Raw genomic sequence first — 223,958 nt, forward strand, 5'->3', positions numbered from 1 at the left:
GGCCTCCCCCCACCAAAACTGGGCGTGTGGGGTGGTGCCCGCCCGGGGCCGGGGCGGCCCCCCCGCAGCCGGGGCGGCGCGGCCGGCCCGCCCCCCCCGGGGGGGGCCGGCCCCCCCCGCGGCCCGCGTCAGCGGGCCGCCTTGATCAAGTAAAGAAACTCTGAACAGCTCACCCAACGTTGACGAATGAGCCCGTAAGCATCCTGGGGTCCGCTGTCGGGTCAGCCGCGCTTCTTCGCCTGGGAGAGCTTCGTCTCCAGCTCCTTGCGAGCGGATGCCGGGTCATCGTGGAGAGGGGGTCCAAGCTGGCCACGGCGGGCTAGTTCCCTGGTGATCTTCCGGCCCTTGCTGACTGCTTCCTGGTACGCCTCGCGTGCTCGGTCGAGCTCGCCGCGATGCTCATCCGCAAGCGTCTTGAGTTCAGAGTCGGAAAGGTGCGCGAACTCGCTGGCAGTGCTCCGAGCCTGCCGTTCGACCTCCTCCCGCAGGAGGGACTGGACAACCCTCGGCTCGTAGCTCTTGCCGGGAGTCGGGGCGGTGCGGACGAAAACCCCGCGGCCCTTGACCGCGTAGATCAGCCCCTCACTCTTCAGCAGGCGCAGAGCGTTCTGGGCGGTGGAGTTGGCGATACCGAACCGCTCTTGCAACTCTCGCGCCGAGGGGAGCTGGCTGCCCGGAGGAAAGATCCCTTCCTTGATCTCCTCCCGCAGGGCGTCCGCGGTCCGCACGAACGGGGGGCGGCTGTCCTCTGCCCTGGCTGAGCGCCACCCGGGGCCGACGGAGTTCTCGTCCGCTCGCCCCTCGACTCCCCGCCCGTCAGCGCCCGCTTCTTCCAGGGGCAGGCAGACATAGCTGCCCCTGCCGAGCACGGAGAAGACCAGCCCCTCCTGCCTGAGGACACGCAGCGCGTTCTGGACCGTGGAGCTGGCGACACCGAAGCGCTCTTGTAGCCGGCGCGCGGAGGGCAGTTGCTCGCCCGGCTTGAGCTCGCCGCTGACGATCGCGGCCCGTAGCACTTCGGCGGCCTGAAGGTATGGGGGCCGTGAGTCCTCGTCCAGGGGCAGTGTCATGGGCCAACCGTACCGTCCGTAGCGCCTACGGCACACGGCCGCGCGACCGACCATATCGCCCGTGCCACCTAATCGAGCGTTGCGTCCGTATCGCCGTAGCGCTAAGGTGATGCCGAGTTGATCAAGCGGCTCCATCGAAAAGGGATGTGATGGCATGGCTGTCCGTATTCGTGTTGGCATGCTGAAGACGGCGGTGTGCGTCGCGGGCACCGAGCCGGTGCTGAAGATCAAGGACCAGCAGACCGGCGAGGTCGCCACCGACCGGGAGACAGGCGAGTCGCTCTACACGGTGACCGTGATGCTCATGGAGGACGGCCGGGCCGAGATCATGAAGATCACGGTCCCGCAGTCGGGCCTGGCGGCCGGGCTCAAGCCGGGGGCGATGGTGCGGCCGGTGGACCTGTTCGCGACCCCGTGGGCGCGGATCTTCAACGGGCAGCTCTCCGACGGCGTCGCCTACCGCGCCGCCCGTCTGGAGCTGGTCGCGGTGGAGGCTGCCCAGTGACCGGCCTCGTCGGCGATCACGCGCCGGAGGTGCTGATGGCCGCAGCGGCGCTGCTGGGAGTGTGGCTGCTGCTGGTCGTGATGAGGTACGCGCGGGCCGATAAGGGCACGCGGGTCAGCATGCGGCAGGCTGTCCGGGTCCGCTGGAGCTGGGTGCGGTTGGCGCGGATGGCGGGTCTGACGGTCACCGACAAGACGCCGAGCCTGTTCGCGCAGATCACCGCGCAGAAGGACGGTGCTGCCCCCGCTCCGCGCGTGCTGACTCCCCGGATCAAGGTGAAGCCGGATCAGTTCGGGGTGATCGTGCGGGCCAAGACCCTGCCGAAGGTCGGGCTGGAGGAGTACCAGAAGTCGGCCCGATTCCTGGCGGATGCCTGGCGGTGCACACGAGTCTCCGTCCTGCCGGACGGCCCCGGCCGGGTGGTGATCCGAGGCGTGCGCTCCGACCCTCTGACCACGCCGACCGAGCACCGGCCCACCGGCAGCCCGCTCACGGACGTGGCGCGCTGGGAGCTGGGGGTGGACGAGTATGCCGCGCAGGTGTGCGTGTCCCTGGCGAACGTGCCGGGGGTGACCGTGGCCGGCACCCCGGGCGCGGGCAAGACCTCGACCGTCAACAAGTTCGTCTGTGACCTCGCGCCGTCTGCGGCGGTGCAGATCGTGGGCTTCGACGGGAAGGTGTCACGGGCCTCTGAGGGCGACTACGCCGACTTGGTCAAGCGGATGTTCGCGTTCTGCGGCGACGACCTGGATGAGGCCAACGCGCTGTTCAAGCGCCTGGTCCAGTTGCGCCGACGGCGGTCGTCGGTGATCCGTGACGTGCTGGGCGTGAAGAACATGTGGCACGTCGGCCCCTCCCGGCTGTGGCCGCTCACGGTGGTGCTCATCGATGAGGCGCACACGTTCTTCCGCGACTACAAGGGCAACGACTCGGAGACCAAGCGGCTGGCCGCGCTGACGGCAGAGAACGCTCGCCTGGTGGAAGACCTGGTCAAGAAGGGCCGCAGCGTCGGGATGCTGGTGATCCTGATCAGTCAGAAGACCACCGGCGACGCCATCCCGACCTTCATCCGTGACGTGTGCCCCATCGGACTGTCCTTCGCGCAAAAGACCGTGGAAGCCGCGGTGGCCGCGCTGGGCGACGACATCCGCAACTGGCCCGACGCCAGCCCGGTCACCTTGCAGGACCCCGCCTACGTCGGCGTCGCCGTCATGGCGATGCAGGGCCGCCCCGGCTACACCCGCATCCGCACCCCGTACGTCTCCGACGCCGACGCGGCCCGCATCGCGGAAGCCACCTCCCACCTGACCGCCAACCCCGCCCTGTGCCTGGACTCGCTCCTCGACTCGATCGGCCGGTCCGCCTCCGGCGACGACGAGTCGGACGGCCCTGTTCCTCTGTCCAAGCTCTGAGCGCCCTTGAAATCCCGCGTCTGAGAGGAGGCTTCGCACATGGCGGAGGAACGTTTCACCCGCCACACCGTGACCGTGGTCATGGCAGTCATCGCGGCCCTGGCCTTCGTCTTCTCCTTCGGCAACGTCTGGGCCCTCGCTCTCCGGCTCAGCGTCCCCCGTCCGATTGCGCCGCTGATCGCCCCGATGGTGGACCTGTCCGTCGTCGGGCTCCTGGTCGCGCTGCGGTTCCTGGCCCTGCGCGGCGTCCCCGCACACGAGTTGAAAGCTGGCACCCGCCTGCTGCACCTGTGCGGGCTACTCACCCTCGCCCTGAACACCGCCGAACCGCTGCTGACCGGCCACTACGGCCGGGCCTGCCTGGACACCGTCGCCCCACTCCTGCTCCTCGGCTGGGGCCGCGTCGGACCCGCCTTCCTGGCTCAGTTCCACACCACAACCCACCCCACCCCGCACCTGGAGGCCACCACCGCGTCCATCCCCGCCCCTGCCCCCGGCACTGAGCCGGAGCCCGACGCGGCCCCTGCTCTGGAGACCGCCACCCCGGACCCTGAGCCGTTCCCCGTCGCCCCGGCCGTTTCTGCCCCGGCCGTCCTGCCCTCCGTGATCGACGCACCAGCACCCGCCCCGGCTGCCATCAAGACGGCCGTCACCGGCTCCCGTCCGTCGCTGCCCCCAGCACTGCTCGACGCAGCCAGGCGCATCGCGGACACCCACGACACGGAACACGGAGCGCCGATCACTGTCGCTCAGCTGGCAACGCGCATGGGCGTCGCCCTGCCGGTGGCCACCGCCGCGCTCGCTCAGCTCTGAGCCTCCCGGCCGCCGGCCGGATCACCCACCTGAACCCAACGCCCACCGATGGGCCCGGTCCGTCATGCCCCGAGCAGCACCAGCACACCCCCTCGCTGGCTGGGTGCTGCTCGGGGCCACCCACCCCGACAGAAGGGACACGCCCCGACATGGTCACCCTGGACCTGCGCCACGTGGCAAGCCCCGCCGTGCGGGACCTGCTCCACCTGGTCTACCGCCCCGACTTCGACCGCGACCAGCAGCAGATCGAACGCCTCGGCGGCTGCACCGAGCCCGTGCGCCTGACCGGCCACACCACCACCGTCGACACCACGACCGGTGAGGTGCTGCGCTCCTACGCCACGTCCGACGAATCCACGGGCAACCTGCTCACTGCGTGCGGCAACCGGCGCTCTTCGCGCTGCCCGGCCTGCTCCCGCGTCTATGCAGCCGACACCTACCACCTCATCCGTGCCGGCCTGACCGGCGGCAAGACCGTGCCCGACACCGTCCGCACCCACCCCCGCGTCTTCGCCACCCTCACCGCCCCCTCCTTCGGCCCCGTCCACAACCGACCCACCAACACGGACGGCGGCACCCGGTCCTGCCGCTGCCGCAAACTCCACGAACCCACGGACACCCTGCTCGGCACCCCGTTGAACCCCACGACCTACGACTACGCGGGCGCGGTCCTGTTCAACGCCCACGCCTCAGCATTGTGGGCCCGCTTCACGATCTACCTGCGCCGCGAGATCGCTGCCCGGCTCGGCCTCACCCAGAAGGCCGCCGGTTCCGTCCTGCGGGTCTCCTTCGCCAAGGTCGCCGAGTACCAGAAGCGCGGCCTGGTCCACTTCCACGCCGTCATCCGGCTCGACGGCCCCAACGGCAGCACCCAGCCTCCACCGCCATCTGCCACCGTCACCCTGCTCGCCGATGCCATCCGGGCTGCTGCCACCCATGTACGTGTAACCGTCGTGTCGGACGCAATCGGGGAACGCGCACTCGCCTGGGGCGAACAGCTCGACGTCCGCGAGATCGCCGCCTTCGGCACCGACGACGAACTGACCGACCAGGCCGTCGCCGCCTACGTGGCCAAGTACGCCACCAAGTCCGCAGACGCCTCCGGCACCCTCGACCGTGCCTTGTACTGCCGCCCCTGCCAGGGACGCGGCGCCACTCTGCTGCCCCACGGAACCCCGCTCCAGTGCACCGCCTGCGACGGCACCGGACAGGCCCGGCCCCTGACCCGGCTCGCGGTCGCCCGTCACGTGCGGCAGATGATCCGCACCTGCTGGGAGTTGGGCAAGCTGCCGGAGTTCGCTGACCTCAAGCTCTGGAAGTGGGCACACATGCTCGGCTTCCGGGGCCACTTCTCGACCAAGTCCCGCTGCTACTCGCTCACCCTCGGCGCGCTGCGCGACGCCCGCCGCGTCTGGCGCACGGAGCAGGCCCGTGCACAGGCCGGCCTGTCCGAGCCTGACCCGACGACAACCCTCGTCGTCGGTCACTGGGCCTACCACGGCTCGGGCTACAGCCCCGGCGCCGGACTCCTCGCAGCCGCCGTCTGGCACCGCAGGGAACTGGAAAGGCAGTTCGTAGCGGAAGGGAGCTGCTGATGACCTCGTACCAGCCCACCGCACCCCACCAGGCGCCGAGTGCGCCTCAGGAACTGCTGACGGTGCCCCAGGTCATGGCCCGCCTCCAGCTCGGCCGCTCAGCCGTCTACGACCTGCTCCGGACCCAGCAGCTTGCCTCGATCACCCTTGGCCGCGCCCGCCGTATCCCCACTCACGCCCTCACCGACTTCATCCGCGCCCGACTCGACCAGGAAGCCGCCTGATGACCACGCCCCGCGATGCCGCTCCCTCCCGCCGCGTCCGTGCCAATGGCGACGGGACGGTCTACCAGCGCAAAGACGGACGCTGGGAAGCCGCGGGCTACGTCCTCGCCCCGGGCAACACCCGCAAGCGCGTCCGTGTCTACGGCACCACGCGCGCGGAAGCCCTGGCCAAGCTCACCGAGAAGATCTCTGCCAGCAACCGCGGCGTCCCCGTTCCATCCGCGCAGGGCAGCGTCAGTGCATACCTGACGTACTGGCTGGAGGCCGTCGCCATCCACCAGCTCCGCGAGAACACCCACACCCGCTACACCACCTGCGTCCACCAGCACCTCATCCCCGGCCTGGGCAAGAAGAAGCTCGCCAAGCTCACAGCCAAGGACATCCGCACCTGGCTCAACCAGCTCCGCACCACCTGCCAGTGCTGCGCCCGCAGCATCGACGCCCGCCGCGATCAGCCCCGTTGCTGCGCCGCCGGAGCGTGCTGCTCCAAGCGGCTCTCCCCGCTGACGCTGGCGTACATCCACTCCGTCCTCAAGTCCGCCTTGGAGCACGCCGTCCGCGAAGAGGAGATCACACGAAACGTGGCCCGCAACGTCCGCATCGGTACACCGCGTCCTCGTCGGTTCGAACCGCTCACGGCCGACGAAGCCCGCCAGTTCCTCGCTGCCGCCCGCGATGACCGCCTATTCGCGCTGTACGACGTCGCCCTCCGCACCGGACTCCGCAAGGGCGAACTCCTCGGCCTCCAGTGGGAAGACCTCGACCTTCAAAATGGCACTGCCAGCATTCGCCGCACCCTCCAGCGCACCCAGACCGGCGGGCTGACCGCCCTGCCCACCAAGACCCGCGCGTCCGAACGGCGCATCGCCCTCCCCAGCGAGTGCGTCCACTCATTCAAGGGACACCGTGAGGTACAAGAAGGAGAACGAGAGGCGGCAGCGGAGGACTGGAGGGACAACGGCCTCGTCTTCAGCACGCCGGCAGGAGGGCCGATCGATCCCGCGAACCTCAATCGCAGCTTCCGCGCCCTCCTCGGTCAGGCAGGGCTCCGCCGGATTCGCTTCCACGACCTACGGCACTCCACCGCCACCCTGCTCCTGGAGCAAGGCGTCGAACTCGTCGTGATCAAGGAACTCCTCGGCCACGCCCACATCGGCGTCACCGCCACCGTCTACGCCCACGTCCGACTCCGCCTCCAGCGCGACGCCATCGGCCTCCTTGGCCGCGCCCTCCAGCGCTCCGACGACGCCACCAGATAGCCCGACGACCGCGGCGAACCGCCGCTCTGTGCAGCACCCGTCCGCTGACGTTGCCGTCAACTACTGCCGTCAGGCACCCCCAGCGCACGCGAGCGGCCCCACCAGAATGAACCTGGTGGGGCCGATCAATTTCCGTTCCTGTTCAGCATCAGGCGGCGGATGCAACACCACGATAGTAATCGGCGGCTTGCTTCAGCGCGAGGGCCAATGCCGGCAGACCTTCAGAGTGGCGCCATTCCCGAGTTGCCTCTTCACAGGCTCGCCAAACTCGAACATATTCGTCATCAAGCTCTGACGACTTGATCACAATGTCATCGAATTCGGCATCGGAGAATTTACGCCTTTCGGCATCCAGGAACCGCTCATTCAATTCCTCGCGCGCGACGAGAAGTTCACCCACTCGACGAAGATGCAATCCGCCGACTCTCGGACTGGCGATAACCTCCGCCAAGACCTTGATGTACTCGGACGGGCCACCTGCTTGACTCACCCTCTGTTCATCCTTCCTCGTAGCACGGCCATCCCTCGACGCCCTTCCGGTAGGTTGACGCCACCAGACCGCAGGATGTCAACACAATAGGTCACGCAGCTATTGTCCATTCCGTCGTATGCTCCGAGGTCCGCATCGATGGTCCTCCCTTGAGCCCCGTACGCGGCTTCTGCGTTCGGCAAGTCGAAGGTAAGACTCCTCGTATTAGGGCCGAGGTCTTCGGGGAACGCCTGCGCACCTGTGGTCGGCAGCCCGTTGTACTGGCCCGGCCTGGCGGGAATTGCATTAATTACCTGTTCGGTAATCTGCGATCGACCGTCGGCCATATCGATTCGAATTATGGCGTGTCCGGTAGGGCCCATATCGGGGTCATACGAAACGGTGGCAGTGCCACCACAGTTATGCACAAGGACCGGGGTGGGGCCTGCGAGCACATAGTACGTGTGCATGCTGAGGTGCTGTCAGCTGCGTCTTTGCAGGTCAGCGGAATTTGGCCAGTCCGTGGGTGTGCGTGGAAGTACCTTGTTGTGCGCCCCTGTTGCCGTCGGCGTTGCCGTCAGACGGCTACGCGCGTGAGGGCGGCGGAGTGGGCTTTGGCCGGTGTCCTGTTCGGGTTGGGGTCGGGCATGGTCAGGGGGCCGTACGCTGGTCGGCAACTCGGGCAGGCTTTGGACCTGCCCGGAATTTGAACGAGTGGCCCCCTGGCCTTGCCCGACGCGGGCCCCGAGCCGAACAGGTGGGTAAAGCCCACGGAGCCGACCGACCCCACCTGCGAGCTGCGCACCAGCCGACTACCAGCTGCTGCCTCGCCGTCGGCCTGATGCTCGTCGTGCGGACGCGTCCGGCTTCCTTTACGCCTCTGGTCATCCGCTGCGCTGTTTCTGCGCGGCCCGGTCGCTGGCCGGCCCGCGGTGGCGGAGCCGAGAGCGGGCCGGGTGGGCGGCCGTGCCGCGCGCGACCCGCGCCAGCGGGTCGCCTTGAAGACGTATAGAAAGTTTGGACGCATCCCTCTTCGGCAGTACGCCGTGGCCATCGGTGGAGGCTCGCGCTGGGGATGCCGCCTCTGGCGTCGGCTTGGCTGGCGTGACTTCGGGTGGACTGCCGTAGCTGCGTCTACTCGGCTCGGGTCACCTGGGCGTGGTCGGTCACGAGGCGTCTGAAGAGGTCGTGGCCGGTGCGTCCGGTGTGGCGAAGGGCCCAGTCTTGTGCGGCCTCTTGCTCATCGTGCGGGCCTGATTCGGCGTTGCAGCCTGCGGTGACGCAGAACGCTTCGTAGGTGATGCCGCCCTCGGGGACGTGCCGGATGGTGTGGGGTACGTGCCGGTACACGGAGCGGGCGGTCACTGGTGGCCCTCGGGGTGACGTCGCATGTAGACGTTGCAGTCGGTCACGGTCGTCACGTCACCGACCACGCGTGCGCGGTCGCGTACGTTGGCCAGTTCGGTACAGCCTGCACAGCCCTCGACGGGTGCCGGGTCCGCATCAAGTCGCAGCGGTAGTTCAACAGGCGCAGTCGTATACCTGGTCGGCTCACTCATGATGCGTCGCCACCCTTCGAACGTCACATGGCTGACCTATTGACAGGTCGGTGCTCTAGTTCAGTATTCGAGTGGCCGAAGCACTCCCGCTACGGTTCGCGGTGCACTAGTGTGCCCTCACTGACAGCACGTCAACTCAATGGAGGGGCACGCCTTATGCCCAGTCCCAAGACGTTCACGAAGATCGCTGATCACTTCCGGGAGCGCATCCTGTCGGGCGAACTCTCGCCGGGAGCCAAGCTTCCGACCAACCGGGAGATCGCCGGACAGTGGCAGGCCGCAGCCGCCACCGTCTCCCGTGCTCTGCAAGCCCTCCAGGTCGAGAACTTCATCCGCACCACCCCCAGGGGTACCTTCGTCGCCGATGACCCAAGGTGGACCCTGTCGGCGCGTGATCGTCTGGCCAGGGTCCAGCGGGTGAAGTCGTTCCTGGCGGAGGGAGAGACCAGCCGAGTGACGGCCGCTGAGCTGATCACCCCGCCGCTGTACGTGGCGGAGATCTTCGACCTGGAGACCGGAGACCAGGTTGTCCGCCGCGAGTGGCTCGCCGGCCGTGGCAAGACTCGGACCGTGTTCGCGGTGACCTGGTATCCGGCGCCGTTCGCCGCCTTGGTCCCCGATCTACTGAACACCGCTCCGGGTCGCAATCACGGACTGTCCGCGCGCGTGCTCGAAGCCACCGGGCGCACGATCACTCACGCCCGTGACGACATGCATGCCCGCCCCGCCGACGCGCGCGAGGCGAGTGCGCTGGGGCTGGCCGTTGGCTCACCGATCCTGGCCGGTGCCCACCGGTGGTCGGACTCAGAAGGGATCATCGAGTACGGGGAATGGTGCCTGCCGCCCCGGTTCACCATCGGCTACGAGTACCAGCCCTGACCGACGAACTCGAAGCGTCCCCGGAAGCACCCGGCCTCCGGGGACACTCACTGTTTGCGCGCCGATCTCAGCCGGTGTCGCCCCGCTCCAGACGCTCGACGCGCTCTTGCAGCTCTTCGATCTGCTCCAGAGCACGTTCAAGCTTGTAGGCCAGGTCCGCGAGCCCGGCCGACGCGGGGAACTCCCGGTCCGGAACAGCTGGCGCCTCGGGCGCGTCGCCTGCCGGTTCCACTCTCACCGGCAGTTCGGTGCCGAACTCGCCGCCGATGATGACGTACTCGAACTCCTGGCGTGACCCGTTCCTCTTTACGTACTTCTTGATCCTGCCCTCCAGCGCAAGGAAGGTCAGCGCCTGGTCCGCGGCTTCGGCGTCGCCGCCGAGCATGTCGACCACCTCGTCCACGGTCACGGTGGCCCCCTTGGCCAGTGAACCGTCTCTGATCTTGCCGACCAACCGGCCGTGGATGACCTGTGTGGCGAAGCCGTGGTCGTCCCAGTCCCGTACGTAGACCTCGTCCCCAGGCACCTCGCCGGGGTAGCGCAGGAAGAAGTTGCCGGCCAGCAGGGCGATTGCATTGGTGACCACGTTGAGCGGCACCGAGTAGTGCTCCGCCAGGACCTCGCGGGCTGGGAGTCTGGCTCCCGGCGCCAGCGTGCCGGAGTAGATCTGCTGCGTGAGATCGCTGGCGACGCGCTCGAAGGCTTCCTCGAAGTCGGCCGACCGCGTCACGAACGTACCGCGCCCCTGGCGGGCGATGACCCAGCCTTCATTGCGCAGGAGCCGGACGGCCTTCTGCACGGTCAGGCTTGATGCCTTGTACTCCTGCATGAGCTGGCTCTGAGTCGGTAGTAGCTGGCCCGGTCGCAGCTTCTCCTCCCGGATCTGCTGCCGCAGGTCGTCCGCGATGCGCTCGAACGTCAAGCGCGCGTCGTCAGCAGGAGGCATGTCCATCCCTGGTCCGGTTTCGAGTCTCACAGGCCGCAGGCGGGCCGTCACCTCTGTGTTCCACCAGCTCAGCCGCCCACGATGTCAGGGTAGCCGCCCGATGGATGGACCTCCTGATGAACAGATGGAATTCAATAGGGATGGACTTCGGATGGAACGAATGTATGGTTACGGCATGCGATCACCCACACGGGTGATTCGCCCCCTCTCACCTGGAGGTTTGCCGTGAAGACCATGCCCATCGACCAGTCCCAGGCGCTGGAGATCCTCGCCTCCGAGCCCCGTCCCAAGTTCAAGGACCGCGAAGGCCGAGAGGCCGCGATCGACCGGGGCACCGGTGCCCAGCTGCACGAGGTGGACGTGATGTTCGCGTTCAACGGCCGCGCCGAAGTGATCACCGTCAAAGTTCCCGAGCCCGGTCTCGGCAAGGGCCTCAAGGTCGGCATGCCGGTCATCTTCACCGGCCTGGTCGCCTCGGCCTGGGAGAACGAGATCAACGGCAAGGACCGGCACGGCATCTCGCTCCGCGCGGACGCCATCACCGTGAGGACGGCCGCCTGATGCCGGCGAACGCCCTCAGTACGGGGTCGCTACTGGTCGCATGTCTCGGCGTGCTGGGCATGCTCGCCTGGGCCGGGTTCCGCTTCGCCCGCTGGTACCGAGCCGACGGCGAGACCCGTATCAGCCTCCGTCAGGCGCGGCGGATCCGATGGGGCTGGAAGCGCCTGGCCCCGATGCTGGACCTGGCGGTCAAAGACGCCACGCCCACCGTGCTCCAGCAGCTCAGCCCGCAGGACCTGCCAGCGAAGCCGAGGGTGCTGGCGCCGCGCCTACACACCCAAGCCGACCCGTTCGGCGTCACCGTCACCGCGGATGCCCTCCCGCAGGTGGGGTTGAGCGCCTGGCAGGACGCGAACGAGGGCTTGTGCGACGCGTGGGGGATGCGGCGCATCCGGATCTCCCAGCCCAAGCCCGGAGTAATCGTGGCACGCGGATTCCGGCGCGAACCACTGGAGGCCGTGATCCGCTCACCGCTGCTCGGCCCCGACGGGTCCCCGATCTGCCGTCCGGGACAGTTCGCCTCCACGGACGACGTGCTGCTGGGCTGGGACGAAGACGGCACCCCCATCGTGCTGAACCTCGCCCACTCCGCACACGCCCTCGTCGCCGGCCTCACCCGCTCCGGAAAGTCGATCACCGTCAACACCCTGCTCGCCTACGCATCCCTCATGCGGGACGTGCGGCTAATCGTGATCGACCCCAACCTCGGCGCGGTCGCACCCTGGTGGCGTACTGCCTACAAGGTCTCCGACGCCATACACCCCGACGAGCCGACCGAGATCCTGCGGTGGGTGCGCGAGGAGATGCAGCGCCGGGAGCGGCTGTTCTGGTCAGGCCGTACCGACCGCATCACCGAATTCAGCCCCGAGCTGCCGCTGCTGCTCGTGATGATCGACGAGGTGGCGAACTACACCCGGCACCCGGACCGCAAGGCCCGCGAACGCTTCGAGGCCGAGCTGCTGGCCATCGCCAGCCAGGGCGCCAAGTTCGGCATCCGGCTGTGGCTGCTCACCCAGAAGCCCTCCGCCGACGTGCTCACCACTGCCGTGCGTACCAACCTGTCCGCCCGAATCTGCCACCGCGTCGACACGATCGAGGACTTCCTGCACCTCTTCCCCGACGGCCGGGAACTGGACATCACCGCCGCCGACCGCACCATGCCCCAGGGCGTGTCCATCGCCTCCGTCGGCGACATGCGCACCCCGGTCCGGCTGCGCTCGGTCTACCTGCCCACCGAAGCCTGCTGGCAGATCAACGACCTGATGTGCGCCGAAGGGCTCAAGGTCCGCGACCTGCCCGCCTCTATCGACCTGGACAAGGCCGCGTGACCGCCGCCTCCTGGTCCCGCTTCGCAGTGATCCCCGGCAAGGGCGTGTAGTCGCCAAACCCTCGCCCTTGCCGGGGCCTCCCTCCCTTACCCGTCCACGGCACACGCGTGTGCCGCAGTGCAGAGAGGTCCCGTCAGCATGCCACCGCACGACCCGACCACCACAATCCCCCGCCCCGAACGCGCCACGGCCGCGCTGCCCGTGTTCACCGGGTACCGCGACCTTCTCAGCCTGGTCCGGCAGCTGTCCTCCCTGGGTGGCTGCGCCCAGCCGATCCGGCTCGAAGGCCAGCGCACCGAGATCGATGCCTTCACCGGCGAGATCCTGCGCGAACTGAAGTCCAAGGACCTGCCCGCCGGGCACCTCCTGGTCCGCTGCGGCAACCGCCGTACCACCCGCTGCCCCTCCTGCGCCGAGCTCTACCGTCAGGACACCTACCAGCTCATCGCCGCCGGCCTGCGCGGCGGCAAGAACATCCCCGACCAGGTCGCCACCCACCCTCGCGTGTTCGCCACGCTCACCGCACCCTCGTACGGCCCCGTCCACGGACGACGCACCGGCAGCTCCGCCCGCTGCCGCTGCGGACGCACCCACACCAAAGGCGACCCGGCCCTCGGCACACCGCTCGACCCCGAGCGGTACGACTACACCGGCGCCGTGCTGTGGAACGCACACGCTCCCGCCCTATGGGCCCGCTTCATGCTCCATCTGCGCCGGACCATCGCCGCCGTGGCCGGCGTCCCGCAGCGTCTGCTGCACAGGTTTGTCCGCGTCTCGTACGCCAAGGTCGCCGAGTACCAGCAGCGCGGACTGATCCACTTCCACGCCGTAATCCGCCTCGACGGCCCCGCAGGCAGCTACACCCCGCCACCCCCGTGGGCCAGCCCCGAACTCTTGACCGACGCCATCCGGATCGCGGCTACCCACGCCTACGTCGCCGGGCCGCAGGTCAACGGTCGTGCCCGCTCCTTCACCTTCGGCGAGCAGGTCGACACAAGGACCATCCGGTCCACGGCCTTCCAGGGCGGCACCACGATCACCGAGGGCAAGGTCGCCGGGTACGTCGCCAAGTACGCCACCAAGGGCACCGAAGCCGCCACCGGCACCCTCGATCACCGCCTGAAGAAGATCACCGACCTCTGGTTCGAGGCCGTACCCGAGCACGCTGCCCGCATGATGCGCACCGCCTGGGCCCTCGGCGCCCGCGACAACCTCAAGCACCTGAACCTGCGCAAGTGGGCCCACATGCTCGGCTTCCGCGGCCACTTCTCCACCAAGACCCGCGCCTACTCCACCACCCTCGGCGCGCTCCGGGCCGCCCGAGCCGCCTGGCGTCGCCGCCACACCCCTCCGCCCTCACCGACCACCCTCGTCCTCGCCCACTGGGCCTACGACGGCACCGGCCTCACTCCCGACCTCGAACGCCTCGCCGCACTCATCGGAGGTAGCCCGACGGGCAAACAGGAGGCAGCGACTCGTGGGTGACGACGAACTCCTCACCGTCCCCGAGGCCATGGCCCGCCTCAAGATCGGCCGCTCCGCCCTCTACGACCTCCTGCGCACCCGCCGCCTCGCCTCCCTGACCATCGGCCGCGCCCGCCGCATCCCCACCCACGCCCTGAAGGACTACGTCCAGCACCATCTGGAAGAGGCCGCCCGATGACCGCGTCCAAGTACAGGAAAGCCCGCGCCAACGGCGAAGGCACCATCTACCAGCGCAAGGACGGCCGCTGGGAAGCCGCCGGCTACGTCCTCGCCGCCGACGGTAGCCGCAAACGCGTCCGCGTCTACGGCACCACCCGCAGGGAAGCGGCCGACAAACTCACCGAGAAGATCGCCGACAGCAACCGCGGTCTCCCCGTCGCCAGCGCCGACAGCACCGTGGGCGACTACCTGACCTACTGGCTGAACGGCGTCGCCGTCCACCGGCTCCGCGAGAACACCCACACCCGCTACGCCACCTGCGTCCGCCTTCACCTCATCCCGGGCCTCGGCACCAAGAAGGTCGCGCGGCTCACCCCCAAGGACGTCCGCACCTTCCTCGACCGCCTCCGTACCACCTGCCAATGCTGCGCCCAGGGGCTGGATACGGAACGGAGGAGGTGCTGCGCGCTCGGCGAGTGCTGCCAGAAGCGGCTGTCGCTCTTGACCGTGACGTACGTGCACTCGGTGCTCAAGTCGGCGCTGGAACACGCAGTCCGCGAAGACGAACTGCCCCGAAACGTCGCCCGCAACGTCCAAAGCACCGCACCACGCCCGAGGCGCTTCCGGCCGCTCACTGCCGCCGAGGCACGCCAGCTCCTGCAAGCGGCCCGGGCCGACCGGCTCCACGCGCTGTACGAACTCGCCCTGCGCACCGGCCTCCGCAAAGGCGAACTCCTCGGCCTCCACTGGGAAGACCTCGACCTCAACGCAGGCACCGCCACCATCCGCCGCTCCCTCCAGCGCACCCGCACCGGCGGGCTCACCCGACTCCCGACCAAGACCCGCGCCTCTGAACGCCGCATCGCCCTCCCCGCCGAATGCATCCGCTCCCTCAAAGAACACGAGGAACGGCAGGGCAGGGAGCGGGGAGAGGCCGGAGCGGGTTGGAAGGACAGCGACCTCGTCTTCACCACCCCGACCGGCACCCCCCTCGACCCCGCCAACCTCACCCGCCGCTTCCGCAGCTTCCTCAGCCGAGCCGGACTCCGCCACATCCGCTTCCACGACCTCCGGCACTCCACCGCGACCCTGCTCCTGGAACAAGGCGTCGACCTCATCGTGATCAAGGAGCTGTTGGGCCACGCACACATCGGCGTCACCGCCGGCGTCTACGCCCACGTAAGGCTCCGCCTCCAACGCCAAGCCATCGATACCCTCGGCAACGCCCTCGGCCCGATCGACGATGAACCGGAAGACCCACCCGCCTCAGCCGTCGTCCGCTGACGTTGCCGTCACCGTTGCCGTCAAACAGAGAAACCGCCGCTGGCGTGTGGCCAGCGGCGGTTCCCCGTATGCGCGGAAGGTTTTTCCCCAGCCGGGAGGAATAGGCGTTTATTTCGAAAGTCGCCTTACCCCTTACAGGTCACCCTGGATTTCCAGCCAGGAACGAACCTCGCTTTCAATCTCTTTGTCTTTGATGTGCGAAGAGACCCACGGGAGAGCCGACAGGATCAGTTCAACATCTTGCAGCCCCGAAAACGCTACCTCACCCATCAGGGTAACTTCACCGCCAACAGGCGCATAGAAATCCTCGCCGGCGTTAAGGTGCTCGACCCTCCGAGTCTCCGATTCCGCGATCGCACGTTCACGCGTGAGGGGAATTTGATGCAGTGCCCACTCGGCAGAACCGTCCGGTGTAAGGATTTGTGGAATGCCGGAAACCGGAGGATCGAATCGCAGGGTAAGCGCTGCGATTCTGAGCATCCAGTAGGCGCCGATCGCAGCCCTAACGCCCCCAAGTTTGACAGCCAGCAGGATGACCTCTGCGGCAAGGTTGAGATCCTCTGTGCGTCGGTCCGAGGTCACGTCTCGGAAGGGAGTGGCGCTGACCTCCAAGGACTCGAAGATCGATAGCCACCACTGCGGCGAGGTACCGTCAGGGAAGCGGCGAGATACCCAGTCCGCAAGCTGCCCTTCAAGGACGCCTCGCATTTCATGAAGATCGGAATCTACCCTCATTTACGGCGCCCTCCCGCCGAAGTCTCGAATAACTGCGAGCGGAATCCTGAGGCCAGCTTGGCCGAAGGCATCCACCCCTTGATTGATGAACGAAGCGGCACACTGGGCGCAGGGCGGCGTGTAGTGACCCGTGAAGTTATCGAACGATGTGACTCTACCGCCACTTCCGATTGTTATCTGCCCAGCACCGATAACCGGAGATCCACCACTGGCTATCGTGTGGTGAATGCCAGGCAAGTCGCGAACCATGTTCAGGCTACCTCGCTCGCCAACCGTCCAGAGATACCTGCCGCCGCCTGCGACTGCCTGCGAGAACTCGGGAGAGCCAGCCGCCATTGCGGACACCCCCTCGAAATCGGCCGCCATCTGCTCGAACGGCAGATCGTCCGGCTTGCTATTGGAAACCGCTCCATTGCCGCAGTTATGGACGAGAACTGCTGTGACCCCCGCCAGCACATAGTACGTGTGGAAGTCGGCGACCGTCAGGTTTCGGACTGCTGCGTGCTGGGCTGTCCAGCGTTTGATTGCCGTAACCTGGACGCGCGTGCCGGTGCTGGTCTTGAGCCACTGGCCCGGCTGGAGGTCGGTGGCGTTCACCCACTTCTTCAGGTCATCGACCCAGAAGGGGTGCTTGTCAGTAGCCGTGATCTTGTCAGTGCTTGAGCCGGCCTCTCCATCGGTGTTGACGGAGATCTCGACGAGGTTCTTGGATCCTTCACCCAGAATCGTGGCCGTTACTTCTTTTTCAGCACTCTGGCCTGTTTCGGGGTCTGTTGCGATGACCTTGTCACCCGGCTCCAGATCTTCTATCGCCTTCGAATCCCCGTTGGCCATGAGGACCACGCTTCCGGGGATGAAGCTGTTGCCGGTCATGCACTTGATCTTGTCGACGAGCTTCTTGCCGGCCGCGGCGAGGCGTTGGCCGCCAGCCGTGGCGAGCAGTCTTCCGCCGGCTTTTGCGGCTAGCTTTCCTAGGCCAGCAGAGGCAGCGGTCGAGAGGCCGCCTATCGCTGCCCCTTCCCCCATATCCTTCAACATCCCCATGACGCTGTGATCAGCGTTTGGGTCCATGAGATTGGTGACCGCTGCGCCTGCTGCTCCGGCGACGGCACCACATCCCACAGCCAGAGCGAAACCAGCGCCTCCGGTGGCTATTCCAGCCACCCCGGCTGCCGCCACGCACGCGGCTCCGACCACTATCTCGGCCGTGAACGAGACGATGAATACCTTGTGCTCGTTCCAGACCTTTTTAGCGTTGCACGAGATGGACCAGCCACAGCCCTTTGGCTTCTTCGGGCTGGGCGCCTTAGCGGAACTTGAGCCACCCTTTCCTGACCCATTCCCGACTCCCGGGGACGGGCGGCTGTAGTTTCGGTCCTCCAGCTGGAACCCGCTGCCGTTGTTCGTCCAGCCGATGTTGTTCTCGCGCATGTAGGCCGAGTCATTGCCGTCGAACGTGATGATCTCTTTGAGACCCGACGGGTCCGACTTGCCGATCGGGTTGCCGCTCGCGTACGAGTAGCCGTTCATCTGCGTCGGGTTGGTGATGTCGATGACCGGGTCGACGGAGATGAAGCGGCCCGTCGTGGAGTCGTATTCGCGGGCGCCGATGTGGGTGAGGGCGGTGGTGTTGTCGTCGTTTCCGGTGCCGAGGAAGGTGCGGCTGCCGGGCCAGTTGGCGGCTTGGGCGCCCCGCGGGTTGCCGTAGGGGTCGGACTTGCGGCGGGTGACCGTTTGGCCCGTGGACTGGGCGACCGAGGTGGTGGCGGTGCCGTGGTGGTCGGACAGCTGGACCGAGAGTTGGTGGCCGGTGTCCTTGCCCTGCGTGCGGCGGACGGTGGTGGCGCCGGCGCCGGCGTAGTAGCGGACGGCGTCGATGGCCTGGCCGGCCTTGTTGACGGTGATCTCGGATTCGCCGAGGTAGAGGGTGCGGCTGCTGCCGTTGTCCTCGATCAGGCGGTTACCTGAGGCGTCGTAGAGGTAGGTCGTGGTGTCGCTGTAGCCCCACTGCTGGTTGGTTCCGTTGTTGCAGGCCCACAGTTTGAGGTCCGTGCCGTCCGTGTCGACTGCCTGCGGCACGTCCACGCACTGGCCCGTCGCCGGGTTCTGGAGCGTCTTGTCACTGGGGTGGTAGACGAACTTCTGCTTGTCGCTGCCGTCACAGGTCGACAGGACCAGGTTCCCGGCGTTGTTCGTGAGGCACTTGCCGAGTGCCCGGACGGTGTCTCCGGTCAGGCGCCACTGCTGTGCCTTGGTCTCGTTGCAGGTCCACAGCTGGATCGGGGTGCCGTCGGTGTCGATCCCGTGGTCGACGTCCAGGCACTTGCCGGACAGGCCCGAGATGGCGACGGCGCCGACCCCGGGGCTGGTGGCGGAGGTGACCTTGTTGCGGCGGTCCCAGTTCAGGGTCTGGGTGTCCCCGCCGATGGTGCGGCGGGTGGTGTTGCCCGAGGTGTCGTAGCCGTAGGTCGACTGGGAGTTGATCGTCGATCCGGGCTTGCGGGTGACCGAGTCGACCTTGGACAGGGCGTGCGGCTGGGTCGTGGTGGTGGGCTGGGTGCCGTTGCCAGTGACCGTGACGCCGTAGGTGTAGTTGTACTCGTCGTCCAGGGCCCCGTTGGTCAGGTCGTGGTCGACGAGCTTGGTGCGGTTGCCGATGGCGTCGAAGGAGTACGACTGCCAGAAGCCGTCACCGTCCGGGCCGGGGGTGACGTCGTTCAGGGAGGGGCCGGTGCAGTTCTCGGTCTTCCCGGTCCAGGCCTGGGTGAGCTGGCCCATCGGGTCGTAGGCGTAGCACTGGCGGTCGGTGCGGGCGCCGGGCTGGCTGTCCGTGATGGAGGTGATGTTGCCGGCAGGGTCGTACTGGTAGGAGACGTCGCTGATCCGGTTGGGGTTGGCGGTCTCCCGGTCCGTGATCGAGTTGGTGATGCGGCCGGTGTTCGCGTTGTAGTTGTTGGTGGTCCACACCCGCTGCGGGGCGCTCCCCGAGGCAGTGCGCAGGACCTCGCCGAAGGGGCTGTAGACGGTGTCGGCGGTGTACCAGGACAGGCCGGACATCGTGATCGGCGCGCCGTCGCCGTTGTAGCGGGTGATCAGCTTCTCGGCGGCCAGGCCACCGGGTGTGGCGGGCAGGGTGGTCGACTGGATCTTGCCGGTGGGCGTGTACGTCGTGCCGTAGGCGTAGGTGCCGGACAGGCCCTTGGCGGCCGGGACGTCCGGGATGGTGATCTTGGAGCCGGTGGGGCGGTACTCGGTGTCGTAGCCGGTGACCTCGCTGGTGAACGGCTTGCCGTCGTAGTAGCGGGTCGAGGCGACGGGCTGGCCCTTGGCGCCCGGGAGGGAGTCGAAGGACCAGGAGGCGACGAGGGGTCCGTCGGCGGCGTCGTCACGGGTCTCGGTCTTGCGGCCGAGGACGTCGTACGTCGTGTACTGGGCGCGGCCGGCGGAGTCCTTGGCCCAGATCTGCTGGTCGAGGTTGTTGTAGCCGAACTCGGCCTGGCCCATGTCCGGGTCGTTGGACGAGGTCATGCGGCCGCGGGCGTCGTAGGTGTAGGTCCAGTTGTTGCCGGCGGGGTCGGTGACCTTCGCGAGCTTGTTGCGGGTGTCGTAGGCGTAGCTGGTGGTGTTCCAGGTGGTCAGGTCGGTGGACGTGGCGTACTGGACCAGCGCGGTGCGGCCGAGGGGGTCGGTCGTGGTCTTGGTGGCGCGGCTGCCGCTGAGCGGGGTCTGGCCGTCGACCGACATCGTCGTGCGGGCGAGCGTGTAGTCGCCCTCGTAGCGCATGGTGTTGGAGGACTGCGGGACGTCCGCGAAGAGCGTCGTCGTGCGGACCGCGCGGCCGAGGCCGTCGTAGGCGGTCTTGGTCGAGTTGGGGACCTTGAAGACGGACTCGGGGACGAAGATGTGCTTGTCCGGGTCGCCGTCCGCGTAGTACCCGTTGTTGGTCTGACGGACGGTGCCGTCCGCGCTGTAGAAGGTGTCCGTGATCAGACGGCCGCCGCCGAGGGCTTCGCCCTGGGACTGGCGCGGGCGCAGCAGACCGTCGTAGATGACGATCGAGTTGGTGTAGCTGCCGTCGTCCTGGAGCGTGCTGCTGGTGACGACCGGCGGCTCGTGCTCAGCGATCTGGTAGGCGAAGGTGTACGCCGCCTTGTCCTTGGACGGGTTCTGCGACGGGGTCCAGACCGCGGTACTGCGACCGAGGTTGTCGTAGGACGTGGTGACCTTACGACCGTTGACATCGGTGGATTCCAGAATGCCGCCGCGGCCCGGGTCGCCCTTGGCCACCGACACGTGGCCGGCGACGTTGGTCGTCGTCACGCCGAAGACCGGGCCGGTGGCCGGGCTGAACGTCGTGGACGTGGCCTTGCCCGACGCGTCGTACGTCTTGACGGTCCGCCCGAGGGCGTCGTACTCGTTGCGCGCCGCCGTGATCCAGCCGGTCCCGGCCGCGTCGTTGGTGTCGACCTGGTAGGCCAGCCCCTTGACCGGAGCGGTCCCGAAGGCGTTCACCGCGTCGTAGGAGGTGCGGCTGTCGGACAGCATCGCAGCGGTGCCGGACTGTGCGCAGTCGCCGGCCGTGGTGCGGATCCGCTGCGGAAGCCCGATCAGGTTCTTGGCGGGGTTGTGGATGTAGGTGGTGGTGGCGCACTTCTGGTCGAAGGTCGTCCAGCCACCCGTCCCGTTCGGGGTGAGCGCCTCACTCTGTGCGGTCACGGCGAGGCCGTAGACCGGTTCGACGGTGGTCTTCGTGCGGCTGATCCGGGTCGCGCCGCCGCTGATCGTCTGGATCTTGTCGGTACGAGGGGTGCTGACCCGGTAGGCGTCGAGCGGGGTGGTGCCGTCGCGCGGACGGGAGCCGGTCTTCTGGTTCTCCGTCCAGGTCAGCGTGCGTGCGACGATGCTGCCGCCCGCCTTGGTGTAGGTGATGTCCTCGAAGGCCCGGCCTTGGTAGGGAAGGAGGTCCTCGCCGAGGTCCTCCGTGCCCGTGGAGTCCTTGACGGTGATCTTCGGGCGTCCCGCGTCGGCGGACATGCCGCGGAAGTAGCGGGTCCGGGTCTGGGACTCCTCGGTGGCCTCCGCGCCGCCGGTGTTCGCGGTGACGCCCTTCTTGACCACGACGCTCGCGTAGCCGCGCCACTGGCTGTACGTACGCCGCTCGGGCTTGGAGAACTCGTCGGTGTCCTTGCCCCAGGCCGCGTCACCTTCGTAGGTGTAGTTGGTGACGGTCTCGTCCTGGCGAGCGACGCGGTCCTTCTCGGTGACCCGCTCGACGACGTACTTGTTGAACCACTGCAGCGGCGGCGTTTCCAGTTCCGAGTCGGGTGACCAGTGGACCGGGTAGCAGCGGGTGGTGTTCTCCTCCGGCTTGGGGTGGGTTCCACCGACCGGGCACGGGGCGGAGTAGTCGGCGCGGACCTCACCGCCCGTCTCGGTGCGGATGGTCTCCACGCGAAGGCGGTCGAAGTCGGGGGTGGCGTCGCTCGCGCTGGTCGCGACCCGGTTGGGCATGTCCTTGACGTTGGCGAGGAAGGAGACCGGCGGCAGCGTGGTGCTGCGCTGGTTGCCGTTCTCGTCCTTGCCGGTGCCGTAGCCCGTGCGGGTGATGGACTCCAACCAGAGCGGCGGGTGGGTGTCCGTGCGCTGCCTGGGGAAGGACTGGGTGAGGTTCCACCGGTCGACGAGCGAGAGCTCGGTGGAGCCCTCGGTGCGCTGGGCGTAGGTGGTGACGGCGGTCAGCCGCTTACGGGTCCAGAAGGTCGGCGAGGAGTTGTAGCAGTCCTTGTCGGCGGCCTTGCAGTAGAGGGTGGAGGGGGTGTCCCACCAGGGCTGCTTGTCCTCGTAGTTCTTGGATTCGAACTCGGTGTCCGAGCAGGTGGTCTTGCCCTCCTTGATGCACCGCTCGTCGACCTTGAACTCGACCTTGCCGGCCGGGGCGCCGGAGAGGTTGTCGGAGCGCAGGCCGTAGGTGATCTGGGTGGGGTAGCCGGCGCGGTCGTAGGCGACCTTCGCCTTGGTCTTCTGGTTCTTGGCGTAGCTGTTGGTTTCCTTGGCCCAGTCGATGATCATCGCGTTGCCGTGGACGTCCTCGACGTAGTCGAGGTTCCAGCGCCAGGCCTGGGTGCAGGAGGAGTCGGCGTAGGCGGCCTGGTAGCAGGGCTCGCCGGGGTGGTTGCCGAAGACGGGAACGCTCAGGACGGAGTTCGTGACCGGGCGGCTGCCCGCGCCGTCCACGTCGTGGCGGCCGAAGTAGTAGCGGGTGCCCTCGCGCGTGGTGACGACCCAGTACTCGCCGTCCTTCGCGCCGTTGGGGATGGAGGCGTCCGTCTTGCGCTCGATCTTCGAGCCGTCGTCGGAGGACGGGATCCACTGACCGGTGGTGGCATCGTGGACCAGCTCGGTGGTGCTGCCGCCGAGCGACATCACCACGTTGTCACCGGCCCAGCACAGGTCGCCCTTCTTCTTGTCCGTCGTGTTGTCGTTGTTCGGCTTGCCCGACGTCGCCTTCAGGTCGTCGGAGCAGGAACGGTAGCGTCGTTCGATGTATCCGGGTTCGTAGCCCCACCCGTCACCGACCCAGGAGGCCTGGCCGTTGGCGACCGACGTCTTGCCGTCCACGGCCTGCGAGGAGTACGAGAAGCCGACCTTCGGCGCGGGGCCGGCGGGGGGCGCGGGCACGGTCAGCGGGTAGCTCCAGGAGAACCCGCCGCCACTTCCGCCCGCGGACCAACTGCCCGATGCGGCGAGCGAGGTCGCCTTGTACGTGCCGCCCGCGCCGGAGCCCGAGTCGGAGGCTGCGAGGACCATCGGGCCTCCGCCGCCGACCGCCATAGTGCGCATGCCCTGGCCCGGCGCGGTGGCGGGGTCGACGGTGGCGCGGACGGTGCCGGTGCTCGGGTCGTTCGTGCTGGGGACGTCCTTCGCGGTGGTGCACTCGGGGACGTCGGGGGTGCGCAGGAAGCACTCCGGGAGCTGCTTCAGCTCCAGGCGGGAGGACCATTCGGTGCCGAAGAGGTCTTCGAACTTCTTGTAGTCCAGCTGGACGTCGACGGGCGTCGAACCGGAGTCCGGGGGCGTGACCTTGATGATCGCGCCGTCGTCGACGACGGCGGCGGATTCGTTGGCGGGGCGGGCCTCGATCGAGACCTTCCACGTCCCGGACGGGGCCGCCGGGTTGGGGTTCGCCTCGGTGGGCGAGGCCTTGCCGATGCTCACCGGCAGAGCTCCGGCCGGCATCAACTTGGTGCCGTCCGTCGGGTTCAACGGCACATTGGCCCAGTCCACCGCAGGCGTGGCCACCTTGGTGGGCTCGTACTCGGCCGGAGACTGCACGGGCGCGCCGTCCCAGCCTTCCAGTTTCGCTGCGGCGACCTTGTCGAGCTTGGCCTTCATCTCCTTCTGGAGACCCGGCAGTTCGATGCCCCCGCGATCACCCGGTGGTGCGGCCCAGGCCGCACTGGGCAAGAGCCCGGCGACGAGGAGCACCGAGAGGACGACCCCGGTGCGTCTTGCCATGCGACCGCGCACGGCACTCGCCTTCCCATTTCTGGGCAGGCGGAAGTTGTTCGCCGAGAACGGCGACATGTGGACCCCCCCACGCTCTGCCAGCCGCGCCTACGGGCATACGGATGACAGGAAACTGACAAATTTGCAGTTGATTCTGCGTGTGCGGGCGGCAATAAATCCATAGGCAGATCACCAATGTGGCCATGATCACTTTATTGCCAATAAATATGCACACAAAATGGTATGTATCAGTTCATATTGACCCTCGATTAACACGTAACAGGGGTGACGAAATGGGCCTCATGGTTCATGCTCACCTCGCACATTTACGCGCGAGGGGCGAGTGGGGAGCGGACCCTTCATTTCCAGCCGTAATGGCTGAACTATCGCTAGTTCCGAGGGCTGCACATCCGCGCGCCCGAGGGGGGAGAAGAACATCGTGGCCATCAGTGAGTCGACGGACGAGAATCCGCCAAATCTGGAATCTGATAAGGGAGTTGCGCCACCGGCCACCGGCCCGCGCAAGCGCCGCAAGGCCGTGGGCGCGCTGGCCGCGCTGCTGGCCGTGGCCATCGCCGTGCCCGTCGGATTCCAACTGACGAAGAGTGCGCCCAGGAGCGACGCGAAGCCGCAGGCCGATGGGGGTGCGCCGGTCACGGCGGCGCAAGCGCGGCAGCGGGCGAAGGAGTCCGGCAAGGAGGTCGAGGTCACGGCCGACCGGACCGCGAACACCACGACCTGGGCGCAGCCTGGTGGGACGTTCAAGGCGCGGGTGTTCAACAGTGCGATTCGAGCCAAGGTCGGTGACGACTGGAAGCCCATCGACACGAACCTGCAGCGCGTTGAGGGCGGGTACGCGCCGAAGGCGGTCAACGGCCGGGTCCTCTTCAGCGCGGGGAGCAAGCCCGCTCCGGTGGCAGGTTCCGACGGTCAGCGGGCCTCGCGTTCCCTCTCTCGCGGCAGCCTCTCGCAGGCATCGTTCGCCGCTACCGCGACGACCACCGTGTCGCCGGCCGCGGTCGCCGCGCCCGCTCCCGGCACCGCCTGGACCGAGCTCGTCCGCCTCACCGCCGACGGCCACGACATCGCCGTGAGCTGGCCCGGAGCGCTGCCCGAGCCGGTCATCGACGGTCCGCGCGCGCTGTACGAGAACATCCGCCCGGGCATCGACCTGCTGATGACGGCCCAGGACGGTGGGTACTCCCACCTGGTCATCGTCAAGGACAAGCAGGCCGCCGCCGACCCGCTGCTCGGCGAGTTGAACTACCGCCTGTCCTCCCCCGACCTCACCTTCGCCCTCGACGAGCCATCAGGAGCGGTCAGCGCCCGTAACGCCGAGAACACGGAGATCGCCGGCGCCCCCACCCCCTACATGTGGGACTCCGCCGGCAAGGTCGCCGTCACCGAGGGCGAGGCCAAGCCCACCCCGGGCCCGGCCGCCAAGGACCACCCCTCGCTCGGCCTGCCCGGCATCCGCGGCGCCGAGGGCGCGCACACCGCCGTGGCCAAGGCGGGGCTCACCGCCGCCGACAACGCGAGCTTGCTCAGCATCACCCCGGACCGCGGTCTCTTCGACGACGCCGACACCCGCTACCCCGTCTTCGTCGACCCCTCCTTCAAGGGGCACAAGCAGGCCTGGACCCTGCTCTACAAGACGGAAGGGTCCTCCAGCTTCTACAACGGACAGAACTACAACGCGGGCGGCGCCAGCGAAGCCCGCGTCGGTTACGAATCATCTTCCGGCGGCACGTCCCGCTCGGTATTCAATTTCGAATTCAACACCGCTTTGAACGGCGCTGTCATCAAGTCGGCCTACCTTCGGGCCCTGGAAACGTATTCGTGGTCCTGCGAACCGAAGCCGTTCGACGTATACCTCACCCCCCTCATCAACAGCTCCAGCACGTGGAACAACACCAGTAACGACCCCAACTTCTGGAGCAGTCGGATCGCCACCGGCAGCGCAGCGTTCGGTTACAAGAGCGAATGCCCGGACAACTGGGTCGGCGTCGACATCAAGAGCGTCGCCGAACGGGCGGCCACCAACAAGTGGCCCGCCGTGGGCATCGCGCTCCGCTCGCCGAACGAGTCCGACCCCTACCTCTGGAAGAAGTTCCAGGCCAACGGTGAGAGCGCTCCGTTCATCGAGGTCGAGTACAACAAGCCCCCGGACACCCCGGTCCAGGCGAACATGAGCACCTTCCCCGGCGGTCCCTGCACCACCCGTGCGCCGTTCACCAAGGTCGGCAAGTCCAACGTGACCTTCCAGACCAAGGCCACCGACGGCGACGGCAACCTCAAGCAGATCCAGTTCCGCTTCTGGTCCGCCGACGGCACCCAGTCCATCCCCGCCGAGACGAAGGACACCAACAGCGACGGCGTCGCGACCGTCCAGCTCCCGTGGGACAAGTTCACCCCCGGCAAGACGTACTACTGGCTCGCCCAGGCCATCGACGCCGACGGCTGGTGGTCGGGCAGCGGCCCCAACGACTCCGGCGGCGGCGGATGGTGCACCTTCACCGTCGACCACACCGCGCCCAACCCCCCGGCCGTCCGCTCCGACGACTTCCCCGCGCCCGGCCCCGATGGCGCCGAGTGGAGCAAGAACCCCTTCGGCCCCGGCAAGATCACCGTCACCGGCGGCGGCACCGCGGCAGCTGACATCCGTGAGTACCAGTGGAGCCTGAACCGCTCCGGCATGAACTCGAAGGCCGTCCCCGCTGCCGGCCAGGACGCCGTCACCCTCGACATCACCCCCGACAACACCGGCCCGAACATCCTCTACGTCCGCACCGTCAACCAGGCCGGGAACGTCTCCACGACCATCACCCACCTCTTCTACGTCCGCCCGGGCGCCGGCCAGGACAAGCCGGGTGACGTCACCGGCGACGGCTACACCGACACCTTCGCCATCGACCCCGCGGGCAACCTGCGCACCTACGCCGGCGACAAGACCGGTGACATCGACGCCTGGCTGCCCGGCGCCACCGACGCCGGCAAGCCCGTACCCGCCGGGTACTGGAAGGAACCGGCCACTGGCAAGAGCGCGCTGATCACGCACTCCACCGACCTGTTCCCCGGCGACGGCCTCACCGACCTCATCGCCCGGATGCCCGACGGCAAGCTCTACGTCTACCCCGGCGACGGCCTCGGCCACGTCGACATCAGCCGCCGCCTGGAGATCCTGCTGCCCGCCGGATCCCCGAACATCGCCACCCTCACCCAGATCATCGGGGGCGAGGACGTCACCGGTGACGGCATGCCCGACTTCTTCGCCCTCGGCGACGACGGCGACACCTTCTGGGCCTTCACCGGCTATACGGGCGCCAGCTTCGGCTCCGTCAAGCAGATCGGCGGCGCCGGCTGGAAGCAGCGCGACATCGTCGGGGTGCGGGACATCTCCGGCGACGGCGTCGCCGACCTGATCTTCCGCGACGAGTCCATGGCCAACCGCGGCCTCGCCCTGCGCAAGGGCAAGCCGGGCGCGAGCGGCGGAGTCGACCTCGCCTCCCTCGCCTCGGAGGCCGCGTCCAACGGAGCCAAGGACATCACCTACGGCGCCAGCGGCTGGAACCGCGCCACCTGGCCCCTCGTCCGCGGCGTCCCCGACCTCACCGGCGACGGCATCCCCGACCTCTACCTCACCAACGCCAACGGCTACCTCTACCTCTACAAAGGCGGCACCGCAGCCCTCGGCGGACCCGCCGTCGGCACCGGCGGCAACGTCGGCGAGGACGGCTGGAACACCTTCCCCGCCATCGGATAGCCACACCACGATGCGATGCGCCTGCCCGGAGCGGCCCTCCGGCGGGCGCATCGCCGTATCCGCGCGCTGAATCGCCTCTATCGCTGGCGGAGCCAAATCCAGCCCGCCCGGCGATTGAGGGCCCGTCGGAGGCAGCGTCAGCCGCCCACGACGCCAAGGCCTCAATCGCCAGCCCGGCTCTCCCTCCGGGGGCGCCTCAAACGCCGGCGAGGCTGGGTTTGGCCCTGCCGACGGGCCAGCTCACACCGGACCGGCACCAGCCAAACCCAGCCCGCCCGGCGATTGAGGGCAGCAAGGCCCGCCGGAGGCTGTGCCCCGCCGACCCGAACCGGGCTACTGGGCCCCGTACACCGCCTGCGGGGCCTCCGCCGCCGTCAGGAGTTTGGCCGCTGCCTCGCCCGCTTCCGTCGGGGTCCAGCGGGAGGCGCGGGACGCGGTGGGGCCCGGGCGCCATCCCTCCATGACCGTGATGCGGCCGCCTTCCGCTTCGAAGACGCGGCCCGTGACTCCGGCCGAGGCGTCGGAGCCGAGCCAGACGACCAGCGGGGAGACGTTCTCCGGGGCCATCGTGTCGAAGGCTCCGGCGGCGGGGGCGGCCATGGTCTGCGCGAAGGTCTGCTCCGTCATCCGGGTCCGCGCCGCCGGGGCGATCGCGTTGACCTGGACCCCGTAGCGGCCCATCTCCGCCGCCGCGACCAGAGTCATGCCCAGGATCCCCGCCTTCGCGGCGCTGTAGTTGCCCTGCCCGACCGAGCCCAACAGCCCGGCTCCGGATGAGGTGTTGACGACCCGGGCGGCGACGGGCCGCCCCGCCTTCGCCTCGGCCCGCCAGTGCGCGGCCGCGTGCTTCAGCGGCAGGAAGTGCCCCTTGAGGTGGACCCGCATCACCGCGTCCCAGTCGTCCTCGTCCAGGTTCACGAGCATCCGGTCCCGCAGGAACCCCGCGTTGTTGACCAGGGTGTCGAGCCGCCCGAAGGCGTCCAGGGCGCACTCGACCAGCGAGGACGCACCCTCCGTCGTGGCGATGTCGCCGCCGTGGGCCACCGCCTCGCCGCCCAGCGCCCGGATCTCCGCCACCACCAGCGCCGCCGGGGCGTCAGGCCCGGGCCGCCCGTCGAGGCCCACCCCGAGGTCGTTGACGACGACCCGCGCGCCCTCCGCCGCGAAGGCCAGCGCGTGGGCCCGGCCCAACCCGCGCCCCGCACCCGTCACGATCACTACCCGGTCTTCGGCAAGTCCCATGTCACGTCTCCTTGTTGGCGGTTGCGGCGTCCAGGAAGGCGGGGCGTTCGCCGCCGCCGTGCAGCAGCAGGCTCGCGCCGCTCACGTACGCGGCCCGGTCGGAGGCGAGGAAGACGGCCGCCGCGCCCACGTCGGCGGGTTCGGCCAGCCGACCGAGCGGGACGGTCGCGCCGACGGCGGCGATCCCGTCCTCGTCCCCGTAGTGCAGGTGGGACAGTTCGGTGCGGACCATGCCCAGCACGAGGGTGTTGACCCGTACGTCGGGCGCCCACTCGACGGCCATCGAGCGGGCCAGGTTCTCCAGCCCCGCCTTGGCGGCCCCGTAGGCGGCGGTGCCGGGTGAGGGGCGGGTGCCACTGACGCTGCCGATCATGACCACCGAGCCGCGCGCCTCCCGCAGCCACGGGTACGCGGCGAGCGAGGCGGTCAGCGGGGCGGTCAGGTTGAGGGCGATCACCCGCGCGTGCTGCTCAGCCTCACTCTCCCCCTCGCCGAGCAGCCGGTACGGGGTCCCGCCCGCATTGTTGACCAGGCAGTCCAGCCGCCCGTACCGCTCGGCGACGACTCCGAAGAACTCCCCCACCGCCACCGGGTCCCGCAGGTCGACGGGGGTGAAGTGGGCCTCTCGGCCATCCACCCGCACCGCTTCCTCCGGCGGACGCCGCGCGCATACGACGACCCGCGCGCCCGCCGCGAGGAACGACCGGGCGATGCCGGCGCCGACGCCCCGGGTGCCGCCGGTGACGACGACGACCCTCCCGTCCAGCTCCATAGGCTGCTACCTTCCTCCCCTAACAAACGTTTGGTGGAAAGGTAGCTGATCCGCTCATGGGTGTCTCCACCGCAAGCCCCGACAAGGGCATCGCACTCGTCACAGTCGACTTCCCACCGGTCAACGCCCTTCCCGTGCAGGGCTGGTACGACCTCGCCGACGCCCTGCGCGCCGCGGGCCGCGACCCCGAGGTCCGCTGCGTGGTGCTCGCCGCCGAGGGGCGCGGTTTCAACGCGGGCGTCGACATCAAGGAGATGCAGCGCGATACCGAGCGAGGCGGGCACGGCGCGCTCATCGGGGCCAACCGCGGCTGCTACGAGGCCTTCGCCGCCGTATACGAGTGCGAGGTCCCGGTGGTCGCCGCGGTGCACGGCTTCTGCCTGGGCGGTGGCATCGGCCTCGTCGGCAACGCCGACGCGATCGTGGCCAGCGACGACGCCACCTTCGGGCTGCCGGAGCTGGACCGGGGCGCGCTCGGCGCGGCCACCCACCTCTCGCGGCTGGTGCCCCAGCACCTGATGCGCGCCCTGTACTACACCTCGCACACCGCCACGGCCGCCGAGCTGCACGCGCACGGCTCGGTCTGGAAGGTGGTCCCGCGCGAGGGGCTGCGCGCGGCGGCCCTGGAGCTCGCCGCCGAGATCGCGCTCAAGGACGGCTACCTCATCCGCCTGGCGAAGGCGGCCATCAACGGCATCGACCCCGTGGACGTCCGGCGCAGCTACCGCTTCGAGCAGGGCTTCACCTTCGAGGCCAATCTCAGCGGGGTCGCCGACCGGGTCCGCGACACCTTCGGAGGCGAGGAACGCTCATGACCGACAAGACCATGACCCCCGACGAGGTGGTCGCACGGCTGCGCAGCGGAATGACCATCGGCATCGGCGGCTGGGGCTCGCGGCGCAAGCCGATGGCCCTGGTCAGGGCGTTGCTCCGGTCCGAGATCACCGATCTCACCGTCATCTCCTACGGCGGCCCCGACGTCGGCCTGCTGGCCGCCGCCGGGAAGATCCGCAAGCTGGTGGCCGCCTTCACCACCTTGGACTCCATCCCCCTGGAGCCCCATTTCCGGGCCGCCCGCGAGCGCGGCGCCTTCGCCCTCACCGAGATCGACGAGGCCATGTTCATGTGGGGGCTGACCGCCGCCGCGAACCGGCTGCCCTTCCTGCCCGTCCGGGCGGGCCTCGGCTCCGACGTCATGCGGGTCAATCCCGAACTGCGCACGGTGACCTCGCCCTACGCCGACGGCGAGGAGTTCGTCGCCGTACCCGCCCTGCGCATGGACGCGGCCCTGGTCCACGTGAACCGCGCCGACCGCACCGGCAACGGCCAGTACCTGGGCCCCGACCCCTACTTCGACGACCTCTTCTGCGAGGCTGCGGACAGCGCTTACGTCTCCTGCGAGCGGCTCGTCGAGACGGCGGAGCTGACCCGTGGGGCGGCACCGCAGACCCTGCTCCTCAAGCGGCACTCGGTCACCGGAGTCGTCGAGACCCCGCACGGCGCGCACTTCACCACCTGCGCCCCCGACTACGAGCGCGACGAGCCCTTCCAGAAGGCGTACGCCGCCGCGGCCGCCGACCCGGCCGCCTGGGCGGAGTTCACCGCCCGCTTCCTGTCCGGCAACGAGAAGGCCTACCAGTCCGCCGTCCAGGCCTGGCACGAGGAGCAGTCGAAGTGACGACAGCGACCACCCCCGAGGCGTCCGCCACCCAGACACCCACCCGCGCCGACTACTGCGTCATCGCCTGCGCCGAGGCCTGGCGGGACAACGGCGAGGTACTCGCCAGCCCCATGGGCCTGATCCCCTCGATCGGCGCCCGCCTGGCCCGCCGCACCTTCTCCCCCGACCTGCTGCTGACCAACGGCGAGGCGTTCCTGGTCGGCCCGGACGGCTCCACCGAGGGCTGGCTGCCCTACCGCCAGCACCTGGCCATGGTCACCGGCGGCAAACGGCACGTGATGATGGGCGCCAGCCAGATCGACCGCTTCGGCAACCAGAACATCTCCTGCATCGGAGACTGGGAGCAGCCCGCCCGCCAGCTGCTCGGCGTGCGCGGCGCACCCGTCAACACACTCAACAACCCGGTCAGTTACTGGATCCCCAAGCACTCCTCGCGGGTGTTCGTGGAGCAGGTGGACATGGTCTCGGGCGTGGGCTACGACCGCGCCGCCGCGGCGGGCCCCTCCGCGACCCGCTTCCACCGCATCCCCCGCGTGGTGACCAACCTCGGGGTCTTCGACTTCGAGACCCCGGACCGGTCGATGCGGATCGCCTCCCTGCACCCGGGGGTGAGCGTCGAGGAGGTCCGCGCCGCCACCGGCTTCGACCTCATCGGGGCCACCGATCCGCCCACGTACACCCGCGAGCCCAGCGCCGCCGAACTGCGCCTCATCCGCGAGGAGCTCGACCCCCGCGCCACCCGGCTGCGCGAGGTGCCGGCGTGATGGAGACCGCCCTCACCAAGCTCGTCGGCATCGAGCACCCGATCGTCCAGACGGGCATGGGCTGGGTCGCGGGCCCGCGCCTGGTGTCCGCCACCGCCGATGCGGGCGCGCTCGGCATCCTGGCCTCCGCGACGATGACCGTCGACCAACTGCGCAGCGCGGTGCGGGAGGTCAAGTCCCGTACGCGGGCGCCCTTCGGGGTCAACCTGCGGGCCGACGCCGGGGACGCGGCCGAGCGGGCCCAGTTGATCATCGACGAGGGGGTCCGGGTCGCGTCCTTCGCGCTGGCGCCCTCCAAGGAGCTGATCGCGCGGCTCAAGGACGCGGGCGTGGTGGTGATCCCGTCCATCGGGGCCCGGCGCCATGCGGAGAAGGTCGCGGCCTGGGGCGCGGACGCGGTGATCGTGCAGGGCGGGGAGGGCGGCGGGCACACCGGGGACGTGGCGACGACCGTGCTGCTGCCGCAGGTGGTGGACGCGGTGGACATCCCGGTGATCGCGGCGGGCGGCTTCCACGACGGGCGCGGCCTGGTCGCGGCCCTCGCCTTCGGGGCGGCGGGCATCGCGATGGGCACCCGCTTCCTGCTGACCTCCGATTCGACCGTCCCGGACCCGGTCAAGGCCCGCTACCTCGCGGCCGGGGTCAAGGACGTCACGGTGACGACCGCCGTGGACGGGCTGCCGCACCGGATGCTGCGCAGCGAGCTGGTCGTCGCGCTGGAGCGGGCGGGCCGTACCCGGGCGCTGGCCAAGGCGGTCCGGCACGCGGCGTCCTTCCGCCGGATCTCGGGCCTGAGCTGGCCGCAGATGGTCCGTGACGGGCTCGCGATGAAGCACGGCAAGGACCTGTCCTGGAGCCAGGTCCTGCTCGCCGCCAACACCCCCATGCTCCTCAAGGCGTCCATGGTCGAGGGCCGTACGGACCTCGGCGTCATGGCATCCGGCCAGGTCGCGGGCGTGATCGAGGACCTTCCGTCCTGTGCGGAACTCGTCAGCCGCGTCATGGCCGAGGCACACGCAGTGCTCCGCGCCCTGCCTCCGGCAGGGTGATCCCCCTTCTCCCCTTCAGGAGTCGCACCGATGAGCCGTGCCCGAATCCGCCTGGCGGCGACCGGAGTGCTTCTCTCCGCACTCGCCGTCGGCACCCTCCCGGCCGCCGCGTACGCCGCGCCGACGCCGGCCACCGCCCCCACCACGGCCCGGCACCCCCATTACCCCCAGCAGCAGGCGGACACGATCCGCCGGATCCCGCTCCAGGGCGCGGTCAACGTCCGTGACATCGGCGGGTACCGCACCCTCCTCGGCGGCCAGGTCCGCCAGGGGCTCGTCTACCGCGGCGACGCGCTGGGCAAACTGACCGACGCGGACCTCACCACGGTCTCCGGTCTCGGCCTCACGAAGGTCGTCGACTTCCGCATTCCGATGGAGGTGCAGTACGACGGGGCCGACCGGCTCCCGGCGGGACTGACCTCCACCTCGCGCCAGGTCAGCGACCGGGGCCTGTACGGGTTCCTGGTGGGCGCGATCGCCACCGGCGACCCGGTCAAGCAGGAGCAGATGCTCGGTGGTGGCCGCGCCGAGGCCTACATGCGCGAGGTCTACCGCACCTTCGTCACGAACCCGGACAGCCGGGCCCAGTTCGCGGCGACGCTGCGGGACATCGCGGACGGCAAGCAGGGGCCGCTGCTCTACCACTGCACGTCGGGCAAGGACCGGACGGGCTGGCTCAGCTACGTCCTGCTGCGGGCGCTGGCCGTGCCGACGGCCACGGCCGAGCAGGACTACCTGGCCTCGAACACCTTCCGGGCGGCGTACGACGCCCAGGTCCGGGCGGGGCTCAAGCAGTCCGGCCGGATGCAGGACCCGGACCTGCTGATACCGCTCCAGGAGGTCCGCCAGGACTACCTGGACACGGCGACGGCGCAGCTGGAGGCCGACTACGGCAGCTTCTACGGCTACCTGACGGACGGCCTCGGGCTGGACCTGCGGACCCTGGCGAAGCTCCAGGTCAAGCTCGTCCGCTCGTAGCACGCACGCGGTACACACGCGAAAACGCCGGGCAGCGCACAGTACGTGCGCTGCCCGGCGTCCTTGTCGTACGCGGTCGATCAGGCGCTGGGACGGCCCGAACCGGCGCCGCCGCCGGTCGCGCGGCGGCGGCCCTGGCCGAAGCCCTGGCTCGCGCCCTGGGCGCCGCCCCCGCTGCGGGTACGGGTCGACGCGCCGCCACCGGCACCGGAGCCGCCGCTGCGGCGGCCCTGGCCGCCCGCGCCGGAACCGGAGGTCGCGGAGACCGAGGCCGTGCCGCGGGCGCGGCGCGGACGCTCGCCCGAGGCCGAACCCGAGCCCGCGCCGCCGCCCTGCGGGGCGCCGGAGCGACGACGACCGCCACCCTGGCCGCCGCTCTTGGCGGCGGTGCGCGGCTTGGCGGGGGTGGGCTGCGGCACTTCGAGCACCACGGGGATGCCGGAGGGCACGCGGGCGCCGGTGAGGCGGACCAGTTCCTCGTCCGAGGAGCGGATCTGCGCGGTGCGGGGGTTGATGCCCGCGTCCGACATCAGTCGGGTCATCTCGCGCTTCTGCTCGGGCAGGACCAGGGTGACCACGCTGCCGGACTCGCCGGCGCGGGCGGTGCGGCCGCCGCGGTGCAGGTAGTCCTTGTGGTCGGTGGGCGGGTCCACGTTGACGACCAGGTCGAGGTCGTCGATGTGGATGCCGCGGGCCGCGACGTTGGTGGCGACCAGCGCGGTGACCTCGCCCGTCTTGAACCAGTCGAGGGTGCGGTTGCGCTGCGGCTGGGAGCGGCCGCCGTGCAGGCCGGAGGCGCGGACGCCGTCCGCGAGGAGCTTCTTGACCATGCGGTCGACCCCGCGCTTGGTGTCGACGAACATGATCACCCGGCCGTCACGAGCAGCTATGCGCGTGGCCACGGCCTTCTTGTCGGTCTCGTCCATGACGTACAGGACGTGGTGCTCCATCGTGGTGACGGCGCCGGCCGACGGGTCGACGGAGTGCGAGACCGGGTCGTCCAGGAACATCTTGACGAGCTTGTCGACGTTCTTGTCCAGGGTCGCGGAGAACAGCATCCGCTGACCGCCGGGCTCGACCTGCTTGAGCAGCGCGGTGACCTGCGGCATGAAGCCCATGTCGGTCATCTGGTCGGCCTCGTCGAGGACCGTGATGGAGACCTGGTCGAGGGTCGCGTCGCCGCGCTCGATGAGGTCCTTCAGGCGGCCGGGGGTGGCGACGAGCACCTCGGCGCCGCGGCGCAGGGCGCCGGACTGCCGGTTGATCGACATGCCGCCGACGACGGTGGTGATGCGCAGGTTCACGGCGGTGGCGTACGGCGTCAGCGCGTCCGTCACCTGCTGTGCCAGCTCACGGGTCGGTACGAGGACCAGCGCGAGCGGCGCCTTCGGCTGGGCGCGGCGGCCGGCCGTACGGGCCAGCAGGGCCAGGCCGAAGGCGAGGGTCTTACCGGATCCGGTGCGCCCGCGGCCGAGGAGGTCGCGGCCCGCGAGGGAGTTCGGGAGGGTGGAGGCCTGGATCGGGAACGGCTCGGTGACACCCTGGGCTGCGAGGGTCTTCAGCAGCGCGGCGGGCATGTCGAGGTCCGCGAAGGCGGCCACCGGCGGGAGGGCCGGAGTGATCGGGTCCGGCATGGTGAATTCCTGCGGCCGGGCAGGCTGGGCGGAACCGCCCTTGGGCCGGCCGCCGCCAGCCTTCGGACGTCCCTGGGCAGCACCCCGACCCCTGACGGGACGGCGGCTGGGACGTGCGGAGCTGGAGCTGGTCATGCGGGAAAGCCCTCCTGGAACCGGCAGAAAACTTTTGGACGGAACAACACACAAGCCGGGGCCCGCACCTCACGGTGCGGACCCCGGCCGTGCGAAGAGCGTCAGGCAGGCAGGATGTTCTCGGCCTGCGGGCCCTTCTGACCCTGGGTGACCTCGAAGGACACGCGCTGGCCCTCCTGGAGCTCACGGAAGCCCTGGGTGGCGATGTTCGAGTAGTGCGCGAAGACGTCCGGGCCGCCGCCGTCCTGCTCGATGAAGCCGAAGCCCTTTTCCGAGTTGAACCACTTCACGGTGCCAAGTGCCATTTTTAAATCTCCTGAATAGGTGGCAAGGGCCCCATCCGGAAGATGCCGGAAACAAAATAAGCGCCTGAGGAGCAATCCCGTCAGGCGCACATAAAGTTCATGGGTACCACAACTGCAACGTCTCCAACGTACCACAGGAAGACCGTGAAGCCCTGATCCGAGTGTGTGACGCACGTCGCCCGCGGCGCCCGCGGCGCTCCCCGGCGGACCTCCGGGGAGCGCCGTCGGTCAGAGCCGCTCGATGATGGTCACATTGGCCTGACCTCCGCCTTCGCACATCGTCTGGAGCCCGTAGCGGCCCCCCGTGCGCTCCAGCTCGTGCAGCAGGGTCGTCATCAGCTTGACCCCGGTGGCCCCCAGCGGGTGCCCCAGCGCGATCGCTCCGCCGTTCACATTCACCCGTTCGGGATCGGCTCCCGTTTCCTTCAGCCAGGCGAGGACGACCGGCGCGAAGGCCTCGTTGATCTCCACCAGGTCGATGTCGTCCAGGGACATCCCGGTCTTCTTCAATGCGTACGCCGTCGCGGGAATGGGTGCGGACAGCATGCGGATGGGATCCTCGCCGCGGACCGAGAGGTGGTGGATGCGGGCCCGCGGGGTCAGGCCGTGTTCGGCGACGGCCCGCTCGGAGGCGATGAGCATCGCGGCCGCGCCGTCGGAGACCTGGGAGGAGACGGCCGCGGTGATGGTGCCGCCCTCCACGACGGGCCTCAGCCCCGCCATCTTCTCCAGGGTGGTGTCCCGGCGCGGGCCCTCGTCCGTGCGGACGTCCCCGTAGGCGACGATCTCGCGGTCGAAGCGGCCCTCGTCGATGGCGCGCAGGGCCCGCTGGTGCGAGCGCAGCGCGAACTCCTCCATGTCGAGGCGGGAGACGCCCCACTTCGCGGCGATGAGCTGGGCCCCGTGGAACTGGTTGACGGGGGCGTCGCCGTAGCGGGCGCGCCAGCCCGCCGAGCCGGCGTAGGGGCCTTCGGTGAGGCCGAGCGGTTCGGCGGCCTGCCGGGAGGCGAAGGCGATCGGGATCATCGACATGTTCTGGGTGCCGCCCGCGACCACCAGGTCCTGGGTGCCGGACAGGACGCCCTGCGCGGCGAAGTGGACGGCCTGCTGCGAGGAGCCGCACTGGCGGTCGATCGTGACGCCGGGGACCTCCTCGGGGAGCCCGGCGGCCAGCCAGGCGGTCCGGGCGATGTCGCCGGCCTGCGGGCCCACGGTGTCGAGGCAGCCGAAGACCACGTCCTCGACGGCGGCCGGGTCCACCCCGGAGCGCTCCACGAGGGCGCGCAGGACGTGGGCGCCGAGGTCGGCCGGGTGGACCCCGGACAGCCCTCCCCCGCGCCGGCCCACGGGGGTGCGTACCGCGTCGACTATGTAGGCCTCGGGCATCGGGACTCCTAGGTGAGGGTTCAGGTACGGAGCGCGATCCCGTCCAGCACCATCGAGAGGTACTGGCGGGCGATCTCCTCGGGGCTGTGCTGGCCGCCCGGCCGGTACCAGGACGCCGCCACCCACACCGTGTCGCGCACGAAGCGGTAGGTGAGGCGGATGTCCAGGTCGGCCCGGAAGACCTCGGCGGCGACCCCCCGCTCCAGCGTCCCCAGCCACGCCTTCTCGAACTTGACCTGCGAGTCCGAGAGGTAGTGGAAGCGGGGCTGCGCGGACAGGTGCCGGGACTCCTTCTGGTAGATCGCGACGGCGGCGCGGTGCCGGTCGATCTCCCGGAAGGACTCGGTGACGAGGGCCTCGATGGTCTCCCTGGGGCCGAGCCCGGCGTCGAGCACGGTGTCGTAGCCCTGCCACAGCTCGTTCAGGAAGGTCGAGAGGATCTCGTCGAGCATCGATTCCTTGGAATCGAAGTGGTAGTAGAGGCTGCCGGCGAGCATCCCGGCGGCATCGGCGATCTTGCGGACGGTGGTGGCGTTGTAGCCCTGGGCGGCGAAGACCTCCGCGGCGGTGTCGAGGAGCTCCCGTCGACGCTCCGGCGAGGCCGTCACCTGCTGCTTCTTCTGGTTCGTTGGCACGCGCCCATTGTGGTCCCAGTGGTCCTCGTGGTCCTACGCCGTCCTGAGCCGCCCTACGCGTGCTGGCTGCTGACCGATACGGTCTCGCCCGTCATGTACGACGAGTAGCCGCTGGCCAGGAACACGATGACGTTGGCGACCTCCCACGGCTCGGCGTAGCGCCCGTAGGCCTCCCGGGCCGTCAGTTCGTCCAGGAGCTCCTCGCTGGTGACCTTCACCAGGTGCGGGTGCATGGCCAGGCTGGGGGCGACCGCGTTGACCCGTACGCCGAACTCGGCGGCTTCCAGGGCCGCGCAGCGGGTCAGCGCCATCACCCCGGCCTTGGCGGCGGCGTAGTGGGCCTGGCCGGCCTGGGCCCGCCAGCCGATGACGGAGGCGTTGTTGACGACGACCCCGCCGGTGCCGGCGGCCCGCAGTGAGCGCAGGGCGGCGCGGGTGCAGCGGAAGGTGCCGTTCAAGGTGACGTCGAGGACCTTGGTCCACTGCTCGTCGGTCATGTCGACGAGGGCCGCGGTGCCGCCCAGGCCGGCGTTGTTGACGACGACGTCCAGGCCGCCGTGGGTGGCCTCGGCGAGCGCGAACAGGGCCCGGACCTGTTCCTCGTCGGTGACGTCGCAGGGCAGGGAGGTGATCCGGTCGGCCCCGAAGTCGGCGGCCAGCGCCTGCTCGGTCTCCTTGAGGCGGCGGGCGTGCGCGTCGCTGATGACCACGCGGGCCCCCTCCTCCAGGAAGCGGCGGGCGGTGGCGCCGCCGATCCCGGCGCCGGCCGCCGCGGTGATCACGGCCGCACGGTCCTTGAGCAGGCCGTGCCCGGCGACGTACCGGGGAGCGGTGGCGTTCATGCCCGAACCTCCTTGGGAAGGCCGAGGATCCGCTCGGCGATGAGGGTGCGCTGGATCTCGTCGGAGCCGGCGTAGATCGTGTCGGCGCGGGAGAAGAGGAAGAGCCGCTGCCAGTCGTCGAGGTCGTACGGGTCCCCCGCGTCCCCGGCGGCGAGGAGGGAGGCGGCTCCGCGCACGTCCATGGCGAGTTCGCCCAGGTCCCGGTGCCAGCGCGCCCAGGAGAGCTTGGCCAGCGGGGGCGCGGTGTCGGGGCGCAGGGCGGCGGCGTGCAGGGCGTCCAGGCCGATCCGGGCCCGGACCAGGCGGTCGCGCAGCAGCGGGTCGGCCAGCGCGCCGCACTCGCGGGCCGCCTCGACGAGGGCGTCGAACTCGCGGCGGAAGCCGACCTGTTGGCCGAGGGTGGAGACCCCGCGTTCGAAGCCGAGGGTGGCCATGGCGACGGCCCAGCCCTCGCCCGGCACGCCGACGACGTGGGCGGCGTCGGCGCGGGCGCCGTCGAAGAAGACCTCGTTGAACTCGCTGGTGCCGGTGAGCTGGACGATCGGGCGGACCTCCACGCCGGGCTGGTCCAGCGGGACCAGTAGGTAGGACAGGCCCGCGTGGCGGCGGGAGCCGGGGGTGGTGCGGGCGAGGACGAAGCACCACTGGGCATCGCGCGCCAGTGAGGTCCAGGTCTTCTGGCCGTCGATGCTCCATGCGCCGCCCCGGAGGGTGGCGCGGGTGCGGACGGCCGCGAGGTCGGAGCCGGCGCCCGGCTCGCTGTAGCCCTGGCACCACAGCTCCCGGGCGGCCCGGATCGGGGGCAGGAACCGCCGCCGCTGTTCCTCGGTGCCGTGGGCGATGAGGGTGGGGCCGAGGAGCTGTTCGCCGATGTGGCCGACCCGGGCGGGGGCGTCGGCGAGCGCGTACTCCTCGTGGAAGGCGATCTGCTGCTCGGTGCTCGCGCCGCGGCCGCCGTGCTCGACGGGCCAGCCGACGCAGGTCCAGCCGTGGGCGGCCATGTGCCGTTCCCAGGCGAGGCGTTCGGCGAAGACCTCGTGCTCCCGGCCGGGCCCGCCGCGCCCCTTGAGCGCCGCGAACCCGCCGGTGAGGTGGATCCGTAGCCACTCCCGAACCTCGGTGCGGAACTCCTCGACGCTGCTCATGGCCGTACGTTAACCTACCAAACACTTGTTAGGGAAGCTCGCTCGTGAAGGATGGAAGTCGCATGCCCGCCCAGCCCCTCGGCGACAGCGCCGATCCCGAAGGCGCCGCGTCGCCGGTGCTCTACGAGCGCCGCGGCCCGGTCGCCCACGTGACGATGAACCGCCCCCGCTACCGCAACGCGCAGAACAGCGCGATGACCTACGCCCTGGACGCCGCCTTCTACCGAGCCGCCGACGACCCGGAGGTCAAGGCCGTCGTCCTCGCCGGCGCGGGCGAGCACTTCTCGGCGGGCCACGACATCGGCACCCCCGGGCGCGACGCCCACCTCCCCTTCGAGCGGCGGGCCGGCCTGTGGTGGGACCACACCGGCCGCGCCGGCGCCGAGTCGCGCTTCGCCCGCGAGTCCGAGGTCTACCTGGGCATGTGCCGCCGCTGGCGGGAACTGCCGAAGCCGGTGATCGCCTCCGTACAGGGCGCGTGCGTGGCGGGCGGGCTGATGCTGGCCTGGGTGTGCGACCTGATCGTGGCGAGCGAGGACGCCTTCTTCGCGGACCCGGTCGTGCGCATGGGGATCCCCGGGGTCGAGTACTTCGCGCACCCGTGGGCGATGCCCCCGCGGATCGCCAAGGAGTTCCTCTACACCGGCGACCGGATGCCCGCGGGGCGGGCGTACGAGGTCGGCATGGTCAACCGGGTGGTGGCCCGGGCGGAGCTGGCGGCCGAGACCGACCGCCTGGCCCGGCGGATCGCCGAGATGCCCGCCTTCGGCCTGGCCCTGACCAAGCGGGCCGTCAACCAGGCCGAGGACCTCCAGGGCCTGCACAGCGGCATGGACTCCGTCTTCGGCCTGCACCACCTGGCGCACGCGCACAACGCGGAGACGGCGGCCGACTCGCTCGGCGGAATGAACATCGCGGCGATGAAGGAGGCGACCGGCTGATGGACCTGACCCACACGGCGGAAGTGACCGCGTTCCGGGGCGAGGCCCGGGACTGGCTGCGCGCGCACGTGCCCGCGCGGCCGCTGCCCTCGCTGGAGACGGCCGAGGGCTTCGCCGCGCACCGGGAGTGGGAGGGCCGCCTCGCGGCGGACCGCTGGTCGGTGGTGTCCTGGCCCGAGGAGTACGGCGGCCGGGGCGCGGACATCGTGAAGTGGCTGGTCTTCGAGGAGGAGTACTTCGCCGCCGGTGCGCCGGGCCGGGTCTCGCAGAACGGCATCAACCTCCTCGCCCCCACCCTCTTCGACCACGCGACCGCTGCCCAGCGGGCCCGCGTCCTGCCGTCGATGGCGAGCGGCGAGGTGATCTGGGCGCAGGCCTGGTCGGAGCCGGAGTCCGGCTCCGACCTCGCCTCCCTGACCTCGCGCGCGGAGCGCACCGAGGGCGGCTGGCTGCTCTCGGGGCAGAAGACCTGGTCCTCACGGGCGGCCTTCGCGGACCGCGCCTTCGGCATCTTCCGCACGGAGCAGCACACCCCCAAGCCCCACCAGGGGCTCACCTACCTGATGTTCGACCTGCGGGCGCCGGGGGTGAGCGTGCGGCCCATCGGGCGCCTGGACGGGAAGCCCGCCTTCGCGGAGCTGTTCCTGGACGGGGTGTTCGTGCCGGACGAGGACGTGATCGGCGAGCCGGGCCAGGGGTGGCGGATCGCGATGTCCACCACGGGCAACGAGCGCGGGCTGACCCTGCGCTCCCCCGGCCGGTTCCTGGCGGCGGCGGACCGGCTGACCGCGCTGTGGCGGGAGCGGGTGGATGCCGACGGCGGTACGGACAGCGCGCTGCGGGACCGGGTCGCGGACGCGGTGATCGGGGCGCGCGCCTACGAGCTGTTCACCTGGGCCAACGCCTCGCGGTTCGCGGCGGGCGAGACGATCGGCGCGGAGTCGAGCCTGAACAAGGTGTTCTGGAGCGAGTACGACATCGCCCTGCACGAGAGCGCGCTGGACCTGCTGGGCCCGGACGCGGAGCTGGCGGACGGGCCGTGGGCGGAGCCGTGGCTCTTCTCGCTGGCCGGGCCGATCTACGCCGGCACCAACGAGATCCAGCGCGACATCATCGCCGAGCGGTTGCTCGGCCTCCCGAAGGGCCGCCGCTGATGCGCTTCCTGCCGACCGACGAGCAGTCGGACTTCGCCCGCACCCTGCGCGCGCTGCTGGGCGCCGCGGACGTGCCGGTCGTCGTACGGTCCTGGTCCGCCGGGACGTACGGGCCGGGGCGGGCCCTGTGGTCCCGGCTCGCGGACACCGGGCTGCTCGCGCTGGCGGCGCCGCAGGAGTACGAGGGGCTGGGCCCGCTCCCCGTCGAGCTGGCCCTGGGCTTCGTGGAGCTGGGGCGCGCGGCGATGCCGGGGCCGCTGGTGGAGACGGCCGCCACGGTGGCGCTGCTGTCGGATCTGGGGGACGCGGCGTTGGCGAAGCGGTTCGTACCGGGCCTGGTCTCGGGCGGGGCGGTGGCGACGCTCGTCCTGCCGGGCGGGGGTCCGTACGCCGTGGACGCCGCGGCGGCCGACCACGTCTTCGCCGTCTCCCCGGCGGGGGAGCTGCGCCTCGCCGCCGGGCCGGGGGCGGAGCTGGCCTCCCTGGACCCGGCCCGGCGCCTCTCGCGGCCCTCCCCCGGCGGCGAGCTCCTGGCCGCCGGGCCCCACGTGACGGCGGCGGCCGCGACCGCGCTGCGCTGGGCGCGGCTGCTGACGGCGGCGCAGTGCCTGGGGGTGGGCGAGGCGCTGCTGGCGCGGACCGTGGAGTACGCGAAGCAGCGCACGCAGTTCGGGGTGGCCATCGGGTCCTTCCAGGCGGTCAAGCACCGGCTGGCGGACACGCTGATCGGGCTGGAGTTCGCGCGGCCGCTGGTGTGGGCGGCGGCGCTCGGCCTGGACCCGCGGGAGATCGCGGCGGCCAAGGTCCGCGCCGGGGAGGCGGCCCACCGGGCGGCCATGACCGCGCTCCAGGTCCACGGTGCGGTGGGCTACACGGACGAACTCGACCTCTCCCTCTGGCTCCGCAAGGCCCGCCCCCTCCGCGACGCCTGGGGCACCCCGTCGACCTGCCGAGCGGAGATCCTGCCCGGCTGATCGTCCTCAAACGCCGGACGGGCTGGGTCTGACCCGGAACCCCAGGCTCCGCCCGGGGAACGTCCTCAAACGCCGGACGGGCTGGGTATGACCGATCCAGCCTCACCGGACAGCCGGAGCCGACCGATCCAGCCTCGCCGGACAGTCGGAGCCGGCCGATCCAGCCTCGCCGGCGTTTGAGGCGCGGGTCCGGGCGGAGCCCGGGACGACGGGTCGCACCCGGAACCCGAGGGCCGACCCCCCGGGCTCCGGCCAAGGCGCGTCCTCAAACGCCGGACGGGCTGGGTATGACCGACCCAGCCTCGCCGGACAGCCGGAGCCGACCGATTCAGCCTCGCCGGCGTTTGAGGCGCGGGTCCGGGCGGAGCCCGAGGGCCGACCCCCCGGACGGGCTACGAGCGGCCCGGGGTCACGGGCGGGCGACGGACAGGGTGACGACGTACGGTTCGTCGATCTGGCCGTCGGGGAAGAGGGACAGCAGCCGGGCCCGCTCGGCCGCACAGAAGTCCGCGGTGGGCCCCGCCCCCAGGACCAGGAAGGCCGAGTGACTGGCCAGGTTCGCCAGATGCACGTCGACCGGGATCCGCCGCCCCCACCGCACCTCGCGCGTCACGAAGCCGAGCCCCTCGGGCAACCCCCGCGCCGGAACCCCCGGCCGCGCCGACAGGAAGGCCGCCACCCGCCCGTCCTGCTCGGCGATCCACGGCACGGACAGGTCCAGGTCGTTCCACCACAGGGCCAGCGCCCCGCCCTCCCGCAACACCCTCCGCACCTCGGGCACCGAGCGGACCGGATCGGTCCAGTGCCACGCCTGCGCGTAGGTGATCAGGTCGAAGGCCCCGTCGGCCAGCGGCAGCCGGTCCCCGTCCCCCCGCACCAGCGGTATCCCCGGATGCCCCCGCCGCAGCTCGGCCGCCATGCCGTCCCCCGGCTCGACGGCGACGACCCGGGCCCCCTGCGCCCGCAGCACCGCACTGGCGATCCCGGTCCCGGCCCCCACGTCCGCGACCCGCGCCCCCTCCAGCGACCGCCCGGTCAACTCCTCGACGGCGTCGAACAACTCCGGCGGGTACCCGGGCCGGTTGGCCCCGTACAGCGCGGCGGCGCCGTCGAAGGACCGCGCCCGGTCACGGACATGGTCCGGCTCGAGGTCCGGCCCCGGATCCCGCGCACCGCGGAACTCGTGCACGACCTCGATCCGCCCGACGATGTGCGCGTTGAACTCCGCCAGCTCCTCCGCCGGCACCCACAGCTCCAGGATCGTCTCCCCGCCCGCCTGCTGGACCGGGTACCGGGCGAGGAACTCCGTGTCCACCTCGAAGCGGGTCACGAAGCCCGCCCCGTCGCGCTCGACGTTCCAGTCGCGGGCGATGCGGATCGCGTAGTCCTCGTTCATGACCGGGTAGAAGATCGGCTGTTCGGGCAGCCGCGGCGGCCAGGCCCGCCAGTCGGCCGCCGCCACCAGCTCCAGCTCGACGGGCCCGGTGGGCCGCCACAAGGTCGTCGTAGTCGTCATCTCCCGACCCTAAGTGCCTCTGCGCGCCACCCACTCGGCCGCCCCCGCCAGCGCCGCGGCCGCCGCAGGGAGCGGGGTGCCCAGGAAGCCGTGGAAGACGCCCGGGAAGAGCCGGACCTCGCACTCCACCCCCGCCGCCGCGAGCCGCCGCGCGTACGCCAGCCCCTCGTCCCGCAGCACGTCGCAGTCGGCCAGCAGCACCAGCGCCGGTGGCAGCCCGGCCAGGTCCGCGGCGGCCAGCGGAGAGACGTACGGGTGCGCCGGATCCGCGTCCGGGCCGAGGTAGCTCTCCCAGTACCAGCTCATGTGCGCGGCTGTGTGGAAGTGGTCGCGGGCGTACGTCTCCACCGACGCGGAGGCCATCGAGGCGTCCAGCGGCGGGTACATCAACAGCTGCGCCGCCACGAGCCCGGGCGCGCGCAGCGCGGTGACGGCGGCCAGGTTGGCCCCGCTGGAGTCCCCCGCGACCACCACCGCGGCGGGGTCGCAGCCGAGCGCGCCGGCCCGGGCACGGGCCCACAGCAGCACGGTCAGGGCGTCGTCGGGCGCCGCGGGCCAGGGGTGTTCGGGGGCGAGCCGGTAGTCCGCCGAGACCACGACCGCCCCCGACCGCGCGGCCAGCGTCCGGCACGTCGCGTCGTGCGTGTCCGGGCCGCACATCACCCAGCCGCCGCCGTGGAAGTACACGACCAGCGGGCGCCCGTCCGCCCCCGCCCCAGCCCCCGCCCCCGGCGTCGTCCCCGGCGCCGGATCGTAGACCCGCACCGGCACCCCGTCGGCCACCGAGTCGCGTACGGCGGCCACCACCGGCCCCGGCCGGGCCGCGGCGGCGCCCGCGGCGGCCGCGGCGGCGCCCGCGGCGGCCGCGGCCCGCAGCGCGCCGGTGTCCCCCGGCGGCGGGAAGTGCGCCGACATCGCGGCGCACACCTCCCGCGCCCGCGGCGACAGCGCCTCGGGACGGGCGCGCCGATGCGTCGTCATCGGGTCGTCATCCCGCCGTCGACGGTGAACTCCGCGCCCGTGATGTAGGAGGAGGCGTCCGAACAGAGGAACCGCACCAGCTCGCCGACCTCCTCCGGGCGCCCCATCCGCCCCAGCGGCAGGTGCGACCAGTCCCGGCCCGCCACCGCTCCGGCGACCATCGGCGTGTCGATCGCCCCCGGGTGCACGGAGTTGACCCGGATCCCGTCCCCGGCCAGGTCCAGGGCCGCCGACCGGGTCAGCCCGCGCAAGGCGAACTTCGTGGAGCCGTAGGCCGCGTGGCCCGGTATCCCGACCAGGCCGGCGGTGGAGGAGATGTTCACGACCGAGCCGCCCCCGGCCGCCCGCATGAGCGGGGCCACCGCCTGGATGCCGAGGAAGGGGCCCAGCAGGTTGACCCGGAGCAGCGCTTCGAAATCCTCGACGCTCTGCCGCTCCACGTGGGCGGTGCGCCACACGGCCGCGTTGTTGACCAGGGCCGAGACCCCTCCGTACGCGGCCACCGCGGCCCGCACCACCCCCGCCCAGCTCTCCGCGTCCGCCACGTCGTGCCGTACGTACAGGCCCTGGTCGCCGAGGGCCGCGGCGACCTCGCGCCCCTCCTCCTCGCGGATGTCGGTGACGACGACCCGGGCGCCGGCCTCCGCGCACAGCCGGGCCTCCGCCGCGCCCTGACCGCGGCCGGCGCCGGTGATGACGACGACCTTCCCGTCCAGCGGGACCGCCGCTCCCACTCCCACGGGTCAGCCCTCCAGCGCGCGGAAGTGGGGGATGACCTTCTCGCCCCACTGGCGGATCGTCTCCATGCAGACCTCCTGCGGGACGGTGCCCATCTGGATCAGGCACATCACCTCGTCCACACCGATCTCGCGGAGCTGCTCGACGTAAGCGATCGCGGTCTCGGCGCTGCCGTAGGCGTGTTCGGCGTTGTAGGTGCCGGTGTCGACGGGGCGGGCGGGGATGTTCGCCTCGTGGAGCCGGGCGACGAGTTCCTCGCGGCCCTTGTGCAGGGCGGCGGCGTGCTGCTCGGCGCTCTCGTCCTTGGCGTAACCGGTGGGCTCGGGGCCGTTGCCGTACCAGTGCGCGATGGACTCGGCGAAGAAGCGCTGGCCGCGGGTGCCCAGGCGCAGGGCGCGCTCGGCGTCGTCGAGGACGATGGTCGGGCAGAGGGCGGAGAGGTGGTCGTTGACGACGTCCGACACGAACCGCTCGCCGCTGCGGGTGGCGATGGCCTCGTCGTAGACCTTGCGCATCGCGCGGACGTCGTCGGCGCCCGCGAAGCCCATCACCAGGGCGCCGATGCCGAGTTCGGCGGCCAGCTTGAGGGTGTCGTGCTTGGAACACGCCATGAAGAGCGGCGGGTGCGGGTCCTGGACCGGGCGGGGCAGGACCGCCCCGGGTCCGATGTCGATCGAGCCGTGCCACTCGAACCGCTCCTCCTTCCACGCCGAGGAGAAGATCCGCAGGGCCTCCTCCATCTGCGGGTAGGTGTCCTCGGGGCGCACCCCGTACATGGACATCTCCTGGCGGGTGGCGCCGCGCCCGGCGCCGATGTCCACGCGGCCACCGGAGAGCACGTCGAGCATCGCGGCGCGTTCGGCGACGCGCACCGGGTGCTGGTAGCCGAAGGGCATGGTGACCACGCCGTGGCCGATGCGGATCCGCTCGGTCCGGGCGGCGACCCAGGTCAGGAAGATCTCGGAGGCGCTCATGTGGGCGTACTGGGTGAGGGAGTGGTGCTCCACCGCCCAGATCCGGTCGAAGCCCATCCGCTCGGCGTGGACGGCCTGTTCGACGCAGTCGTGGATGACCTGGCGTTCGCGTTCGGGGGTGGGGTCGACGAGCTGCGCCTCGAAGATCATCGAGAACTTCACGGTGAGGTCCCTCCATCACGAGTATTCCTAATAGGCATACTTCTAGCAGGCATACCTCGCAGGGGGAAGGGCGCCGCCGGGACCGGTCGTAGACTGCGGTCCGTGGCAGAAGAGACGAACAGGCGCGCGCTCCCCGCAACGAGCTGGGCGGTGCTCGGGCTGCTCTCCTTCGGGGAGGAGCTGTCCGGCTACGACCTGAAGAAGTGGTCGGACTGGTCGCTCAAGTTCTTCTACTGGAGCCCCTCCTTCAGCCAGATCTACAGCGAACTCAAACGCCTGGAGAAGGCCGGCTACGCCTCCTCGCGCCTGGTCGCCCAGGAGACCGGAACCCGCGACAAGCGGGTCTACCGGATCACCGACGAGGGCATGGACGCCGTGCGCGACTGGGCCCGCCGGGCACCCGTCGACCCGCCCGTCCTCAAGCACGGGCCGATGCTGCGATTGTGGCTGGGGCACCTGCTGGAGCCGGAGCAGATGCGCGAAGTACTCGCGCAGCACCAGGAGTTCGCGGAGAAGATGCGCCTGCGGGCGGTCGCGGACGTCGAGGGCGCCAAGGACGAGGCGGCGTGGGCCTACCCCACGCTCACCCTCAAGTGGGCCGAGCGGTACTACGCCTCCGAACGCGACCTCGCCGCCGCCATGCTGGAGGACATCGAGGCGCTGGAGGCGGAGCGCGCGGCGACCCGGGGGTCGGACCGGGCGTCGGACCGGGAATCGGGCCGGGGATCGGACCGGGAATCGGACCAGGAATCGGCCGCCCCTGAGGGCAACACCCCGTAGGTGCGCCGGAAGTAGAGCAGCGGGGCGACCTCCCGGTGCGCGGCCAGGGCGGTGACCCGGCCGAGCGCGATCACGTGGTCGCCCCCGTCCAGGACGTCCTCCAGCACGCACTCGACCGTCGCGAGGACGCCGTCGAGCAGGGGTGCGCCGTTGCCGCCCGAACGCCACGGCACGCCGGCGAACTTGTCGCCCCCGGTCACCGCGAAGCGACGGCACAACTCCTGCTGGTCGGCCGCCAGGATGTTGACGGCGAAGCGGCCGGCCGCGCGGATCCGGGGCCAGCTGGACGAGGTGCGCGCCGGACAGAAGCAGACCAGCGGCGGGTCGAGGGACACCGAGGAGAAGGACTGCACGGCCATCCCGACGGGACGGCCGTCGCCTTCGCACGCCGTGATGACGGCGACGCCGGTGGCGAAGCTGGAGAGCGCGGACTTCATGCCCACAGGGACCACGGGAACCACAGGAACCACGGGAACCACGGGAACCACCACGGCGACCTCCAGAGATATTCCTACTAGGTATATGCCTAACCGAAACAGCTGTGATTGGATACCGCCCACGCTCGCTCGTCAAGTAGGGAGGGTCCGTGTCCAGCCCCCGCCAGACTCCGCAGCACCCCGCACCGCCCGCCACCCTGGCCCGTCTGCCCGCCTTCGCCGCCGCCGCGTACGGGGACCTCGAAGCGCTCGCCGACGGCGAGGTCCGCTGGACCTTCGCCCGGCTCGACGTCGAGATCGCCGCGGCCGCCCGCGCCGCCGTCGCCCTCGGCGTCCGGCCCGGTGACCGGGTCGCGCTCTGGGCCCCCAACAGCCGCCAGTGGATCACCGCCGCGCTCGGTGCGGTCGGCGTGGGCGCGGTCCTCGTCCCCGTCAACACCCGCTACAAGCCCGCCGAGGCGGCCGACGTCATCCGGCGCAGCGGCGCCCGCGTCCTCTTCACCGAACGCGGCTTCCTCGGCACCGACTACGTCGAAGCCCTGCACGGATCCGGCGAGGACCTGGGCGCCCTCGCCGCCACGGTGGTGCTGCGCGACGCGGGTGCGGGGACCCCGCCGGACGGTGTGCCGGTGCACTCCTCCGGGCACTCCTCAGCACAATCCTCGGTGCACTCCTGGGAGGCGTACCTGCGCGCCGGGGAGCGGGTCCCGGAGCGGGAGCGGCTGGCCCGGCTGGCCGCCGTACGCCCCACGGACCTCAGCGACATCCTCTACACCTCCGGCACCACCGGCCGTTCCAAGGGCGTGATGACCACCCACGGCCAGAGCGTGCGCCTCTACGACTCCTGGTCGCGGCTGGTCACCCTGCGCCCCGGCGACCGGTACCTGCTGGTCAACCCGTTCTTCCACACCTTCGGCTACAAGGCCGGGGTGCTCGCCTGCCTGCTGCGCGGGGTCACCATGCTCCCCGAGGCGGTCTACGACACCGACCGCATCCTGCACCGGATGGCCGCGGAGCGGGTCAGCTGTCTGATGGGCCCGCCGACCGTCTTCCACGGGTTGCTCGAACACCCCGGCCGGGCGACGCACGACCTGTCCGCGCTGCGCCTGGCGGGCACCGGCGCGGCCGCCGTGCCGACCGCGCTGGTCGAGCGGATCCGCGGCGAACTGGGCGCCCCGGACGTGTTCACGGCGTACGGACTGACCGAGTCCGGCGGCGTCGTCTCCGTCTGCCCGACCGACGCGGACGCCCCGACCCTCGCCCACACGGTCGGGCTGCCGCTGCCCGACACCGAGGTGCGGATCACGGATCCGCTGGGCCGGGTGCTGCCGGCCGGGGAGCCCGGCGAGGTGCAGGTGCGCGGCTACCACGTGACCACCGGCTACCTCGACGACCCGGCCTCGACCGCCGAGGCGGTGCTCGCGGACGGCTGGCTGCGCACCGGGGACATCGGCGTGCTGGACGCGCGCGGCTACCTCGCCATCACCGACCGGCTCAAGGACATGTACGTGGTGGGCGGGTTCAACGCCTACCCGGCGGAGGTGGAGAACGTACTGCTGACCCATCCCGCGATCACCGACGCGGCGGTGGTGGGCGCCCCCGACGAGCGGCTCGGCGAGGTCGGGGTGGCCTTCGTGGTCACCACCGAACCCGTCACGGCGGCGCACCTGACCGCTTGGACCCGGGAGCGGTTGGCCAACTTCAAGGTCCCCCGGCGCTTCACCACGGTGGCCGAGCTGCCGCGCAACGCCGGCGGCAAGCTCCAGAAGGCCCCGCTGCGGCGGGCCGCGCGCGAGGAGCGGGAGGAGCGGTCGTGAGGACCCCGGAGCGAACCCTTGAGCGAAGCCTTGAGCGGACCCCGGAGCAGCGGGAACTGGGCGCGGCCGTACGGTCGGTGCTCGCCCGGCACCCGGGCGCGGCGGCCTGGGCCCCGCTGACCGGCCGGGTGGGCGCGGCGGCGCTGGCGGTGCCCGAGGAGTACGGCGGGCTGGGCTGCGGGAGCGCCGAGGTGGGCGTGGTCATGGACGCGCTGGGGGGTGCGCTGAGCCCCGTACCGTACCTGGGCTCCGCGGTGCTCACCGTGGGGGCGCTGGTGGCGGCGGGGGACGCGCGGGCCTGCGCGCTGCTGCTGCCGGATCTGGCCGAGGGGACGGCGGCCGGGGCGCTGGCCTGGGCGGAGCGCGGGAGTTGGGAGCCCTCGGCGCTGCGGACCCGGGCCGTCCGGGATCCGGCGCGGGGGTGGCTCCTGACCGGCGCCAAGGAGTACGTCCTGCCGGGCTCCGGCCCCGGGGTCCCCGAGGTCGTGCTCGTCTTCGCGCGGAGCGGTGCGGGCGCGGGCCCCGGGGACGGCGGGGCGGGCGCGGGCCCCGGGGTCGGCGGGGCGCTCTCGCTGTTCCGGCTGGCCGGGCCGCCCGCCGCCTGGCGGATCCGCTCGACCATGGATCCGAGCCGCCCGCTCGCGGAGCTGGCCCTGGACCGGACCCCGGCCGCCCTGGTCGGCGCCGAGGGCGACGGGGAGCGGATCCTGGCCCGGGTGCGGGACCTGGGCGTCACCGCACTGGCCGCGGAACAGGTCGGGGCGGCCGCGCGGGCCCTGGAGGTGACGGTGGGGTACGCGAAGCAACGGGTCCAGTTCGGCCGCCCGATCGGCTCCTTCCAGGCGGTCAAGCACCGGCTCGCCGACATGTACGCCGCCGTGGAGAACGCCCGCGGCCTCGCCCTGGCAGCCGCGGCGGCGGACGCCGCGCCCGACCCTGCGGCGGCTGCCGGTTCGGCGTGCGGGGAGGCGTACTCCTGGGTGGCCGGGGAGATGATCCAGCTGCACGGCGGGATCGGGATCACCTGGGAGCACGAGGCGCACCGGTTCTTCAAGCGCGCCCACGGCGCGGCGCGGCTGTTCGGCGGCCCGGCCGCGCACCGCGAACGGCTGGCCGCACGGCTGGGTCCGACCGGGGCCCGTTGACGTACCCTCGGGGCCATGACCGGTAGTGCGATAAACCTGCGCAAGATGGAAGAAACCGCTCCGGCGCTCGTCAGCCTGTACAAGAGCGCCGGGGTCTCCCTGCGCAAGCACGGCCTGGACGGTCAACGGGCAGCGGTCTACCTGGTGCTGGACTACTCCGGCTCGATGCGCCCGTACTACGCCGACGGCACCGTGCAGGCCTTCGCGGACCGGGTGCTCGGGCTGTCGGCGCACCTGGACGACGACGGTCGGGTCCCGGCGGTCTTCTTCTCCACGGAGGTCGACGCCGTGGAGGAGATCTCGCTGGAGCGGCACGCGGGCGCGGTGGGCCGCATCGTGGCGGGCCTCGGCCACATGGGCAAGACGTCCTACGACGCGGCGATGGACGCGGTCATCGACCACTACCTGGACAGCGGGGCGACGGATCCCGCCCTCGTGGTCTTCCAGACGGACGGCGGCCCCCTGAACAAGGCCGCGGCGGAGCGCCACCTGTGCAAGGCGGCCCGGCTGCCGCTCTTCTGGCAGTTCGTCGGCTTCGGCAACACCCGCAGCACCCAGTTCGACTTCCTGCGCAAGCTGGACGAGCTACCGGTGCCCCGGGCGCGCGTCGTCGACAACGCGGGCTACTTCCACGCCGGGGAGGACCCGCGCGCGGTGCCTGACGCGCAGTTGTACGACCGGCTCGTCTCGGAGTTCCCCTCGTGGCTGGCCGCTGCGCGGACGGCGGGCATCGTGCGCGCCTGAGCGGTCGGCATCGTGCGCGCCTGAGCGGTCGGCGCCCGGACCAGGCGCTTTCATAGCGGTATGACGACGAACAACTGGGCGCATTTCGCCGCGGCCGAGCCGGAACTCGCCGAGGCGGTCCGGGCCCGCTTCGGGCAGTACGCGCACCACGTCCTGGCGACCCTGCGCAAGGACGGCTCGCCGCGGGTCTGCGGACTGAACGCCACCTTCCGGGGCGGCGAGCTGTGGCTCGGGATGATGCCGGGGTCGATGAAGGCCCTGGACCTGCGGCGCGATCCCCGGTTCGCGCTGCACACCAATCCGGGTGCGGACGAGTCGATGCCCGACGGGGACGTACGCATCTCCGGGCGGGCCGTGGAGATCCTGGACCCGCCCGAGCTGCACCGCTTCGCCGAGGAATCAGGTGAGCCGCCGCACCCGTCCCACCTGTTCCGGGTGGAGCTGACCGAGGTGGTCCTGACCGGGATCGACGGGGACGACCTGGTGGTCCGCGCGTGGACCCCGGCCGCCGGCCTGCGCACGATCCGCCGGGGGAACGACGACGACCCCGCCCGGGAGGAGTGAGGCGCGGTCGACCTCGGAGTCCTCGTACCCGTCCTCGTACCCGTCCTCGTCCTCGTCCTCGAAGGGGGCGGGGACGACCGGCACCGGGGCCGGGGCCGGAGCCGGGGCCGGGACCGGCTCGGGGGCGGGCCCGGTCCCGGGGAGGGCGATCGCGGCCGGGTTCACGTCGACCTGGTTGCGGTCGATGTTGATCGTCACGCCGTCGTAGGTCTCGTCGTGGTCGCCCTGGTACTGGTGGGCGCGCCGGCGCCCGCCCCACTGCCCGCTGCCCGCGGGCACACCCAGGTCCGCGTCCGTGACCGAGGCGCGCCCGTTCCAGGCCGCGGCCCAGACGACGTCGGGGACGGCGCGCCCGGTGCGCGCGTACTCGGCACTGAGCGCCTTCACGCCCGAACCGGCGGCGAGGTAGGCGGCGGCCCGGTAGCCGAGGGCGTGCAGCCGCTGGGTCCAGGCGGCGACGTACGCGACCACCGGCCGGTCCCAGGTGGCCCGGTCGGTGTAGTTCTCCAGGTCGTTGTAGAGGACGGTGCCCTCCCCCAGGCCCAGCGAGCGGGCCGCCGAGGCCGCGCCGTCGGCGGCCGTCCGGCCCTGCGCGGCCGCGGTGTCCGGGTCGGTGGACAGCCCGGTGGTGGCACTGCGCCAGGGCTGGCGGCCCACCCAGATCGGCATCAGGTGCCAGCCCGCGGCGCTCTGCCGCTTGACCCAGTCGGCGGTCAACCGCGGCTGCGCGCAGGCGCGGGCGCCGCCGCCGATGTAGATGCCGACGGCGCCGAAGGGGGAATCCTGCGCCCAGCCGTCCATGGTGGCCTGGCCCGGGGCGGTGCACGCGTCGAAGCCGAGGCCGGTGTAGGCGCCCGGCGTGACCGAGGCCGCCGGCGCGGGGACGGGCCGCAGGACGGAACCGGGGGACGCGGGCCGGCCCGGCACGGTGGCCGGGGGGCCGGCGTGGCCCCCGGGGCCGCCGACCGGGCGGGCGCCCTCGATCACGGCCCGGACCGCGGTGGGCGTATCGCCGTAGGAGGCGGTGGCCATCACCCCCGACTGGGCGAGGGCGTAGCGCAGCTCGTTGCTGGGCGTGCGGGGCCCGGTGGCGGGCAGCGCGGTGCCCACCGGTACGTCGACGGTCGGCACGTCCGCGCGCGGCGGGGCGTCCCGTACGGGCTCCAGGTGCAGGGTGTCGGCGCGCTCGGCGACCGCCCGGCCCGCGCACTCGCCCTGCGTCCCGGCGTGGCCGACGTACAGCGTGGGCACGTCGAGGCGCAGGCAGGCGTCGGGCGCGCGGTCGAGGTCGACGACCCGCCAGTTCGCGGGGAGCGTGAAGCGCAGCCCCCGGTAGTCGTACTGGCCGGGCCCCGGGCCGGGCCCCGGGTCCCGCCCGTCGGCGGCGGCGACGGGCCCCAGCGCGGTGAGCCCGCTCAGCGCGAGCACGACCCCGCAGGCCGAGGCGAGCAGCCGCCTCAGCCCCCGCCCCCTGGCGGCGGCGGACTCGCCACGGCCCTCACCACGACCCTCACCACCACACTCGATACGACACTCGACACTCGACATGACCTTCGACATGGCTCGCGACATGACGCTGTGTATACAGGTGCCGCGGCCTCCCGGAGATCCGGCGAGGCCGCGGCGGCCCGGCTAACTACCCGCCTGGTCCTGGAAGGCGGGCAGCTCGAAGACGCGCTGCTTGCCCGCGTCGTCCATCAGCTCCACCAGGGGCAGGACCAGTTCCCACAGGTCCCGCTTGTCGACCTCGTGGACGAGCGCGTCCAGTTCCCCGTCGCCCAGCAGGGCCGCGGTGTCGGCGACCACCTTGCGCCCGTCCTCGGGGAGCACGCCGACCAGCGGCAGGAACTCCCCCCACAGACCGGTCCCGACGACGGCGCGGACCACCCCGCGCAGCACCTCGGGCTCGCGGAGCGCCGCCAAGCGGGCGACGGCCGTACGGTCCTCCTCCCCCAGCAGCGCGACCAACGGGAGCAGCGCCTCCCACAGACCGCGCTCGTGGGTGGCCCGTACCAGTGAGTCGAGGGCGCTGCCCTCCAGCCGGGCCGTCAGCTGGGCGATCCGTTCGCGCTGTTCGCCGTCGACCGACCCGGCGACGGCGAGGGCCTCCTCCCACAGCCCGCCCGCGGCGGCCGCGCGCACCACGCCCGCGAGCCGCTCGTCGCCCATCAGCCGCAGGATGTGCGGCAGCCGCTCGGGCTGGTCGACGTAGAAGCCGGTGCGCAGGACGGCCTCGTCGTCGACCTGTTCGAGGATCCGGGTGAGCGCCCGGTCGCGGATGTGGCCGACGAAGCGCCCCATGGTGAGGAAATCGGCCGACTCGGCGAGCGCGACGGCGATGCGGACGAGCAGCCCCTCGTCGAGCCGGTCGACCACGCCCGCGATCCGCCGGGGGTCGAGGTGGGCACAGGACTCGACGGTGAAGGGCACCGGGAGCTTCTCGATGATGTCGGCGGCCCGCCCGGGGTCGAGGCGGCCCGCGACCGCCGCTGCGAGGCGGGGGCCGAGCGCCTTCTGCGAGATGGCGGCGGCCACCGCGGCCGGCACCAGCTTGGTCGCGGCGGCGATCCGGTCGAGCATCTCGGGCGCCCCGTCGTACAGGACCGCGGTGACCTGCTCGCGGAAGCGGCGCAGGTCCTCGGCGGGCAGCGCCTCCATGAACCGCAGCGCCCCCGCGTCGCCCTCCCCCAGCAACCGGGCCACCTTCTCGACCTCGGCGCGGCTCACCGGAAGAGCACCTTGCGCACGGCGCCGCGCGCGAGCGCGGGGACGAGCTTCAGCGCTTCCTCGGCGGCGTCGCCGAGCCCGGCGGCCTGCCGCTCCCGCTCCGCGCGCAGCGCGTCGGCGAGCCGCCCGAGCTCCCCGTCCGCCAGCCCGGCGAACGACCCGGGCACCGGCGCCCCCTTCAACTCCGCACCCAGCCTGGCGAGTTCCTCTGCACCCACGGGACGACCTCCCACGACGGCGACACCACGACAACGGCTCGCCACCGAGACTGATCCCACTTTGACTATTAGTCAATACTCGCGGGTAGCCCACCTGTCCTCACTCGGAAGACCGCGCACACCGTCTTGCCGACCGACCCGTCCTCCACGGTGAGGTCATCGGCGAGCTGGGAGACGAGCCACAGGCCACGCCCGGACAGGGCGTCCGGAGACGCACGCCGCACCACCGGTGCACCCGGCCCGCTGTCACGCACGTCGATGCGCACCTGATCGCGCGCCCATTCGACACGCACGGCGAATCGACGCCCCTCGGGCACTCCGTGGATCACCGCATTGGTCGCGAGTTCGGAGACGCAGAGGCGCATGTCGTCGCGCCGATCGGCGACACCCCACCCCCCCCCCCGAGCGAGTCACCGATGGAATTGCGGGCCGCCCGCACCGAATCGCGAGTCCCGGGAAACGTCTGCTGCCGAGAGAAGGACACACCCACCCCACACATTTGACGCTAAGCCACCACTGCCACACAGAACGTATCGCTATTCGCGAATTCCAGCAAGGTTTTCACCTAGGACCACACCCGCTCGTCACATACCGTGGGATCTGCAGAACCGGACGGGGTCGCGGAGGGCAACATGGGCGAAGGCCAGTGGACGAGTGCGTCGATGCCGTACCTGACTCCGCGCGCGGAGTCGGAGTCGGACGCGTGGACCGCGGAGAGCGCGGCTCGCGGGCGCGTGGGTGGGCAGCGCATCCTGCACGCGGGAGAGCAGCCCGCGTCGGAGGAGGTCGCCCGGATGTTGCGCGTGCCGGCGGGAGAGAGCGTCGTACGGCGCCGTCGCCTCATCGAACTGGACGGAGTTCCGTGCGAGTTGACGGACACCTTCTACCCCGCCGCGATCGCACTCGGCACCCCTCTCGCGGGCACCGCCAAGATCCGCGGCGGCGCAGTCACCTTGCTGGCCCGGCTGGGGCACACGGGGGTACGCGTCGTGGAGCACGTCACGGCGCGTCTGTCGACGACGGAGGAGTGCGGGCCACTGTGCGTCCAGCCCGGCGAACCGGTCCTGGTCGTCTCGAGGGTCACGCTCGATTCGGCTGACCGGGCCATCCAGGCCGATGTGATGGTCATGCCCGCCGAGCGTGCGCAATTGCGTTACGAGACCAGGATCGGATGACGTTGCCCAGCCCCGAGGAACAGCCGCTCGACCAACGTCCCCTGCACGTCCGCATCGCCGCCGACCTGCGCGATGACATCCTGAACGGGGAGCTGGGCCCCGGGGCCAAACTTCCCTCCACCACCCACCTGAAGGCCCGGTTCGACGCGTCGAGCGCCACCGTGCAGAAGGCCTTGGGACTCCTCAAGGACGAACGGCTCGTCATCGGGCGAGCGGGCTCAGCCGTGATCGTGCGGGAGCACCGACAACGCACCATCCGTCCTGCGGACTCGCTCTCCGCGGGGGCGTCGGCGGACGCGCCCTACCCGTGGCTCACTGACGCAGCCGGACACGGGGCCCACGCGGTCAGTAGGCTCCTAGAGGTCCGTGAGACAGTGCCACCCGCCGACGTCGCCCTCGCCATGTGCCTCGAGCCCGACGACCGGGCCTTGCTGCGCCACCAGTTGCTACGGATCGACGGTGAACCGGCAGAACTCGTCCGGTCCTACTACCCCTTGGACATCGCCCGCGGCACCGCACTCGCCGAGGCGCGCAGGATCAAGGGCGGCACCCCCACCCTGCTGGCCGGACTCGGCTTCCCTCCCCGGCTGAGCGTCGACCGGGTCTCGGCCCGCATCCCCACTCAGGAGGAACACCGCTCGCTGGGCCTGAACAGCGACCTTCCGGTGTTGCGCACCCTGCGGACGGTGTTCAGCGACGACCGGCGACCGGTGGAGGCCACCGTCATGGTGAAGGCAGGCCACCTGTACGAGCTCCGCTACGAGTTCGCCCCGGACTGACCCCGGGCATGCCACAGCGCCCGCCTTCCCTGGTCGGAGACTGGCGGGCGCCGTGTCAGAGTGCCGTACGCCGTTGTACGGACCGTATGAGGGCCTCCCCGCGAAGGGAGGGGTAACTGCCGCCCCTCCCCCGCAGGGGGAAGGGGGCCGGGACTACACCATCAACGAGCGGTCCGTCGGCTTGACCGGGTACGGGAGGGTGCTCGCGCCCGTCAGGAAGCGGTCCACGCCGCGGGCCGCGGAGCGGCCCTCGGCGATGGCCCACACGATCAGGGACTGGCCGCGGCCCGCGTCGCCGGCGACGAAGACGCCGTCCACGTTGGTCGCGTACGAGCCGTCCCGCGCGACGTTGCCGCGCGCGTCCAGCTCCAGGCCGAACTGCTCCACCAGGCCGTTGGCCTGGTCGGTGCCGGTGAAGCCCATCGCGAGGGTGACCAGCTGCGCCGGGATGGCCCGCTCGGTGCCCTCCTTCTGGACGAGCTTGCCGTCCTCGAAGGCGACCTCGACCAGGTGCAGGGACTGGACGTTGCCGTCCTCGTCGCCCTCGAAGTGGGTCGTGGAGACGGAGTAGATCCGCTCGCCGCCCTCCTCGTGGGCCGAGGTGACCTTGTACAGCATGGGGAAGGTCGGCCACGGCTGGCCGGTCGGCCGGTCCTCGGAGGGACGCGGCATGATCTCCAGCTGGGTGACCGAGGCCGCGCCCTGGCGGTGGGCGGTGCCCACGCAGTCCGCGCCGGTGTCACCGCCGCCGATGACGACGACGTGCTTGCCCGCGGCGGTGATGGGGGGCGCCACGAAGTCGCCCTCCTGCACCTTGTTCGCGAGCGGCAGGTACTCCATCGCGAAGTGGATGCCGTTCAGGTCGCGGCCCGGGACCGGGAGGTCGCGGGAGACCGTGGCACCGGCCGCGATGACGACCGCGTCGTAGCGGCGGCGCAGCCCGTCGGCCGGGATGTCCCGGCCGATCTCGACGCCCGTACGGAACTTGGTGCCCTCCGCGCGCATCTGCTCGATGCGGCGGTTGATGTGCACCTTCTCCATCTTGAACTCGGGGATGCCGTACCGCAGCAGGCCGCCGATGCGGTCCGCGCGCTCGAACACCGCGACCGTGTGACCGGCCCGCGTCAGCTGCTGGGCGGCGGCGAGTCCCGCCGGGCCCGAGCCGATGACGGCGACGGTCTTGCCGGACAGCCGGTCCGGCGGCTGCGGGGTGACGTCGCCGTTGTCCCACGCCTTGTCGATGATCGAGACTTCGACGTTCTTGATGGTGACGGCCGGCTGGTTGATGCCGAGCACGCACGCCGACTCGCAGGGAGCCGGGCACAGGCGGCCGGTGAACTCCGGGAAGTTGTTCGTGGCGTGCAGGCGCTCGGACGCGGCGGTCCAGTCCTCGCGGTAGGCGAAGTCGTTCCACTCGGGGATCAGGTTCCCGAGCGGGCAGCCGTTGTGGCAGAACGGGATGCCGCAGTCCATGCAGCGACCGGCCTGCTTGCTGATGATCGGCAGCAGCGAACCCGGGACGTAGACCTCGTTCCAGTCCTTGAGCCGCTCGGCGACGGGACGGGAACAGGCGGTCTCGCGGGGGGTGGTGAGGAAGCCCTTCGGGTCAGCCATGGGTCGCCGCCTCCATCATCTTCTCGGTGGTCTCGGACTCGGAGAGTCCGGCCCGCTCAGCGGCGTCCTTGGCGGCGAGCACTGCCTTGTACGTGGTGGGGATGATCTTGCTGAAGCGGTCCACCGAGACGGACCAGTCAGCGAGGAGCTTGGCGGCCACGGTCGAGCCGGTCTCCTCCTCGTGGCGGCGCACCACATCGTGCAGCCACTGCTTGTCGGTGTCGGACAGGTCGGTCTCGACCGCGCCCGCGTTGCCGACGTTGACGTTGCAGGGGTCGAGGTCGATGACGTACGCGACGCCGCCCGACATGCCGGCCGCGAAGTTGCGCCCGGTCTCGCCCAGGACCACGGCCTGGCCACCCGTCATGTACTCGCAGCCGTGGTCGCCCACGCCCTCCGAGACGACCAGGGCGCCGGAGTTGCGGACGCAGAAGCGCTCGCCGGTGCGGCCGCGCAGGAACATCTCGCCGCCGGTCGCGCCGTAGCCGATGGTGTTGCCCGCGATGGTCGAGTACTCGGCCAGGTGGTCGGCGCCGCGGTCCGGGCGGACCACGACGCGGCCGCCGGAGAGACCCTTGCCGACGTAGTCGTTGGCGTCGCCCTCCAGGCGCAGCGTGATGCCGCGCGGCAGGAAGGCGCCGAAGGACTGACCGGCCGAACCCGTGAAGGTGAGGTCGATGGTGTCGTCGGGCAGGCCCGCGCCGCCGAACCGCTTGGTGACCTCGTGGCCGAGCATGGTGCCGACGGTCCGGTTGATGTTGCGGATCGCGACCTGCGCGCGGACCGGGTGGGCGGCCTCGGCGTTCGGGGCGTTCAGCGCGTCGGCGGCCAGCCGGATCAGCTCGTTGTCGAGGGCCTTGGCCAGACCGTGGTCCTGCTCGATGACGGCGTGGCGGACCGCGCCCTCGGGCAGCTCGGGCACGTGGAAGAGCGGGTCCAGGTCGAGGCCCTGGGCCTTCCAGTGCGCGACGGCCTTGGTGGTGTCGAGGAGTTCGGCGTGACCGACGGCCTCCTCGATGGTGCGGAAGCCCAGCTCGGCGAGCAGCTCGCGCACCTCCTCCGCGATGAACTCGAAGAAGTTCACGACGAATTCGGGCTTGCCGGAGAAGCGGTCCCGCAGCACCGGGTTCTGCGTGGCGATGCCGACGGGGCAGGTGTCGAGGTGGCAGACGCGCATCATGACGCAGCCGGAGACGACGAGCGGCGCGGTCGCGAAACCGAACTCCTCGGCGCCCAGCAGCGCGGCGATGATGACGTCGCGGCCGGTCTTGAGCTGACCGTCGGTCTGGACGACGATGCGGTCGCGCAGGCCGTTGAGCAGCAGCGTCTGCTGGGTCTCGGCGAGGCCGAGCTCCCAGGGACCGCCCGCGTGCTTCAGGGAGGTCAAAGGAGACGCGCCCGTACCGCCGTCGTGGCCGGAGATGAGGACGACGTCCGCGTGCGCCTTGGACACGCCGGCGGCGACGGTCCCGACGCCGACCTCGGAGACCAGCTTCACGTGGATGCGGGCGACCGGGTTGGCGTTCTTGAGGTCGTGGATCAGCTGAGCCAGGTCCTCGATGGAGTAGATGTCGTGGTGCGGCGGCGGGGAGATCAGACCGACGCCCGGGGTGGAGTGCCGGGTCTTGGCGACCCACGGGTAGACCTTGTGGCCGGGCAGCTGGCCGCCCTCGCCGGGCTTGGCGCCCTGCGCCATCTTGATCTGGATGTCGTCCGCATTGACCAGGTACTCGCTGGTGACGCCGAAGCGGCCGGAGGCGACCTGCTTGATCGCCGAGCGGCGCGCCGGGTCGTACAGGCGGTCCGGGTCCTCGCCGCCCTCACCGGTGTTGGACTTGCCGCCCAGCTGGTTCATCGCGATGGCGAGCGTCTCGTGCGCCTCCATCGAGATGGAGCCGTACGACATGGCGCCCGTGGAGAAGCGCTTGACGATGTCGGCGACGGACTCGACCTCGTCGATGGAGATCGCGGGGCGGGCGCCGGGGCCCTCGCTCGCGCTCGTCTTGAAGCCGAACAGGCCGCGGAGCGTCATCAGCCGCTCGGACTGCTCGTTCACCCGGTCCGTGTACTGCTTGAAGATGTCGTACCGGCGGTTGCGGGTGGCGTGCTGGAGGCGGAAGACCGTGTCCGGGTCGAACAGGTGCGGCTCGCCCTCGCGGCGCCACTGGTACTCGCCGCCGATCTCCAGCGCGCGGTGCGCCGGGGCGATGCCGGAGACGGGGTACGCCTTGGCGTGGCGCGCGGCCACCTCCTTGGCGATGACGTCCAGACCGGCGCCGCCGATCTTGGTGGCGGTGCCGCTGAAGTACGTACCGACGAAGTCGTCGTTGAGGCCGATGGCCTCGAAGACCTGGGCGCCGCGGTAGGAGGCGACCGTGGAGATGCCCATCTTGGACATGACCTTCAGGACGCCCTTGCCGAGCGCGTAGATCAGGTTCCGGATGGCCTGCTCGGGCTCCAGGTCCGACAGGAAGGTGCCCGCGCGCAGCAGGTCCTCGACGGACTCCATGGCCAGGTACGGGTTGACCGCGGCCGCGCCGTAGCCGATGAGCAGGGCGACGTGGTGGACCTCGCGGACGTCGCCGGCCTCGATCAGCAGACCCACCTGGGTGCGCTGCTTGGTGGCGATGAGGTGGTGGTGCACCGCGGCGGTGAGCAGCAGCGAGGGGATCGGCGCGTGCTCGGCGTCGGAGTGCCGGTCCGACAGGACGATCAGGCGGGCGCCGTTCTCTATGGCGGCGTCGGCCTCGGCGCGGATCTCCTCGATCCGCGCGGCGAGCGCCTCGCCACCGCCCGAGACCCGGTAGAGGCCCGAGAGGGTGGCGGCCTTCATGCCGGACATGTTGCCGTCGGCGTTGATGTGGACGAGCTTGGCCAGCTCGTCGTTGTCGATCACCGGGAAGGGCAGGGTGACGCTGCGGCACGACGCGGAGGTCGCCTCCAGCAGGTTGCCCTCGGGGCCCAGGGAGGACAGCAGCGAGGTGACGAGCTCCTCGCGGATGGCGTCCAGCGGCGGGTTGGTGACCTGCGCGAAGAGCTGGGTGAAGTAGTCGAAGAGCAGCCGGGGGCGCTCGGACAGGGCCGCGATCGGGGAGTCCGTGCCCATGGAACCGAGCGGCTCGCCGCCGGTACGGGCCATCGGCGCCAGGATGATCTTCAGCTCTTCCTCGGTGTACCCGAAGGTCTGCTGGCGGCGCGTGACCGAGGCGTGGGTGTGCACGATGTGCTCGCGCTCGGGGAGGTCCTCCAGCTCGATCTCACCGGCTTCGAGCCACTCGGCGTACGGCGCCGCGCCCGCGAGCTCGGCCTTGATCTCGTCGTCCTCGATGATCCGCTTCTGGGCGGTGTCGACGAGGAACATCTTGCCGGGCTGCAGGCGGCCCTTGCGGACGACCTTGGCCGGGTCGATGTCGAGGACGCCGACCTCGGAGCCGAGGACGACGAGGCCGTCGTCGGTGACCCAGTAGCGGCCGGGGCGCAGACCGTTGCGGTCGAGGACCGCGCCGACCTGGGTGCCGTCGGTGAAGGTGACGCAGGCCGGTCCGTCCCAGGGCTCCATCAGGGTGGAGTGGTACTGGTAGAACGCACGGCGGTCGGGGTCCATCGAGGTGTGGTTCTCCCACGCCTCGGGGATCATCATCAGCACGCTGTGCGGGAGCGAACGGCCACCGAGGTGGATCAGCTCCAGGACCTCGTCGAAGGACGCCGAGTCGGAGGCGTCGGGCGTACAGATCGGGAAGATCCGCTCCAGCGCGCCCTCGCCGAAGACGCCGGAGGCCAGCTGGGACTCGCGGGCCTTCATCCAGTTGCGGTTGCCCTTGACCGTGTTGATCTCGCCGTTGTGCGCGACGAAGCGGTACGGGTGGGCGAGCGGCCAGGACGGGAAGGTGTTCGTCGAGAACCGCGAGTGGACCAGGGCGAGCGTCGAGGCGAAGCGACGGTCGGAGAGGTCCGGGAAGAAGGGCTCCAGCTGGCCGGTGGTCAGCATGCCCTTGTAGACGATGGTGCGGGCGGACAGCGAGGGGAAGTACACGCCCGCTTCGCGCTCGGCGCGCTTGCGCAGCACGAACGCCTTGCGGTCCAGCTCGATGCCGGTGCTGCCATTGCTCACGAACAACTGGGCGAAGGCCGGCATGGTGGCGCGGGCGCCGTTGCCGAGCAGGTCGGGAGCGACCGGCACCTCGCGCCAGCCGAGCACGGTGAGGTGCTCCTCGGCGGCGATGGCCTCGATCTGCGCGACGGCCTGCGTGGAGTCGTCGGCGGGGAGGAAGGCGATGCCGACGGCGTAGGCGCCGGCCTCGGGCAGCTCGAAGTCGGTGACCGCGCGCAGGAACGCGTCGGGGACCTGGCTGAGGATGCCCGCGCCGTCGCCCGAGTCGGGCTCGGAGCCGGTGGCCCCGCGGTGTTCGAGGTTCCGCAGTACGGTCAGCGCCTGCTCGACCAGCGTGTGGCTGGCCTCGCCGGTGAGGTTGGCCACGAAACCGACGCCACAGGCGTCGTGCTCGTTGCGCGGGTCGTACATGCCCTGCTGGGCGGGGCGACCGTCCATGGGCGACCAGGCGGTGGTGCTGGGGCCGGTCGCGGAGTGCGTGGATGCGGAACGCATCGGGACTCCCGTCGTCGTCGTGGCATATGCATAGCCGAGGGACGACGTTGGCCCTCTGCGAAATTTCGTGCAGGTTACATGATGGCGGCAATCCCGGGAACCGGATATCTCGTTCCAGCATGCGGACACTGCGCGAATCGGAAAGAGGGGACCTGCGCGGGCGGATGCGCGGGGCGGAAGTCCCGGGTGGGCTGGGCATCATTGCCCGGCCGCCCTAGAACTATTGCCCGCCGGTCACACGATCGAAACCGATCGAAACCGGCGAGTAATGAACTACTTATGCGGCTCTCTGCATAGTGTCTCATCCTTCGAGCGGTCAGCCTACGACGCCACCGATCCACGTGCCCAGGATGTACGTCACACCCGCGGCCGCGCCACCCAGGACCAGCTGGCGCATGCCGCTGTACCACCAGGACCGGGCGGTGACCCGGGAGACCACGGCGCCGCACAGGAACAGGCCGACCAGGGCCAGCAGCACCGCGGGCCACAGCGCGGTCGCGCCGAGCAGGAACGGCAGTACGGGCAGCAGCGCGCCGAGCGCGAAGGCGCCGAACGACGACACCGCGGCGACCAGCGGCGACGGCAGGTCGTCCGGGTCGATGCCCAGCTCCTCGCGGGCGTGGATCTCCAGCGCCTGCTCCGGGTCACGGGACAGCTGCATCGCGACCTCGCGGGCGAGGGCGGGTTCGACCCCGCGCGAGACGTAGAGCTCGGCCAGCTCCTCCATCTCGTCGATGGGGTGCTTCTTCAGCTGCTGCCGCTCGATGTCGAGCTCGGCGAGGACCAGCTCGCGCTGGGAGGCGACCGAGGTGTACTCACCGGCCGCCATCGAGAAGGCGCCCGCGGCCAGACCCGCGAGCCCGGTGATGACGATGGTCTGCGTCGCGACCGCACCGCCCGCCACACCGGTCATCAGGGCGAGGTTGGAGACCAGTCCGTCCATGGCACCGAAGACGGCCGGGCGCAGCCAGCCACCGTTGACGTCACGGTGGGTGTGGTTGTCGCGGTGGGCCTCGTGCAGCGGTGCTTCGATGTCGATGATGGACATGCGGTTCTACTCCCCTTTTAATGCGAAATGGGTGCGCGCGAGCACGACACGGGTATGCCCGGGTCCTGTGCAGGCACCCACTCCCCCTGAACACCTCGAAACTACGCACGATTTCTGACCGCCGCCAGCAAGGTAGGCCGTACTTACCAGGGCTTTCGCCCCTCGGCGACCGGGTGACGAGGAGGTTCCAGGGGTGTTTCGCGGCAACCGACAAACCCGATGCCATGGCACAAATCCCCCATGGGCTCATGATGAGTTCCACCAAGTGGAGAGGCGCGCCCATGGAGCTGATCGCATCCGATCCGCAGTCGCATCCGCAGGCCCGTCCGCAAGACGGTCCGCAGGACGGTCCGCGGGTCGTGCTGGACCGGGCCCGGGGCGCTCTGTTGGGCCTCGCGGTGGGTGACGCGTTGGGCGCACCGGCGGAGAACATGAAGCCCTCGCAGATCCGGGCCAAGTGGGGCCGGATCGAAGGCTTCGTCTCGGACGACCCGGCCGGGACGGACGACACCGAGTACGCGATCTTCTCGGGCCTGCTGCTGGCCCGCCACGGGTCGGCGCTCACCGTCGCGCACGTCGAACGGGCCTGGCACCACTGGATCGCGGACCTGGACGAGGGCCCCTTCCGCGGTGCGGGCTTCTCGGAGCGCGGCACGCTGGAGAACCTGCGGCGCGGGCTCGCCGCGCCCATCTCCGCGCAGCACCGGCACGCGTGGTCGGACGGCCTGGCCATGCGGGCCGCGCCCTTCGGGGTCTTCGCGGCCGGGCGCCCGGCCGAAGCGGCCCGGCTCGTCGCGATCGACGGCACCGTCAGCCACGACGGCGAGGGCATCTACGGCGGCCAGGCCGTCGCGGCGGGCGTGGCGGCGGCCATGGCGGGCGGATCCGCGGCCTCGGTGGTCTCGGCGGCCCTGTCCGTCATCCCCTCGGACTCCTGGACGGCCCGTTCGCTGCGCCGGGCCGTGACGGCCGCCCCGCGCGGCGAACGAGCGGTGCGCTCGGCGGTGGTCATCGGCGGCTACCCGTGGACGGACCTGGCGCCGGAGGCGGTGGGCCTGGCGTTCGGCGCGTTCGCCGCGTGCGGCGGGGACTTCGCGGAGTCCGTCCTGACCGCCGTCAACATGGGCCGCGACGCCGACACCACGGCGGCCGTCGCGGGCGCCCTGGCCGGCGCGCTGTCGGGAGCCGCCGCCATCCCCGCCGCGTGGTCCTCGGCGATCGGCCCGGTACGGGGCAGCTGCCTGCCCTCGATGCGGGGCTACCACGTCCTGGACATCGCGGACCTCCTCACCCCGGAAGCCGAGCCCTCCCGATGACCGCACCCCCGCTCCCCCACACGACCCCCACCCGCCCCGACGCCCACACGCCCACCCCTGTGGCCGAACCCGCACCCACGCCCGGCGCCGCGGCAGGGACCCGGGCGGGCGGGGACCTGCGGCGGATCGAGGGGTTGCTGCTCGGGCTGGCCGCGGGGGACGCGGCCGGGTGGCCCGCCGCACGGCACCGGGCCAGCCGGATGCCCGAATGGACCCGCCGCCTCACCCGCGAACTGGACACCTTCGCCGAGCAGAACGCCACCACCACCCTCCCCGTCCCCATCGCCCTCAACCAGCCCCCCGAACCCCTGCGCCTCGGCCCGAGCGACGACGCCGAGTGGGCCGCCTTCGCCGCCGAGTCCGTACTCACCGCCGCCGGGGCCCTGCTCAGCGACCTGAGCCGGTCCCGGCGCATGCGGGCCGCGATCGACCTGGCCTGGAACGCCCTGGCCAGCGAGGTCGCGGCGGCCGCCGAGCGGGCTCCCGAGGTCGAGTCGGCGGTCCTGCCGCTGCGCGCGCGGATCTCCGTACGGGCCGGCCTCGGCAACCTCGCGGCCGGCCTGCGCCCGCCCGCCACCGGCCACGACAATCCGCACTACTTCGACGACGCCGCCTGCATCCGCGCCTGCGTCCTCGCGGTCGTCCACCCCGGGGACCCGGCGGCGGCCGCCGACCTCGCCGAGTTCGACGCCCGCTACACCCAGGACGGCGACGGCGTGCACGGTGCCCGCGCGATGGCCGCCGCCGTCGCCACCGCCCTGGCGGGCGCCGGCACGGACGCCGCCGTGGACGCCGCGCTCGACCAACTGCCCGCCACCACGGAGATCGGCCGCAACGCCCGCCACGCCGTCGCACTCGCCCGCGCCCATGGGGCCGCGCACACGGACGGGCACACTCACGGCGGCGCCTTCGCCATCGTGCCGCTGCTGGAGCACCAGATCGTGGACCACGTCTACAGCTACGGCATCGCCGCCGCCGAGACCGTCCCGGTCGCCCTCGCCCTGGCGACGGCCGCCCGCGGCCGGGTCGCCGAAGCGGTACCGGCGGCCGCCTGCCTGTCCCGCGTCGCGGATTCGGCACCCGCCCTCGCCGGGGCGCTGACCGGCGCGCTCGGCGGCGGCGACTCGATCACCTCCGCCTGGCGCGACGCCTGCCGCACCCTGTCCGGCTGCGCGCTGCCCCGCCTCGCCGGGACCGACCTCGTGGAACTCGCCGCCCTCCTCGCGCGGACGGAACTCACCTCGCCCAAGGAACTCAAGCCCCAGGGGATGATTCGGACATGACGCTCACACTCGAGGACCGGGCCGCGGGCTGCCTGGTCGGCGCGGCCGTCGGGGACGCGCTCGGCGGCCCGGTGGAGGGCTGGTCACCGGACCAGATCGTGGAACGCCACGGCGGTCCGGTACGGGGCGTCGTCGGCCCCTGGTACGAGGACTGGCGCACCGCGCGCCCCATCGCGCCGTACCACAAGGGCGACGGCCACGTCACCGACGACACCTTGATGACGCACGCGCTGGTACGCGTCTACGAGGCGGTGCGCGACCACCTGGACGCCTACGCGGTCGCCGACCACCTCGTCCCCGACCTGATGTCACGGCCGCGCTGGATCCCGGAACTGGAGGCGGAGGCGCTGCCGTTGCAGCGGATCTTCCTCGCCGAGAAGTGGATCGTGGCCCGGCTGCACTACGGGCACGTGGACCCGCGCGAGGCGGGCAGCGGAAACATCGTCAACTGCGGGGCCGCGATGTACGCGGCGCCGGTCGGCATCGTGAACGCGGGCAACCCCGCGGGCGCGTACGCGGAGGCGCTGGACATCGCCGGCGCCCATCAGTCGTCCTACGGGCGGGAGGCCGCCGGGGTGTTCGCCGCCGCGGTGGCGGCGGCCTGCCTGCCGGGGGCGAGCGCCACCTCGGTGGTCGAGGCGACGCTCGCCCTGGCCAAGGACGGCACCCGGGCCGCGATCGAGGCGGTCGCCGAAACCGCGTCCCTGCACCGGGACTTCGCGTCGGCGATCGCGCCGTTGCGGGCGGCGGTGGCCCCCTACGACTCGGTCGGCCCGGACTACCGCGCCCCTTCGCTCGGCGCCCGCCGGCCGTCCCGGCTGCACGCGATCGAGGAACTCCCGGTCGCGCTCGGGATGTTGCTGGTCGCGGACGGCCGGTACGAGGAGGCCGTGCTCGGCGGCGTCAACTACGGGCGGGACTGCGATTCGATCGCCACGATGGCGGGAGCGCTGGCCGGGGCCATGGGCGGCGCGGCGGCGGTGCCCGAGGGGTGGGCGAAGGAGGTCGCGGAGGCGAGCCGGCTCGACCTGCACGCCCCCGCGGCGGCCCTGGCCCGGGTGGCCCGCGAGGTCTTCGACCTCGACCGCACCCGCCGCCGGGCCCACGAGCACGCCTTCGCCGCGATCGCCGACCCCCGATGAGCCGGCCCGCCGTGGTGGCCCCCGGGCCGGGGGGCGTCCGGCTGACCTGGGCGCAGCCCGAGGACCTGGTGGGGCACGAGCTGCGCCAGGCCGAGGAGGACGGGCGGGGCCCGGCCGCGGAGCCGTTGCGGCGGGCCTGGCTGGCGGCGGGCGGCCACCCGGCCCCCGCCCGGGCCGGCGCCTCGACCACCCCCGCGGCCCCGCACCTGCGCGCCCTCGCCCACCGCCTCCTGGACGAACTGGCCGCCCTCCCCCACCCTTCGCCGACGGACGAACCGACCCCCTGGCCCGCCATCACCACCTCCTGGCCCCCACACCCCCGACCCCGGCCCGCGGACCCCGCCACCTCGCCGGAGGCGGACCGGCTGGAGGCCGCCTGGCTCGGGCGGGCCGTGGGGTGCGTGCTCGGGAAGCCCGTCGAGAAGCTGCCGCTCGTCGGGATCCGCGCACTGGCCCGGGCCGCCGGGAACTGGCCGCTGGACGACTGGTTCACCGCCCGCGGGGTCCCCGCGGAGCTGCTCGCCGCGTACCCGTGGAACCGCCGCTCCGCGCCGACCTCCCTCGCCGAGAACATCGACGGGGCCCCCGAGGACGACGACCTCAACTACCCGCTGCTGAACCTGCTCCTGCTCCAGCGCCACGGCAAGGGCTTCACCACCGCGGACGTCGCCCGGCTCTGGCTCGACGAGCTGCCGGCCGGGCGCACCTTCACCGCCGAGCGGGTCGCGTACCGCAACCTCCTCCTCGGCCTGGAGCCGCCCGCCACCGCCATCCGCCACAACCCGTTCCGCGAGTGGATCGGCGCCCTCATCCGCGCCGACGTGCACGGCTGGACCCACCCCGGCGATCCGGTGGCCGCCGCGGCCCAGGCCCACCGGGACGCGGTCCTCACCCACACGGGCAACGGCGTCTACGCCGCCCTGTTCGTCGCCGCCGCCACCGCCGCCGCGGCCTCCCCCGGGGCCGACGCGCACGGCGCGCTCGCCGCCGGACTGGCCGTCGTACCCCCGCGCTCCCGGCTCGCCGAGGCGGTCCGGTTCGCCCTCCGCGCCGCGCACGAGCACCCCCGCTTCGACGACGTGGTCGACCGGCTGCACGAGCGCTACGGCCACTACCACTGGGTGCACGCCGTCCCCAACACCGCGCTGATCGCGGCCGCCCTCACCCACGCCGACGGCGACTTCACCGGCTCCATCTGCCGGGCCGTGTCCGGCGGTTGGGACACCGACTCCAACGGCGCGGCCGCGGGCGCGCTCGCCGGGCTGCTCGCCGGCTCACCGGACCGCCTCCCGCACCGCTGGACCGCCCCGCTGAAGAACCGGCTCGCGACCAGCGTCCCCGGCTTCGACGGCATCGGCTTCGACGCCCTCGCCCACCTCACCGCACAGGAGGCAGCACGCTCATGACGGCCATCGCCGTGCTCGGCAGCACCAACATGGACCTCGTCGCCTACGTCCCCAAGGCCCCCCGCCTCGGGGAGACCGTCACCGGCCGCGAGTTCCGCACCGTCCCCGGCGGAAAGGGCGCCAACCAGGCCGTCGCCGCCGCCCGCAGCGGCGGGCAGGTGACGATGATCGGGGCGGTCGGCGCGGACCCCTTCGGCGTCCGGCTGCGCTCCGCGCTCTCGGCCGCCGGGGTGGAGACGGCGGCGCTGCGCACCGTCGAGGGCGCCAGCGGCACCGCGCACATCACCGTGGACGACGAGGGCGGCAACTCGATCATCGTGATCCCGGGCGCCAACGCCGGCGTCACCGGCCTGGAGGCCGGCGACGAGTCCCGGATCGCCGCCTGCGGCTCCCTCCTGCTCCAGCTCGAACTGCCGCTGACCGCCGTCCTGGCGGGCGCCCGCGCCGCCCGCGCACACGGCGTGCGTACGGTCCTGACGCCCGCCCCCGCCCAGCCGCTGCCCGCCGAACTCCTCGCCGCCATCGACCTGTTGGTGCCCAACGAGCACGAGGCGGCAGCGCTCACTGGGCTGACCGACCCGCGGCTGGCGGCGGACGCCCTGCTGCACGACGTACCGGAGGTGGTCATCACCCTCGGCGCGGTCGGGGCCCTGCACGCGGCGCGCGGGCAGGCTCCGTACACCGTGCCCGCGCCCCGGGTCCGGCCCGTGGACACCACCGCGGCCGGGGACACCTTCGTCGGCGCGCTCGCCGTGGCACTCGGCGAGGGACGCACCATGCGTGCGGCCCTGGCCTGGGCCTCGGCGGCGGCGGCGCTGTCGGTGCAGCGGGCCGGGGCCCAGGACTCGATGCCCTCGCGCGCCGAGACGGACGCCTTCGCGGGCACCGGACCCCGGCCGTGACCGCCCCCTCCCCCACCCCCGTCCCCGCGGCGGCCACCGCCGCCGCCCCCGGCCCGCTCGCCGGGCTGCGCGTCCTCGACCTGGCCACCCTCTTCGCCGGACCGCTGGCCGCGACCATGCTCGGCGACTTCGGCGCCGACGTGCTCAAGGTGGAGCATCCCCGGCGCCCCGACCCGTCGCGCGGCCACGGTCCGGCCAAGGACGGCATCGGCCTGTGGTGGAAGCTGCTGGGCCGCAACAAGCGGACCATGACCCTCGACCTGTCCACGCCCGGCGGCCGGGAGGTACTGCTGCGGCTCGCCGCCGGGTCCGACGTGATCATCGAGAACTTCCGTCCCGGCACCCTGGAGAAGTGGGGGCTGGGCTGGGCGGAGCTGTCCGCCGTCAACCCCCGGCTGGTCCTGACCCGGGTGACCGGCTTCGGCCAGTTCGGCCCGTACGCCCACCGCCCGGGCTTCGGCACCCTCGCCGAGGCCATGAGCGGGTTCGCCGCGATGACCGGGGAGCCCGACGGGCCGCCGACCCTGCCCCCCTTCGGGCTGGCGGACTCGATCGCCGCGCTGGCCACCGCGTACGCCGTCATGGCCGCGCTCGCGGGCCGCGACCGCAGCGGGGCGGGGCAGGTCGTGGACCTGGCCATCATCGAGCCGATCCTGACCGTCCTCGGCCCGCACCCGCTCTGGTACGACCAGCTCGGCTACGTGCAGCCCCGCACCGGCAACCGGTCCACGAACAACGCCCCGCGCAACACCTACCGCAGCGCGGACGGCCGCTGGCTGGCCGTCTCCACCTCGGCCCAGTCGATCGCGGAGCGGGTGATGCGGCTGGTCGGGCGGCCGGAGCTGATCGACGAGCCGTGGTTCACGACCGGCTCGGGGCGGGCCGCGCACGCGACCGTCCTGGACGAGGCGGTCGGCGGATGGATCGCCCGGCACAAGGCGGACGAGGTGGTCGCGGCCTTCGAGGAGGCGCAGGCGGCGGTCGCACCGGTCTACGACGTGCGCGACGTGCTCGCCGATCCGCAGTACGCGGCCTTGGACACGGTCACCGAGGTCGACGACCCGGACCTCGGCCCGCTGCGGATGCAGAACGTCCTCTTCCGGCTCTCCGAGACACCGGGGGCGATCCGCTGGGCGGGCCGCGCGCACGGCGCGGACACCGAGGCGGTGCTGGCCGAACTGGGATTGTCCGGAGCGGAGATCGACGTCCTGCGGACCGAGGGAGCGCTGTGATCCTGACCTGGCTGTACGTACCCGGGGACCGGCCGGAGGTCGTCGCGAAGGCGCTCGGCTGCGGCGCGGACGCGGTGATCGTGGACCTGGAGGACGCGGTACCGGTCTCCCGCAAGGAGTACGCCCGCGCGGCCACGGCGGAGTTGCTCCGGCACCGGCCCCCGACTCCGGTGTACGTCCGGGTGAACGCCCTGGACACGCCCTGGGCGCTGGCGGACCTGGCCGCGCTGTCCGGGCTGCACGGCCTCTCGGGGCTGCGGCTGCCCAAGATCACGGCGCCGGAACAGATCCGCACGGTCGCGGACCGGACCGGCGGGGTGGCCCTGTACGCGCTGCTGGAGTCGGCGCTGGGCGTGGAGCGCGCGTACGAGATCGCCCGCGCCCACCCGGCGCTGCGCGGGCTCTCCCTCGGCGAGTCGGACCTGCGGGCGGACCTCGGCGTGAGCGCGGACGCGGGGCTCGACTGGCCGCGCTCACGGGTGGTCGTGGCGGCCCGGGCGGCCGGTCTCGCGCCCCCGCCGCAGTCCGTCTTCCCGGACATCCGCGACCTGGAAGCCCTGGCCGGGTCCTGCGTCCGGGGCCGCGCGCTCGGGTTCCTGGGCCGGGCCGCGATCCACCCGCGGCAGCTGCCCGTGATCGAGCGGTCCTACCTGCCGGGGCCCGCGGAGATCGCCGCGGCCGAGCAGGTCGTCGCGGCGGCGCGCCGCACTCCGGGCGCCCAGGCGCTGCCGGACGGCCGGTTCGTGGATCCGGCGGTCCTGGCGGGCGCGGAGCAGGTCATGGCGCTCTCCCGACGGGAGCCCCGGGTGCTGTCGTGACGCACGCGTGCTCCGCCGGATCGGATCCGGCGGAGCACGGTGTGACGCGGTGGTGCGGTGACCCGGTGCGGGTCAGAGCTTCTTGGCCCCGGGCTTCTCGTCCTCGACAGCCGTGTCGACCGTGTCAGCCGTGTCGACCGTGTCGGCCTTCTCCAGCTGCACGGGCCCCTCGGGCTTCTCGGACTTCTCGGAGTCCAGGGACTTCTGGTCGGTGACGGCACCGGCCGCTTCCTTGTCCGCCGGGGCGTCCTTGCCCTCCGGGGCGCTGCGGACCGGCTCGACGATCTCCTCGCGGCCCGGCCGCAGCCGCGCCGACAGGATCAGGTAGGCCACGGCTGCCACGAAGACCACGATGGCCGTCCACACGTTGAGCCGCAGGCCCAGCACATGGTGCGCCTCGTCGACCCGCATGTACTCGATCCAGCTGCGCCCGACGCAGTAAGCGGCGACGTAGAGCGCGAACGCCCGGCCGTGGCCCAGCTTGAAGCGGCGGTCGGCCCAGATCACCAGGGCCGCGACGCCGAGGCACCACAGCGACTCGTACAGGAAGGTCGGGTGGTAGGTGCCCGCGACCCGGTTCGGGCCGTCACTGATCTCCAGCGCCCACGGCACGTCGGTGGCGCGGCCGTACAGCTCCTGGTTGAACCAGTTGCCCCAGCGGCCGAAGGCCTGGGCCACGGCGATGCCCGGAGCCAGCGCGTCCGCCCAGGCGGGCAGCGGGATGCCGCGCAGGCGACAACCGATCCACGCACCGACCGCGCCCAGCGCGATCGCACCCCAGATGCCGAGGCCGCCTTCCCAGATCTTGAAGGCGTCGACCCAGTTGCGGCCCTCGCCGAAGTAGAGCTGGTAGTCGGTGATCACGTGGTAGAGGCGTCCGCCGACCAGGCCGAACGGAACCGCCCACACGGCGATGTCCGCCACCGTGCCCGGCTGGCCACCGCGCGCGACCCAGCGCTTGTTGCCGAGCCAGACGGCGACGAAGACGCCGATGATGATGCAGAACGCGTAGCCGCGCAGCGGGATCGGTCCGAGATGGACCACACCGGTCGACGGGCTGGGAATGTAAGCAAGTTCCATGGCAACCCAGACGCTACCTTGCCGGGCGGTGGGCACCGCAACCCGCCCGGCAAGCTGGCGTCAAATCGACACCTGCCGATCATCCGGCGGGCACGGACCCGAGGCCGCCGGATCAGTCCCCGTCGACCGCCGCATTGCCCGACGAAGTGCCCGACGCACTGCCCGAGGACGTACCGGCCGAGGTACCCGAGGAGCCACGGGCGGAGCTGCCCGCCGAACTGCGGACCGAGGGCCGCCCCGAGGACGAGGACGACGATGCCGATGCCGACGCGGACGGTCGCGCCGACGCCTGCGGCGACCCCTCGGGCGACGACTGCGCGGGCGCTCCGGCGCCGGCCGCCGCCGTGACCTTCGCCTTCAGCTTCTCCGGGGTGAGCGGATTGGCCTGGTCCGCGAAGATGTCCTTGCCGTCGAGCAGGATCGTGGGCGTGCCGCGGAACTTCTGCGCCTTGAAGGCGTCGTACGACTTGGCGACCCAGCTGTCGTGGGTCCCGCCCTCGACGCACTGGCGGAAGGCGGGGGTGTCCAGGCCGTCCACCTTGCCGGCCAGCTCGATCAGCCGGGCGTTCTTGCCGTAGGCGTCGTCGACCTCCTTCGGCTGGTTCTCGAAGAGGACGTCGTGGTACGCCGGGAACTTCCCGACGTCCTGCGCGCAGGCAGCGGCATTGGCCGCCTTCTGGGAGCCGCTGCCGCTCATGTTGCCGTCGATCAGCGTCACCAGGTGGTACTCGACCTTGAGCTGCCCCTTCGCGACCAGGTCGTGGACGGTGGCGCGGTAGGCGTCCTCGAAGGACTTGCAGGCCGGGCAGCGGAAGTCCTCCCAGACCGTCAGGGTCGACTTCGCGGAGTCCTTGCCGTTCTGGATCGCGAGGGCGTCCTTCCCCGACGCGCCCGAGGGGGCCACGACCGGACCGGCCTTGTCCTTGTCCGCGCCGCTCTTGCCCGCATTGGCCGCGAGCAGACCGACTACGCCCGCGAGGGCCAGTACGCCGACGACCGCGGCGGACACCACCAGCGTCCGGCGGCGCTTGTCCTTGCTCTTCTGCCGCTCGCGCTCCACCAGGAGTCGCTCGCGGGCCGTTCTCTTCGCATCGCGGTTCGCACCGTCGTTCTTGTCACTCACGCCCCGCCAAACGAAGCGGGGAGGCACTCTCGTGCCTCCCCGCTCCCACATCCACCCGAACGGGCTACAGAACCCCGTTCGCGATCAGCCGCACCTAGTTCCTGCGTACGCCTTCCGCAAGCTCGCCCGCCAGGGCCTGGACGGCGGCGAGGCCGGCCGGGAGGTCCGGGGCGTCCAGGAGGAGCTTGACGAAGGCCGAGCCGACGATCACACCGTCCGCGAAGACCGCGACCTCCTTCGCCTGCACGGCGTTCGAGACACCCAGCCCCACGCAGACCGGGAGGTCCGTGGTCTTGCGGGTGCGGGCCACCAGGTCCTGCGCCTGCTCACCGACCGAGACCCGGGTCCCCGTCACGCCCATCAGCGACGCCGCGTACACGAAACCCGACCCCGCAGCCGTGATCGTCGCCAGCCGTGCGTCCTTGCTGGACGGCGCCACGACGAACACCGTCGCCAGACCGTGCTTGTCCGCGTGCTCGCGCCACAACGCGGACTCCTGGACCGGCAGATCCGGCAGGATGCACCCCGCCCCACCCGCCGCCGCCAACTCCGCCGCGAACCGCTCCACGCCATACCGGTCGATCGGATTCCAGTAGGTCATGACGAGCACGGGAGCGCCCGTCGCCTCATACGCCTCACGGACCGTGCGCAGGACGTCGGCGATCTTCACGCCGCCGCGCAGTGCGATGTCGTCCGCGGTCTGGATCACCGGACCGTCCAGGACCGGGTCGCTGTGCGGCAGCCCGACCTCGACCACATCCGCGCCACCCGCGATGATCGCCTTGATCGCCGCGATCCCACCGTCCACCGTCGGGAAACCCGCCGGGAGGTAGGCGACCAGGGCCGCACGGTTTTGCGACTTGGCCTTCGCCAGGGTGTCGCTCAGCAGCTGGACGTTGCCCGTGTGCGCGCTCACTTGGTGGCTCCTTCGGTGCCGTCGTAGAGGCCGAAGTAGCGGGCCGCCGTGTCCATGTCCTTGTCACCACGACCGGACAGGTTCACGATGATCAACCCGTCCTTGCCCAGCTCCTTGCCCAACTCCAGAGCCCCGGCCAGCGCGTGCGCCGACTCGATCGCCGGAATGATGCCCTCCGTGCGGGACAGGAGACGCAGCGCCTGCATCGCCTGGTCATCGGTCACCGCCCGGTACTCGCCCCGGCCCGCGTCCTTCAAATACGCGTGCTCCGGACCGATCCCCGGATAGTCCAGACCCGCCGAGATCGAATACGGCTCGGTGATCTGACCCTCCTCGTCCTGCAACACGTAGGAACGCGAACCGTGCAGGATCCCCGGCTCACCCGCCGACAACGTCGCCGCGTGCTCACCCGTCTCGATCCCGTGCCCCGCCGGCTCGAAGCCCACCAACCGCACCCCCGCGTCCGGAATGAACGCATGGAAGAGACCGATCGCGTTCGAACCGCCACCGACACACGCCGCGACCGCGTCCGGCAACCTGCCCTCGCGCTCCAGGATCTGGCGGCGCGCCTCCACACCGATCACCCGGTGGAAGTCACGCACCATCGCCGGGAACGGATGCGGACCCGCGACCGTACCGAACAAATAATGCGTGCGGTCCACATTCGCGACCCAGTCACGGAACGCCTCGTTGATCGCGTCCTTGAGCGTCCGCGAACCCGACGTCACCGCAATGACCTCGGCACCCAACATCCGCATGCGGGCGACGTTCAGCGCCTGACGCTCGGTGTCGATCTCACCCATGTAGATCGTGCACTCAAGACCGAACAACGCACACGCCGTCGCCGTCGCCACACCGTGCTGACCCGCACCGGTCTCCGCGATCACCCGCGTCTTACCCATGCGCTTGGTCAACAACGCCTGACCCAACACATTGTTGATCTTGTGCGAACCCGTGTGGTTCAGATCCTCACGCTTCAGATACACCGTCGCCCCGCCCGCGTGCTCCGCGAACCGCGGCACCTCGGTCAACGCACTCGGACGACCCGTGTAATTCACCAACAGATCATTCAACTCAGCCGCGAACGCCGGATCGACCTTCGCCTTCTCATACTCCGCCGCAACCTCATCCACCGCGGCGACCAACGCCTCCGGAATGAACTTGCCACCGAAATCACCGAAATAGCCCTCGGCGTTGGGGACGGAACCCTCGGGGTCCGGAATGAAGAACTCACTGGACGGCATGCCAGTACTCCTACGGAAGCAATCGGGTGGGATTCACCGTATTGCGCCGAGGGTCCCGAACGTGTCCGGCTCCACCACGGCCAAAGCGGCAGCAGAGCGCGGATCAGGGCACGGGACGGCTACGACGCGGCTCCGCCACGCCATCGCATGCCGTTGACCTGGCCGGGCTCCGACCCGATCACGTACCGGACCCGGCGCCCGCGCACGCGCCGGGCCGGGGCGCGGCAGCCGCGGGGGCGGCAGCCGCGCGCCAGGGGCGCGTGGGTCGACGGCACGTCGACCAGGCCGGGGAGGCCGGGTCGGGTGCGGACGGCGCGGGCGGACGGCATCACGGTCTGGGTCAGCTCCGCCCGTGGCGCAGGGCGGGGTGGGCACCGGCGGCGACCAGGTCGGCCACGGCGGCCTTCGGGTCTCGGCCGGTGACCAGGGATTCGCCCACGAGGACGGCGTCGGCGCCCTCGTTCGCGTAGGCGATGAGGTCGTGCGGTCCGCGGATGCCGGACTCGGCGACCTTCACGATGTGGGCCGGGATCTCGGGGACGACCCGCTCGAAGGTCGAGCGGTCCACCTTGAGGTCCTTGAGGTTGCGCGCGTTGACGCCGATGATCTTGGCGCCGGCGGCGACCGCGCGCTCGGCCTCCTCCTCGTCGTGGACCTCGACGAGCGGGGTGAGGCCGATGGACTCGGCCCGCTCGATGAGGGAGACGAGGGCCTCCTGCTCCAGGGCCGCGACGATCAGCAGCACGAGGTCGGCGCCATAGGCGCGGGCCTCCCACAGCTGGTACGCCGTGACGATGAAGTCCTTGCGCAGGATGGGAACGTCCACCCGTGCTCGTACGGCTTCCAGGTCCGCGAGGGAACCGCCGAAGCGGCGTTCCTCGGTCAGGACGGAGATGACGGCAGCGCCGCCCGCCTCGTAATCGGCGGCCAGGCCTGCCGGGTCTGCGATCGCGGCGAGCGCGCCCTTGGACGGGCTGGAGCGCTTCACCTCACAGATCACCTTGACGCCTTCGCCACGAAGGGCGGCGACGCCGTCCTTGGCCTGGGGCGCCTTGGCGGCACGCTCCTTGAGCTCGTCGAGGCTGACGCGCGACTGCCTTTCGGCAAGGTCGGCGCGGACCCCTTCGATGATCTCGTCGAGCACACTCACGCGAGCGGCCCCCTTCCGGGTCGGTCGACTGGTTCAAGGTCAGCAATCAAATGGTATCCGCAGGAGGCACTCGCCTCTGCACACGATTGACGGCGTCCCATTGACTGGACAATCGGAATCTGCTCTTCAATCCGGGCTGCGTACGGCCTCACGGGGCCAGCGCCGACCCGAAGGGCAGGTTTCGGACAACGGCGAAAATCAGCGCCACGGCGCCGATTCCCCACCAGTACAGCGGTGCGAGGGCCAGCCGCGGGGTCGGCCCGCCACGATAGGCGCGAATCAGCCACACGATCATGAAGCCGGCGAAGACGAAGTAGCCGATGACCGCCAGGGCATTCGCGCCGAGAGCGGTGATCAGATCGCCGTGGGCGAACGCGTGGGCGCTGCGCAGACCGCCGCAACCGGGGCACAGGATCCCGGTCAGCCGGAACAGCGGGCAGACCGGGTAGTGGCCCGGTTCGTACGGGTCCACGGCGGCGACGTAGCCGAGGGCCGAGGCGGCCACGGCCAGCGTGAGCACCGGGGCGGCGAGGCGGCGGGCCCGGCCGGGGGCGGCGGGCGCGGCGCCGGGCGGCCCGGGCGTCGCCAGGGGGGTGTGTGAGGCATCCACGCGCTGATTCTCGTCGGTCATGACAAAAGGCGCAGCCCGACGGGGCCGCGCCTTTCGATTCCGCTCCGGAACATCAGACCTTCGCGGTCTTCGCGGCCTTCATGGCGGCGATGACCGTCGCGAGGTCCTTGTGCTCGGCCTTCGGCGCGCCCATGCCCGCCGCCTTCATCGCCATGCCGACGACGCCGCCGAGCGCCACGATCACCAGGCCGGCGATGAAGCCCGTCAGGTTCGCCAGCACCATGAACGCGCCGGAGACGCAGAAACCGACGAAAGCGATGATGACACCGGTCCAGGCGGCCGGGGTGTGTCCGTGGTCAGTGCCCGACATGAGTTGCTCCTCGTTGGTCTGTGTTGCTCTGCGTTGCTCTGTGTTGCTCTGTGTTGCTCTGTCGAACGCGTCTGTGCGACCGCCCGGCCATCGTTGTCCTCGTATGCATTGTCCCGCACCCGGGACGCCCCTCGCGCCCGGGGGTGACCAGGCTCTCAGCGCCCGCTCGTGGGATCCTCGCCCCGGTCCAGCGCCTTCCACAGGTCCTCCGGCCGGTCCGGGTCCACCACCGGTGACTTGCGCGGCCGGGGCGTGCCGTCGCGCTCGTAGCGACCGCCCATGGCGGGCCAGCTCCGGCCGAAGCGCAGGGCCAGCAGCCCGGCCAGCAGGATCAGGAACGCGCCCGCCGCCGTCACGTACGGCCACGCCGTGTGGCTGAGCGCGGCCGCGTGGGCGGCGGTGTCCGCGGTCGTACGGGCCGCCGCGTCGTCCAGCGCCGCCCGGTCGCCCGCCCCCGCCAGCGCGGCGAGGACCGCGCCGAGGCCGCTCAGCGCGAGCAGCCCGGAGACCAGCAGGCGGCTGCGGCCACGTACGGCGAACACGGCGACCAGGGCCGCGAGGGCCACGATGGCCAGGGCCGCGGGGACCCCGGTGACCGCCCGCCCGTCGGCCGACAGCGGCAGCGCGCCGCCCCCGGCCGCGGCGGCGGTGCCGCGCGCCCAGGTCCGGCCCGAGGCCAGCAGGACGACGGTGGCGCCGAGCGCACCGAGCAGCAGGGCGGCGGCGACGCTGCGGCGGCTGCTGCCGCCGCGCGCGGCGGCAGCGTCGGCTTCCGGGTCGGCGGCGGGATCGGTTCGGGGTGGGGGTACGGCGCTCACGTACCCCACTATCCCCTACCGCTTCAGGCGGAGTGGAGGCGGTTCGCCGCTCCGACCGCGCGGAGCACCGCGGCGGCCTTGTTGCGGCACTCCGCGTCCTCCAGCTCGGGCACGGAATCGGCCACGACCCCGGCTCCGGCCTGCACGTACGCCGTGCCGTCGCGCAGCAGGGCGGTCCGGATGGCGATGGCCGTGTCGGCGTCCCCGGCGAAGTCGAGGTAGCCGACGCAGCCGCCGTAGAGCCCGCGGCGGGAGGGCTCCAGCTCCTCGATGATCTGCATGGCGCGCGGCTTGGGCGCCCCGGACAGGGTGCCGGCCGGGAAGCAGGCGGTCAGCACGTCGAAGGCGGTCCGGTTCTCGGCGACGCGGCCGGTGACGGTCGAGACGATGTGCATGACGTGCGAGTACTTCTCGATGCTCATGAAGTCGACGACCTCGACGCTGCCGGGTTCGCAGACCCGACCGAGGTCGTTGCGGCCGAGATCCACGAGCATGAGGTGCTCGGCGCGCTCCTTGGGGTCGGCCAGCAGCTCCTCGGCGAGGTCGTGGTCCTCCTGCGGGGTGGCCCCGCGGTGCCGGGTGCCGGCGATGGGGTGGACCATGGCCCGCCCGTCCTCGACCTTGACCAGCGCCTCGGGGCTGGAGCCGACGACGTCGAAGCCGTTCTCGAAGCGGAAGAGGTACATGTACGGGGACGGGTTGGTGGCGCGCAGCACCCGGTAGACGTCGAGGGCCGAGGCGGTGCAGGGGGTCTCGAACCGCTGCGAGGGCACGACCTGGAAGGCCTCGCCCGCGCGGATGCGCTCCTTGACGTCCTCGACGGCCGCCTGGTACTTCTCGCCGCCCCACAGGGCCGAGTACGCGGGCAGTTCGGAGGCCGGCAGCGGTGCGGGCGTGTACGGCGCCGGGCGGGAGAGGTCGGCCTCCATCGCGTCGAGCCGGGCGACGGCGTCGGCGTACGCCTCGTCGACGCCCGTGTCGAGGTCGTTGTGGTTGATCGCGTTGGCGATCAGGAGGACCGTGCCGTCCCAGTGGTCGAGGACCGCGATGTCCGAGGTGAGCAGCATCGTCAGCTCGGGGAGTTCGAGGTCGTCGTGGGTGTGCTCGCCGATCCGCTCCAGCCGGCGCACGATGTCGTAGCCGAGGTAGCCGACCATGCCGCCGGTGAAGGGCGGCAGGCCGCCCGAGAGGTCGCGCGGGGTGTGCAGGGCCTCGACGGTGGCGCGCAGCGCGTCGAGGGGGTCGCCGGTGGTGGGCACGCCGACGGGCGGGGTGCCGATCCAGTGCGCCTGGCCGTCCCGGACCGTCAGGGTCGCGTCGCTGCGGACGCCGACGAAGGAGTACCGCGACCAGGAGCGGCCGTTCTCGGCCGACTCCAGCAGGAACGTGCCCGGGCGCTCGGCGGCCAGCTTGCGGTAGAGGCCGACCGGGGTGTCCCCGTCGGCGAGGAGGCGGCGGCTGACGGGGATGACCCGGCGGTCGGCCGCGAGCTTGCGGAACGTTTCAAGATCCATGGCGTGCGACCTTACCTATTCGGCATCGGCGGGGCGGAGGAGGACGTCGGTGTCGAAGCAGGTGCGGGTGCCGGCGTGGCAGGCCGCGCCGACCTGGTCGACCCGGACGAGCACGGTGTCGGCGTCGCAGTCGAGGGCGACGGACTTCACGTGCTGGAAGTGGCCGGAAGTGTCTCCCTTGACCCAGTACTCCTGGCGGCTGCGGGACCAGTACGTGCAACGGCCGGTGGTCAGGGTGCGATGCAGGGCCTCGTCGTCCATCCAGCCGAGCATGAGCACCTCACCGGTGTCGTACTGCTGGGCGATGGCGGGCAGCAGACCGTCCGCGGAGCGCTTGAGGCGCGCGGCGATCGCGGGGTCGAGGGAGGACGTACTCATGGGGACCATTGTGCCGCGCGGGGCGGGCGGGTACGGAGGACTGTCCGCCTGATGAGCAGGCGCGGGGCCGGTTCCGGCCGTAGGCTGGCCCGCATGTCTACCCATGCGAAGCGTGAACGACTGCTGCTGGCGGACCTGTTGGAGTCGGCGGGGCCCGAGGCGCCGACGCTGTGCGACGGCTGGCGGACCCGGGAACTGGCGGCGCACGTGGTGGTGCGGGAGCGTCGGCCGGACGCGGCGGGCGGGATCCTGCTGAACGTGCTGAAGGCGCGGCTGGACAAGGCGATGGCCGAGTACGCGGCCAAGCCGTACGAGGAACTCATCCAGCTGATCAGGACCGGCCCGCCGAAGATGTCGGTGTACTCGCTGAAGCAGATCGACGAGGCCGCGAACGCGGTGGAGTTCTACGTCCACGCGGAGGACGTGCGCCGGGCCCAGCCGGACTGGTCGCCCCGCGAGCTGGACCCGGTGTTCTCGGACTCGCTGTGGTCGCGCCTGGAGAAGCTGGCCCGCCTGACGGGTCGCCGCTCTCCGGTGGGCCTGGTGCTGCGCCGTCCGAACGGCCAGACGGCGGTGGCCCACAAGGGCACGCCGGTGGTCACGGTGACCGGCGATCCCGGCGAGCTGACCCTGTTCTGCTTCGGCCGCCAGGACGCGTCGCGGATCGAACTGGACGGCGAGAAGGACGCGGTGGCGAAACTGACGAGGGCGAAGCTGGGCCTGTAGCCCCGGCGATCAGGCGCCCGGGGCCGGGCCCGCCGAGAGCCGCCGCTCCAGTGGGGTGCGCATGCTGGGGCGGACACGCAGGTCGCCGAAGAAGGCGGCCAGGCGTGCGCTCTCCGCCGCGATGGCACTGCGGGCGCCGCGACCGGGGTCGGATCCGGTCAGGAGCTCGGTGACGATCTCGCCGTCGGGTCGCTGCGTCCAGCCGCCGACGATCCGGCCGTCCCACCACAGGGTGGGCCCGATGTTGCCGTTGTTGTCGAAGAGCTCGGGGACGTGGGCCGGGTCCAGGTACCAGTCGCGCTGGATCCAGCCCATGGCGGTGGGGTCGAGCGAGGGCAGCAGGGCGGCGGCCGGTTCGGGGGCGGCGGGAGCATCCAGCTGGGCGGGCAGGGCGTGGCCCGGACCGCAGCTCAGGTCGACGTCCACGGTGTCGATCCGGGCCAGCGCCTTGCGGGTGTCGGTGAGCGTCCAGCCGGTCCACCACTTGAGGTCCGCGGTGGTGGCGGGGCCGAAGGCGGCGAGGTAGGCGGCGGCCAGTTCGGCCCTGGCCAGGTCGACGGGGAGTTCGGGGTGGGGCTCGGCGGGCATCCAGCGGAACTGCGAGGAGGCCCAGCTGCCGAGCGGATGGCCGCGGCGGATGCGGCCCTCGGCGGCGAGCACGGACAGGACCCGGCTGGTGATGCGGGGCCTGGCCTCGTACGGCTTGCCCGGCGCCATCACGATCACCTCCTTCAACCGGGGCACCGCGTCGGCGAGTTGGGTCGCGGACGCTTCGCCGCGCTCGGCGAGGGCGGCGAGCACGGCGGCTTCGGTCCGGGCCAGCCAGCCGGCGTCGTGCCCGAGTTGCTCGGCCAGGACCTTCAGGAGCCCGGTGCGCTCGCGGGCGGCCACGGCGCGGGCCGTGGAGGCGTCGACGACCGGGGCCAGGGCGCGGGGCACGACGAACATGGTGCGGCGCATGCACAGCATCCGCGCCAGGCTCCGGTCGGCGTACAGGGCCCGCTCCAGCTCCGCCACCGAGGGGGTGGCCATGCGGGCGGTCGCGCTCAGGTACACGCTGGCGGGATCGGTGGCGTGCAGCGCGAGCACGGCGTCGACGACCTGCTCGGGGGTGGCGGCGCGGGTCGCGGGCGTCAGCAGGTGGCGCGTCACGAGCAGGGCGCGGCGGTGCTCGTCGCTGATTCTCGGCCGGGTCGCAGTCATGGCGCCACGCTAAAGGGCGGGGCGGACGGATCCTGTCCTAGATGCCCCTCAGGCGAAGGTGAGTTCCGCCCGGCGGACCAGGGGTGCGGCGGTGCCGACGACGGCGCCCGCCATGCTCAGCGCGCCGCCCGCGAGGAACACCGGGAGGATGCCCCACAGCTCGACGGCCACGCCGAAGGCGGGATAGGCCAGCGGGGCCAGGCCGACGGCGGTGAAGGCCATCACCGAGCTGACCCGACCGAGGTACGAGGGGTCCGTGGCCGTCTGGATGAGGGCGATGGCCAGCCCTCCGCAGATCCCGCACACCAGGCCCCCGGCCACCGCGAGCCCCACCGCGATCGGCAGGCTCGGCGCCAGGGCCAGGGCTCCGATGGCGGCCGATCCGACGATCAGGGTGAGGTTCTGCACCGCCCCCGCCCGCGGCACCCCGCGGACCAGGGTCAGCAGCAGGGCGCTGGAGGCCGCCCCGGCCCCGAAGGCCCCGACGACCCAGCCGACCCCCGACGCGCCCCAGCCGCGCTCCTCGGCCAGGAGCAGCAGGCCGACGGTGAGCGGGGCGGACGTACCGAGCTGGCTGAGGGTGCCGGAGAGGATCAGCGGGCCGATCAGACCGTGGTGGCGTATGTAGGCCAGGCCCGAGCGCAGCTGCTGCCAGGGGGATTCCGGGCGCCCCTGCCCCGGCGCTTCGGACGCCGTCGGCAGCGGGCCGAGGCGGACCGCCACCAGGAGGGCCAGGGAGAGCCCGAACAGGGCCGCGGCCACCGCGAAGGCGGCCGCGGGGCCGCCCAGCCCCATGGCCAGACCGGCCACCGGCGGTCCCGCGGTGTTGCCCACGCGCTCGACCAGGCTGCGCAGCCCTTGGACCCGGACGAGGCGCCCGGGTCCGGCGATCCGCGGCGGCAGCGCCCCCACGGCCGGCATGAAGAGCGCGTCGACGGCGCCGAACAGCAGGGCGACGGCGACCAGCACCCACAGTCCGGGCGAGGTGAGGGCGACCACCGCGGCCAGGGCGAGCACCACCGCGCAGCGCACCGCGTCGGAGGAGATGACGACCAGGCGGGGGCCGAAGCGGTCGGCCACCACGCCCCCGCCCAGCATCAGCAGGGCGCGCGGCACCGCCCCGGCGGCCATGACCAGGCCGACCTGCGCGGGCCCGGCGGTCTGTGCCGCCGCCCAGCCGAGGGCGAGGAAGTAGATCCCGTCGCCGACGAGCGAGGCGGCGTAGGCCGTGAGCCAGCGCCAGACGTTCCGGTTCATGCGAGTCCCCCCAGACCCCGACGCGTCGCCGGACGGACGTCTCAGCGGACCGGGTGTCCGGCCCCCCGCAGCGCGTCCTTGACCTGGCCGATGCGCAGGTCCCCGAAGTGGAACACCGAGGCCGCGAGCACCGCGTCGGCGCCCGCCGCGACCGCCGGGGCGAAGTCGGACAGTTTGCCCGCGCCGCCCGAGGCGATCACCGGGACGCTGACGTGCCGACGCACGGCCGCGATCATCTCGGTGTCGTAGCCGTCCTTCGTACCGTCGGCGTCCATCGAGTTCAACAGGATTTCCCCGGCGCCGAGTTCGGCGGCGCGGTGGGCCCATTCGACGGCGTCGATGCCGGTGCCCCGGCGGCCGCCGTGGGTGGTGACCTCGAAGGTGCCGGCCGCGGTGCGCCGTGCGTCGACGGACAGGACGAGGACCTGGCGGCCGAAGCGCTCGGCGATCTCCTGGATCAGCTCGGGGCGGGCGATGGCGGCGGTGTTGACGCCGACCTTGTCCGCGCCCGCGCGCAGCAGCTTGTCCACGTCGTCCGCGGTGCGCACGCCGCCGCCGACGGTGAGCGGGATGAAGACCTGCTCGGCGGTGCGGCGCACCACGTCGTAGGTGGTCTCGCGGTTGCCGGAGGAGGCGGTGATGTCGAGGAAGGTCAGCTCGTCGGCGCCTTCGGCGTCGTACAGCTTGGCCATCTCGACGGGGTCGCCGGCGTCGCGCAGGTTCTGGAAGTTGACGCCCTTGACGACCCGGCCGTTGTCCACGTCCAGGCAGGGGATCACCCGTACGGCCAGGGTCATGCGGTGTCTCCTCGGTAGGCCTCGACCTCGACCTCGACGACCAGGCTGGGGTCGATGAAGCCGGACACGATGAGCAGGGATGCGGCGGGACGGACGGCGTCGAACAGCTCCTTGTGGGCGCGGCCCACCTCGTCCACGTCCCGCGCGTGCGTGAGGTACATGCGGGTGCGCACGACGTGCTCGGCGCCCAGGCCCACCTGGGCGAGCGCGTCGAGCGCGACCTTGAAGGAGTTCATGGCCTGCTCGTACGGGCCGCCCGCGGTGATCTGGCCGCCCACCACGGAGGTGCAGCCGGAGACCAGGACCAGGCCGTTGGGGAGGGCGACGGCGCGGGAGTAGCCGACGGCCTCCTCCCAGGGACCGCCGGAGGAGATCTTGCGCACCTCGCTCACAGGGCCACCGCCTTCAGCGCCTCTTCGAGGGTGAACGCCTTCGCGTACAGGGCCTTGCCGACGATCGCGCCCTCGACGCCCTGCGGGACCAGCGCGGCCAGCGCCCGCAGGTCGTCCAGCGAGGAGATGCCGCCGGAGGCGACGACGGGCCGGTCGGTGGCGGCGCAGACGTTCCCCAGCAGCTCCAGGTTGGGGCCGGTCAGGGTGCCGTCCTTGCCGATGTCGGTGACGACGTAGCGGGCGCAGCCTTCGGAGTCCAGGCGGGCGAGGGCCTCGTAGAGGTCGCCGCCCTCGCTGGTCCAGCCGCGGCCCTTGAGGGTCGTGCCGCGTACGTCGAGCCCGACCGCGATCTTGTCGCCGTGCTCGGCGATGACCTTGGCGACCCAGTCCGGGGTCTCCAGGGCGGCGGTGCCGAGGTTGACCCGGGTGCAGCCGGTGGCGAGGGCCGCGGCGAGCGTGGCGTCGTCGCGGATGCCGCCGGAGAGCTCGACCTTGATGTCCATGGCGCCGGTGATCTCGGCGACCAGGGCGCGGTTGTCGCCCGTGCCGAAGGCGGCGTCGAGGTCGACCAGGTGCAGCCATTCGGCGCCGGAGGCCTGCCAGGAGAGGGCGGCCTGGAGCGGCGAGCCGTAGGAGGTCTCGCTGCCGGACTCGCCGTGCACCAGGCGGACCGCCTGGCCGTCGCGGACGTCGACCGCGGGGAGCAGTTCGAGCGTGCCCGCGGGGTGCACCGGCTTCGCCATCTTCGCCATCAGAGAGTCTCGATCCAGTTGGTGAGGAGCTGGGCACCGGCGTCGCCGGACTTCTCGGGGTGGAACTGGGTGGCCCACAGGGCGCCGTTCTCCACCGCCGCGACGAAGGGCTCGCCGTGCGTGGCCCAGCTGACCTTGGGGGCACGGATCAGCGGATTGGTGACTTCGAGGCTCCACTCGCGCACCGCGTAGGAGTGCACGAAGTAGAAGCGCGCGTCGTCGTCCAGACCGGCGAAGGCCTGGCTGTCGGCGGCCGCGTCGACGGTGTTCCACCCCATGTGGGGGACGATCGGGGCCTTGAGCGGCTCGACCGTGCCGGGCCATTCGTCGAGGCCCTCGGTCTCCACGCCGTGCTCGATGCCGCGTTCGAAGAGGATCTGCATGCCGACGCAGATGCCCATGACCGGGCGTCCGCCGGAGAGCCTGCGACCGATGATCCAGTCGCCCCGGACCCCCTTGAGCCCGCGCATGCAGGCCTCGAAGGCGCCGACGCCGGGCACCAGCAGGCCGTCGGCGTCCATGGCCTTGTCGTAGTCGCGGGTGATCTCCACCTCGGCGCCGACGCGCGCGAGCGCCCGCTCGGCGGAGCGGACGTTGCCGAAGCCGTAGTCGAGGACGACGACCTTCTTGGTGGGACGAGTGGGTCGGGTGGTCCGGGCGGTGCCGGTGGGGGTGTCGTCGCTCATTCCCAAATCCCTTGGATCCGCAGGACTCCGGCGGCCAGACACATCGCGGAGCCGATGGCGAGCAGGATGACGACCGACTTGGGCATCTTCTGCTTCTGGAAGGAGTAGACGCCGCCGGCCAGGAAGAGGCCGAGGACGATCAGGATGGTGTTGAGGCCGTTCACGGTTAGAGGGCGCCCTTCGTGGAGGGAAGGATGCCCGCGGCGCGCGGGTCGAACTCGGCGGCGTAGCGCAGGGCCCGGGCGAGGGCCTTGAACTGGCACTCCACGATGTGGTGGGCGTTGCGCCCGTACGGGACGTGGATGTGCAGGGCGATCTGCGCCTGCGCGACGAACGACTCGAAGATGTGCCGGGTCATGGTCGTGTCGTAGGACCCGATCATCGGCGCCATGTTCTCGGGCTCGGTGTGCACCAGGTAGGGGCGGCCCGACAGGTCGACGGTGACCTGGGCGAGGGACTCGTCCAGCGGGACCGTGCAGTTGCCGAAGCGGTAGATGCCGACCTTGTCGCCGAGGGCCTGCTTGAAGGCGGCGCCCAGCGCCAGCGCGCTGTCCTCGATGGTGTGGTGGCTGTCGATGTGCAGGTCGCCCTCGGTCTTGACGGTGAGGTCGAAGAGTCCGTGGCGGCCGAGCTGGTCGAGCATGTGGTCGTAGAAGCCCACACCGGTGGACACGTCGACCTTGCCGGTGCCGTCGAGGTCTATCTCGACGAGGACCGAGGTCTCCTTGGTGGTCCGTTCGACTCTTCCGATGCGGCTCATGCCTGCTGCTCCTTCTTCAGTGCGCGAACCGCTTCCAGGAACGCGTCGTTCTCGGCCGGGGTGCCCGCGGTGACCCGCAGCCATCCTGGTACGCCGTTGTCCCTGACCAGGACGCCCTGGTCGAGGATCTGCCGCCATGCGGTGGGGGAGTCCGCGAACGTCCCGAACTGTACGAAGTTCGCGTCGGACGCGGTGACCTCGTAGCCCATGGCAAGCAGTTCGGTGACCAGCCGGTCGCGTTCGGCCTTGAGCTGCTCGACGTAGCCGAGCAGGGTGTCGGTGTGTTCCAGGGCGGCCAGCGCGGTCGCCTGGGTGACGGCGGAGAGGTGGTACGGCAGGCGCACCAGCTGTACGGCGTCCACGACGGCGGGGTGCGCCGCGAGGTAGCCCAGGCGCAGTCCGGCGGCGCCGAAGGCCTTGGACATGGTCCGGGAGACCACCAGGTTCGGGCGGCCTTCGAGCAGCGGCAGGAGCGAGTCCCGGTGGCTGAACTCGACGTACGCCTCGTCCAGGATCACCAGCGACGGGCGGGCGGCCTGGGCGGCCTCGTAGAGGGCCAGGACCGTCTCGGCCTCGACCGCCGTGCCCGTCGGGTTGTTGGGCGAGGTGATGAAGACGACGTGCGGGGCGTGCTCCGCGATCGCCCGGGCGGCCGCGTCCACGTCGATGGTGAAGTCGTCCCGGCGCGGACCGGAGATCCAGTCGGTGCCGGTGCCGCGGGCGATCAGGGCGTGCATCGAGTACGAGGGCTCGAAGCCGATCGCGGTGCGGCCGGGTCCGCCGAAGGTCTGGAGCAGCTGCTGGAGGACCTCGTTGGAGCCGTTGGCGGCCCATACGTTCTCCCGCGCGACCGGGTGCTTGCCGGTGCGGGTGAGGTAGGCGGCCAGCTCGGTGCGCAGCTCGATCGCGTCCCGGTCGGGGTAGCGGTTGAGGGTGCGGGCGGCCTCGGCGACGCGCTCCGCGATGCGGGCGACGAGCTCCTCGGGCAGGGGGTACGGGTTCTCGTTGGTGTTGAGCTGGACGGGTACGTCGAGCTGCGGCGCGCCGTAGGGGGTCTTGCCGCGGAGCTCGTCGCGGATGGGGAGGTCGTCGATTCCCAGGGGGCCGGTCACTGCGTGGGTACCTTCCATCCGAACCTCGCCTTGAGCGCCGCGCCGTGCGCGGGCAGGTCCTCGGCCTCGGCGAGGGTGACCACGTGGTGGGCGACCTCGGCGAGGGCGTCGCGGCTGTAGTCCACGATGTGGATGCCGCGCAGGAAGGACTGCACGGACAGGCCCGAGGAGTGGCAGGCGCAGCCGCCGGTGGGCAGGACGTGGTTGGAGCCGGCGCAGTAGTCGCCGAGGGAGACCGGGGACCACGGGCCGACGAAGATCGCGCCCGCGTTGCGGACCCGGGCGGCCCAGGCGGCCGCGTCGGCGGTCTGGACCTCCAGGTGCTCGGCGCCGTACGCGTCGACCACCTTCAGGCCGTCCTCCAGGCTGTCGACCAGGACGATCGCGGACTGGCGGCCCGCCAGGGCGGGCTTGATCCGGTCCTCGACGTGCTTGGACGCCGCGACCTGCGGGGCCAGCTCGCGCTCGACGGCCTCGGCGAGCTCGACGGAGTCCGTGACGAGGACGGCGGCGGCCAGCGGGTCGTGCTCGGCCTGGCTGATCAGGTCGGCGGCGACGTGCACGGGGTCGGCCGTGGAGTCCGCGAGGACCGCGATCTCGGTGGGGCCGGCCTCGGTGTCGATGCCGATCTTGCCGGTGAAGTAACGCTTGGCGGCGGCCACCCAGATGTTGCCGGGGCCGGTCACCATGTTCGCCGGGGCGCACCCGTCCGGGCCCGAGGTGCCGTACGCGAACATCGCCACGGCCTGGGCGCCGCCGGCCGCGTACACCTCGTCGACGCCGAGCAGCGCGCAGGCGGCCAGGATCGTCGGGTGCGGCAGGCCGTCGAAGTCGGCCTGCGGCGGGGACGCGAGCGCGATCGACGCGACGCCCGCCTCCTGCGCCGGGACGACGTTCATGACCACGGAGGACGGGTACACCGAGCGGCCGCCGGGCGCGTAGAGGCCCACGCGCTCGACCGGGACCCACTTCTCGGTGACGGTGCCGCCGGGGACGACCTGGGTGGTGTGCTCGGTGCGGCGCTGCTGTGCGTGCACGATCCGGGCGCGCCGGATCGACTCCTCCAGGGCCGCGCGGACGGCCGGATCCAGCCCCTCCAGGGCGGCCTTGATGGCCTCCTCGGGAACCCGGATCCGCTCCAGCACGACCCCGTCGAACTTCTGCGCGTACTCGATCAGCGCCGCCGTGCCACGATGATGGACGTCCTCGCAGATGGGCCGCACCTTGTCCAGGGCGGCCGCTACGTCGAACTCGGCACGGGGCAGCAGATCGCGCAGGGCGCCCCCCTCGGGGAGGGAGTCGCCGCGCAGGTCGATACGAGAGATCACCTCCCAATTCTCTCAGACGGCATCTCGCCACCGTTCGTCCGTATCACTGGCTGATACGCGCCCCGGTCGTCACCGGTGTCCCCTAGCGTTTCGGATACACGGGGTGACGGGGGAAGACAGCTGAAGGGGGGCCGCCGTGGCGGAGCCGCGTCCGGGCGAGGAGCCGCAGGACCTGACGGAGCCGGAACGACGGATGTGGAGCGCCTTCCGCACCGGGAACGTCTGCGACCTGAGCGCACGGGTCGCCGGCGAGGACGATCCGCACGGGGACCACGTCTGGGGGCCCGCGCGCAGCGTGCGCGCGCGGGTGGTGGCGCTGCTGCTGCTCCACGGGCCGCCGCCGGTGCCGGGCCGGGTGTCGTCGCTGAAGCTGCGGGGGGCGCGGATCGTCGGGCGGCTCGATCTGTCCGGCGGCACGGTGGACCCGTACGTCGAGATCCAGTCCTGCCGCTTCGACAGCGAGGTCCAGCTGTCCGAGACCCGGCTGGGCACGCTGCGCCTGGTCGACTGCGCGGTGCCCCGCCTCGACGCGGCCCGCCTGCACACCACGGGGGACCTGCACCTGCTGCGCTGCCGGGTGGCCCGCGGGATCCGGCTGACCGACGCGCAGATCGGCACCGACCTGCTGATCAGCGAGCTGGTCGTGCAGCGGGACAACCGCGGGCGGGCGATCGCCGCCGACGGCATGTCGGTGGCGCAGGACTTCCAGGCCGACCTGATCAAGACGTACGGGGAGGTCAGCCTGCGCGGGGCCAAGATCGGGGTGTCGATGAGCCTGCGCGGGGCCAGGCTCAGCAATCCGTACGGGCGCCTCGCGCTGAACGCGCCCACCCTGACCGTCGAGCGGACCCTCTACCTGACCTCGATCGCCCTGTCGAGCGGGAACGGCGACCCGGGCGCCACTCCCCCGTACGGCTGGGGCCAGACGCCCACGCGCGGCGGCCGCGCCCGGCGCTTCGAGTGCCGGGGCGGGCTGCGGCTGGACGACGGGCGCTTCGGGGACGCGGTGGACTTCTACGGCGCCCGCTTCCTGCTCACGCAGGAACAGGAGATATCGCTGCGCCGGATCCAGACCCCCGAGCTGCGGTTCGTGGGCGAGCAGCCGGAGCGGGGGCGGGTGGTGGTGTCGGGGGCGAAGGTGGTCAAGCTGGTCGACCAGTCCACCAGCTGGCCCGCCGCACCGGGCGCGGTGTCGATGGAGGGGTTCGTCTACGAGAACCTCGCGCCCCGCGGCCACTTCCCGCTCGCCCGCCGCCTGGCGTGGGCGGAGGCGTCCACCGCCGAGTACTCCCCCGAGCCGTACGAGCGCCTGGCGGCCGTGCTGCGGGCCAGCGGTGAGGACGCGGACGCGCGGGAGGTGCTGCTCGCCAAGATGCGCCGGCGCCGGGCGACGCTGCCGCCCGCGGCGAAGGCGTGGGGGTACCTGCAGGACTGGACGATGGCCTACGGGTACCGGCCCGGGCGGGCCGCGCTGTGGATGGCGGTGCTGTGGGCGGCGGGCGCGGTGCTGTTCTCGATGCACGATCCGGAGCCGATCAAGGCGGACGAACACCCGCAGTGGAGCGCCGCGCTGTTCGCCCTGGACCTGTTGCTCCCGGTCATCGACCTCGGACAGCAGGGACAGTGGCTGCTCAGGGGCGGCTGGCAGTGGGGCGCGTCCGCGCTGGTGCTGCTGGGGTGGGTGCTGGCGACCACGGTGGCGACCGGAGCGTCCCGGCTGCTGCGGCGCGGGTAGAACGGCACGGCGCCGGCGGGCGGCACGGCGGGATCCCGGCGCACGCCCGGCGGGAACCCGGTGCTACGCGGTGGGCGGACAAGGTGACGGGGGTGGCCGCCCGGCCATTACCCTGAGCCTCGTGACCACCGTTCGCCTGCCCCTCTTCCCGCTCAATACGGTGCTGTTCCCGGGACTCGTCCTCCCGCTGAACATCTTCGAGGAGCGTTATCGCGCCATGATGCGCGAGCTGCTGAAGACGGGCGAGGAGGAACCGCGCCGCTTCGCCGTCGTGGCGATCCGCGACGGGCGCGAGGTGGCGCCCACCGCGCCCGGCCTGCCCGACCAGACGGCCCTGCCGGAACGCGGCCCGGCCGCGGGCTTCGGCACGGACCCGATCCAGGCCTTCCACCGGGTGGGCTGCATCGCGGACGCGGCGACGATCCGCGAGCGCGAGGACGGCAGCTTCGAAGTGCTGGCCACCGGGACCTCCCGGGTCCGGCTGCTGTCCGTGGACGCGAGCGGCCCCTTCCTGGTGGCCGAGCTGGAGGAGCTCCCCGAGGACGCGGGCGACAGCGCGGGAGCGCTGGCGGAAGGGGTGCTGCGGGCGTTCCGCTCGTACCAGAAGCGGCTCGCCGGAGCCCGCGAACGGTCCCTGACCGGTGCCGAGCTGCCGGACGACCCCTCGGTGGTGTCGTACCTGGTGGCGGCGGCCGCCGTGCTGGACATCCCGTCCAAGCAGCGGCTGCTCCAGGCCCCGGACACCGCGACGCGGCTCGCGGAGGAGCTGACCCTGCTGAGGTCGGAGACGGCGGTCATCCGCCACCTCCCGTCCCTGCCGATGATCGACCTGACCCGCACCCCCACGAACCTGAACTGACGACGGCACGGCGAGCGACGGCGGAGCGGCACGGCGACATGGCGAAGAAGACGAAGCAGGGCGGCTCCGGTTCCGCCACCCCGGCCGTGGTGGCACTGACCGCGGCGGGCGTGGAGTTCCGTACGCACGCCTACGCGCACGACCCGGCGCACGCGTCGTACGGCGAGGAGGCGGCCCAGGCGCTGGGTGTCTCCCCGGACCGGGTCTTCAAGACGCTGGTGGCGGACGTGGACGGAGAGCTGACGGTGGCGGTGGTCCCGGTGGCCGGGAGCCTGGACCTCAAGGCCCTGGCGGCGGCCGTCGGCGGCAAGCGGGCCGCGATGGCGGACCCGGTGCTGGCCGAGCGCACCACGGGCTACGTCCGCGGCGGCATCTCCCCGCTGGGGCAGCGCAAGCGCCTGCGCACGGTCCTGGACGCCTCGGCCTCGGCGCACGCCACGATCTGCGTGTCGGCGGGCCGCCGCGGCCTGGAGGTCGAACTGCCCCCGACCGCCCTCGCGACCCTGACGTCCGCCACCCTCGCCCCGATCGCCAGAGGCTAGGGGCTCTCCGGGGCGGGCGGGTTACGCGCTCCCGCCCGCCAGCGCCGCCACCAGCTGCGGCAGTTGGCCGTCGGCCACGACGAGGGCCAGGTGGTCGTGGTAGTCCCGGCTGCTGACGATCAGGCCGTCGCGGATCCGCAGGACCTGGATGTTGGAGACCTCGAAGGTCTTGCCGGTCGGCCGGTGGTGCACCGCGTAGTCGTACTCGGCCACGACCACCTCGGGGTCGTCCGTCCCCCGGACGACCACGTTGCGCGGGGTCAGTTCCAGCGGGGTGTGCTCCGCGACCTGCGCGAACCTCTCGCCGATCGCGGCCCGCCCCTCCAGGCGGCGCGGGCCGACCGGCGCGAAGACGCTCTCCACCACGGCGTCCTCGGCGTACAGCCGGGCCAGCTCCGCGTACCGCCCGGCGCCGATGCCCTCGATCAGCTTCTGGAAGACTTCACGGGGTTCGGGTGTTTCGGACATGATCGACCTCCGGTGGAATCCACGACCACAATCGGACTGGCAACTCCGTTTCAACGATACGGACTGGCGAGTCCGGTTGTCCAGGGCGTTCGGCGTGCCCACCGGCGAACGGAAAAGGTGCAAGGGGTGGCAGAGGGTGGCAGAGGGATGAGCGACACGTCCGAGCGCCCGTTGCGGGCGGACGCCGCCCGCAACCGGGCCAGGCTGCTGGACGTCGCCACGCAGGTGTTCACCACCCGCGGTGTCGGCGTGCCGACCGAGGAGATCGCCCGAAGCGCCGGCGTCGGCGTCGGCACGCTCTTCCGCCACTTCCCGACCAAGGAAGCGCTGCTGGAGGCCGTGATGGTGCGCCGGCTGGAGGACATCGCCGCCCGGACCGAGCGGCTCGCCGCGGGTTCCGCGCCGGGCGAGGCCTTCGCCGCCTGCTTCCGCCTGGTCGTGGAGCAGTCCGTGGGCAAGAACGAGTTCGCGCAGGCGCTCGCCGCGGCCGGGGTCGACGTCCACGCGTCCCTGCGCGGCCCGACGGAGCAGATCCAGACCCGGCTGGCCGGACTACTGGCCGGGGCCCAGCGCTCCGGCGCGGTCCGCCCGGACCTGGAGCTGGCGGAGTTCCTCGCCCTGCTGGCCGGCACCAGCAGGGCGCTGGAGCAGCTCGGACCGGATCCGGAGCCCAGGGAGCGGATCTTCCAGGTGGTGTTCGACGGCCTCCGCCCGCGCTGACCGCCACCCAAACCGCACTACGGGCTCAGGGGCGCGGGTCGGCCTTCGGAGCTTGGTCCTCGGGGGCGGCCGGGGCGTGGACGTGCGCCGGGGGGTAGGTGTCGACCCAGGGCGCGGCGGCGACCGGGTCCCGGGGGGTGAACAGGGCCGTCAGGCCCAGGTGCACCGCGACGGCCGCCATCGGCCACGCCAGCAGCACCCCGTAGGCCAGCAGCTGGAGCGGCGCGTCGAAGGGCACGCCCTCGCCCGCCGCCTTCGCCCGGGCGACCAGGTCGCTGGAGGGCCCGAGCCACAGCCCCAGCCGCCAGCCCACGAGCGAGGCGAAGACGGAGCCCAGGCCCAGCCCGACGGCCAGGGGCACGCTCCCCGCGCGCCGCCACAGGAAGGTGGCGACCGCGCTCAGCGCGCCCAGGCCCGCGGACAGCAGCAGGAACGTGCCGTCCGAGCCGATCCGCGCCTCGCTCTCGGTGTTCTTGAGGTAGACCGCCTGCCCGTTGGAGACGTACTGGAGCCGGGGCGAGAGCCACATCCACAGCAGGCCGAGGAGCACCCCGGCCACTCCGACGAGGAGGGCGACGGCGGCGCCGTCGCGGACCTCGGCGGCGGTCACCGCCGGGGCGCCGGTGGCTGCGGGCTGGTCGAGCACGCGCTCGTCGAGCACGGGGGCCTCGAAGGGGTCTCGGGGCGGCTGCGGGGTCACGGCTTCGGTCACCCCCACATCGTGCCAGGTGGAACCCGGCCCGGCGTCAGCGGACCGCCGCCCGCCGGTACGCCTTGGTCGCGACGAACAGCGAGAGGACGCCGACCGCCGCGCACACCCCGAGGTCGAGGCCGACCGCGGCCCAGTCCGGGTGCGGGGCGAAGGTACGGGCGAAGGCCTCCACGCCGTAGGTCGACGGCAGCAGGTCCCGCGCCCACACGATGACCGCGGGCATCCGCTCGGGCGGCAGCACCCCGAGCAGCAGCGCCGCCGACATGCCGAGCTGCCCGGCCAGCGTGGCCAGCTCCTGCCGCGGCGCCAGCAGCCCCAGCGCGGCGCCGAGCCCGGCCAGCGCGGCCCCGGCCAGCGGCACCACCGCGATGAGGATCCACAGCCCGCCCATCGGCAGCCCGAAGAGCACGCACCCGAAGACCGCGGTGACCAGGGTCCCGGGCAGCGTGAAGGAGGCGTACGCGGCGGCCGCGCCCAGCACCACCGAGGCGGGCGGCACCGGCAGCGTGGCGTAGTGGTCGAGCCCGCCGCTCGCGCGCAGCTGGCCGAAGTACTGGGCCAACAGGTTCAGCGCGACGAAGGCGACCACGAGGACCGACGAACCGGCGACCACGGCCCGTGCCTCGCTGCCGCCGCCCCCGTCCACCACGCCCCGCATCAGGATCATGATGCCGACGGACTGGAAGGTCGCGACGAACAGCAGCGGGATCCGGGCGACCCGGGCCCGGGAGAGCTGCGCCCGGTAGACGGCGGCCAGGGAAGGGAAGAACCGGGCCCGGGGGGCCAGCGGCTCGGGCAGGGCGGGCTCGGCGCGGTCGGTGGGGTCGGGGGGCTCGGCCCCGGTGCTCGCGGAAACGTGCGCGGTGGTGGTCACGCCTTCACCAGGCCCTTCGTACGCCCGCCCAGGGCGAGGTAGACGTCTTCCAGGCTGGGCGTGGCCAGGGTGAAGTCGTCGAGCGCGGCGAAGGCGGGCCCGCCGGTGACGGCGGCCACCGCCGCCCGCGCCTCGTCGGCGCCCAGGCGCAGGGTCCAGCGGCGCCCCGATTCCTCGGCCCGCTCCCGCAGCGCCGCGACCTCGGGGACGTGCAGCGGGGCGCTCTCGCGCCACACCAGGTCGAGCCGGACCTCGTCGGACACCTCGGCCTTGAGTCCGGCCGGGGTGTCGCAGGCGATGACCCGGCCCTCGTCGATGACGGCGACCCGGTCCAGGACCGTCTCCGCCTCGATGACGTTGTGGGTGACCAGGAGGACCGTGGCGCCGCGCTCGGCGCGCCGCCGGTCGACGGCGCTCCAGACGGCCCGCCGGGCGACCGGGTCCATGCCGGTGGTGGGCTCGTCGAGGACCAGCACGGGCCGCTCCCCCACCAGCGCGGCGGCGAAGCAGGCGAGGCGCCGCTGACCGCCGGAGAGCTTCTTCAGCGGCCGGGCGGCCAGCGGGGTCAGCCCGAGTTCGTCGAGTACGGCGTCCCGCTCGGCCCGGGCCTCGCGCGCGCCGAGCCCGCGCAGCCGTCCGGTGGTCTCGGCGGCCAGGGACACGGTCAGCTCGTCGAGGGCGGTCGACTCCTGGCCCAGGTAGGCCAGCAGCCGGGAGGCCCGCTCGGGGTGGCGGACGAGGTCGTGGCCGAGCAGGGTGACCGAGCCGGAGTCGGGCCGCAGCAGTCCGGTCAGCTGGCGCACGAGGGTGGACTTGCCGGCGCCGTTGGGGCCGAGCAGTCCGAAGATCTCGCCGCGGCGGACCTCCAGGCTGATCCCGTCGTTCGCGCGGGTGGCCGGCAGCGCCGGGGTCCCGCGCCCGCCGCGGGCGGCGGCGTACGTCTTGACCAGGTCACGCACGGCGCAGACGACATCCCCCGGTCCTGCTGCCGCGGAACGCGTCGGTCCTGCCTGTGCTGTGCCCGTATTCACGAGGGAGCAGCCTACGGGGTTCCCGCGCCGCCGCCGCGCCCGGGGCGCGGCGGCCGGGGCGCGCCGGTGGCCGCGGGGCTCACTCGCCGCCCGGGGAGAGCGCGGCGGCGCTGGGCGTGGCGGCCGGAGCGGGGGCGTTGGCCTGCTCGGCGGCGGCGCGGACGTCGATCTCGCGCCAGAAACCGGCCCGGATGGCGTAGCGGTCGTGTTCGTCGATCTGGTCGTCCTTGTGCGCGAGCAGTCCGAAGCGGGCGGCGTAGCGCAGCAGCTCGCCGTCGATGCGGTGCGGGATGCGCGGGTACATGGTCGAGAGCTTGTGCAGGTGGACGGTCTCGGGGAGGCGTTCCATCCAGCGGCGGGCGAAGACCTGGCCGACCTCGAAGGGGTCGCCACCGACGGTGGTGATGTCCTCCTCGCGGTCGGCCCAGCGCTGCTCGGCGCTGGTGAGCTGGGCGAGGGTGGGCAGCGAGGCCGTCTCGGCCGGTTCGCCGAGCGGACCCGCGCGGTCGATCCAGCCCTTGTCGGAGGACCACCGCAGGGCGCTCGGCGCCTGGGCTCCGGGCGAGGCCTGCTGGCCGCCCGGGCCCGGGCCGTGGGCGGGGACGGCGCTCTGGCCCGGTGCCCGCAGGACGGCGAGGTCCTTGGGCGTGGGCACGGCGCGGCCGGGCGCCACCGGCTGGGTGGCCTCGGCGGGGTCCTCGCGCGGGACCTCCCGCTCGTCGACCCGGGACCGGACGCCGGGGACGGAGCCGTTGCGGGTGGCTTCCGCGAGGGCCGCCTCCGGGAGCGGGGCGGAGAGGATCGCGGCGATCTCGGGGCGCGGGGCGGGCGGCGGGGCGCACAGTCCGGCCAGGTCCCGGGCCCGTACCGCCCGGGTGATCCAGGCGCGGTCGAGGACCCGGCGTTCGTCGGCCTCGGCCACGAGGTCCTCGGACTGGTTGTAGTCCCCGTCGGCGGCCTGGACGGCCCACAGGTGGACGGCGACGCCGTGTTCCTTGGCGGACATCAGACCGGGGAGCAGGTCGCCGTCGCCGGTCACCAGGACGACGTCCGAGCAGGCGCGGTTGCGGGCGAGTTCGGTCAGCTCGGCGTGCATGGCGGCGTCGACGCCCTTCTGCGCCCAGCGGCCGTCGCTGCGGGTCAGGGCGCCGAGGCGGACGGTGACGCGGGGCATGACGCGCAGCCGCCGGTGCTCGGGCTGGGGCACCCGGTCGGGCGCGCCGTCGAACCAGTAGATGCGCAGCAGGGGCTGTTCCGTGTCGGCCTCGGCCCGCTCGCGCAGGCCCTGGATGAGGGCGGCGTGGTCGACGGTGATGCGGGAGCGCGAGGGCTCCCCTGCGAGAAGGCTCGCGGCGGCGCCCAGCAGATAGCCGGCGTCCACCAGGACGACGCAGCGGTCCACGCTTCCACCCTCTTCCCTGCGGGTCCCGCCCGGGCGAGCGGGGGGACGGTCTGGGTTTTCCCCGAGTCTGCCCGAACGCAAGGGCGTTGACGGCCGGAACTCGATCATCGGCGTGGCGGATCTCACGGAGCACCGGAAAGCGGCGCCGACTACGCGCAGTAATGATCCAAAATGCGGTGCTTCGGAGCGTATGTGAGGGTGAAGGCGGTCCTGGCCCCTAGACCCTCACGGAGGTTCCACCATGGCCAAGAACAAGAAGCAGAACCGCGAGCAGACGAAGTCCACGACGCCGGAACGCGGCGGCGATCAGGCCAAGTCCTCGTCGCCGCAGGATCAGGCCGAGCAGCGGATCTCGCAGGCGAGTCCCGCCGACATGGCCCGCAAGGGCCGGGAGAAGCGCTTCGGCCACAACTGACGCCTCCGTGTGCGGCATGTGAAAGGGCGCGTCCGGGAGTTTTCCCGGGCGCGCCCTTCCTTCACGTTCGGCGACGTACGGCGCCGTGCCGCGGCCGTCGGGGCCCGCGGCCCCTGCGGTGTTATCCGGCCAGGCAGGACGGACCGAGCAGGACCTTGAGGTCGCCGAAGAGCGCCGGGTCGGGCTTGACCCGGTGCTTGTCGAGGCGCAGCACGGTGGTGGTGCGCGGCCCCTGGAGCTTGATCCGGACCTCGCTGTTGCCCTGGTGGTGGCGCAGGATCTCGCCGAGACGGGTGACCATCGGAGGGGTCACCTTGACGGTGGGGATGGTCAGGACGACCGGTGCGTTGGTGCCCGCGGAGGAGAGGTCGGGGACCATCATCTCCATGGCGACCAGGCGGGGAACGTCCTCGCGCTTGTCGAGGCGGCCCTTGACGAAGACGACGGTGTCCTCGACCAGCTGGGTGGAGACGAGCTGGTAGGTCGCCGGGAAGAACATGCACTCGATGGAACCGGCGAGGTCCTCGACGGTGGCGATCGCCCAGGCGTTGCCCTGCTTGGTCATCTTGCGCTGGAGGCCGGAGATGATGCCGCCGATGGTGACGACGGCGCCGTCGCCGTGCTCGCCGCCGGTGAGCTGGGAGATGCCCGCGTCCGTCTTGTCGGACAGGACGTGCTCCAGGCCGAAGAGCGGGTGGTCGGAGACGTAGAGCCCGAGCATCTCGCGCTCCTGGGCGAGCAGGTAGGACTTCTCCCACTCGACGTCGGAGAACTCGACGTCGAGGCCGAAGCCGGGCTCGTCGCTCGCGCCCTCGTCCCCCATGCCGCCGAACAGGTCGAACTGTCCCTCGGCCTCCTTGCGCTTGACCGCCACCACGTTGTCGATCATCGGTTCGTGGTGGGCGACCAGGCCCTTGCGGGTGTGGCCCATCTCGTCGAAGGCCCCGGCCTTGATCAGGGATTCCACGGTCCGCTTGTTGCAGACCACGGCCTCGACCTTGTCGAGGAAGTCGGGGAAGGTCGAGTACTTCCCCTTGGCCTTCCTCGTCTTGATGATCGAGTCGACGACGTTGGTGCCGACGTTGCGGACGGCGGTGAGCCCGAAGAGGATCACCTCGTCGCCCTGGGCCGCGAAGTTCGGCTCGGACTCGTTCACGTTCGGCGGGAGCACCTTGATGCCCATGCGCCGGCACTCGTTCAGGTAGATCGCGGACTTGTCCTTGTCGTCCTTGACCGAGGTGAGCAGGCCCGCCATGTACTCGGCGGGGAAGTTCGCCTTGAGGTAGGCGGTCCAGTAGGAGACCAGGCCGTACGCGGCCGAGTGGGCCTTGTTGAAGGCGTAGCCGGCGAAGGGCACCAGGACGTCCCAGAGCGCCTTGATCGCCGCGTCGCTGAAGCCCTTCTTCTTGGCCCCCTCCTCGAAGATGACGAAGTTCTTCGCCAGCTCCTCGGGCTTCTTCTTGCCCATCACGCGGCGCAGGATGTCGGCCTCGCCGAGCGAGTACCCGGCGATGATCTGGGCGGCCTTCTGCACCTGCTCCTGGTAGACGATCAGGCCGTAGGTGACCGCGAGGACCTCTTCGAGAGGCTCCTCCAGCTCCGGGTGGATCGGGGTGATCTCCTGCTGCTTGTTCTTGCGCAGCGCGTAGTTCGTGTGCGAGTTCATGCCCATCGGGCCCGGCCGGTACAGGGCCGAGACGGCGGAGATGTCCTCGAAGTTGTCGGGCTTCATCAGGCGCAGCAGCGAGCGCATGGGGCCGCCGTCGAACTGGAAGACGCCGAGGGTGTCACCGCGACCGAGCAGTTCGAAGGTCTTGGGGTCGTCGAGCGGCAGGCCCAGGAGATCGATGTCGATCCCCTTGTTGGCCTTCACCATCTTGACGGCGTCGTCCATGATCGTGAGGTTGCGCAGGCCCAGGAAGTCCATCTTCAGCAGGCCGAGCGACTCGCAGCTCGGGTAGTCCCACTGGGTGATGGTGACGCCGTCGGTGTGCCGTACCCAGACGGGCACGTGGTCGGTGATCGTCTCGCTGGACATGATCACGCCGGCCGCGTGCACGCCCATCTGGCGGACCAGGCCCTCGACGCCCATGGCGGTGTCGATGACCTTCTTCACGTCGGGCTCGTTCTCGTACATCCCGCGGATCTCGCCCGCCTCGCCGTAGCGCGGGTGCTTGGGGTCGAGGATGCCGGAGAGCGGGATGCCCTTGCCGAGGACGTCGGCGGGCATGGCCTTGGTGAGCCGGTCGCCCATGGCGTAGGGGTAGCCCAGGACGCGCGCGGAGTCCTTGATCGCGTTCTTGGCCTTGATGGTGCCGTAGGTGCCGATCATGGCGACCTTGTCGGCGCCGTACTTCTCGGTCACGTACCGGATCACCTCGACGCGCCTGCGCTCGTCGAAGTCGATGTCGACATCGGGCATGGAGACGCGCTCGGGGTTCAGGAACCGCTCGAAGATCAGGCCGTGGGTGATCGGGTCGAGGTCGGTGATGCCCATGGCGTAGGCCACGATCGAACCGGCCGCGGAGCCTCGGCCCGGGCCGACCGCGATGCCCTGGTTCTTGGCCCACATGATGAAGTCGGCGACCACGAGGAAGTAGCCCGGGAAGCCCATCGAGATGATCGTGTCCATCTCGTACTCGGCCTGCTTGAGCCGGTCCTCCGGGATCCCGCCCGGGTAGCGGCGGTCCATGCCGCGCATGGTCTCCTCGCGGAACCAGGTGACCTCGGTGTAGCCGGCCGGGATGTCGAACTTCGGCATCAGGTTCCGGAACTGGAACATGCCCTCGGTGTCGATCTGGTCGGCGACCAGCTTCGTGTTGGCACAGCCCTGCTGCCAGGCGTCCGAGGAGTCGATGGCGTACATCTCGTCCGTGGACTTCAGGTAGTAGCCGGTGCCGTCGAAGCGGAAGCGGTCCGGGTCCGAGAGGTTCTTGCCGGTCTGGATGCAGAGCAGGGCGTCGTGGGCGACGGACTCGCTCGCGTACGTGTAGTGGGAGTCGTTCGTCACCAGCGGCGGGATGCCGAGCTTCTTGCCGACCTCCAGCAGCCCGTCGCGGACCCGGCGCTCGATCTCGATGCCGTGGTCCATCAGCTCCAGGAAGTAGCGGTCCTTGCCGAAGATGTCCTGGTATTCGGAGGCGGCCTTGAGGGCCTCGTCGAACTGGCCGAGGCGCAGCCGGGTCTGGAGCTCGCCCGAGGGGCAGCCGGTGGAGGCGATGAGCCCCTCGGACCACTGGCTGATGGTCTCCTTGTCCATGCGGGGCCACTTGGTGAGCCAGCCCTCGGCGTAGGCGTCGGAGGACAACCGGAAGAGGTTGTTCAGGCCGGTGGCGTTCGCCGCCCAGATCGTCTTGTGGGTGTAACCGCCGGAACCGGAGACGTCGTCGCGCTTCTGGTGCGGCTGGCCCCACTGGATCCTGCGCTTGTTGCGCCGGGATTCGGGGGCCACGTAGGCCTCGATCCCGATGATCGGCGTGATCCCGGACTTCTTCGCCGTGTGGAAGAAGTCATAGGCCCCGTGCAGGTTGCCGTGGTCGGACATCGCGATGTGCGACATGCCCATTTCATTGCACGCGTTGAACATGTCCTTGAGCCGCGCGGCACCGTCCAGCAGCGAGTACTGGGTGTGGACGTGCAGGTGCGTGAACGGCGTTTTGGTCACGACGGCAGACCTCCGGGGGGAAGTGAGGGGGCAGCCTCGAAGTCTACGTCGGGTGGGTCGAAGATCGCGGGTCGTCCCGGGCGGCCGGGGCGCGCGGGGGCGGTCGTCGGCGCCGGCGGCCGGGTGCGGGTCGCCGGGCACCGACGGGTACGGTCATCCGTTGCAGGACCAAGAGCCACATCCGGCCCCCGGGCCGGAAAGCGACCGAGCCAGTGCCACCAGGAGGAACCCGCCATGGCGGTCACCGAGACGACGAACGAGCAGCGCGCCGAACAGATACTGGACGTGTTCGACACCGCGTTCGGTGAGCTGCTCGCGGCCGACCCCGCCGCCTTCCAGGTCAAGTTCCGCAAGATGGCGGCCTCCGCCTTCGCCTTCTACCGGGGCACGGCCTGCCTGTTCTACGCCGACCTGGAGCGGGAGCGGCACGGCGGCCCGTACCTGGACGACCAGACCGGCCGGGTCTGGATCCACGGCGATCTGCACGCCGAGAACTTCGGCACCTACATGGACTCCAACGGCCGGCTGATCTTCAACGTCAACGACTTCGACGAGGCGTACGTCGGCCCCTTCACCTGGGACCTCAAGCGCTTCGCGGCCTCCGTCGCCCTGATCGGCTACACCAAGGCGCTCAGCGACGAGCAGATCGGCGACCTGGTGCGGACCTACGCCGGCGCCTACCGGGAGCGGATCCACGCGCTGGCCACCGGCGCCAAGAACGACGAGGTGCCCTCCTTCACCCTGGACTCGGCCGACGGCCCGCTGCTGGGGGCGCTGCGCGCCGCCCGCGCCCGCACCCGGTTCTCGCTGCTGGACTCGATGACCGAGATCCGTGACTTCGAGCGCCGCTTCACCGAGGGCGACGGGGCGATCGAGCTGGACGCGGCGACCCGGTACAAGGTGCTGGCCGCCTTCGACGGGTACCTGGAGACCCTGCCGGAGGAGTCCCTGGTCCGCCCGGATTCCTACCGGGTCAAGGACGTGGTCGGCCGGCGCGGCGTGGGCATCGGCTCGGCGGGCCTGCCCTCCTACAACATCCTGCTGGAGGGGCACAGCGACGCCCTGGAGAACGACGTCGTGATCTACCTCAAGCAGGCGCAGACCCCGGCCGTGTCCCGGCACGTGACCGACCGGGCGGTGCGGGACTACTTCCTGCACGAGGGCCACCGCACGGTGATCTCCCAGCGGGCGCTCCAGGCGCACGCCGATCCGTGGCTGGGCTGGACCGAGCTGGACGGGGCCGGGCAGCTGGTCGCGGAGGTCTCCCCGTACGCGGTGGACCTGGACTGGTCGGACATCGACGACCCGCGGGAGATCGCGGCGGTGGTCGCGGACCTGGGGCGGGCGACGGCGACCATGCACGCGGCGGCGGACGCGGCCGAGAGCGGGCAGTCCCTGGTGCCCTTCTCCACCGAGCGGGCCATCGACGCGGCGATCGCGGCCGACGAGGAGGGCTTCGCCGAGCTGCTGGTCGATTTCGCGCACGTCTACGGGGCCCGGGCGCGCGCCGACCACCAGATCTTCGTGGACCTCTTCCGCAATGGGCGGATTACGGCCTAAAAGTCGCCTTATATCAGTGGGCCCAAGGTCCCTCGTTCACAGGGACCCATGGCACACTCGGCCGCAATGGACATATCAGAGGCAGGGCTCCGAGGGCTGCGGGCGGCGCTGTTCAGCGCGCTCGTCGTGCTGCTCTCGGCCGGCTCGCACGTCCTGATGTCCCGGGTTCCGCTGCCGCCCGCCCTGCTGGCCGGGGCCTTCACGGCCGTCTTCGGGCTGTCCTTCGCCCTGGCCGGGCGCGAGCGCGGGTTCGGCGGCATCGCCGGGCTGCTGGTTCCGCTGGAGCTGGCGGCCGACACGGTCTTCACCGCCGCGCAGCACTTCTGCTACGGCCCCGCGGGCGGCCCGGTCGACGGTCCGCTGCGCGCGCTGGGGCTGGCCGAGCTCTGCGGGGGCACCCCGGTGGGCGGGCCGCTGGCCGAGGTCACCGGGCCCGCCGCCGGGCCGGCGCTGTTGCTCGACTCCCCCGGTTGGTGGACGCCCTGGCTGCTGCTCGGGGCGCACGTCTCGGTGGGGCTGCTGGCCGCGCTGTGGCTGCGCCGCGGGGAGCGGGCGCTGGGGCAGCTGCTGCGGGTGATCGCGGTGCGCGCCTTCCGGCCGCTGCTGCTGGCGGTGGCCTCGGTCGGCGCGGTCCCGGCCCGGGTGGGGTCCGCGCTGCGGGCGGTGCTCCCGGGCGTGGGGGCCCGTACCCGGTTCCCCGCGCACTCCGTGGGACGCAGGGGTCCGCCGCGTCCGGCGCCGCTCTTCGGCGCCTGACGCACGCAGTCCCCATCCGAACCGCATCACCCCACGGAGTACCCCATGAGTTCCCGCAACAGCCAGGCCAACAAGGCAGCCGCGCGCGAGAAGCTGCGCGCCGAGCGCGAGCGCCAGGTGAAGAAGGACAAGGTCCGCCGTCAGGTCATCGTGGCGGGCGCGGTCGTCGCGGCCCTCGCGCTGGCGGGCGGCATCGGCTACGCGGTCATCCAGAACACCAAGCCCACCGCCTGGGAGGCCGCTGAGACGGCCACGCTGGTCAAGCCGAAGAACACGACCGGCGAGAACGGCACGACCGTGGTCATCGGCAAGGCCGACGCGAAGAAGACCCTGGAGCTGTACGAGGACTCGCGCTGCCCTGCCTGCGCCCAGTTCGAGCAGGCCTCCGGCGCCCAGGTGAAGAAGGACGTCGACGCGGGCAAGTACAAGCTCCAGTACTTCGGCGCGACCTTCATCGACAACATGTCCGCCGGCGTGGGCTCGAAGAACGCGCTCAGCGCCCTGGGCGCGGCGCTGGACGTCAGCCCCGAGGCGTTCTTGGAGTACAAGGCGGCGCTGTACTCGACGACCAACCACCCGGACGAGCGCGACGACGCCTTCGCCAAGGACGCGGCCCTGCTGAAGATCGCGGACCAGGTCCCGGCCCTGAAGGCCAACGCGGCCTTCAAGAAGGCGGTCGAGGACGGCACCTACGACCGGTGGGCGCTGGAGATGTCGAAGGCCTTCAACAAGTCCGGCGTGACGGGCACCCCGACACTGAAGATGGACGGCAAGAAGATCGAGACCCCGCAGACGGTCGAGGCGTACAACACGGCGATCGACGCGGCCCTGAAGGGCTGATACGACGGCGGATCCGGGCCCGTTCGCGGGCCCGGACGAGCAAAGGGCGGGCGGACTCCCAGAGTTCGTCCGCCCTTTGCCTGCCCAAGACTGTTTTCCGGCCCTACTGGCCAGTAATCTGACCGCCCGTGACCAGTCTTCTCCCCTCTCCCGCCACCGCGCCGCGTCGCCGTACGGTCGTCAAGGCCGCCGCCGGTGTCGCCGCGCTCGCCCCCTTCGCCGCGACGGCCGCCCTGGGAAGCGCCGCCTACGCAGCCGAGACCGCACCCGCCTTCCTGCACGGAGTCGCCTCGGGCGACCCGCTGCCCGACGGCGTCCTCCTGTGGACCCGCGTGACCCCCTCCGCCGAGGCCGTACCGGGCTCCGGCCTGGGCCCCGCCACCCGCGTGGACTGGGAGGTGGCCGAGGACCAGGGCTTCACCCGGATCACCGCGAGCGGCTCGCTGACCACGTCTGCGGCCGCCGACCACACCGTCAAGGCCGATGTCCGGGGGCTGCGGCCGCAGACGGCGTACTGGTACCGGTTCACCGCCGGGACCACCGTCTCCCCGGCCGGTCGCACCCGCACCGCGCCGCTGGTCGGGGCCCAGGTGCCGGGAGTCCGCTTCGGCGTGGTCTCCTGCGCGAACTGGGAGGCCGGGTACTTCTCGGTCTACCGCCACCTCGCCGCCCGCACCGACCTGGACGCGGTGCTGCACCTCGGCGACTACATCTACGAGTACAAGACGGGCGGTTACCCGGAGCCCAAGTACGTGGTGCGCCAGCACGCGCCCACGCACGAGATCCTCACCCTCGCCGACTACCGCACCCGGCACGGCAAGTACAAGACCGACGCGGACCTGCAGAACCTGCACGCGGTCCACCCGATGATCGCGATCTGGGACGACCACGAGTTCGCCAACGACGCCTGGTCGGGCGGGGCCGAGAACCACACCCCGGGCGCCGAGGGCGACTGGGCGGCCCGCGCCGCCGCCGCGAAGCAGGCCTACTTCGAGTGGATGCCGGTCCGCCCCTCCACCGCGGGCACCGTCTACCGCCGGCTGCGCTTCGGCAACCTCGTCGACCTGCTCCTGCTGGACCTGCGCAGCTTCCGCTCCCAGCAGGCCACCATCGGCAGCGGCACGGTCGACGACCCGGAGCGCTCCATCACCGGCCGGACCCAACTGGACTGGCTCAAGTCGGGGCTGACCTCCTCGCAGGCGGCCTGGAAGCTGGTCGGCACCTCGGTGATGATCTCTCCGGTGGCCTTCGGCGCGCTCCCGGCGCACCTGCTGGAGCCGCTGACCAAGCTCCTGGGGCTGCCCAAGGGCGGGATCCCGATCAACGTCGACCAGTGGGACGGCTACACGGACGACCGGGCGGAGCTGCTGGGCCACTTGAACGGGCAGAACATCAAGAACACGGTGTTCCTGACCGGTGACATCCACATGGCATGGGCCAACGACGTGCCGCTGACGGCGGCGACGTACCCGTTCTCCAAGTCGGCCGCGGTCGAGTTCGTGGTCACCTCGGTGACTTCGGACAACATCGACGACCTGTTGCACGTGCCGGCCGACACGGCCTCGCTGGTGGCCGAGACCGCCATCAAGGCCGCCAACCGACACGTGAAGTGGCTGGACATGGACGCTCACGGGTACGGGGTCCTGGACGTGACGGCCGAGCGTTCACAGATGGACTACTACATCATCTCGGACAAGACCAAGCAGAACGCGACCTCGGCGTGGGACCGCTCGTACCGGACCTTGAGCGGCACCCAGAAGGTGGAGCGGGCCGACCGACCGGTCCGCTGACGCACAGTCAAATTTACTGCGGGTGGGGGTTTTCGGCCACTTTCCGGAGGCCCCCACTCCCCTGAAGCAACAAATCTTTTACTTTCAAGCATTGACTTGAAGATGACATGGACACATAAGCTTCGCGCCAGCGTGAGGAAATACCTCCGCCCCCACCACGCTACGAGGAGCCAACGTGCGCGCTGCTGCCCGCATATCCCCCCTTCTCCGCCGCCGCCTCATGGGCACGGCCGTCCTCGCCGGAACCCTGGCCTTCGCGCCGCTGACCGCCCCCACCTCGGTCGCCGCCGCCTCCGCCACCAAGACCCCCGCCGAGGCCTGCGCCGACCAGGGCGCCGGATCCGGCGCCGCGGCCAACGCCCGTGTTGCGCGCCCCCAGGCGCAGCACGCGGCCGACCCCAACGAGGTGTCGGACTCCCAGGTCAAGGCCATGGACGCCGACCTGAAGTCGAAGCTCGGCCTGGCCGCCGCCACCGCCAAGGCCCAGCAGCTCGACGGCCTGCGCGCCGCGCCTTCCGCCGCCGCGGCGACGACGACCATCCCGGTCTACGTCCACGTGATCACCAACGGGAGCGCCGGTCAGCTGACGGCCGCCCAGATCAAGGGCCAGATCGACGTCCTGAACGCCGCCTACGCGGGCCAGGGCAGCGGCAACGTCAACTCCGGCTTCCAGTTCTCGCTGGCCGGCACCGACACCACGAACAACGCCACCTGGTACACCGTCTCCGACGGCACCACGGCCGAGAAGAACATGAAGAACGCCCTGCGCAAGGGCGGCAAGAACGCGCTGAACCTCTACACCGCCAACCTCGGCGGCGGGCTGCTCGGCTGGGCCACCTTCCCCAGCTCCTACGCCTCGCAGCCCAAGATGGACGGCGTGGTCATCCTCAACAGCTCCATCCCCGGCGGCTCCGCCACCAACTACAACCAGGGCGACACCGCCACCCATGAGGTCGGCCACTGGCTCGGGCTCTACCACACCTTCCAGGGCGGTTGTTCCGGCAGCGGTGACTCGGTCTCCGACACCCCGGCCGAGTCCAGCGCCGCGTTCGAGTGCCCGACCGGGCGCGACACCTGCACCGCGAGCGGTGTGGACCCGATCCACAACTTCATGGACTACACGTACGACGCGTGCATGTACCAGTTCACCGCGGGCCAGGTGACCCGCATGAAGAGCATGTGGACCGCCTACCGCGGCTAGTCCCCGCAGCGGTGGGGGGGGGGGCGGGGGGGGCCGCCGCCGCCGCCCCCCCCCCCCCCCCACACCGCGATCGGCCGCTTCCGGCCACTTCTTCTCGAACAACTGTCTTGTCTCGTACCCGAGTTGCTACGTTCTTCCGGATCACGGACCGCGCGGACAGCAGGGGGACGGGGCACATGCCGATGGACGCCGAACCGGCCGGGTCACCCGTGGCCGTCCGATGAGCACCCCCACCCCGGGCGCCACCACGACGCCACAGCCCCCGCAGCCGTCCGGATCCCCCCACCCGGGCGCCACGCAGCTGCCGTCCCAGGGCCAGTCGCCCAGCGGTCCCGCGCTCCCCTCGCCGGTCTCCCAGGCGCCGCCGACCTCCCCCACCGGGCCGCCGTCCGCGCCCGCCCATCCCGCGCAGACGCTGCCCGGGCCCGCGCCCCAGGTCTCCCCCATCGGGCAGAACGGCGTCATCGACGTCACGCCGACGCACCTCTACGAGGTCACCGACGCCCTCACCTTCGAGCAGCACTCCTTCCACACCGTGGCCCAGCAGCTGCTGGACGCGCTCGCCCCGTACTCCAAGGTGGGCGGGAAGGGGAGCGCCGCGGCGGAGTTCTCCACGGAGTACCTGATCGTGGCCGGGCTCTTCCTGCTCACGCACGCCAGGTCCGTGGTGGCCATCGGCGGCGCGGCCGTCGGCTTCAATGAGACCGGCAACAACTTCGGCGAGGCGGAATCCGCCACTCATCCGGGGCCGAAGCCCCCGTTCGTCCGTCGTCCGCAGCCGGCGGTCATGTTCTCGGAGCCCACGTACGGCCAGGTGCCCGCTCCGGGCAGCAGCGACGAGAACCCGGTCGAGGACTTCCTCGACGTCCTGGACGGCAACATCGCCGGAGACGTCGTGCGCTGGGCGGTCGAGGAGGCCCTGCGGGCCGGGCGGGCGCTGGAGATCCTTCCGCTGCCGAACTACCTGCGCGTGAACGAGGTCTCGCAGATCTGGCTCCACTACGTCACCGCCGCGGGCATCGTGGAGGGACAGCTGATCCAGACCGTCAACTCCGTCACGGACAGCTCGAACGGCGCCTGGTACGACGCCATGCTGTGGTTCTGCAGCTCGCTCTGGGGCACGAAGGCCTGGGGTCAGAGCCGAGAGGGCTACACGTGGTCCCACGACACGGCGGCCAGTCCCGGCATGAACCACCCCGTCTTCGGCGTCCTGAGCACCACGGCCGAGAAGACCGCCGAGGCGTTACGGCTCTACGCCGAGGCGGCCCAACTGGTCCGCACGGCCCTGCGGAACATCCTCCACAAGGCCATCATGGACGCCCTGCGGCTCATCGACCCGGACCGCAGCATCTGGGACAACGTCAAGAGCCTCGGCATGAAGCTGGGCACGCTCGGCGCGAAGGTCCTCGTCGACATCCTCGCCAACATCGACGTCGCCAAGGTGAACGCCGCCGTCGACGCCTACGAGACCACGCTCCGCAACCAGAAGGCGGCCCTGGCCGGGCTCCGCGCCCCGCTGGAGGAAGCGCTCCGCGCCGTTCCCACCTTCCAGTCGGAAATGGCCCGCGCCGAGGCCTTCGCGGCCCGCTCCCTCTTCGAGTTCAGCCGCTCCCCCGTCCAGACCGACCTCGACTCCATCACCACCAACCAGCGCTTCGGCATCGACCTCGCCGGAATGGAGGGCGTCGACAACAAGACGGGGACGCCCGGCGATACACGCGGCAGGACGGCCCACACGATCGACCGGCACATCGGCCTGACCCCTGAGCAACTGGCCTCGCGGCTCCGCGACCAGTCGATGCCGCGGGACGCCTCGACCTTCGAGAACCTCTACTCGGCCAACCAGTTCACCCGGGACGCGGTCAACTACCCGCCGAAGCAGCAGGAGATCGACAACTGGATCAAGAGGATGGAGCAGGACGTCGCGAACGGAACCTTCAACCCCAACTCGACCCAGGCGTACACCGTCCCCTTCGGTCCGAACGTGGTGACCGGCACCTCGGTCAGCCGCACCGACTACGACGCACTGGGGTACGGCGCCCCGGCGACCCCGGTGCACAACGTGAAGATCACCCTGGCCTATTCGCCCGTCTCGAAGAGCGTTTTCGTCGTGACCTGTTACCCCTCGCCTTAGCATGCACCCCGTGAGCGAACCCACCGATGCACTCTTCACCAACAGCGCGGTCTCCAGGCTCCTCGACCTGGCCGCGACGTCCCGCCTGCCGGGCGGCGCCCCGTTGGAGGACGAACTGGACCGGTTCTGCCGGACCCTGCGGGACGGTGGGACCCTGGCCTGGGCCGTGCCACTGGCCGCGGTCACCGCCCTGCTGGAGCTGCTCGCCGAGGACGCCGCCTCGCCCGCGGGCCGGACGCGCCCCGCCGCCCACCGGGACCTGCTGGCCAGGGCCGCAGGGGACGCACCGGCCCCGGACTTCCTGCGCTCCCTCGCCGCGCACCTCAGGGACCGGGAGCGGGAGCTGTCCCCGGGCCTCGACGCGCTCCCCCTCTCCCAGTGGGAAGCCCTCGCCCGCTTCGGCCTGATCGACGGATTCACCCACGTCTTCGAATCGGGGGACCACGACGACCTGGCCGGAGCCGCCCGCGAAGCCGCCACCAGCGAGCACCCCTCAGACTGCCACGGCCGGATCGCGGCCCTGGCCGGGGAACTCCAGCGCACGCTCCTCATGTTCCCCCGGCCGCACGACCTGGACGCCGCCTTCGCGAAGGTCATGCCCGAGGTCACGCACCCGCGACTGCGCGCACTGCTGGACGCGGTCCTGGAGCACTTCGCCGAAGCGCACTGAAGCCGAAGCACACCGACAGAACGGGGGACCACCATGGTGGCCAGCGCCGACCTCGACGTGTCCGACGAGGACCTCGACCGGCTCGCGGGCGATCTCGACGCGATGCAGCGGCACCTGGACGGCCAGGTACGACGGATGGACGCGCTCGTCGACCGGGCCGAGGCCCAGTGGAAGAGCGAGGCCGCCACCGCGTACCGCGCCCTGCACCGCGACGTGGCCAAGGACGCCGTACGGATCCGGGAGATCCTCGTCGTTCTCGAAGAGGCCGTCCGGATGAGCCGCGACGGCTTCACCCGGCAGGAGCTGGACACGCTCCAACGCCTGCGCAGGGCCCAGGCGTCGGTGGACGTCGCCGCCGAGGCGCGGGCGCTGTCGGGTGAGGGGCCCCCGAGCACCACGCCCACGAGCAAGATCCTCGACATCTAGCGCTGTGACCCGACCAGGAGGAACCACACCATGCAGGACGGATCCATATCCGTCGATCTCGGCGGGCTGCGCGAGATCGCGGGTGAACTGGAGGACATCCTCCACAAGCTCAACGAGCGCCTGGAGGTCCTCTACGCCCGCACCGAACCGGTCGTCCTCGCCTGGAAGGGCGAGGCCCGGGGCGCCTTCCTCGACGAACTGGACGCGTGGGACCGCCAGATGCAGGACCTCCAGGCCGCCCAGGCGTGGCTGCACTCCCTCGTGAGCACCGGCCACGCCAACTACTCCGCCGCGCAGCGGGCCTCGGTCCGCGGCTGGACGGGAGGCTGAGGTGAGCGCCGCGAACGCGCTCCCCAGTGCCCCCGCCCGGGCCGACCGGGCCGCGAGCTACCCGGACCGGGAGACCGCGCAGTGGGCCACCCAGCAGGTGGTGACGCGCAACGAGCAGCTGATCCACCGCTGGCTCGCCCAGGACACCCGTCGGCGCCTGACCATCGAGGCGGCCTGGCCGTCCCGGCCGCTGCCCGTCGGCCAGGTCCTGCTCCAGGCCATGATGCTGGCCGGCCAGGAGCCCCTCGACGTCCGGGCCGCCCGCGTCGTACTGCGGCGGGACCCGGCGGCCCGACACGGCTTCACCGTCCACGCCACCTTCCCGATCTACCTCTAGAGGCTCCCCCGTGTCCCTGACGCCCGCCGAGCACGACCGGAAGTACGGCGAACTCGACCAGGTCCTGCGCGCCCACATCGGGCACGGCCCGCGCGATCCGCAGGCGCTGACCGGGTACCTCCGCCACGCGTGGCGCACCCGCCCGTGGGCGATCGCCGTCGCGGAGCAACAACTGCGGGAGTACGCCGCGAATCCGCCGGGCCGCGTGCGCGTGCGGCTCGGCGAGTTCTACGCGGCGCCGGACCTCGGGGTGCCCGACGAGGAGCTCCACGACTGGCTGGTCGGGCTCGCCGACCGGCTCGCGGAGAGCCTGGAGAGCGGCCAGGCACCGCCTCCGGCCCCGCCGGCCACCCGCTGGGAGTGGCACGCCCGCTTCCCGGAGCTCGCCCAGCTGCTCGGCGGGTGGTTCTCGCAGGACATGCCGGTCGAGTTCGGCGACCACGCCTCGGCCCTGGCCGACTACCTCGACACCACCGCGCCGGACCTGGTCGCCCGCCTGACGGGCGAGCTGCACGACCTGCTCGCCCTCCCCCTGGAGGAGGACGGGCTCGTGCACGCCGTCACCGCGCTCGGCATGGAGGTGGACCCCCCGGCGCCCTACACCCGCGGCGCCTGGCTCACCGCACTGGCCACCCGGCTGCGGTCACCGCGGGAGAGTGTCCCGGGGGTGTCCGGGACGGCCTAGAGGTCGTCGAGGAAGGCCAGGGCCACCCGCCAGGTCTGCTCGGCGGCCTCCGCGTCGTAGTCCGGCAGGTCCTCGTCCGTGAAGAGGTGGCCCGCGCCCGCGTAGCGGTGGACCTCGACGTCCGCGCCGGCGCGCTGCATCCGCAGGTACCAGGCGGTCAGCCAGTCGTGCGGCTCGAAGGGGTCCGGGTCCGCGATGTGCAGCTGCACCGGCAGCTCGTCGACCGCCGCGTCGTCCGCGATGTCCGAGGTGCCGTGCAGGAGGAGCAGGCCGCGCGCCTTGTCGTCGGCGAAGGCGAGGTGCTGGGCGACCGAGCCGCCGAAGGAGAATCCGGCGTACACCAGACCGCCGTCCGAGAAGGGGGCCGCCGCCAGGACCGCGCGCTTGAGCAGCTCGTCGCGGCCGATCTCCTCCTGGTGGGCCATGCCCTCCTCGACCGTCTCGAACGTACGCCCCTCGAAGAGGTCGGGGACCTGCACCTCGTGCCCGGCGGCGCGCAGCCGCTCGGCGGCGGCGTGCACCGCGGGCCGCAGTCCGTACGTCGAGTGGAAAAGCATGATGTTCATGGGGCAATCGTGCCAGCTCCGCGGGCTCCCGCCCACGACGGGCGCGGTGCCTGGGCTACGGTCGGGACATGGAGACCGTACTGCGCCCGCTGATCGTCGTCGGCGGCTCGGTCGTGCTCACCCTGCTCGCCGGGTGGCTGCTCGACCTCCTGCTGCGCCGGGCCGACGCCCGGCACCGCGAGACCCCGCTGTGGGGGCTGCTGCGGCGCTGCCGTCCGCCGTTCCTCCTGCTGCTGTGCACGGCCCTGCTGCGGGCCTCGTTCCCGCAGGCCCGCGTGCTGGGGGTCTACTGGCCGGCCATCGGCCGCGCCCTGGACCTCGTCCTGATCGGGGCGGCTGCCTGGCTGCTGGTCCGGATCGCGACCGCGGCCGTGGAGACGGTGTACGCGCGCTACGCCGCCGGGGCCACCGACGAGGCCCGGGTCCGCCGGGTCCGTACGCAGGTCACCCTCATCCAGCGGGCCGTGGCGGCGATGGTCGTGGTGCTGGCCGCGGCCGCGATGCTGCTGACCTTCCCGAAGATGCAGGCGGTCGGCGCCTCGATGCTGGCCTCGGCCGGCGTCGTCGGCATCGTGGCGGGCATCGCCGCGCAGTCCACGCTCGGGAACCTCTTCGCCGGACTCCAGATCGCCTTCGGTGACACCGTCCGGATCGGGGACACCGTCGTCGTGGACAAGGAGTGGGGGAAGGTCGAGGAGATCACCCTGACGTTCCTGGTCGTACGGACCTGGGACGAGCGGCGGATCACGATGCCGGTGTCGTACTTCACCGGGAAGCCGTACGAGAACTGGTCGCGCGGCGGTGCGGAGATGACCGGGACCGTCTTCCTGCACCTGGACCACCGGGCTCCGGTCGCCCTGATGCGGGAGAAGCTCCAGGACGTCCTGAAGGAGCACCCCGAGTGGGACGGCCGCTCCAGCGGTCTGGTGGTCACGGACACCACCCCGCACACCATCCAGGTCCGGGCCGTGGTCACGGCGAAGAACGCGGACGACATCTGGACCCTGCGCTGCGCGGTCCGGGAAGAGCTGATCACCTGGCTGGCCGCGGAACACCCCTACGCCCTCCCCCGCATCGCCACCTCACCGGCCACCGAAGCCCCCACCGCCGCCGGGACCGGGACCGGGACCGAAGGCTAGCCGGAACAGCGCCCCGCCCCCCGGCGCCCGCTCCGCCGTGAGCTCCGCACCGTGCGCCCTCGCGATCTGGCGGGCCATGGCGAGGCCGAGGCCCGAGCCGGGGAGGGCGCGGGAGGCGTTGGCGCGGTAGAAGCGGTCGAAGACGTAGGGGAGGTCCTCGTCCGCGATGCCCGGGCCGTGGTCGCGCACGGTCAGCTCCGGACGCCCGCCGGGAGCGGTCAGCTCGACCTCCACCGGCAGCCCCGCCGGGCTGAACTTGGCCGCGTTGTCGAGCAGGTTGGCCAGCAGCCTGCTGAGCCGGGCCGGGACGCCGGGCACCGTGCCCCCGGCCTCCTCCCCGGCCGTGCGGAGGTCCTCGGCCACCCGCAGGGCGAAGGGCACGGCGGGCCAGTGCGTACGGGCCGCCGCCACCCCGTGTTCCAGCAGCGCGGCGAGCCGCACCTGTTCCACCAGCGGCTGCGGCTCCTCGTCCCGGGCCAGCTCGATCAGGTCGTTGACCAGCCCGGTCACCTCCCGCAACTGGCGCCCGAGCGCCCCGCTCGCCCGGGCCCGCTGCTCGGGGGTGAGCCGCTCGGCTCGGGCCAGCAGTTCGGCGTTGGTCCGCAGCGCGGTGAGCGGGGTGCGGAGCTCGTGCGAGGCGTCGGCGACCAGCCTGCGCTGGGCGCTGACGGACTCCTCCAGCTCGCCCAGCATGGTGTTGAAGCTGTGCGCGAGCCGGGTGATCTCGTCCTCCCGCCCGGGCGGCGGCAGTTCGATCCGGTGCCGCGCGTCCCGGGTCGCCGCGATCCGCTCCGCGGTCGCGGTCAGCCGGCTGACCGGCGCCAGCCCGGTGCGCGAGACCCAGTATCCGAGCCCGGCGGCGAGCAGCACCCCGGCCGCGCCCGTCAGGAGCAGCAGGTGGGAGGCGTCCGTGATGCCCCGCTCCACGGTGTCGGCGCGCAGGGCCACTTGGAGTGCCTGCCCGTCCGAGAACCGGGTGGTCAACATGCGCATCGGGTATCCGGCGAAGTAGATGTCCGTGTAGTACCCGGCCCGCGCGCCCGCGGCGACCTTGCGGGTGGCGGGGTCGACCGGCAGCAGGTAGCCCTTCGCCGGGTCCCGGCCCGGATCCTTCGGCACGATCTGCGCGCAGGCGGGCGCCGCGAGGAACCGGCACTCCCCGGCGACGTTCCCCGGCTTCTCCCCCTGCCCGCCCTGCCGGACGAGCGTGGCCGACTGGGTCAGCGTCAGGTCGAGCTGGTGGTAGAGCGCCTCGCGCACGACGACGAAGGCGGCCCCGCAGACCCCGAGCGCGACGAACGCCACGGCGGCGGTGACGGCGAGCGCGAGGCGGGTGCGCAGCGGGCGGCGGCGCCGCCAGGGCGCGCCGCGCCCGCGTCTGCCGCCCCCGGCGGACCGCTGCCCGCGCCCGGGGCCGGGCCCGGGGTCGGCCCCCGGCCCGGACCGCTGCCCGCTCACGCCGTGTCCAACCGGTAGCCGACCCCGTGCACGGTATGGACCAGCCGGGGTTCGCCCGCCGCTTCGAGCTTGCGGCGCAGGTATCCGACGTACACGGCGAGGGAGTTGGAGTCGGGACCGAAGTCGCGCCCCCACACCAGCTCCAGGATCAGCTCGCGCGGCAGCACCTGCCCGGGGTGGCGCAGCAGCAGTTCGAGCAGGGCCGCCTCGGTCCGGCTGAACTCCAGGTTCCGCCCGCCCCGGCGCCCGGTCCGGGTCGCCGGGTCGAGGACGAGGTCGGCGAAGCCGAGCTCGGCGGGCCCGCCGCCCGGCTCCGGCGCGGCCCGCCGCAGCAGCGCCCGGACCCGGGCCACCAGCTCGTCCAGGGCGAAGGGCTTGACCAGGTAGTCGTCCGCTCCCGCCTCCAGCCCGTCGACCCGCTCGCTGACCGAGCCGAGCGCGGTCAGTACGAGTACGGGCGTGCGGTCGCCCAGGGCCCGCAGCTGACGGCACACCCCGAGCCCGTCGAGCACCGGCATCATCACGTCCAGCACGAGCGCGTCGGGCTGCCAGCTCCCGACCTCGGTCAGCGCGGCCAGCCCGTCGGCGGCCCCGCGCACCTCGTACCCCTCGACCGCGAGCCCGTCCTCGACGGCGGCCCGCACCTCCGGCTCGTCGTCCACCACCAGGATCCGCTGCACGCCACCCGCCTGACCGCCCACCTGACCACCCGTCTGACCACTCATAGGACAAAGAGTGCCAAAGACGCCGACGCGAACCTCTTAGAACGTTCTTAGGGCGCACCGGGAGTGTGCGGCCATGACCACACCACTCTCCGTCGTGATCGGTGCGGGCGGCACCGGCGGCCACATCTATCCGGGGCTCGCGCTCGCCGAGGCGCTGCGCGCCGCCGTCCCCGGGGCGGTCATCTCGTTCATCGGGACCGAGCGCGGTCTGGAGACCGAGCTGATCCCCGGCGCGGGATACCGGCTGCACACCGTCGACATGATCCCCTTCGACCCCTCGCTGGGCGCGAAGCGCTACCTGCTGCCCGCGGCCCTGCTGCGCTCGGCGGGCCAGGCCCGTACGGTCATCCGCGCCCAGGGCGCGCAGGTGGTCGTCGGGATGGGCGGCTACCCGAGCGCGCCCGCCGTGCTGGGGGCCAGGATGGCCGGGCTGCCCGCCGTGATCCACGAATCCAATGCGGTGCCGGGCCGGGCCAACCAGTTCGCGGCCCGGCTCACCCCGCACATCGCGGTCGCCTTCGACCGCAGCCGCGCCCACCTGTCGGGCGGCGCCCGGGCGCTGACCACCGGAATGCCGATCTCCGCGGCGCTGGCCGCCCTGGCGCGGCTGGACCGCCCGGCGCGCGACGCACTGCGGTTCGAGGCGCGGCGGGCGCTGCGGGTGCCCGCCGGGCGCCGGCTCGTGGTCTTCAACGGGGGCAGCCTGGGCGCCGTACGCCTGACCGGGGCCGCGACGGCACTGGCCGGGCTCTGGCAGGACCGGGACGACGTGCAGCTGCTGGTCAAGACCGGGCCGAAGGCGCTGCCCGGGGCGCTCGCGGAGCTGGCGGCGAGCGGCGGGCACCGGATCGCGCGGGCCGTTCCGTACCTGGACCGGATGGACCTGGTCTACGCGGCGGCGGACCTGGTGGTGTGCCGGGCCGGTTCGGCGACCGTCGCGGAACTGGCCGCGACCGGGGTCCCGGCCGTGCTCGTGCCCTACCCGCACGCTCCCGGCGACCACCAGACGCACAACGCCCGGGTGCTGTCGGACGCGGGCGCGGGCCTGCTGCTGGCCGACGCCGACACCACGGCGGACCGGCTGGCCTCACTGGTCGGGCCGCTGCTCGGCGATCCGGCCCGGCTGGGCGCCATGGCCGGCGCCGCCGCACCCGGTCCGCACGCCCGGGCCGCCGAACTCCTGGCCGCCGAGGTCCTGCGCGTCTGCGGCCTCCCCCTGCCCTCCCCCTCCTCCATCCCCTCCCACCTGGAGCACGCATGACGACCGAGGACACGAACTGGACCGGCCGGACCGTACTGGTCACCGGAGCGGAGGGCTTCATCGGCTCCACGCTGGTGGACCTGCTGGTGGCGCGGGGCGCCCGGGTGCGGGCCTTCGTCCACTACAAGCCGTACGCCGACAAGGGCCACCTGGCGCGCTACCTCGCCGATCCGGACGGGCCGGTGGAGATGTGGGCGGGCGACGTCCGCGACGCGGGACGGGTCAGCGACGCGGTGGCCGGGTGCGACACCGTCTTCCACCTGGCCGCGCTGATCGGGATCCCGTACAGCTACGTCTCGCCGGGCGCCTACGTCCAGACGAACGTGACCGGCACCGAGAACGTCGCCGAGGCCTGCCGCCGGCACGCGGTGCGCCGCCTGGTGCACACCTCGACCAGCGAGGTGTACGGGACCGCGCTGACCGCGCCGATCTCCGAGGGCCACCCGCTCCAGCCGCAGTCGCCGTACTCCGCGTCGAAGATCGGCGCCGACATGATGGCGCTCTCCTTCCACCACGCCTTCGAACTGCCCGTGACGGTGGTGCGCCCCTTCAACACCTACGGCGCACGGCAGTCGGCGCGGGCCGTGATCCCGGCGATCCTGGCGCAGCTGCACTCCGGGGCCCGGGAGGTCCGCCTCGGCTCGCTGACCCCGACCCGGGACTTCACGTACGTGACGGACACGGCCGAGGGGTTCCTCGCGGTCGCGGAGTGCGACCGGGCGCTGGGCGAGGTGGTCAACCTCGGCTCCGGGCAGGAGATCTCCATCGGGGAACTCGCCGCGGCGCTGATCACGGCCTCGGGACGGGACGCGGAGGTCGTGGTCGACCCCGCGCGCCTGCGCCCGTCGGGCAGCGAGGTCCAGCGGCTGCTGTCGGACAACTCCAGGGCGAAGGAGTGGGCGGGCTGGCGGCCCCGGGTCTCCCTCACCGAGGGCCTGGCCCTGACCTCGGACTGGATCGCGGACCACCTGCACCTCTTCGCCCCGGACCGCTACCAGGTGTAGGGCCCGCGTGGCCGGCGGGGACCACGGCTCACGGGTTGCGCAGGCTGCGGACGTCCAGGTGGCGCAGGACCCGGTCGACGATCTCCGGATCGGCGCCGGGTTCGCTGCGCGCCGCCAGGACCTCGTGGCGGGCGGCGGACATCATCTCCCGCTGGATGCGCTGGACGTCCCGGATCCGCTCCACCCGCTTCGCGTACGCCTCGCGCCGTTCCTCGTCGACCATGTCGGGGCTGATCCTGGCGCCGACGTCGTAGGCCCGCCGGTGCAGCTGTTCGAGCAGTTCCTCCGGCAGCTCCTCCATCTGCTCGATCTCCTTCAGCCGCTGCTTGGCGGCCTTCGCGGCGCGGATGGCGAGGGCGCGCTCGTAGTCCCGCTCCGCGTCCACGTCCGCCTCCACCCCCAGGCGGCGCACCAGCCACGGCAGGGTCAGCCCCTGGAGCACCAGCGTCACCATGATCACGGCGAAGGCGATGAAGACGATCTCCTCGCGGGCCGGGAAGGGGCTGCCGTCGTCGGTCTTGTACGGGATGGCCAGGGCCAGCGCCACCGAGGCCACCCCGCGCATCCCGGCCCACCACATGACCACGCTCTCCCGCCAGGTCAGCGGGATCTCCTCGTCGACGTCACGCCGGTCGTGCAGCTTCTGCGCCAGCCAGGACGCGGGCATCAGCCACAGCAGCCGGACCCCGACCACGACCGCGATGACGGCCGCCGCCCAGCCGACCATCGCCCACTCGCGGCCCGACGCCGTACCGAAGACGTGGTGCAGCTCCAGGCCGATCAGCCCGAAGGCCACGCCGGTGACCAGCATGTCGACGACTTCCCAGAAGGTGTGCCCGGCGAGCCGGCCGAGCACGTCGTCGGCGTCCGTGGCGTACTCGGCCAGGAACAGCGCGGTGGTCAGGACGGCCAGCACGCCCGAGCCCTGGAGCTCCTCGGCGACCACGTAGGCGACGAAGGGCACCAGCAGGGTCAGGCCGATCTGCAGCGTGGCGTCGCCGAGCCGCCCCATGAGCCGGTTGGCGGCCCAGCCGAGCGCCAGCCCGACGGCGACGGCGACGACCGCGGACAGCACGAACTCGCCGAGCGCGGCCGGCCAGGAGAAGCTGCCGCCGACGGCCGCGGCGATGGCCACGTGGTAGAGCACGATGGCGGTCACGTCGTTGAAGAGCCCCTCGCCCTCCAGGATCGACACCATTCGGCGGGGCAACCCCAGCGCGCCCGCGACGGCGGTGGCCGCGACCGGGTCGGGCGGGGCCACGAGCGCGCCGAGCGCGACGGCGGCGGCGATCGGCAGCCCGGGCACGACGGCGTGCGCGACGGCGGCCACGGCGGCGGTGGTCACGAAGACGAGCGCCACCGCGAGCAGGAAGATGGGCCGGATGTTGGCCGCGAACTGCCGCCAGGAGGTCCGCTGCACCGAGGCGTAGAGCAGCGGGGGCAGCACGAGCGGCAGGATGTAATCGGGCGGGATGTCGACGTTCGGCACGACCGGCACGAGCGCCAGCACCACCCCGCCGATGGTCATCAGCACCGGCGCGGGCAGCCCGAGCCGATCGCCGAGCGGCACGGAGACGACGGCCCCGAGCAGGAGCACGAAGAGAAGGGCGAGCTGGTCCACTCCCTCACCCTGCCGCATCACACCCCGCGACGCCCTCAGGCATGCGGACCCAAACCTGTGGCCTCGGTTACCCCCCGGCCCGCCGCCCGCGACTCACTCCGCCTCCGGCGGCGCCTCAAACGCCGGCGGGGCTGATTTCAGCCCGGCGAGGCTGAATTCCAGCCCGCCCGGCGATTGAGGGCACCCGGCACCGGGCCCGCCCGATCCGGCTCGCCGACACCATCAAGCCCCGCCGGCGTTTGAGGCGCCGCCGGAGGCAAGGTCCGCCGCCCGAGGCGGGATCGGCCCCGCCCTAGGCGAGATCAGCCCGCCCGGCGATTGAGGGCGATAACCCGGAACGGCTAGCGCAGCGCCCGCCGCATCGACCTGTGCGGCATCCCCGCATCGTCGAACTCCGGCCCGTACGCCACGTACCCGAGCCGCTCGTAGAACCCGAGCGCATGGGTCTGCGCCCCGAGATCCACCGCGCCGAGCCCCATCCGCAGCGCCTCCGCCTCGATGGCCCGCACCAGCGCCGCGCCGACGCCCAGCCCGCGCGCGGCCTTCGTCACGGCCAGCCGGCCGAGCGAGCCCACGTCCGGGGAGCCGGTCTTGCCGACCGCGGCCGCGCCGTGCAGCAGCCGCCCGGTGCCCAGCGGACCCTGCGGCCCCACCGCCAGGACGTGCACCGCACCCGCGTCGTAGGCGTCGTACTCCAGCGACTCCGGCACGGACTGCTCGATCACGAAGACCTCGGTCCGCACCGCGAAGCAGGCCGCGCGATCGGCCTCCGACGCCACGACCCGGACCTCGTACCCCGCGTCCACGGAACCGCCCCCCGGCACGCTCACTCGCTCTCGGCGCGGATCACGTCCAGCGCGTGCTGCAGGTCGGCCGGGTAGGTGCTCTCGAACTCGACCCACTGGCCGTCCGCCGGGTGCTCGAAGCCGAGCCGCACCGCGTGCAGCCACTGCCGGGTCAGCCCCAGCCGCTTGGAGAGGGTCGGGTCGGCGCCGTAGGTGAGGTCGCCCACGCAGGGGTGCCGGTGCGCCGACATGTGCACGCGGATCTGGTGCGTACGGCCGGTCTCCAGCTTGATGTCCAGCAGCGAGGCCGCCCGAAACGCCTCGATGAGGTCGTAGTGGGTGACCGAGGGCTTGCCCTCCTGGGTCACGGCCCACTTCCAGTCCGAGGACGGGTGCCGGCCGATGGGGGCGTCGATGGTGCCGCTCATCGGGTCCGGGTGGCCCTGGACCAGCGCGTGGTAGCGCTTGTCCACGACGCGCTCGCGGAACTGCTGCTTGAGGGAGGTGTAGGCGCGCTCGGACTTGGCGACGGCCATCAGGCCGGAGGTGCCGACGTCGAGGCGGTGCACCACGCCCTGGCGCTCGGAGGCGCCGGAGGTGGAGATCCGGTACCCGGCCGCGGCGAGGCCGCCGATGACGGTGGTGCCGGTCCAGCCGGGGCTGGGATGGGCGGCGACGCCCACGGGCTTCATGACGACCACGATGTCGTCGTCGTCGTGGACGATCTCCATGCCCTCGACGGGCTCGGCCACCAGCTCGATCGGGCGCGGCGGGGCGGGCATCTCGACTTCGAGCCAGGCGCCGCCGTGCACCCGCTCCGACTTCCCGACGACGCTGCCGTCGACCGACACCTTCCCGGCCGAGGCAAGCTCGGCCGCCTTCGTCCGGGAGAACCCGAACATACGGGCGATGGCGGCGTCGATGCGCTCGCCTTCGAGGCCATCGGGCACGGGCAGGGTTCGGATCTCGGGAATCGTACTCACCCGTCGAGTATGCCGGACGAGACCGCACACCCGTTCCGCGATCATGCTCGGGGCGGCCCCCGCCACGCCCCGGTCGGCCCCCGGTCAGTCCTTGTGGACGGTGCCGTCCGGGTCCAGACCCTTGAAGGACAGCAGCACGATCAGGATCCCGCCGCACACGATCGCCGAGTCGGCGAGGTTGAAGACGGCGAAGTGCGCGGGCGCGATGAAGTCGACGACGGCGCCCCGGAAGACCCCCGGCGACCGGAAGATCCGGTCGGTGAGGTTGCCGAGCGCGCCGCCCAGCAGCAGGCCGAGGGCGATGGCCCAGGGCAGGCTGTACAGCTTGCGGGCCAGGCGCACGATCACGACGATCACACCGGCCGCGATGCAGGTGAAGATGATCGTGAAGGCCTCGCCGAAGCCGAAGGCCGCGCCGGGGTTGCGGATGGCGTCGAGCTTGAGCAGGTCGCCGACCAGCCGGATCGGCGCCTGGTGCTCCAGCTTCGCGACCACCAACATCTTGCTGCCGAGGTCGAGGAGGTACGCGAACACCGCCACGATGAGCAGCGCCGCGATCCGGCGGTGCCCCTTGGGCTGCTCGGACTCCGGCTGGGGAGTGTCGTCCCCGACCTCGGGCGTACCGATGATGCGCTCCGCCTCTGTCACGTGAGTCCCTCGAACTAGCTCGACCAGGAAGCTGCCAGGCTCCCGGGGACCCTGAACAGAACAAGAGGGTACGTCAGGCACCCCTTCCCGCGCCGCCCCAGGCCGCCCCGATCACGAGGGCCGCCCGCGGGCTAATGGCGGCGCTCCTGCTTCTGCTTGCACTCGACGCACAGCGTGGCCCGCGGGAACGCCTGCATCCTGGCCTTGCCGATGGCCTTCCCGCAGTTCTCGCAGAGCCCGTAGGTGCCCGCCTCCAGGCGCTCCAGGGCCCGCTCGGTCTGCTCCAGCATGTCGTGCGCGTTGGCGGCGAGGGCCATCTCCGACTCGCGGGTGATGTTCTTGGTCCCCGTGTCGGCCTGATCGTCGCCCGCGCCGTCGCCGGAGTCCCGCATCAGGCCCGAGATGGCCTGCTCGGAGGCGGCCAGCTCGCCGCGCAGCCGCAGCACCTCCGAGGTCAGCTCCGTACGGGCCTCCGCGGCCTCCTGCGGGGTCCACGGTTCCTCGCCCGGTCGTACGGCGAGGCCGCCCGGCTCGGTCGCGGCCGCGGTGGCCGCGGCGCGCGTCTTGGGCAGGCCGCTCGTCGCGGCCGTGGCCGTCTTCCTGGCCGTGCCCGTGCTCTTCTTGGCAACCACTTTCCCGGCTCCCGTCTCTTCCGCGGCCGGTGCGGCCGAGGCCTTCTTCGCGGACGTCCTGGCGGTGCTGGTCCTGGCGGTGCTCTTCTTGGCGGTGCTGGTCCCGCTCGTACCCGTTCCGGCCGTGCTCTGGGCGGCCGCGACCTTCTTCGCGGCCCTCTTCACCGGCTGCACCGAATTCACCGGCTGCACCGGTTCCGCGGACGCCTCGTTCACTGACGCCGTCTTCTTCGCGGCGGTCTTCTTCGCCACCATGGCCGCGACCCCTTCACATACTGTGATATTGCACGCGAATCGTGGTGGGACGATAAATCGACTTCGGCTCCGCGGCAACGGGGCACGCGTCGGCCGAGGCCGACTGCATCCGTTGTGCCCAGCTCCGGGCCCGATAATCCGGTCCTACCGGCGCGCCGGAGCCCGGGCGGGCGCGTCAGCCCGTTCGGGTCAATTCCACGCCCCCCTCGCGCCCCCCGGAAACCGGTCTGCCGAGCGGCCCCCCGGCCCGTACACTGGGCCCAGCGAAAGGCATGGATGGGGACGAGTAGCGTCGGACGCAGCCAGGAGCGACCCGGGGACGGTGAGAGCCCGGGGGCGAGCGCGATGCGAAGGATCACCCCGGAGCCGCCGGAAGAAAGTCCGCAGGTGCCCCCGGGCACCGGCAGGGCGACTAGACCCGGCTCGCACCCCAATGAGGGGGTCGTCGGATCCGTCCGAGGGCCAAGGAGGGTGGTACCGCGGGAGCGCTGCTCTCGTCCCTCCGACGGAGATCTCACGCCGCCGGAGGAAGACGCCTCATGACCACCCCGCCGCAATACCGCCAGGTGCCCGCTCAGGTGGACCTGCCCGCCCTGGAACACGCCGTCCTGGACTTCTGGCGCGAGAACGACACCTTCGCCAAGACCCTGGCACAGTCCGAGGGCCGCCCCGAATGGGTCTTCTACGAGGGCCCGCCCACCGCCAACGGCATGCCCGGCGCGCACCACATCGAGGCCCGCGTCTTCAAGGACGTCTTCCCCCGCTTCCGCACGATGCGCGGCTACCACGTGGCGCGCAAGGCGGGCTGGGACTGCCACGGCCTGCCCGTCGAACTGGCCGTCGAGAAGGAACTGGGCTTCAACGGCAAGAAGGACATCGAGGCCTACGGCATCGCCGAGTTCAACGACAAGTGTCGTGACTCGGTGACCCGCCACACCGACGCCTTCGCCGAGCTCACGACCCGCATGGGCTACTGGGTCGACCTCGACGACGCCTACGTGACCATGGACCCCGAGTACATCGAGTCCGTGTGGTGGTCGCTCAAGGAGATCTTCAACAAGGGCCTGCTGACCCAGGACCACCGGGTCGCCCCCTGGTGCCCCCGCTGCGGCACCGGCCTCTCCGACCACGAGCTGGCCCAGGGCTACGAGACGGTCGTCGACCCCTCCGTCTTCGTCCGCTTCCCGCTGACCAGCGGCCCGCTCGCCGGTCAGGCCGCCCTGCTGGTGTGGACGACCACCCCGTGGACCCTGGTGTCGAACACCGCCGTGGCCGCGCACCCCGAGGTCACCTACGTCGTCGCCTCCAACGGCGACGAGCGGCTCGTCGTCGCCGAACCGCTGCTGGAGAAGGCGCTGGGCGAGGACTGGGTCACCACCGGCGAGTCCTTCACCGGCAAGGAGATGGAGCGCTGGACCTACCAGCGCCCCTTCGACCTCGTCGAGTTCCCGAGCGTCAGCGAGGGAACCGATGGAGGAAGCCCCGGGCCCGTCGCCCACTACGTCGTGAACGCCGAGTACGTCACGACCGAGGACGGCACCGGTCTGGTCCACCAGTCCCCCGCCTTCGGCGCCGACGACCTCGCGGTCTGCCGCTCGTACGGCCTGCCGGTCGTGAACCCGGTCCGTCCCGACGGCACCTTCGAGGAGGACGTCCCGCTGGTCGGCGGCGTCTTCTTCAAGAAGGCCGACGAGAAGCTGACCGCCGACCTCGACGCGCGCGGCCTGCTCTTCAAGCACATCGCCTACGAGCACAGCTACCCGCACTGCTGGCGCTGCCACACCGCACTCCTCTACTACGCGCAGCCGTCCTGGTACGTCCGCACCACCGCCGTCAAGGACGCGATGCTGCGGGAGAACGAGAAGACGAACTGGTACCCGGACTCGGTCAAGCAGGGCCGCTTCGGCGACTGGCTGAACAACAACATCGACTGGGCGCTGTCCCGCAACCGCTACTGGGGCACCCCGCTGCCGATCTGGCGCTGCGAGGAGGACCACCTCACCTGCATCGGCTCCCGTGCGGAGCTGAGCGAGCTGACGGGCACGGACCTCTCCGACCTGGACCCGCACCGCCCGTACATCGACGACGTCACCTTCCCCTGCACGGCGGAGGGCTGCACCCTCACCGCGGTCCGCGTGCCCGAGGTCATCGACGCCTGGTACGACTCGGGTTCGATGCCGTTCGCGCAGTGGGGCTACCCGTACAAGAACAAGGAGATCTTCGAGAAGCGCTACCCGGCGCAGTTCATCTCGGAGGCGATCGACCAGACCCGCGGGTGGTTCTACACCCTGATGGCGGTCGGCACCCTGGTCTTCGACAAGTCCTCGTACGAGAACGTCGTCTGCCTGGGCCACATCCTGGCCGAGGACGGCCGCAAGATGTCCAAGCACCTGGGCAACATCCTCCAGCCCATCCCGCTCATGGACCAGCACGGCGCCGACGCCGTGCGCTGGTTCATGGCGGCGGGCGGCTCCCCGTGGGCGGCGCGCCGCGTCGGCCACGGCACGATCCAGGAGGTCGTGCGCAAGACCCTCCTCACGTACTGGAACACGGTGGCCTTCCAGGCCCTGTACGCCCGTACGTCGAACTGGGCGCCCAGCGCCGCGGACCCGGCCCCGGCCGACCGCACGGTGCTGGACCGCTGGCTGCTCTCCGAGCTGCACACGCTGACCCGCGAGGTCACCGAGGCACTGGAGGCGTATGACACGCAGCGGGCGGGCAAGCTGCTCTCCTCCTTCGTGGACGACCTCTCCAACTGGTACGTGCGGCGCTCGCGCCGCCGCTTCTGGCAGGGCGACGCGGCCGCGCTGCGGACCCTGCACGACGTGATCGAGACGGTCACCCGGCTGATGGCCCCGCTGACCCCCTTCATCACGGAGCGGGTGTGGCAGGACATGATCGTGCCGGTGACCCCGGACGCCCCGCAGTCGGTGCACCTCTCCAGCTGGCCGGAGTCGGACGCCGCGCAGGTCGACGCCTCGCTCTCGCAGCAGATGCTGCTGGTGCGCCGGCTCGTCGAGCTGGGCCGGGCGACCCGCGCCGAGTCGGGCGTCAAGACCCGCCAGCCGCTGTCGCGCGCGCTGGTCGGCGTCGTCGGCTTCGACGCGCTCGCGCCGGAGCTGCACTCCCAGATCACGGAGGAGCTGAACGTCTCCTCGCTGGCCTCCCTGTCGGAGGTCGGCGGGTCCCTGGTGGACACGACGGCGAAGGCGAACTTCCGGGCGCTGGGCAAGCGTTTCGGCAAGGGCGTGCAGGACGTCGCGAAGGCGGTGGCGGCGGCCGATGCGGCGGCGCTGTCGCTGGCGCTGCGGTCCGGTACGGCCGAGGTCGAGGTGAACGGCGAGACGGTGGCGCTCACCCCGGAGGAGGTCATCATCACGGAGACCCCGCGCGAGGGCTGGTCGGTGGCCTCCGACTCCGGCGCGACGGTCGCGCTGGACCTGGAGATCACGCCGGAGCTGCGGTTGGCGGGCCTGGCCCGTGACGCGATCCGGCTGATCCAGGAGGCCCGGAAGAACTCCGGCCTCGACGTGGCCGACCGGATCGCCCTGCGCTGGTCCTCCACGGACCCGGAGGTCGTGACGGCCCTGACGGACCACGCCGGTCTCATCGCGGACGAGGTCCTGTCGACGGACTACGCCTCCGGCGAGGCGGACGCCACGTACGGCGACCCGTTCGAGGACGAGCCCCTGTCCCTGACCTTCCGCCTCCGCAAGGCATAACCCCCCGCCCCACCGTGGCCCGGCCCTCCCCCCGGAGGCCCGGGCCACACCCGTACCCGGCCCGCCCCACTCGCCCTCACCCCCCGGGCGGCTCTCGCCTCCGGCGGGGCCCTCAATCGCCGGGCAGGCTGGATGTGCCACCCCGGGCCCGCGGACAACACCTGGGCGCCGCCCCCTCCAGCCCCGCCGGCGATTGAGGCGCCGCCGGAGGCACCCCCACACCGGCCGGGCCTCCCTCGCCTCCGGCGGGGCCCTCAAACGCCGGGCAGGCTGAATACGCCCAGGCGGCCTCGGCACCAAGGCGGCCGGATCCAGCCCCGCCGGCGATTGAAGCGCCGCCGGAGGCACCCCCGCACCGGCGCGGGCCGGTCGCCTCCGGCGGGGCCCTCAATCGCCGGGCGGGCTGGATGTGCCCAGGCGGCGTCGGCACCAAGCCGGCCAGAACCAGCCCCGCCGGCGATTGAGGCGCCGCCGGAGGCACCCCCACACCGGCGGGGGGGGCCCCCCCCCCCCCCCACCCCCCCCCCCGCCCCCGGCGGCCCCGCGCCCCCCCCGCCCCCCCCCCCCCCCCCCCCCCGCGGGGGGGGCGCCCCGGGGGGGGGCCGCCCCGCGGGGGGGGCCCGGGCGGGGGGGTTGGCGGGGGGGTGGGGCGGGGGGGGGCCCCCCGCCCCGGGGGGGGGGGCGCCGGGGGTGGGCGGGGGCCCCCCCCCTCGGCGCGTGTGGGTGCGTCCCTGCCTACGCGGCGCCCGTCCTGCGGCGGCGGAGGGAGGCGATCGTTGCCGAGGTGAGGGCCAGGAGGGCCAGGGCGCCCGCGGCCAGGCCCGGGGTGAGGCCGCGGGGGGTGAAGGTGCACGACACCGTGCCGGTGGCCGGGGTCACCGGGAGGGCGACCAGGCCGTGGTAGGGGGTCGGGGTGGTGGCGGCGCCGCCCGCGGTGCACTGCCAGCCGGGGACGTCGGTCATCGCGAAGACGGCGGTGCCGGAGGCGCCGCGGGGGAGGGTGGCCTCGATGTCGTGGCCGCCGGCGGTGACCTTCGTGGCCCCGGTGGCCTTCAGGTGGGTGACGGCCGCGTCGAGGCGGCCGCGGTCCAGGCAGCCGACGGGGTGCTCGGGGGCGGCGCCCTGGGAGCGGGTCTCCACCGTCACCTCGACCGCGCCGGAGGCCGGGACCGCGCCGAGCTTCATGACCCCGGAGAGCTTGTCCTCGATCGGGCGCCGGGTGCCGTCGCTGACGACGGTGCCGTAGAGGGCGGGGGAGTACCAGTACAGCTCGGAGCCGGGCGTGCACCGGGCGGTGTACGTCTGTGCGGTGTCCGGGCCCGTGCGGGTGACCTTCGGGACGTCGTAGACGGCGGCGCCCAGCACGTCCTCCTGGTGCGCGTACACGCTGTCGGCGGGGTTCGGCGAGGTGAAGGGGGCGCTGCGGACGGTCACCAGGGGCGGGGCCGGGAAGCGGCCGGCCGTCCAACTGTTCGGGGCGTCGCCCGGGCGGACCCGGGCGCCGATCGAGAAGATCGCGTCGAGGACCGGGTTGTCGGCGCCGAAGAAGGTGCGGCCGTCGTTCTTGTAGCCGAATCCGAGGGGTTCGAGGGCCTTGTACGTGGCCTCGGGGAGGTAGCTGCTGTAGTACTGCGGACCCTCGGCCCGCAGGGCGAGGGCGTCGTTGTACGCGGTCTGCGGTGCGCCGGAGTCGGTCCGATATGCGGGCCAGCCGTCCACGTCGCGGACGGCGTCGAAGTGCTGGGAGATCGACCGGTTCGAGGTCACGGCGGGGGCGGCCCAGCGTTCGCGGGCCCGGCGCTCGTCGGCGTTCACCGCGGCCAGGGTGGATTCCGCGAAGACGACGCCGACCATGAGGACGGCGGCGACGGGCACGAGGTAACGCCGCTTGCCGCTGGTCACGAGGAGCAGCAGCGCGAGCAGCGAGACGCCCCCGCCGCCGAGGACCGCGGCCCAGGTGGCGCCGCCGAAGTCATTGGTGTGGCGCAGGACGAAGGTGGCGACGACCAGCAGGGCCGCGCTGAGCGCCAGGTGCAGCGGGCGCGGCCGGTGGGCGAGGGCCAGCCAGGCCAGCACCACCAGCATCCCGCTGAAGACGAAGGCCTCGCGGTACGGGTTGCCGTTCGGCACGGCCAGGCCGTGCCACAGGTACTGGGTCGGCGGGAACTGGAACGAGGCCGCCACCAGCACGATCGCGGCGCCCCACACCAGGCGGGTGCGCTTGGCGACGGCGGTGTTCAGGAGGAAGGAGCCGGCCAGGATCAGGCCGAGCGAGGCGATGTAGAGCCGGGGCCGGCCGCCCCACAGGTGGGTCGCGGGCAGCATCCCGCTGAGGAAGACCTCGATGCGCTGCGGGTGGAAGGAGGAGGCGTCGGTGGGCTGCGCCGCGCCGCTGGAAAGGAAGGACGGAAGGAGGAGGGGGAGGGTGAGCATGATGCCCACCGCCGCCGCGGTGGCCGCGCGCCACACGGCCCGCAGCCGCGCACCGGACTCCATGTCCCGGGTGATGAGACGGACGGCGAGCAGCACGCAGGCCGCCATCGTCGCCATCATCGCGGTGTAGAAGTTGCCGTACCAGGCCAGCGCGACGAGCAGGGCGACCGAGGGCCAGCGCCGCTGCTCCAGGCACCATTCGACCGCGATCCCGAGCATGGGCAGCGCCACCAGGCCCCACAGCCACATGGGGATGTACGAGGCGTCGCTCAGCGCCCATCCGCACAGGCCGTAGCAGGCGCCCAGTACCCCGCGCTGCCACCACGGGCCGGGGACCAGCTTGCCGAGGTAGACGGCCATCAGGGCCGCCGCGAGCCCCATGGTGAGCGGGGTGACCAGGAAGACCGCGAGGTCGACGCGGGCCCGCGGGACCAGCACGGTCAGCCAGGACAGCGGGTTGCCGAGGTAGGTGTAGTAGTCGGACAGGAACTGCTGTCCGAAGCCGCCGCGCCAGGTGAAGAGCAGGTCGCCGGCGGCCTGCCCGTGGACCAGGTCCCAGAGCGCGCGGTGGAAGGGCACGTACTGGTTGGCCTGGTCGTTCAGGGCCCGCCCGGTGTTGCCGAAGGGGTAGCTGCCGCGCAGCGCCCAGGCCGAGCAGAACGCGGCCGAGGTGACGAGGAAGGCGAGCAGGGGCGCGTACAGCCGCCGCAGGACCGGCCGCAGGCGGCGGCGGGCGGGCCGTGCGGGCTCTGGGGGCGGATCGCCGACCGTCGACCGCTCCGATGCCACGGTGCCCAATGTCTTGCTCCTGATGCTCGCCGATGCCGTCGGTGCGCCGCGCGTCCGCGGGGGCCCACCGGGGCCGGCGTCGGGTCGCGCGCTGTTCGATGATCGGTATGATGGATGGTTTCGGGTAGTTTAAGCGGCCGTGGGCCGGGCCCCCGGGGGCGGGCGACCCGGCGGGGGCATTTGTTTTGACCGGAGTGAATGCGGTAGGTACGCTCAGACCTTGTGCCTGGGGTGTGCCTGGGCTCCCGTGCGTGTCCATCAACCGCACGCGAGTCGCACTGGCCACCGTTATCCGTAGGGTCTCCGCGTTGAGCGGGGGCTGAGCGGGTACGACACACCCGACCGCGTGGGTCGGCAAATGTTCCAGGTTAGCTTCACTACACGGCACACAGAAACCGGAGAAGTAGTGCCTACGATCCAGCAGCTGGTCCGTAAGGGCCGGCAGGACAAGGTCGAGAAGACAAAGACCCCCGCGCTTGAGGCTTCGCCCCAGCGTCGCGGCGTCTGCACGCGCGTGTTCACGACCACCCCGAAGAAGCCGAACTCGGCGCTCCGTAAGGTCGCGCGTGTGCGTCTGACCTCCGGCATCGAGGTCACGGCCTACATTCCGGGTGAGGGACACAACCTGCAGGAGCACTCCATCGTGCTCGTGCGTGGTGGCCGTGTGAAGGACCTGCCGGGTGTTCGCTACAAGATCATCCGCGGTGCGCTTGACACCCAGGCTGTCAAGAACCGCAAGCAGGCCCGCAGCCGCTACGGCGCCAAGAAGGAGAAGTAGAAATGCCTCGTAAGGGCCCCGCCCCGAAGCGCCCGGTCATCATCGACCCGGTCTACGGTTCTCCCCTGGTGACGTCGCTCATCAACAAGATCCTCATGAACGGCAAGCGCTCCACCGCTGAGCGCATCGTTTACGGCGCCATGGAAGGCCTCCGCGAGAAGACCGGCAACGACCCGGTCATCACGCTGAAGCGCGCGCTCGAGAACGTCAAGCCGTCCCTCGAGGTCAAGTCCCGCCGTGTCGGTGGCGCCACCTACCAGGTGCCGATCGAGGTCAAGCCGGGTCGTCAGTCGACCCTCGCGCTGCGCTGGCTCGTGGGTTACTCCCGCGCCCGCCGCGAGAAGACGATGACCGAGCGCCTCATGAACGAGCTGCTGGACGCGTCCAACGGTCTCGGTGCTGCCGTCAAGAAGCGTGAAGACACGCACAAGATGGCCGAGTCCAACAAGGCCTTCGCGCACTACCGCTGGTAGTCCGAACCCACATCGAGACCGAGAGAAGACTGAGCCGATATGGCTACCACTTCGCTTGACCTGGCCAAGGTGCGCAACATCGGCATCATGGCCCACATCGACGCGGGCAAGACGACCACCACCGAGCGCATCCTGTTCTACACCGGTGTGTCGTACAAGATCGGTGAGGTCCACGACGGCGCAGCCACGATGGACTGGATGGAGCAGGAGCAGGAGCGTGGTATCACCATCACGTCTGCCGCCACCACCTGTCACTGGCCGCTCGAAGATGTTGACCACACCATCAACATCATCGACACCCCGGGTCACGTCGACTTCACCGTCGAGGTGGAGCGTTCGCTCCGCGTCCTCGACGGCGCCGTCACCGTGTTCGACGGTGTGGCCGGCGTCGAGCCGCAGTCCGAGACCGTTTGGCGTCAGGCGGACCGCTACGGCGTCCCGCGTATCTGCTTCGTCAACAAGCTCGACCGCACCGGCGCCGAGTTCCACCGCTGTGTCGACATGATCAAGGACCGCCTCGGTGCGGTTCCGATCGTCATGCAGCTCCCCATCGGCGCCGAGATGGACTTCCAGGGCGTTGTCGACCTGGTCACCATGAAGGCGTTCGTCTGGTCCGCCGAGGCGACCAAGGGCGAGATGTACGACATCGTCGACATCCCGGACACCCACAAGGAAGCCGCCGCTGAGTGGCACGCCAAGTTGGTGGAGACGGTCGCCGAGAACGACGACCAGATCATGGAGCTGTTCCTCGAGGGCATCGAGCCCACGGCCGAGCAGCTGCACGACGCCGTGCGTCGCATCATCATCGGTTCCGGCAAGGGCACCGGCGCCACGATCACCGCGGTGTTCTGTGGCACGGCGTTCAAGAACAAGGGCGTTCAGCCCCTGCTCGACGCCGTCATCCGCTACCTCCCGTCGCCCCTGGACATCGAGGCCATCGAAGGCCACGACGTCCGGGACGCCGAGGTCGTCGTGAAGCGCAAGCCCTCGGACGACGAGCCCCTCTCGGCGCTCGCGTTCAAGATCATGCGCGACCCGCACCTCGGCAAGCTCACCTTCGTCCGGGTTTACTCGGGCCGCCTGGAGGCCGGCACTGCGGTGCTGAACTCCGTCAAGGGCAAGAAGGAGCGCATCGGCAAGATCTACCGCATGCACGCGAACAAGCGTGAAGAGATCGCCGCGGTGGGCGCCGGTGACATCGTCGCCGTCATGGGTCTGAAGCAGACCACGACCGGTGAGACGCTGTGTGACGACAAGGCACCCGTGATCCTGGAGTCCATGGACTTCCCGGCTCCGGTCATCCAGGTCGCCATCGAGCCCAAGTCCAAGGGCGACCAGGAGAAGCTGGGTGTCGCCATCCAGTCCCTGGCGGAGGAGGACCCCTCCTTCCACGTCCACTCGGACGAGGAGACCGGCCAGACCATTCTCGGTGGTATGGGCGAGCTGCACCTCGAGGTGCTGGTCGACCGTATGAAGCGCGAGTTCAAGGTCGAGGCCAACGTCGGCAAGCCGCAGGTCGCTTACCGCGAGACGATCCGCAAGACCGTCGAGCGTCACGACTACACCCACAAGAAGCAGACCGGTGGTACCGGTCAGTTCGCCAAGGTGCAGATCGCGATCGAGCCGATCCTCGAGGCCGACGGTCCGGCGTACGAGTTCGTGAACAAGGTCACCGGTGGCCGCATCCCGAGGGAGTACATCCCCTCGGTCGACGCGGGTGCGCAGGAAGCCATGCAGTTCGGCATCCTCGCGGGCTACGAGATGACTGGCGTCCGCGTCATTCTTCTCGACGGTGGCTACCACGAGGTCGACTCCTCGGAGCTCGCCTTCAAGATCGCCGGTTCGCAGGCCTTCAAGGAGGCCGCGCGCAAGGCGTCTCCCGTGCTCCTCGAGCCGATGATGTCCGTTGAGGTCACCACGCCCGAAGAGTCCATGGGCGATGTCATCGGTGACATCAACTCCCGCCGTGGCCAGATCCAGGCCATGGAGGAGCGTCACGGCGCTCGCCTCGTGAAGGGCCTCGTGCCCCTCTCGGAGATGTTCGGCTACGTCGGAGACCTCCGCAGCAAGACCTCGGGTCGCGCCAGCTACTCGATGCAGTTCGACTCCTACGCCGAGGTTCCCCGGAACGTCGCTGAGGAGATCATCGCGAAGGCCAAGGGCGAGTAACTCTTCCGAGTACACGCTTTAGGCTTGTCACCGGAGCCTCAGGGGCAACAGGAGCAACCCTCCGGTTGCCCCGGGGTACCGGCTTTCCAGCAAAGATCACCTGGCGCCAATCTGTAAGGCGTACAGAACCACTCTCCAGGAGGACCCCGTGGCGAAGGCGAAGTTCGAGCGGACTAAGCCGCACGTCAACATCGGCACCATCGGTCACATTGACCACGGTAAGACGACCCTCACGGCCGCCATTACCAAGGTGCTGCACGACAAGTACCCGGACCTGAACGCGGCTTCGGCCTTCGATCAGATCGACAAGGCTCCTGAAGAGCGTCAGCGCGGTATCACCATCTCCATCGCGCACGTCGAGTACCAGACCGAGGCGCGTCACTACGCCCACGTCGACTGCCCGGGTCACGCGGACTACATCAAGAACATGATCACCGGTGCCGCGCAGATGGACGGCGCGATCCTCGTGGTCGCCGCCACCGACGGCCCGATGCCGCAGACCAAGGAGCACGTGCTCCTGGCCCGCCAGGTCGGCGTTCCGTACATCGTCGTCGCCCTGAACAAGGCCGACATGGTGGACGACGAGGAGATCCTGGAGCTCGTCGAGCTCGAGGTCCGTGAGCTCCTCTCCGACTACGAGTTCCCGGGCGACGACCTTCCGGTCGTCCAGGTCTCCGCGCTCAAGGCGCTCGAGGGTGACCCCGAGTGGAGCGCGAAGCTCCTCGGCCTGATGGACGCTGTCGACGAGGCGATCCCGACCCCGCCGCGTGACACCGAGATGCCGTTCCTCATGCCCGTCGAGGACGTCTTCACGATCACCGGTCGTGGCACCGTCGTCACCGGTCGTATCGAGCGTGGTGTCCTGAAGGTCAACGAGACCGTCGACATCATCGGTATCAAGGAGACCAAGACCACCACCACGGTCACCGGTATCGAGATGTTCCGCAAGCTCCTCGACGAGGGCCAGGCGGGCGAGAACGTCGGTCTGCTCCTCCGCGGCATCAAGCGCGAGGACGTCGAGCGCGGCCAGGTCATCATCAAGCCCGGCTCGGTCACCCCGCACAAGGAGTTCGAGGCTCAGGCCTACATCCTGTCGAAGGACGAGGGTGGCCGTCACACCCCGTTCTTCAACAACTACCGCCCGCAGTTCTACTTCCGTACCACGGACGTAACGGGCGTCGTGACCCTCCCCGAGGGCACCGAGATGGTCATGCCCGGTGACAACACCGAGATGACCGTCGCGCTGATCCAGCCGGTCGCCATGGAAGAGGGCCTGAAGTTCGCCATCCGTGAGGGTGGCCGGACCGTCGGCGCCGGCCAGGTCACCAAGATCAACGCCTGATTTCAGGCCTGATCCGACCTGGTAGCTCTGCGGAGCACCATGCACTGAGGGGCCCTTCCCCGTCGCGAGAGCGACGGGGAAGGGCCCCTCAGCGTTTCCCCCGGAAGACGTGCCCCGGGGGTCGTGCTACGACCAGCCGTTGTCGAAGGTGGTGGCCGTCTTCACCGGGGCGGACCAGCCGTTGTCGCCGGCGACGTTCTGCCCGGTGCTGGAATCCATAGGAGACTGGCCGATAATGAGGGCCAGCGCCGCGGCTACACCGGCGATGAGCAGGGCGATTCGGGCAGAGATCGACTGCATTGTGTGGGTCCTTTTCATGCTGATAGGTCAGAACAGCATCAGATTGCCGGTCGACATGCGGCGCTGATCAGCCAGTTTTTGACGTTCTCCGGATGGCCGGCTGGCTTGTCTTCGAGTAGCTTGCCGCGCGCAGGAGCCGCACGGGACCCCCCTTGACCTGCGGTATTCACGTCTGTCGCAAACACGAAGGGTGGCGAAGTCGATGGAGTACGGCGAAAACGGAGCCGCTGAGGTTCCGCCGGCGGAGCTGACACCCGACGGGTTGCGGCTCTACGAGTTCGTGGCCGGTCTGCCCTCCTTCGCCCCGGAGGAGGTGGCGGGTCCGCTGGGGCTCGGTGAGCTGGAGCTACAGGCGGCGGTCGAGCAGCTGGAGGCGCTGCGGCTGCTGCGCCGGGACGCGGAGAACGAGAACCGGCTGGCGGTGGTCTCCCCGCAGTTCGCGGCCGGTCAGCTGCTGTGGCCGATGGAGCGCAGGATCCGCCGGCAGGCCGAAGCGGTGGAGCGCATCCGCACCTCCTTCGCCACGCTGGGGCCCTGTTACCAGCTGGGTCAGCAGCGCCAGCAGCGCAAGGCCGTGGAACTGCTGACCGATCTGGACGACGTACGACGGCTGATCGACGGGCTGACGGACAGCTGCCAGACCGAGGCGCTGCACGTGCAGCCGGGCGGCGCGCGCGACCCGGAGGCGCTGAAGAAGGCGCGCGGCAGCATGGCGCGGCTGCTCGAACGCGGGGTGAGCAGCCGGTCGATCTACCAGCACCCGGCCCGCTACAGCCAGCACACGGTGGAGTTCGCCGAGTGGATGATGGAGCGCGGCGCGGAGGTGCGCACCCTCGCCGACGGTCCGGACCGGATGCTGATCTACGACCGCCGGGCGGCGGTGGTCAGCGTGCAGGGGAACTCGGCGCACGCCCTGGTCGTCTACGAGCCCAACCTGGTCGCCTTCATGGTGACCTCGTTCGAGACGGCGTGGCGGGCGGCGGACCCGTTCCCCGTGAGCTTCGACCGCGAGTGGGCGAAGCAGGTCTCCGAGGACCTGCGCCACTCGATCGTGCGGCTGCTGACCGAGGGCCTGGACGACAAGGCCATCTCGCGCAGGCTCGGGATGTCGGTGCGGACCGTGCAGCGGCACGTCGCGGAGATCATGCGGTCCCTCGACGCGAAGAGCCGCTTCCAGATCGGCTACCTGGTCGGCCTGGAGGAGGCGGGCGTGGTGCTCGACGGCGAGTCCCGGGCGGGCGGCGCCGGGGGCGGTGCGGTCGGAGAGGGCGCGGTCGGGGAGGGTACGGCCCCCGTCACCACTGGGCCCGGGGCCTAGGCGGTCCCACGTCCCGGCGGCTGTGGCCGAAGGTCATGGCCCGCATGACCGCGGGGTCGGTCCGCCCGGCGAGCAGTGCCTCCAGGACGGAGCCGAGCGCGGCCGCGAGCCGGAGGTTCTCGTCCCGGAGCAGGGGCCGCGCGGGCGTCGGGGCGAGCCAGTCCAGGCCGGGCGGTGGGGCGCCGGGCAGGACCATCACGTACTCGTGTTCGCGCGCGTACGGGCCCCCGTGCGGCGACCGGATCCACCATGCGGCCCCGGCGCCCTCCAGCGGGGGCACCGGCGGGGCGACGAGCCGGGGGATCCGGCCGGTCAGCTCCCGTACCAGGGCGGCCGCCGCCGCGGCCGGGTCGGCCTCGGCGGCCAGCGGGGCGTGGGGCAGGGCGAGCGTCCCGCCGGGCAGGACGCCCACCCGCCAGGGGCCGGCCGGGGCGCCCGTCTCCAGGGCGGGCGTGCGGGCGTAGACGTAGCACCGGACGGCGGTCACCGCCGGGGCAGCCGGTCCGGGAGGCCGAGGAGCAGCAGGGCCAGGTTGACCCCGGGGCGGCCGAATTCCTCCTGGTAGCGGTCGATGACCACGTTCTCCTCGGTCAGCGAGGTCCGGGCGCCGCCGGAGGTGACGCGGGCGCGGGTGCGCGCGCGGGCGGCCTCGGCGCGCCGGCCGACGAGGTGGATGATCTGCTGGTCGAGGACGGCGATGTCGTCGGGCTGCATGGGGTTCTCCGTTGTGGTGGTCACGGGGGGTCAGCCGGCCGGTACGAGCGCGGCGGCGCCGGGGTCGGCGGCGGCGGGGGCGGTACGGGCCCTGCGGCGCAGGGTGGTGAGGGCGACGAGCCCGCACAGGGCGGCCAGCGGCAGCCAGACCCAGAGCGGGTCGCCGAGGCCGATGAGCGCGATGCCCGCGGAGGGGCCGAAGAACATGCCGATGCCCATCATCGAGTTGCACAGGGCGCTGGCCCGGGTCAGCTCGCGGTCGGGCACCTTGGAGATCAGCCAGGGGTGGAACGAGCACGAGTAGGCGCACTCGCCGAGGCCGAAGAAGGCCGCGTAGAGGATCAGCCCGGTGAGCTGGACGGGCCCGGGGCCGAAGGCGCTCAGGCCGGCGCAGAGGAAGCCGATCACCCACAGGGCCACGGCGAGGCGCAGTCCGCGTTCCTCGGAGTGCTTCTCCAGCAGCTTCCCGAGGGGGCGTTGGCAGGCCACGATCACCACGACGTTGACGGTGAGCATCACCGAGATCCAGCCGATGCCGGTGTCCATGAGCTGGTCGGCGACGAGCGGGGCAGTGGCCTCGAACTGGCTGAAGCCGAAGAGGTACGCGCCGAACTGGAACAGGGCGGCGGTCAGCGAGGCGCGGACGAGCATGCCGGTGCCGAAGGCGGCGGGGGCAGCGGGGGCGGCCTTTTCGGGTGTCGCGCCGTCGGGTGTCGGGCCGGCCGCCGCGGATTCCGCGATCCCGGGGACCTTGCGGGCCAGGACCAGGACGAGGGCCACCGGCAGGTATCCGGCGGCGTTCACCAGCAGCAGCCAGGTGATGGCCTCCCGGGAGAAGGCGGCGAGGAACAGGCCGGCCACCAGGGAGCCGCCCGCCAGCGTGGCGTTGAGGATCTGGTAGCGGCGGGCGAAGACCGCGCGCCGTTCCTCGGGCGGCACCAGGGAGTTCACGATCGGGATGATCGCGGCCATGAAGGCGCCCTGGCCCGCGCCGCCGAGCACGGCCGCCGCGCCCGCCTCGGGCAGGGTCGTGGCGCCGCTCAGCACCCCGAAGGAGCCGACCCACAGGAGCAGGCCGAGGACGCCGAGCAGGTGCCGGGGGACGCGTACGACCGCGGCGGTGAGCAGCAGTGACACGGCGAGGTTGGCCAGGCCGCAGGCGCCGTAGTAGACGGCGACCCCGGCCGTCCCGATCCGCGGCTGGGCGGCCAGGTGGATCCCGATGAAGGGGAAGACCATGCCGTAGCAGAAGGACGACAGGCCGTGCAGGACCAGGATGCGGTTGACCGACCTGCGGCGGAGCGCGGCCAGGGCGTCGGGCGTCGGGCTCATGGGTGCCTTCCGGGGCGGCGGGAACGGGGGACGGTCAGGCGCCGGTGGCGGCGGGCACGAGGGCGAGGATGCGGGCGGGGCTGCCCGATCCGCCGACGATGGGCAGCGGCGCGGCGATCAGCACCGCGCCCTGGGCGGGCAGCCGGTGCAGGTTGCGCAGCTGGGTGATGCCGTACTTGTCGGCGCCGTGGAAGTACCAGTGGCAGGGGTAGGGCTGGTCCTCGAACTCGCCGGCGAGTCCGGCGTCGGTGCCGACCGTCTCCACGCCGATGCCGATGACCGCGGTCTCCTCGGCGAGCCAGCGGGCGCAGTCCGGGGCGATGCCGGGGGTGTGCCGCCCGTTGAGGAAGGTGTCCTGGTCGCCCTGGCGGGCCTCCCAGCCGGTGCGGTAGAGCAGCCAGCCGCCCGCCGGGAGGTCGCCGTGCTCCCGCTGCCAGGTCTCCACGTGGTGGCGCTGGAGCAGGAAGTCGGGGTCGGCCGCGGCTTCGGCGGAGAAGTCGAGCACGGCGGCGGGGCCGACCAGCCGCTGCGGCGGTACCTGGGAGACGTCGTCGAGGTCGCGGCCCGTGAGCCAGTGGACCGGCGCGTCGAAGTGGGTCCCTGTGTGCTCCGAGAGGCGGATGTTGTTCCAGTAGACGGTCGGTCCGGCCTCGTCGTAGTGGCTGATGACCTCGCGCGCGAACGGCCAGGGCTGGCCGCGCTCCGGCGGGAGCTGGATCAGCGGGGTCTGCTCGGACAGCGGCGAGGTGAGGTCGACGACCTCGACGGAGCCGTCGAGGAGGGCGCCCAGCAGCGGCGCGAGGGCGGTGGCCGTGGTGGGTATGCCGGCGGCGGCGGTGCTCATGCGGAGGTCTCCGTCGTGTGGACGATCGTGTTCCAGTGCCGGTAGTCGGGGTGCTGGTCGCGCACCACTGCGTCGTAGAGCTCCTGGAGCTTGCGGGTGGTCACGCCGGGTGCGCCGTCGCCGACCGGGATCCGGTCGATGGTGGTGACCGGGGCGACCTCGGCGAGGGTGCCCGCGACGAAGATCTCGTCGGCGGTGTACAGCTCGGTGCGGTCGATCTCGCGGCGCTCCATCGGGATGCCCAGCTCGTTCGCGGCGAGTTCGCCGAGGGTGGCGACGGTGATGCCTTCGAGCACGCCGCTGGTCCCGGGCGGGGTGATGAGCTTGCCGTCGCGCAGCATCACGACGCAGGAACCGGGCGCCTCGGAGACGGTGCCGCGCTGGTTGAGCAGGAGCGTGGTGTCGTAGCCGTTGCGCACGGCTTCGTGGTGGGCGAGCCGGCTGTTGTGGTAGTTCGCACCGGCCTTGATGCGCGGCGGCATGCTGTCGTCGCTGATCCGGCGCCAGGACGAGATGGTCGCGGAGAGCCCGCCGTCGAAGCCGCGGCCGCGGGGGGCGCGGGTGGTGGTGATGTGGGCGCCGGCGTCGTCGGTGTGGCTGAGCGGGTCGCCGTTCGGGCCCATGTTGAAGTACGAGACGACGCAGATGTGCGCGTCCTCGTCGAAGGCGTTGGCCTTCAGCACGTCGAGCACGCCCTGCTTGAGCTGTTCGTCGGTGAAGGGGATCTCCATGCGCAGCGCCTTCATCGAGCGGCGCAGTCGGGCGAGGTGCTCGTCGATGCGGAAGACCGCGAGGCCCGAGTGGTCGGGGCGGCGGTAGGCGCGCAGGCCCTCGAAGACGTTGGCGCCCCAGAAGGCGCCCTGCGAGCGGGCGTGGACGGTGCAGTTCTCCCAGTCGACGACGGCGCCGTTGAGCCAGCCGTGGGTGGGGAGTCGGGGGACGGTCATGGGGTGCTCCTGCGGGGGAAGGAAAGAGAGGTGGGGGGTGCGGGGCCGGGTCAGACGCCGACCGGGACCCGGACGTCGGCCGCGGTGTCCTCGGCGGCGCCGGCCGTGGCCAGCGCGCAGCGGGCGAGCGTGTCGCCGTAGCGCTCCGGACGGTCGGCGTCGGCCAGCGCGCCCAGGTGGCCGTCGGGGCGGACGACCAGGCAGGTGCCCTCGGTGGCCAGGTAGGCGGCGCGCAGCACGTTGTCGCGGTCGCGCAGTACGGTCACGCCCGCGGGCATGTCGTCGGCGGGGCCGACGGCCGGTACGGCCAGTTCGCCCTCGCGCAGGACCACGATCAGGTCGGCGGTCAGGCCGCGGGTGTCGGCGAGCGCGCGCTCGGCGAAGGCGCGGGCGGTCTCCCGGTCCGGGGCGAAGTACAGGCCGGTGAAGCCGGCGCCGTACAGCTCGCGCAGGCGGGCGGCGCCGGGTGCGGAGATCCGGGCGTCCGGGGCGAAGGCGCCCAGCAGCGGGTGGCGCAGCGCGGATTCGACGACGGGGGAGTCGACGTAGGTGTGCGGCTCGGCCATCTTGCCGCTGTTGACCTTGTCGCGGGCGCCCTGGAAGGGCTGGGAGAGGGTCAGCAGCACCTTGCGGACGGTGCGCCGCAGCAGGTTCGGCGGCACCATGAACTTGATGGTCGCCTCGGTGACGGCCAGGTTCTCCTTCGCGGCGGCGTAGCGCTCGTCGTGGTAGGTGTCGAGCAGGGCGTCGTCGGCCTGGCCGCGCAGCACGAGGGCGAGCTTCCAGGCGAGGTTGTCGGCGTCCTGGATGCCGCTGTTCATGCCGCGGGAGCCGTACGGCGGCAGGGAGTGGGCGGAGTCGCCCGCGAAGAAGATCCGGCCGATCCGGAAGTTCTCCACCACGCGTTGGTGGAAGCGGTAGGTGGACAGCCAGTCGACCTCGTAGTCCACGTCACCGATCACCGCGCGCACGCGCTGGTCGAAGCGGCCGTCGGCGCGCTCGGCCTCGATGTCGGTGTTCGGGGCGAGCTGCCAGTCGATGCGCCAGATGTCGTTCGGCTGCGGGTGCATGACCAGCTGGCGGCCCGGGTTGAAGGGCGGGTCGTAGTGGAAGTGGCGCTCCTTGGCGAGCGGCAGCTTCACCTTCAGGTCGGTGATCAGGAAGCGGTCCTGGTGGCTGTAGCCGGTCCAGGCGACGCCGGTGAGCGCCCGCATGGGGCTGCGCACGCCGTCGCAGGCGACGAGGTAGCGGCAGGTGGAGGTGCGCGGGCCGTTAGGGGTGTCGGCGGTGACGGTGACCCCGTCGGCGTCCTGCACGGCGTCGGTGATCTCGTGCGCCCAGCGGACCTCGGCGAGGGGCTCGGACTCGATCTTCTCCAGCAGCAGCTGCTCGATGCGGAACTGCGAGATGTTGACGAAGGGGCCGTAGCCGATCCGGCGGGTGTACTCGGCGGCGCGGATCTCCTTGCCGCGCACGTAGGTGCGGGCGGTGGTCCAGGTGACGCCCTCGGCGCCGATGGTCTCGGCGCAACCGAACTTGTCGAGCACCTCCAGCACGTCGCCCTGGATCAGGCAGGCCTTGGAGCCCTGCTTGCGCAGCTCGGGGTCGCGCTCGAAGAGCACGGAGGGGATGCCGAAGGAGGCCAGGCGGGCGGCGAGGGCCATGCCGACGGGTCCGGCCCCGACGATGCCCACGGGGATCTGGTCGCTGTTCATGCTGCTGCTTCGCCTTCGTTCGGGTGGCCGACGGAGAGGGTGGCCGGGAGGTCGGCAGGGAGGTCGGCAGGGAGGTCGGCGGGGAGGCCGCTGGGGAGGTCGCGGGCGGCGCCGTCGGTGTCCGGCTCCTCCGCGACGCTGCGGAAGACCGGGATCTTGCGCACGGAGCTGAGGTACGGGGTGCCCTCGGTGGCGCCGGTGCCCGAGCGGGTGCCGAGCATCCGCACGGCGATCCGGTAGTGGGTCTGGCGCCAGCGGCGCAGCGCCCCGGCGAAGCCGAGCATCGAGGCGGTCAGCACCTCGCGGTCGGCGGCCGTGAAGCGCGGGTCGCCCTGGGCGGCGGTGCAGGCCTCGTCGAGGGTCTGCTGGCCGGCCAGGATCCGCTCGCGCACCTCGGGGGTGGAGCGGTAGGCGGGGGAGTCGAGCCGGTCCTGGTCCGGGACCCGGCACAGCGACTCGACCAGCTTGTAGTTGCGGGACTGGATCGCGCTGGCGCCCTCGGTGAAGTCGCGGAACACCCGGAACGACTCGACCTGCATCGTCGCCAGCAGCGAGAACAGCGGGGCCGATTCGGCGAGCGCGCTCTCGGCGACCGCCAGGTGGGCCGCGGCCTCATCGGTACGGGCGCCGTCGAGGTGGCCGATGGCCGTACGGATGCTCAGCGCCAGCAGCGCGAAGGTCGTCTCGAAGGTCTGGAGCACCCGGATGAACATGTGCTCGTCGTGCGACACGTAGACCGGCAGCATGCTGAGCCGCAGCACCTGGCGCTCGTGCCCGTCCAGCAGTTCGCCGTCGGCCAGCGCCCACAGCTGGGCGGCCTGCCCGGCCGGGTCGGCGGCGGTGAGCCGGTCCCCGAACCCGAGCCGCTCCAGGGCGGGCCGGGCCACGCGGACCGCGAGCCGGTGGCGCTTCTCCACCATCCGGGCGTCGGGCCGCATCTCGGGCAGCCACGCGGTGCGCCCCTCGGCGGCGGCCAGCTCGAACCGCAGCAGGTCGGCGAGGAGTTGCGCGGTCAGCCGGTCCCGGGTCACCCGGGCCGCGGCGGCGGCCTGCGGGCCGTCGTCGGCGGTGGGCAGGCCCAGCACGCCGAGCGAGGTGTAGGTGGGGTAGTCGTAGCGCCCGTCCCACTTGTCGAGCGCGGTGTCCAGGAACCGGTCCAGGAGCAGGCGCCCGGCCGCGTCGGCGGCCGGGGTCGGCTGCGGGGCGAGCCGTTCGCGGGCCAGGGCCAGGGACTTCAAGGTCGCGTCGGACACGAAGTGCTTGCCGACGAGGTGGAACTCCTGGAGCACGGCGGGGTAGGGGAACCGGCCGGGCACGGGATCGGCCAGCCAGTCGGTCAGCTCTTTCACTCTGGGGGTCTCACCTTCGGGAGCGGGACGGGGACGGGAAGGGCGGGTCCGGTCAGTGCGCGGAAGGCGCGCACCGCCTGGCACAGGGCCTCCACGTCGGCCGCGGAGTTGTAGTAGTGGAAGGACAGGCGCACGACGGGGCCGCGCGGGCTGACCGCGATGCCCCGCGTCGCCAGCCATCCGGACAGGGAGCGCGGGTCGACGTCGTACAGCGCGAGGTGGGCGCCCTGGACTTCGGGCGTCCGGGCCCGGCGGACCCGCTCGCCCTGGGCGGTCAGGGTGCGTGCGGCGAGGTCGACCAGGGCGCCGACGTGGCGTCGTACGTCGGCCCAGTCGACGCCGTCGAACAGGCCGAAGGCGGCGTTCGCGGCGTAGACGGCGGGCACGGCCGGGGTCCCGGTCTCGAAGCGGCGGGCGGCGGCCGGGAAGTCGAGCCGCAGCGGGTCGAAGGCCATCGGCTCGACCCGTCCGAACCAGCCCGTGAGCCGCGGCTCCCGGTCGGTGGTCAGGCCGGCGCGCGCGTAGAGGAAGGCCAGGCCGGGCAGGCCGGCGAGGTACTTCATCGTGCCCGCGACCAGGTAGTCGCAGCCGATCTCGGTGACGTCCACCGGCATCACGCCCACGGCCTGGTAGGCGTCGACGAAGGTCAGCGCCCCGGCCTCGCGGCCGGCCCCGACGATCTCCGCCACCGGGGGCCGCTCGGCGTACTGGTAGGTGGACATCGGCACCGAGACCAGAGCGGTGCCGGGGCCAAGGACGGCCGTGTAGTCGGCCGTCGTGACCCGCCCGCCCTCCCGGTCCCCGGTGAAACGGACCCGGGCGCCGCGCGGTCGCTGGGCGAGCCAGACGTGCGCGATGGAGGGGAACTCCTCGACCGTGGTGACGATCTCGGTCCGGGGCGTCTCCAGGGACAGGGTGGAGACCACCTGGTAGGCGCCGACGGAGGCGTTGGGCAGGATCGCGATCTGGTCGGGGCTCGCGCCGATCAGGGCGGCGATGTTCTCCCGGGCCTCGTGCACCTCCCCTTCGAACCGGTCCCAGGGCGCCCCGCGCGCGCCGATGGCCTCCTGCATGCGCTCCAGGGAGGCGTCGACCGCGTCCGACCGGGCGCCGAGGCTGCAACTGGCCAGGTGGACCGTCCGCTCCAGCATCGGGAAGGCGCGCCGGAAGCCGGCGGCCGTGACACCGGCCGTGACACCGGTGGTGCCGGTGGCGCCGGAGCTCACGCCGGGCCCATCGGGCAGGCCGGCGGCGCGGCGCCCTCCAGGTACTCGGCGTACTCGGGGGCCGGCTCGTCCTCGCCCATCGGACCGCTCAGCGTCAGCTCGGTGCGCAGCTCCCACAGCTGCGGGAAGAACTTGTGCCCGATCAGCTTGGCCAGGAACTCCACCGGCGCGCCCTTGGTGCCGACCACGGAGTGGCCGATGACCCGGGTGGCCATCTTGTAGTGCTGGGTGCGCCACAGCGAGATGCGCTCGTCCCAGTCGATGAGCGCCTCGGCGAGCCGGTACTCCGGGGTGTCCTGGCCGCTGCGGTAGACCTCGACGAGATCGGTGCCGCGGGCCTCGGTCAGCCGCCGGAACGCCTTCTCCAGATCCTGGCTGACCAGCCGGGCGGCCTTCCAGCCCGGGGATTCGAAGCCCGAACCGTGCCCGAGGACGGTACGGATGATCTGGAAGTCCCAGGGGGCCAGCTGCCGCATCATCTCCAGCTGGTCGGCGGTCATCCGCGCGCTCAGCGAGGCACGGCCGAGCAGCCGGGCGGCGGTGTCGAGCTGCCCCGCGTCGATCTGCCGGGTGGCCTCCTCGACCTCGTAGCAGGCGAGCTTGAGCCACAGTTCGGTCGACTGGTGGACGACCTGGAAGAGCATCTCGTCCCGGTGGATCATGTCCTCGGGGCGGCGCTGGAGCGACAGCAGCGTGTCGGTCCGCATGTAGCGCGTGTAGTCGTTGTCCCCGTCTCCGTCGAGTACGGGAACCGAATAGTCCTTGGCCACGATGCTCCTGTCAGGCGGTGGTGGTGGACAGGGCGAGCGGCTCGGCGCGCACCCGGAAGTCCTTGGCGGTGGCGGTGATGGCGGCCTCGGCCTCGGCGCCGGTCGCGGCGCGGAAGCGGAACCTGCCGCCGACGTGCTCGTAGTAGGCGTCCGCGTCGGGCAGCACCTCGCCCGGGGGCAGCACGACCTCGGCGTACGGTCCGAGGGCGCGGCCGGTCATGGAGGTCGACTCCGTGATGCGGCAGGGGCGCATCGCCGGGGCGGGCACGAGCATCCAGCCGGCCACCTCGTCGGCGGCGTGCGGAGCGGCGGCCACCGCCGGGACGGGCGGCAGCGGGAGGTCCAGCTGGAGCTGCCACGCGGCGTGCATCAGGTCGTAGCCGTGCACCTCGCGCCAGAGGAAGGCGATCTCGGCGCCGCCGACCCGTGCGCCGCATTCGAGGAAGCGGCAGTGGGGGCGGCCGTCCGCGTCCCGGTCGATGAAGACTTCGAGGTGGAAGACGGTGGCCCGGCCGGGGGAGAGCGCGCCGAGGAAGGCGGTCGCCGCCCGCTCCACGGCCGCGTTGACCTCGGGGTCGTCGATCTCGACGGAGCCGAGGTGGTTCCCGTCGCGGAAGCCCAGGCAGGTGTTGAGGTAGCGGGAGGCCCGCCAGGCGAGCAGCCGTTCGCCGTCGAAGACCCCGTCGACGTGCGAGATCGGGGCGTCCACGAAGGCCTGCACCAGCATCGGCTCGCTGTCCAGGTCGAGCGCGGCGACCTGTTCGGGGCGGTCCACCCGCACCACGCCGGAGCTGGAGCTGCCGGTGCGCGGCTTGACGATGACGGGCCAGCCGGTGTCGTGGCCGAAGGCGCGGACGGCGGCCGCGTCGGTGGCGGCGGCGAAGTCCGGTACGTCCAGGCCCGCGTCGGCGACCGCGCGGCACATCACGTACTTGTCGCGGAAGACGATCTGCGAGGGCTGGCGCGGGCCGGGTACGTCCCACTCCTCGCGCAGCGCGGCCCCGACGAGCAAGTCGTCCTCCTTGAGGGCGACGATCGCGGCGGGCGCACCGTGCCGGGCGGCCAGGGCGCGCACCTCGGCGCGGACCCGCTCCAGGTCGTCGGTCGCGGGGACCAGGACGACCTCGTGGGCCTCGGCGGGCACGGAACCGGTGCCGACCTCGGTGCTCACGTAGCTCACGCGGTGCGCGGCGTGGTCGATGTAGCGGGTGAATTCCGCGTACCGCTCGCGCCAGCGGTTGACGACGACGACGTGCGGCCGGTGTTCGGCGGTGCTGCTTTCGGCGGTGCTGCTTTCGGTGCTCATGCCAGGGTCTCCTCGTCTTCCGGGTGGGTGAATACGCAGGTGCCGCGGGTGCCGGGGTTCGCGTAGGTGATGACCGAGCCGTCCCGCGGCTGGAGGGCGCGGACGAAAGCGCCGCCGTATCCCCGCGGGGTGACGAAGATCCCCCAGTTCGCGACCCATTCCCCGATGACGCCGGTGTCCGGGTCGAGGGCGGGCTCCAGCGCCGGTACGACCAGCTCCTGCGCCACGTAGTCGCGCAGGGCGGTCGCCTCCAGGGCCGCCGCCCACGCCGCGTCGTCGACGTCCCGGCCGATGACCACGCCGTCGGCGCTGTAGCCGATGCCGGGCTTGAGCACGAGCGAGGCGCGGTGCGTACGGGCGTGCTCCAGGGCGTCTTCGCACCCCTCGGCCCCCAGCACCCAGGTCCGCGGCAGCACCCGGTCGATCAGCTCCAGCTCGGCCCCGGTCAGCGCGGCGCGGACGGCCGGGCGGTGCACCAGGCCGAGGGCGGCCTTGCTGGTGAACAGGGCCCCTTCGAGCGGGGTGAACAGGGCGGTACGGCCCTGCGCGTGGGCCCGGTTGACGAGGCTCAGCGCGGCCCGGGCGGTCGGGTCGCCGGCGATCTGGCCCGCGGCGAAGAAGCGCAGGATCACGTCGAGCGGGCGGCCGTGCAGGTTCAGCCTGCCGTCCGGCCCCTCGGTGAGCTCCTGGACCTCCCCGAGCTGGAGGTCGATGCCGTGGCCGCGCAGGTCCTCCTGGATGGAGAGGAAGACCCCGTCGTGCTCGCCGAGCGCGCCGGGCGCCTCCAACAGGGCCACGGCCGGGGCGCCGGTGACGGGGCCGGATCCGGTCCGGGCGGCCGCCGCGGCGTACAGCTCGGTGACCAGCTCCGCCATGGTGTCGGTGTGGCCCAGCCGATGCCGCTCGGCGAAGGCGCGGAAGGCCGGGACGTCGAGGAAGGCGCGGTTGAGCTGGGCGCTGTCGATGCCGCCCAGCTCGCTGCCGACGTTCAGCTCCAGCAGGCGGAAGCCGGTGCCGTCGTGGAAGGCGTCGGCGCGGGCGTAGAGCAGCGGGTCGCCACCGGCGCCCTCGCGCATCACCTCGCAGAGTTCGGGCGGCAGGCCGATGGCCGCGCCGTAGCGGTCGAGGTCGCCGTCGTAGCAGCGCTCCGGCAGCGAGACGAGGATGCGGAAGAGGGCGGCGAGGTCGTCGGCGAAGGCGCTGATCTCGCGCTCGGAGACGAAGACGGGCCGGGGCAGCAGTACGTGCCCGTAGGTCTTGGCGTAGGCGGCGGGGACGGCGGCGCGTGCGGTGAGCGTGCGCAGCTCGCTGTCCGGGCGTCGGGTCTCCTCGACGTAGCGGCCGGTGACGGGACTCTCCATGGGCGGTCTCCATTTCTGCCGGATCGGGGCATGCCGGATCACGGCACGAAGGGGAAGCCGCCGAATGCGCGGCGGCGCGGTGGGGTCCCGGTGGGGGGCGGGACCTGGTGGGGCGCGGGGCCCGGATGGGGAGCCCCGCCGCAGCCTCGCCGGCGTTTGAGGCGCCGCCGGAGGCTGGGGTGGGGCGCGGGTCCCGGGTGGGGCAGGGGCCCTGTGGGGGAGGTGGGAAGCGGTGTGATCCGCGGTGACGTGGCTTCACTGTGGCAGCGGCGACCCCCGGCGGGACCCGCGTCCCGGGCTGCGCGTTTACGGCTGTCGTGAATGCGCCAGGGAGCTCCGGGCAGCCAGAAGCGGACAGAACGGGGCGAAGGATCGGGCCGGACCGTCCGGGGCGGCCGGATCCGGTTGCGCGGGGCCCCGCTCGGCTGCTTACCTACGGATCACTGCAGGGGCCCACGCCCCTCCGGACGATCCGCGGTGACCACCGGAACGTCCACCAGGGAGAAACCACATGCCCCGCCTGCAGATCGTCATCGCCAGCACCCGCCCCGGCCGCGTCGGCCCCGCCGTCGCCACCTGGGCCGCCGCCGAGGCCGGCCGCCACGGCGGCTTCGAGGTCGAGACCGTCGACCTCGCCGAGGCCGCCCTGCCCTTCTTCGACGAGCCCGGACACCCGTCCGAGGGCGCGTACGTCCACCAGCACACCAAGGACTGGAGCGCCACGGTCTCCCGCGGCGACGCCTACCTCTTCGTGATGCCCATGTACAACGGCGCCTTCACCGCGCCGCTGAAGAACGCCATCGACTTCCTGTACCAGGAGTGGCAGGACAAGCCCGTCGCCCTCCTGAGCTACACCGCGGGCCCCTCGGGCGGCGTGCCGGCCGTCGAGATGCTGCGCCCGATCCTCACCCGGATCGGCTTCCGCGCCGCGGAGCGCAGCCTGTCCGTCCCCGGTGTCGGCGAGTTGACCGACCCCGCCGACCCGTCCGTCTTCCACGCCCCGGCCGACCTCGCGGGCGACCTGAAGGGCGTGCTCGACGAGCTGACCGAGCTCCTCGCGCCGCTCGACGCGTCCGACGCGGCCCAGGTCTGAGGGGCGCGGCCATGACCTCGCACTCCCCGCCCGCGCCCCCGCCCGTGCCCGGGCCCGTAGCCGTTCCCGCGCCCACCTCCGCCGCCCCGCGGTTGATTGTGGTCGGCAGCGGCGGGCGCCCGTACCGCGCCTACTCCTTCGAGTCCCTGCACGCCCGCCACACCCTCTCCGCGGTGCTCTCCGCGGAGCCGGACTGGCAGCGCGAGTACCTCGATTCCTACGCCGTCACCGACCTGTCCGATCCGGTCGCGATCGCCGATGCCGTACTCGCCCTCGCGGGCCCCGACATCGCCTCCGCGGCCGTGCTGACCTGGGACGAGACGGCCGTCGAGGCGACCGCCGCGGCCGCCGCCAAGCTCGGGCTGCCGCACCTGTCCGCCGAGGCCGCCGGCCGCTGCCGCGACAAGTACGCGACCCGCACGCTGCTCGCCGGTGCGGGCCTCGCCGCCGTACGTCACCGACTCGTCACCTCCGCGGACGAAGCGGCCCTGGCCGCCGCCGAGTTCGGCTACCCCGTGGTCCTCAAGCCCCGCGCCCTCGCCGGCAGCATCGGCGTCACCCGCGCCGACGACGAGGGCCAGGTGCGGGCGGCCTTCGCCCTCGCCGACGGCGCCGCCTTCGCCACGCTGCCCACCGGCCACGGCGTCCTGGTCGAGGAGTACCTCGACGGCCCCGAGATCAGCATCGATAGCGCCGTCCACGAAGGCGAGGTCCACGTCGTCCACGTCGCGCGCAAGCGCCTCGGCTTCGCCCCGTACTTCGAGGAGGTCGGCCACCTGGTCGCCACCGCGGAGGGCGAGCCCTGGGCGGACGAGGTCCGCGACCTGGTGATCGGCGTGCACCGGGTGCTCGGCGTCACCACCGGCGTCACCCACGCCGAGGTCCGCCTCACCTCCCGCGGCCCGCGCCTGATCGAGCTGAACGCCCGCCTCGGCGGCGACCTGATCCCCTTCATCAGCGCCCTGGCCAGCGGGATCGACCTGGTCGCCGTCGCCGCCGAGCTGGCGTTCGGCCGGCTCCCCGACCTGACCCCGACGCGCGGGAACACCGCCGAGGTCCGCTTCGTGTACGCGGCCACCGACGGCCTCGCCCGGCCGCTCGACCTCACCGCCGCCGCGGCCGTGCCCGGCATCGCGCACACCGCGGTGCTCGCCGGGCCCGGTGACACCCTGCTCCTGCCGCCCCGCCAGGCCATCCCGCGGCTCGCCGCGCTGGTCGCCGTCGGAGCGGACGCGCAGGACTGCGCGCGGATCCTCGACCTGGCCGAGGCCGCCGTGGACCGCGGGGTGGATCCGGTTCCCGGACCGATTCCCGGACCGATTCCCGGATCGGGGGCCGACGCGTGAGCGCCCCCGTCGACGAGAGCGTCGACCTCCGGGCGGCCGAGTGCGCGGCGGCCGAGCGTGCGGCCGCGGACCTGCGGGCTGGGGTGCTGCCCGACGCCGGCGCCGCGCTGGACCTCGCCGCCCGCCACGCCTTCGTACCGCTCCACATCGAGCTGCTCTCCGACACCCTCACCCCGGTGACGGCCTTCGCCCGCCTCTGCGGACCCGACGAGACCGGCCTGCTGCTGGAGAGCGTCATCGGGACCGACACGAGCGTCGCCGTCGCGCGGTACTCGTACATCGCCCACCGCACCCGCCCGCTCCCGCTCGGCGACGGGGACCCGCTCCTCGCGCTCCAGCCGCTGGCGGAGCGCGACGTCGCCCGGCTGCCCGGGCTCCCGCCCTTCCACGGCGGGGCCGTGGGCTACCTCGGCTACGAGAGCGCCCGCCACTTCGAGCGGCTGCCCAGCGCGCCCCGACCCGGTCCGGACATGCCCGAATCGGTGTTCCTCCAGGCCGATGACCTGGTCGTCTTCGACCACGCCACCCGCCGGGTGCTGATCACGACCCTGTACGACACGGCCGCCGAGACCTACGAGGACGCCGTTGCCCGGCTCTGCGCGGCCCACGAGCGGCTCTACGGCGACCACCCCGCGGTGGCCGCCACGGGCGCGGGGAACCGACCGCTGGCCCGGACCCGGACCGCCGATCAGCAGGACCGTTCCGCCTGGCGCGCCCACACCACCGAGGAACGCTTCCTCGACATGGTCGAAACCGCCCGCGAGTACATCCGCGCCGGCGACATCTTCCAGGTCGTGCTCTCCCAGCGGTTCAGCAAGCCGCTGGCCGCCGCGCCCCTGGACGTCTACCGCCACCTGCGCGCCGTCAACCCGTCGCCCTACATGTTCCACCTCTCCCTCGGCGGCGGCCGGCACGTCATCGGGGCCTCGCCCGAGCTCCTGGTCAAGGTCGAGGACGGCCGGGCACAGACCCGCCCGCTCGCCGGGACCCGCTGGCGCGGCACCGACGCCGCCGCCGACGCGGCCCTGGAAGCGGAGCTGCTCGCCGACGAGAAGGAGTGCGCCGAGCACGTCATGCTCGTCGACCTCGGCCGCAACGACATCGGACGGATCGCCGCCCCCGGCACCGTCCGGGTCGACCGGCTCATGGAGGTCGAGCGCTACTCGCACGTCATGCACCTGTCGTCCACGGTCAGCGGCGACCTCGCCGCGGGCCGTACGCCGCTCGACGCGCTGCGCTCCACCTTCCCCGCGGGCACCGTCTCCGGCGCCCCGAAGATCCGCGCCATGGAGATCATCGCCGAGCTGGAGCAGGAGCGGCGCGGGGTCTACGGCGGCGCGCTCGGCTTCGTCGGTACCGGCGGCGACCTGGACACGGCCATCGCGCTGCGCACCCTGGTCATCGCCGACGGGCAGGCGTGGGTCCAGGCCGGAGCCGGGGTGGTCGCCGACTCCGACCCGGCCGCCGAGTACCGCGAGACCCTCAACAAGGCGCAGGCGCTCTTCGCCGCGGTGGAGCGGGCGGAGGCCGGCGCATGAGCACTCCCGCACCCGTCCCGGCCCCGTCCGCCCCGGCCCCGCGCATCGCGGTCATCGACAACTACGACTCCTTCACCTACAACCTCGTCCAGTACCTGGCCGAGGCGGGCGCCGAGCCGCTCGTCCACCGCAACGACGGCATCACCATCGAGGAACTGGCCGCCCACGACGCCGTCCTGATCTCGCCCGGCCCCGGGAACCCCGGCCAGGCGGGCATCAGCCTCGCCGCCGTGCGCGCGCTCAGCGGTCGGCTCCCGCTGCTCGGCGTCTGCCTGGGCCACCAGGCGATCGCCGCGGCCTTCGGCGCCGACGTGGTCCGGGTGGGGCCCGTACACGGCAAGACCGACCGGGTGCGGCACGACGGCACGGGCGTCCTGACCGGCCTCCCGGACCCCTTCACCGCGACCCGCTACCACTCCCTGGCCGTGGACCCCGCGAGCCTGCCGCCCGAGCTGGTCGCCCACGCCTGGGCCCAGGACGGCACCGTCATGGGCCTGCGCCACCGCGCGCACCCGACGTACGGAGTGCAGTTCCACCCGGAGTCGGTGCTCACCGAGCAGGGCCACCGGATCATCGCCAACTTCGTCGACTCGGTCCGGGTACCGGCGCCGGCCGGGATCGCGGCGTCGGCCCGGATCCCGGCGCCCGCACGGATCGCGACGTCGGCCCCGATCCCCGTCCCCGCGCCGGTCCCGCTCGAAGGAGCCGCCCGGTGAAGAACGCCCTGCGCACCCTGGCGGCGGGCCGCCGCCTCAGCCGCGACGAGGCGGGCAGCGCCATGGCCGCCGTACTGGCCGGGGAAGCCACCCCCGGCCAGATCGCCGGATTCGCCATGGCCCTGTCCGCCCGCGGAGCCGACGTCGAGGAGATCGTCGGCCTCGTCGCCACCGCCCGCTCCTTCGGGACCCGCCTGCCCGGCGACGGCCGGGTCCTGGACACCTGCGGTACCGGCGGCGACGGCCACGACACCTTCAACATCTCCACCACCGCCGCGATCGTCGCGGCGGCCTGCGGGGTCCCGGTCGCCAAGCACGGCAACCGCAGCGCCTCCTCGGCCTGCGGCAGCGCCGACGTCCTGGAAGCCCTGGGCGTACGGATCGAGGCGGGCCCGGCGGAGGCGGCCGCCTGCCTGGCCGAGGTGGGCATCACCTTCCTCTTCGCGCCCGTCTTCCAGCCCGCCTTTCGGCACGCGTCCGGGCCCCGCCGCGAGCTGGGCGTGCGGACCGTGTTCAACGTGCTGGGCCCGCTCTGCAACCCGGCCGGCGCCCGCTACCAGACCCTCGGCGTCTCCGACCCGGCCCTGCTGGAGGTCATGACCGAGGTCCTGCACCGGCTCGGCACCGAGCGCGCGCTGGTGTTCTGCGCGGAGGACGGCCTGGACGAGCTGAGCACCTGCTCCCCGTCCCGCGTCGTCGAACTCGCCGACGGCCGCACCACCTCCTACCGGCTCGACCCCGCCGAGCTGGGCCTCGCCCCCGCCACCCTGGCGGACCTGCGGGGCGGCGACGCCGCCGCGAACGCCCGGACCGTACGCCGCGTCCTGGGCGGTGGAACCGGCCCGCACCGGGAGATCGTGCTGCTCAACACGGCCGCCGCCCTGCGGGCCGCCGGGCGCTGCGAGGACTGGCACACGGGGATCGCGCGCGCCGCCGAAGCCATCGATAGCGGCCGCGCCGCCGCCGTGCTCGACGCCTGGACGGCCGTCGGAGCGGCCCGCCGCCCGGTCCCGGCCGCCGCGTGAAGCGCACCCCGTGACGCGCACCCCATGACGCGTACCCCATGACACGACGCCCCATGAACACGACGAGGAGTCGTACGTTGACCCGCACCACCACCCCGGAGCCCGCGGCAGAGCCCGCAGCGGCAGCGCCGGCCGGCAGCAGTCTGCTGGCCGAGCTGATCGCGGCCGCGCACCGCCAGACCGAGGCCCGCCGCGCCGAGGTCCCGCTCGTCGAGATCGAGCGCAGGGCCGCCGCGGCTCCCCCCGTCCGGGACTTCGGCGCGGCCCTGCGCGCCCCCGGCCTCGGCGTCATCGCCGAGCTCAAGCCCCGCAGCCCGCTCAAGGGCCCGCTCACCGACGACTACCGGCCCGCCGAGCTGGCCCGCGCCTACGAGGCGGGCGGCGCCTGCGCGCTCTCGGTCCTCGCGCACACCGAGGGCTTCGGCGGCCGTCCCGAGGACCTGGCGACCGTACGGGAGGCCGTCGGCCTGCCCGTCATGCGCAAGGACTTCATCGTCGACGAGTACCAGATCGCGGAGGGCCGGGCCTTCGGCGCGGACGCGGTCCTGCTCGTGGTCGCGGCGCTGACCGGCGAGCGGCTGGCCCAGCTGTACGCGTACGCGACCGGCCTCGGCCTGCACGTCCTGGTGGAGGTGCACAGCGAGGCGGAGGCGCACACCGCACTCGGCCTCGGCGCCGTGAACATCGGGGTCAACCACCGCGACCTGCGCGACTTCCGCATGGACCTCGGGCTCACCGGCCGGCTGCGCCCGCAGGTCCCGGCCGACCGGGTGCTGATCGCCGAGAGCGGCGTACGCGGCCCGGCGGACGCCCGCCGCCTGCGCGCGGACGGCGCGGACGCGGTCCTGGTCGGCGAGACGCTGATGCGCTCGGCCGATCCGGCGGCGCTGGTGTCGCAACTGAAGGCCGCAGAAACCGACGAGACCGCAGAGAACACCCCCGAGGAGACCCGGTCATGACCACGACCACCAGCACCACTTCCTTCTTCCCGGACGCGGGGGGAGCGGTCCCGAACACCGAGGGCTATTTCGGTGATTTCGGTGGCAAGTTCATTCCGGAGGCGTTGGTGGCCGCGGTGGATGAGGTTGCGGCGGAGTATGAGAAGGCGAAGGTCGATCCGGCGTTCGCGGCTGAGTTGAATGATCTGTTGGTGAATTACACGGGTCGTCCGAGTGCGTTGACCGAGGTGCCGCGGTTCGCGGAGCACGCGGGCGGGGCGACGGTGTATCTGAAGCGTGAGGATCTGAACCACACGGGTTCGCACAAGATCAACAATGTGTTGGGTCAGGCGTTGCTGACCAAGCGCATGGGTAAGACGCGGGTGATCGCGGAGACCGGTGCGGGTCAGCACGGTGTGGCGACCGCCACCGCGTGTGCGTTGTTCGGTCTTGAGTGCACGATCTACATGGGTGAGATCGACACCGAGCGTCAGGCGTTGAACGTCGCCCGGATGCGGATGCTGGGCGCCGAGGTCATTGCGGTGAAGTCGGGTTCGCGGACGCTCAAGGACGCGATCAACGAGGCGTTCCGTGACTGGGTCGCGAATGTGGACCGGACGCATTATTTGTTCGGTACGGTCGCGGGTCCGCACCCGTTCCCGGCGATGGTGCGCGACTTCCACCGGGTGATCGGTGTGGAGGCGCGCCGTCAGATCCTGGAGCGTGAGGGACGCCTGCCGGACGCGGTGGCCGCGTGTGTGGGTGGCGGTTCGAATGCGATCGGTCTCTTCCACGCGTTCATCCCGGACGCGGACGTACGCCTGGTGGGCTTCGAGCCGGCGGGGCACGGGATCGAGACGGGTGAGCACGCGGCGACGTTGTCGGCGGGTGAGCCGGGGATCCTGCATGGTTCGCGTTCCTACGTGTTGCAGGACGAGGAGGGTCAGATCACCGAGCCGTATTCGATCTCGGCGGGTCTGGACTATCCGGGGATCGGTCCGGAGCACGCGTATTTGAAGGACGCGGGTCGGGGTGAGTACCGGGCGGTGACCGATGACCAGGCGATGCAGGCGCTGCGTCTGCTCTCGCGCACGGAGGGCATCATTCCGGCGATCGAGTCGGCGCACGCGCTGGCCGGGGCTCTGGAGTTGGGCAAGGAGCTGGGCAGGGACGGGCTGATCATCGTGAACCTGTCCGGTCGTGGGGACAAGGACATGGACACGGCGGCCCGCTACTTCGGCCTCTACGACGGCACCGAAGGAGCCACCAAGTGAGCACCACGACTGCGGGACAGGGCAACGTCCAGCTGCTGAGCGACACCCTGGCGAAGGCCAAGTCGCAGAATCGTGCGGCGCTGGTGGCGTATCTCCCGGCGGGTTTCCCGACCGTCGATGGTGGGATCGCGGCGATCAAGGCGATCATCGCGGGTGGCGCGGACGTCGTCGAGGTCGGGCTGCCGCACAGTGACCCGGTCCTGGACGGTCCGGTGATCCAGACCGCCGACGACATCGCGCTGCGCGGCGGCGTGAAGATCGCCGACGTGCTGCGCACGGTGCGCGAGGCGCACGAGGCGACGGGCGCGCCGGTGTTGGTGATGACGTATTGGAATCCGATCGACCGGTACGGGGTGGAGCGGTTCGCGGTGGAGTTGGCGGCGGCGGGTGGGGCGGGGTGCATCCTGCCGGATCTGCCGGTCCAGGAGTCCGCGTTGTGGCGCGAGCACGCCGACAAGTTGGGTCTGGCGACGGTGTTCGTCGTGGCGCCGTCCAGCAAGGATGCACGGTTGGCGACGATCACGGCTGCGGGTTCGGGTTTCGTGTACGCGGCGTCGTTGATGGGGGTGACGGGGACGCGGGTCTCGGTCGGTGAGCAGGCGCAGGACCTGGTGGCCCGGACCCGTAAGACCACGGACCTCCCGGTCTGTGTGGGGCTGGGTGTCTCCAACGCGGTGCAGGCGAAGGAGGTCGCGGTCTTCGCGGACGGTGTGATCGTCGGCTCGGCCTTCGTCAAGCTCCTCCTGGACGCCCCGGACCTCCCGGCCGGCCTCGCCGCCGTCCAGGCCCTGGCGGGCGAGCTCGCCGAAGGCGTACGGAGAGGCTAGCTGCAGCCCTTGCAGCAGCCCGGTTCGGCTCCGCGGTAGGCCAGGTCGCACCGCTCGCAGGTCTGCATCGGCAGCACCAGGAGCATCGGCGCCCGGCTTGAGGCAGCCACCCGCTCGGGCGGAATCTGGCTGGTGAGCCGGTAGGCGATCAGGGCGGCCGGATTCCGCGTGCGGGGCGGCAGATGGAGGGTGAGCGCGGCGGTCACGGCGTCCGGCGAGGCCCCGCGCTCCAGCCAGGTCTCGACCGCAGGCGTGAGCCGCTCGACGTCCCGCTCCCCGAGCAGCAACCGCGGATCCACCCCGCGCAGCCCTACGAGCACCCGCTCGGCCGCGTCCCTGCGCACGGCGCTGGCCGGGCCGGCGGGCCGGGGCAGCGGCCGCAACGGGGTGGCGACCGCCACCGATACCGGTAGCGCCTCGACCTCGGCCTCCGCCACCACGGGCTCGGCTCCCCGCCCCGCATCCGGCCCGGCTTCCTCCTCGGGGACGGCGTACCCGGGCCGGTTGTAGAACACGGTCCGGGTGACCACCTGCCCACCGGGCAGCCGATCCCGGGTGCGCTCCAGGTACCCGTGCTCCTCCAGCTCCCGCAGCGCCCGGGCGATCCGGTACTCGCTCTCGGGGAACCGGGCGGCGAGGTCCTTGATGCCGACGGGGGTGCCGGCCGGCAGCGACTGGATGTGCGTACCGAGGCCGATGCCCATCAGGGACATCTCGTCGTGCTGGGCGAGGTGGTTGCCCACCACGGTGAAGCGGCGGGTGTGCCGGATGTTGACGTGGATGACCCCGTACCGGGGACTCCCGTCGGCATTCCGGGACGAGGCGCGCGAGCGCACGTTAAGCTTCTGAATACCCATCGGGAAGTAGCTCTTCTCGCTGGTCAGGCCCCCGCCCGGGATTGCAGTCCCGCCGGGGGCCGACGCATGTCTGGACTTGTCGCGCCGAGCATATGCCAGCGAACCCCCATGAAAGCCAGCCCAGTTGGCCCCGTTCACCCATGTGAGCTACGCCCCGCCGCACCCCCGCCCGGGAGGCCGGAGGGGCTTGGCAGAGGCCTTTCGCTTCCCCAGTACTAACCCCTTACACAACTAACCCGACCGCCACGCGGAAACCCGCGATGCGGCTCCCGTGGCGCGGGCCCGGTCACGCCTCCAACAGGTCGTGCACGTACTCACCGAGTGCCGGGCCCGGCGTCGAGGAACTCGGCGAACCATGGAAGTCGCCCTCGGCGAGCCGGTCTGCGGCTGCTTCCCGGCGGGGAGCGTCCGCGTGCGGCATCACCCTGACCCACTCAAGAACGAGCCTGGTGCGATTGAATCAAACGTCTCACGCAGCTCGTCGCGGGCTTCGGTGAAGCGCCATCCCAGCACCGGCAATTGCCAGTAACCGTAATTTGGGTGGATCGCTGGAGTGGACTTGAGTCAGGCGATCGGGGCGAACTTTTCGAGGGCTGCCCGCGCGTGGCGGAACCGAGGTGCGTCCTTGATGGTGTTGTCCATCTCCAGTCGGGCTGGGGCCGCTCTTCGCGCAGGGTCTATCTCGCCCGATGCGGCTAGGTGGAGGGCCAGCCTGCCGAATCCCAGGCTCGTTGGAAGTCCGCTGACGTCACCAAGCGTGCCGTGAAGTAGGGCAGCTTGTTTACGTCTTTAATCTCCCCGACCGGAACTTCGCTCAGCCCGATGTCTAGGGATTCGTGAACGTCGTCACTCTTCAGCATGCGCCCATTCGTGTAACGGTGCACCTTCCGTGTTTCGTATCCGTCTGGCCCGATCTCGCTGTAGATGGTGGTGGGGTCATCGTTCGGCTCGTGCAGCCATTCTACTTTCCAATATTCCACGGCTCAGTTTTCTCGGTGGCTGACTATGTGGCTGACGGACCCGGTCGCGGCTCCCTCTTCGATCCCGCCTCGGCGATGGCCTGGATGATGAGGTCCATGTCTTCGTTCGCGGCGGCGCAGAACTCCTGGTCGGATTGCACGATCGAGAGACGGGCTTCACTGATCCCTTCCCCGTTTGGTCCTGTCGCCGAGTTGGCGAGTCGGAGGGGGAGGATGAACGAGTTCTTTCGCTCGACAAGGGTCCACTCGGTGTTCTTTGGTGCAGTGCGTGCGATTGAAGTGAATGTTTCACGCAGGTCGTCGCGGGCTTCAGCGAAGCGCCACGCCAGTTCTGGTAGCTGCCAGGACCCGTAAGTGGGATGGATTGCGGGAATCGACTTAAGTCGAATGAGCGGAGCGAACTGCTCAAGCGCTTCTCGCGCTTGAATGAATCGCGAATCGTTCATATCGCTACTCACCTCCATTGGCGTTTTGGGGAGGGGGTCCAAGGTCCATTTTGCCTAATGACCCGTTCGTTGTTTTCGGAGCGCATCGCCCTCTCGTAGTCTCCGCTGGGGATCGGGTTGCTGCTCATTGTTGGATCGTATATGTATCGACCGTCGGTGTATACCTCGTGAAAATCCCACGTGGCTATGGTGTTTCCGCCCGCTTCGGGTGTTCGAATGGTTCCCGACGGCGTAATGTAGTGGATTATCTTCCCCTCGCCACCGGCGCGGTCGAATATGTATTTTGAGATGTCTGAGCAGTCTATATAGTCACCCTTAGGTGCTGCTCGCATGAGATCTGTCAGCTTTTGGCTCGGTGGGTGATCCGGGTGCGGGTCCCGGAATTCGAAGGGTCCGCGCTCCGGGCATCCCTCCGGTGCCAGCCCCAACGGGTCGGCCCACGTGTGGGGGTTGTGGACGTAGGTCGTCGGGTTGGGGGCGGGGGAGAGGCCCAGGGGGTCCGGGGTGAGGTAGCGGGCCGTTTCCGGGTCGTAGGTGCGGAAGACGTTGTGGTGGAGGCCGGATTCCGGGTCGTAGTACTGGCCCGGGAAGCGGAGCGGGGTGTAGGCGGTGGCGTCGCGGTTCCAGGTCGTGGTGCCCCAGAGGGTGGTGCGGGTGTGCCAGGCGACCTCGCCCGCCTCGTCGATCAGCTGGGTCGGGGTGCCGATCAGGTCCGTGACGATCGCGAAGAAGCGGTCGTCGACGCCCTCCTGGTCCAGGTGTTCGGTCTGGGTCAGGGGGTGCAGGCCCCGGTGGGTCCACGTCAGGGTGACCGGGCCCGTGCTCTGCTCGCAGAGGGTGGCGCCGTCCCAGGTGAACAGGACCCGCTCCGTCGGGCTCTGCTTCGAGGTGCGGCGGCCCAGGGGGTCGTAGGTGTAGGTCCAGCGGGTGCCGTCGGGGGTGGTGACCGCCGCCAGCTGGTCCTCCGCGTTCCATTCGTAGCGCCAGGTGTCGGGCTTGCGGGACGGGCGCGTCTTCTGGCGCAGCACCGTCCGGCCCAGGGCGTCGTACTCGTAGCGGACCGCGCCCGCCCGGGTGAGCCGGGTGCCGGTGTAGGCGCGCGTCCCCTGGGCCTCGGCCCCCGGGTGGCGGTCGGGCCAGGAGGCCGAGGTCTGGTTGCCCGCCTCGTCGTACGCGTACCGCTCCGACCACGAGCCCGCCTCCACCGCGGTGACCCGCGCGGCCGCGTCGAGCGTGAAGGTGCGCGGTCCGGTGAGGGAGTCCTCGGTCCCGGTCAGGTGGCCGTCGGCGCGGTAGCCGTAGCCCCGGCGCTGGAGCGTGCGCCCGTCCCGGCCGACGACCGACTGCGCGGTCGTGCGGCCCGACTCGTCGTACTCCTGGGTGAGGGATACGGCGCCCACCGTCCGCGCGAGCTCCTGGCCCGCCGCGTCGTGCGTGAAGGTCAGGATGCGGCCGGAGGTCGTCAGGGCCGTGCTCCGCCCCGCCGCGTCGTACGCCCACTCGGACCGTGCGCCGCTGGGCGTCGTACGGGCACTGCGGCGGCCCAGGGCGTCGTACGCGTAGCTCAGCGTGCGGCCGTCGACCGTCTCCGAGCGGATCCTGCCCGCGCGGTCGCGCAGCCGGGTGAGGGTGGAATCCGGTGAGGTCACCGAGACCAGCCGGTCCGAGACGTCGTACTCGTACGCCGTCGAGCCGGCCGGAGTCCGCTTGCCGACGACCTGGCCCAGGGCGTTGTGCTCGTAGCGGGTGACCTCGGACAGCGCGTTCGTACGGGACACCAGCCGGCCCGCCGCGTCGTGGCCGTAGGTCAGGGCGCGGCCGTCGAAGTCCGACTCCGAGGCGAGTCGTCCCGCCGGGTCGTAGCGGTAACTCCACTCCAAGCCCTGCGGGTTGGTCACGCCCGTCAGGCGCAGCTCCGTATCGTGCGCGAACGCGTACCGGGCCCCGTCAGGGCCGGTACGGGCCACCAACAGGTCGAAGTCCCCGTACTCGGAGACCGTCACCCCGCCCGCCGCGTCCGTGTGGGTCAGGCAGTTGCCCTCGGCGTCGTACGTCCACGATTCGGCGCTGCCGTCCGCGTACGCGCGGCGCAGCAGTCGCCCCTCCACGCTCCACGTGAGGTGGGTGGTGCGGCCCAGGGGGTCCGTCACCGCGACCGGGCGGCCGAAGGCGTCGCGCTCGTACGTCGTGGTCGCGCCCAGCGGGTCCGTGGTCGACACGACCAGGCCCGCGGCGTCCGAACGCACCGCCGTCGTCGCGTCCAGCGCGTCCGTCACGGCCGACAGGTGGCCCCGCGCGTCGTGGGCGAAGCGGGTCGTGACGCCCGACGGGTCGGTGACCGAGGTCCGGCGGCCCCGGGCGTCGTACGTCTGGCGGACCGTCGTGCCGTCCGGGTTCGCCACCTTCACCGGCAGGCCGCGGGCGTCGTACTCCGCCCGGGTCGCGCGGCCGTCCGGGCGGATGACCGCGAGGAGGTGCCCCTCCTCGCTCCACTCGAAGCGGGTGGTGTGCCCCAGCGGGTCCGTACGGGACAGGAGCCGGTGGTGGCGGTCGTGGGTGAAGCGGGTGGTCGCACCCATGGGGTCGGTCGTCGACACGACCCGGGCCCGGTCGGCCACCCCGTACAGCGTGCGGTGGCCCAGCGAGTCCGTGAGGGTGGTCAGGCCGTCCTCATAGGCGAACCGGATGTTCAGGTGCCCGTTGGCGCCGGACTGGGCCACGCAGCGGTGACGGTCGTCGTAGACGTAGTCGAAGCGGCGCTCGTTGGTGTCGGTCCAGGACGTGATCCGGCCCAGCTCGTCGTAGCCGAAGCGCAACGGGCGGCCGCTGGAGTTGGTGACCTCGGTGAGGTGGCCGTCCGTGTAGGCGTAGCGCAGGATCTCGGTGCCCGACGCGCTCAGGCCGGTTATTCGGCCTTCGGCCGAGGCCAGGGTCACTTCGTAGCCGCCGCTGTGGGTGATGCGCAGCGGCGCGCCCGTCGTCTCGTCGTAGGCGTACGAGATCCACGCGCCCGAGCGGTCGTCCTGCTGGGTCAGCAGGCCCTCTGGCGAGAAGTGGCGCACCTGACCGCTCTCGGGGTCGGTGACCGTGTAGCAGCCGTCCGGGTCGCGGGCCAGGGGCCAGCGTTGTCCGAGGGCCGGTAGTACCGGGACTCCCGGCGCCGGATGCGGATAGGAGAGGAGGCTGCCGTCCGCGCGGACGAGGATCACGCCCTCGGCGTCGATCTCCAGGCGCTGGTCGACGGTGGAGACCCAGGTGGGACCGAACCAGCGGCCCGACCGGTAAGAGGATTCGAAAGTTCGGCTGAATATCAGCGGTAGTGATCCCGGGAGGACCAGGTCGGTCTGGGGGAGGACCATCCGGCCCGTCGCGACGTCGACCGGGTCTCCCTCGCACGTTTTGTCGGCCTGCTGTCGCGAGCGCTCCTGCTCGGCACCGCGCAGGTCCTCGCGGGCCGAGGGAGCGTGGGCCCCCTTGGAGCCCGGCCGGAGGTCCTCCGCCAGGCGGCCCGCCCGCAGGCCCTCGGCGACCCGCCCCGCGCCCTTCGCGCCGATGATCTCGGGGATCAGCTTGCCGATGCCCTCGCCCGGGTCCTTCGCGAATTCGTCGACCATCGCCTTGCCGGCAGCCAAGGGGTCGTTCGCGGAGACGAGCAGTCCGGCGGCCGTCTGGTTCAGCCGCATCCGGTATTCAGCGGGGTGCGCGACGTTGTACGGGTCGTGCGGGTCCAGGGCACGAACGAAGTTGACCAGGCCCGCCGTGCCCTTGATGACGCCACCCGCGACATGACCCGCGTTGAGCGAGGTCAGGGCCATGTTGCTGACCTGTTGTTCCGCGAACGACGGCATCGGTGGCGCCGCGTCGCGCGCCGCCTCCAGGGCCGTGACCGCCGTGCGGGAGGCGTCGTCGCGCTGCCGGCGGGCCTCGGCCAGCTTCTCGTGCGCGGCCTTGATCCCCTCCGCGCCCGGGTCGGTGAAGCCCGCGGGCCGGGTCGGGAGCGGGTCCGCCTTGGCGTCGAGCGCCGCGTTGTAGTCATCGACCCGGGCGTTGTAGGCGGTGCGCGCCGTCTCGGAGGTCCTGAGCGCGCTCTTGTACGCCGCGATGGCCTCCCGGGCCTGGCCCTGGGCCCATTCCACGGTGCCCGCGAAGTGCGTCAGCGCGCCCGCCGCCTCGGCGAAGGCGTCCGCGGCCTTGAACCACGGCGGGGTCTGCCGCGCGAGGGCCGTGCGGAAGGCGTCCGCGCTCTCGCCCTTGAGTGCGGCGGAGTCCAGCCCCTTGAGGCCGGCCCCGGTACGGTCGCAGGCCGTTTGGAGGTCGGTCAGGTGGGCGGCGGTGGAGCGGAGCTTGGTGGGGCTGCCGTGGACGAGCTTCTTCGGGTCGTCGCTCTGGCCGAGCTGGACCTCGGCGACGTCGGCGCCGAGCCAGTTCGCGGCGGAGTCGACCGTTTCGCGGACCGCGTTCGCCCCCTTCCGCCAGCCGGCGGCCTCCAGGGTGTCCGCGGCCTTGTCGCCCACCCACTCGACGCCCTCGCCCACCACCTCGGCGGCGTCGTCCGCCCAGTCAGGGAGGTAGTCCTTGAGACCCATCAGCCCTCGTCCCCCCGAGCCACCCGCGCCTGGGCCCGGTCGATGAGGGCCGGGTCCACCCCCGCCGCCTCGGCCGCGCGGTCCACCGCGGCCCCGCCGAAGCCCTCGGTGGAGACCCTGCGGCCGGCGTCGGTCCAGGTCCGTTCGATGCCCTCGGCGGCGCGACGGTCGGCCTCCGGGCCGAAGTCCGGCTCGTACGGGTTGCCCTGGACGATCTCGTCCCAGGACCTGCCCTCGATCTCGTCCTCGCTCGCGTGCGGGTTGCCGTAGAGGGAGTTCGCGCCGACCTTGAAGGCGCCCTGGAGGTACTGGTCCTCCTCCCAGAGCGCGCCCGCGGACAGACCGAGGTCCTGGGCCAGTCCGCCGACGCCCTGGACGAGTGCCCGTACCCCCCACTCCCAGCGCCCGCAGAAGTCCTCGAAGACCGAGGCGAGCGCCGGGTGGCCCGCCTCCATGCCGGTCAGGGCCAGGCCGCCGAAGCCCGCGCCGAACGAAGCGCCCGCCGAGGACGCCTGGATGCCGCCGATCTCGTCCAGCTCCGCCGTCGTCGCCCTCAAGCCGCTCAGTACCTGTTCGACGGCCACCGGATCCACCGCCAGGTTCTTCGACGGGTCGTTGCCGCCGTCACCCCTCATGTCCCACCCCCGTGCTCGAAACGGCAGCGTAGAAGGCCGCGCGGGTGGGTTGATCTTTGCGGGTGCGGATCCGGCCAGGGGACTCCCAGGGGCCGCCTTCGGGCTGGTCAGGGGCTGTGAGAGGCTCCGCTCACAAAGATCACGGGGGTGGGGCATGACAAACGACGAAAGCCACGGCGGGAGCGGGTCCGGCGTTTCCGACGACGAGTGGGCGCGGTTCGTGCGGGACGCCGAGCGGGGGACCGGGGAGGCTCCCAAGGAGCCGTCGGCGCGGGCCCGGATGGTGACGGAGCGGCTGCGCCGCGAGGACGAGCAGCGGGCCGCCGCCGCCCGCGGACGGTTCGGGCGCCGCGGCAGGTCCGTACCCGCCGAGCCGCCCGGCTGGCGGACCGGGCCGGCCTGGCAGGAGATGCAGGGCCGGGGCAAGGCCAAGCGGCGGATCAAGGCCACCCTGGCCATCGTCTTCGTCGCGGGCCTCGCGATGGTCGCCCTGCGGCCCGAGCTGCTGGTCGACAAGCTGACGGGGGAGGGGGACCGGGAGGCGCCCGGCCGGGCCGCGAGCGCCGCCCCGCTGCCCGCCGAGACCGCACGGCCGACCGCGGCTCCGGGGCCGGTGGACCCGGACCGGCCGACCCTCAAGGAGCCCTTCCTCGGCTCCCCGGCCCTCCAGTGGGCGGACGGCGCCGCCGGCATCGAGCTGCCGGCCGCCACCGCGGTGAACGGGATCCCCCAGGAAGAGGTCGCGTCCCTGCTGGCCCGCACCCGGGACCTGCTCATCGCCTCGAACCTGGACCCCGCGGTCCTGGGCGGGGGACGGCCCGAGGTCGCCCTGGCACTCCTGGACCCGCTGCAGGACGACGTCAAGGGCGTCATGGAGCGGGCGCTGGAGAAGCCCTCGGCGCAGGACAACCCGCTGTTCCTCTTCAGCCGCTTCGACCCGGCGGAGGTGCGCTTCCACGGCGGGGTCGTCAAGACCCGGGGCCGGATGACCGTCGAGGGCGGCAAGGAGGGGGAGGTGCTCGTGCACGCCGACTACTCCTTCGTCTACCCGGTCGTGCGCGCGAAGGGCGGTTCCGACGAGGTGGCCCGCACGATCGTCCGGCGCACCGTGACGACGGCCTACCACGACCCGAAGCGCTGGCGGGCGACCGACGGCACGCTGCAGCTCGTGGAGTGGAAGGAGAGCGCGGGCAACGACGACTGCTCCCGGGACGGGACCGGCTACCTGCACCCGCAGTTCGCCAGTGACCGGCGTACGTCGCCGAGCCCGACCGGGTCGGTCACGGACCCGTACGACCGGAGCACGCCGCTGGACGCGCTGCCGCAGGACTGCGGGACCGTTTCCCGGTCCTGACCCCCCGCCCCGGCGGCCCCTGCGGCCGGGGCGCGCACGGCGCGGCACGGCGCTGCGTGGTGCGGTTTGACCACGCAGCGCGACGGGGTATTGTTCTGCGCCCGATTGGCGCCATACGTGTCGGGTATGGCAGACTACTCAAGTTGCTCGGCTGAGTGCCGATGCTGCGCGCCTCCCGCCGGGAGGACCGGAAGCGAGTCCCACAGTACTCGTCGCCTTCATCTGCCCTCCGGGGCAGCACTGGGGCGGACGTACGGGAATCTTCTGGGAAGTGTCAGCACGGAGTAGGCCAGGCGCTCGGTGGGTGTTTCTCCCCCGATGCGCGGTCTTGGGACCGCACCCCCTTGGCAGGGAATTTCCTATGGAAATTTCTTTGGAGGGAGTGCGACACGCCCGACCGCGTGGGTCGGAGGAGGAGCTGCGGAGGAATCCGCGGCCGACCGGGAGCCAGAGCGTTTCCACAACAGACAGGACTACGGAGTAGCCATGGCGGGACAGAAGATCCGCATCCGGCTCAAGGCCTACGACCACGAGGTCATCGATTCCTCGGCGAAGAAGATCGTCGAGACGGTGACGCGCACTGGTGCGTCGGTCGCGGGCCCGGTGCCGCTGCCCACTGAGAAGAACGTGTACTGCGTCATCAAGTCGCCGCACAAGTACAAGGACTCGCGCGAGCACTTCGAGATGCGCACGCACAAGCGCCTGATCGACATCCTCGACCCGACGCCCAAGACCGTTGACTCGCTGATGCGCCTGGACCTTCCGGCCGGCGTTGACATCGAGATCAAGCTCTGAGAGGCACGGAGAAGATGGCAAAGCAGATCAAGGGCGTCCTGGGCGAGAAGCTCGGCATGACCCAGGTCTGGGACGAGAACAACCGTGTCGTCCCGGTCACTGTCGTCAAGGCTGGGCCCTGCGTCGTTACCCAGGTCCGTAAGAACGACATCGATGGCTACGAGTCGGTCCAGATCGCCTTCGGCGAGATTGACCCGCGCAAGGTGAACAAGCCCCTCAAGGGTCACTTCGCCAAGGCCGATGTAACCCCGCGCCGCCACCTGGTGGAGCTCCGCACCTCCGACGCCAGCGAGTACACGCTCGGCCAGGAGATCACCGCTGCTGTGTTCGAGTCCGGCGTCAAGGTCGACGTCACGGGCAACAGCAAGGGCAAGGGCTTCGCCGGTGTCATGAAGCGTCACAACTTCAAGGGCCTCGGCGCCGGCCACGGCGTGCAGCGCAAGCACCGCTCCCCCGGTTCGATCGGTGGCTGCGCCACCCCTGGGCGTGTCTTCAAGGGCATGCGCATGGCCGGTCGTATGGGTAACGAGCGCGTCACCACCCAGAACCTGACCATCCACGCGGTTGACGCGGAGAAGGGTCTGCTCCTCATCAAGGGTGCGGTCCCCGGTCCGAACGGCGGCCTCGTCCTGGTCCGTACCGCGGCCAAGGGGGCTTGAGGTAATGAGCACCATTGACATCCTTTCGCCGGCAGGCGACAAGGCCGGTACCGTTGAACTCCCCGCGGAGATCTTCGACGCCAAGACCAGCGTTCCGCTGATCCACCAGGTCGTTGTCGCTCAGCTGGCTGCTGCCCGTCAGGGCACGCACAAGACCAAGCGTCGCGGCGAAGTCCGTGGTGGTGGCCGCAAGCCGTACCGCCAGAAGGGCACCGGCCGCGCCCGTCAGGGTTCGACCCGCGCTCCGCAGTTCGTCGGCGGTGGCGTCGTCCACGGCCCGCAGCCGCGTGACTACTCGCAGCGGACCCCGAAGAAGATGAAGGCCGCCGCTCTCCGCGGTGCCCTGTCGGACCGTGCGCGTCACTCCCGCATCCACGTCATCACCGGCGTGGTCGAGGGTGCCGCCTCCACGAAGGCCGCCAAGACGCTGTTCGGCAAGATCTCGGAGCGCAAGAACCTGCTCCTGGTCGTCGACCGCGCCGACGAGGCTGCGTGGCTGTCCGCCCGCAACCTGCCCCAGGTGCACATCCTGGAGCCGGGCCAGCTGAACACGTACGACGTGATCGTCTCTGATGACGTGGTCTTCACCCAGGCCGCTTTCGAGTCCTTCGTGTCTGGCCCCAAGGCCGACGAGACCGAAGGGAGCGACGCGTAATGTCTGACGCGACCGTTACCAGCAAGACCTTCAACGACCCGCGCGACCTGCTGATCAAGCCGGTTGTCTCGGAGAAGAGCTACGCGCTGCTCGACGAGAACAAGTACACGTTCATCGTCGCGCCGGGCTCGAACAAGACCCAGATCAAGCAGGCTGTGGAAGCGGTCTTCTCGGTCAAGGTCACCGGGGTCAACACGATCAACCGTCAGGGTAAGCGCAAGCGCACCAAGACCGGTTTCGGCAAGCGCGCTGACACCAAGCGCGCCATCGTGACCCTCGCTGAGGGCGACCGAATCGACATCTTCGGCGGCCAGGCCTCCTAACGGGGGTCTAGTCGTCCGGAATCGGACGAGGACTGAGAAATGGGTATCCGCAAGTACAAGCCGACGACCCCGGGCCGTCGTGGCTCCAGCGTCGCCGACTTTGTCGAGATCACGCGGTCCACGCCGGAGAAGTCGCTGGTTCGCCCGCTGCACAGCAAGGGCGGCCGTAACAACACCGGTCGGATCACTGTTCGCCACCAGGGTGGTGGCCACAAGCGCGCCTACCGCGTGATCGACTTCCGTCGTCACGACAAGGACGGCGTGCCGGCCAAGGTCGCTCACATCGAGTACGACCCGAACCGCACCGCGCGCATCGCGCTCCTGCACTACGCAGACGGCGAGAAGCGCTACATCATCGCCCCGGCCAAGCTGAGCCAGGGCGACCGGATTGAGAACGGCCCTGGCGCCGACATCAAGCCGGGTAACAACCTCCCGCTCCGCAACATCCCGGTCGGTACCACGATCCACGCGATCGAGCTCCGTCCCGGTGGTGGCGCCAAGTTCGCCCGCTCTGCCGGTTCTTCCGTGCAGCTGCTGGCGAAGGAGGGCCAGTACGCCCACCTGCGTATGCCGTCGGGCGAGGTTCGCCTGGTCGACGTCCGCTGCCGCGCCACGATCGGCGAGGTCGGCAACGCCGAGCAGTCGAACATCAACTGGGGCAAGGCCGGCCGTATGCGCTGGAAGGGCGTTCGCCCCTCCGTCCGCGGTGTCGCGATGAACCCGGTCGACCACCCGCACGGTGGTGGTGAGGGTAAGACCTCCGGTGGTCGTCACCCGGTCTCCCCGTGGGGTCAGAAGGAGGGTCGTACTCGCTCGCCGAAGAAGGCTTCGAGCAAGTACATCGTCCGCCGCCGCAAGACGAACAAGAAGCGCTAGGAGCGGGTTTAGATGCCGCGCAGTCTCAAGAAGGGACCCTTCGTCGACGGACACCTCATCAAGAAGGTGGACGTACAGAACGAAGCTGGTACCAAGAACGTCATCAAGACCTGGTCCCGTCGCTCGATGATCATCCCGGCCATGCTGGGTCACACCATCGCGGTGCACAACGGCAAGATCCACGTCCCGGTGTTCGTCACCGAGTCGATGGTCGGCCACAAGCTCGGCGAGTTCTCGCCGACTCGCACCTTCCGCGGCCACGTCAAGGACGACCGGAAGTCGAAGCGCCGCTAAAGGCGGGGTGGTAACGACTATGACTTACACCGAAGGGACAACCATGGAAGCCAGGGCCCAGGCGCGGTACATCCGCGTCACGCCCATGAAGGCCCGCCGAGTGGTGGACCTTATCCGTGGCATGGATGCCACGGAGGCTCAGGCCGTCCTGCGTTTCGCCCCGCAGGCCGCGAGCGTGCCCGTTGGCAAGGTGCTGGACAGCGCCATCGCCAACGCGGCTCACAACTACGACCACACGGACGCCTCCTCGCTGGTAATCAGCGCGGCGTACGTGGACGAGGGCCCGACCCTGAAGCGGTTCCGTCCGCGTGCTCAGGGCCGTGCCTACCGGATCCGCAAGCGGACCAGCCACATCACCGTGGTCGTCAGCAGCAAGGAAGGTTCCCGGTAATGGGCCAGAAGGTAAACCCGCACGGGTTCCGGCTCGGCATCACCACCGACTTCAAGTCGCGTTGGTACGCCGACAAGCTGTACAAGGACTACGTCAAGGAAGACGTCGCCATCCGCAGGATGATGACGTCCGGCATGGAGCGCGCCGGCATCTCGAAGGTTGAGATCGAGCGCACCCGTGACCGCGTGCGTGTGGACATCCACACCGCTCGTCCCGGCATCGTCATCGGCCGCCGTGGCGCCGAGGCCGACCGCATCCGCGGTGACCTCGAGAAGCTCACGGGCAAGCAGGTCCAGCTGAACATCCTCGAGGTCAAGAACCCCGAGATGGACGCTCAGCTGGTTGCTCAGGCCGTTGCGGAGCAGCTGTCCTCCCGCGTTTCCTTCCGTCGCGCCATGCGTAAGAGCATGCAGGGCACGATGAAGGCCGGCGCCAAGGGCATCAAGATCCAGTGTGGTGGCCGTCTCGGCGGCGCCGAGATGAGCCGGTCCGAGTTCTACCGCGAGGGTCGTGTGCCGCTGCACACGCTGCGCGCGAACGTGGACTACGGCTTCTTCGAGGCCAAGACCACCTTCGGCCGTATCGGCGTGAAGGTCTGGATCTACAAGGGCGACGTCAAGAACATCGCCGAGGTTCGCGCCGAGAACGCTGCGGCCCGTGCGGGTAACCGCCCGGCCCGTGGTGGCGCGAACGACCGTCCGGCCGGTGGCCGTGGTGGTCGTGGTGGCGAGCGTGGCGGCCGTGGCGGCCGCAAGCCGCAGCAGGCTGTCGGCGCCGAGGCCCCCAAGGCCGAGGCTGCTGCCGCCGCTCCGGCTGAGAGCACCGGAACGGAGGCCTGACCGACATGCTGATCCCTCGTAGGGTCAAGCACCGCAAGCAGCACCACCCCAAGCGCCGCGGTATGGCCAAGGGCGGTACTGAGGTCTCGTTCGGCGAGTACGGCATCCAGGCGCTCACCCCGGCCTACGTGACGAACCGCCAGATCGAGGCGGCTCGTATCGCGATGACCCGCCACATCAAGCGTGGCGGCAAGGTCTGGATCAACATTTACCCGGACCGTCCCCTGACGAAGAAGCCTGCCGAGACCCGCATGGGTTCCGGTAAGGGTTCTCCCGAGTGGTGGATCGCGAACGTGCACCCGGGCCGGGTCATGTTCGAGCTGTCCTACCCGAACGAGAAGATTGCTCGTGAGGCGCTCACCCGCGCTGCTCACAAGCTTCCGATGAAGTGCCGGATTGTTCGGCGCGAGGCAGGTGAGTCGTGATGGCGACGGGAACCAAGGCGTCCGAGCTGCGTGAGCTCGGTAACGAGGAGCTCGTTGGCAAGCTGCGCGAGGCCAAGGAAGAGCTGTTCAAGCTGCGCTTCCAGGCGGCCACGGGTCAGCTGGAGAACAACGGCCGGCTCAGGTCCGTCCGTAAGGACATCGCTCGCATCTACACCCTGATGCACGAGCGTGAGCTCGGTATCGAGACGGTGGAGAGCGCCTGATGAGCGAGAAGAACGTGACTGAGACGACTGCCCGCGGCTTCCGCAAGACCCGTGAGGGTCTCGTCGTCAGCGACAAGATGGACAAGACCGTCGTCGTCGCTGTCGAGGACCGCGTGAAGCACGCGCTGTACGGCAAGGTCATCCGCCGTACGAACAAGCTCAAGGCTCACGACGAGCAGAACGCTGCCGGCGTCGGCGACCGCGTCATCATCATGGAGACGCGTCCGCTGTCGGCGAGCAAGCGCTGGCGCATCGTCGAGATCCTCGAGAAGGCCAAGTAAGGAAATTGCCTGGGGGGTTTCCCCCAGGTCAGTTCCGCCAGGCTCGGTAGGGGCTTCCACCGCTTGAAAGAGCACCGCGAAGCCCCTGCCGGGAACCGGCAGACACACAGGAGATAGACGTGATCCAGCAGGAGTCGCGACTGCGTATCGCCGACAACACTGGTGCCAAGGAAATCCTTTGCATCCGTGTTCTCGGTGGTTCGGGTCGCCGCTACGCGGGCATCGGCGACGTCATCGTCGCCACCGTCAAGGACGCTATCCCGGGCGGCAATGTGAAGAAGGGTGACGTCGTCAAGGCTGTCATCGTTCGCACCGTCAAGGAGCGCCGCCGCCAGGACGGCTCGTACATCCGCTTCGACGAGAACGCCGCTGTCATTCTCAAGAACGACGGCGACCCTCGTGGCACCCGTATCTTCGGCCCGGTGGGCCGTGAGCTGCGCGAGAAGAAGTTCATGAAGATCATCTCGCTCGCGCCGGAGGTGCTGTAAGCATGAAGATCAAGAAGGGCGACCTGGTTCAGGTCATCACCGGTAAGGACAAGGGCAAGCAGGGCAAGGTCATTGTGGCCATCCCTACTGAGAACCGCGTCCTGGTCGAGGGTGTCAACCGGGTCAAGAAGCACACCAAGGCCGGTCAGACCGCTGGTGGTTCGCAGACCGGTGGCATCGTGATCACCGAGGCGCCGATCCACGTCAGCAACGTTCAGCTGGTTGTGGAGAAGGACGGCCAGAAGGTCGTCACCCGCGTCGGATACCGCTTCGACGACGAGGGCAACAAGATCCGCGTTGCCAAGCGGACGGGTGAGGACATCTGATGGCTACCACTCCGCGTCTCAAGACGAAGTACCGCGAGGACATCGCGGGCAAGCTGCGTGAGGAGTTCTCCTACGAGAACGTCATGCAGATCCCCGGCCTCGTCAAGATCGTCGTGAACATGGGTGTCGGCGACGCCGCCCGTGACTCGAAGCTGATCGACGGTGCCATCAAGGACCTGACGACGATCACCGGTCAGAAGCCGGCCGTCACGAAGGCCCGCAAGTCCATCGCGCAGTTCAAGCTGCGCGAGGGTCAGCCGATCGGCTGCCACGTCACCCTCCGTGGTGACCGCATGTGGGAGTTCCTGGACCGTACGCTGTCGCTCGCGCTGCCGCGTATCCGTGACTTCCGTGGTCTGTCGCCGAAGCAGTTCGACGGCCGTGGCAACTACACCTTCGGTCTCACGGAGCAGGTCATGTTCCACGAGATCGACCAGGACAAGATCGACCGTACCCGGGGTATGGACATCACCGTGGTCACCACGGCGACCAACGACGACGAGGGCCGCGCCCTCCTTCGTCACCTCGGCTTCCCCTTCAAGGAGGCGTAAGCGAGATGGCGAAGAAGGCTCTCATCGCGAAGGCTGCCCGCAAGCCCAAGTTCGGTGTGCGTGCGTACACCCGCTGCCAGCGCTGCGGTCGTCCCCACTCCGTGTACCGCAAGTTCGGCCTGTGCCGCGTCTGCCTTCGTGAGATGGCTCACCGTGGCGAGCTGCCGGGCGTAACCAAGAGCTCCTGGTAATTCTCTCTCGTCCCTAGGGACTTGGGAATCACCAGAGACTCTCGGTAAGCATCTGGCCGGTGGGTGCCCCGCTCCGCATGCCGTAGGCTTGTGGGGTTGGGCGCCTGCCGTCCATAACGACTTACTACGCCGTAGGTCCCCGCACCGCACCCGTCCCGCCACTGAGTGGGGAGAGGGATGGCGCATACAGGAAACCCCGGCGAGAGAGGCCGAAGGCCGATTCATGACCATGACTGACCCGATCGCAGACATGTTGACTCGTCTGCGTAACGCTAACTCGGCGTACCACGACTCCGTCGTGATGCCGCACAGCAAGATCAAGTCGCACATCGCGGAGATCCTCAAGCAAGAGGGTTTCATCACCGGCTGGAAGGTCGAGGACGCCGAGGTCGGCAAGAACCTCGTCCTCGAGCTGAAGTTCGGGCCGAACCGTGAGCGCTCCATCGCGGGCATCAAGCGGATCTCGAAGCCCGGTCTGCGCGTGTACGCGAAGTCCACCAACCTGCCCAAGGTGCTCGGCGGCCTGGGCGTGGCGATCATCTCCACGTCCCACGGTCTGCTCACTGGCCAGCAGGCAGGCAAGAAGGGCGTAGGTGGGGAAGTCCTCGCCTACGTCTGGTAGTCGGGAACGGAGGAAAAGCAATGTCGCGAATCGGCAAGCTCCCCATCCAGGTTCCCGCCGGTGTGGACGTCACCATCGATGGCAGCACGGTCGCCGTGAAGGGCCCCAAGGGTTCCCTCTCGCACACCGTCGCGTCGCCCATCGGTGTCGTTAAGGGTGAAGACGGTGTCCTCACCGTCACGCGCCCCAACGACGAGCGTCAGAACAAGGCCCTGCACGGCCTGTCCCGCACGCTGGTGGCGAACATGATCACCGGCGTGACCGCGGGTTACGTGAAGGCGCTCGAGATCAGCGGTGTCGGTTACCGCGTCGCCGCGAAGGGCTCCAACCTGGAGTTCCAGCTTGGTTACAGCCACCCGATCCTGATCGAGGCGCCCGAGGGCATCTCCTTCAAGGTCGAGTCGCCCACCAAGTTCACGGTCGAGGGCATCGACAAGCAGAAGGTCGGCGAGGTCGCCGCCAACATCCGCAAGCTGCGGAAGCCCGACCCGTACAAGGCCAAGGGTGTCAAGTACGCCGGCGAAGTCATCCGCCGCAAGGTCGGAAAGGCTGGTAAGTAGCCATGGCATACGGTGTGAAGATCGCCAAGGGCGACGCGTACAAGCGTGCCGCCAAGGCTCGCCGCCACATCCGCATCCGCAAGAACGTCTCGGGTACGGCGGAGCGTCCGCGCCTCGTCGTGACGCGTTCCAACCGCAACATCGTTGCTCAGGTCATCGACGACCTCCAGGGTCACACCCTGGCGTCCGCGTCGACCCTGGACGCTTCGATCCGCGGTGGCGAAGGCGACAAGAGCGCTCAGGCCCAGGCTGTCGGCGCGCTCGTCGCCGAGCGTGCCAAGGCTGCGGGTGTCGAGACCGTCGTGTTCGACCGCGGTGGCAACCGATACGCCGGGCGCATTGCCGCTCTGGCTGACGCCGCCCGCGAAGCCGGGCTGAAGTTCTAAGCCCCGGTTCCGGGACTAACGGACGTAACAGAGAGAGGTAATCCAATGGCTGGACCCCAGCGCCGCGGAAGCGGTGCCGGTGGCGGCGAGCGGCGGGACCGGAAGGGTCGCGACGGTGGCCCTGCCGCCGAGAAGACCGCTTACGTTGAGCGCGTTGTCGCGATCAACCGCGTCGCCAAGGTAGTCAAGGGTGGTCGCCGCTTCAGCTTCACCGCGCTGGTCGTGGTGGGCGACGGTGACGGCACTGTAGGTGTCGGTTACGGCAAGGCCAAGGAAGTTCCCGCGGCCATCGCCAAGGGTGTCGAGGAAGCGAAGAAGTCCTTCTTCAAGGTTCCCCGCATCCAGGGCACCATTCCTCACCCGATCACGGGCGAGCGCGCTGCGGGCGTCGTGCTGCTGAAGCCGGCGTCCCCTGGTACCGGTGTTATCGCCGGTGGCCCGGTGCGCGCCGTTCTGGAGTGCGCCGGCGTTCACGACATCCTGTCGAAGTCGCTCGGTTCTTCCAACGCGATCAACATCGTGCACGCGACCGTGGCGGCCCTCAAGGGCCTGCAGCGTCCCGAGGAGATCGCGGCTCGCCGTGGTCTGCCCCTCGAGGACGTCGCCCCCGCGGCCCTCCTGCGTGCACGTGCTGCGGGAGCGGGTGCGTAATGGCCCGTCTCAAGATCACGCAGACGAAGTCGTACATCGGTAGCAAGCAGAACCACCGCGACACGCTGCGTTCGCTCGGGCTCAAGCGCCTGAACGACGTCGTCGTCAAGGAGGACCGCCCCGAGTTCCGCGGAATGGTGCAGACCGTCCGCCACCTCGTGACGGTTGAGGAGGTTGACTAACATGGCTGAAAACAGCCCGCTGAAGGCCCACAACCTCCGTCCCGCCCCCGGTGCCAAGACCGCGAAGACCCGTGTCGGTCGTGGTGAGGCGTCGAAGGGTAAGACGGCCGGTCGTGGTACGAAGGGCCAGAAGGCCCGTTACCAGATCCCGCAGCGCTTCGAGGGCGGGCAGATGCCCCTCCACATGCGCCTGCCGAAGCTCAAGGGCTTCAAGAACCCGTTCCGCACCGAGTTCCAGGTCGTGAACCTGGACAAGCTCGGCGCTCTCTACCCCGAGGGTGGAGACGTCACGGTGGCCGACCTGGTCGCCAAGGGCGCGGTTCGCAAGAACTGCCTCGTCAAGGTCCTGGGCCAGGGCGAGATCTCCGTGGCACTGCAGGTTTCGGTTGACGCCGTCTCCGGCTCCGCCAAGGAGAAGATCGCTGCCGCTGGCGGCACCGTCACCGAGCTCGTCTAAGACGAACCCAGTGATTTATAGCTAGAAACCCGACCGGGGATGCCTCACATATGGGGCATCCCCGGTTGGTCGTTCCTAGGCGGGCCATCTCGCCGGTATGGTGGCCTGCACCTTTGCTTTGTCTTATTCGTCGATCCCTCAGACCGTCACCTCTGACGCAGTAGCGCGGGGGTCGCAGGAGGCACCGTGCTCACCGCGTTCGCCCGGGCGTTCAAGACGCCCGACCTGCGCAAGAAGCTGCTCTTCACGCTCGGCATCATCGTGCTGTTCCGGCTCGGGTCCCATATCCCGGTACCCGGCGTGAGCTACAAGAACGTTCAGATCTGTGTCCAGGCCGCAGGCAGCAGCAACAGCCTCTTCGGCCTCGTCAACATGTTCAGCGGCGGTGCGCTGCTGCAGATCACGATCTTCGCGCTCGGCATCATGCCCTACATCACGGCGAGCATCATCCTGCAGCTGCTGACCGTGGTCATCCCGAAGCTGGAGAACCTCAAAAAAGAGGGTCAGTCCGGCACGGCGAAGATCACTCAGTACACGCGCTATCTGACGGTCGCACTCGCGATCCTCCAAGGCACCGGCCTCGTCGCCACCGCCAAGAGCGGCGCCCTGTTCCAGGGCTGCCAGGTCGCCAGCAAGATCGTCCCGGACCGCTCGATCTTCACCATGGTCACCATGGTGATCACCATGACCGCCGGTACCTGCGTCGTCATGTGGCTCGGTGAGCTCATCACCGACCGCGGCATCGGCAACGGCATGTCGATCCTCATGTTCATCTCGATCGCCGCGGGCTTCGTCAGTGCCCTGTGGACCATCAAGCTCCAGGGCAAGATCGCCGGTGGCTGGGTCGAGTTCGGCGTGGTCATCCTGGTCGGCCTCGCGATGGTGGCCCTCGTGGTCTTCGTGGAGCAGGCCCAACGCCGGATCCCGGTGCAGTACGCGAAGCGGATGATCGGGCGTCGTGCGTACGGCGGCACCTCGACCTACATCCCGCTCAAGGTGAACCAGGCGGGTGTCATCCCCGTCATCTTCGCCTCGTCGCTGCTCTACATCCCGGCCCTGATCGTCCAGTTCAGCGGCTCGAAGGCGGGCTGGGCCACCTGGATCCAGGCGCACTTCGTCAAGGGCGACCACCCGTACTACATCGCGGCCTACTTCCTCCTGATCGTGTTCTTCGCATTCTTCTATGTGGCGATCTCGTTCAACCCCGAGGAAGTTGCAGACAACATGAAGAAGTATGGTGGGTTCATCCCGGGCATCCGGGCAGGTCGACCCACCGCCGAGTACCTGAGCTACGTGCTCAACCGGATCACCTGGCCGGGGTCGCTGTACCTGGGACTCATCGCTCTTGTGCCGACGATGGCGTTGGCCGGCTTCGGCGCGAACCAGAACTTCCCGTTCGGCGGGACGAGCATCCTGATCATCGTGGGTGTGGGTCTGGAGACCGTGAAGCAGATCGAGAGCCAGCTCCAGCAGCGCAATTACGAAGGGTTCCTCCGCTGATGCGTATCGTCCTCGTCGGACCTCCTGGTGCGGGCAAGGGAACGCAGGCCACCGTGCTTGCCGAGACCCTGTCCATCCCGCACATCTCCACGGGCGACCTGTTCCGCGCGAACATCAGCCAGAAGACCGAGCTGGGCCAGCGTGCGCAGGCCTACATGTCGAAGGGCGACCTCGTTCCCGACGAGGTCACGATCGACATGGCCAAGGACCGGATGGAGCAGCCGGACGCCGAGAACGGCTTCCTGCTCGACGGCTTCCCGCGCAACGTCTCCCAGGCCGAGGCGCTGGACGTGATCCTCAAGGCACAGGGCATCAAGCTCGACGCCGTACTCGACCTGGAGGTCGAGGAGGACGAGGTCGTGAAGCGGATCGCCGGTCGTCGGACCTGCCGCAACGACAACAAGCACATCTTCCACGTCGACTACGCCCCGCCGAAGGTCGCGGGCGTGTGCGACGTGTGCGGTGGCGAGCTCTACCTGCGCGAGGACGACTCCGAGGCGACGGTGCGCAACCGCCTCGACGTCTACCACACGCAGACCGAGCCGATCATCGACTTCTACAAGGCCCAGGGCCTGCTCGTGACGATCCCCGCCCTCGGCGAGGTCAAGGACGTCACGCAGCGCGCGATGGACGCCCTGAAGAAGTAGTTCCCGCTCCGCACGTACCGGCCGCGGTGTCCACTGGGCACCGCGGCCGTACTGTTGTAAGAACCCGATCGACGATCCCGACCCGAAGGTGGAAGGCACGTTCATGGTCCAGCTGAAGACCCCCGAGCAGATCGCGAAGATGCGGGAGGCCGGACTGGTCGTCGCCGCCATTCACGCCGCCACCCGTGAGGCGGCCGTGCCGGGCGCCACGACGCGGGACCTGGACATGGTCGCGCGCAAGGTGATCGCCGACGCCGGAGCGAAGTCGAACTTCCTCGGCTACGGCGGGTTCCCCGCGACCATCTGCACCTCGGTCAACGAGGTCGTCGTCCACGGCATCCCGGACGACAAGACCGTCCTCAAGGACGGCGACATCATCTCGATCGACGCGGGCGCGATCATCGACGGCTGGCACGGCGACGCCGCCTACACGGCCTTCGTGGGCACCGGGCACGCGCCGGAGCTGGTGGAGCTGTCCCGGGTGACCGAGGAGTCCATGTGGGCGGGCATCGCCGCCATGAAGCTCGGCAACCGCCTCGTGGACATCTCCAAGGCGATCGAGACCTACATCAAGCGCCAGCCGCGGCCGACCACCGGTGAGCACAGCCTCGGCAAGTTCGGGATCATCGAGGACTACGGCGGCCACGGCATCGGGTCCGAGATGCACATGGACCCCCACCTGCTGAACTACGTCTCGCGCAAGCGGGGCAAGGGGATCAAGCTGGTCCCGGGCGTCTGCCTGGCGATCGAGCCCATGGTCTCCCTGGGCACCGCCCAGACGGAGGTCCTGGCGGACGACTGGACCGTCATCACGACCGACGGCACCTGGTCCTCCCACTGGGAGCACTCCATCGCGCTGACCGAGGCCGGCCCCATCGTCCTGACCTCGCCGGACTGCGGCAAGGCGAAGCTGGCGGAGTACGGAGTCACGACCGCCCCGGACCCCTTGGGCTAGCCGGCTCCCGGCCGCGGTGCCCTTTGGGCGGACGGAGTCCGACGCAGCCACGCGAAGCTTGTGAGGCGCCCCGGCGCCGAGCCCGCGAGCGCGGCGTCCAGGAGTGGTGCTGCGGCAAGGCGAAGCTGGCGGAGTACGGGATCACCACGGCTCCCGACCCGTCCCCTCGGGCCTAGCGGCCCTGGGGGGACCCCACTGGTTAATGATCTACACTTCGGGGCACACTTTCCGGATTCGTCTTTCTGGGTGCCCTGACGTAGACTGACTCGTCGGCTCTCGTGCATTTCCATGCCCTGCATGGGCGCGGAGCTGATCAAGGTAGCCGATTCGAAAGGCGAAGCGTGGCCAAGAAGCAAGGTGCCATCGAAATCGAGGGCACCGTGATCGAGTCCCTCCCGAACGCGATGTTCAAGGTGGAACTCCAGAACGGTCACAAGGTCCTCGCGCACATCAGCGGAAAGATGCGGATGCACTACATCCGCATCCTGCCGGATGACCGGGTCGTTGTGGAGCTGTCTCCGTACGACCTGACGCGTGGCCGGATCGTCTACCGATACAAGTAGATCTTGTCCTCACTCCTGCCTGGGCATCCGTCCCGGTGCGGGTGGTGGCACTGACCCGGAGAACCTCACCAACATGAAGGTCAAGCCGAGCGTCAAGAAGATCTGCGACAAGTGCAAGGTGATCCGCCGTCACGGTCGGGTCATGGTCATCTGCGACAACCTGCGCCACAAGCAGCGCCAGGGCTGACGCACGCCGACCGACCTGCCTTCCGCAGTTCTTCGCGCGACGTAAGAAAAGTACATACGCAGAACCCGCCTAGCCCCGACCAGGGCCGGCGGCACCTCCGGCGGGGGCCGGGGACCCGGACGTACCACCACCCAACAGGTGTGGTCGGCGGCCGGGGTTCGGTTCTGCTGAAGACCCCCGAACACACAGGAGCCATTGAATGGCACGCGTTTCCGGTGTTGACATCCCGCGCGAAAAGCGTGTGGAGATCGCACTTACCTACGTCTTCGGTGTCGGTCGCACCCGGTCCAAGGAAATCCTTGAGGCCACCGGTGTGAACCCCGACACCCGCGTTCGTGACCTGGCCGAAGAGGACCTGGTCAAGATCCGCGAGTACGTGGACGCCAACCTCCGCACCGAGGGTGACCTCCGCCGCGAGATCCAGGCTGACATCCGCCGCAAGGTCGAGATCCAGTGCTACCAGGGCATCCGCCACCGTCGTGGCCTGCCCGTGCACGGTCAGCGCACCAGCACGAACGCTCGTACCCGCAAGGGCCCGCGTCGCGCGATCGCCGGTAAGAAGAAGCCGGGCAAGAAGTAGTCCTCAGCCGGACGCTTACTCAGCGGTCTTCGCTGTAGGACCGACCACCTCCCGTAGGAGATATAGATGCCCCCCAAGGGTCGTCAGGGCGCTGCCAAGAAGGTGCGCCGCAAGGAAAAGAAGAACGTCGCTCACGGGCATGCCCACATCAAGAGCACGTTCAACAACACCATCGTTTCGATCACGGACCCCGCGGGCAACGTGATTTCTTGGGCCTCCGCCGGCCACGTCGGCTTCAAGGGCTCGCGCAAGTCCACCCCCTTCGCCGCGCAGATGGCCGCTGAGTCGGCCGCCCGTCGCGCGCAGGAGCACGGCATGCGCAAGGTCGACGTCTTCGTCAAGGGTCCGGGCTCCGGCCGCGAGACCGCGATCCGCTCCCTCCAGGCCACTGGCCTCGAGGTCGGCTCGATCCAGGACGTCACCCCCACCCCGCACAACGGTTGCCGCCCGCCGAAGCGTCGTCGCGTCTGATCCGGGGCGGCGCTCGACCCCGCTTCCGCGGGGATGATCCGCGCCGCCGCGTCTGACGCAGCGCGCTTGACGTACGTGAACGCGTACGCCGTGTGCTCTTGAGGTTCCGGGCGGCACGACCCCTCCGGGGGACGTGTCGCCCGTACCCTTGCTGTACGTAGTGCCCGTAGGACGTCAAATAGTGGGCGTCCACGACTGAAGGAACACACACATGCTTATCGCTCAGCGTCCGTCGCTGACCGAAGAGGTCGTCGACGAGTACCGCTCGCGGTTCGTGATCGAGCCGCTCGAGCCGGGCTTCGGTTACACCCTCGGCAACTCGCTCCGCCGCACGCTCCTGTCCTCGATCCCGGGTGCCGCTGTCACCAGCATCCGCGTGGACGGCGTCCTGCACGAGTTCACCACCGTGCCGGGTGTCAAGGAAGACGTCACCGACCTCATCCTCAACATCAAGCAGCTGGTCGTCTCCTCGGAGCACGACGAGCCCGTCGTGATGTACCTGCGCAAGCAGGGTCCCGGCCTGGTCACCGCCGCCGACATCGCGCCCCCGGCCGGTGTCGAGGTGCACAACCCGGACCTGGTCCTCGCCACGCTCAACGGCAAGGGCAAGCTGGAGATGGAGCTGACCGTCGAGCGCGGTCGCGGCTACGTCTCCGCCGTCCAGAACAAGCAGGTCGGCCAGGAGATCGGTCGCATCCCGATCGACTCCATCTACAGCCCCGTGCTGAAGGTCACCTACAAGGTCGAGGCGACCCGAGTCGAGCAGCGCACCGACTTCGACAAGCTCATCGTCGACGTCGAGACCAAGCAGGCCATGCGCCCGCGCGACGCCATGGCGTCCGCCGGTAAGACCCTGGTCGAGCTGTTCGGTCTGGCCCGCGAGCTCAACATCGACGCCGAGGGCATCGACATGGGCCCCTCGCCGACGGACGCGGCCCTGGCCGCCGATCTGGCGCTGCCGATCGAGGAGCTGGAGCTCACGGTCCGCTCGTACAACTGCCTCAAGCGCGAGGGCATCCACTCGGTGGGCGAGCTCGTGGCCCGCTCCGAGGCCGACCTGCTCGACATCCGCAACTTCGGTGCGAAGTCGATCGACGAGGTCAAGGCGAAGCTCGCCGGGATGGGCCTGGCCCTCAAGGACAGCCCGCCCGGATTCGACCCGACCGCTGCCGCCGACGCCTTCGGCGCGGACGACGACGCCGACGCCGGCTTCGTCGAGACCGAGCAGTACTAGAACTTTCCCGGGGCGTCCGCCCCGGGGGAACTGACACCGGTACCTGACACGGCCGGTGCAGATATGAAGGAGTAAGACCATGCCGCGTCCCGCAAAGGGTGCCCGTCTGGGCGGCAGCGCCGCGCACGAGAAGCACCTCCTCGCGAACCTCGCGAAGGCGCTCTTCGAGCACGGCCGCATCACCACCACCGAGGCCAAGGCCCGCCGCCTGCGTCCCTACGCCGAGCGTCTGGTGACCAAGGCCAAGAAGGGCGACATCCACAACCGTCGCCTGGTGCTGCAGACGATCACGGACAAGAGCATCGTGCACACGCTCTTCACCGAGATCGCCCCGCGCTACGAGAACCGCCCCGGTGGTTACACGCGCATCACCAAGATCGGCAACCGTCGTGGCGACAACGCCCCGATGGCGGTCATCGAGCTGGTCGAGGCCCTGACCGTGGCGCAGGTCGCCACCGGTGAGGCCGAGGCTGCCACGAAGCGCGCGGTCAAGGAGGCGGAGGCCAAGGCCGAGGCCGTCGAGACCCCCGCCGAGGAGACCAAGGAGGCCTGATCCTCCGGGATCTCGCTTGCTTGAACGGCTCTGAACGGGCCCGCCCCTTCCCGGGGCGGGCCCGTTCTGCATGTGTGGTTGGAAACACGCGGCTTCGGAACGACGCAGCAGCTGAGAGGATCGGTCACGTGAGTGACGAGGTGGAGCCCGGGCACGTCCGGGTGCGGCTGGACCTGAGCTACGACGGCAAGGACTTCTCCGGCTGGGCGAAGCAGCGGACGCTGCGGACCGTGCAGGGCGAGCTGGAGTCGGCCCTGACGACCGTCATGCGGTTGCCGGACCGGGTCGAGCTGACCGTGGCCGGGCGTACGGACGCGGGCGTCCACGCGCGCGGCCAGGTCGCCCAGTTCGACGTGGCCGAAGAGGTGTGGGCCGAGCACCACGACAAGCTGCTGCGCCGGCTCGCGGGGCGGCTGCCGCACGACATCCGGGTGTGGAAGGTCGCCGAGGCCCCCGCCGGCTTCAACGCGCGCTTCTCGGCCATCTGGCGCCGGTACGCCTACCGGGTGGCCGACCACACGGCCGGGGTGGACCCGCTGCGCCGCGGGCACGTGCTGTGGCACTCCTGGCCGCTGGACGTGGACGCCATGAACGAGGCCGCGCGGCCGCTGCTCGGCGAGCACGACTTCGCCGCCTACTGCAAGAAGCGCGAGGGCGCGACGACCATCCGTACGCTCCAGCAGCTCAGCTGGGTGCGGGACGCGGAGGGGATCGTCACCGCGACCGTGCGCGCCGACGCCTTCTGCCACAACATGGTGCGGTCCCTGGTGGGGGCGCTGCTGCACGTCGGCGACGGGCACCGGCCGGTGGAGTGGCCGGGGAAGGTGCTGGAGGCCGCGGTGCGCGATTCCTCCGTGCACGTCGTACGTCCGCACGGGCTGACCCTCGAAGAGGTCGGCTACCCGGCGGACGAGCTGCTCGCCGCGCGGAGCAAGGAGGCGCGCAACGTGCGGACGCTGCCGGGGTCGGGCTGCTGCTAATCCGTTTGGGCGGATGGTGGGCGGACCGGGACAATGCCCGACATGGGACATCTCGAAGCGAGTCATCTGGAGTATTACCTTCCCGACGGGCGGGTACTGCTTCCCGACGTCTCCTTCCGGGTGGGGGAGGGCTCCGTGGTCGCCCTGGTCGGGGCGAACGGAGCCGGTAAGACCACCCTGCTGAAGCTGATCTCCGGTGAGCTCCGGCCGCACGGCGGCGGGGTCGTCGTCACCGGCGGGCTCGGTGTGATGTCGCAGTTCGTCGGCTCGGTCCGGGACGAGACCACCGTCCGCGACCTGCTGGTCTCGGTGGCCCAGCCGCGGATCCGGGAGGCGGCGAAGGCCGTCGACCGGGCCGAGCACCTGATCTTGACGGTCGACGACGAGGCCGCGCAGATGGCCTACGCCCAGGCGCTGAGCGACTGGGCGGACGTCCAGGGCTACGAGGCGGAGACCCTGTGGGACGTCTGCACGATGGCCGCGCTGTCGATCCCGTACGACAGCGCGCAGTTCCGCGAGGTGCGCACGCTGTCGGGCGGTGAGCAGAAGCGGCTCGTCCTGGAGGCGCTGCTGCGCGGTCCGGACGAGGTGCTGCTCCTCGACGAGCCGGACAACTACCTGGACGTGCCCGGCAAGCGGTGGCTGGAGGAGCAGCTCAAGGCCACCCGCAAGACCGTGCTGTTCGTGTCGCACGACCGGGAGCTGCTGACCCGGGGCGCCGAGAAGATCATCAGCCTGGAGGCGAGCCCGACGGGCTCCGACGTCTGGGTGCACGGCGCCGGCTTCGACACCTACCACGACGCCCGCAAGGAGCGCTTCGCGCGCTTCGAGGAGCTCAAACGGCGCTGGGACGAGGAGCACGCCCGGCTGAAGGCCCTGGTGCTGCGCCTGCGCAACCAGGCCGCGATCAGCCCGGACATGGCCTCGCGGTACCACGCGATGCAGACCCGCTTCAAGAAGTTCGAGGACGCGGGTCCGCCGCCGGAGCCGCCGCGCGAGCAGGACATCAAGATGCGGCTCAAGGGCGGCCGGACCGGCGTGCGCGCGGTCACGGTGGAGAACCTGGAGCTGACCGGCCTGATGAAGCCGTTCTCGCTGGAGGTCTTCTACGGCGAGCGGGTCGCGGTGCTGGGTTCGAACGGCTCGGGCAAGTCGCACTTCCTGCGGCTGCTGGCGGGCGAGGACGTCACGCACACGGGTACGTGGAAGCTGGGCGCGCGGGTGGCCCCGGGCCACTTCGCGCAGACGCACGCGCACCCCGAGCTCTTCGGCCGCACCCTGGTCGACATCCTGTGGACGGAGGCGGCGAAGCCGCTGGGCCAGGCGATGGGCGCGCTGCGCCGCTACGAGCTGGAGCGACAGGGCGAGCAGCCCTTCGAGAAGCTCTCCGGCGGGCAGCAGGCGCGTTTCCAGATCCTCCTCCTGGAGCTGGCCGGCACCACCGCGCTGCTGCTGGACGAGCCGACGGACAACCTGGACCTGGAGTCGGCGGAGGCGCTCCAGGACGGCCTGGAGAGCTACGACGGCACTGTGCTGTGCGTCACGCACGACCGCTGGTTCGCCCGTACTTTTGACCGTTATTTGGTCTTCGGTTCGGACGGTGTTGTACGGGAGACTCAGGAGCCCGTGTGGGACGAACGTAGGGTCGACCGGAAGCGCTGAGGGGGAAGACCGCCCCCGTGCGAGTCGAGGGGGAGGCGTTGTGGGCCTGCGGCCTAGCATCTGGCTCATGAAGTGGGACAAGTGGGGCTCCGCGAACCGGGCCGTCGACTGGCTGCTGCGACCGGCGCCGCGGTCGTGGAAGGCCGTCTCCCTGACCGTCGTGCTGGGCATCGCCGTGTCGATGAGCCTGCGGGACAACTGGGGCTCGGACAACGCCTTCGTGGTGAAGGCCGCGGACACCCTGCTGTCGGGCGGTTCCCCGTACGAGGACAAGCGCTTCCTGTACCTGCCCAGCGCGGTGCTGATGGCGGTGCCGGAGGCGCTGCTGCCGATGCCGGTGCTGCGCTGGGTGCTGCCGCTGGTGATGTCGGGGCTGCTGGCGCTGGGCTGGTGGGCGGCGCTGAAGCTGTTCTCGGTGCCGCTGCGCTCCCGCTTCGCGGTGGGCGGTTTCGCGCTCTTCGCCATCGGTTACAAGCCGTACGCGAACCTGGTGATGATCGGGAACTGGACGGCGATCTCGGCCGCCTCCCTGCCGCTCGCGCTGCTCCTCGCGCACCGCAGGTCGTGGGGAGCGGCCGGGCTGGTGGTGGGCCTCGCGATCGCGTGCAAGCCGATGCTGGTGCCGGTGGGGCTGTTGTTCCTGCTGGCGCGCCAGTGGCGGGGGCTGGCGATCGCGGTGCTGGTGCCGCTGGGGCTCTCGCTGGCGGGGGCCCTGATGATGCCGAGCCCGAGCCTGTTCTTCACCAAGACGCTGCCGTTCCTGCTCCAGGGGCAGGACGCCTACGCGCTGCCCTGGGACGCCTCGCCGATCGCCGTGCTGCCGCGGCTGGGGGTGCCGCAGCCGGTGGCGGTGCTGGTGGCGTTCGCGGGGGCGCTGGGCGGGCTCTGGGCGGTCTGGTGCAGGTGGCGCCGTAGGGACGACCGGGACACCGGTCAGATGCGGCTGGCGGAGACGGGCTGCATGGTGATGCTCGCCGCATTCCTGGTGTCGCGGCCGTCTTTCGACCACTACCTGCTGGTGGTGCTCCCGCTGTTGCTGGCGTCGGTGGTGCGGGAGGACTCGATGGTGCGTTCTCCCTGGTTCTGGGTGGGTATCGGGCCCCAGGTCGCGGGGGTGCCGTGGCCCGCTGAGCTGGAGCACAAGCGGCGCGCCTTCAAGGACTTCTTCACCCTGGGCGTGCTCGCGATCACGCTGATGCGGAGGTGTACGGCTCCGACTCGGGTTAACCTTGATGACGTACGAACGGCAGGAGCCGTGCCCGGTCGCGCTCGCGCCGACGAGCCTGCGGATGCAGGAGCTCGTCCGGCGTTTTGACCCGTCCGGGGCATCACGGGTATCCTGCTGGTTCGTTATGCGTATTGGCTTGTTCATTCTCACGTGAAAGGGCCCTTACGCCGGTCCACCGGGCCGATGACCAGCGGTACACACGGGTTGCGTCCCCGTTGTGGACCAGGGCTGTCGTGATCGTCCGTGGTGGCCTTGTCAGGACCCGTTCCCAAGGTCTCACGCCATATGGGAATACCCATCACTGAAGAAGCGAAGGCTACGACCGTGCGTACGTACAGCCCCAAGCCCGGCGACATCTCGCGCGTCTGGCACGTCATCGACGCCCGGGACATTGTCCTCGGCCGTCTGGCGACCCAGGCCGCGAACCTGCTCCGCGGCAAGCACAAGCCGACTTACGCCCCCCACATGGACATGGGCGACTTCGTCATCATCATCAACGCCGACAAGGTTCACCTGTCCGGCAACAAGGCGACCCAGAAGATGGCGTACCGCCACTCTGGCTTCCCGGGCGGTCTGCGTTCGGTCCGCTACGACGACCTCCTGGCGAACAACCCGGAGAAGGCCGTCGAGAAGGCCGTCAAGGGCATGATCCCCAAGAACACCCTGGGCCGCCAGATGCTCTCGAAGCTGAAGGTCTACTCGGGCGAGGTGCACCCCCACGCTGCCCAGCAGCCGGTGCCGTTCGAGATCACCCAGGTCGCGCAGTAGTTCCGGCCACACCCCCTAAGACGTAGAAAATTCTGAGGAGCATCGTGGCCGAGACCACCACCGAGACTGTCATCGACGAAGAGTTCGAGGGCGCTGTCGAGGAGTACACCACCGAGTCTGCGGACGTTCCGGAGGGTGACTACACCTCCGAGTCGCTCGCCGGCCGCTTCGGCGACCCGCAGCCGGCCGCCGGCCTGGGCCGTCGCAAGAACGCCATCGCCCGCGTCCGGATCGTTCCGGGCACCGGCAAGTGGAAGATCAACGGTCGCACCCTTGAGGACTACTTCCCCAACAAGGTGCACCAGCAGGAAGTCAACGAGCCCTTCAAGGTGCTCGAGCTCGACAACCGCTACGACGTCATCGCCCGCATCTCGGGTGGCGGCGTTTCCGGTCAGGCCGGCGCCCTGCGCCTCGGCGTGGCCCGTGCGCTGAACGAGGCGGACGTGGACAACAACCGCGCCGCGCTCAAGAAGGCCGGCTTCCTCTCGCGTGACGACCGTGCGGTCGAGCGCAAGAAGGCCGGTCTCAAGAAGGCCCGTAAGGCCCCGCAGTACAGCAAGCGTTAATCTGCGCCTGCTGGTCTGCACGATCCCGCCCCGGCGGCACACTCTGTGCTGTCGGGGCGGTTCGTTTACCGCCACAAGCGGCAAATAACTGTCACAAGCGGTCACTGCGCGCAACGCGAAACCTCGGAGGACAACATGGGACGACTCTTCGGCACAGACGGTGTACGCGGTGTCGCCAATGCGGATCTGACGGCCGAGCTCGCGCTCGGCCTCTCCGTCGCGGCAGCCCATGTCCTCGCGGAAGCGGGCACCTTCGAGGGGCACCGCGCGACCGCCGTCGTCGGCCGCGACCCCCGTGCCTCGGGCGAGTTCCTGGAGGCCGCGGTCGTCGCCGGCCTCGCGAGCGCGGGCGTGGACGTCCTGCGCGTCGGTGTGCTGCCCACCCCGGCGGTGGCGTATCTCACCGGGGCGCTGGGCGCCGACCTCGGCGTGATGCTCTCCGCCAGTCACAACGCCATGCCCGACAACGGCGTCAAGTTCTTCGCGCGCGGCGGCCACAAGCTCGCCGACGAGCTGGAGGACCGGATCGAGTCCGTCTACGACGAGCACCGCACCGGCGCTCCCTGGGACCGGCCCACCGGCTCCGGCGTCGGCCGCGTCTCCGACTACACCGAGGGCTTCGACCGCTACGTCGCCCACCTGATCGGCGTCCTGCCGAACCGCCTGGACGGGCTCAAGGTCGTCCTGGACGAGGCGCACGGCGCGGCCGCCCACGTCTCGCCCGAGGCCTTCACCCGCGCGGGCGCCGAGATCATCACGATCGGCACCGAGCCCAACGGCCTCAACATCAACGACGGCTGCGGCTCCACCCACCTCGGCCTGCTCAAGGCGGCCGTGGTCGAGCACGGCGCGCACCTCGGCATCGCGCACGACGGCGACGCCGACCGCTGCCTGGCCGTGGACGCCGAGGGCAACGAGGTCGACGGGGACCAGATCCTCGCCGTCCTGGCGCTGTCCATGCGCGAGGCGGGCCACCTGCGGGAGAACACCGTGGTCGCCACCGTGATGTCGAACCTCGGCTTCAAACTGGCCATGGAGGGCGAGGGCATCCAGGTCGTGCAGACCGGTGTCGGCGACCGCTACGTGCTGGAGTCGATGAAGGAGCACGGCTACGCGCTCGGCGGCGAGCAGTCCGGCCACGTGATCATCCTCGACCACGCCACCACCGGCGACGGCACCCTGACCGGCCTGATGCTGGCCGCTCGGATCGCCGCGACCGGTCGGACCCTGGCCGATCTGGCCGGGGTGATGCGGCGGCTGCCGCAGGTCCTGGTCAACGTCCCCGACGTGGACCGCACGCGGGTCGGCACCTCTGCCGAGCTGGCCGCCGCGGTGGCCGAGGCCGAGCGCGAACTGGGCACCACCGGCCGGGTGCTGCTGCGTCCGTCCGGTACGGAGCCGCTCGTTCGGGTGATGGTGGAGGCCGCCGACATCGAGCAGGCGCGCGCGATCGCGGGCCGCCTCGCCGACGTCGTGAAGTCCGCCCTGGGCTAGGACCGTTCCGCCCCGGGCTAGGACTTTCGCTGCCCACTTCCCTGTGGCGCACCCTGCGGCCGGAGCATCCGGCCCTGCTGGGTGCGCCACAGCAGTTTCTGGGCGGTGAGGGTCAGCGTGCCCGCGACCATGATCCCGGCGAGGTTCAGCAGCAGCTGCTCGGCGGAGCCCCACATCTGGGCGAACTCGCCGTAGCCCAGGGCCACCGCGGCGTTCGCCGCCGCCGGGACGGTGGTCACCGAGATCGCGACTCCGACCAGCGCGCCCGACTTGGCCGAGGTCAGGGACAGCACGCCCGCCACGCCCGCGAGCACCGCGACGACGAAGGAGAACGGGTCCGGCTGCCAGATGAAGCTGGTGTTCGGGCGCGGATCGTCGAGCATGGCCCGGTCGAACTGGCCCAGCGCGTCCATCGCCAGGCTGAAGAGGGTCGTGGCCGCCATCGCGACGGCGAAGCCCACGAGCAGGGCGATCAGGCAGCGGGCGGCCAGCCGGGGTGCCCGCTGGACCAGGCCCGTGCACACTCCGGCGAGCGGGCCGAACTCCGGGCCCACCGCCATCGCGCCCACGATCAGGATCGCGTTGTCCAGGACCACCCCGCAGGCCGCGATCATCGTCGCGATGGCGAGGAAGGCCAGGTAGGTGATCGAGAGGGTGGACTCCTCGTGGGTCGCCTCGGTCAACTGCTCCCAGATCACCGCGTCGGCGCCCTCGCCCGGGGCCTCCCGCTCGGCCCGGTCGGCGCTGCGCGAGAGCGTCAGGTCGATCCCCTCGACCGTGATCGATCCGACGTCGTCGAGGCCGAGCGCGCGCAGCTCGACCAGCAACTCGTCGGCGGACTCCCGGGCCACGTCGCACAGCACCAGGTCGCCGGCCGGATCGAGGGCGGCGCCCGCGAGCACGGCCAGGTGGGTGGTCCCGACCGTCCGCCGGACGAGCGCGACCACCTCGTCGGTGCGGTGGGCCGGGGTGATCATGCGTACGTGCAGCATCCCGGCAGGTTAGCGGGCGGGGCACCGGCCCCGGGGCTGTCGGGGCCTCCGGGGCCTTTCAGAGCTTGCGCAGGCTGAGCTTCTGCACCTTGTGGTCGGGGCCCTTGCGGACGACGAGGGTGGCGCGGCCGCGGGTGGGGGCGACGTTCTCCAACAGGTTGGGCCGGTTGATCGTCCGCCACATGGTCCGCGCGTAGTCCAGCGCCTCCTCCTCGGAGACCTGGGTGTACTTGCGGAAGTAGGAGAAAGGATTCTGGAAGGCGGTCTCGCGCAGCTTGCGGAAGCGGCCCAGGTACCAGCGCTCGATGTCCTCGGGGCGCGCGTCCACGTACACGCTGAAGTCGAAGTAGTCGGCGAGGGCGACCCGGGTACGGCCGTCCTTGCCGGGCAGCGCGGGCTGCAGGACGTTCAGGCCCTCGACGATCAGGATGTCGGGGCGGCGCACGACGAGCTGCTCGCCCGGGACGATGTCGTAGATGAGGTGCGAGTAGACCGGGGCCGTGACCTCGTCCTTGCCGGCCTTGATGTCGGCGACGAAACGGGTGAGCGCGCGGCGGTCGTAGGACTCGGGGAAACCCTTGCGGGCGGTCAGGCCGCGGCGCTGGAGCTCCTTCATCGGGTAGAGGAAGCCGTCCGTGGTGACCAGTTCGACGCGCGGGTGCTCGGGCCAGCGGGCGAGCAGCGCCTGGAGCAGGCGGGCCACGGTGGACTTGCCGACGGCCACGGAACCGGCGACCCCTATGACGAAGGGCGTGCCCCGCTGGGCGCCGTGGCCGTTGCCCGCGTCGCCGAGGAAGGTGTTCAGGGTGCCGCGCAGGTTGCTGGTGGCGCCGACGTACAGGTTGAGCAGCCGTGAGAGCGGCAGGTAGACGTCGCGGACCTCGTCCAGGTCGATCACGTCCCCGAGGCCGCGCAGCCGTTCCAGCTCGTCCGCGGTGAGCGGCAGCGGGGTGCGCTCGCGCAGGGCGCTCCACTCGGCCCGGGTGAGGTCGACGTACGGCGAGGCGTCCGCCCGGCGGTGCGCGGGTCGGTCCGGCCGGTCGGCGCGCTCCGTTGCGCAGCCCGTGGCGGGGTCCGTGGTGCTTCGTGGCGGCGAAGTGATCACAACGCCATTGTCGGGGGTCCGGGGCCGTTGTGGGTGGTGTGGTCGGTCACGTGGGCGCTGATCTTGGCCGGTTGGCGCCGAAATCGACCGCGACTCCAGGGGCCGGGGCGGCCGGGTGGTGGCGGTGTGCTTCGAGAAGCGGGCCGAGAAGCCCGTCGGAGTCGGTCAGGTCCGGCCGGGTCTCACCGTGATCACGATTTTCGGCCGCGGCCCGATATTGCAGTACGCCAGTGCGAATTTACTCGTACATTACGTGGGCTGCGCAGTCGCAGTGATCGTTTTGAGTCATAGGGGAGATTCATCGTGGGTTCCACTCTCGTCCGCCGTTCCGTCCTGACCGCCTCGGCGGTGTCGTTGGTGCTGCTGGCCACCGCCTGCGGTGCGGACAAGGCCGCGAAGGACGAGTCGAAGGACGGCGGTGCCACCTCGGCCGCCCCGTCCGCGCCGGCCGCCGACGCGGGCGCGAAGGCGAAGACCGCCGCCGAGCTGAAGACGCTGCTGGTCACCCAGGCCGACCTGGCGGAGCACGTCGTCAAGGAGGCCACGGCGAGCGAGCTCCAGGAGGCCGCCGCGGCCTACGCGACCACCAAGGCCGAGTGCCAGCCGCTGGCCCTGGTGATGGCGGGCAGCGGCCCGGGCAAGGCCGCGGCCAACGTCGCGACCAAGGCCACCACCAAGCCCAAGAAGCCGGCCGACGACGCCTCCCCGGAGGAGAAGCTCAAGGCCATCACGGACGCCCTGAAGCTGACGGTCACGATGGACGGCCTCAACTCCTACGAGGGCAAGGGCGCCCAGGAGGCCTTCGCCGCGGTGAAGGCGGCCGGTACGGCGTGCGCCGCCGGTTACCCCGGAGCCAAGGAGGCCGACACGGGCAAGGTCACCAAGGTCGCCCCGGGCTCCGTGGTGACCGCCGGTGACGAGGCCGTGGCCTTCAACGTCGAGCGCGAGCTGGAGGGCGAGAAGACCCCCACCCAGCTCGTCGTGGTCCGTAAGGGCAACACCCTCGCGGCGCTCTACACGATCTCGTTCGGTGGGAACGGCGAGGCGTCGAAGGCCGTCGTCGACGCGCAGGTCAAGAAGCTCGGCTGAGTCCGTCCCGAAATCCCGGCCGCCCGGCGGCCGTGCGACGTCAACCCGCCCCGGCCCTTTCGCCGGGGCGGGTTTTTCGTCCGGTTCGGGTACCGGAATGCGCACCGGCCGCGGCGTAGGGTGCCGCCTATGTGCGGAATCGTGGGTTACGTGGGAGCGCAATCTGCGCTCGATGTGGTCATCGCCGGACTCAAGCGGTTGGAGTACCGGGGGTACGACTCGGCGGGTGTCGCCGTGCTCGCCGACGGGGGCCTCGCCTCGGTCAAGAAGGCCGGCAAGCTGGTCAATCTGGAGAAGGAACTGGTCGGGCACCCGATGCCGGCCGGTTCCACGGGACTCGGGCACACCCGGTGGGCGACCCACGGCGGGCCCACCGACCTCAACGCCCACCCGCACCTGGACAACGCCGGGCGCGTGGCCGTCGTGCACAACGGCATCATCGAGAACTTCGCCGCGCTGCGGGCCGAACTGACGGAGCGTGGGCACCGGCTGGAGTCCGAGACGGACACCGAGGTCGTCGCCCACCTGCTGGCCGAGCGGTTCGCCGAGGCGGGCGGCGACCTGGCCGAGGCCATGCGGCGCGTGTGCCGGCTGCTGGAGGGCGCGTTCACCCTGGTCGCGGTGCACGCGGACGCCCCGGACGTGGTGGTCGGCGCGCGCCGGAACTCCCCGCTGGTGGTGGGCGTCGGAGAGGGTGAGAACTTCCTCGCCTCGGACGTGGCCGCGTTCATCGCCCACACGCGGTCCGCGATCGAGCTGGGGCAGGACCAGGTCGTCGAGCTGCGCCGCGACGGGGTCTCGGTGACCAACTTCGACGGCTCGGCCGCCTCCGTGCGCGGCTATCACGTCGACTGGGACGCCTCGGCCGCGGAGAAGGGCGGCTACGACTACTTCATGCTCAAGGAGATCGCCGAGCAGCCGAAGGCCGTCGCCGACACCCTCCTCGGCCGGATCGACGCGAGCGGCTCGCTCACCCTGGACGAGGTCCGCATCCCCGCCTCCGTCCTGCGCGAGGTCGACAAGGTCGTCATCGTGGCCTGCGGTACGGCGTACCACGCGGGCATGATCGCGAAGCTGGCCATCGAGCACTGGACGCGGATCCCGTGCGAGACGGAGCTGGCGAGCGAGTTCCGCTACCGGGACCCGATCCTCGACCAGCGCACCCTCGTCATCGCCATCTCGCAGTCCGGCGAGACGATGGACACGCTGATGGCGCTGCGCCACGCCCGGGAGCAGGGCGCGAAGGTGCTGGCCGTCTGCAACACGAACGGGTCGACGATCCCCCGCGAGTCCGACGCCGTCCTGTACACGCACGCCGGTCCGGAGGTGGCCGTCGCCTCGACGAAGGCGTTCTTGACCCAACTGGTCGCCTGCTACCTGGTCGCGCTGTACCTCGGCCAGGTGCGCGGCACGAAGTGGGGCGACGAGATCCGGGCGGTGATCCGCGAACTGTCCGACATCGCGGGCGCGGTGGACGCCGTACTGGAGACCATGGAGCCGGTCCGGGAGCTGGCCCGCTCGCTCGCGGACAAGAACACGGTGCTCTTCCTCGGGCGGCACGTCGGCTACCCGGTGGCGCTGGAGGGCGCGCTCAAGCTCAAGGAGCTGGCGTACATGCACGCCGAGGGCTTCGCGGCGGGGGAGCTCAAGCACGGGCCGATCGCGCTGATCGAGAAGGACGTGCCGGTGGTGGTCGTGGTGCCGTCGCCGAAGGGCCGTTCGGTGCTCCACGACAAGATCGTGTCGAACATCCAGGAGATCCGGGCCCGCGGGGCGCGCACGATCGTGATCGCGGAGGAGGGAGACGACGCGGTGGTCCCGTACGCCGACCACCTGATCCGGATCCCGGCCACGCCGACGCTGCTCCAGCCGCTGGTGGCGACGGTGCCGTTGCAGGTGTTCGCGTGCGAGCTGGCGACGGCGCGGGGCAATGAGGTGGACCAGCCGCGTAACCTCGCCAAGTCCGTGACGGTGGAGTGAGCGAAGCGAGTTCGTAGAAGTGATCATCGGTGTGGGGATCGACGTGGCCGCGATCGACAGGTTCGCGGCGTCGCTGGAGCGTACGCCCAGGCTGGCGCGGCGGCTCTTCGTCGAGACGGAGTTGAACCTGCCGAGCGGCGAGCGGCGCGGACCCGCCTCGCTCGCCGCCCGGTTCGCCGCGAAGGAGGCCCTGGCCAAGGCGCTCGGCGCGCCCGCCGGGATGCTCTGGACCGACGCCGAGGTGTACGTCGAGCCGACCGGGCAGCCGCGGCTGCGGGTGTCCGGGACGGTGGCGGCGCGGGCGCAGGCGCTCGGCGTGCGCTCCTTGCACGTCTCGCTAAGCCACGACGCGGGGGTGGCCTCGGCCGTCGTGATCGCCGAGGGGTGATCGCGGCCGTTGCCGTCCGGGCGACGGGGGGATCGGGCACGCTGGTGCCATGCGTACTGCTTACAGCGTGGAGACCGTACGGGCCGCCGAGCACGAGCTGATGGCGCGGTTGCCCGAAGGTGCCCTGATGCAGCGGGCGGCCGCGGGACTGGCCGCCGTCTGCGCCGGACTGCTCGGGCGGGTGTACGGGGCGCGCGTGGCGCTGCTCGTGGGGACCGGGGACAACGGCGGTGACGCGCTCTACGCGGGCGCGCGCCTGGCGCGCAGGGGCGCGGGGGTGACGGCCGTGCTCCTGGACCCCGAGCGGGTGCACGCGGGGGGACTGGCCGCGCTGCGGGCCGTCGGGGGCCGGCAGGCCGAGCGCGTGCCGGAGCGGGTGGACCTGGTCGTGGACGGACTGCTGGGCATCGGCGGGCGCGGTGGGCTGCGTCCGGCGGCGGCCGCGCTGGTGGCGCAGGTGCCCCGCGGTGCGCGGGTGGTCGCGGTGGACCTGCCGAGCGGGGTGGACGCGGACACCGGAGAGGTCGCGGGTGCGGCCGTACGGGCCGACGTCACCGTGACGTTCGGGGCGTACAAGCCGGGGCTGCTGATCGACCCCGGGGCCGAGCGGGCCGGGGTGGTGCGGTTGGTGGAGATCGGGCTGACGCTGCCGGACACCGCCGTGGCGCAGGCCCTCCAGCACGCCGACGTGGGCGCGCTGCTGCCCGTACCCACGGCGGAGAGCGACAAGTACCGGCGCGGGGTCGTGGGCGTCGTCGCCGGGTCGGAGCAGTATCCGGGGGCGGCGGTGCTGTCCGTCGCGGGTGCGCTGCGGGGCGGGGCGGGGGCCGTGCGGTACGTCGGGCCCGCGCGCGCGGCGGAGATGGTGCTGGCGCGGTACCCCGAGACGCTGGTCGGGCGCGGCCGGGTGCAGTCCTGGGTGGTGGGGCCGGGGTTGGGGTCGGGGCGCGAGGGCGAGGTCGCGGAGCTGCTGGCGGGTGCGGCGGCGGACGGCGCGGCGGTGCTGGTGGACGCGGACGGGCTGCGGGGGCTGGACCCCGCGGCGCTGCGGGCGCACCCGTGGCCGGTGCTGCTGACCCCGCACGCGGGGGAGGCGGCGGCGCTGCTGGGGGTGGGGCGTGCGGAGGTGGAGGGGGCGCGGTTGGCTTCCGTGCGGGAGTTGGCGGGGCGGTACGGGGTCGCGGTGCTGCTGAAGGGGTCGACGACGTTGGTTGCGGGTGCGGGTGCGGGTGCGGGTGCGGGTGCGGGGTCTGGGGCGGGGCCGGTTCGGGTGAATGCCACGGGGACGCCGTGGTTGGCCACCGCGGGCAGTGGTGACGTGCTGTCGGGGGTGGCGGGGGCGTTGTTGGCGGCGGGGCTGGGGGCGGTGGACGCGGGGGCGGTGGCGGCGTACCTGCACGGGCTGGCGGGGCGGCGGGCGGCCTCGGGGGGGCCGGTGCTGGCGCACGGGGTGGCGGAGGCGGTGCCGGGGGCTTGGCGGGACGTCTCGTTCCCGGCGGGTTCCGGTCCGTCCTGACGCCGGTTGCCCCCGACGGGTCGGTGCGGGTCCGTGGGGCCTGCGGCGGGTCCTCAAGCGCCGGACGGGCTGGGGGTGGGCGCGGGCCGCGGTCGTGCCGGGGACCCGCAGGAGCGTCTCCTCGGCTCGCGGCCGCGGGGGGTCGGATGGTGTGGCCAGTGGGGACCGCTCGTCCTGCGGGGACGCCCCTGCGGGTCCCCGTCCCGACCGCGACCCGCGCCGCGGGGGCGGGGGCGTTCGGTGGGGACCGCTCGTCCTGCGGGGACGCCCCTGCGGGTCCCCGTCCCGACCGCGACCCGCGCCGTGGGGCGGGAGCCGGGGCGCGGGAAACCTGGTCAAGGTGTGGGCTCCTCGGGTGCTTGAGCGGCGCGCTGGTGGGGTTCTGAGACACTTGCGGCGATGAACGAGACACCGCCGCGCGTACACGCCGAGATCGATCTTGACGCCGTACGGGGGAACGTGCGCGCATTGCGCGACCGGGCACCCCGGGCCGAGCTGATGGCCGTCGTCAAGTCGGACGCCTATGGTCACGGGGCCGTGGCCTGTGCCAGGGCTGCCCAGGAGGCGGGCGCGACCTGGCTCGGTACGGCGACCCCGCAGGAGGCCTTCGCCCTGCGCGACGCGGGCATCGAGGGCCGGGTCATGTGCTGGCTGTGGACCCCCGGTGGGCCCTGGCAGGAGGCCGTCGAGCGTGATGTCGACGTCGCCGTGAGCGGGCTGTGGGCGCTGGAGGAGGTGCGGGCGGCCGCGCGTGTCGCCGGGCGCACGGCCAGGATCCAGCTCAAGGCCGACACCGGCCTCGGCCGCAACGGCTGCCAGCCCGCCGACTGGGCCGAACTGGTCGGCGCCGCCGTCGCCGCCGAGGCCGAGGGCACCGTCAAGGTCACCGGCCTGTGGTCGCACTTCGCGTGTGCCGACGAGCCCGGCCACCCCTCCATCCAGCTCCAGCTGACCGCCTTCCGCGAGATGGTCGGCTACGCGGAGAAGGAGGGCCTGGAGCCCGAGGTCCGGCACATCGCCAATTCCCCGGCCACGCTGACGCTCCCCGAGAGCCACTTCGACCTGGTGCGCTGCGGGCTCGCTGTCTACGGGGTCTCGCCCGCTCCGGAGCTGGGCACCTCCGCCCAGCTCGGGCTGCGCCCAGCGATGACGCTCAAGGCCTCGGTGGCGCTGGTCAAGGACGTGCCGGGCGGCCACGGCGTCAGCTACGGGCACCACTACACGACGCCGTGCGACACGCGGCTCGCCCTGATCCCGGCCGGGTACGCCGACGGCATCCCGCGGCACGCCTCGGGCACCGGCCCGGTGCTGGTCGGCGGTGCGGTGCGGACGGTGGCCGGGCGGGTGGCCATGGACCAGTTCGTGGTGGACCTCGGGCCCGGCGCGGACGTGCGCTCCGGTGACGAGGCCGTCATCTTCGGCCCGGGCGACGCGGGCGAGCCGACCGCGGAGGACTGGGCGCGGGCCGCGGGCACCATCGCCTACGAGATCGTCACGCGGATCGGGTCCCGGGTGCCCCGGGTGCATCTCCATGCGTGATCGGGTGATCCTTACGGGTGGTTCCTGTGTCAGGCTGATTGTTGGTTTGTCCGGTACGTCTGGGTTTCATGGCTGAGTGAGGTCGGCGTGAGCGAGAACTGGCGAAAGGCGGGCTGGGCGGGCGCCGCGATCGGCGTCGTGGCGGCGGGTGCGGCGGCCGGAGTGGCCGTCGAGCGGCTCACGGTCGGCCGTGGGATCCGGGCGAAGGCGCGCCTCGCGCTCGACGCGTCGGGCCCCTACGGCACCCTGCGCGGCGCCGAGGGCACGTGCCGCGCCGAGGACGGCACGCTGCTCCACTACGAGAGCGACGAGCTCCCCGAGGACGGCGCCAAGCGCCGCCGCCTGCGCCGCAAGCCCGCTCCGGCCGCCACCGTCGTCTTCTGCCACGGCTACTGCCTCGCCCAGGACTCCTGGCACTTCCAGCGCGCCGCGCTGCGCGGGGTGGTCCGCGCCGTGTACTGGGACCAGCGCAGCCACGGCCGCTCCGCGCGCGGCCTCGCGCAGGCGGACGGCGAACCGGTCACCATCGACCAGCTCGGCCGCGACCTCAAGGCCGTCATCGACGCGGCCGCGCCCGAGGGGCCGCTGGTCCTCGTGGGCCACTCCATGGGCGGCATGACGATCATGGCGCTGGCGGCCCAGTACCCCGAGCTGGTGCGCGACCGGGTGGTCGGCGTGGCACTCGTGGGCACCTCCAGCGGCCGGCTCGGCGAGGTGACGTACGGGCTCCCCTCGGTCGGGGTCAGCGCGGTGCGCCGGGTGCTTCCGGGGGTGCTGCGCGCGCTGTGCTCGCAGGTCGAGCTGGTGGAGAAGGGGCGCCGGGCCACCGCGGACCTCTTCGCGGGCATGATCAAGCGGTACTCGTTCGGCTCGCCGGACGTGGACCCGGACGTGGCGCGCTTCGCCGAGCGGCTGATCGAGGCGACCCCGATCGACGTGGTCGCCGAGTTCTTCCCGGCGATCATGCTTCACGACAAGACGGCCGCCCTCCAGCACTTCGCGGACCTCCCCGTCACCGTGGTCGCCGGGGACCGCGACATGATCACCCCGCCCGAGCACAGCGTGGCGATCGCCGCCGAGCTGCCGGACGCGGAGCTGGTGGTCCTGGAGGAGACCGGCCACCTGATGATGCTGGAGCGCCCGGAGACCGTCACCGCACTGCTGACCGACCTCCTCGCGCGCACGGGCGCGGTCCCGGCAGCGACTAACGTTGGCGGGCATGGAAGCACCGCTGCAAGCACCGCACGACCGGGCGGCTGAGGCCGCGACCGGCCGTGCTCTGATCACGATCGATTCCCCCGACGCCATGCGGGACCTGGGCCGCCAGCTCGCCGCGCTGCTGCGCCCCGGTGACCTCGTCCTGCTGACCGGTGAGCTCGGTGCGGGCAAGACCACCCTGACCCGGGGCCTCGGCGAGGGCCTCGGCGTGCGCGGGGCCGTGACCTCGCCGACCTTCGTGATCGCCCGGGTGCACCCGCCGCTGGGCGACGGTCCGGCGCTGGTCCACGTGGACGCGTACCGGCTCGGCGGCGGGCTGGACGAGATGGAGGACCTGGACCTCGACGTCTCGCTGCCCGAGTCCGTGGTCGTCGTCGAATGGGGCGACGGCAAGGTGGAGGAGCTCTCCGACGACCGGTTGCACGTGGTGATCGCGCGCGCGGTCGGCCACGAGGAGGTCCTCGACGACGTGCGCCAGGTGTCGGTGTACGGGGTGGGCGCGCGCTGGGCGGACGCGGGGATCGCGGCGCTGGCCGGCGGGTCCCAGGTGTAGTTCCGGTGAAGTAGGTCCTTGCGGCCCGGTCCTTGCGTCCCTTTCGAGGGGTGCGGGCCGGGCCGTTCGCGTGCGGGCCTGGACGTTCCGACAAGGTTCCGACGGGTACCGACAAGGTGTCGGCAAAATGTTGCGCCGATGGTCGGTGGCGTGATGACATGGTACCGAGAGCTGGTTAGGTATACCTAACTTCGACGTCGGTCGAGCGCCCAGGAGGCAGCCATGTCGGCAGCAGAGCGTGTTCCCCGCCCGTCCGGGGCGTCCGCAGTCGCGCCCGGGCCCTCGATGGGCGCGCTGCTCGCGTCCTGTCTCGCCGCCACCGCCGTGTCGACCCCGCCCGCGCGGCCGGCCGCGTCCACACCCGCGCCCGCGCCCGTACGCACGCAGGCCGCTCCGGAGTCCGAAGCGGCCTGAGTCCTGTGCGTGTCACCCGTTCGGGTCAATCCGGCGGTCGTCCCGCAGGAGCCGCGCGCGCCGTCACGCGACGACGTTGACCCGCGTGCCGATCGTGGCGAAGTTCCACATCGCGTCGCCGTCGGCCCGCGTCATGCGGATGCCGCCGGTCTTCTTCGTCGCGTCCGGCTCCGGCGTCGCGCCGTCCTTACGGGCGCTGAAACCGATCACGACCCCGTCGGTCGTCGCGAACCGCACGATGTGTTCGACCGCCGCGCCGTCGGACCCGGTGACCGCGCCCTGGCGCGTGTCGACCGAGTAGCTGCCGGTCTTGGGGTGCACCGTGCTCGGCATCACCGAGAAGGTCTTCGTCTCCACGCCGTCCCCGCCCACCAGCCAGACCCGCTTCTGGGACACGGAGTAGACGACGCGCACGCCCTTGCCCGAGTCGGCCGGGACCGGCCCCGGCTTGCCCGGCGCCTCGGGTGCGGTGGACTGGCTCGGCGCGGTGGAGGGGGCCGGCTGCTGGGCGGCCGGTGCCGGGCGGGCCGGAGCGCTCGCCGACGCCTGGTAGCCGAGGAAACCGACCGCTGCCAGTGCCGCGGCGGTGAGCCCGGCCACGATTCCCGAGCTGCTGCGTGCCACCTTGCTCCACCTCTCCGCTGCCTTCGGGTCCCCCGGTTTCCCGAGGGCCCCCGCGGGGATCCACCGCTCGGTGGCTCCCGCTGCTACACCCGCGCTGACGGTAGCAGCCGGGCCGCCGCTCGACCGGCCGCAAGGGGCCCGGGCCGCGGAGTCGTAGGCTGTTCGCGTGCTCTTGCTCGCTGTAGATACCGCCACGCCCGCCGTCACCGTCGCCCTGCACGACGGTGAGTCCGTCGTCGCCGAGGCCCACCAGGTCGACGCCCGCCGCCACGGGGAGCTGTTGCTGCCCTCCGTGGACAAGGTCCTCACCGAAGCCGGGCTGAAGCTCGACGCGGTGACCGGCGTCGTCGTGGGCGTGGGCCCCGGCCCGTACACCGGGCTGCGCGTCGGCCTCGTCACCGCCTCCACCTTCGCCTCCGTCCTCGGCGTGCCGGTGCACGGTCTGTGCACCCTGGACGGGCTGGCCTACGCCGCCCGGGACACCGGGATCGAGGGCCCCTTCGTGGTGGCCACCGACGCCCGCCGCAAGGAGGTGTACTGGGCCCGCTACGAGGACCCGCGCACCCGGGTCACCGAGCCCGCCGTGGACCGCCCGGCCGACATCGCCGAGCAGCTCGCCGGACTGCCCGTGGTGGGCGCGGGCGCGCTGCTCTACCCCGACCACTTCCCGGACGCGCGCGGCCCCGAGCACCAGTCGGCCGGCGCGCTGGCCGCCCTGGCCGCGGAGCGGCTTGCGGCGGGGGCGGAGTTCCTCCCGCCGACCCCGCTGTACCTGCGCCGCCCCGACGCCCAGGTGCCCAAGAACTACAAGGTGGTCACACCCCAGTGACGGCCCCGACCGCGCCGCCCGCCCCGGCCGTCCTGCTGCGCGAGATGCGCTGGTGGGACATCGGGTCCGTGCTGGAGCTGGAGCAGGAGCTCTTCCCCGAGGACGCCTGGTCCGCGGGGATGTTCTGGTCCGAGCTGGCGCACGCCCGCGGGCCGCTGGCCACCCGCCGCTACGTGGTCGCCGAGGAAGCGGACGGCGGCCGCCTGGTCGGCTACGCCGGGCTCGCCGCCGTCGGCGACCTGGGCGACGTACAGACCATCGCGGCGGCCCGCGATCAGTGGGGGACCGGGCTCGGCGCCCGGCTGCTCACCGATCTGCTCGGCGCCGCCACCGCCTTCGAATGCGCCGAAGTGCTGCTGGAGGTACGGGTGGACAACACCCGCGCCCAGCGGCTCTACGAGCGCTTCGGCTTCGAGCCGATCGGCTTCCGGCGCGGCTACTACCAGCCCGGAAACATCGACGCGCTCGTGATGCGACTCTCCGATCCCGCACGTTCCGTCCCCTTGGACGGACCAGTTCAAGGTGAATCCCATGGCTGACGAACCGCTCGTCCTCGGCATCGAGACGTCCTGCGACGAAACCGGCGTCGGCGTGGTGCGCGGCACCACGCTCCTCGCCGACGCGATCGCCTCCAGCGTGGACGAGCACGCGCGCTTCGGCGGGGTCGTGCCCGAGGTGGCCTCGCGCGCACACCTGGAAGCGATGGTCCCGACCATCGAGCGCGCCCTGAAGGAGGCCGGGGTCAGCGCCCGCGACCTCGACGGCATCGCCGTGACCGCGGGCCCCGGCCTGGCCGGGGCGCTGCTGGTCGGCGTATCGGCGGCGAAGGCCTACGCCTACGCGCTCGGCAAGCCGCTCTACGGCGTGAACCACCTGGCCTCCCACATCTGCGTGGACCAGCTGGAGCACGGGCCGCTGCCGGAGCCCACGATGGCCCTGCTGGTCTCCGGCGGCCACTCCTCGCTGCTGCTGGCCCCGGACATCACGAGCGACGTACGGCCGCTGGGCGCGACCATCGACGACGCGGCGGGCGAGGCCTTCGACAAGATCGCGCGGGTGCTCCAGCTGGGCTTCCCGGGCGGTCCGGTCATCGACCGGCTCGCGCGCGAGGGCGACCCGAAGGCGATCAACTTCCCGCGCGGGCTGACCGGGCCGCGCGACGCCGCGTACGACTTCTCCTTCTCCGGGCTCAAGACCGCCGTGGCGCGCTGGATCGAGGCGAAGCGCAAGGCCGGGGAGGAGGTGCCGGTGCGCGACGTGGCCGCGTCCTTCCAGGAGGCCGTGGTGGACGTGCTGACGCGCAAGGCGATCCGCGCCTGCAAGGACGAGGGCGTCGACCACCTGATGATCGGCGGCGGCGTGGCGGCCAACTCGCGGCTGCGCTCGCTGGCGCAGGAGCGCTGCGACGACGCCGGGATCGTGCTGCGGGTGCCGCGGCCGAAGCTGTGCACGGACAACGGCGCGATGGTGGCGGCGCTGGGCGCGGAGATGGTCAAGCGGAACCGGCCGGCCTCGGACTGGGACCTCTCGGCGGACTCCTCGCTGCCGGTGACCGAACCGCACGTGCCCGGTACGTCGCACGAGCACGGTGACGGGCACGGGCACGCGCACGGCCACGCGCACGACCACGATCACGTGCACGAGCTGAGCAAGGACAACCTGTACTCATGAGCACCACCATGGCCGTGATGTGGGAGGCCCGGGCCGCCGACGGCCGGGGCAACGAGCTGCTGGAATGGGCCCGTTCGCAGGTGCTCGCCCGTGAACCGGTGCGCCGCGAGGTGTTCCGGGCGCCGCAGGACCGGGTCCTGGTCATCACCTGGTGGGAGGTGGGCGCCGGTGCGGGCGACGGCGCGGACGCGCTGCCCGAACTGCCCGAACCGGCCGCCGACCTGATCGCCCGGCCGGTGCACCGGTGGCGCTTCGAGTCCGTGGAGCGGACCGGCGGCTGACCGGTGGCCGGCCCGCACCCGGCCCGCACCCGGCCCGGGCCCGGGCGGCTCCGGAGTGCCGCTATCGTCATGCGCATGCCCCGCAGTGACCTGCCGCCACCGCCGCCGCCCGCGCACCTGCGCGCATGGCTGGACGCCCACGCCGTCCGGGCCGACCGGGCCCGCTACCTGGGGGAGTTGGAGCGGCTGAGCCTGGGCACGGGGCGGCTGTTGCTGCTCTGGGCGGTCAGCGCCGTCTTCGCCCTCGGCTGGTCCTTCGTCGGCATGGCGCTGATGGCCTTCGAAGAGGGCGGCCTGACCGAGCAGTTCGTCGGCGTCGTCTTCCTGGTCCTGGGTGCGGGGGTCCTCGTACCGGCCGGATTCTGGTTCGTGTGGGGCGCCAAGCGGGACCGCCGGGTGCGCCAACTGCTCTCCGCGTGGGCCGAGTCCGACCGCGATCCGGTCAACGACGCCCGGCTGCGGATGCCCGGGCGGAGCCTGGCGTGGTTGCTGTCCTCACTGGTCCTGTGCGGGCTCGGGCTGTGGGTGACCTTCGGGAGCGCGAGCGCCGCCCGACCCGGCTCGGAGACCTACGGCGAGGTGGCCTCTCTGATGGGCCTCGGGATGATCCTGTGGATCACCGGGCTGCTGGGTGCGGGCAAGGCGGCGGCGCACTACCGGTGGGCCCTGCGGGCCTTCCGCCCGCTCCGGCGCCCGCCGGCCGTGCCGCCCGGGGCGGGCCCGCCGGGGGTCGCACCGCCCGGGAGCGCCGCCGCCGTCACCCCTGGGGCGTCGGTACCGGTGCAGGAGCGCCGATCAGCATCGAAGGAGCGCCCGCCACTCGGGTCAGGATGACCGTCGCGGAGTTCGGCCCCTGCGGTTTGACCTTGCGGCGCAGCTCTTCCGGTTCGATCGCGGAGCCGCGCTTCTTGACGGTCAGGATGCCCACTCCGCGCTCGCGCAGCAGGGCCTTGAGCTTCTTGAGGCCGAAGGGCAGCACGTCGGTGATCTCGTAGGCGGTGGCGTACGGCGTCGCGCGCAGTTCGTCGGCGGTGATGTAGGCGATGGTCGGGTCGATCAGCCGCCCGTCGAGCTGCTCGGCGACCTCGGCGACGAGGTGGGCGCGGATGACCGCGCCGTCCGGTTCGTAGAGGTAGCGGCCCACCGGTCCGGCTTCCGGGTCGGGCAGCGGGTCCTCGGTGCGCAGCGTGCGCGGTCCGGGGAGCAGGGTCGCGCGGATGGCGCCGGGCGAGGTCCCGAACCAGAGCACGGCTTCCTTCACGTCCCCTCCGTCGGAGATCCACTCGGCCTCGGCCTCGGCGGGGACGGCCTCGTGCGGGATCCCGGGGGCGATCTTGATGGCCGCGTACTTCGCCGCGCGGGCGGTCTCCACGGCCCAGGACAGCGGCGGCGAGTACCCCTCGGGGTCGAAGATCCTCCCGCGTCCGCCGCGCCGCGCCGGGTCGAGGAAGACGGCGTCGTAGCCGGCGGTGTCGACCTCGGTGACATCGGCCTCCACGACCTCGATCAGGTCGGCCAGCCCCAGCGCCTCGGCGTTCGCGCGGGCGACGGCGACGGTCAGCGGGTCCCGGTCCACGGCGAGCACCCGGATCCCGGCGCGGGCCAGCGCCAGCGCGTCCCCGCCGATGCCGCAGCACAGGTCGGCGACCGACCGTACGCCGAGTGCGGCGATCCGCTCGGCGCGGTACGTCGCCACGGCCGCCCGGGTGGCCATCTCGCCGCCGCCGGGCGTGAAGTACATCCGGTACGCGTCGTCGGCCCCGAACTTCACCACCGCGCGCTGGCGCAGCCGGGCCTGCCCGAGGGCGGCGGAGACCAGCTCGGCGGGGTGTTCGCGGCGCAGCCGGGTGGCCACGGCCAGCTCCTGGGCCGGGTCGTAGTCGCGCAGCGAGTCGAGCAGGGCGCGGCCCTCGGGGGCGAGCAGGGCGGCGAAGTCTTCGGGGTTCACCGCTTCATTGTCGGACAGTTTGGGCCACTCGATGGATCGTCCGCCGCCGGTCGCGGTGTCGCCGCGGGAGGGCGGGGGCCGGGTGCCAGGATGCGCAGCTATGCAGCTAGTAGGAAAAAACGGAAATAAGTCGCGTATGGGTCACCGAGTCGCGGGCACGCGCGGCCGGTACGGGGTGGCGCTGGCCGCGCTGCTGGTCGCCGCCCTCGGGACGGCCTGCGGCTCGACCGGGTCCGCCCCCGCGGTGAAGGACAAGAAGGCGGAGACCGGCCGCAGCGGCGCCCAGGGCGGCCCCGCGGTCAGCGCCCAGCAGCTCCAGCAGGCACGGGCCCTCGCCGCCAAGAAGTGGGGGCTGGCCCAGGCACCGCTCGCCGCTCCCGCGGCGCCGAAGACCAAGCCGGAGATCACCTTCCGCAAGGGCTTCGAGGTGGAGGACGGTGACGAGCTCCCGCCGGTCTTCACGACCGTGCCCACCGAGGACAAGGTCGTCTTCCTGACGATCGACGACGGGGCCGAGAAGGACCCCGAGTTCCTGAAGATGATGCAGGAGCTGAAGATCCCGTACACGGCGTTCCTCAGCGACTACCTGGTGCGCGACAACTACGCGTACTTCAAGGAGATGCAGTCCGCGGGCGTCTCCCTCAACAACCACACGCTCAACCACCGCTACCTGCCCGCCCTCTCCTACGAGAAGCAGCGCCAGGAGATCTGCGGCATGCAGGACACCATCCAGAAGGAGTTCGGCAAGCGGCCGACCCTATTCCGCCCGCCGTACGGCAACTACAACCAGGACACGCTGCGCGCCGCGAAGTCGTGCGGAGTGAAGGCCGTTCCGATCTGGAACGCGGAGGCGTTCACGGACAGAATGGACTGGCGGGAAGAGGACAAGGACCTGCACCCCGGCGACATCATCCTCACGCACTTCCGGGGGCGGGAGGACTGGAAGGGCACGATGCCTGACATGATCCGCCAGGTGATGAAGACCGTCACGGCGAAGGGATACGCCGTGGCCCGCTTGGAGGATTACTTGTGAGCATCGCGCGCCGGTTGACGGCCGGAACGCTGGCGGCCGGCGCGCTCGCGCTGTCCCTTTCGGGGTGCGGGAACAGCGTGGACCCCATCGAGCGGCTCGGCCGCAAGACGGCGCAGGCGTCGCAGGGAACCGCGACGGACGGCACGGGCCCGGGAGGCGGCAGCGCCAAGCCGTCCCCCGCGCCCTCCGCGAGCGCCTCCGCGAACGACGCCCACAAGCGGTGGGGCCTCGCCAAGCCGCTGGAATTCGCGGCGAAGCCCGCGCAGAAGCCGCAGTTCCCGAAGGCCGGGCCGGGCAAGATACCCGTGGTGAACCGCATACCCGTGCCCGCCGGGGAGAAGACCGTCTTCCTGACCTTCGACGACGGCGCGGAGAAGAACCCCGAGTTCCTGAAGATGGCGGCCGACCTCAAGCTGCCGATCAGCATGTTCCTGACGGACAACATCGCCTCGTCGGACTACGGGCACTTCCAGTCGCTCCGCGACAACGGCTCGCACAGCACGATAAACAACCACACGCTGACCCACCCGAACCTGCGCACGCTGTCCTTCGCGGCGCAGAAGAAGGAGATATGCGGTCAGCAGGAACGCCTGGAGAAGCGCTTCGGCGCCAAGCCGACCCTCTTCCGCCCGCCGTACGGCAACTACAACGACGACACCCTGCGCGCCGCCTCGGAGTGCGGACTCTCGTACGCGGTCCTGTGGCAGGCGTCGATGCAGATCAACAACTTCCAGTACGCCGAGGGCGACGCCCTGAAGCCCGGTGACATCGTCCTCGCCCACTTCCGCGGCCCGGCCGAGCTGAAGGGCGCGACGGAGATCGAGATGACGACCCGGATGCTCCAGCGCATACAGGAGCAGGGCTACCGGATCGGGCGCCTGGAGGACTACCTCTAGGGGTCCTCCGCCGGGCCGCTGAGCCGGGCCGCTGCGGCGGGCCGGAAAAGGGCGGGCGGCCCCGGCCGGGTGCTCGTTAGGCTGCGCACATGCGCGCACCGGCCCCCGAGATCCAGTCGATGACCACCTTCATGTCCGGCTTCGCCCGTAGGCAGGCGGAGCGGACGGTCGGCCTGGCCGGCGGGTTCGCCGCGCTCGACGACACCTTCCACCACTCCCGGGCCGACAACCAGGTCGTCATCGACGCCCCCGCCGCCCTGGATCCCGACGCGCTCCCCGCCCTCGCCGACGAGGCGCTCGGGCACCTGCCCTTCCGGCTGGTCAGCGTCCTGGACGAGGCGGTCGGAGCCGCCGCGGCCCCGTCCATGGTCCGGGCCGGCTACACCCACCTGACCCTGGTCGTCCTGCGGCACACCGGACCGGTGCCGGCCGCCGCCGAGGTGCCCGCCGCCGGGGAGGTGGACCTGGCGGCCTTCCGCGAGCCGCTCGCCCGCCGCTGGCGCGGGTTCCTCCCGAAGGCCGAGGCGGCGGAGCTGGACCAGCTCGTGGCCCGGCGCCGGGCCCGCCTGCGGGGCGCCGCCGACGTGCGCTTCCTGGGCGCCCGCAGCGCCGAGGGGGACGTCGCCGCCTGGTGCGACCTCTACCTCGACCCGGCCTCGGGCACCGCACAGATCGAGGACCTGATGACCGCCGAGGAGCACCTGGGCCGCGGCCACGGCGACGCGGTCCTCGGCGCGGCCCTGCGCGCGGCCGCCGACGCCGGCTGCGGCACGCGCTTCCTCACCGCCGACGAGGCCGACTGGCCCCGGCACTGGTACGCGCGCCGGGGCTTCGTCCAGGTGGGCCGGGTGCACGTCTTCGACCGCGGCTGAACCACGTGAACCACGGCCGACCGAGGGGCTACGCCGCCAGCGTGGCCGGGGGCTCCGACATCGGCTGGGAGTCCGCCTCCCGCTGACGCTCCGCGCTGTCGCTGATCCGGATCAGCAACCCGATCATGATCCAGTTGGCCAGCAGCGACGAACCGCCGCTCGCCAGGAACGGCAGCGCCTTTCCACTGAGCGGGATCAGGCCGGTCACCCCGCCCGCGACCACGAACACCTGGAGCGCCAAGGACGAGGCCAGGCCGACCGCCAGCAGCTTTCCGAAGGGGTCGCGGGCGCCGAGCGCCATCCGCAGCCCCCGCTGGACCAGCAGCCCGTAGATGATCAGCACCGCCATCACCCCGGCCAGGCCCAGCTCCTCGCCGACCGTGGTCAGGATGAAGTCGCTCTGCCCGGCGAAGCCGATCAGCTCGGGATGGCCCATGCCCAGCCCGGTGCCCGAGACCCCGCCGGTGCCGAAGCTGAACAGCGCCTGCGCCGACTGGTCGGAGATGATGCCCGGCGGCCGCGGGTTCTGGTAGTACGACAGCGGGTCCAGCCAGGCGGCCACACGGCCCTTCACGTGCGGCTGGGTTGAACCCACGACGAAGGCGCCGACGGCGGCCATCAGCCCGCCGCAGACGATCCAGCTGGTGCGCTCGGTGGCGACGTAGAGCATCACCACGAAGGCGCCGAAGAAGATCAGTGAGGTGCCGAGGTCGCGCTCGAAGACGAGCACCAGCAGCGAGACGATCCACACCGTGATGATCGGGCCGAGCTGGCGCATCGGCGGCAGCCGCATCCCCAGGAACTTGCGCCCGGTCAGGGCCAGGGTGTCGCGGTGCAGGACCAGGTACCCCGCGAAGAACACCACGATCATGATCTTCACGAACTCGCCGGGCTGGATCGACATCCCGAAGATGATGATCCACCGCTTCGCGCCGAACGTGTCCGCGCCGAAGAACGCGGGCGCGATCAGCAGCACCAGCGAGACGACCATCGTGATGTAGATGAACCGCTGGAGCAGCCGGTGGTCGCGCAACAGCGCCACCACGCCCAGGCAGGCCGCGACGCCCACCACCGACCAGACCAGCTGACTGGGCGCGTACGCCACGGCTTTGCTGCTCGCCTTCAGGTACGCCTGGTCCAGCCGGTGCAGCAGCACCAGCCCCAGCCCGGTGAGCAGCATCGCCAGCGGCAGGATCAGCGGATCGGCGTGGGAGGCGAACCGGCGCACGCCGAGGTGCCCCACCAGCGACAGCAGCGTCATGCTGACCGCGAAGCCGGTGAGGTTGGCGGGCAGCTGGTCGTTCATCGCCAGGTTCGCGCTCACGTGCCCGAAGACGGTGATGGTGACGACCAGGACCAGCAGCAGTGCTTCCGTACGACGGCGGGCGCCCGCCGTCGTACTCGGGGTCAGTCCACGCACGGGATGCCGCCGCCGTCGATGGCGGGCTTCCTCTCGTCCGCGGTCGGCGGCGGCGCGACCGGTGGGGTCGAACCCGCGGTCCCGGTACCCGGTGACGGGGCAGCGCCACCCGGTGCATTCGGGCTCGCGGTCGCCCTGGGCCCTATCTGCTCGGCAATGAGGCGCTTTATCTTCATATCGTCTACGACGTTGATGTCGGTCCCATGGTTGCTTCCGAACCTCTCGATCGGCAGTGTCGTGAATTCCACATTGCCTCCGGACAGGTTCTTCGCCTGCTTGACGAAGGACATCAGGTCCCAGCCCTCATCGGTCACCACGTCCTGCTTGGCCGTGTTGATCAGCTTGAGCAGTTTCACCGGATCCGTAAAGGTCCCCGCGTCGTTCAGCTTCTTCGTCGCCCCGGCCAGGAACGCCTGCTGGCGCCGCGTCCGGTCCAGGTCGCCCCCGTCCAGACCCATCCGCTGGCGCACGAAGGCCAGGGACTGCTGCCCGTTCAGGGTCTGTCGCCCGGCCGGGAAGTCCGCGCCGGAGTTCTTGTCCTTGACCGCCTTGTTCAGGCACACCGGTACGCCGCCCAGGGCGTCCGCCACGTGGTAGAAACCGGCCAGGTTCAGCTCGGCGAAGTGGTCGATCGGCACGCCCAGGAACGCCCGCACCGTGTCGAGCGAGGCCTTGCGCCCCGCCTCGCGCCCCTCCCGCTCCAGCTGCCGGCCGTCCTTGACCCCCTGGCCGGACAGCTGGTCCTCGCGCTTCGCCTTCGCCCGCCCGTAGGCTTCCTTGATCTTCTGCTTGCCCGTGTCCCCGGGCACCCCGTGCATCGTCACGAAGTCGTCGCGCGGGATGGAGAAGGCCTTCGCCCTGCCGCCGTCGGCGGGCACGTGCAGGAGGATCAGGGTGTTCGTGTTGTAGCCGCCGATGTCGGAACTGCCGGCGTGCAGCTTGTCGAGGACCGAGTCGGGCAGCGGCTCGCCGTTCTGGTCCCGACGGCTGTCCAGCCCCATCAACAGGATGTTCAGATCCCCGGCCTGCGACTTCTCGGCGCCCTTCAACGCCTTGGAGCTGCCGATGCTGCCCGCCAGGTCGTCGTAGAGGTACCAGCCCGTGGCCCCCGCCAGCACGGCCAGCGCGCAGCCGGTGACCAGCAGCGCGCGCCCGATCCGCCGGTGCGGCCCCCGTGCCCCCCGGGTGCCCTGACCCGTCTTCCTGCGATGCGCACTCATGCCATCCGATGCTGGGGGCCGGTCGCTGAAGGAAACCTGAGGGTCCTGAAGACCCTTTCAGGACCCGGCCGGCAGTCGCAGAACCAGGCGCGCCCCGCCGCCGTCCGCCGGGGCCGCCGCGTTCACCTCGCCGCCGTGCGAGCGGGCGATCTCCCGGGCGATGGCCAGGCCCAGCCCGGTGCCGCCACTGGCCCGGCCCCGGTCCGGGTCCAGCCGGACGAACCGCTCGAAGACCCGGTCCCGGTCCGCCGCCGGGATCCCCGGACCGTCGTCGGCGACCTCCAGCACGTTCCAGCCACCGCGCGCGTACGCCCGTACGACCACCTCGGTACGGGCGTGCCGCAGCGCGTTGTCCACCAGGTTGGCCAGCGCCCGCTCCAGCCGCGCCGGATCCCCGACCGCCGGTACGGGCGCCCCCGCCGCCACCCGCAGCCGCACCCGCGGCGCGCGCCGCCGGGCCGCGTCCTCCGCGGCCAGCAGCGCCAGGTCCACCGGCTCGGTGCGCGGCGCGGGCCGCCCGTCGAGCCGGGCCAGCAGCAGCAGGTCGGCCGCGATCCGCTGGAGCCGCTCGGTGTCGGCCAGGGCGGCCGCGACCGACTCCCGGTCGGGCTCCTCCAACGCCACCTCCAGCCGGGACCGCACGGCGGCCAGCGGATTGCGCAGCTCGTGCGAGGCATCGGCGGTGAACTGGCGCTGGCGCGCGTCCGAGCGCTCCAGCCGATCCAGGGTGTCGTTCACGGTCCGGGCGAGGCGCGCGATCTCGTCCGCCCCGCCGGGGTCGGGCACCCGCCGGTCCAGCTCGCTCGCGGTGACCGAGGCCAGGGCGTCGCCGATCGCGGTGACCGGACGCAGCGCCAGCCCCGCGACCCACCAGGCGAGCGCGGCGGCGAAGGCGATCAGCGGGGGCGCGCCGCCCAGCATCCCGTAGGCGACGGAACGGGTGGCGCCGTCCACGTCCCCGAGGACGGTCATCGCGTAGACGTAGTGCGGCGTCCCGGCGGCCCCGGGCGCCCCGGGGGAGCGGACCACGACCACCGCGCGCCGCTCGCCGCTCCCGGGGGCGGGCGGCGGCAGGACGGCCGCGCGCGCATCCGCCCCGGCGGCCGGCCGCAGCCCCGCCAGCTCGGCGGGCAGCCGCCCGGGATCCCCGCTGGCGGCGGTCACCGCGCCGGCGGAGTCCAGGACGAGCACCAGGTCCACCCCGCTCTCGGGGGCCGGCAGCCGCCCCGCGGGCAGGGTCCGGGTGTCGAGCTGGGCCGCCACCTTGCGGGCGGCCAGTTCGGTGCGGCCGTTGGTGTTGTCCAGCAGGTTGGCCCGCAGCAGGCCGTAGAGCCAGATCCCGCCGACGGCCAGGACGGCCGCCATGGCGAGCGCGGCGGCGAGGGCCGCGCGGGCCCGGACGCTGCTGGGCCGTCTCTTGCGGGCCTTGGGCGGCCTAACCACCGTCGGGGGCCATCCGGTAGCCGGTGCCGTGGACGGTGCGGATGGAGCGGCGCCCGAAGGGGGCGTCGATCTTCTTGCGCAGCGAGGAGACGTACACCTCGACGATGTTCGGGTCGATGCCCGCGGAGCCGCCGGGGGAGCGCCAGACCTCGTCGAGGATCTCCTGCTTGGCCACGGCCCGTCCCGGGTTCTCCATCAGACAGGCCAGCACGCCCAGCTCGCGGGCGGTCAGCTCGATGTCCAGGGTGCCCCGGCGGCAGCGGCGGGCCTCGGGGTCGAGGAAGAGGTCGCCGGCCTGGAGGGTGGCGGCGCGCCCGGGGGCCCCGGCCCGCCGGGCCAGCGCCCGGACGCGGGCGCACAGGACGACGAAGGAGAACGGTTTGGTCAGGTAGTCGTCGGCGCCGGAGTCCAGGCCCTCGGCCTCGTCGTACTCGCCGTCCTTGGCGGTGAGCATCAGCACCGGGGTCGCGTCGCCGTGGGCGCGCATCCGCGTGCAGATCTCGTACCCGCTGAGCCCGGGCAGCATCAGGTCCAGCAGGACCACGTCGTAGGGACCGCCGCTGAGCGCGAGTTCCAGGCCGCGGTGGCCGTCGTGCGCGACCTCGACCCAGTGGCCCTCGGCGGACAGGCCGCGCCGGAGGGACTCGGCCAGCCCCTCTTCGTCTTCGACCACGAGAATGCGCACGAACCAAGCGTCACACACCGGGCGGGGACAACACCGGACGCGAGAAATTGGCACTCCGCTTGACCGAGTGCTAATCGCCGGAATAGTCTCGGGCCTGGCACTCGCCACTGGTGAGTGCCAACACAGCGACAGGCAGGTCCGGCACCCGCGACGACGGAACCACCTGGTCGCCACCCCAAAACAGTTAACCCCGTGAGATCTCCGAAGGGGGAGACCGGATCGTGACGACCACCAGCTCCAAGGTTGCCATCAAGCCGCTTGAGGACCGCATTGTGGTCCAGCCGCTCGACGCCGAGCAGACCACGGCTTCCGGCCTGGTCATCCCGGACACCGCGAAGGAGAAGCCCCAGGAGGGCGTCGTCCTCGCCGTGGGTCCGGGTCGCTTCGAGGACGGCCAGCGTCTTCCGCTGGACGTCACCGTCGGCGACGTCGTCCTGTACAGCAAGTACGGCGGCACCGAAGTGAAGTACAACGGCGAGGAATACCTCGTCCTCTCGGCCCGCGACGTGCTCGCGATCGTCGAGAAGTAAGTCACTTCTCCAGTTTTGCTTTGAGCTACGCCCCTGGTCACCCCTGCTGATGCCGGGCGGCGAGGGGCGTAGTTCGTTCAAGGCGGTCGCGGTGAGCGGCCGGGGATCGCAACGAGAGGGCTGAACCGCTCCCATGCCGAAGATTCTTAAGTTTGACGAGGACGCCCGTCGCGCTCTGGAGCGCGGTGTCAACAAGCTTGCCGACACGGTCAAGGTGACGATCGGCCCCAAGGGCCGCAACGTCGTCATCGACAAGAAGTTCGGCGCCCCCACCATCACCAACGACGGTGTCACCATCGCGCGCGAGGTCGAGCTCGACGACCCGTACGAGAACCTCGGTGCCCAGCTCGTGAAGGAGGTGGCGACCAAGACCAACGACATCGCGGGTGACGGCACCACCACCGCCACCGTGCTGGCCCAGGCGCTGGTCCGCGAGGGTCTGCGCAACGTCGCCGCCGGCGCCTCCCCGGCCGCCCTGAAGAAGGGCATCGACGCGGCGGTCAAGGCCGTCTCCGCCGAGCTGCTGGAGACCGCCCGCCCGATCGAGGACAAGTCCGACATCGCCGCCGTGGCCGCGCTCTCCGCGCAGGACACCCAGGTCGGCGAGCTCATCGCCGAGGCGATGGACAAGGTCGGCAAGGACGGTGTCATCACCGTCGAGGAGTCCAACACCTTCGGCCTGGAGCTGGAGTTCACCGAGGGCATGGCCTTCGACAAGGGCTACCTCTCCCCGTACATGGTCTCCGACCAGGAGCGTATGGAGGCCGTCCTCGAGGACCCGTACATCCTGATCAACCAGGGCAAGATCTCCTCCATCCAGGACCTGCTCCCGCTGCTGGAGAAGGTCATCCAGGGTGGCGGCTCCCGCCCGCTGCTGATCATCGCCGAGGACGTCGAGGGCGAGGCGCTCTCCACCCTCGTCGTCAACAAGATCCGTGGCACCTTCAACGCCGTGGCCGTCAAGGCCCCCGGCTTCGGTGACCGCCGCAAGGCGATGCTCCAGGACATGGCCGCCCTCACCGGCGCCACCGTCATCGCCGAAGAGGTCGGCCTCAAGCTCGACCAGGCCGGTCTGGACGTACTGGGCTCCGCCCGCCGCGTCACGATCACCAAGGACGACACGGTCGTCGTCGACGGTGGCGGCAGCAGCGACGACGTGCTCGGTCGCGTCAACCAGATCAAGGCCGAGATCGAGTCCACGGACTCGGACTGGGACCGCGAGAAGCTGCAGGAGCGCCTGGCGAAGCTCGCCGGTGGCGTCTGCGTCATCAAGGTCGGCGCCGCCACCGAGGTGGAGCTCAAGGAGAAGAAGCACCGCCTCGAGGACGCCATCTCGGCGACCCGCGCCGCGGTCGAGGAGGGCATCGTCTCCGGCGGTGGCTCCGCGCTCGTCCACGCCGTCAAGGTGCTGGAAGGCAACCTGGGTCTGACCGGCGACGAGGCCACCGGCGTCTCGGTCGTCCGTCGCGCCGCCGTCGAGCCGCTGCGCTGGATCGCGGAGAACGCGGGCCTCGAGGGCTACGTCATCACCGCGAAGGTCGCCGAGCTCGACAAGGGCCAGGGCTTCAACGCCGCCACCGGCGAGTACGGCGACCTGGTCAAGGCCGGCGTCATCGACCCGGTCAAGGTCACCCGCTCCGCCCTGGAGAACGCCGCCTCCATCGCCTCCCTGCTGCTCACGACCGAGACCCTGGTCGTCGAGAAGCCGGCCGACGACGAGGGCGACGCCGGTCACGGCGGCCACGGCCACAGCCACTGACCTGGTCGGTAGCGCGCCGGCCCGCCGGCGCACCCGCCCACGGGCACATGGGAAAGCCCCGTTCCTCCGGAACGGGGCTTTCTCCGTCTCACATGCCCAGCTGGCGCATCAGCCCCGGTGCGTCGTAGTACCACCAGTCCTCCGCGATCTGACCGTTCTCGATCCGGATCGTCGTACAACCCGACATCGTGACGTCCTTGCCGGTCGGTGCGACCCCCATGAACTCGCCGCGGTGGGTGCCGCGCCAGTCCCACAGCGTGGTGACGCAGTCCCCCTCGGCGATCTGGCGCGTCCTGTCGAAGGTGAAGTCGAAGGCCTCGCGCCACATGCCGATCGTGCGCCGCATGCCGTCCCGGCCGTTGCCCAGGCCCTCGGTGTCCATCATGTCGTGGCTGATGAAACCGACCGCCACGCACTCGTCGATGACGTCGAAGTCGCCCTTGACGGCCACGTCCTCGAAGATCCGGTTCGCGACGAGCTTGTTGAGGTACTCGTCGCGCACCACGTCGAGGTTCATGAACTTGGGCATGCCGTCGCAGAGGGCCACCATCTCCTGGAACATCCGGTCCGTCTCCGGAAGTTGAGAGTTCCTCATGGCCTCCTCGTAGGAGGGGAATTCGACCAGGTCCACGTAGTGGGTGCCCGAGTCGCGGTCCCTGCCGATCAGGGTGTGGGTGACCGTGCGCCTGCCGGCGGTCTGTTCCGCGTAGCGGTCGATGAGGGCGTTCATCTCGTCGAACCGCTTGGTCTCATAATCGATTACCTGTACGAATGTCATCGCGTCGCCTCCCAGCGGGAACGGGACACGTCCAGTTTAAGGAGAATTGCGCTAATTGGGTGGTTTACCCGCCAGTCACTGGGGGCCGTACTTGCGGCCCGTGCGCGAGGACACCCCACCCAGGAGCCCGCGCGGGGCCAGCTTCACCACGCTCATCAGCGCCTTGTAGCGGGGGTCCGGGATCGACACCGTCCGCCCGCGTGCCAGGTCGGCCAGCGCCGCGGCGACCAGTTTGTCCGCGTCCAGCCACATCCAGTTGGGGATGTTGTCGGTGCCCATCCCGGCCCGCTCGTGGAATTCCGTACGGACGAAGCCGGGGCACAGGGCCATCAGCCGGACCCCGGAGTCCGCCAGGTCCTTCGCCGCGCCCTGGGTGAACTGCACGACCCAGGCCTTGCTCGCCCCGTACGTCCCGCGCGGCAGGAAGGCGGCCACGGAGGCCACGTTGACCACGCCGCCGCGGCCGCGCGTGCGCATCGACTCCGTCGCCGCCGAGGTCAGCCGCAGGACGGCCTCGATGTGCACCTTGATCATGGTCAGCTCGTCGGCCATCGGGACTTCCAGGTACCGACCCTTGTTGCCGAAGCCCGCGTTGTTGACCAGCAGGTCCACCGGGTGCTTGAGGTCGGCCAGGCGCTGCTCGACCGCCACGATGCCCTCCTCCGTGGAGAGGTCGGCGCTCAGCACTTCGGCCTCGATGCCGTGCCGGTCGTGCAGCTCGGTCGCCTGCTCGCCGAGCCGCTTGGTGTCGCGCGCCACCAACACCAGGTTGTGCCCCTGGGCGGCGAGCTTGCGTGCGAAGGCGGCGCCGATGCCCGCCGTGGATCCTGTGATCAACGCAGTCGTCATAGGCGCAACCTAGCGCCGCGACCGCGAATGTCCACCGGGTCGCGGTGCCGGCGCCGGCCGCGGGGGCCGTCAGCCCCGGGTGCCGCCGCCCCCGATGCCGTACTTCGCCGTGTAGGCGTGGATCGCGTCCCGCGCCTTGGGCTCCAGCGCGTCGCCCGCCGCCAGTGCCCGCGGGAGCAGCGCGCGCTCGGTGGTGAAGGCGCGGAACCAGAAGCCGACGCTCACCTCGTGGTCCGGCCGGTGGACGACCTCTATCGCGTCGCCCGGGGAGACCGAGCCCTCCTCGATCACCCGCAGGTACGCGCCCGGACGGACCTCCCGGGTGAAGCGCTTGACCCAGCTCTCCTCCTCCAGGAACCCCTGGAAGGTCCGGCACGGGATCCGGGCGGAGGCCACTTCGAGGAGCAGGTCCGCGCCGACCCGCCACCGCTCGCCCACCCGCGCACCGGTGACGTCGAGCCCCGCGGTGGTGAAGTTCTCGCCGAAGATCCCGCCGGGCAGCGTCCGCCCCAGCTCGCCCTCCCACCAGTCCAGGTCCTCGCGCGCGTACGCGTAGACCGCCTGGTGGTCGCCGCCGTGGTGGCGCAGGTCGCAGACGGCGTCGCCCTCGACGCCGCCGGCGCCCTTGGGGCCGGGCGCGAAGACGCGCAGCGGCCCGGCCACCGGCCGCTTGTCGCTGCCGGTCCGGCCGCTCTCGGCCTCGGTGTAGTCGACGACCGTCGCACGGCCCACGTTGAGGGAAATCAACTTCATGCCAGGCACGCTAGTCGAGCACCCTCAAAGTCGTCCATGATTATTGGCGGCGGCTCCAAAGCAAGCCTTATGCTCGAAGGGTGATCGAGGCACGTCATCTCCGAGTCCTGCGCGCCGTGGCCGGTACGGGTTCCTTCTCCGCCGCCGCCCGCGAACTGGGCTGTACCCAGCCCGCCGTCTCCCAGCAGATGAAGGCGCTGGAACAGTCCGCGGGCACCCCCCTGCTCATCCGGGCCGGCCGCGAGATGCGGCTGACCCAGGCGGGGGAGGCGCTGGTGCGCCACGCGGCGGGCATCCTCGCCGGGCTGACCGCGGCCGAGGAGGAGGTCGCGGCCATCGCCGGCCTGCGCGCGGGCCGGGTCCGACTGGTCTCCTTCCCCAGCGGCAGCTCCACGCTGGTGCCGACCGCGCTGGCCGCGATGCGCGCCGAGCACCCCGGCACGCGGATCTCGCTGGTCGAGGCGGAGCCGCCGCGCTCGGTGGAGATGCTGCGCGAGGGCGACTGCGACGTGGCCCTGGCCTTCCGCTACGCGGGGGCGGCGCCGGACGGGACGGCGGCCGAGTGGGACGACCTGGTCGTCCGCCCGTTGCTCACGGACCGGCTGGTCGGGCTGGTGCCCGAGGGCCACCGGCTGGCGGGCGCGGCCCGGGTGGGCATGGCGGAACTGGCCGAGGAGCCCTGGATCGCGGGCTGCCCGCGCTGTCGCCGCCATCTGGTCGACGTCTGCGAGGCCGCGGGATTCACCCCGCGGATCGACTTCGCCACCGACGACTACCCGGCCGTGGTCGGCCTGGTGGGCGCGGGGCTGGGCGTGGCGGTGCTGCCCGAGCTGGCGGTGGAGTCCGTACGGGCCAAGGGCGTGGCCGCGCTGGTGCTGGAGCCGGCCGTGGAGCGGGAGGTCGTGGCGCTCACGCTGGCGGACCTGGCCCGGGTCCCCGCGGTGGCGGCGACCCTGGACCAGTTGGAGCGGGCCGCCACCCGCTGACGGTCGTACGGTCGTACGGCCGGACGGGTGACGGCCCGGTGATGGCGGGCGTGCCGACGGCGGTCGGCAGCCCCCCCGGGGGTCGGTGGCGGTGGCGGCGGTCGGATCATCCGGCGGAACCGACGGAATCGAAGAAACGTTCCTTCGGGCGTTTCGTCCTGTCGGGGTGGACCGGGGTGGGCCGGAGGGGTGACTCAGTGCCTGACGGTCGGCCCCGACACGGCGGCCCCCGTCACGCTGGTGGCCGGGATGAGCCGGTGTCGGGCCCGTCCCATCAGCTCTTCGCGTTCGTCCTCGGTCAGGCCGCCCCACACCCCGTAGGGCTCGCGGACGGCGAGTGCGTGCGCTGCGCATTCCGAACGCACCGGGCATCGCATGCAGACCTCTTTAGCCGAGGTCTCGCGCGCGCTCCTGGCCGCGCCCCGCTCGCCTTCCGGGTGGAAGAAGAGGGAGCTGTCGACCCCGCGGCAGGCGGCGAGCAGCTGCCAGTCCCACAGGTCGGCGTTCGGTCCGGGGAGGCGGGAGAAATCTGCCATGGGTAGTCCTCTTGGTGCCGGTACTGAGGCGGATGTGGTCCATGTCTCCACATCTACTGTCGTAGTAGATGTAAATATGACTCATTGGGAATCTAGCCTCAGACACATGCCAAACGGAAGGAAAGCCGCCAAATAGGGCATAGCTCCAGATGGAGGACATGCGGCTCGTGGCGCCCGCGCCGTGTTCGGTACCTCACGTAGAGTGCCGAAGGTGTCCGTCCGACCCGTAACTCTTTCGAGTGACCGTCGTTGAGAGTGCGAAGGCGGTTGAACCAAGAAGTTCTCGGACAGGTGTCCGGGAGCATCGACCGCAACGGTGACGATACGTACCAGCCTGGAGGCTCAAGGTGACGCGCATCAGCAGCTGCGGAGGGCGGTCATGACATCCGTCCTCGTCTGCGACGACTCCCCGCTTGCCCGAGAGGCGCTCCGTCGCGCGGTTGCCACCGTGCCCGGCGTCGAGCGTGTGACGACGGCTGCCAACGGCGAGGAAGTCCTCCGCCGCTGGGGTGCCGACCGCTCCGATCTGATTCTGATGGATGTACGGATGCCGGGGCTGGGCGGTGTCGAGACCGTCCGACGACTGCTCTCGGCCGACCCGGGCGCCCGCATCATCATGCTGACGGTCGCCGAGGACCTGGACGGGGTGGCCCTCGCGGTCGCCGCCGGCGCCCGGGGCTATCTGCACAAGGACGCCTCGCGCGCCGAACTGCGGGCCACGGTCACCCAGGCGCTCGCCGACCCGACCTGGCGGCTCGCCCCCCGGCGGCTGCGCTCGGCCGAGATGGGCGCCGCGCCCACGCTCACCGCGCGCGAGATCCAGGTCCTGGAGGGCATGAGCCACGGCCGGTCCAACGCGGAGATCGGGCGCGAGCTCTTCCTCTCCGAGGACACGGTCAAGACCCACGCCCGCAGGCTGTTCAAGAAGCTCGGCGCCTCGGACCGCGCGCACGCCGTGGCGCTCGGCTTCCGCTGGGGCCTGGTCCGCTAGGGCCTGTCCTCCGGCCCGGTCCCATCGGGGCCCGTCGGTACGTCCCCGGCCGCGCCCCGCCCCGCGGGCCGCGCCGGATCCGGCACGCTGTCCGGCCCCTCGCGGGCCGGACGCGCAGTGGTCCCGCCCGTCGGTACGGGCGGGGCGCCGCACGGAATCGGGGGCCGCGCGATCGGGTCGAGTCGCATGCGGTGCGGACCCGGGATTCGCGAGGCACAATCCGAGGGACGTGTCGCTTCGGGCGCGATGCCGCATCCTTGATGGTGTGGCCGCGCTTTCGGAGCTGTGGCCTCGGGTACCGGGACCATTCGGCCGAGCGGGAGGGGAGGGCACGGGCAATGACTTCAGGTGCACCCGCTCATAACGCTTCGATGCACAACGCGGGCCGTGGCGGCGCGAATGCTCCGGCGCCAAGGCACCATGGATTGATGCGCGACGACGAGGCCGAGGGGTCCACCGCGGCCACGGGCCCGACCGGCACCGCCAATGGCGGCAGCGCCGGGGCCGTCGGCGCGCTCGTGCGCCGTGCCGTCGAGGGCGACGGCCAGGCCACCCACGACCTGCTCGCCTTCGTGCACCCCCTCGCCATCCGCTACTGCCGCACCCGGCTCTCGCGGCTGCCCGGTGATGCTCGCCACTTCGTCGAGGACCTGGCGCAGGAGGTCTGCGTCGCCGTCCTGATGGCGCTGCCGCGCTACCGCGACACCGGCCGGCCCTTCGAGGCCTTCGTCTTCGCGATCGCCGCGCACAAGGTCGCCGACCTGCAGCGGGCCGCCATGCGGCACCCCGGCAGCACGGCCGTGCCCTCCGACGAGATGCCGGAGCGGCCGGACGACTCGCTCGGCCCCGAGGAGCGGGCGCTGCTCAGCAGCGACGCGGCCTGGGCCAAGAAGCTGCTGGCAAATCTGCCCGAGAACCAGCGCGAACTGCTGGTGCTGCGGGTGGCCGTCGGGCTGACGGCGGAGGAGACCGGCCAGATGCTCGGGATGTCCCCGGGCGCGGTCCGCGTCGCCCAGCACCGCGCGCTCAGCAGGCTGCGCGCCCTCGCCGAGCAGTAGGGCGCCGGGCGTCGAGCTGTGGGCGCCGGTCGCCGGCCGCGTCGTTCCCGTAGACCGCTGCGGCGCCCCGGCCTAAGCTCGATGAAAAGTCCGTAGGAAGCTACGAATCTTTCTGTCGATCTTGGTCGTGGAATGAGACGCCCCGGGATCCCGTTAGCATGGACATCCGCGCTGAGCAAGACCATCTGGGAAGGTGTCATGACTGTCAACGCCGATG

217 protein-coding genes and 3 pseudogenes (1 of these 220 running past the window's edge) are annotated in these 223,958 nt (G+C 71.3%); 128 read left to right on the plus strand and 92 right to left on the minus strand.

Annotation, left to right across the window (positions count from 1 at the left end):
* Positions 1–221: 221 nt before the first annotated feature.
* Positions 222–1,070 carry a GntR family transcriptional regulator gene (locus tag ACIBEA_RS09540; RefSeq protein ID WP_399259277.1) on the minus strand — a complete coding sequence of 283 codons (849 nt, stop codon included), beginning with the start codon at positions 1,068–1,070 and terminating at the stop codon, positions 222–224.
* A 178-nt stretch (positions 1,071–1,248) separates the two neighbouring features.
* Here ACIBEA_RS09540 and ACIBEA_RS09545 point away from each other — a divergent pair, with 178 nt between their 5' ends.
* The 6 genes from ACIBEA_RS09545 (at position 1,249) to ACIBEA_RS09570 (ending at position 6,878) form a co-directional block, all read left to right on the plus strand.
* Complete coding sequence (locus ACIBEA_RS09545) at positions 1,249–1,575, plus strand: hypothetical protein (RefSeq protein WP_399259278.1); 327 nt, start codon at positions 1,249–1,251, stop codon at positions 1,573–1,575.
* 35 nt (positions 1,576–1,610) lie between these two features.
* The gene (locus tag ACIBEA_RS09550; RefSeq protein ID WP_399259534.1) at positions 1,611–2,987 is read left to right on the plus strand and encodes an FtsK/SpoIIIE domain-containing protein; all 1,377 of its coding nucleotides are present in this window, start codon (positions 1,611–1,613) and stop codon (positions 2,985–2,987) included.
* 39 nt (positions 2,988–3,026) lie between these two features.
* Positions 3,027–3,800 (plus strand): DUF2637 domain-containing protein, encoded by a 774-nt coding sequence (locus ACIBEA_RS09555; protein WP_399259280.1) that lies wholly within the window; start codon positions 3,027–3,029, stop codon positions 3,798–3,800.
* 149 nt (positions 3,801–3,949) lie between these two features.
* Entirely contained in the window at positions 3,950–5,395 is a 1,446-nt protein-coding gene (locus tag ACIBEA_RS09560; protein WP_399259281.1) for a replication initiator, read from the plus strand.
* Complete coding sequence (locus ACIBEA_RS09565) at positions 5,395–5,619, plus strand: helix-turn-helix domain-containing protein (RefSeq protein WP_399259283.1); 225 nt, start codon at positions 5,395–5,397, stop codon at positions 5,617–5,619. Before ACIBEA_RS09560 ends, ACIBEA_RS09565 begins: the two co-directional genes overlap by 1 nt.
* Entirely contained in the window at positions 5,619–6,878 is a 1,260-nt protein-coding gene (locus ACIBEA_RS09570; RefSeq protein WP_399259284.1) for a tyrosine-type recombinase/integrase, read from the plus strand. The genes ACIBEA_RS09565 and ACIBEA_RS09570 overlap by 1 nt, the downstream gene beginning before the upstream one ends.
* 148 nt (positions 6,879–7,026) lie before the next feature.
* On the opposite strand, the gene ACIBEA_RS09575 is transcribed toward ACIBEA_RS09570, so the two are convergent.
* The 3 genes from ACIBEA_RS09575 to ACIBEA_RS09585 all read right to left on the minus strand — a co-directional run bounded on the left by ACIBEA_RS09575 (position 7,027) and on the right by ACIBEA_RS09585 (position 8,906).
* A complete protein-coding gene (locus ACIBEA_RS09575; protein ID WP_281205618.1) occupies positions 7,027–7,368 on the minus strand; it encodes a hypothetical protein in 342 nt (113 codons plus the stop codon).
* 1,113 nt (positions 7,369–8,481) lie between these two features.
* Positions 8,482–8,712, minus strand: coding sequence for a hypothetical protein (locus ACIBEA_RS09580; protein ID WP_399259285.1), 231 nt, complete (start codon positions 8,710–8,712; stop codon positions 8,482–8,484).
* Positions 8,709–8,906 (minus strand): hypothetical protein, encoded by a 198-nt coding sequence (locus ACIBEA_RS09585; protein ID WP_399259286.1) that lies wholly within the window; start codon positions 8,904–8,906, stop codon positions 8,709–8,711. The genes ACIBEA_RS09580 and ACIBEA_RS09585 overlap by 4 nt, the downstream gene beginning before the upstream one ends.
* A 156-nt stretch (positions 8,907–9,062) precedes the next feature.
* On the opposite strand from ACIBEA_RS09585, the gene ACIBEA_RS09590 reads away from it, so the two are divergent.
* A complete protein-coding gene (locus tag ACIBEA_RS09590) occupies positions 9,063–9,785 on the plus strand; it encodes a GntR family transcriptional regulator (RefSeq protein WP_399259535.1) in 723 nt (240 codons plus the stop codon).
* Positions 9,786–9,852: 67 nt separating this feature from the next.
* Here the strand turns inward: ACIBEA_RS09590 and ACIBEA_RS09595 are convergent, their stop codons facing one another.
* On the minus strand, positions 9,853–10,707 hold the full coding sequence (locus ACIBEA_RS09595; protein ID WP_399259287.1) for a GntR family transcriptional regulator: 855 nt from the start codon (positions 10,705–10,707) through the stop codon (positions 9,853–9,855).
* Between the two features lie 249 nt (positions 10,708–10,956).
* Here ACIBEA_RS09595 and ACIBEA_RS09600 point away from each other — a divergent pair, with 249 nt between their 5' ends.
* From ACIBEA_RS09600 to ACIBEA_RS09620, 5 genes are all read left to right on the plus strand, one after another.
* Positions 10,957–11,292, plus strand: a complete 336-nt coding sequence (locus ACIBEA_RS09600) for a hypothetical protein (protein WP_399259288.1) — start codon at positions 10,957–10,959, stop codon at positions 11,290–11,292.
* Positions 11,292–12,620, plus strand: a complete 1,329-nt coding sequence (locus ACIBEA_RS09605) for an FtsK/SpoIIIE domain-containing protein (RefSeq protein ID WP_399259289.1) — start codon at positions 11,292–11,294, stop codon at positions 12,618–12,620. Before ACIBEA_RS09600 ends, ACIBEA_RS09605 begins: the two co-directional genes overlap by 1 nt.
* A gap of 138 nt (positions 12,621–12,758) precedes the next feature.
* Positions 12,759–14,105: a replication initiator gene (locus tag ACIBEA_RS09610; RefSeq protein WP_399259290.1), complete on the plus strand. Its 1,347-nt coding sequence runs from the start codon at positions 12,759–12,761 to the stop codon at positions 14,103–14,105.
* Complete coding sequence (locus tag ACIBEA_RS09615; RefSeq protein WP_329823573.1) at positions 14,098–14,283, plus strand: helix-turn-helix domain-containing protein; 186 nt, start codon at positions 14,098–14,100, stop codon at positions 14,281–14,283. Before ACIBEA_RS09610 ends, ACIBEA_RS09615 begins: the two co-directional genes overlap by 8 nt.
* Complete coding sequence (locus ACIBEA_RS09620) at positions 14,280–15,548, plus strand: tyrosine-type recombinase/integrase (protein ID WP_399259291.1); 1,269 nt, start codon at positions 14,280–14,282, stop codon at positions 15,546–15,548. The genes ACIBEA_RS09615 and ACIBEA_RS09620 overlap by 4 nt, the downstream gene beginning before the upstream one ends.
* A gap of 132 nt (positions 15,549–15,680) precedes the next feature.
* Here the strand turns inward: ACIBEA_RS09620 and ACIBEA_RS09625 are convergent, their stop codons facing one another.
* Positions 15,681–16,256, minus strand: coding sequence for a hypothetical protein (locus tag ACIBEA_RS09625; RefSeq protein WP_399259292.1), 576 nt, complete (start codon positions 16,254–16,256; stop codon positions 15,681–15,683).
* A gap of 27 nt (positions 16,257–16,283) precedes the next feature.
* A complete protein-coding gene (locus ACIBEA_RS09630) occupies positions 16,284–23,798 on the minus strand; it encodes a polymorphic toxin-type HINT domain-containing protein (RefSeq protein ID WP_399259293.1) in 7,515 nt (2,504 codons plus the stop codon).
* Between the two features lie 430 nt (positions 23,799–24,228).
* Between ACIBEA_RS09630 and ACIBEA_RS09635 the strand changes: the two genes are divergently transcribed.
* Entirely contained in the window at positions 24,229–27,552 is a 3,324-nt protein-coding gene (locus ACIBEA_RS09635) for a DNRLRE domain-containing protein (protein ID WP_399259294.1), read from the plus strand.
* A gap of 333 nt (positions 27,553–27,885) precedes the next feature.
* Here the strand turns inward: ACIBEA_RS09635 and ACIBEA_RS09640 are convergent, their stop codons facing one another.
* Together ACIBEA_RS09640 and ACIBEA_RS09645 are read right to left on the minus strand one after the other, a co-directional pair.
* Complete coding sequence (locus ACIBEA_RS09640) at positions 27,886–28,794, minus strand: SDR family oxidoreductase (RefSeq protein ID WP_399259295.1); 909 nt, start codon at positions 28,792–28,794, stop codon at positions 27,886–27,888.
* Between the two features lies 1 nt (position 28,795).
* Entirely contained in the window at positions 28,796–29,566 is a 771-nt protein-coding gene (locus ACIBEA_RS09645) for an SDR family oxidoreductase (RefSeq protein WP_399259296.1), read from the minus strand.
* A gap of 56 nt (positions 29,567–29,622) precedes the next feature.
* Here ACIBEA_RS09645 and ACIBEA_RS09650 point away from each other — a divergent pair, with 56 nt between their 5' ends.
* Genes ACIBEA_RS09650 through ACIBEA_RS09670 form a run of 5 tightly spaced genes read left to right on the plus strand, consistent with a single transcriptional unit; the run spans position 29,623 to position 34,038 of the window.
* On the plus strand, positions 29,623–30,381 hold the full coding sequence (locus ACIBEA_RS09650; RefSeq protein WP_399259297.1) for an enoyl-CoA hydratase family protein: 759 nt from the start codon (positions 29,623–29,625) through the stop codon (positions 30,379–30,381).
* Positions 30,378–31,244, plus strand: coding sequence for a CoA transferase subunit A (locus ACIBEA_RS09655; RefSeq protein ID WP_399259298.1), 867 nt, complete (start codon positions 30,378–30,380; stop codon positions 31,242–31,244). Before ACIBEA_RS09650 ends, ACIBEA_RS09655 begins: the two co-directional genes overlap by 4 nt.
* On the plus strand, positions 31,241–32,011 hold the full coding sequence (locus tag ACIBEA_RS09660; protein WP_399259299.1) for a CoA-transferase subunit beta: 771 nt from the start codon (positions 31,241–31,243) through the stop codon (positions 32,009–32,011). Before ACIBEA_RS09655 ends, ACIBEA_RS09660 begins: the two co-directional genes overlap by 4 nt.
* Positions 32,011–33,060, plus strand: coding sequence for an NAD(P)H-dependent flavin oxidoreductase (locus ACIBEA_RS09665; RefSeq protein ID WP_399259536.1), 1,050 nt, complete (start codon positions 32,011–32,013; stop codon positions 33,058–33,060). The genes ACIBEA_RS09660 and ACIBEA_RS09665 overlap by 1 nt, the downstream gene beginning before the upstream one ends.
* Positions 33,061–33,090: 30 nt before the next feature.
* Positions 33,091–34,038 (plus strand): tyrosine-protein phosphatase, encoded by a 948-nt coding sequence (locus ACIBEA_RS09670; RefSeq protein ID WP_399259300.1) that lies wholly within the window; start codon positions 33,091–33,093, stop codon positions 34,036–34,038.
* 80 nt (positions 34,039–34,118) lie between these two features.
* Here the strand turns inward: ACIBEA_RS09670 and ACIBEA_RS09675 are convergent, their stop codons facing one another.
* The 6 genes from ACIBEA_RS09675 to ACIBEA_RS09700 all read right to left on the minus strand — a co-directional run bounded on the left by ACIBEA_RS09675 (position 34,119) and on the right by ACIBEA_RS09700 (position 40,120).
* The gene (locus ACIBEA_RS09675; protein ID WP_399259301.1) at positions 34,119–35,807 is read right to left on the minus strand and encodes a DEAD/DEAH box helicase; all 1,689 of its coding nucleotides are present in this window, start codon (positions 35,805–35,807) and stop codon (positions 34,119–34,121) included.
* Between the two features lie 101 nt (positions 35,808–35,908).
* Positions 35,909–36,112 (minus strand): cold-shock protein, encoded by a 204-nt coding sequence (locus ACIBEA_RS09680; protein ID WP_330329894.1) that lies wholly within the window; start codon positions 36,110–36,112, stop codon positions 35,909–35,911.
* Between the two features lie 228 nt (positions 36,113–36,340).
* Positions 36,341–37,498, minus strand: coding sequence for an acetyl-CoA C-acetyltransferase (locus ACIBEA_RS09685; protein ID WP_399259302.1), 1,158 nt, complete (start codon positions 37,496–37,498; stop codon positions 36,341–36,343).
* 20 nt (positions 37,499–37,518) lie between these two features.
* Positions 37,519–38,133 (minus strand): TetR/AcrR family transcriptional regulator, encoded by a 615-nt coding sequence (locus ACIBEA_RS09690; protein WP_351038749.1) that lies wholly within the window; start codon positions 38,131–38,133, stop codon positions 37,519–37,521.
* 53 nt (positions 38,134–38,186) lie between these two features.
* Positions 38,187–38,975, minus strand: coding sequence for an SDR family oxidoreductase (locus tag ACIBEA_RS09695; protein ID WP_399259303.1), 789 nt, complete (start codon positions 38,973–38,975; stop codon positions 38,187–38,189).
* The gene (locus ACIBEA_RS09700; protein ID WP_399259304.1) at positions 38,972–40,120 is read right to left on the minus strand and encodes an acyl-CoA dehydrogenase family protein; all 1,149 of its coding nucleotides are present in this window, start codon (positions 40,118–40,120) and stop codon (positions 38,972–38,974) included. The genes ACIBEA_RS09695 and ACIBEA_RS09700 overlap by 4 nt, the downstream gene beginning before the upstream one ends.
* 62 nt (positions 40,121–40,182) lie before the next feature.
* Here ACIBEA_RS09700 and ACIBEA_RS09705 point away from each other — a divergent pair, with 62 nt between their 5' ends.
* The 3 genes from ACIBEA_RS09705 to ACIBEA_RS09715 are packed head-to-tail and all read left to right on the plus strand — an operon-like array spanning position 40,183 to position 43,189.
* Entirely contained in the window at positions 40,183–41,061 is an 879-nt protein-coding gene (locus ACIBEA_RS09705; RefSeq protein ID WP_399259305.1) for an enoyl-CoA hydratase, read from the plus strand.
* Positions 41,061–42,215, plus strand: a complete 1,155-nt coding sequence (locus ACIBEA_RS09710; protein ID WP_399259306.1) for an acyl-CoA dehydrogenase family protein — start codon at positions 41,061–41,063, stop codon at positions 42,213–42,215. The genes ACIBEA_RS09705 and ACIBEA_RS09710 overlap by 1 nt, the downstream gene beginning before the upstream one ends.
* Complete coding sequence (locus ACIBEA_RS09715; protein WP_399259307.1) at positions 42,215–43,189, plus strand: acyl-CoA dehydrogenase family protein; 975 nt, start codon at positions 42,215–42,217, stop codon at positions 43,187–43,189. Before ACIBEA_RS09710 ends, ACIBEA_RS09715 begins: the two co-directional genes overlap by 1 nt.
* A gap of 409 nt (positions 43,190–43,598) precedes the next feature.
* Here the strand turns inward: ACIBEA_RS09715 and ACIBEA_RS09720 are convergent, their stop codons facing one another.
* From ACIBEA_RS09720 to ACIBEA_RS09735, 4 genes are all read right to left on the minus strand, one after another.
* Complete coding sequence (locus tag ACIBEA_RS09720; RefSeq protein ID WP_399259537.1) at positions 43,599–44,285, minus strand: class I SAM-dependent methyltransferase; 687 nt, start codon at positions 44,283–44,285, stop codon at positions 43,599–43,601.
* 429 nt (positions 44,286–44,714) lie between these two features.
* A complete protein-coding gene (locus tag ACIBEA_RS09725; RefSeq protein ID WP_399259308.1) occupies positions 44,715–45,686 on the minus strand; it encodes an alpha/beta hydrolase in 972 nt (323 codons plus the stop codon).
* The gene (locus ACIBEA_RS09730) at positions 45,683–46,426 is read right to left on the minus strand and encodes an SDR family NAD(P)-dependent oxidoreductase (RefSeq protein WP_399259309.1); all 744 of its coding nucleotides are present in this window, start codon (positions 46,424–46,426) and stop codon (positions 45,683–45,685) included. The genes ACIBEA_RS09725 and ACIBEA_RS09730 overlap by 4 nt, the downstream gene beginning before the upstream one ends.
* Before the next feature lie 3 nt (positions 46,427–46,429).
* A complete protein-coding gene (locus ACIBEA_RS09735; RefSeq protein WP_399259310.1) occupies positions 46,430–47,560 on the minus strand; it encodes an LLM class flavin-dependent oxidoreductase in 1,131 nt (376 codons plus the stop codon).
* Positions 47,561–47,662: 102 nt separating this feature from the next.
* On the opposite strand from ACIBEA_RS09735, the gene ACIBEA_RS09740 reads away from it, so the two are divergent.
* Positions 47,663–48,340, plus strand: a complete 678-nt coding sequence (locus ACIBEA_RS09740; RefSeq protein WP_399259311.1) for a helix-turn-helix transcriptional regulator — start codon at positions 47,663–47,665, stop codon at positions 48,338–48,340.
* A gap of 50 nt (positions 48,341–48,390) precedes the next feature.
* Here ACIBEA_RS09740 and ACIBEA_RS09745 read toward each other — a convergent pair.
* A pseudogene (locus ACIBEA_RS09745) lies at positions 48,391–48,777 on the minus strand (flavin reductase family protein); the annotation flags it as partial.
* Positions 48,778–48,926: 149 nt separating this feature from the next.
* Between ACIBEA_RS09745 and ACIBEA_RS09750 the strand changes: the two are divergent.
* From ACIBEA_RS09750 to ACIBEA_RS09765, 4 genes are read left to right on the plus strand one after another with little or no spacing between them, the layout of a single operon-like run.
* A complete protein-coding gene (locus ACIBEA_RS09750) occupies positions 48,927–50,594 on the plus strand; it encodes a FadD3 family acyl-CoA ligase (RefSeq protein WP_399259312.1) in 1,668 nt (555 codons plus the stop codon).
* Positions 50,591–51,739, plus strand: a complete 1,149-nt coding sequence (locus ACIBEA_RS09755; protein ID WP_399259313.1) for an acyl-CoA dehydrogenase family protein — start codon at positions 50,591–50,593, stop codon at positions 51,737–51,739. The genes ACIBEA_RS09750 and ACIBEA_RS09755 overlap by 4 nt, the downstream gene beginning before the upstream one ends.
* 15 nt (positions 51,740–51,754) lie before the next feature.
* The gene (locus ACIBEA_RS09760) at positions 51,755–52,483 is read left to right on the plus strand and encodes a VWA domain-containing protein (RefSeq protein ID WP_399259314.1); all 729 of its coding nucleotides are present in this window, start codon (positions 51,755–51,757) and stop codon (positions 52,481–52,483) included.
* A gap of 60 nt (positions 52,484–52,543) precedes the next feature.
* On the plus strand, positions 52,544–53,047 hold the full coding sequence (locus ACIBEA_RS09765; protein ID WP_399259315.1) for a pyridoxamine 5'-phosphate oxidase family protein: 504 nt from the start codon (positions 52,544–52,546) through the stop codon (positions 53,045–53,047).
* Between the two features lie 180 nt (positions 53,048–53,227).
* On the opposite strand, the pseudogene ACIBEA_RS09770 reads toward ACIBEA_RS09765, so the two are convergent.
* The 4 genes and pseudogenes from ACIBEA_RS09770 to ACIBEA_RS09785 form a co-directional block, all read right to left on the minus strand.
* Positions 53,228–54,619, minus strand: a pseudogene (locus ACIBEA_RS09770) (DUF1906 domain-containing protein); the annotation flags it as partial.
* A 60-nt stretch (positions 54,620–54,679) separates the two neighbouring features.
* Positions 54,680–55,774 carry a hypothetical protein gene (locus ACIBEA_RS09775; RefSeq protein WP_399259316.1) on the minus strand — a complete coding sequence of 365 codons (1,095 nt, stop codon included), beginning with the start codon at positions 55,772–55,774 and terminating at the stop codon, positions 54,680–54,682.
* Positions 55,771–55,992, minus strand: a complete 222-nt coding sequence (locus tag ACIBEA_RS09780) for a hypothetical protein (protein WP_399259317.1) — start codon at positions 55,990–55,992, stop codon at positions 55,771–55,773. Before ACIBEA_RS09780 ends, ACIBEA_RS09775 begins: the two co-directional genes overlap by 4 nt.
* Before the next feature lie 68 nt (positions 55,993–56,060).
* Positions 56,061–56,357 carry an ATP-binding protein gene (locus ACIBEA_RS09785; RefSeq protein WP_399259318.1) on the minus strand — a complete coding sequence of 99 codons (297 nt, stop codon included), beginning with the start codon at positions 56,355–56,357 and terminating at the stop codon, positions 56,061–56,063.
* A gap of 267 nt (positions 56,358–56,624) precedes the next feature.
* On the opposite strand from ACIBEA_RS09785, the gene ACIBEA_RS09790 reads away from it, so the two are divergent.
* Positions 56,625–57,167 (plus strand): GntR family transcriptional regulator, encoded by a 543-nt coding sequence (locus tag ACIBEA_RS09790; protein ID WP_399259319.1) that lies wholly within the window; start codon positions 56,625–56,627, stop codon positions 57,165–57,167.
* Positions 57,164–57,946 (plus strand): GntR family transcriptional regulator, encoded by a 783-nt coding sequence (locus tag ACIBEA_RS09795; protein WP_399259320.1) that lies wholly within the window; start codon positions 57,164–57,166, stop codon positions 57,944–57,946. The genes ACIBEA_RS09790 and ACIBEA_RS09795 overlap by 4 nt, the downstream gene beginning before the upstream one ends.
* A gap of 153 nt (positions 57,947–58,099) precedes the next feature.
* Here the strand turns inward: ACIBEA_RS09795 and ACIBEA_RS09800 are convergent, their stop codons facing one another.
* From ACIBEA_RS09800 to ACIBEA_RS09810, 3 genes are all read right to left on the minus strand, one after another.
* On the minus strand, positions 58,100–59,560 hold the full coding sequence (locus ACIBEA_RS09800; protein WP_399259321.1) for a glutamate synthase subunit beta: 1,461 nt from the start codon (positions 59,558–59,560) through the stop codon (positions 58,100–58,102).
* Complete coding sequence (gene gltB, locus ACIBEA_RS09805) at positions 59,553–64,109, minus strand: glutamate synthase large subunit (protein ID WP_399259538.1); 4,557 nt, start codon at positions 64,107–64,109, stop codon at positions 59,553–59,555. The genes ACIBEA_RS09800 and gltB overlap by 8 nt, the downstream gene beginning before the upstream one ends.
* A gap of 373 nt (positions 64,110–64,482) precedes the next feature.
* Positions 64,483–65,214 (minus strand): VIT1/CCC1 transporter family protein, encoded by a 732-nt coding sequence (locus ACIBEA_RS09810; RefSeq protein WP_399259322.1) that lies wholly within the window; start codon positions 65,212–65,214, stop codon positions 64,483–64,485.
* 281 nt (positions 65,215–65,495) lie between these two features.
* Here ACIBEA_RS09810 and ACIBEA_RS09815 point away from each other — a divergent pair, with 281 nt between their 5' ends.
* From ACIBEA_RS09815 to ACIBEA_RS09845, 7 genes are read left to right on the plus strand one after another with little or no spacing between them, the layout of a single operon-like run.
* Positions 65,496–66,530 carry an ADP-ribosylglycohydrolase family protein gene (locus tag ACIBEA_RS09815; protein WP_399259323.1) on the plus strand — a complete coding sequence of 345 codons (1,035 nt, stop codon included), beginning with the start codon at positions 65,496–65,498 and terminating at the stop codon, positions 66,528–66,530.
* Entirely contained in the window at positions 66,527–67,813 is a 1,287-nt protein-coding gene (locus ACIBEA_RS09820) for an ADP-ribosylglycohydrolase family protein (RefSeq protein ID WP_399259324.1), read from the plus strand. The genes ACIBEA_RS09815 and ACIBEA_RS09820 overlap by 4 nt, the downstream gene beginning before the upstream one ends.
* Entirely contained in the window at positions 67,810–68,955 is a 1,146-nt protein-coding gene (locus ACIBEA_RS09825; protein WP_399259325.1) for an ADP-ribosylglycohydrolase family protein, read from the plus strand. Before ACIBEA_RS09820 ends, ACIBEA_RS09825 begins: the two co-directional genes overlap by 4 nt.
* On the plus strand, positions 68,952–70,361 hold the full coding sequence (locus tag ACIBEA_RS09830) for an ADP-ribosylglycohydrolase family protein (RefSeq protein ID WP_399259326.1): 1,410 nt from the start codon (positions 68,952–68,954) through the stop codon (positions 70,359–70,361). Before ACIBEA_RS09825 ends, ACIBEA_RS09830 begins: the two co-directional genes overlap by 4 nt.
* Complete coding sequence (gene rbsK / locus ACIBEA_RS09835) at positions 70,358–71,263, plus strand: ribokinase (RefSeq protein WP_399259327.1); 906 nt, start codon at positions 70,358–70,360, stop codon at positions 71,261–71,263. Before ACIBEA_RS09830 ends, rbsK begins: the two co-directional genes overlap by 4 nt.
* Positions 71,260–72,495, plus strand: a complete 1,236-nt coding sequence (locus ACIBEA_RS09840; RefSeq protein ID WP_399259328.1) for a CaiB/BaiF CoA transferase family protein — start codon at positions 71,260–71,262, stop codon at positions 72,493–72,495. Before rbsK ends, ACIBEA_RS09840 begins: the two co-directional genes overlap by 4 nt.
* Complete coding sequence (locus ACIBEA_RS09845) at positions 72,492–73,313, plus strand: HpcH/HpaI aldolase/citrate lyase family protein (protein ID WP_399259329.1); 822 nt, start codon at positions 72,492–72,494, stop codon at positions 73,311–73,313. Before ACIBEA_RS09840 ends, ACIBEA_RS09845 begins: the two co-directional genes overlap by 4 nt.
* A 72-nt stretch (positions 73,314–73,385) precedes the next feature.
* On the opposite strand, the gene lgt is transcribed toward ACIBEA_RS09845, so the two are convergent.
* From lgt to hisI, 11 genes and pseudogenes are all read right to left on the minus strand, one after another.
* Positions 73,386–74,393, minus strand: coding sequence for a prolipoprotein diacylglyceryl transferase (gene lgt, locus ACIBEA_RS09850; RefSeq protein ID WP_399259330.1), 1,008 nt, complete (start codon positions 74,391–74,393; stop codon positions 73,386–73,388).
* Positions 74,394–74,730: 337 nt separating this feature from the next.
* Positions 74,731–75,567 (minus strand): annotated as a pseudogene (locus tag ACIBEA_RS09855) (DsbA family protein); the annotation flags it as partial.
* A 43-nt stretch (positions 75,568–75,610) separates the two neighbouring features.
* Positions 75,611–76,432 (minus strand): tryptophan synthase subunit alpha, encoded by an 822-nt coding sequence (gene trpA / locus ACIBEA_RS09860; RefSeq protein WP_399259331.1) that lies wholly within the window; start codon positions 76,430–76,432, stop codon positions 75,611–75,613.
* Positions 76,429–77,676 carry a tryptophan synthase subunit beta gene (gene trpB / locus ACIBEA_RS09865; protein WP_399259332.1) on the minus strand — a complete coding sequence of 416 codons (1,248 nt, stop codon included), beginning with the start codon at positions 77,674–77,676 and terminating at the stop codon, positions 76,429–76,431. The genes trpA (ACIBEA_RS09860) and trpB (ACIBEA_RS09865) overlap by 4 nt, the downstream gene beginning before the upstream one ends.
* A 119-nt stretch (positions 77,677–77,795) precedes the next feature.
* Positions 77,796–78,005: a tryptophan biosynthesis modulator TrpM gene (gene trpM / locus ACIBEA_RS09870; protein ID WP_399259333.1), complete on the minus strand. Its 210-nt coding sequence runs from the start codon at positions 78,003–78,005 to the stop codon at positions 77,796–77,798.
* 11 nt (positions 78,006–78,016) lie between these two features.
* Positions 78,017–78,826, minus strand: a complete 810-nt coding sequence (gene trpC / locus ACIBEA_RS09875) for an indole-3-glycerol phosphate synthase TrpC (protein ID WP_330329924.1) — start codon at positions 78,824–78,826, stop codon at positions 78,017–78,019.
* Between the two features lie 148 nt (positions 78,827–78,974).
* Positions 78,975–79,457 carry a DUF2752 domain-containing protein gene (locus tag ACIBEA_RS09880; protein ID WP_399259334.1) on the minus strand — a complete coding sequence of 161 codons (483 nt, stop codon included), beginning with the start codon at positions 79,455–79,457 and terminating at the stop codon, positions 78,975–78,977.
* A 52-nt stretch (positions 79,458–79,509) separates the two neighbouring features.
* A complete protein-coding gene (locus ACIBEA_RS09885) occupies positions 79,510–79,767 on the minus strand; it encodes an HGxxPAAW family protein (RefSeq protein WP_399259335.1) in 258 nt (85 codons plus the stop codon).
* A gap of 155 nt (positions 79,768–79,922) precedes the next feature.
* The gene (locus tag ACIBEA_RS09890; RefSeq protein WP_399259336.1) at positions 79,923–80,594 is read right to left on the minus strand and encodes a TIGR02234 family membrane protein; all 672 of its coding nucleotides are present in this window, start codon (positions 80,592–80,594) and stop codon (positions 79,923–79,925) included.
* A gap of 14 nt (positions 80,595–80,608) precedes the next feature.
* Positions 80,609–82,099 carry an anthranilate synthase component I gene (locus ACIBEA_RS09895; protein ID WP_399259337.1) on the minus strand — a complete coding sequence of 497 codons (1,491 nt, stop codon included), beginning with the start codon at positions 82,097–82,099 and terminating at the stop codon, positions 80,609–80,611.
* A gap of 15 nt (positions 82,100–82,114) precedes the next feature.
* Positions 82,115–82,486, minus strand: coding sequence for a phosphoribosyl-AMP cyclohydrolase (gene hisI, locus ACIBEA_RS09900; RefSeq protein WP_399259338.1), 372 nt, complete (start codon positions 82,484–82,486; stop codon positions 82,115–82,117).
* Between the two features lie 84 nt (positions 82,487–82,570).
* Between hisI and ACIBEA_RS09905 the strand changes: the two genes are divergently transcribed.
* Positions 82,571–83,203 (plus strand): TIGR03085 family metal-binding protein, encoded by a 633-nt coding sequence (locus ACIBEA_RS09905; RefSeq protein ID WP_399259339.1) that lies wholly within the window; start codon positions 82,571–82,573, stop codon positions 83,201–83,203.
* A gap of 9 nt (positions 83,204–83,212) precedes the next feature.
* On the opposite strand, the gene ACIBEA_RS09910 is transcribed toward ACIBEA_RS09905, so the two are convergent.
* From ACIBEA_RS09910 to hisD, 10 genes are read right to left on the minus strand one after another with little or no spacing between them, the layout of a single operon-like run.
* Entirely contained in the window at positions 83,213–84,406 is a 1,194-nt protein-coding gene (locus ACIBEA_RS09910; RefSeq protein ID WP_399259340.1) for a winged helix DNA-binding domain-containing protein, read from the minus strand.
* Between the two features lie 48 nt (positions 84,407–84,454).
* Entirely contained in the window at positions 84,455–85,663 is a 1,209-nt protein-coding gene (locus ACIBEA_RS09915) for an MFS transporter (RefSeq protein ID WP_399259341.1), read from the minus strand.
* 41 nt (positions 85,664–85,704) lie between these two features.
* Complete coding sequence (gene hisF / locus ACIBEA_RS09920) at positions 85,705–86,460, minus strand: imidazole glycerol phosphate synthase subunit HisF (protein WP_399259342.1); 756 nt, start codon at positions 86,458–86,460, stop codon at positions 85,705–85,707.
* Positions 86,457–86,852, minus strand: a complete 396-nt coding sequence (locus tag ACIBEA_RS09925) for a RidA family protein (protein ID WP_399259343.1) — start codon at positions 86,850–86,852, stop codon at positions 86,457–86,459. Before ACIBEA_RS09925 ends, hisF begins: the two co-directional genes overlap by 4 nt.
* On the minus strand, positions 86,849–87,595 hold the full coding sequence (gene priA / locus ACIBEA_RS09930; protein WP_399259539.1) for a bifunctional 1-(5-phosphoribosyl)-5-((5-phosphoribosylamino)methylideneamino)imidazole-4-carboxamide isomerase/phosphoribosylanthranilate isomerase PriA: 747 nt from the start codon (positions 87,593–87,595) through the stop codon (positions 86,849–86,851). The genes ACIBEA_RS09925 and priA overlap by 4 nt, the downstream gene beginning before the upstream one ends.
* An 8-nt stretch (positions 87,596–87,603) precedes the next feature.
* Complete coding sequence (hisH, locus tag ACIBEA_RS09935; protein WP_399259344.1) at positions 87,604–88,290, minus strand: imidazole glycerol phosphate synthase subunit HisH; 687 nt, start codon at positions 88,288–88,290, stop codon at positions 87,604–87,606.
* Positions 88,287–88,454, minus strand: coding sequence for a hypothetical protein (locus ACIBEA_RS09940; protein ID WP_354383948.1), 168 nt, complete (start codon positions 88,452–88,454; stop codon positions 88,287–88,289). The genes hisH and ACIBEA_RS09940 overlap by 4 nt, the downstream gene beginning before the upstream one ends.
* 2 nt (positions 88,455–88,456) lie before the next feature.
* Positions 88,457–89,050: an imidazoleglycerol-phosphate dehydratase HisB gene (gene hisB, locus ACIBEA_RS09945; RefSeq protein WP_328298154.1), complete on the minus strand. Its 594-nt coding sequence runs from the start codon at positions 89,048–89,050 to the stop codon at positions 88,457–88,459.
* Positions 89,047–90,162 carry a histidinol-phosphate transaminase gene (locus ACIBEA_RS09950; RefSeq protein ID WP_399259345.1) on the minus strand — a complete coding sequence of 372 codons (1,116 nt, stop codon included), beginning with the start codon at positions 90,160–90,162 and terminating at the stop codon, positions 89,047–89,049. The genes hisB and ACIBEA_RS09950 overlap by 4 nt, the downstream gene beginning before the upstream one ends.
* The gene (gene hisD / locus ACIBEA_RS09955) at positions 90,159–91,490 is read right to left on the minus strand and encodes a histidinol dehydrogenase (RefSeq protein ID WP_399259346.1); all 1,332 of its coding nucleotides are present in this window, start codon (positions 91,488–91,490) and stop codon (positions 90,159–90,161) included. Before hisD ends, ACIBEA_RS09950 begins: the two co-directional genes overlap by 4 nt.
* A gap of 136 nt (positions 91,491–91,626) precedes the next feature.
* Here hisD and ACIBEA_RS09960 point away from each other — a divergent pair, with 136 nt between their 5' ends.
* The 3 genes from ACIBEA_RS09960 (at position 91,627) to ybaK (ending at position 94,626) form a co-directional block, all read left to right on the plus strand.
* A complete protein-coding gene (locus ACIBEA_RS09960) occupies positions 91,627–93,225 on the plus strand; it encodes an oxidoreductase (protein ID WP_399259347.1) in 1,599 nt (532 codons plus the stop codon).
* A 121-nt stretch (positions 93,226–93,346) separates the two neighbouring features.
* Positions 93,347–94,084, plus strand: a complete 738-nt coding sequence (locus ACIBEA_RS09965) for an LON peptidase substrate-binding domain-containing protein (protein ID WP_399259348.1) — start codon at positions 93,347–93,349, stop codon at positions 94,082–94,084.
* Positions 94,085–94,122: 38 nt separating this feature from the next.
* On the plus strand, positions 94,123–94,626 hold the full coding sequence (gene ybaK / locus ACIBEA_RS09970; protein WP_399259349.1) for a Cys-tRNA(Pro) deacylase: 504 nt from the start codon (positions 94,123–94,125) through the stop codon (positions 94,624–94,626).
* A 21-nt stretch (positions 94,627–94,647) separates the two neighbouring features.
* Here ybaK and ACIBEA_RS09975 read toward each other — a convergent pair whose 3' ends face one another.
* Positions 94,648–95,094 carry a nuclear transport factor 2 family protein gene (locus ACIBEA_RS09975; RefSeq protein WP_399259350.1) on the minus strand — a complete coding sequence of 149 codons (447 nt, stop codon included), beginning with the start codon at positions 95,092–95,094 and terminating at the stop codon, positions 94,648–94,650.
* A gap of 147 nt (positions 95,095–95,241) precedes the next feature.
* On the opposite strand from ACIBEA_RS09975, the gene ACIBEA_RS09980 reads away from it, so the two are divergent.
* Positions 95,242–95,814 (plus strand): TetR/AcrR family transcriptional regulator, encoded by a 573-nt coding sequence (locus ACIBEA_RS09980; RefSeq protein WP_399259351.1) that lies wholly within the window; start codon positions 95,242–95,244, stop codon positions 95,812–95,814.
* 25 nt (positions 95,815–95,839) lie between these two features.
* On the opposite strand, the gene ACIBEA_RS09985 is transcribed toward ACIBEA_RS09980, so the two are convergent.
* From ACIBEA_RS09985 to ACIBEA_RS10000, 4 genes are all read right to left on the minus strand, one after another.
* On the minus strand, positions 95,840–96,526 hold the full coding sequence (locus ACIBEA_RS09985) for a hypothetical protein (protein ID WP_399259352.1): 687 nt from the start codon (positions 96,524–96,526) through the stop codon (positions 95,840–95,842).
* Positions 96,527–96,560: 34 nt separating this feature from the next.
* A complete protein-coding gene (locus ACIBEA_RS09990; RefSeq protein ID WP_399259353.1) occupies positions 96,561–97,400 on the minus strand; it encodes an ABC transporter permease in 840 nt (279 codons plus the stop codon).
* Positions 97,397–98,431, minus strand: coding sequence for an ABC transporter ATP-binding protein (locus ACIBEA_RS09995; RefSeq protein WP_399259354.1), 1,035 nt, complete (start codon positions 98,429–98,431; stop codon positions 97,397–97,399). Before ACIBEA_RS09995 ends, ACIBEA_RS09990 begins: the two co-directional genes overlap by 4 nt.
* Before the next feature lie 79 nt (positions 98,432–98,510).
* A complete protein-coding gene (locus ACIBEA_RS10000; RefSeq protein WP_399259355.1) occupies positions 98,511–99,833 on the minus strand; it encodes an NYN domain-containing protein in 1,323 nt (440 codons plus the stop codon).
* A gap of 241 nt (positions 99,834–100,074) precedes the next feature.
* On the opposite strand from ACIBEA_RS10000, the gene ACIBEA_RS10005 reads away from it, so the two are divergent.
* Positions 100,075–100,248 carry a hypothetical protein gene (locus ACIBEA_RS10005; RefSeq protein WP_399259356.1) on the plus strand — a complete coding sequence of 58 codons (174 nt, stop codon included), beginning with the start codon at positions 100,075–100,077 and terminating at the stop codon, positions 100,246–100,248.
* 121 nt (positions 100,249–100,369) lie between these two features.
* On the opposite strand, the gene dnaE is transcribed toward ACIBEA_RS10005, so the two are convergent.
* Positions 100,370–103,912, minus strand: coding sequence for a DNA polymerase III subunit alpha (dnaE, locus tag ACIBEA_RS10010; RefSeq protein ID WP_399259357.1), 3,543 nt, complete (start codon positions 103,910–103,912; stop codon positions 100,370–100,372).
* Positions 103,913–104,146: 234 nt separating this feature from the next.
* Between dnaE and ACIBEA_RS10015 the strand changes: the two genes are divergently transcribed.
* The 11 genes from ACIBEA_RS10015 (at position 104,147) to ACIBEA_RS10065 (ending at position 114,641) form a co-directional block, all read left to right on the plus strand.
* Positions 104,147–105,472: a DUF2252 domain-containing protein gene (locus ACIBEA_RS10015; protein ID WP_399259358.1), complete on the plus strand. Its 1,326-nt coding sequence runs from the start codon at positions 104,147–104,149 to the stop codon at positions 105,470–105,472.
* Between the two features lie 66 nt (positions 105,473–105,538).
* Complete coding sequence (locus ACIBEA_RS10020) at positions 105,539–106,228, plus strand: hypothetical protein (RefSeq protein WP_399259359.1); 690 nt, start codon at positions 105,539–105,541, stop codon at positions 106,226–106,228.
* A gap of 45 nt (positions 106,229–106,273) precedes the next feature.
* Positions 106,274–107,068 carry a DsbA family protein gene (locus ACIBEA_RS10025; RefSeq protein ID WP_399259360.1) on the plus strand — a complete coding sequence of 265 codons (795 nt, stop codon included), beginning with the start codon at positions 106,274–106,276 and terminating at the stop codon, positions 107,066–107,068.
* Between the two features lie 128 nt (positions 107,069–107,196).
* Positions 107,197–108,858 carry an alkaline phosphatase D family protein gene (locus ACIBEA_RS10030; protein ID WP_399259361.1) on the plus strand — a complete coding sequence of 554 codons (1,662 nt, stop codon included), beginning with the start codon at positions 107,197–107,199 and terminating at the stop codon, positions 108,856–108,858.
* Positions 108,859–109,078: 220 nt separating this feature from the next.
* Complete coding sequence (locus tag ACIBEA_RS10035) at positions 109,079–110,059, plus strand: zinc metalloprotease (protein ID WP_399259540.1); 981 nt, start codon at positions 109,079–109,081, stop codon at positions 110,057–110,059.
* Positions 110,060–110,279: 220 nt separating this feature from the next.
* Positions 110,280–112,193: an RNase A-like domain-containing protein gene (locus ACIBEA_RS10040; protein ID WP_399259362.1), complete on the plus strand. Its 1,914-nt coding sequence runs from the start codon at positions 110,280–110,282 to the stop codon at positions 112,191–112,193.
* A gap of 10 nt (positions 112,194–112,203) precedes the next feature.
* Entirely contained in the window at positions 112,204–112,863 is a 660-nt protein-coding gene (locus ACIBEA_RS10045; protein ID WP_399259363.1) for a hypothetical protein, read from the plus strand.
* Between the two features lie 33 nt (positions 112,864–112,896).
* Positions 112,897–113,289: a WXG100 family type VII secretion target gene (locus ACIBEA_RS10050; RefSeq protein WP_399259364.1), complete on the plus strand. Its 393-nt coding sequence runs from the start codon at positions 112,897–112,899 to the stop codon at positions 113,287–113,289.
* 30 nt (positions 113,290–113,319) lie between these two features.
* Positions 113,320–113,619, plus strand: coding sequence for a WXG100 family type VII secretion target (locus tag ACIBEA_RS10055; RefSeq protein WP_399259365.1), 300 nt, complete (start codon positions 113,320–113,322; stop codon positions 113,617–113,619).
* A gap of 1 nt (position 113,620) precedes the next feature.
* The gene (locus tag ACIBEA_RS10060) at positions 113,621–113,956 is read left to right on the plus strand and encodes an RNase A-like domain-containing protein (RefSeq protein ID WP_399259366.1); all 336 of its coding nucleotides are present in this window, start codon (positions 113,621–113,623) and stop codon (positions 113,954–113,956) included.
* Positions 113,957–113,966: 10 nt separating this feature from the next.
* Positions 113,967–114,641 carry a contact-dependent growth inhibition system immunity protein gene (locus ACIBEA_RS10065; RefSeq protein WP_399259367.1) on the plus strand — a complete coding sequence of 225 codons (675 nt, stop codon included), beginning with the start codon at positions 113,967–113,969 and terminating at the stop codon, positions 114,639–114,641.
* On the opposite strand, the gene ACIBEA_RS10070 is transcribed toward ACIBEA_RS10065, so the two are convergent.
* A complete protein-coding gene (locus tag ACIBEA_RS10070; protein WP_399259368.1) occupies positions 114,638–115,207 on the minus strand; it encodes a dienelactone hydrolase family protein in 570 nt (189 codons plus the stop codon). The genes ACIBEA_RS10065 and ACIBEA_RS10070 overlap by 4 nt on opposite strands.
* Before the next feature lie 68 nt (positions 115,208–115,275).
* Here ACIBEA_RS10070 and ACIBEA_RS10075 point away from each other — a divergent pair, with 68 nt between their 5' ends.
* On the plus strand, positions 115,276–116,346 hold the full coding sequence (locus tag ACIBEA_RS10075) for a mechanosensitive ion channel family protein (protein WP_399259369.1): 1,071 nt from the start codon (positions 115,276–115,278) through the stop codon (positions 116,344–116,346).
* On the opposite strand, the gene ACIBEA_RS10080 is transcribed toward ACIBEA_RS10075, so the two are convergent.
* Entirely contained in the window at positions 116,290–117,687 is a 1,398-nt protein-coding gene (locus ACIBEA_RS10080; protein WP_399259541.1) for a sensor histidine kinase, read from the minus strand. The genes ACIBEA_RS10075 and ACIBEA_RS10080 overlap by 57 nt on opposite strands.
* Before the next feature lie 113 nt (positions 117,688–117,800).
* A complete protein-coding gene (locus ACIBEA_RS10085) occupies positions 117,801–118,529 on the minus strand; it encodes a response regulator transcription factor (protein WP_399259370.1) in 729 nt (242 codons plus the stop codon).
* Between the two features lie 73 nt (positions 118,530–118,602).
* Here ACIBEA_RS10085 and ACIBEA_RS10090 point away from each other — a divergent pair, with 73 nt between their 5' ends.
* Entirely contained in the window at positions 118,603–119,790 is a 1,188-nt protein-coding gene (locus ACIBEA_RS10090) for a UDP-N-acetylglucosamine--N-acetylmuramyl-(pentapeptide) pyrophosphoryl-undecaprenol N-acetylglucosamine transferase (protein WP_399259371.1), read from the plus strand.
* Positions 119,787–120,794, plus strand: coding sequence for an SDR family NAD(P)-dependent oxidoreductase (locus ACIBEA_RS10095; protein ID WP_399259372.1), 1,008 nt, complete (start codon positions 119,787–119,789; stop codon positions 120,792–120,794). Before ACIBEA_RS10090 ends, ACIBEA_RS10095 begins: the two co-directional genes overlap by 4 nt.
* 28 nt (positions 120,795–120,822) lie before the next feature.
* Here the strand turns inward: ACIBEA_RS10095 and ACIBEA_RS10100 are convergent, their stop codons facing one another.
* The 5 genes from ACIBEA_RS10100 to ACIBEA_RS10120 form a co-directional block, all read right to left on the minus strand.
* The gene (locus tag ACIBEA_RS10100) at positions 120,823–122,415 is read right to left on the minus strand and encodes a Na+/H+ antiporter (RefSeq protein WP_399259373.1); all 1,593 of its coding nucleotides are present in this window, start codon (positions 122,413–122,415) and stop codon (positions 120,823–120,825) included.
* Positions 122,416–122,756: 341 nt separating this feature from the next.
* On the minus strand, positions 122,757–123,221 hold the full coding sequence (locus ACIBEA_RS10105) for a GNAT family N-acetyltransferase (RefSeq protein WP_399259374.1): 465 nt from the start codon (positions 123,219–123,221) through the stop codon (positions 122,757–122,759).
* 20 nt (positions 123,222–123,241) lie between these two features.
* On the minus strand, positions 123,242–124,183 hold the full coding sequence (locus ACIBEA_RS10110; RefSeq protein ID WP_399259375.1) for an RluA family pseudouridine synthase: 942 nt from the start codon (positions 124,181–124,183) through the stop codon (positions 123,242–123,244).
* Positions 124,184–124,267: 84 nt separating this feature from the next.
* On the minus strand, positions 124,268–124,831 hold the full coding sequence (lspA, locus tag ACIBEA_RS10115; protein WP_354383914.1) for a signal peptidase II: 564 nt from the start codon (positions 124,829–124,831) through the stop codon (positions 124,268–124,270).
* A gap of 131 nt (positions 124,832–124,962) precedes the next feature.
* Positions 124,963–125,718: a TraR/DksA family transcriptional regulator gene (locus ACIBEA_RS10120; protein ID WP_399259376.1), complete on the minus strand. Its 756-nt coding sequence runs from the start codon at positions 125,716–125,718 to the stop codon at positions 124,963–124,965.
* 539 nt (positions 125,719–126,257) lie between these two features.
* Between ACIBEA_RS10120 and ileS the strand changes: the two genes are divergently transcribed.
* Positions 126,258–129,440, plus strand: coding sequence for an isoleucine--tRNA ligase (ileS, locus tag ACIBEA_RS10125; RefSeq protein WP_399259377.1), 3,183 nt, complete (start codon positions 126,258–126,260; stop codon positions 129,438–129,440).
* Between the two features lie 735 nt (positions 129,441–130,175).
* On the opposite strand, the gene ACIBEA_RS10130 is transcribed toward ileS, so the two are convergent.
* Positions 130,176–132,662: a YfhO family protein gene (locus ACIBEA_RS10130; RefSeq protein ID WP_399259378.1), complete on the minus strand. Its 2,487-nt coding sequence runs from the start codon at positions 132,660–132,662 to the stop codon at positions 130,176–130,178.
* Positions 132,663–133,068: 406 nt separating this feature from the next.
* Here ACIBEA_RS10130 and rpsL point away from each other — a divergent pair, with 406 nt between their 5' ends.
* The 4 genes from rpsL (at position 133,069) to tuf (ending at position 137,424) form a co-directional block, all read left to right on the plus strand.
* Positions 133,069–133,440, plus strand: a complete 372-nt coding sequence (rpsL, locus tag ACIBEA_RS10135) for a 30S ribosomal protein S12 (protein WP_007265893.1) — start codon at positions 133,069–133,071, stop codon at positions 133,438–133,440.
* A gap of 2 nt (positions 133,441–133,442) precedes the next feature.
* On the plus strand, positions 133,443–133,913 hold the full coding sequence (rpsG, locus tag ACIBEA_RS10140) for a 30S ribosomal protein S7 (protein ID WP_399259379.1): 471 nt from the start codon (positions 133,443–133,445) through the stop codon (positions 133,911–133,913).
* 39 nt (positions 133,914–133,952) lie between these two features.
* Positions 133,953–136,082: an elongation factor G gene (gene fusA / locus ACIBEA_RS10145; RefSeq protein WP_399259380.1), complete on the plus strand. Its 2,130-nt coding sequence runs from the start codon at positions 133,953–133,955 to the stop codon at positions 136,080–136,082.
* A 148-nt stretch (positions 136,083–136,230) separates the two neighbouring features.
* Positions 136,231–137,424 carry an elongation factor Tu gene (tuf, locus tag ACIBEA_RS10150; protein WP_399259381.1) on the plus strand — a complete coding sequence of 398 codons (1,194 nt, stop codon included), beginning with the start codon at positions 136,231–136,233 and terminating at the stop codon, positions 137,422–137,424.
* A 126-nt stretch (positions 137,425–137,550) separates the two neighbouring features.
* Here tuf and ACIBEA_RS10155 read toward each other — a convergent pair whose 3' ends face one another.
* The gene (locus ACIBEA_RS10155) at positions 137,551–137,724 is read right to left on the minus strand and encodes a hypothetical protein (protein WP_399259382.1); all 174 of its coding nucleotides are present in this window, start codon (positions 137,722–137,724) and stop codon (positions 137,551–137,553) included.
* Positions 137,725–137,926: 202 nt separating this feature from the next.
* Here ACIBEA_RS10155 and ACIBEA_RS10160 point away from each other — a divergent pair, with 202 nt between their 5' ends.
* Positions 137,927–139,042, plus strand: a complete 1,116-nt coding sequence (locus ACIBEA_RS10160) for a LuxR C-terminal-related transcriptional regulator (RefSeq protein ID WP_399259383.1) — start codon at positions 137,927–137,929, stop codon at positions 139,040–139,042.
* On the opposite strand, the gene ACIBEA_RS10165 is transcribed toward ACIBEA_RS10160, so the two are convergent.
* From ACIBEA_RS10165 to ACIBEA_RS10215, 11 genes are read right to left on the minus strand one after another with little or no spacing between them, the layout of a single operon-like run.
* Complete coding sequence (locus tag ACIBEA_RS10165; protein WP_399259384.1) at positions 139,020–139,529, minus strand: hypothetical protein; 510 nt, start codon at positions 139,527–139,529, stop codon at positions 139,020–139,022. The two genes, ACIBEA_RS10160 and ACIBEA_RS10165, sit on opposite strands and share 23 nt — an antisense overlap.
* Positions 139,526–139,756: a chorismate mutase gene (locus ACIBEA_RS10170; protein ID WP_354382757.1), complete on the minus strand. Its 231-nt coding sequence runs from the start codon at positions 139,754–139,756 to the stop codon at positions 139,526–139,528. Before ACIBEA_RS10170 ends, ACIBEA_RS10165 begins: the two co-directional genes overlap by 4 nt.
* A gap of 30 nt (positions 139,757–139,786) precedes the next feature.
* On the minus strand, positions 139,787–141,088 hold the full coding sequence (locus ACIBEA_RS10175) for an MFS transporter (protein WP_399259385.1): 1,302 nt from the start codon (positions 141,086–141,088) through the stop codon (positions 139,787–139,789).
* Between the two features lie 34 nt (positions 141,089–141,122).
* Complete coding sequence (locus ACIBEA_RS10180) at positions 141,123–141,932, minus strand: cyclase family protein (protein ID WP_399259386.1); 810 nt, start codon at positions 141,930–141,932, stop codon at positions 141,123–141,125.
* Positions 141,929–142,879 (minus strand): branched-chain-amino-acid transaminase, encoded by a 951-nt coding sequence (ilvE, locus tag ACIBEA_RS10185; RefSeq protein ID WP_399259387.1) that lies wholly within the window; start codon positions 142,877–142,879, stop codon positions 141,929–141,931. Before ilvE ends, ACIBEA_RS10180 begins: the two co-directional genes overlap by 4 nt.
* A gap of 50 nt (positions 142,880–142,929) precedes the next feature.
* On the minus strand, positions 142,930–144,594 hold the full coding sequence (locus tag ACIBEA_RS10190; RefSeq protein WP_399259388.1) for an FAD-dependent monooxygenase: 1,665 nt from the start codon (positions 144,592–144,594) through the stop codon (positions 142,930–142,932).
* The gene (locus ACIBEA_RS10195; RefSeq protein WP_399259389.1) at positions 144,591–145,943 is read right to left on the minus strand and encodes a tryptophan 2,3-dioxygenase; all 1,353 of its coding nucleotides are present in this window, start codon (positions 145,941–145,943) and stop codon (positions 144,591–144,593) included. The genes ACIBEA_RS10190 and ACIBEA_RS10195 overlap by 4 nt, the downstream gene beginning before the upstream one ends.
* On the minus strand, positions 145,940–147,169 hold the full coding sequence (locus tag ACIBEA_RS10200; RefSeq protein ID WP_399259390.1) for an aminotransferase class V-fold PLP-dependent enzyme: 1,230 nt from the start codon (positions 147,167–147,169) through the stop codon (positions 145,940–145,942). The genes ACIBEA_RS10195 and ACIBEA_RS10200 overlap by 4 nt, the downstream gene beginning before the upstream one ends.
* The gene (locus tag ACIBEA_RS10205; protein ID WP_399259391.1) at positions 147,166–147,939 is read right to left on the minus strand and encodes a tryptophan 2,3-dioxygenase family protein; all 774 of its coding nucleotides are present in this window, start codon (positions 147,937–147,939) and stop codon (positions 147,166–147,168) included. The genes ACIBEA_RS10200 and ACIBEA_RS10205 overlap by 4 nt, the downstream gene beginning before the upstream one ends.
* A 10-nt stretch (positions 147,940–147,949) precedes the next feature.
* Positions 147,950–149,245 (minus strand): acetyl-CoA carboxylase biotin carboxylase subunit family protein, encoded by a 1,296-nt coding sequence (locus ACIBEA_RS10210; RefSeq protein ID WP_399259392.1) that lies wholly within the window; start codon positions 149,243–149,245, stop codon positions 147,950–147,952.
* Positions 149,242–150,606, minus strand: a complete 1,365-nt coding sequence (locus tag ACIBEA_RS10215; RefSeq protein ID WP_399259393.1) for a hypothetical protein — start codon at positions 150,604–150,606, stop codon at positions 149,242–149,244. The genes ACIBEA_RS10210 and ACIBEA_RS10215 overlap by 4 nt, the downstream gene beginning before the upstream one ends.
* 511 nt (positions 150,607–151,117) lie before the next feature.
* Between ACIBEA_RS10215 and ACIBEA_RS10220 the strand changes: the two genes are divergently transcribed.
* The 8 genes from ACIBEA_RS10220 to trpA (ACIBEA_RS10255) all read left to right on the plus strand — a co-directional run bounded on the left by ACIBEA_RS10220 (position 151,118) and on the right by trpA (ACIBEA_RS10255) (position 159,363).
* On the plus strand, positions 151,118–151,699 hold the full coding sequence (locus ACIBEA_RS10220; protein WP_399259394.1) for an NADPH-dependent FMN reductase: 582 nt from the start codon (positions 151,118–151,120) through the stop codon (positions 151,697–151,699).
* 11 nt (positions 151,700–151,710) lie between these two features.
* Positions 151,711–153,045 (plus strand): ATP-grasp domain-containing protein, encoded by a 1,335-nt coding sequence (locus ACIBEA_RS10225; RefSeq protein WP_399259395.1) that lies wholly within the window; start codon positions 151,711–151,713, stop codon positions 153,043–153,045.
* Positions 153,042–154,583, plus strand: a complete 1,542-nt coding sequence (locus ACIBEA_RS10230; RefSeq protein WP_399259396.1) for an anthranilate synthase component I family protein — start codon at positions 153,042–153,044, stop codon at positions 154,581–154,583. Before ACIBEA_RS10225 ends, ACIBEA_RS10230 begins: the two co-directional genes overlap by 4 nt.
* A complete protein-coding gene (locus tag ACIBEA_RS10235; protein WP_399259397.1) occupies positions 154,580–155,299 on the plus strand; it encodes an anthranilate synthase component II in 720 nt (239 codons plus the stop codon). Before ACIBEA_RS10230 ends, ACIBEA_RS10235 begins: the two co-directional genes overlap by 4 nt.
* Positions 155,296–156,324, plus strand: coding sequence for an anthranilate phosphoribosyltransferase (gene trpD, locus ACIBEA_RS10240; protein WP_399259398.1), 1,029 nt, complete (start codon positions 155,296–155,298; stop codon positions 156,322–156,324). The genes ACIBEA_RS10235 and trpD overlap by 4 nt, the downstream gene beginning before the upstream one ends.
* A 77-nt stretch (positions 156,325–156,401) precedes the next feature.
* The gene (gene trpC, locus ACIBEA_RS10245; RefSeq protein WP_399259399.1) at positions 156,402–157,283 is read left to right on the plus strand and encodes an indole-3-glycerol phosphate synthase TrpC; all 882 of its coding nucleotides are present in this window, start codon (positions 156,402–156,404) and stop codon (positions 157,281–157,283) included.
* Positions 157,280–158,536, plus strand: a complete 1,257-nt coding sequence (trpB, locus tag ACIBEA_RS10250; protein WP_399259400.1) for a tryptophan synthase subunit beta — start codon at positions 157,280–157,282, stop codon at positions 158,534–158,536. Before trpC (ACIBEA_RS10245) ends, trpB (ACIBEA_RS10250) begins: the two co-directional genes overlap by 4 nt.
* The gene (gene trpA / locus ACIBEA_RS10255; protein ID WP_399259401.1) at positions 158,533–159,363 is read left to right on the plus strand and encodes a tryptophan synthase subunit alpha; all 831 of its coding nucleotides are present in this window, start codon (positions 158,533–158,535) and stop codon (positions 159,361–159,363) included. Before trpB (ACIBEA_RS10250) ends, trpA (ACIBEA_RS10255) begins: the two co-directional genes overlap by 4 nt.
* Here the strand turns inward: trpA (ACIBEA_RS10255) and ACIBEA_RS10260 are convergent.
* The 5 genes from ACIBEA_RS10260 to ACIBEA_RS10280 form a co-directional block, all read right to left on the minus strand.
* A complete protein-coding gene (locus ACIBEA_RS10260) occupies positions 159,360–160,220 on the minus strand; it encodes a helix-turn-helix domain-containing protein (RefSeq protein ID WP_399259402.1) in 861 nt (286 codons plus the stop codon). The genes trpA (ACIBEA_RS10255) and ACIBEA_RS10260 overlap by 4 nt on opposite strands.
* A 695-nt stretch (positions 160,221–160,915) precedes the next feature.
* Entirely contained in the window at positions 160,916–161,200 is a 285-nt protein-coding gene (locus tag ACIBEA_RS10265) for a DUF6881 domain-containing protein (protein ID WP_399259403.1), read from the minus strand.
* A gap of 23 nt (positions 161,201–161,223) precedes the next feature.
* Complete coding sequence (locus ACIBEA_RS10270) at positions 161,224–161,646, minus strand: hypothetical protein (RefSeq protein ID WP_399259404.1); 423 nt, start codon at positions 161,644–161,646, stop codon at positions 161,224–161,226.
* 8 nt (positions 161,647–161,654) lie between these two features.
* On the minus strand, positions 161,655–166,232 hold the full coding sequence (locus ACIBEA_RS10275) for a putative T7SS-secreted protein (protein WP_399259405.1): 4,578 nt from the start codon (positions 166,230–166,232) through the stop codon (positions 161,655–161,657).
* Entirely contained in the window at positions 166,232–166,867 is a 636-nt protein-coding gene (locus tag ACIBEA_RS10280) for a hypothetical protein (RefSeq protein ID WP_399259406.1), read from the minus strand. The genes ACIBEA_RS10275 and ACIBEA_RS10280 overlap by 1 nt, the downstream gene beginning before the upstream one ends.
* 154 nt (positions 166,868–167,021) lie before the next feature.
* Here ACIBEA_RS10280 and ACIBEA_RS10285 point away from each other — a divergent pair, with 154 nt between their 5' ends.
* The 37 genes from ACIBEA_RS10285 (at position 167,022) to glmM (ending at position 191,785) form a co-directional block, all read left to right on the plus strand.
* Positions 167,022–168,221: a hypothetical protein gene (locus ACIBEA_RS10285; RefSeq protein WP_399259407.1), complete on the plus strand. Its 1,200-nt coding sequence runs from the start codon at positions 167,022–167,024 to the stop codon at positions 168,219–168,221.
* A 486-nt stretch (positions 168,222–168,707) separates the two neighbouring features.
* On the plus strand, positions 168,708–169,016 hold the full coding sequence (gene rpsJ, locus ACIBEA_RS10290; RefSeq protein ID WP_003948644.1) for a 30S ribosomal protein S10: 309 nt from the start codon (positions 168,708–168,710) through the stop codon (positions 169,014–169,016).
* A 14-nt stretch (positions 169,017–169,030) separates the two neighbouring features.
* Positions 169,031–169,675, plus strand: a complete 645-nt coding sequence (gene rplC, locus ACIBEA_RS10295; RefSeq protein WP_215015311.1) for a 50S ribosomal protein L3 — start codon at positions 169,031–169,033, stop codon at positions 169,673–169,675.
* Positions 169,676–169,679: 4 nt separating this feature from the next.
* Positions 169,680–170,330 carry a 50S ribosomal protein L4 gene (rplD, locus tag ACIBEA_RS10300; RefSeq protein ID WP_030725940.1) on the plus strand — a complete coding sequence of 217 codons (651 nt, stop codon included), beginning with the start codon at positions 169,680–169,682 and terminating at the stop codon, positions 170,328–170,330.
* Positions 170,330–170,653 (plus strand): 50S ribosomal protein L23, encoded by a 324-nt coding sequence (rplW, locus tag ACIBEA_RS10305; RefSeq protein WP_215143989.1) that lies wholly within the window; start codon positions 170,330–170,332, stop codon positions 170,651–170,653. Before rplD ends, rplW begins: the two co-directional genes overlap by 1 nt.
* A 39-nt stretch (positions 170,654–170,692) precedes the next feature.
* Positions 170,693–171,529: a 50S ribosomal protein L2 gene (gene rplB / locus ACIBEA_RS10310; RefSeq protein ID WP_399259408.1), complete on the plus strand. Its 837-nt coding sequence runs from the start codon at positions 170,693–170,695 to the stop codon at positions 171,527–171,529.
* Positions 171,530–171,541: 12 nt separating this feature from the next.
* The gene (gene rpsS, locus ACIBEA_RS10315) at positions 171,542–171,823 is read left to right on the plus strand and encodes a 30S ribosomal protein S19 (protein ID WP_023539342.1); all 282 of its coding nucleotides are present in this window, start codon (positions 171,542–171,544) and stop codon (positions 171,821–171,823) included.
* Between the two features lie 43 nt (positions 171,824–171,866).
* A complete protein-coding gene (gene rplV, locus ACIBEA_RS10320; protein WP_354383077.1) occupies positions 171,867–172,214 on the plus strand; it encodes a 50S ribosomal protein L22 in 348 nt (115 codons plus the stop codon).
* Complete coding sequence (gene rpsC, locus ACIBEA_RS10325; RefSeq protein WP_354383002.1) at positions 172,214–173,053, plus strand: 30S ribosomal protein S3; 840 nt, start codon at positions 172,214–172,216, stop codon at positions 173,051–173,053. The genes rplV and rpsC overlap by 1 nt, the downstream gene beginning before the upstream one ends.
* A 5-nt stretch (positions 173,054–173,058) precedes the next feature.
* Complete coding sequence (rplP, locus tag ACIBEA_RS10330) at positions 173,059–173,478, plus strand: 50S ribosomal protein L16 (RefSeq protein WP_030026326.1); 420 nt, start codon at positions 173,059–173,061, stop codon at positions 173,476–173,478.
* Entirely contained in the window at positions 173,478–173,702 is a 225-nt protein-coding gene (gene rpmC, locus ACIBEA_RS10335; protein WP_073912892.1) for a 50S ribosomal protein L29, read from the plus strand. Before rplP ends, rpmC begins: the two co-directional genes overlap by 1 nt.
* On the plus strand, positions 173,702–173,983 hold the full coding sequence (gene rpsQ / locus ACIBEA_RS10340; RefSeq protein WP_283455934.1) for a 30S ribosomal protein S17: 282 nt from the start codon (positions 173,702–173,704) through the stop codon (positions 173,981–173,983). The genes rpmC and rpsQ overlap by 1 nt, the downstream gene beginning before the upstream one ends.
* A 119-nt stretch (positions 173,984–174,102) precedes the next feature.
* Entirely contained in the window at positions 174,103–174,471 is a 369-nt protein-coding gene (gene rplN, locus ACIBEA_RS10345; protein WP_008739701.1) for a 50S ribosomal protein L14, read from the plus strand.
* Between the two features lie 2 nt (positions 174,472–174,473).
* Entirely contained in the window at positions 174,474–174,797 is a 324-nt protein-coding gene (rplX, locus tag ACIBEA_RS10350) for a 50S ribosomal protein L24 (RefSeq protein WP_330332032.1), read from the plus strand.
* Positions 174,797–175,348, plus strand: coding sequence for a 50S ribosomal protein L5 (gene rplE, locus ACIBEA_RS10355; protein WP_030388859.1), 552 nt, complete (start codon positions 174,797–174,799; stop codon positions 175,346–175,348). Before rplX ends, rplE begins: the two co-directional genes overlap by 1 nt.
* Positions 175,349–175,353: 5 nt before the next feature.
* Positions 175,354–175,539: a type Z 30S ribosomal protein S14 gene (locus tag ACIBEA_RS10360; RefSeq protein ID WP_003956452.1), complete on the plus strand. Its 186-nt coding sequence runs from the start codon at positions 175,354–175,356 to the stop codon at positions 175,537–175,539.
* A gap of 223 nt (positions 175,540–175,762) precedes the next feature.
* On the plus strand, positions 175,763–176,161 hold the full coding sequence (rpsH, locus tag ACIBEA_RS10365; RefSeq protein ID WP_008739698.1) for a 30S ribosomal protein S8: 399 nt from the start codon (positions 175,763–175,765) through the stop codon (positions 176,159–176,161).
* Between the two features lie 20 nt (positions 176,162–176,181).
* The gene (gene rplF, locus ACIBEA_RS10370) at positions 176,182–176,721 is read left to right on the plus strand and encodes a 50S ribosomal protein L6 (protein WP_399259409.1); all 540 of its coding nucleotides are present in this window, start codon (positions 176,182–176,184) and stop codon (positions 176,719–176,721) included.
* A gap of 2 nt (positions 176,722–176,723) precedes the next feature.
* A complete protein-coding gene (rplR, locus tag ACIBEA_RS10375; RefSeq protein ID WP_030026334.1) occupies positions 176,724–177,107 on the plus strand; it encodes a 50S ribosomal protein L18 in 384 nt (127 codons plus the stop codon).
* 45 nt (positions 177,108–177,152) lie between these two features.
* Complete coding sequence (gene rpsE / locus ACIBEA_RS10380) at positions 177,153–177,758, plus strand: 30S ribosomal protein S5 (protein WP_214946843.1); 606 nt, start codon at positions 177,153–177,155, stop codon at positions 177,756–177,758.
* The gene (gene rpmD, locus ACIBEA_RS10385) at positions 177,758–177,940 is read left to right on the plus strand and encodes a 50S ribosomal protein L30 (RefSeq protein WP_053682614.1); all 183 of its coding nucleotides are present in this window, start codon (positions 177,758–177,760) and stop codon (positions 177,938–177,940) included. Before rpsE ends, rpmD begins: the two co-directional genes overlap by 1 nt.
* A gap of 1 nt (position 177,941) precedes the next feature.
* Positions 177,942–178,397, plus strand: a complete 456-nt coding sequence (gene rplO / locus ACIBEA_RS10390) for a 50S ribosomal protein L15 (protein WP_399259410.1) — start codon at positions 177,942–177,944, stop codon at positions 178,395–178,397.
* A 186-nt stretch (positions 178,398–178,583) separates the two neighbouring features.
* Positions 178,584–179,897, plus strand: a complete 1,314-nt coding sequence (secY, locus tag ACIBEA_RS10395) for a preprotein translocase subunit SecY (protein ID WP_399259411.1) — start codon at positions 178,584–178,586, stop codon at positions 179,895–179,897.
* Positions 179,897–180,544, plus strand: coding sequence for an adenylate kinase (locus ACIBEA_RS10400; protein ID WP_399259412.1), 648 nt, complete (start codon positions 179,897–179,899; stop codon positions 180,542–180,544). Before secY ends, ACIBEA_RS10400 begins: the two co-directional genes overlap by 1 nt.
* 103 nt (positions 180,545–180,647) lie before the next feature.
* A complete protein-coding gene (gene map / locus ACIBEA_RS10405) occupies positions 180,648–181,499 on the plus strand; it encodes a type I methionyl aminopeptidase (protein ID WP_330332037.1) in 852 nt (283 codons plus the stop codon).
* Between the two features lie 341 nt (positions 181,500–181,840).
* Positions 181,841–182,062 carry a translation initiation factor IF-1 gene (gene infA / locus ACIBEA_RS10410; protein WP_003956442.1) on the plus strand — a complete coding sequence of 74 codons (222 nt, stop codon included), beginning with the start codon at positions 181,841–181,843 and terminating at the stop codon, positions 182,060–182,062.
* 73 nt (positions 182,063–182,135) lie between these two features.
* A complete protein-coding gene (rpmJ, locus tag ACIBEA_RS10415) occupies positions 182,136–182,249 on the plus strand; it encodes a 50S ribosomal protein L36 (RefSeq protein WP_003956441.1) in 114 nt (37 codons plus the stop codon).
* Positions 182,250–182,448: 199 nt separating this feature from the next.
* The gene (gene rpsM, locus ACIBEA_RS10420) at positions 182,449–182,829 is read left to right on the plus strand and encodes a 30S ribosomal protein S13 (protein WP_399259413.1); all 381 of its coding nucleotides are present in this window, start codon (positions 182,449–182,451) and stop codon (positions 182,827–182,829) included.
* Positions 182,830–182,895: 66 nt separating this feature from the next.
* Positions 182,896–183,300: a 30S ribosomal protein S11 gene (gene rpsK, locus ACIBEA_RS10425; RefSeq protein WP_006376016.1), complete on the plus strand. Its 405-nt coding sequence runs from the start codon at positions 182,896–182,898 to the stop codon at positions 183,298–183,300.
* A 211-nt stretch (positions 183,301–183,511) separates the two neighbouring features.
* Positions 183,512–184,534 carry a DNA-directed RNA polymerase subunit alpha gene (locus ACIBEA_RS10430; protein ID WP_283521070.1) on the plus strand — a complete coding sequence of 341 codons (1,023 nt, stop codon included), beginning with the start codon at positions 183,512–183,514 and terminating at the stop codon, positions 184,532–184,534.
* A 79-nt stretch (positions 184,535–184,613) separates the two neighbouring features.
* The gene (gene rplQ, locus ACIBEA_RS10435) at positions 184,614–185,087 is read left to right on the plus strand and encodes a 50S ribosomal protein L17 (protein ID WP_354383007.1); all 474 of its coding nucleotides are present in this window, start codon (positions 184,614–184,616) and stop codon (positions 185,085–185,087) included.
* A gap of 128 nt (positions 185,088–185,215) precedes the next feature.
* A complete protein-coding gene (gene truA, locus ACIBEA_RS10440) occupies positions 185,216–186,067 on the plus strand; it encodes a tRNA pseudouridine(38-40) synthase TruA (protein ID WP_399259414.1) in 852 nt (283 codons plus the stop codon).
* A gap of 33 nt (positions 186,068–186,100) precedes the next feature.
* Entirely contained in the window at positions 186,101–187,729 is a 1,629-nt protein-coding gene (locus ACIBEA_RS10445) for an ABC-F family ATP-binding cassette domain-containing protein (protein WP_399259415.1), read from the plus strand.
* Positions 187,730–187,796: 67 nt separating this feature from the next.
* Positions 187,797–189,044, plus strand: coding sequence for a glycosyltransferase family 87 protein (locus ACIBEA_RS10450; RefSeq protein WP_399259416.1), 1,248 nt, complete (start codon positions 187,797–187,799; stop codon positions 189,042–189,044).
* Positions 189,045–189,281: 237 nt separating this feature from the next.
* Entirely contained in the window at positions 189,282–189,725 is a 444-nt protein-coding gene (gene rplM / locus ACIBEA_RS10455) for a 50S ribosomal protein L13 (protein WP_354383011.1), read from the plus strand.
* A 44-nt stretch (positions 189,726–189,769) separates the two neighbouring features.
* Complete coding sequence (gene rpsI, locus ACIBEA_RS10460; protein WP_330332043.1) at positions 189,770–190,291, plus strand: 30S ribosomal protein S9; 522 nt, start codon at positions 189,770–189,772, stop codon at positions 190,289–190,291.
* A 135-nt stretch (positions 190,292–190,426) separates the two neighbouring features.
* Complete coding sequence (glmM, locus tag ACIBEA_RS10465) at positions 190,427–191,785, plus strand: phosphoglucosamine mutase (RefSeq protein WP_399259417.1); 1,359 nt, start codon at positions 190,427–190,429, stop codon at positions 191,783–191,785.
* A 17-nt stretch (positions 191,786–191,802) separates the two neighbouring features.
* Here the strand turns inward: glmM and ACIBEA_RS10470 are convergent, their stop codons facing one another.
* Positions 191,803–192,777: a DUF389 domain-containing protein gene (locus ACIBEA_RS10470; protein WP_399259418.1), complete on the minus strand. Its 975-nt coding sequence runs from the start codon at positions 192,775–192,777 to the stop codon at positions 191,803–191,805.
* Positions 192,778–192,835: 58 nt separating this feature from the next.
* Positions 192,836–193,882 carry a type I pantothenate kinase gene (coaA, locus tag ACIBEA_RS10475; protein ID WP_399259419.1) on the minus strand — a complete coding sequence of 349 codons (1,047 nt, stop codon included), beginning with the start codon at positions 193,880–193,882 and terminating at the stop codon, positions 192,836–192,838.
* Between the two features lie 303 nt (positions 193,883–194,185).
* On the opposite strand from coaA, the gene ACIBEA_RS10480 reads away from it, so the two are divergent.
* The 8 genes from ACIBEA_RS10480 (at position 194,186) to ACIBEA_RS10515 (ending at position 202,579) form a co-directional block, all read left to right on the plus strand.
* Positions 194,186–194,971, plus strand: coding sequence for a hypothetical protein (locus ACIBEA_RS10480; protein ID WP_399259420.1), 786 nt, complete (start codon positions 194,186–194,188; stop codon positions 194,969–194,971).
* 129 nt (positions 194,972–195,100) lie between these two features.
* A complete protein-coding gene (glmS, locus tag ACIBEA_RS10485) occupies positions 195,101–196,951 on the plus strand; it encodes a glutamine--fructose-6-phosphate transaminase (isomerizing) (RefSeq protein WP_399259421.1) in 1,851 nt (616 codons plus the stop codon).
* A gap of 19 nt (positions 196,952–196,970) precedes the next feature.
* Entirely contained in the window at positions 196,971–197,339 is a 369-nt protein-coding gene (locus ACIBEA_RS10490; RefSeq protein ID WP_399259422.1) for a holo-ACP synthase, read from the plus strand.
* A gap of 49 nt (positions 197,340–197,388) precedes the next feature.
* Positions 197,389–198,855 carry an NAD(P)H-hydrate epimerase gene (locus ACIBEA_RS10495; protein WP_399259423.1) on the plus strand — a complete coding sequence of 489 codons (1,467 nt, stop codon included), beginning with the start codon at positions 197,389–197,391 and terminating at the stop codon, positions 198,853–198,855.
* Between the two features lie 399 nt (positions 198,856–199,254).
* A complete protein-coding gene (gene alr, locus ACIBEA_RS10500; protein ID WP_399259424.1) occupies positions 199,255–200,394 on the plus strand; it encodes an alanine racemase in 1,140 nt (379 codons plus the stop codon).
* An 87-nt stretch (positions 200,395–200,481) separates the two neighbouring features.
* On the plus strand, positions 200,482–201,654 hold the full coding sequence (locus ACIBEA_RS10505) for an alpha/beta fold hydrolase (RefSeq protein ID WP_399259425.1): 1,173 nt from the start codon (positions 200,482–200,484) through the stop codon (positions 201,652–201,654).
* Positions 201,614–202,165, plus strand: coding sequence for a tRNA (adenosine(37)-N6)-threonylcarbamoyltransferase complex ATPase subunit type 1 TsaE (gene tsaE / locus ACIBEA_RS10510; protein ID WP_399259426.1), 552 nt, complete (start codon positions 201,614–201,616; stop codon positions 202,163–202,165). Before ACIBEA_RS10505 ends, tsaE begins: the two co-directional genes overlap by 41 nt.
* A 222-nt stretch (positions 202,166–202,387) precedes the next feature.
* Positions 202,388–202,579, plus strand: coding sequence for a hypothetical protein (locus ACIBEA_RS10515; protein ID WP_399259427.1), 192 nt, complete (start codon positions 202,388–202,390; stop codon positions 202,577–202,579).
* 63 nt (positions 202,580–202,642) lie between these two features.
* Here the strand turns inward: ACIBEA_RS10515 and ACIBEA_RS10520 are convergent, their stop codons facing one another.
* Entirely contained in the window at positions 202,643–203,203 is a 561-nt protein-coding gene (locus tag ACIBEA_RS10520) for a hypothetical protein (RefSeq protein WP_399259428.1), read from the minus strand.
* A gap of 166 nt (positions 203,204–203,369) precedes the next feature.
* Between ACIBEA_RS10520 and tsaB the strand changes: the two genes are divergently transcribed.
* The 5 genes from tsaB (at position 203,370) to ACIBEA_RS10545 (ending at position 206,818) form a co-directional block, all read left to right on the plus strand.
* The gene (gene tsaB / locus ACIBEA_RS10525) at positions 203,370–204,032 is read left to right on the plus strand and encodes a tRNA (adenosine(37)-N6)-threonylcarbamoyltransferase complex dimerization subunit type 1 TsaB (RefSeq protein ID WP_399259429.1); all 663 of its coding nucleotides are present in this window, start codon (positions 203,370–203,372) and stop codon (positions 204,030–204,032) included.
* A gap of 44 nt (positions 204,033–204,076) precedes the next feature.
* Complete coding sequence (rimI, locus tag ACIBEA_RS10530) at positions 204,077–204,571, plus strand: ribosomal protein S18-alanine N-acetyltransferase (protein WP_399259542.1); 495 nt, start codon at positions 204,077–204,079, stop codon at positions 204,569–204,571.
* On the plus strand, positions 204,564–205,703 hold the full coding sequence (gene tsaD, locus ACIBEA_RS10535) for a tRNA (adenosine(37)-N6)-threonylcarbamoyltransferase complex transferase subunit TsaD (RefSeq protein WP_399259430.1): 1,140 nt from the start codon (positions 204,564–204,566) through the stop codon (positions 205,701–205,703). The genes rimI and tsaD overlap by 8 nt, the downstream gene beginning before the upstream one ends.
* Positions 205,700–205,984 (plus strand): hypothetical protein, encoded by a 285-nt coding sequence (locus ACIBEA_RS10540; RefSeq protein WP_399259431.1) that lies wholly within the window; start codon positions 205,700–205,702, stop codon positions 205,982–205,984. The genes tsaD and ACIBEA_RS10540 overlap by 4 nt, the downstream gene beginning before the upstream one ends.
* Positions 205,985–206,059: 75 nt before the next feature.
* On the plus strand, positions 206,060–206,818 hold the full coding sequence (locus ACIBEA_RS10545; protein ID WP_399259432.1) for a hypothetical protein: 759 nt from the start codon (positions 206,060–206,062) through the stop codon (positions 206,816–206,818).
* On the opposite strand, the gene ACIBEA_RS10550 is transcribed toward ACIBEA_RS10545, so the two are convergent.
* The gene (locus ACIBEA_RS10550; RefSeq protein WP_399259433.1) at positions 206,742–207,932 is read right to left on the minus strand and encodes a methyltransferase domain-containing protein; all 1,191 of its coding nucleotides are present in this window, start codon (positions 207,930–207,932) and stop codon (positions 206,742–206,744) included. The genes ACIBEA_RS10545 and ACIBEA_RS10550 overlap by 77 nt on opposite strands.
* 136 nt (positions 207,933–208,068) lie before the next feature.
* Between ACIBEA_RS10550 and ACIBEA_RS10555 the strand changes: the two genes are divergently transcribed.
* The 3 genes from ACIBEA_RS10555 to ACIBEA_RS10565 all read left to right on the plus strand — a co-directional run bounded on the left by ACIBEA_RS10555 (position 208,069) and on the right by ACIBEA_RS10565 (position 210,733).
* On the plus strand, positions 208,069–208,965 hold the full coding sequence (locus ACIBEA_RS10555) for a polysaccharide deacetylase family protein (RefSeq protein WP_399259434.1): 897 nt from the start codon (positions 208,069–208,071) through the stop codon (positions 208,963–208,965).
* On the plus strand, positions 208,962–209,861 hold the full coding sequence (locus ACIBEA_RS10560) for a polysaccharide deacetylase family protein (protein WP_399259435.1): 900 nt from the start codon (positions 208,962–208,964) through the stop codon (positions 209,859–209,861). The genes ACIBEA_RS10555 and ACIBEA_RS10560 overlap by 4 nt, the downstream gene beginning before the upstream one ends.
* A gap of 89 nt (positions 209,862–209,950) precedes the next feature.
* Positions 209,951–210,733: a GNAT family N-acetyltransferase gene (locus ACIBEA_RS10565; RefSeq protein ID WP_399259436.1), complete on the plus strand. Its 783-nt coding sequence runs from the start codon at positions 209,951–209,953 to the stop codon at positions 210,731–210,733.
* 28 nt (positions 210,734–210,761) lie between these two features.
* Here ACIBEA_RS10565 and ACIBEA_RS10570 read toward each other — a convergent pair whose 3' ends face one another.
* Genes ACIBEA_RS10570 through ACIBEA_RS10585 form a run of 4 tightly spaced genes read right to left on the minus strand, consistent with a single transcriptional unit; the run spans position 210,762 to position 215,501 of the window.
* Complete coding sequence (locus ACIBEA_RS10570) at positions 210,762–212,153, minus strand: FtsW/RodA/SpoVE family cell cycle protein (protein WP_399259437.1); 1,392 nt, start codon at positions 212,151–212,153, stop codon at positions 210,762–210,764.
* On the minus strand, positions 212,141–213,373 hold the full coding sequence (locus ACIBEA_RS10575; protein WP_399259438.1) for an LCP family protein: 1,233 nt from the start codon (positions 213,371–213,373) through the stop codon (positions 212,141–212,143). The genes ACIBEA_RS10570 and ACIBEA_RS10575 overlap by 13 nt, the downstream gene beginning before the upstream one ends.
* Positions 213,374–213,430: 57 nt before the next feature.
* A complete protein-coding gene (locus tag ACIBEA_RS10580; RefSeq protein ID WP_399259439.1) occupies positions 213,431–214,816 on the minus strand; it encodes a sensor histidine kinase in 1,386 nt (461 codons plus the stop codon).
* Complete coding sequence (locus ACIBEA_RS10585; protein WP_399259440.1) at positions 214,809–215,501, minus strand: response regulator transcription factor; 693 nt, start codon at positions 215,499–215,501, stop codon at positions 214,809–214,811. The genes ACIBEA_RS10580 and ACIBEA_RS10585 overlap by 8 nt, the downstream gene beginning before the upstream one ends.
* Positions 215,502–215,722: 221 nt before the next feature.
* Between ACIBEA_RS10585 and groES the strand changes: the two genes are divergently transcribed.
* On the plus strand, positions 215,723–216,031 hold the full coding sequence (gene groES, locus ACIBEA_RS10590) for a co-chaperone GroES (protein WP_008739621.1): 309 nt from the start codon (positions 215,723–215,725) through the stop codon (positions 216,029–216,031).
* 133 nt (positions 216,032–216,164) lie between these two features.
* Positions 216,165–217,790, plus strand: coding sequence for a chaperonin GroEL (groL, locus tag ACIBEA_RS10595; protein WP_399259441.1), 1,626 nt, complete (start codon positions 216,165–216,167; stop codon positions 217,788–217,790).
* A gap of 88 nt (positions 217,791–217,878) precedes the next feature.
* Here the strand turns inward: groL and ACIBEA_RS10600 are convergent, their stop codons facing one another.
* From ACIBEA_RS10600 to ACIBEA_RS10610, 3 genes are all read right to left on the minus strand, one after another.
* Entirely contained in the window at positions 217,879–218,568 is a 690-nt protein-coding gene (locus ACIBEA_RS10600) for an ester cyclase (RefSeq protein ID WP_399259442.1), read from the minus strand.
* A 75-nt stretch (positions 218,569–218,643) separates the two neighbouring features.
* Positions 218,644–219,417 (minus strand): SDR family NAD(P)-dependent oxidoreductase, encoded by a 774-nt coding sequence (locus tag ACIBEA_RS10605; RefSeq protein WP_399259443.1) that lies wholly within the window; start codon positions 219,415–219,417, stop codon positions 218,644–218,646.
* A gap of 69 nt (positions 219,418–219,486) precedes the next feature.
* The gene (locus tag ACIBEA_RS10610; RefSeq protein WP_399259444.1) at positions 219,487–220,170 is read right to left on the minus strand and encodes an MOSC domain-containing protein; all 684 of its coding nucleotides are present in this window, start codon (positions 220,168–220,170) and stop codon (positions 219,487–219,489) included.
* An 80-nt stretch (positions 220,171–220,250) separates the two neighbouring features.
* Between ACIBEA_RS10610 and ACIBEA_RS10615 the strand changes: the two genes are divergently transcribed.
* Positions 220,251–221,156 (plus strand): LysR family transcriptional regulator, encoded by a 906-nt coding sequence (locus ACIBEA_RS10615; protein WP_399259445.1) that lies wholly within the window; start codon positions 220,251–220,253, stop codon positions 221,154–221,156.
* A gap of 194 nt (positions 221,157–221,350) precedes the next feature.
* Here the strand turns inward: ACIBEA_RS10615 and ACIBEA_RS10620 are convergent, their stop codons facing one another.
* Positions 221,351–221,692 (minus strand): WhiB family transcriptional regulator, encoded by a 342-nt coding sequence (locus ACIBEA_RS10620; RefSeq protein ID WP_385777762.1) that lies wholly within the window; start codon positions 221,690–221,692, stop codon positions 221,351–221,353.
* A 379-nt stretch (positions 221,693–222,071) separates the two neighbouring features.
* On the opposite strand from ACIBEA_RS10620, the gene ACIBEA_RS10625 reads away from it, so the two are divergent.
* The 3 genes from ACIBEA_RS10625 to guaB form a co-directional block, all read left to right on the plus strand.
* Positions 222,072–222,683 carry a response regulator transcription factor gene (locus ACIBEA_RS10625; RefSeq protein ID WP_003948568.1) on the plus strand — a complete coding sequence of 204 codons (612 nt, stop codon included), beginning with the start codon at positions 222,072–222,074 and terminating at the stop codon, positions 222,681–222,683.
* Between the two features lie 428 nt (positions 222,684–223,111).
* Positions 223,112–223,741 (plus strand): sigma-70 family RNA polymerase sigma factor, encoded by a 630-nt coding sequence (locus ACIBEA_RS10630; RefSeq protein ID WP_330332074.1) that lies wholly within the window; start codon positions 223,112–223,114, stop codon positions 223,739–223,741.
* A gap of 198 nt (positions 223,742–223,939) precedes the next feature.
* Positions 223,940–223,958 carry the 5' portion of an IMP dehydrogenase gene (guaB, locus tag ACIBEA_RS10635; protein ID WP_399259446.1) on the plus strand. It continues 1,487 nt past the right edge of the window, so the window shows 19 of its 1,506 coding nt (coding positions 1–19); its start codon is at positions 223,940–223,942; its stop codon lies off the right edge, out of view.

This window comes from Streptomyces sp. NPDC051555, assembly GCF_044454405.1.
Taxonomy (GTDB): Bacteria; Actinomycetota; Actinomycetes; order Streptomycetales; family Streptomycetaceae; genus Streptomyces.

Coding starts and splice junctions, on each gene's coding strand:
- trpB (WP_399259332.1), bottom strand. CDS start 77,676: ATGCCGTCCAGTGAGTTCTTCATTCCGGACCCCGAGGGTTCCGTCCCC.
- ACIBEA_RS09540 (WP_399259277.1), bottom strand. CDS start 1,070: ATGACACTGCCCCTGGACGAGGACTCACGGCCCCCATACCTTCAGGCC.
- ACIBEA_RS09705 (WP_399259305.1), top strand. CDS start 40,183: ATGCCCGCCCAGCCCCTCGGCGACAGCGCCGATCCCGAAGGCGCCGCG.
- ACIBEA_RS10040 (WP_399259362.1), top strand. CDS start 110,280: ATGAGCACCCCCACCCCGGGCGCCACCACGACGCCACAGCCCCCGCAG.
- ACIBEA_RS09820 (WP_399259324.1), top strand. CDS start 66,527: ATGACCGCACCCCCGCTCCCCCACACGACCCCCACCCGCCCCGACGCC.
- ACIBEA_RS10565 (WP_399259436.1), top strand. CDS start 209,951: ATGCGCGCACCGGCCCCCGAGATCCAGTCGATGACCACCTTCATGTCC.
- ACIBEA_RS09915 (WP_399259341.1), bottom strand. CDS start 85,663: ATGAACCGGAACGTCTGGCGCTGGCTCACGGCCTACGCCGCCTCGCTC.
- ACIBEA_RS10400 (WP_399259412.1), top strand. CDS start 179,897: ATGCGTATCGTCCTCGTCGGACCTCCTGGTGCGGGCAAGGGAACGCAG.
- ACIBEA_RS09830 (WP_399259326.1), top strand. CDS start 68,952: ATGAGCCGGCCCGCCGTGGTGGCCCCCGGGCCGGGGGGCGTCCGGCTG.
- lgt (WP_399259330.1), bottom strand. CDS start 74,393: ATGGAACTTGCTTACATTCCCAGCCCGTCGACCGGTGTGGTCCATCTC.
- ACIBEA_RS09550 (WP_399259534.1), top strand. CDS start 1,611: ATGGCCGCAGCGGCGCTGCTGGGAGTGTGGCTGCTGCTGGTCGTGATG.
- ACIBEA_RS10175 (WP_399259385.1), bottom strand. CDS start 141,088: ATGAGCCCGACGCCCGACGCCCTGGCCGCGCTCCGCCGCAGGTCGGTC.
- ACIBEA_RS09815 (WP_399259323.1), top strand. CDS start 65,496: ATGGAGCTGATCGCATCCGATCCGCAGTCGCATCCGCAGGCCCGTCCG.
- ACIBEA_RS09980 (WP_399259351.1), top strand. CDS start 95,242: ATGAGCGACACGTCCGAGCGCCCGTTGCGGGCGGACGCCGCCCGCAAC.
- ACIBEA_RS10035 (WP_399259540.1), top strand. CDS start 109,079: ATGGGCACGGCCGTCCTCGCCGGAACCCTGGCCTTCGCGCCGCTGACC.
- fusA (WP_399259380.1), top strand. CDS start 133,953: ATGGCTACCACTTCGCTTGACCTGGCCAAGGTGCGCAACATCGGCATC.
- gltB (WP_399259538.1), bottom strand. CDS start 64,109: ATGGACGGTCGCCCCGCCCAGCAGGGCATGTACGACCCGCGCAACGAG.
- ACIBEA_RS09825 (WP_399259325.1), top strand. CDS start 67,810: ATGACGCTCACACTCGAGGACCGGGCCGCGGGCTGCCTGGTCGGCGCG.
- ACIBEA_RS10625 (WP_003948568.1), top strand. CDS start 222,072: ATGACATCCGTCCTCGTCTGCGACGACTCCCCGCTTGCCCGAGAGGCG.
- rplF (WP_399259409.1), top strand. CDS start 176,182: ATGTCGCGAATCGGCAAGCTCCCCATCCAGGTTCCCGCCGGTGTGGAC.
- ACIBEA_RS09665 (WP_399259536.1), top strand. CDS start 32,011: ATGGAGACCGCCCTCACCAAGCTCGTCGGCATCGAGCACCCGATCGTC.
- ACIBEA_RS09795 (WP_399259320.1), top strand. CDS start 57,164: ATGACGTTGCCCAGCCCCGAGGAACAGCCGCTCGACCAACGTCCCCTG.
- rplV (WP_354383077.1), top strand. CDS start 171,867: ATGGAAGCCAGGGCCCAGGCGCGGTACATCCGCGTCACGCCCATGAAG.
- ACIBEA_RS09880 (WP_399259334.1), bottom strand. CDS start 79,457: ATGACCGACGAGAATCAGCGCGTGGATGCCTCACACACCCCCCTGGCG.
- glmS (WP_399259421.1), top strand. CDS start 195,101: ATGTGCGGAATCGTGGGTTACGTGGGAGCGCAATCTGCGCTCGATGTG.
- ACIBEA_RS10470 (WP_399259418.1), bottom strand. CDS start 192,777: ATGCTGCACGTACGCATGATCACCCCGGCCCACCGCACCGACGAGGTG.
- ACIBEA_RS10360 (WP_003956452.1), top strand. CDS start 175,354: ATGGCGAAGAAGGCTCTCATCGCGAAGGCTGCCCGCAAGCCCAAGTTC.
- rbsK (WP_399259327.1), top strand. CDS start 70,358: ATGACGGCCATCGCCGTGCTCGGCAGCACCAACATGGACCTCGTCGCC.
- ACIBEA_RS09680 (WP_330329894.1), bottom strand. CDS start 36,112: ATGGCACTTGGCACCGTGAAGTGGTTCAACTCGGAAAAGGGCTTCGGC.
- ileS (WP_399259377.1), top strand. CDS start 126,258: ATGACCACCCCGCCGCAATACCGCCAGGTGCCCGCTCAGGTGGACCTG.
- ACIBEA_RS10210 (WP_399259392.1), bottom strand. CDS start 149,245: ATGAGCACCGAAAGCAGCACCGCCGAAAGCAGCACCGCCGAACACCGG.
- ACIBEA_RS09565 (WP_399259283.1), top strand. CDS start 5,395: ATGACCTCGTACCAGCCCACCGCACCCCACCAGGCGCCGAGTGCGCCT.
- ACIBEA_RS09725 (WP_399259308.1), bottom strand. CDS start 45,686: ATGACGACGCATCGGCGCGCCCGTCCCGAGGCGCTGTCGCCGCGGGCG.
- ACIBEA_RS10025 (WP_399259360.1), top strand. CDS start 106,274: ATGAGTTCCCGCAACAGCCAGGCCAACAAGGCAGCCGCGCGCGAGAAG.
- ACIBEA_RS09675 (WP_399259301.1), bottom strand. CDS start 35,807: ATGACCAGCTCCAGCTCCGCACGTCCCAGCCGCCGTCCCGTCAGGGGT.
- ACIBEA_RS10160 (WP_399259383.1), top strand. CDS start 137,927: ATGGAGTACGGCGAAAACGGAGCCGCTGAGGTTCCGCCGGCGGAGCTG.
- ACIBEA_RS10495 (WP_399259423.1), top strand. CDS start 197,389: ATGCGTACTGCTTACAGCGTGGAGACCGTACGGGCCGCCGAGCACGAG.
- ACIBEA_RS10630 (WP_330332074.1), top strand. CDS start 223,112: ATGCGCGACGACGAGGCCGAGGGGTCCACCGCGGCCACGGGCCCGACC.
- ACIBEA_RS10600 (WP_399259442.1), bottom strand. CDS start 218,568: ATGACATTCGTACAGGTAATCGATTATGAGACCAAGCGGTTCGACGAG.
- ACIBEA_RS09760 (WP_399259314.1), top strand. CDS start 51,755: ATGACCGGTAGTGCGATAAACCTGCGCAAGATGGAAGAAACCGCTCCG.
- ACIBEA_RS10545 (WP_399259432.1), top strand. CDS start 206,060: ATGCCCCGCAGTGACCTGCCGCCACCGCCGCCGCCCGCGCACCTGCGC.
- trpM (WP_399259333.1), bottom strand. CDS start 78,005: ATGCCGTCCGCCCGCGCCGTCCGCACCCGACCCGGCCTCCCCGGCCTG.
- ACIBEA_RS09630 (WP_399259293.1), bottom strand. CDS start 23,798: ATGGCAAGACGCACCGGGGTCGTCCTCTCGGTGCTCCTCGTCGCCGGG.
- ACIBEA_RS10020 (WP_399259359.1), top strand. CDS start 105,539: ATGGACATATCAGAGGCAGGGCTCCGAGGGCTGCGGGCGGCGCTGTTC.
- ACIBEA_RS10555 (WP_399259434.1), top strand. CDS start 208,069: ATGGGTCACCGAGTCGCGGGCACGCGCGGCCGGTACGGGGTGGCGCTG.
- priA (WP_399259539.1), bottom strand. CDS start 87,595: ATGGCGAAGCCGGTGCACCCCGCGGGCACGCTCGAACTGCTCCCCGCG.
- ACIBEA_RS09975 (WP_399259350.1), bottom strand. CDS start 95,094: ATGTCCGAAACACCCGAACCCCGTGAAGTCTTCCAGAAGCTGATCGAG.
- ACIBEA_RS10620 (WP_385777762.1), bottom strand. CDS start 221,692: ATGGCAGATTTCTCCCGCCTCCCCGGACCGAACGCCGACCTGTGGGAC.
- rpmJ (WP_003956441.1), top strand. CDS start 182,136: ATGAAGGTCAAGCCGAGCGTCAAGAAGATCTGCGACAAGTGCAAGGTG.
- ACIBEA_RS10170 (WP_354382757.1), bottom strand. CDS start 139,756: ATGCAGCCCGACGACATCGCCGTCCTCGACCAGCAGATCATCCACCTC.
- ACIBEA_RS10260 (WP_399259402.1), bottom strand. CDS start 160,220: ATGGGTATTCAGAAGCTTAACGTGCGCTCGCGCGCCTCGTCCCGGAAT.
- ACIBEA_RS09885 (WP_399259335.1), bottom strand. CDS start 79,767: ATGTCGGGCACTGACCACGGACACACCCCGGCCGCCTGGACCGGTGTC.
- ACIBEA_RS10190 (WP_399259388.1), bottom strand. CDS start 144,594: ATGAACAGCGACCAGATCCCCGTGGGCATCGTCGGGGCCGGACCCGTC.
- rplQ (WP_354383007.1), top strand. CDS start 184,614: ATGCCGCGTCCCGCAAAGGGTGCCCGTCTGGGCGGCAGCGCCGCGCAC.
- rplR (WP_030026334.1), top strand. CDS start 176,724: ATGGCATACGGTGTGAAGATCGCCAAGGGCGACGCGTACAAGCGTGCC.
- glmM (WP_399259417.1), top strand. CDS start 190,427: ATGGGACGACTCTTCGGCACAGACGGTGTACGCGGTGTCGCCAATGCG.
- rpsQ (WP_283455934.1), top strand. CDS start 173,702: ATGAGCGAGAAGAACGTGACTGAGACGACTGCCCGCGGCTTCCGCAAG.
- ACIBEA_RS09910 (WP_399259340.1), bottom strand. CDS start 84,406: ATGACTGCGACCCGGCCGAGAATCAGCGACGAGCACCGCCGCGCCCTG.
- ACIBEA_RS09590 (WP_399259535.1), top strand. CDS start 9,063: ATGCCCAGTCCCAAGACGTTCACGAAGATCGCTGATCACTTCCGGGAG.
- rpsM (WP_399259413.1), top strand. CDS start 182,449: ATGGCACGCGTTTCCGGTGTTGACATCCCGCGCGAAAAGCGTGTGGAG.
- ACIBEA_RS09905 (WP_399259339.1), top strand. CDS start 82,571: ATGTCTACCCATGCGAAGCGTGAACGACTGCTGCTGGCGGACCTGTTG.
- rpsH (WP_008739698.1), top strand. CDS start 175,763: ATGACCATGACTGACCCGATCGCAGACATGTTGACTCGTCTGCGTAAC.
- alr (WP_399259424.1), top strand. CDS start 199,255: ATGAACGAGACACCGCCGCGCGTACACGCCGAGATCGATCTTGACGCC.
- ACIBEA_RS10015 (WP_399259358.1), top strand. CDS start 104,147: ATGGCGGTCACCGAGACGACGAACGAGCAGCGCGCCGAACAGATACTG.
- rpsK (WP_006376016.1), top strand. CDS start 182,896: ATGCCCCCCAAGGGTCGTCAGGGCGCTGCCAAGAAGGTGCGCCGCAAG.
- ACIBEA_RS09700 (WP_399259304.1), bottom strand. CDS start 40,120: ATGAGCAGCGTCGAGGAGTTCCGCACCGAGGTTCGGGAGTGGCTACGG.
- ybaK (WP_399259349.1), top strand. CDS start 94,123: ATGGCGAAGAAGACGAAGCAGGGCGGCTCCGGTTCCGCCACCCCGGCC.
- tsaE (WP_399259426.1), top strand. CDS start 201,614: ATGGAAGCACCGCTGCAAGCACCGCACGACCGGGCGGCTGAGGCCGCG.
- ACIBEA_RS10055 (WP_399259365.1), top strand. CDS start 113,320: ATGCAGGACGGATCCATATCCGTCGATCTCGGCGGGCTGCGCGAGATC.
- ACIBEA_RS10180 (WP_399259386.1), bottom strand. CDS start 141,932: ATGAGCACCGCCGCCGCCGGCATACCCACCACGGCCACCGCCCTCGCG.
- ACIBEA_RS09625 (WP_399259292.1), bottom strand. CDS start 16,256: ATGCGAGGCGTCCTTGAAGGGCAGCTTGCGGACTGGGTATCTCGCCGC.
- ACIBEA_RS10575 (WP_399259438.1), bottom strand. CDS start 213,373: ATGAGTGCGCATCGCAGGAAGACGGGTCAGGGCACCCGGGGGGCACGG.
- rplD (WP_030725940.1), top strand. CDS start 169,680: ATGAGCACCATTGACATCCTTTCGCCGGCAGGCGACAAGGCCGGTACC.
- rplC (WP_215015311.1), top strand. CDS start 169,031: ATGGCAAAGCAGATCAAGGGCGTCCTGGGCGAGAAGCTCGGCATGACC.
- ACIBEA_RS10275 (WP_399259405.1), bottom strand. CDS start 166,232: ATGGGTCTCAAGGACTACCTCCCTGACTGGGCGGACGACGCCGCCGAG.
- ACIBEA_RS10005 (WP_399259356.1), top strand. CDS start 100,075: ATGGCCAAGAACAAGAAGCAGAACCGCGAGCAGACGAAGTCCACGACG.
- ACIBEA_RS10540 (WP_399259431.1), top strand. CDS start 205,700: ATGAGCACCACCATGGCCGTGATGTGGGAGGCCCGGGCCGCCGACGGC.
- ACIBEA_RS09670 (WP_399259300.1), top strand. CDS start 33,091: ATGAGCCGTGCCCGAATCCGCCTGGCGGCGACCGGAGTGCTTCTCTCC.
- ACIBEA_RS09545 (WP_399259278.1), top strand. CDS start 1,249: ATGCTGAAGACGGCGGTGTGCGTCGCGGGCACCGAGCCGGTGCTGAAG.
- hisB (WP_328298154.1), bottom strand. CDS start 89,050: ATGAGCCGCATCGGAAGAGTCGAACGGACCACCAAGGAGACCTCGGTC.
- ACIBEA_RS10430 (WP_283521070.1), top strand. CDS start 183,512: ATGCTTATCGCTCAGCGTCCGTCGCTGACCGAAGAGGTCGTCGACGAG.
- ACIBEA_RS10445 (WP_399259415.1), top strand. CDS start 186,101: ATGCCCGACATGGGACATCTCGAAGCGAGTCATCTGGAGTATTACCTT.
- ACIBEA_RS09605 (WP_399259289.1), top strand. CDS start 11,292: ATGCCGGCGAACGCCCTCAGTACGGGGTCGCTACTGGTCGCATGTCTC.
- ACIBEA_RS10075 (WP_399259369.1), top strand. CDS start 115,276: ATGGAGACCGTACTGCGCCCGCTGATCGTCGTCGGCGGCTCGGTCGTG.
- ACIBEA_RS10095 (WP_399259372.1), top strand. CDS start 119,787: ATGACGACCGAGGACACGAACTGGACCGGCCGGACCGTACTGGTCACC.
- ACIBEA_RS10090 (WP_399259371.1), top strand. CDS start 118,603: ATGACCACACCACTCTCCGTCGTGATCGGTGCGGGCGGCACCGGCGGC.
- rpmD (WP_053682614.1), top strand. CDS start 177,758: ATGGCCCGTCTCAAGATCACGCAGACGAAGTCGTACATCGGTAGCAAG.
- ACIBEA_RS10515 (WP_399259427.1), top strand. CDS start 202,388: ATGTCGGCAGCAGAGCGTGTTCCCCGCCCGTCCGGGGCGTCCGCAGTC.
- ACIBEA_RS09650 (WP_399259297.1), top strand. CDS start 29,623: ATGGGTGTCTCCACCGCAAGCCCCGACAAGGGCATCGCACTCGTCACA.
- ACIBEA_RS10220 (WP_399259394.1), top strand. CDS start 151,118: ATGCCCCGCCTGCAGATCGTCATCGCCAGCACCCGCCCCGGCCGCGTC.
- rimI (WP_399259542.1), top strand. CDS start 204,077: ATGCGCTGGTGGGACATCGGGTCCGTGCTGGAGCTGGAGCAGGAGCTC.
- rplX (WP_330332032.1), top strand. CDS start 174,474: ATGAAGATCAAGAAGGGCGACCTGGTTCAGGTCATCACCGGTAAGGAC.
- ACIBEA_RS09790 (WP_399259319.1), top strand. CDS start 56,625: ATGGGCGAAGGCCAGTGGACGAGTGCGTCGATGCCGTACCTGACTCCG.
- ACIBEA_RS10155 (WP_399259382.1), bottom strand. CDS start 137,724: ATGCAGTCGATCTCTGCCCGAATCGCCCTGCTCATCGCCGGTGTAGCC.
- ACIBEA_RS10280 (WP_399259406.1), bottom strand. CDS start 166,867: ATGAGGGGTGACGGCGGCAACGACCCGTCGAAGAACCTGGCGGTGGAT.
- ACIBEA_RS10285 (WP_399259407.1), top strand. CDS start 167,022: ATGACAAACGACGAAAGCCACGGCGGGAGCGGGTCCGGCGTTTCCGAC.
- ACIBEA_RS10120 (WP_399259376.1), bottom strand. CDS start 125,718: ATGGTGGCGAAGAAGACCGCCGCGAAGAAGACGGCGTCAGTGAACGAG.
- ACIBEA_RS10070 (WP_399259368.1), bottom strand. CDS start 115,207: ATGAACATCATGCTTTTCCACTCGACGTACGGACTGCGGCCCGCGGTG.
- ACIBEA_RS10270 (WP_399259404.1), bottom strand. CDS start 161,646: ATGAACGATTCGCGATTCATTCAAGCGCGAGAAGCGCTTGAGCAGTTC.
- ACIBEA_RS10215 (WP_399259393.1), bottom strand. CDS start 150,606: ATGGAGAGTCCCGTCACCGGCCGCTACGTCGAGGAGACCCGACGCCCG.
- ACIBEA_RS10235 (WP_399259397.1), top strand. CDS start 154,580: ATGAGCACTCCCGCACCCGTCCCGGCCCCGTCCGCCCCGGCCCCGCGC.
- ACIBEA_RS09570 (WP_399259284.1), top strand. CDS start 5,619: ATGACCACGCCCCGCGATGCCGCTCCCTCCCGCCGCGTCCGTGCCAAT.
- rpsE (WP_214946843.1), top strand. CDS start 177,153: ATGGCTGGACCCCAGCGCCGCGGAAGCGGTGCCGGTGGCGGCGAGCGG.
- ACIBEA_RS09555 (WP_399259280.1), top strand. CDS start 3,027: ATGGCGGAGGAACGTTTCACCCGCCACACCGTGACCGTGGTCATGGCA.
- trpB (WP_399259400.1), top strand. CDS start 157,280: ATGACCACGACCACCAGCACCACTTCCTTCTTCCCGGACGCGGGGGGA.
- rplO (WP_399259410.1), top strand. CDS start 177,942: ATGGCTGAAAACAGCCCGCTGAAGGCCCACAACCTCCGTCCCGCCCCC.
- tsaD (WP_399259430.1), top strand. CDS start 204,564: ATGGCTGACGAACCGCTCGTCCTCGGCATCGAGACGTCCTGCGACGAA.
- rpsJ (WP_003948644.1), top strand. CDS start 168,708: ATGGCGGGACAGAAGATCCGCATCCGGCTCAAGGCCTACGACCACGAG.
- rplW (WP_215143989.1), top strand. CDS start 170,330: ATGTCTGACGCGACCGTTACCAGCAAGACCTTCAACGACCCGCGCGAC.
- ACIBEA_RS09800 (WP_399259321.1), bottom strand. CDS start 59,560: ATGGCTGACCCGAAGGGCTTCCTCACCACCCCCCGCGAGACCGCCTGT.
- ACIBEA_RS09585 (WP_399259286.1), bottom strand. CDS start 8,906: ATGAGTGAGCCGACCAGGTATACGACTGCGCCTGTTGAACTACCGCTG.
- rplP (WP_030026326.1), top strand. CDS start 173,059: ATGCTGATCCCTCGTAGGGTCAAGCACCGCAAGCAGCACCACCCCAAG.
- ACIBEA_RS10050 (WP_399259364.1), top strand. CDS start 112,897: ATGGTGGCCAGCGCCGACCTCGACGTGTCCGACGAGGACCTCGACCGG.
- ACIBEA_RS09640 (WP_399259295.1), bottom strand. CDS start 28,794: ATGGGACTTGCCGAAGACCGGGTAGTGATCGTGACGGGTGCGGGGCGC.
- ACIBEA_RS09560 (WP_399259281.1), top strand. CDS start 3,950: ATGGTCACCCTGGACCTGCGCCACGTGGCAAGCCCCGCCGTGCGGGAC.
- ACIBEA_RS09785 (WP_399259318.1), bottom strand. CDS start 56,357: ATGCGCCTCTGCGTCTCCGAACTCGCGACCAATGCGGTGATCCACGGA.
- ACIBEA_RS10085 (WP_399259370.1), bottom strand. CDS start 118,529: ATGAGTGGTCAGACGGGTGGTCAGGTGGGCGGTCAGGCGGGTGGCGTG.
- rplB (WP_399259408.1), top strand. CDS start 170,693: ATGGGTATCCGCAAGTACAAGCCGACGACCCCGGGCCGTCGTGGCTCC.
- ACIBEA_RS10610 (WP_399259444.1), bottom strand. CDS start 220,170: ATGAAGTTGATTTCCCTCAACGTGGGCCGTGCGACGGTCGTCGACTAC.
- hisH (WP_399259344.1), bottom strand. CDS start 88,290: ATGAGCGACGACACCCCCACCGGCACCGCCCGGACCACCCGACCCACT.
- ACIBEA_RS09710 (WP_399259306.1), top strand. CDS start 41,061: ATGGACCTGACCCACACGGCGGAAGTGACCGCGTTCCGGGGCGAGGCC.
- groL (WP_399259441.1), top strand. CDS start 216,165: ATGCCGAAGATTCTTAAGTTTGACGAGGACGCCCGTCGCGCTCTGGAG.
- rpmC (WP_073912892.1), top strand. CDS start 173,478: ATGGCGACGGGAACCAAGGCGTCCGAGCTGCGTGAGCTCGGTAACGAG.
- hisF (WP_399259342.1), bottom strand. CDS start 86,460: ATGACCCTGGCCGTACGGGTGATCCCCTGCCTGGACGTGGACAACGGC.
- ACIBEA_RS09715 (WP_399259307.1), top strand. CDS start 42,215: ATGCGCTTCCTGCCGACCGACGAGCAGTCGGACTTCGCCCGCACCCTG.
- ACIBEA_RS09645 (WP_399259296.1), bottom strand. CDS start 29,566: ATGGAGCTGGACGGGAGGGTCGTCGTCGTCACCGGCGGCACCCGGGGC.
- hisI (WP_399259338.1), bottom strand. CDS start 82,486: ATGGTCCCCATGAGTACGTCCTCCCTCGACCCCGCGATCGCCGCGCGC.
- ACIBEA_RS10605 (WP_399259443.1), bottom strand. CDS start 219,417: ATGACGACTGCGTTGATCACAGGATCCACGGCGGGCATCGGCGCCGCC.
- ACIBEA_RS09895 (WP_399259337.1), bottom strand. CDS start 82,099: ATGGATCTTGAAACGTTCCGCAAGCTCGCGGCCGACCGCCGGGTCATC.
- ACIBEA_RS09620 (WP_399259291.1), top strand. CDS start 14,280: ATGACCGCGTCCAAGTACAGGAAAGCCCGCGCCAACGGCGAAGGCACC.
- ACIBEA_RS09810 (WP_399259322.1), bottom strand. CDS start 65,214: ATGTCCATCATCGACATCGAAGCACCGCTGCACGAGGCCCACCGCGAC.
- ACIBEA_RS09610 (WP_399259290.1), top strand. CDS start 12,759: ATGCCACCGCACGACCCGACCACCACAATCCCCCGCCCCGAACGCGCC.
- ACIBEA_RS09655 (WP_399259298.1), top strand. CDS start 30,378: ATGACCGACAAGACCATGACCCCCGACGAGGTGGTCGCACGGCTGCGC.
- ACIBEA_RS10225 (WP_399259395.1), top strand. CDS start 151,711: ATGACCTCGCACTCCCCGCCCGCGCCCCCGCCCGTGCCCGGGCCCGTA.
- rpsG (WP_399259379.1), top strand. CDS start 133,443: ATGCCTCGTAAGGGCCCCGCCCCGAAGCGCCCGGTCATCATCGACCCG.
- ACIBEA_RS10450 (WP_399259416.1), top strand. CDS start 187,797: ATGAAGTGGGACAAGTGGGGCTCCGCGAACCGGGCCGTCGACTGGCTG.
- ACIBEA_RS09765 (WP_399259315.1), top strand. CDS start 52,544: ATGACGACGAACAACTGGGCGCATTTCGCCGCGGCCGAGCCGGAACTC.
- ACIBEA_RS09685 (WP_399259302.1), bottom strand. CDS start 37,498: ATGCCCGAGGCCTACATAGTCGACGCGGTACGCACCCCCGTGGGCCGG.
- rpsC (WP_354383002.1), top strand. CDS start 172,214: ATGGGCCAGAAGGTAAACCCGCACGGGTTCCGGCTCGGCATCACCACC.
- ilvE (WP_399259387.1), bottom strand. CDS start 142,879: ATGACCGTCCCCCGACTCCCCACCCACGGCTGGCTCAACGGCGCCGTC.
- rpsS (WP_023539342.1), top strand. CDS start 171,542: ATGCCGCGCAGTCTCAAGAAGGGACCCTTCGTCGACGGACACCTCATC.
- map (WP_330332037.1), top strand. CDS start 180,648: ATGGTCCAGCTGAAGACCCCCGAGCAGATCGCGAAGATGCGGGAGGCC.
- ACIBEA_RS09695 (WP_399259303.1), bottom strand. CDS start 38,975: ATGAACGCCACCGCTCCCCGGTACGTCGCCGGGCACGGCCTGCTCAAG.
- rplE (WP_030388859.1), top strand. CDS start 174,797: ATGGCTACCACTCCGCGTCTCAAGACGAAGTACCGCGAGGACATCGCG.